Genomic DNA, 230686 nt, shown 5'->3' with positions numbered 1-230686 from the left:
CCCTGGGCAACGCGAGCATCTCCCCAGAAACGGACAAAACACGCAGATTCTGTACGGAACCATCAGCGAAGCGCAGCGACACCGATTGCCCCGCTGACCAGCCCAGATCCGGCGGCGCCACCAGAGCGTCGACCGAGGTACCGACGACGTCGAGCGGGCGACCCGAGTCCAGGTAAACCGTGCTGACCAGCGAGGATCGGCCACGCTGGGCGGCCACGGCCGCCTCGGACAGGCCGGGAACCCCGACGGCGCCGGCCGCGACCGCGGACTCGGGGATCTTCGCGGTGTCCTCGACGCCGACGGCGACGTCCGCGGTCCGGTACGTGCCGACGAGCAGCACCGCGAAGCCGACCGCGGCCAGCACCGGCGCCGCGGTCGAGGCGACCCGGCGGGCCGAGACCCGGGCGCCCTCGCGCACCAGCAGGCCGGTCGGGCCGTGGCGGGCCGGCCAGGTGACCAGGCGCACGACCGGCACGACGAGGACGGGGGCCAGGAGAGCGGCCGCCACCAGCAGTACCATCGCCGAGCCCAGCACGATCGTGGGCTTCTGCTGCGCGGAGGAGCCGGGCAGCAGCGCAGCCAGGCCGGCGCCCAGGGCCAGCAGCGCGAGGCCCGCGAGCCAGCGCGAGAACGTCATCGGACGCGGCTCGGCCGCGGCCACCCGCAGCGCCTCCAGGGCCGGCACCCGCGAAGCCCGGCGGGCCGACAGCCACACGCCGAGCGCGCCGACGCCGAGGCCGACGCCGAGCGCGACCAGCGGCGCCCACCAGGTGAAGCCGACCGTGAAGCCGGTCGGCTCCAGGCCGGTCGCGACGAACGGGCCGGCCAGCAGCGGCGCGAGCGCGCAGCCCAGCAGCGCACCGGGCACACCGGCGCCGAGCGCGACCAGCAGTACCTCGCCGAGCAGCATCCGGCGGACCTGGCCGGGCGTGGCGCCGATCGCGCGCAGCAGGCCGAGTTCGCGGCGGCGCTGGGCGACGGAGAACGCGCAGGTCGAGGCGACGACGAAGATGGCCACGAAGCCGCCGACGAAGACCGTGGCGATGATCAGCTGGGCGCCGATCCAGCGGGTGCGCAGGTCCCGCTCCGGCTCGGCGGCGGCGCGGGCGTCGCCGGTCAGCGCGGTGCCGAGCCCGCCGAGCACGGCAGGGAGCCGGCCCGCGACGTCGGTCGCGGTGACGCCGGGGGCGAGGCGCAGGCCGATGAAGCGGGGCGCGGCCGCGAGCGAGCGCGCGGTCTCGTCGTCGGTGAACATTCCCTCGTACCCGCCCGGCGCCGCGAACGTCCCGCTGACCGTCCACGTCGCGGGGCCCGCCGCCGTGAGCACGGGCATCGTCGCGCCGACCGGCACCCCGATTCCCGCCGGCACCGCGACCTCGCCGGACCGCTGCGGTGCCGAACCCTGTTGCAACGGGTACCCGCCGAGCCCTGCCGCCGCCCACGAGCGTCCACTGTGGAGGGATTCCCGCGCGTCCCCCACGGGCTTTCCGTCGACGAGGCGCTGGACGTAGAAGGGGCGGTCGGGCACGGCCGCGGTGACCCCGGGCACCGCCGACAGTTCGGTCACGAGCTTGTCCGCCTCCTCGGCGGACCAGGGGCGGTAGGTGGCGAAGCCGCCGTCGGGCGGGTCGTAGCGCGGCGCGGCCACGATCACCGGCGCCGCGGCCAGCTCCACCGGGACCCTCGGCCGCGCCGCCGCCCACAGCGACAGGCAGCCCGCCACGACCGCGACGCCCAGCAGGAGGGCGGCGAACGTGCCGAGGAAGGAGCTCCAGCGGTACCGGATCATCGAAAGGCTCATCTCAGGCGGCCCCTGTCTCCAGGTGAGCCATCCGGGCCGCGATCTGCTCCGCGCCGCGCGGCTCGCGCAGTTCGTCGACGATCCGCCCGTCGGCCAGGAACAGCACCCGGTCGGCGTGCGCGGCCGCGAGCGGGTCGTGGGTGACCATGACGACCGTCTGCGCGTGCCGGTCGACGGCGGTACGCAGCAGCCGCAGTACCTCCCGCGAGGAGGCGTTGTCCAGCGCGCCGGTCGGCTCGTCGGCGAAGATCACGGCGGGGGCGGTGACCAGCGCGCGGGCGATCGCCACCCGCTGCTGCTGGCCGCCGGAGAGCTCGCCGGGCCGGTGCCGGGCGCGCTCGCCCAGGCCGACCTCGGCGAGCACCGCGCGGACCTGCCCGGGCTGGGCACGCCGGCCGGCCAGGCGCAGCGGGAGCTCGACGTTCTGCTCGGCGCTGAGCGCGGCGACGAGGTTGAAGGACTGGAAGACGAACCCGACCCGCTCGCGGCGCAGGCGGGTCAGCGCCCGCTCCGACAGCGGCGTCAGGTCGACACCGTCGATGAGCACCCGGCCGCCGGTGACCCGGTCGAGGCCGGCCGCGCAGTGCAGCAGCGTCGACTTCCCCGAGCCGGACGGGCCCATGACCGCGGTGAAGCTGGCCGGGGCGAACCGGACGGATACGTCGTCGAGGGCGGTGACCGTGTGCTCGCCCGCGCCGTAGCGGCGGGTCACGGACCACAGCTCGACCGCCTGATGTGTCTGCAGCGTCGTCGTCACAGCCTCGATCTCAGCCGGTTCCGGGCGCCGGCGCAGTCGCGCGGCGGTGAGACCCGCCGGTAACGCCAGCACTACCGCGGGCGGGGCGGCGCGCCGGTACGGTCGGCAGCATGCGACCCCGATCCGTCATGGACGCGCTGCGGCTGCCGCCGGGGCGGTTCCTGACCTCGTGGTGGCCGTGGCGGTCGCTGGCGTACCTCACCACCGGCGGCCTGCTGGGCATGGCGGCCGGCTCCGCGCTCGTCGTGCTGCTGCTCGCCGGCGCGGCGCTGAGCCTCATCGTCGTCGGGCTGGCCGCGTTCCTGGTTGCCGCGTTGTCCGGCATCCTGGTCGCCCGCATCGAGCGTCGCCGGCTTCGCCTCGTCGACGACATCCGGCTCACCGACCCGCACCGCGCGCCCGCGCGCCCCGGGCCGCGCGCGTGGGTGCTGACCCGGCTGCAGGAGCCGGCGACCTGGCGCGAGCTGGGCTACACGATGCTCATGACCACGGCGCTGTGCTGGCTCGACGCGATGGTCGTGGCGCTGTGGGTGTGGACGGTGTCGGCGCTGGTGTGCGCTCCGCTGTACATCCACGACTCCCCGCTGTCGCTGACGCTGACCGGGTCGGTGTTCGGCGTCGCGCTCGGGGCCGTCCTGCTGTACCCGGTCACCGCCTGGGCCGCCGCCCGCGCCGCGATCACCCAGGCGGTCCTCGGCCCACGGATGGAGGTCGACGCCCAGCTGAGCGAGGTCGCGCGCTCGCGGGCCCGGCTCGTCGACGCGTTCGAGGTCGAGCGGCGGCGCATCGAGCGCGACCTGCACGACGGGGCGCAGCAGCGCCTCCTGGCGCTCAACATGCAGCTCGGCCTGGCCCGGCTGGAGCTGCCCGCCGGCTCCCCGGCCGCGGAGCCGGTCGCCCGCGCCCACGACCTCGCCAAGGAGGCGCTGACGGAGCTGCGGGAGCTCATTCGCGGGGTACACCCGAAGATCCTGGCCGACCGCGGACTCCACGCGGCCCTGCGCGAGGTGGCCGACCGCGCCCCGCTGCCGGTCGACGTCGACGCGGCCCTGCCCGAGCGGCTGCCCGGGGCCGTCGAGGCGTGCGCGTACTTCGTGGTCGTCGAGGCCCTCGCCAACGTCGCCAAGCACAGCGGCGCGACGCGGGCGCGCGTCGTCGCCTCAGCCAGCGGCCGCCGGCTCACCGTGCAGATCCGCGACGACGGCCGGGGCGGCGCCGATCCGGCCCGGGGCAGCGGCCTGTCCGGGCTCGCCGACCGGGTCGCGGCCGCCGGCGGGACCGTGGCGCTGGCGAGTCCGGCGGGAGGGCCTACGGTGGTACACGTGGAGCTGCCTTGCGGATCGTGATCGCCGAGGACGGTGTGCTCATCCGCGAGGGCATCGTGGGCCTGCTGCGCCGTTTCGACCACGACGTCGTCGCGGCCGTCGGCGACGCGCCCGCCCTGCTCGCGGCGGTGCGCGAGCACAAGCCGGACCTCGTCGTCACCGACGTGCGGATGCCGCCCGGCCTCAGCGACGAGGGGCTGCAGGCCGCGATCACGCTGCGGGCCGAGGACCCGGCGCTGCCGGTGCTGGTGCTGAGTCAGTACATCGAGCAGACGTACGCCGCGGAGCTGCTCGAGTCCGGGCGGCGGGCCGGGGTCGGCTATCTGCTCAAGGACCGCATCGGCGACGTCGCCGAGTTCGCCGACGCGGTGTCGCGGGTCGCCGCCGGCCACACCGTCGTCGACCCCGAGGTCGTCGCGCAGCTGCTCGGCCGCCGCCGCGACCCGCTGGCCCGGCTGACGCCCCGCGAGCGCGAGGTGCTGGCGCTCATGGCCGAGGGGCGCTCGAACGCGGCGATCGCCCGCGCGCTCGTGGTGTCGGAGGCCGCGGTCGCCAAGCACATCAACGGCCTGCTGGCCAAGCTCGACCTGCCCCCGGACGACGACGTCCACCGACGTGTACGCGCGGTCTTGGCGTACCTTCGTGGCTAGGGTGTGTGTTTGTGTCGGACGAAGCATCCACCAGTGACAAGCCGTGGCCGGTCCGCGTCGTCAGCCAGAAGATCGGGCAGTGGATCGGGCGCCTGGGCTGGATCTGGGTCGACGGGCAGGTCGCGCAGATCACCCGGCGGCCGGGCACCAACACGGTCTTTCTCACCCTGCGTGACCCGTCGGCCGACCTGAGCCTGACCGTCACCGCCAACCGCGACGTCCTCGACCTCGGCGCCCCGGGCCTCGGCGACGGCGCCCGGGTCGTGGTCCACGCGCGCCCCGAGTTCTACGCCGCCCGCGGCTCGCTGAGCCTGCGCGCCGACGAGATCCGCCAGGTCGGCCTCGGCGAGCTGCTGGCCCGGCTGGAGCAGCTCAAGAAGCTCCTGGCCGCCGAGGGCCTCTTCGCCCGCGAGCGCAAGCGCCGCCTGCCGTTCCTGCCCCGCCGCGTCGGCCTCATCACCGGCCGGGCCAGCGCCGCCGAGCGCGACGTGCTCACCAACGCCCGCCGCCGCTGGCCGACCGTTGACTTCCGGGTCATCAACGTCGCCGTGCAGGGCCCGTCCGCCGCCCCGCAGATCATCGACGCCCTGGCCGTTCTCGACCGCGACGAGACGATCGACGTGATCGTCCTGGCCCGCGGCGGCGGCTCGACCGAGGACCTCCTGCCGTTCTCCGACGAGGCCCTGTGCCGCGCGGTCTTCGCCTGCCGCACGCCCGTCGTCTCCGCCGTCGGCCACGAGACCGACGTGCCCCTGGTCGACTTCGTCGCCGACGTGCGCGCCTCCACCCCGACCGACGCGGCCAAGCGCATCGTCCCCGACCTGGCCGACGAGTGGCGCCTCATCGGCCAGGCCAAGCAGCGCATCGACCGGGCCCTGCGCGGCCTGCTCGACCGGGAGCAGCACCGCCTCGACGCGCTGCGGTCCCGGCCGTCGATCGCGCGCCCGCTCACGATGGTCGACACCCGCGCCGCCGACGTCGAGGCCCTGCGGGCCCGGGCGGGCCGCAGCCTGGGCCACCGGCTGGACCGGGCCGGGACCGAGCTGGAGCACACCGTCGCCCGGCTGCGCACGCTGTCGCCGTCGGCGACGCTGCAGCGGGGCTATGCCATCGTCCAGCGCGCCGACGGCGTCGTGGTGCGCGCCCCGTCCGACGTGGCCGGCCGGGAACTCCTGCGGATTCGTCTCGCCGAGGGCGAGCTGGCCGCGACTTCGGAGGGATGACCGTGTCCGAGCGACTTGCGCAGTACATGCTCGCCAGTGCCGAGTCCGGCCGCGAGGTCGTCCGCGCCGGCCCGTTCACCGTGACGATCACCGGTCATGACCCGAATGTGTACGTCAACTACGCCGTCCCGGACTCCGGCGCCGACCCCTCGCCGGCCGACATCGCGGCCCTGGTGGAGGCGTTCACGAGCCGGGACCGGACGCCCCGCCTGGAATACCTGCCGGGCGTCGCCCCCGCCGTCGAGCCGGCCCTGCTCGCCGCGGGCTTCACGGTCGCCGACCGCCTCCCGCTCATGCTGTGCCACCCGGACACGCTCGTCGAGCAGCCCTCGCCGGCTGGGTTCGCGCTGGTAACCCCGGCCACGGACGCCGACACGGAGGCGATGCTGGCCGCCCAGCACGAGGCCTTCGGCGAGCCGCCCCCGACCCCGGCCCACCTGGCCGCGACCCGCGCCAAGGCCGCGTCCGGCCAACTACAGCTGCTGGCCCGCGACCTGGCCACCGGCGAGCCGGCCGGCGGCGGCGTCGCCGTGGCCGTGCGCGACGGCATCAGCGAGGTCGCGGGGATCGCGGTCCGCCCCCGCTACGAGCGCCGCGGCCTCGGCGCCGCCCTCACCCTGCACCTGACGAGGTCGGCCTTCGCGGCGGGCGCGACGCTGACGTTCCTGACCCCGGCGGGCGACGCCCAGGAGCGCGTCTACGCCCGCGTCGGCTACCAGCGCACCGACTCAGTGCTGTTCCTTTCGTACGGCCCGTGAGCCGATGTGGTTGAGTTGACGGCGATGTCTTCCGGAGAGGGGTCCCGCGCGTGAGCGAGCCGAAGACGGCCGAGCCCTCGGCCCTGACGTACGAGCAGGCCCGCGCCGAGCTGGCCACCGTCGTCGAGCGGCTGGAGTCGGGCGGGTCCACGCTGGAGGAGTCGCTGGCGCTGTGGGAGCGGGGCGAGGAGCTGGCGGCCATCTGCCAGCGCTGGCTCGACTCGGCCCGGGCCCGCCTCACGCCGCCGGAGTCCTGATCGGCGCCTATGCCAGGCGCAGGCCGATGTATCGGGCCTGGGCTCGCATCTGGTGCTCGAAGAACTCGGCCGGGTGGTTGATCGCGTTGCGCAGCTGCCCGAAGATCTCGAAGCTCACCTGGCCGAACAGGGCCACCCAGGACGACAGGGCCCGGGCCAGCACCGTGCGCGGGACGTCCGGGGCGATCAGCGCCCGAATCCGGTCCAGGTCCTCGACCGACGCCTCCGGCGGGAGAAGGTCGTCGTTTCGCTCCAGGGCGTCGTCCCGCGCCGCGGCCTGCAGGATCTGGCCCAGGACCGCCACGGCCCGGGTGGCCGCCGCCACCGTGGCCTCCGGGGCCTGGTAGCCCGGGACCGGGCTGCCGTAGATGAGGGCGTACTCGTGCGGATGTGCCACGGCCCAGTCGCGGATCGCGGCGGCCAGGGTCAGCCAGCGGGTGGCGTGGGCATCCACCGGTACGGCTGAAACGGCTTGTTCGGCGCAGCCGCCCAGGTCGTTGTAGGCGTCCAGGATCAGGGCGGTCAGCAGGTCGTCGCGGCTCGGGAAGTATCGGTAGATCGCCGAGCTCACCATGCCCAGGTCGCGGGCGACCGCGCGCAGGGAGAGGTTGGCGCCGTCGGTGGCCAGGTAGCGGCGGGCGACCTCCTTGATCTCGTCCGTCATCTCGGCTCGGACGCGGGCCCTGATCGAGTTCGCCTTCATCCGGCCATCATGACACACGCTCCGGAACGAGAGCACTGCTCTTGCGCGCATCCCGACCGCGTTCTATGCTCTCTTTCGAGAGCACTGCTCTCCAATCGGAGCACTGGAGGATGTCATGCAGGTCGTCGTCGGGTCGGGGTCGGTCGGGACCGCGGTCGCGCTGGAGCTCGCGCAGGGTGGCGAGGAGGTCCGGGTCGTGACGCGCAGCGGGAAGGGGCCCGCGCACCCGCTCATCACGTGTGTCGCGGCGGATGCCGGGGACGCGGAGGCGCTGGGGAGGATCGCGAAGGGCGCGACCGTGATCTACAACTGCGCGAACCCGCAGTACTTCGAGTGGCCCACCGCCTGGCCGCCGATGCACGACGCCATGCTGCGCGCCGCCGCGGCGAACGACGCGGTGCTGGCGATCACGGCGCCGTTGTACGGGTACGGGCACGTGGACCGGCCGATGACCGAGGACATGCCGCTGGCCGCGGAGACGGTCAAGGGGCGGGTGCGCGCGCGGATGTGGCTGGACGCGCTCGCGTCGGGCGTGCGGGCCGTCGAGGTGCGCTCGTCGGACTGGATCGCGCCGAAGTACTCGCTGATCGAGATGGCCCTACCCGCCATGCGCGCCGGGAAGACGGCCTGGATGCCCGCGTCGCTGGACGTGCCGCACACCTACACCTACACCGGCGACGCCGCCCGCACCCTCGTCGCCCTGGCGCGGGACGAGCGCGCCTGGGGCCGACCCTGGCACACGCCGTCGGTGGCACCGATGACCGCGCGACAGCTGCTCACGCGGGTGGCCGAACTGGCGGGGCTGGGGACGCCGAAGCTGAAGGTGTACCCGAAGATCGCCGTGCGCGCCGCCGCGCTCTACGACAAGTTCGCGAAGGAGTTCCTCGAGGTCCGATACCAGCACGACAAGCCGTTCATCATGGACTCCTCGCGCGTGACGGCACAGTTCGGGCTGGTCGCCACCCCGCTCGACGACGCGATCCGTGAGACCCTCCAACACGCATAACCAACCGGCACCTGCCCGCCCGCGGCGCCCCGGCCCCAAAACGACGAGGCGCGATCCAGACCCACAAGCACCCATGATCTTGGCAACCGTCACATGATCTGCTGCCAACTGAGCCGCCGGCCATGCCCGATCGGTTGCCGACGAGGCTGCTTGATCGATGTGCACTAATGCTGATGTGCGCGCTCATCTCGTGCGTCGTCGTAGTTATGAAGGCGCTCGGAATTTCTGGTCGGTGGTCCGTTGGGATAGGGCTTGACGGATTTCGTGCGTGACATTTCCCGAGAACAGCTTTCGCGTGCTGACCGGGCGTTGATTCTTGCCGGTATATTTCACGGTGCCGTGTCGGCGGGCCAGCGCCGATTCTCGCGGGCCTGTCCGCGCCACGCCGCCGGGCCGTTGGGGTGACGCCGATGCAGTGGGTGCGGGCCGGCGCTGCGAGGCAGAGCTGGATTGATCGGCGCCATGCGTCGGGCGCGGCACTGCGGCGTGGTTGTTGGGGCTGCGCGGGCGCTTCGGCCAGTGGCGGCGCTTCGGCCAGTGGCGGCGCTTCGGCCAGTGGCGGCGCTTCGGCCCTGCCCTTGACCGGCGGTGCCGAGGTCCTGGCTGGGGCCTTGGCTGGCGGCCGCGCCGAGGTCGTGATCGTGGCTGGCGGCCGCGCCGTAGCCGTGCGCAGTGCCGGGTTGCGGCTGGGCCATGCCGGGGTCGTCCGCGGCGCCGAGGTCGCGGCCGTCCGCGGCGCCGCGGTCGCGGCGGTGGCCTTGGCCGGTGGCGGGGCCAGGGCCGGTTCGTTCACTGAGCCTTCCCGGCCGTTGGTGGCCACACTTCCCGGCGGGGTGCTCGCGCGTATTCGGCGGAGCTTCTCGGCGTGTCGCTGGGCGAGCCCCCACGCGCGATGCCGGGCATGTTCCCTGCGGAACTCCTCATTCACCGCGGAATAACGACGCGACCTGGTCCGGTCACGCATGGCAGCCAATTCAGACTTGCTAAACAATTGCAGCTGCCCCATGGATTCATTTTCCCAGAATCCAGCCAGACCCGCCGCCCCGCACGGCTATCAGTAATGTCAAATAGTGCACGCACATGTTGCGATCCGCGCGCGACGCGCCTGCCCACACGCTCATGCCGCGGTCCGCGCCGAGCGGCCGAGAATGGAGGGACGCCGTCATCGTGCTGACCATCCGCCGTCGGAGGGCAATGGTCTGGCCGGTGATCCAGTCCGCTGCGTCGCTCAGCAGCCAGGCGGCCAGAGAGCGGTGTCAGCCGGCGCGTCTCAACGCCGGCTCACCCCGGCGCGGAGGTCGTCGTCGGCGTAGCCGGTGTCGTTCGGTCCGGGGTTGGTGCCCCTGCCTTTCCCAGGCCATCGGCCCGGGTGCGCCGCTCCCCCGACCCGGACGGCGGCCGCTACACGCTTGCCATCCGCACGGACGAGGGTCTGGAGAAGGTCGTCGAGACCGCGCCCAGCCATGTCGCCTGGTCTTCGATCCACCGACCAAGGCAAGACCCCGGCAGCTGCACGACATCTGCGGGCGCATCATGCGCACAGGAGAACACCGCGGGGCGCGGCCGGGACAGCAGAACCCCGGCGGCGCCCCGCGGTGAACGTCAGGAGAAGTCGACCAAGGAGTACGCGCGCAGCTTCTCCAGGCGGTGGAACGAGTCGATCCAGCGGATCGTGCCCGAGCGGGAGCGCATCACGATCGACTGCGTGTACGCGCCGCCGGAGCGGTAGCGCACGCCCTTGAGCAGGTCGCCGCTGGTCACGCCCGTCGCGCAGAAGAACATGTTGTCGCCGCTGACCAGGTCGTCGGTGTGCAGCACGCGCGACAGGTCGTGGCCCGCGGCCAGGGCCCGCTCGCGCTCGGCGTCGTCGCGCGGCCACAGCTTGGCCTGGATGGCGCCGCCCATGCACTTGAGTGCCACGGCCGCCACGATCCCCTCGGGCGTGCCGCCGATGCCCATCAGCACGTCGGTCTCGCTGATCTCCCGGGCGGCGCTGATCGCCCCGGCGATGTCGCCGTCGGAGATGAAGCGGATGCGGGCGCCGGTATGGCGTACGCGCTGGACGAGCTCCGCGTGCCGGGGACGGTCCAGGATGCAGACCGTCAGCTCGGAGACGCTGGAGCGCTTCACCTTGGCGATGCGGCGCAGGTTCTCCTCCACGCCGGCCTCGATGTCCACGACGTCGGCGCAGTCGGGGCCGACGGCGAGCTTCTCCATGTAGAACACGGCCGAGGGGTCGAACATCGCGCCGCGCTCGGCGACGGCCAGGACCGCCAGGGCGTTGGGCATGCCCTTGCTCATCAGGGTGGTGCCGTCGACCGGGTCGACCGCCACGTCGACCTCGGGGCCGGTGCCGTCGCCGACGCTCTCGCCGTTGTACAGCATCGGGGCGTTGTCCTTCTCACCCTCGCCGATCACCACGGTGCCGCGCATGGGCAGCGAGTTGATCAGCAGGCGCATGGCGTCGACGGCCGCGCCGTCGCCGCCGTTCTTGTCGCCCCGGCCGACCCAGCGCCCGGCGGCCATCGCCGCGGCCTCGGTGACCCGGACCAGGTCGAGGGCCAGGTTCCGGTCCATCTCACGACTCATTCGTGCACTCCTCGCGCCTCTTTGCGTGGGTGTGTTCGGTATCAAACAATCCTGACAGCGATCGGTCCTGCGTGACCTGTCAAGATGGTCACGTGGGAAGTCCGACGCAGCAGGCTCGCGCTCCGAAGGCTAGACGGCCCCGGGACATGGCGCTGTCGATGCTGGTCCTTATCGTGCCGGTGTTCCTCATCGTCGGCTTCTACCGATACCTCGGCCACGAGACCCCGCCGGCCGTCGACACCACCGAGGTCTACGGCTCGGTGCAGCGCGCCGGCCAGTTCGAGCTGCTGCGGCCCGAGGGGCTGCCCGACGGGTGGCGGATCGCCTCGGCGACCTTCACCGACGGCATCCTGCGCGTCGGGGTGACCGCACCGCAGGACGGCGCGCTGCAGCTGGTCGAGAGCGCCAACCCCGCGTCCGCACTCATCCCCGCCATCGTCGGCAAGGACGCCCGCGACGACGGCGAGGCCACCGTCGCCGGCTCGGCCTGGCACCGCTACTCGCACGGCCGCCCCGGTGAGCGGGCGATCGTGCAGACCACCGGCAACCGCACGGTGATCATCGTCGGTCAGGGCAACGAGTCCCAGCTCGGCCAGCTGGCCGCCAGCCTCAGGGCGTAGGCAGGCCGAAACCGACCGTCGTGCCACTGCCCTCGATCGACTCCAGGGCGATCCAGCCGCCGTGCGCCTCGACGATGGCCTTGGAGATGGCCAGCCCGAGGCCGCTGCCCTTGATGGCGCGGCGCTGAGCGTCGGCCGTACGGAAGAAGCGTTGAAAGATCATCCCCTGCTCACTCTCGGGGATGCCGAAGCCCGTGTCGCGGACCCACAGGACCACCTCGCCGTCGCGCTCCCGGCCGGTGACCGTCACGGTGCCGGCCGGGTCGGAGAACTTGACGGCGTTGTCGAGCAGGTTGAGCACGACCCGCTCCAGCTGCTCGCCGTCGCCCTGTACGACCGGGATGTGCTCGTCCACGTCCAGCGCCAGCTGCAGCCCGGCCGCCTCCATCGCCGGGCGGATCGCCTCGCAGGCCGCGTCGACCAGCGCGCGCAGGCGCACCGGGCCCAGGTCGAGGGTGAGCGTGCCGGACTCGATGCGGGAGAACGTGAGCAGGTCCTCGATGAGGTCGAGCAGACGGCGGCCGTTGCGGTCGATGATCCCGACGATCTTGCGCTCGGTCGGGCCGAGGGCGGTGGAGTCGCTGTCGGCCAGGATCTCGGTGTACCCGCGGATGCTCGTCAGCGGCGTGCGCAGCTCGTGCGACACCGTGGCGACGAACTCGCTCTTGAGCCGGTCGAGCTCCTGCAGGTCGCTGTTGGTGCGGGCGAGCTTCTCGGCCTGCCGCTGCAGTGCCTCCTCGGCGCGGCGGCGGTCCGTCACGTCGGCGATCTGGTGCACGACGCTGCCCGACTCGCCGCCGATCAGCGACGCGGAGTACTGCCCCCACAGCATCGACCCGTCGGCCCGGCACAGCCGCAGCTCCCTGGTCACCCTGTCGGCCTCGCCGGCCACCAGCCGCTTGAGCCGCTCCTGGACCACGGGCCGGTCGTCGTCGCAGATCATGGCGGGCAGGAAGTCGGACGGCCCCAGGCCGGTCATCCGGGTGAGCTCCTGGTTGACCTGCAGCACCCGGCCGGTCAGGTCGGTGACCGCCATGCCGACGGGGGCGTGGTCGAACGCGGCCCGGAAGGTCATCTCGGCCCGGTGGCGCTCGGCGCGCAGGCGCCGCTGGGACAGGGCGTGCTCGATCGCCGATGCGAGCCGGCTCAGCCGGTCCTTGAGCAGGTAGTCCACGGCCCCGTGGCGCAGCGCGTCCACGCATGCCTCCTCGCTCAGGGCGCCGCTGACGACGATGACCGGGATGTCGTACCCGGCCGTACGCAGCATCTCCAGCGCTTCGAGGGCGTTGAACTGCGGCAGCGAGTAGTCGGCGAGGATGACGTCGGGCGGGCCCTCGGCGGCCTTGAGCGCGGCCCGGAACTCATCGCGCCCGTCGACCCGGCGGCAGGCGGAGGCGAACCCGGCCCGGCGGAGCTCGAGGACGAGCAGTTCGGCGTCGTCGGCGTTGTCCTCCAGCAGGAGGATCCGCATCGGCGTGGTCATGACTGCGTGTCGGTGAGGTTGAGGCCCAGCCAGTACACGCCGATGTTGTTGACGGCGGCCATGAACTGCTCCATGTCGACGGGTTTGACGATGTAGCTGTTGGCGCCCAGCTCATAGCAGGCGTGCAGGTCGCGGTCCTGGGCCGACGAGGTGAGCATGACGACCGGGATGTGCCGGGTGCGCGGGTCGGACTTCACCCGCCGCAGCACGTCGATGCCGTCGACGAGCGGCAGCTTGATGTCCAGCAGCACCACCTGCGGCGGCTCGGGCCGCGGGGTGAACAGGTAGTCCAGCGCCTCGGCGCCGTCCCGGGCGACGTCGACGGCGCTGGCGAAGCTGCCGCGCTCGAAGGCCAGGCGGGCCAGCTCCAGGTCGTCGGGGTTGTCCTCGACGAGCAGCACCCGGTTCATCGGACCGCCTCCAGCGCGGGCACGTAGACCGGCAGGGTGAAGTAAAAGGTCGCGCCCTCCCCCGGCGCGGCGTCGGCCCAGATCTGGCCGCCGTGGCGATGCACGATGCGGTGGGCGAGCGCCAGGCCGATGCCGGTGCCCTCGTACTCCTCGGCCCGGTGCAGGCGCTGGAAGACCTTGAAGAGCTTGCCGGCGTACCGCATGTCGAACCCGGCGCCGTTGTCCTTCACGTAGTACGTCGCCTCACCCCCGGCGGTCACCTTGTGCCCGACCTCGATGCGGGCCGGGTCGGCGTCGCGGGTGTACTTCACCGCGTTCCCGAGCAGGTTGGCCACCACGTGCCGGATCAGCCGCGGGTCGCCGAGCGCGTCCGGCAGCTCGCCGACGACCAGCTCGACGCGCCGGTCGCCGCGCTCGACCGCGAGCTCCTCCCACACCTCGGCGCAGAGCCGGTCGAGGCGGACCCGCCCGCTGGCCAGCTCCTGCCGCTGCAGCCGGGAGAAGGCCAGCAGCCCGTCGATGAGCTCCCCCATCTGCTGGGCGCCGGCGCGGATGCGGGTGACATAGCGGCGGCCGGGCTCGTCGAGCACCTCGTCGTAGTCCAGCGCGAGCATCTTCGCGAAGCCGTCGACCGCGCGCAGCGGGGCCCGCAGGTCGTGCGACACGCTGTACGAGAACGACTCCAGCTCGGCGTTGGCCTCCCGCAGCTCCGCGGTGCGCTCGGTGACGCGCTGCTCCAGGTCCGCGTTGAGCCGCTCGATGACCTGCTCGGCCCGCTTGCGCTCGGTCACGTCCTGGCTCACGTTGACGTATCCGCGCACCGAGCCGTCCGGGTGGCGTACGGCGGTGAGCAGCCCGTGCACCCAGAACCGGCTGCCGTCCCGGCGCACCTGGGCCCCGTCGATCTCGACCCGGCCGAGCTCGTCCGCCTCGCGCATGACCCGCTCGGGCCGGGCGGCGGCGCGGTCCTCGGGCGTGAACAGCCAGCTGTACGGCCTGCCGATGGCCTCCTCGCTGCGGTACCCGTTGAGCCGCTCGGCATTGACCGACCAGCTCGCGATGTGCCCGGCCGCGTCGAGCATGAAGATCGCGTAGTCCCGCGCCCCGTCCAGCAGCAGCTGCAGCAGCTCCTCCGAGGAGCGCCGCTGCTCCTCCGCGGCGTGCCGGTCGGTGATGTCGCGCAGCACCGCCACCGCCCCGGGCGCCTCGCCCTCCTGCAGCAGCGTCCGCAGGCGCACCTCCACGCGGCGGCCCGCCATCACGCACTCGACGAGCGTCTCGGTGCCCGCATTGCCGATTCTGCCGGTGTACCGCGTGACGCCGTCGGCCTCCCGCATGTCCAGCAGCTCCGGCCACCGCGACGCCGGCGCCTCGGATGCCTCCGGCCCGAGTATCGCCCGGGCGGTCGGGTTCAGCCACGCCGCCCGCCCGTTCCCGTCGATGACCGCGACGCCGTCGGCGATCGTGTCCATCACCGCGCTCAGCAGCGTGGCCTGCGACCGGGCGGCCCCCTCGGCGGTGCGCAGCTCCTCGGTCGCCTCCTCGACGCGCTCCTCGGCGCGGCGGCGGGACGTCGCCAGGGTGTACACCAGCAGCGCCGTGACGAGGGTGAGCGCGGCGCCGCCGAAGAACATCCCGTCGTCGAGGTGGCCGTCGGCGCCCGCGAGGGACCGCCCGTCGGTGGCCACCCGCAGGTGCCACTGCCGGTCGGCGACCCGGACGTCAACCGTGCGCCGCAGGTCGTCGTCGTGGGTGGCGTGCCGGCGGATGGCGGCGATGGTGCGCAGCTCCGTGCCCACGTACGCGGCCAGGCTCACGTCGGGCAGCTCCCGGGCCGGCTGGAGCATGGTGTCGCTGAAGAAGTCCTGGACGCGGACGGTCAGCTGGAGGTACCCGCGCAGCGCCCCGGTCCGCCGCTCCACCACCCGCTGCACGAACCCGACGGTCTGCGGCTGCGGGTCGGCGGTGCTGTCCGCGTCCCGCAGCGCGACGTACGGCTCCGACGCCGCCGGCAGCCCGGTCTTCTCGGCCCGCTCGACCGCGGCCCCGGCCTGCGGGACGGCGGCGAGGTCGCGGCCGGGCCCGGGCCCGGCGGGCTGGCGCGCGTCGAGGGTGCGGGTGAGCACGGCGAAGTAGTGCTCGGTGATCCCGGGCGTGGGCGTCAGGGTGAGATCGGCGCCCGCGCGGTCGCGCCAGGTGGCCTGCGCCGCGGCGACGGCGGTATCGGGCACCGCCACGACGTAGTCGACCCCGGTCGCGCCCGGCAGCCAGAGCTGCCCGAGCGGCTGGGTGGTGGTGGTGAAGGCGGCGGCGTCCAGCATCGGCAGCGCCTCGAGCGCGCCGGCGACGAGCTGCAGCGCGTCGACGTACCGCTGGGTCGCCGACGCGACCGCGTCCTGGGCGGCGGCGGTGCGGCGGTCGAGCGCCTGGGCGGCGTTGTCGCGCTCGACGCGGTGCATGAGCAGCCCCGCGCCGCCGGACACCAGCAGGCCGAGGAGCACCACGCCGAGGACCTGCAGACGGACGCCCACCACGCCCTGTCCATCGGCGGTACGGTGCGGTGGTTGAGAAGTTGCCGTCCGGTTGGGCAGCTTCGCCGTTAGGCCCGATATGTCGGACAATTCGGTCAAGTCGCCGCCGGGCCGGTCACCCGGCGCGTTTCCGGCACGGCAAGCTGGTCGATATGTCGGGCGCTGCGCGCCACGACATATCCGGATTTTTCGCCCGACGGGGCATATGGGCGGACGGACGGCGGGGCAAGATCACGCCTCGCCGGGCGCGACGCTCAGCCGTTGTCGGACGAGTGACCCGGGAACAGGTGGGCGGCCGGGTCGATGATCACGGCCGCGTTGTTCACCGCTGTCGCCGCCTCACCGAAGCCGACCGCGATGAGGCGGACCTTTCCGCTGTACTCGCTGATGTCCCCGGCCGCGAACACCCGCGGCAGGTTGGTCGCCGTCGTGCTGTCCACCAGGATGTGGCGCTTGGACAGCTCCAGGCCCCAGCCGGCCAGCGGGCCCAGGTCGGCGGTGAAGCCCAGCGCCGCCACCACCGTGTCGGCCGCCAGCGTGCGCACCTCGCCGCCGCGCACGGCCACGTCGACGCCGGTCACGCGGGTGTCGCCGCGCAGCCTGGTCACCTCGGCGTTGACCACGATGCCGATCGGCAGCGCCTGGACCCGCGCCACGGTCGAGGCGTGGGCGCGGAACTTGTCGCGCCGATGGACGAGGGTCACCGACTTCGCGATCGGCTGCAGGGCGAGCGCCCAGTCGAAGGCCGAGTCGCCGCCGCCGACGATGACGACGTCGTGGCCGGCGAGGTCGGCCAGGTGCGGCACGAAGAAGAGCACTCCCTCGCCGTCGAAGTTCTCGGCCGCGGGCAGCGGGCGGGCGGTGAAGCTGCCCAGTCCGCCGGTGATCAGGACCGCGCCGCAGCGCAGCTCGGTGCCGTCGGCGAGCCCGAGCACCGGCCGCTCCTCCACATAGGACAGCTTCTCGGCGCGGACCCCGAGCAGGTAGTCCGGGCTGAACTGCGCCGCCTGCTCCACGAGGTTGGCGACGAGGTCGCGGCCGCGGATGCCCGGGAAGCCGGCGACGTCGAAGATCATTTTCTCCGGGTACATGGCGGTCACCTGGCCGCCGGGCTCCGGCAGCGCGTCGATGACGGCGGTGGACAGGCCACGGAAGCCCGCGTAGTAGGCGGCGAACAGCCCCGCCGGTCCCGCGCCCACGATGGCAAGGTCGACTTCGCGCATGCGCCGAACCTACGACAGCTGCGGCCCCAGGGGTAGGGGTTCGGCCGGCTCGACCGGGCGGGGGCGGCGCCGGCGGAACAGCATCGCGGCGATCAGCCCGCCGATGAACCCGCACAGGTGCCCCTGCCACGACACGTCCGGGTCGCCGGGCAGCACTCCGAAGAGCTGCCAGCCGTAGAGCAGGCCGACGAGCAGGCCCACGCCGATGTACCACAGCCGGCGGCCGACCACGCCGCGCATGAGGATCACGCCGAGGTATCCGAAGATGACCCCGCTCGCCCCGACCACGATCGTGTTGCCGTCACCCAGGAACCAGACCCCGACGCCGGCGACGATCGCGATGAAGGCGGTGGTGAGCCAGAACCGGGCGCCGCCGTCGGCGAGCACGAAGGTGCCGAGCAGGATCAGCGGGATGCTGTTGGACAGCACGTGGTCGAAGCTCGCGTGCAGGAACGGCGCGAAGACGATGCCGTCCAGCCCGTCGATGTGATGGGGGCGGATGCCGCCCTCCTGGTCCAGGCGGTGGTCCCAGAGCTGGTCGAGGAACTCGATGAGGAACAGCACCGGCACGAACGCGCACATCGCCACGAAGGCCCGCCCGATGGACGCGTAGAAGGCCTCGGTCCCGAACCGCGTCGGGTCGGCCTGCCGGTCACTGTCGAACGCCACGCCACCTGATGTAGCAGAGACGCGCAAGCGCCGCCACGCGAAAGCGTGCCGGCGCCGGCGACGGAAGTTCTAATACCAGCCGCTGGACTGGCTGTGCGACCACGCGCCGCACGGCGTCTTGTACCGGCCCTTGATGTAGTTGAGGCCCCAGCGGATCTGCGTCTCGGGGTTGGTCCGCCAGTCGGCGCCGACGGTGGACATCTTGCTGCCCGGGACCGCCTGCGGGATGCCGTACGCCCCGCTACTCTTGTTGGAGGCACTGACGTTCCAGTGGCTCTCCTTGTCCCACAGCTTCTCCAGGCACGGCATCTGGTCGAGCCCGAAGCCGTAGCCGACCAGCACGGCGCAGCCGATCTTCTTGTTGCCCGAGTACACGTTGCAGGAGCTGGGCACCGGGTATTTCGGCGCCGAGTTCGTGGGCGGAGGCGCGCTCGACGTGCGGGTCTTCGACCGGCTGGCCTCCTCCTCGGCCTTCTTGCGGGCCTCGTCCTCGGCCGCCTTCGCCTCGGTGGAGGCCTCGGCCGCGGCGTCCTTGGCCTTGGCCAGGGCGTCGGCCTCGTCCACGGAGGCCGGCGAGCGCGACGCGGACGGCGTCGCGGACGACGAGGAGACGGGGAACTCGCGGGCGTTGGCGGCCTTGACCGGGTCTGCCTTCGAGTCGTCGTGCTGGGTCTGCAGGGCGGCGATCACGAGCCCGCCGACGAGACCCGCGAGGATCACGAGGGCGAACACGGCTCGGATGGTGCCGACCCGGTGCCACAGCCGGATCACAGGGTCATCCATTCGTCGGGGACAGGGACACGGTGCCCCGCCCCGGGCTCTTTGCGAGTTCCCGGTGGAGGCGGGTCCGGACGGGGTGCTACCCGCCGTCCGGACCCTTACGCACCGTGAGCGCCTGATGCCCACTTGCCTGGCGTCACGCGCTCGAGACCCACCATCGCCCAGTGGCTTCACGGGTGAGAACCCGAACACCATCTTATGTGATCTTAATCACGTCACAATTCGGACGGTTTCCCCTCAAGTCCGGCCTCCGGCCGCCTGTGGATCAACGCTCGAACGGCAGATCCTCCAGCAGGTCAGTGACCATTTCGGCGATCGCGGAACGCTCCGAACGGGTGAGGGTGACATGTGCGAAGAGCGGATGGCCCTTCAGCGCCTCGATCACCGCGGCGATGCCGTCGTGACGGCCGACGCGAAGGTTGTCACGCTGAGCGACGTCGTGCGTGAGGACCACGCGCGAGTTCATGCCGATTCGCGAAAGAACCGTCAGCAGTACCCCTCGCTCGAGCGACTGCGCCTCGTCGACGATCACGAAGGCGTCGTGCAGGCTCCGCCCGCGGATGTGGGTCAGCGGCAGCACCTCGAGCATGCCCCGCGCCGCGACCTCCTCCATCACGTTGTCGTGCACGAGCGCCCCGAGCGTGTCGAAGACCGCCTGGGCCCACGGCGACATCTTCTCGGCCTCGTTGCCGGGCAGGTAGCCCAGCTCCTGCCCGCCCACGGCGTAGAGCGGGCGGAACACGACGACCTTCTTGTGCTTGCGCCGCTCCATGACGGCCTCGAGCCCCGCGCACAGCGCCAGGGCGGACTTGCCGGTGCCGGCCCGCCCGCCGAGGGACACGATCCCGATCGAGTCGTCGAGCAGCAGGTCGAGCGCCACCCGCTGCTCGGCCGAGCGCCCGCGGACCCCGAACGCCTCCCGGTCGCCGCGCACGAGCCGCACCGACTTGTCGACCCCGACCCGGCCGAGCGCCGAGCCGTTCTGCGAGGTGAGCACCAGGCCGGTGTGCACCGGAAGATCGCCGGCGCCGTCGAGGTCGACGGCCTCCCCGGCGTACAACTGCTTGACCTCGGCCTCGCTGATGCCCAGCTCGACCATGCCGGTCCAGCTGTGGTCGGACGCCGGCCCGGGCTGATACTCGTCCGCCGCCAGGCCGACCGAGCCCGCCTTGACCCGCAGCGGCATGTCCTTGGTGACCAGCAGGACGTCCTTGCCCTCGGCCTGCAGCGCGAGCGCCACCGCGAGAATGCGGGCGTCGTCGGTGTCGGCCCGGAACCCGGCCGGCAGCACGTGCTGGTCGGCGTGGTTGAGCTCGACCCGAAGCGTCCCCCCGGCATCGGTCAGCGGCAGCGGCTCGTCCAGCCGCCCGTGCTTCGCTCGCAGCTCGTCCAGGAAGCGCAGCGATCGACGCGCGAAGTATCCCAGCTCGGGGTGGTGCCGCTTGCCCTCCAACTCGGAGATGACGACCAGCGGCAGGACCACGTCGTGCTCGCCGAAGCGCAGGAACGCGCCCGGGTCGCTCAGGAGCACGGAGGTGTCCAGCACGAAGGTGCGCCGGGATGGGTCTCGCGCGGAGCGCGGCGATGGGCCGGGGACCTGAACCTCTTCGGCCTTCTTCCGGGTTCGCCGGACGGCCTTGACGGGTGCGGCGGCTGGCGCCGGCTCCGCGGAGGTGGAAGAGGAGGATGCTGAGGGACTACGGCGAACGGTCACGGGATCTCCGGGGGCGGGCACCTCGCCGCCCGCACTCGCGTCCTCCGACGCCCGCACGGGGTCGGGTGCTTGGCCCCGTGGCTTCACATGCGTTCGCTCGGTCCGGGCCTCGGATGGCGGGGAAAACCCCCGCCACAGCAATGACGCTATCCGGTGATGTCGAAATCCACTAGATCACGGCTCTGATTCCCCACCGATCAGGGCCGAACACCCGACAAACCCGCACTGAACGCTGTCACCAGGTCGGCACGGGTAGGCCGGACGACTTGCAGCACCCACCGGCGGGCCTGCGCCCCACGGTCGCCGGCCCCGCCCACCCGGCGTGTCGCGGCGGTCCCAAGCGCCGACGCAACGCAGATCGCCCGTGTCGGACTTTCCCGCCAGAAGGCCATCGCGAGCCGCGCCGGCCCGCGTCGCGGCCGGCCTACGGCCGATGGCTTGCAGATCGCCCGCCTCGGACTTTCCCACCAGAAGGCCACCGAGAACCGCGCCCGCCCGCGCCTCGGCGGTCCACGAAGGGCGTTCCCGGCCTACGGCCGATGGCTTCACGTCGGGCGCCACCTCGGGCCCTCCCGAGCGGAACTGGGACCACCCCAACCCATCCGAATCGGATTTATGCCCTGACAGGCGAAAGATCCGATAAGTTCGCCTGTCCCTTCGGGGTGACGCCCCGCAGGCGTTGCGCGCCGAGGTCGGTTCGTGTTCTGGGGTGCAGGAGGATGGGGCCGGGGTTGCGCGCCGACGTCGGTCCGGCAAAAGGTCAAGATCACGCCTCGACGATTGGGCCTGCCGCGCCGCAGGCAGGGCGCCTTTCGGGCGCTCCAGGGGCAGTATTCAAGATCGCGGCGGCGCCTCAACGCTCGGGCGCGCCGAATCGCGGCGCGCAGCGCCCGACTCATGGACGCCGTCGGCGGTGCGGCGCAGGCGGCGGCGCCGGGAGGAGGCGTTCGGCTCAGGCGCCGTAGCGACGCTGACGGTTGGCGTACGAGCGAAGGGCCCGCAGGAAGTCGGTGCGGCGGAAGCTCGGCCAGTGCACGTCGCAGAAGTAGAACTCCGAGTGCGCGCTCTGCCACAGCAGGAAGCCCGACAGCCGCTGCTCCCCGCTCGTGCGGATCACCAGGTCGGGGTCGGGCAGGCCGCGCGTGTAGAGGTGGTCGGAGATGTGGTCGACGTCGAGGATCTCGGCCAGCTCCTCGATCGACGTGCCGGCCTTGGCGTGCTCGTGCAGCAGCGACCGGACGGCGTCGGCGATCTCGCGGCGGCCGCCGTAGCCCACGGCCAGGCTGACCTGGGCGCCGCCGGAGCGGTCGATCGTCTTCTCCTGGGCATCCTTGAGGGCGTGGGCGCTGGAGGCGGGCAGCAGGTCCAGCGCGCCGACGATGCGCAGCTGCCAGGGGTTGCGCTCGTCGGCCAGGTCGGCCGCCAGGTTCTCGATGATCTGCAGGAGCGGGTCGAGCTCCTGGGCCGGGCGGGAGAGGTTGTCGGTCGACAGGAGCCAGAGGGTGACGTGCTTCACCCCGGCGCCGTCGCACCAGCGCAGGAGCTCCTTGATCCGCTCGGCGCCGACCCGGTGACCGTCGTTGGGATCGACATAGCCCATCTCGCGCGCCCAGCGGCGGTTTCCGTCGACGATCACCCCGACGTGGTGCGGCTTGGGCTTGCCGAGCAGCCTCCGGGCGAGACGCTTCTCGTACAGGGAATAAACCACGTCACGCAGACCCACGGCAGAGAAGACTAGCGACCTGTCGGGCGAAGCGACACCGTCCCGCGGGCACTGGACAGTACCGTTTCAGTAAAGCAGGGAGCGGCCGGTCACCCGACGGACCAGCCGCTCACCTGCGGTTATGGGCGCGCTACGCGACGCCCAGCCGAGCACGGAGCGCATCCAGCTCCGCCCAGAGAACTCCCGGCAACTTCTCCCCGAACTGTTCGAACCACGCCTGGATCTGCGGCAGCTCCTCGCGCCACTCGGCGGAGTCGACGCGCAGCGCGGCGGCCAGGTCCTCCGCGGAGACGTCCAGGCCGGACACGTCGAGGGCGCCCGGGGCGGGCACCGCGCCGATCGGGGTCTCCACCGCCTCGGCCGTGCCCTCGATGCGCTCGACGACCCACTTGAGCACGCGGGAGTTCTCGCCGAAGCCGGGCCACAGGAAGCGGCCGTCCTCGCCGCGGCGGAACCAGTTCACGTAGAAGATGCGCGGCAGCTTGGTGGCGTCGCCGTCCACGCCCTTGCCCATCTCGATCCAGTGGGCGAAGTAGTCGCCGGCGTGGTAGCCGATGAAGGGCAGCATCGCCATCGGGTCGCGGCGCACGACACCCACCTGGCCGACGGCCGCGGCCGTGGTCTCGCTGGACAGGGTCGCGCCGAGGTAGACGCCGTGGACCCAGTCCCGCGCCTCGGTCACGAGCGGGATCGTGGTCTTGCGCCGGCCGCCGAAGAGGATCGCGTCGATCGGGACGCCGCGTGGGTCGTCGTACTCGGGCGCCAGGATCGGGCACTGCTCGATCGGGGTACAGAAGCGGGAGTTCGGATGCGAGGAGAGCTCGCCCGCATCCGGCGTCCAGTCGCCGCCCCGCCAGTCGGTCAGGTGGGCCGGCGGCTCACCCATGCCCTCCCACCAGATGTCGCCGTCGTCGGTCAGCGCCACGTTGGTGAAGACCGAGTTGCCCCGCGCGAGCGTGCGCATCGCGTTGGGGTTGGTCTTCCAGTCGGTGCCGGGCGCCACGCCGAACAGGCCGAACTCGGGGTTGACCGCGTAGAGGCGGCCGTCCTCGCCGAAGCGCATCCAGGCGATGTCGTCGCCGAGCGTCTCGACCTTCCAACCGGGGATCGTGGGCTCCAGCATCGCCAGGTTGGTCTTGCCGCACGCGCTCGGGAAGGCGGCCGCGACGTACTTGACCACGCCCTGCGGGCTGGTGAGCTTGAGGATCAGCATGTGCTCGGCGAGCCAGCCCTCGTCGCGGCCGATGACGCTGGCGATGCGCAGCGAGTAGCACTTCTTGCCCAGCAGCGAGTTGCCACCGTAACCGGAGCCGTAGCTCCAGATCTCCCGCGTCTGCGGGAAGTGGGAGATGTACTTCGTGTCGCTGCACGGCCACGCCACGTCCTGCTCACCCTCGGCGAGCGGCGCTCCCACGGAGTGCAGGCACGGCACGAAGGACGCCTCCGTGCCCATGCGGGACAGCACCGTGGCCCCCATCCGGGTCATAATTCGCATGGAGGCCACAACGTAGGGCGAGTCGGTCAGCTCGACGCCGAACATCGGCTCGTCGGCGCTGAGGGGGCCCATGCAGAACGGGATGACGTACATCGTCCGCCCCCGCATGCACCCGTCGTACAGCCCCGTCATGATCCGCTTCATCTCGCCGGGCGCCATCCAGTTGTTGGTCGGGCCGGCGTCGGCCTCGTCGACCGAGCAGATGAAGGTGCGCTCCTCCACGCGGGCGACGTCGGAGGGGTCGGTGCGGGCCCAGAACGAATTCGGGCGGGCGGCGAGGCGGACGAGGGCCCCGCTGTCGACCAGTTCGTCGGTGATGCGGCGCCATTCGGCCTCGGAGCCGTCGCACCAGACCACCCGCTCGGGTCTGGTGAGCTCGGCGACCTCACGGACCCAGGCGAGCAGCCGGCGGTGGGCGGTGGGCGCCTGATCCAGGCCGGGCACGGTTACCGGGGCAGACATGCGGATCTCCTCGTGGTCGGCATTGACCCGTAGCGCTGGACGGATGCGCGGAAGCGCGGCGCGCGATGGAGCGAGCGCGTCGTGAAATCCAACGGGTTTCTGCCAGCCTAGGCCGGTCGGCCGGGCCCGGCAGCGTGAGACCTTGTGAAACGCTGCACAAGGTACGAAGAAATTCAACCCCGGAAGCAGAATTGCGCGCGAACTTTTCGTTCCGTGCGCACCACTGCGCAAAGCCTCCCGTGCCTTACCCTGTCGAAGGTGACCGACCTGGAGACCACGAAGCGGCCGTCCCTTCTCGCACGGCTCTACGCGCGCTTCGAGGAACTGGTCCGCGAGGCGGGGAAGTTCGGCACCATCGGGCTGATCACCTTCCTCATCGACACCGGGCTGTACAACCTGCTGTGGGGGCCGCTCAACACGCTGGTGGCCGGCACGATCTCGATGGCCGTCGCGGCCTCGTGCGCGTTCGTCGGCAACCGGTTCTGGACCTGGCGCGACCGGGCCCGCACGGACCTGCGCCGCGAATACGCGCTGTACTTCCTGTTCAACCTCGGCGGCCTCCTCATCGCGCTCACCTGCCTGGGCATCAGCCACTACCTCTTCGGGTTCACCAGCCAGCTGGCCGACAACATCGCCAAGAACGGGTTCGGACTGGTCCTGGGCACCCTCTTCCGGTTCTGGTCGTACCGCCAGATCGTCTTCCGCAAGCGCCCGGAGACACCCCAGAGCGCCCCGATGAACACTGAGCGTGAGATCGAAGGGTGACCTGTCCCGCACTAGCCCTGGTGAGGGCGCGCGGTTTGGTCGCTTACCGTAAGGTTGGCCGGTGCGATTCGCCACCAGACTCCGCGACCGGTTCATCCCCGAGCGGTTTCACTCGCTCGTCACCGAGTTGTTCAAGTTCGGCGCGGTCGGCTGCGTCAACACGGCCGTCGACTTCATCCTCGTCAACGCCCTGCTCTTCATCGGCCCGCTGAAGGCGAAGATCGTCGCGGTGGTCGTGGCGACCACGGTCTCCTACCTGCTCAACCGGCAGTGGACCTACAAGAACCGCGACAGCGGCAGCGTGCGCCGCGAATACGTGCTGTTCTTCGCACTCAACGGCGTGGGCCTGCTGATCCAGGAGGCCGGTCTGGCCGTGGCGAAGTACGGGCTGCACTTCAACGAGGCCAACCCGGACGACCGGCTCGCCTTCAACATCGCCAACGCCGCCGGCATCGGCCTGGCGATGATCTTCCGGTTCTGGGCGTACCGCACCTGGGTCTTCACCGACCAGACCGCGCAGGTCAGCGCCGAGGAGCGGGAGATCGAGGCCCTCGAGGTGGCCTACAGCGACACCGCGGTCGTCGCCCCGGACGAGCGGCAGATGGAGGCCCTGGAGGCCGCGTTCTCCGACGCCCCGGCCCGGCCGCCGGCGCAACGCCAGCCGGCCGATGAGCCGGTCACCCCGGTCAAGCGCTGACCCGGACCGGTCAGCGAGAAAGGGACCCCCGCCCTGGGCGGGGGTCCCTTCTGCTTTTTTCGAGCCTCAGTCCTTGTTGATTTCGTTGACCAGCGCGTCACGGTCGTCGTCGCCGAACGTGTGCTTCTGCCGGTCCGCGTCGACCAGCTCGTAGAGCATGCTCTGCGTCTTCTCGACCTGCGGCAGGTCGGTGAGCTGCACCTGGCCGCGCTCGCCGGCCGACTCGATGGTCAGTGTGCCGCAGCCGAGCATCCGCTCGAACAGCGAGTGCGAGAACGACACGTCGTTGATCCGGCCCATCGGGATATCCCGGCCGCTGCGCGAGAAGACGCCGCTGCGCATGATCACCCGCTCGTTGGTGAAGACATAGTGCGTGGTCCGCCACTTGATCCACGGCCACACGGTGACGACCAGGACCACCGCGAGCGCCAGGGCGGCCACGATGAGCATCGGGATCATGCCCCAGCTCGTGAAGATCGCCAGCGCGACGACCGCCGCCAGGGCCAGCACGAACCAGACCACCGGCAGGAACAGCGCCTTCCAGTGGGGGTGCAGGTGCAGCACCACCTGCTCGTCCTTGGTCAGGACGCTTTCCGGGAACCCCACGCCAACCCCTCCTCATTCATGAATGTCGGAGGTGAGGCTAGACCCTGACCGCCACCCGGCGGCATTGCCTACCCAGCCCTATCTGTCAGGGCTCCAACCGAGCATGCACGACGTCGCCCGCCGCCACCGGGTGAACGGCCCCGAAGGGGTCCGTGACCTGCAGTCTTCCGTCGCCGTCGACGCCCGCCGCGGCCCCCTGCAGCACGCCGCCGCCGGGCAGCTCGACGCGCACGCGACGCCCGACGGTGCCACAGTGGAAGACGTACGCCTCCCGCACCCCCGACGCCTCAGGGTCCCCGGCGTGCTCGACGAAGCGCGTGTACCACTCCGCGAGCGCGCGCAGCAGGGCTCGCAGCAGCGGGTCCCGGTCTGTGTTCGCGGCGCCGGACAGCGCGAGCGAGGTCGCGTCCGGCCGCGGCAGCTCGTTCTCGCGCAGCGTGACGTTGAGCCCGATGCCGATCACCACGGCGCCGCCGGCCGCCTCGGCCAGGATGCCGGCGGCCTTGCGGTCAACGCCCGGTTCGGCTCGCCGGCTTCGCCCGGGCGACTCGGACGAGGCGGCCTTCAACAGCAGGTCGTTGGGCCACTTGAGATAGGCGTCCACGCGCGCCACCCGGCGTACGGCCTCGGCGAGCGCGACCCCGGCCAGCAGCGGCAGCCAGCCCAGCCGGGCCGCCGGGAGGTCCGGGCGCAGCAGCACGCTGAGCGCCAGCCCGGCCCGCGGCGGCGACTCCCACTGCCGGCCGAGGCGCCCGCGGCCGGCGCTCTGCCGCTCCGCGACGATCACCAGCCCCTCGGGCGCGCCCTCACGGGCGGCGGCGATCGCGTCGGCGTTGGTCGAGCCGGTCTCCTCGACGATGCGCAGGTCCGTCCAGAGCCCGCCCGGGACGAGCAGGGCGCGGCGCAGGGCGGCCGCGCGCAGCGGGGGGCGTTCGAGGTCGGAGAAGGCCGCGGCGGCGTCGCCGGACCCGCCGGTGGAAATGTTCACAGCTCGACCCTATGCTCACCCGATTAGCATGCCGAGGGTGACCACTGAGCAGGTTGAAGCCGGAGCCGACATCCACACGACGGCCGGGAAGCTCGCGGACCTTGGCCGCCGCACGGACGAGGCGGTGCACGCCGGCTCGGCCCGCGCCGTGGAGAAGCAGCACGCGCGCGGCAAGAAGACCGCCCGCGAGCGCATCGAGCTGCTGCTGGACCCCGGCTCGTTCGTGGAGCTCGACGAGCTGGCCCGGCACCGGTCCACGAACTTCGGCCTGGAGCGGACCCGGCCCTACGGCGACGGCGTCGTGACCGGCTACGGCACCGTCGACGGCCGCCAGGTCTGCGTGTTCGCCCAGGACTTCACGGTCTTCGGCGGCAGCCTCGGCGAGGTCTTCGGCGAGAAGATCGTGAAGGTCATGGACCTGGCGATGAAGATCGGCTGCCCGGTCGTGGGCATCAACGACTCGGGCGGCGCGCGCATCCAGGAGGGCGTGGTCTCCCTGGGGCTCTACGGCGAGATCTTCTTCCGCAACGTCCGCGCCTCGGGCGTCATCCCGCAGATCTCGCTCATCATGGGCCCGTGCGCGGGCGGCGCGGTGTACTCCCCCGCCGTCACGGACTTCACGGTCATGGTCGACCAGACCTCGCACATGTTCATCACCGGCCCGGACGTCATCAAGACGGTCACCGGCGAGGACATCGCGTTCGAGGACCTCGGCGGGGCGCGCACGCACAACACCAAGTCGGGCAACGCGCACTACCTCGCCGCCGACGAGGACGACGCGATCGACTACGTGCGGGCACTGCTGTCCTACCTGCCGTCCAACAACATGGACGACGCCCCGATCCTGGATTCCCCCGCGGTCCTGGAGATCACCGACGAGGACCTGGCGCTGGACACGCTGATCCCGGACTCGGCGAACCAGCCGTACGACATCCATGTTGTCATCGAGTCGGTCGTCGAGGACTTCCTCGAGGTCCAGCCGCTGTTCGCGCAGAACATCGTGGTCGGCTTCGGCCGTGTCGAGGGCCACCCGGTCGGCGTGGTGGCCAATCAGCCGATGCACTTCGCGGGCTGCCTCGACATCGACGCCTCGGAGAAAGCCGCGCGGTTCGTGCGCACCTGCGACGCGTTCAACATCCCGATCCTGACGTTCGTCGACGTGCCCGGGTTCCTGCCCGGCGCGAGCCAGGAGTGGGACGGCATCATCCGCCGCGGCGCGAAGCTGATCTACGCCTACGCCGAGGCGACCGTCCCGAAGGTCACGATCATCACGCGCAAGGCCTACGGCGGCGCCTACGACGTCATGGGCTCCAAGCACCTCGGCGCCGACCTCAACTTCGCCTGGCCGACGGCGCAGATCGCGGTGATGGGGGCGCAGGGCGCGGTCAACATTCTGTACCGCCAGGAGTTGCGCGACGCCGAGGACCCCACCGCCATGCGCGCCGAGCTCATCGCGGAGTACGAGGACACGCTGGCCAATCCGTACGTCGCGGCCGAGCGCGGCTACGTCGACGGGGTCATCGCGCCGTCGACGACCCGCGTCGAGGTCGTGCGCGCCCTGCGCCTGCTGCGCACCAAGCGGGAGACGCTGCCCCCGAAGAAGCACGGGAACATCCCGCTGTAGGAGGCCTCAGGCGGGGCGGGGCTGGAACGACGCCTTGATGATCGCGTAGATCTGCTGGGCCGTCGGCTGGCTCCACATGTCGGTGGTGCACTCCCAGTAGATGGCCTGGCCGAGGTCGGGGCGCACGCGGCAGCCCAGGTTGGACACGTGCATGTGCCCCTGGGAGCTGTCGTACGTCCACTGCCAGTCGGCGCAGTCGCCGAGGTACCCGTACACCGGCACGATCTTGAGCCGGGCATAGTTCGGGTACATCTTCCGCTTCAGGCGGGCCGCCTCCTGCTGCTCCCAGTCCTTGACCGGGTCGCCGGCCGGCGGCGTGGCCGTGGTGTCGAAGCCGACCCGCATGCCCGGGACCGTGTTGCTCTCGTAGTAGATCATCGAGTCCGACGACGGGTGCGGCTTGCGGATCCAGCCGACCGGCAGGCCGACGCGCCACCCGAACTCGGGGTCGGTGACCCACTCGTAGCCCTGCGGCAGGTTGATCGCGGCGCCGCCGATGCTGCCGGCCACGATCGGCGACGGGGTCGGGGAGGCCGGGGGCGGCTGCGCGCCGGCGGTGCCCGCCACGCCGGTCGTAGGGGACGCGCCGGACTTCTCCTCGCCGCCGGAGTCGCTCAGCAGCAGCACCGCGGTCACCACCAGGGCGAGCACCGCGACGCCGGCGGCCACCCAGCGCCAGCGCTGCCCCGGCGGCACGGTGCGGTCGAGGTCGTCGTCGGCGGAGCGCAGCGGCACGATCGGCTGGTCGTCGGGCCCGGGCGGAGCAACGGCCGCGCGGCCGGCGACGGGCTCGGCGGGGCGGCCCGGCGGCTGGCGGTGCAGGGCGACGGGGTGCGGGGAGGCTTCCGACGCGACGGCGGGCTCGGCGCTCACCGGGGCGACCCGCTCGACGGCGGCGGCCTCGCGCTCCTGCGGGCTGCGCTCGCCGGCGCCCGAGTCCGACCGGGAGTAGCCACGCGGTCCGCCGGCGCCGGCCAGCCCCTCCGCCGCCCCGACGCCGGCGCGCGGGGCAGCGTCGGAGGACGACGCGTGGCCCTCCCGGGAGCGGCGCGGGCGGGGCAGGGCGGGCCGGCTCCACCAGCCGCGGCCCGCACCGGCGGCGGCCCGCTGCAGCAGCCGCTCGGTCTCGGCCATCCCGGCCCGGGCCCGCGGGTCCTTGCGCAGCAGCGCGGAGAGCACCGGCTTGAGCACGCCGGCGCGCGTGGGCGGGTCGGGCTCCTCGGTGGCCAGCGCCGTCAGGGTCGCGTACGTCGTCGAGCGCGCATACGGCGAGCGCCCCTCGACGGCGGCATACAGCGTGGCGCCCAGGGACCACATGTCGGACTCGGGGCCGGAGGTGCCCTCGCGGGCGCGCTCGGGCGAGATGTACTGCGGCGAGCCCAGGATCAGCCCCGGCCGGGTCACGGCCCCGTCGCCGCCGTCGAACACGGCCAGGCCGAAGTCGGTCAGCACCACCCGGCCGGTGTCGGCGAGCAGGACGTTGCCGGGCTTGACGTCGCGGTGCAGCACCCCGGCGCTGTGGGCGGCCCGCAGGGCGCTGAGCACCGCGAGCCCGATCTGCGCGACCCGCTCCGGCGGCAGCGGCCCGTCCTCGACGATCACCTGGTGCAGCGAGCGCGAGGGGACGTACTCCATGACGATCCACGGCGCCTGCTCGGTGTGCACGACGTCGTAGATCCGCACGACGTTGGCATCGTTGAGGCGCGCCGCCGCGCGGGCCTCCCGCAGGGTGCGCAGCCGCAGCTCGTCGCGCTCCTGCCGGGTCAGGCTCTCCGGCGGGACGACCTCCTTGATGGCCACGTCCCGGCGCAGCATCTCGTCCCGGGCGAGCCACACCCGGCCCATGCCACCGGCGCCGAGCGGCTCGATCAATCGGTAGCGCTCTGCGATCAGGGCCTTGGGCTGGGTCATCACCAAGAAAGTTACCCAACCCGTGCACCTCGCATAAAGCCCGGTTTCGGGTGAAGATCGACGGTCAGTCCGCGCGCGAGCGCAGCACCATGATCAGCAGGATTACCAGGCCGATCCCGACCAGACCGGCCCCGATCAGGGCGACCGGGAGGACCTTGAACGTATCGAGGACTTTCTGCTGCGTCGGGGCCGCCTCGGTGGTGTCGAAGGCGACGGTGACGGTGACGGTGTACTCCTGCGCGTCGGCGGCGTTGTCGGCCCCGATCTGGACCGTGCCGGGGATCGCGAACGACCCACCGGCCGGGTTCGGCTCGACCGTGGCAGTGACGGTGACCTTGGCGTTCTTCGTCGCCGGGGCCTGCGGCTGCCCGACCGTGCACCGCGTCGGACTCAGGAAGCCCAGCGGCGTGGGCAGCGTCGCCTCGGTGTCGTCCTCGCCGCCGAGCACCGTGCGGCCGGTCGAGCCGTCCTCGCAGTCGACGTCGACGACGAGCGCTCCGGCCCGGCCGTCGACGTTGCCGGAGAAGCGCACCTTGAGCTGCAGCTGACGGGCGGGGTCGAAGATGTACGTCGCGGTGCACTTCGCGGCCGCGTTCGTGACGGCCAGCGGTACGACATCCGCTCCCACGTTCGGCATGGCCTGCGACTGCCCCGGGTCGCAGGCGAACGAGCTCAGCCGCCAGCTGCCCTCCACGGTGGACAGTGGGGCCACCGGCGTCACCAGGTATTCCCCGAACGCGAGCGAGCCGGGCACGTCGCCCTGGGCGATCGCCGCGACGCCGAGCGCGGTCGTGGTCGCGACCCCGGACCAGCCTGGCACGCCCTGGCCGCGCGGGGTGACCGCGAAGCTCGCGGCCCCGGTGCCGCCGACGGTGACCCCGCGCAGCTCCAGCGAGCCGGCCTTGCGGGTCACGCGCAGCGTGCAGTCCGCCGGCACGTCCGTGGCGACCATCACCGTCACAGCCATCCCGTCCGGCTTGATCTCCTGGTCGCCGCAGCCGACCCCGGCGAGGCTCCACGCGGCCGCGTCGCCGGCGGGGGCGGTGAGCGTGACCGGATACGCCCCCGGCAGCAGCGTGGTGAGGTCCGCGCCGGTGGCGAGCGCGGCGGATCCGTCGCCGGTGGCCGTGGCGCTCAGGTGGCGGGCCGGGCCGCCGGCCGGGTCGGCGACGGCGAGGTCGAAGGCGCCGCCGGGGACGTCGGAGTGCAGCCGCAGGGTCAGGCCGGGCGGCGAGGCCGGCGGGGTGTAGGTGAACGTGCACGTGACGACCTCGCCCGCCGCGAGCGTGACGGTGGCCTGGCCGGTCGGCACGTCGGCGGTGGTGAGGCTGCGCCCGGCGCCGCTCTTGGTGCAGGCGGCGTCGGCGAGCGTCCAGCCGGCCGGGGTGCGGGACACGATCGTGCTCGGCACGCCGCCCGCGCTGCGTACGAGGGTCACGTCGGTGCTCGCGTCGGCGGTGACCCGCTTGTCGGGCCGGTAGCTGGCGCTGGCGTCGAAGGCGAACCGCTGCGGATAGCCGGGCGCCCGCGTGGTGCGGGCCCGCACGATCAGCGTCGCGGTGGGCTGGGCGGCCTTGACGTAGTAGGCGAAGCAGAAGACGTGCCGGGCGCCCGCCGGGAAGCCGATCCACTGCACGTTGCCGCCGGAGTGCCCGTCCAGCGCGCAGCGCAGGGCGCCGAAGCCGTATCCGGCCTGGCCGGACTGCGCGCCGGCGAGCAGCGGGTCGCCGGGGCTGCCGCCCTGGGCCCACAGCTGGTGGCGGGCGGCGGCCTTCGCCTGCTCGTCGGTGAGCGTGACGGTGACCGCGCCGTCGAGCGTCTTGCCGGTCTTCTGCCCGGTGCGGTCGAGCAGCTGCGCGCCGGCCGCGGTCGGGCCCGAGCCGGTGGCCGGCGTGGTGACGGTGGACAGGGCGCCCTTCTTCTGGTGCCCGCCGCCGAGCGAGAACTGCCACCCGTTGAGCGGGTCGCACCCGGCGGAGTTGCCGGCCTCGACGGCGGGATCGATCTCGGCGCCGTCGTCGTACACGTTGTCGCGCCCGGTCGGCGCCGCGTTCTCCGCGTTGTCGTCGCGCACCCGGTTGCCCATGACACTCTGGTAGCTGTCGCAGGCGCGGGCCACGAACGTGACCAGATAGTGCAGGGAGGCCGACACCGAGGCGGGCGTCTCGCCCTCGCGAGCGGACGCCGGACTCGCCGCACCGATCAGGACAGTAGCGAAGGTGATCGATATTGCGGCACATAGCCGGGCCAATCGGACGTTTGTCAATGCGCCCCCCAATTCGCCATCGACTCCCGTTCCAGTCGAGTATGCGCTGCTGGGGTGTGCGTATGCTCGCAGGACGGCAACGTTTCGCGAACGAGTGCGGGAGGCTTACGTGACTGGAGAGCCGCTTTTCAGGGTGGTACGCGGCACGCCGACCGCCGAGGAGGTCGCCGCGATCGTGGGCGCGCTGTTCAGTCTCGCGCCGGCCCCGGCTCCGAAGGCGCGTCCCCGGTCGCGGTGGGCGCTGAGCGCTCGTCCGGGTCAGCCGCGCCGCTGGGGTGCCCTCGCGGGGTCGTGACCGGCTGCGATCCGTCGCCGCCGCTGGGGCGCCGGCGCGGGATCGCGATCGGCGGCAGGGTCGGCCACTTGCGCGCCTCGCGCTCCTGCTGCAGCCGCTCGGCCTCCTCGGGCGAGGGCAGGTCGGCGACCAGCTGCTGGCCGCAGGAGCGGCAGGTGATCGCGGCGACCGGGATGCGGTCCAGGCAGTAGGGGCAGTTGCGCAGTTCCAGTGAGCGGCCGCGCTCCACGCCGATGAGCGTCATGAGCTTGATGACGATGAACAGGCCGAGCGCGAGCAGCATGAACTGCAGCAGGTCGTTGAGGAACATGCCGTATCGCAGCGGCGTGTGATGAATCGTGATCGCCAGGTTCTTGAAGTCCGGCTCGCCGACCACGGCCGCGACGGCCTGTGTGAACAGGTTGGTCACGAACGACTGGACGAGGGTGGCGAACGCGGTGCCGATGATGAACCCGAGAGCCAGGTCGAGGACCGAGCCCCCGATGGCGATCGCCTTGAACTCCGACCAGAGCTTCCGCACGGACATGCATGGTACGGAACATTCGCTAACGTTCCGGGCGTGAAGACGTTCATTCTCGCCTCCGCGAGCCCCGCCCGGCGCAGCCTGCTCTCGCACGCGGGCATCGCGCACCGGGTCGTCGTCAGCGGCGTCGACGAGTCCGTGGTGCAGGCCGGCGACGCGGCCACGCTGGCCGGCGCGCTCGCCGGCCTGAAGGCCCGCGCGGTCGCCGACGGCGTCACCGAGCCCGGCGCGCTGGTCCTCGGCTGCGACTCGGTGCTCGCCTTCGACGGCGAGATCCTGGGCAAACCGGAGTCCCCGGCCGCGGCCACCGCCCGCTGGAAGGCCATGCGCGGCCGCTCCGGCGTCCTGCACACCGGCCACTGCCTCATCGACGTCGGCACCGGCGAGACCGCCGAGGAGGTCGTCGCCACCACCGTGCACTTCGCCGAGCCGGACGACGACGAGATCGCCGCCTACGTGGCCACCGGCGAGCCGCTGGACGTGGCCGGCTCGTTCACGATCGACGGGCTCGGCGGCGCGTTCATCGCCGGCATCGAGGGCGACCACACCAACGTGGTCGGACTCTCGATACCGACCCTGCGCCTGCTGCTCGCCCGCCTCGGCGTTCCGATCGTCTCCCTGTGGGCGACAGGCAGGATGGAGCCATGACGAAAGAGACGCTCGCACTGACCCCGGCGCTGCACGACTACGTGGTCGCCAACGGCAGCGCCCCCGACGAGATCGTCCGGGACCTGATCGAGGAGACGGCCCGGGTCCTGCCCGCCGACCAGGGCATGCAGATCGCGCCCGAGCAGGCCGGTTTCATGACCCTGCTGACCCGCATCGCCGGTGTCCGCAACGCCGTGGAGATCGGCACCTTCACCGGCCTGTCCTCGATCGCGATCGCCCGCGGCCTCGCCGACGGCGGGCGGCTCGTCTGCTTCGACGTGTCCGAGGAGTTCACCAGCATCGCCCGCCGATACTGGGACCGCGCGGGGCTGGCCGACCGCATCGAGCTGCGCATCGGCCCGGCGGCGGAGACGCTGCACACGCTGCCGGCCGAGCCGCACCTGGACCTGGCGTTCGTCGACGCCGACAAGACCGGCTACCTCGGTTACTGGGAGGCCCTCGTGCCGCGCATGCGCCCGGGCGGCCTGATCCTGGTCGACAACGTGCTGCGACACGGCCACATCATCGCCCCGGACCCGTCGGACACCGGGACGCTCGCAATGGTCGAGTTCAACCGCCACGTCCTGGCCGACCCGCGCGTGGAGTCGATCCTGCTGCCCATCGCCGACGGCCTGACCATCGCCCGCCGCCGGTAGCCCCGAGCCACTCCCCCGGCCCCGCGTCACGCCCGCCGACCGCCCGCGGTTGGCGAGGATCCGGGTCCTGATGTGCCGCATGAGGTGCAGGTAGCTCGCGTTGCCCGGCGCCGCCCACGTTCCCGCGCGTCGCGGGCTCCGGGCGGCGCCCGGCGATCCGGCTGTCACGGCCTCGCCGGCGGCAGCCCGGTGAATCCACGCTCCCCGCCGTCGGCTCCGAAGGACGCGGCGACCCAGCTTCCCCCGGCCCTCGCCAGCGGCGGCCCGGTGAATCCGCACTCCCCACGTGGCGGGCTCCGGACGACGCCCGGCGGCCCGGCTTCCCCGCCTCGCCAGCGGACCCGCGCTCCCCACACATCGCGAGCCCGGAAGACGCCCAGCGACCCGGCGTTCACAGCCTCGCCAACGGCAGCCCAGTGAATCCGCACTCCCCACGTCGCGAACTCCGGACGACGCCCGGCGACCCAGCCTTTCCCGCCTCGCCAGCAGCAGCCCGGTGAATCCCCCATCGTCGCGGAATTCAGAGGACGCCCGGCGATCCCGCTCATAGCCTCACCGGCGGCGGCCCCGGTGGATCCGCCTCAAGCGGCGCTTGGCGATCCCTCACCTCGCCGGCGGAGACTCGGTGGACCCGAAAGGCCGCTGGCAGCAGAGGTCCCCTGACCACGAAAAGTCCGGCGCTGGCGCGCCCGACTTTTCGGATATTTCACGACATAGCGGGGACTCGGGTTCGATGGTCGAGAAGTCCGATCACCGTCGCGGAGACCAGGACGAACAGCGGGACCAGCAGGAATGCCGTGTGAGGGCCGGTCCGGTCGGCCAGGGCGCCGAGCGCGAACGGGGCGACGCCGAACGCGATTCCCACCGCGAATGAGGCCCGGGCCGCGGCCAGGTCGGGCTGGCCGTCGGAGTGAGCCAGGGCCAGACCGATCCCGAGCGGGTAGTGCAGGCCCATCCCCGCCCCGCACACGCACAGGCCGGCGACCGCGAGCCACGGCACGGTCGTCATCCAGAACACCGCGAAGCCGGCCAGGGTCACGGCGAGGGCCACGAGCAGCATCCGGGCCGGACGGAAGATCAGCAGGAGCCGGCCGCCGGCCAGGCGCCCGGCCACCATGCCGGCGATGAGTGCCGACAGCGCCGCCGTGGCCACGCCGGCCGAGACGTGGGCGTGGGCGCGCAGCACGTCGCTGCCCCACAGCGTCAGGCAGATCTCGATCGAGCCCGTGGCGAACAGGCTGGTGAGCGCCAGCCAGAACGCGGGCGGCAGCGGCCGGGCTCCGGCCCGGGGCTGCCCGAACCCGGCCGGCTCGGGCGGGCGGACGCCGGTGGCTCGGACGTACAGGCCGACGAGCACCACCGGCACGACGACCACGACGAGGCCGAGGCGCCAGCCCCAGCCCGCCGCGAAGGTCGCGCCGACCACGAGCGGGGCGACCAGGCCCAGGGTCGCGGCGGCCGCGTTGGCCTCGCTGATCGCGGCCGGGGCGGCGGTGCCGTGGTGGTCGGTGAGCCCGGCGTTGATGGCGTTGACCGTCAGCGCCGCGCCGATGCTGGCCAGCGTGGCGAAGGTCAGGGTCAGGGCGAGGTGGTGAGCGGCGTACATGCCCGCGGCCGCGGCGCTGATGCAGCCCAGTCCGATCCAGATGAGCCGGGCGCGGCCGAGGCGGCGGGTCAGGGCCGGCAGCGCCAGGCCGCCGAGGACGCCGCCGAGGGCGAACGCGGTGCCGTGCAGGCCGGCCAGGGTACGGCTGATGTGCAGTTCGTCGCGCAGCAGCGGGGCGACCGGGCCGAAACCGTAGAGGAAGTAGACCCAGAGGGCGAGCTGGGCGTACATCACCCAGGTGAGGCGGTCGCGCACGAGACGGGGCACGGCGCAACGCTGTCACGGCCCCTCCCGGTACGGAAGGGGCCGTGACGGTGACGGCCGTTACCGGTACAGCTGAAGCTCTGCCCTCACCGGACGCTCTTGGCGAACGCCCGGGAGGCCCAGACCACGGTGACGAGCGCCAGCCCGCCGATGACGACCGCGGCCTGCCACACCGCGTCCGCGCCCGGGTGGCCGTCGAAGAGCGCACGCACCCCGTCGACGGCCCACGAGAAGGGGTTCCAGTCGGCGACGCTCTTGAGCCACTTCGGCGCGAACGTGAGGGGCAGCAGGATGCCGGCGGTGAGCAGCAGCGGCTGCGTGATCGTGTTGAGCAGCGGGGCCAGGGCGTCCTCGCTGCGCAGCTTGAGCGAGACCGCGTAGGAGAACGCGGACAGCATCAGCGAGATGACCGCCATCAGCCCGAAGGCGCCGAGCACGTCGAGCGGGTTGACCCGCAGCCCGAAGATGACCGCGATGACCACGATGAGCAGGCCCTGGAACAGCAGCGACACGACGTCGCGCAGGGAGCGCCCGACCAGCAGGGCGAAGCGGCTGACCGGGGTGACCCGGCTGCGCTCGATGACCCCGGCGCGCACTTCGGCGATCAGGCCGAAGCCGGTGAACAGCGAGCCGAACATGGCCAGCAGCACGAGCAGGCCCGGGACGAAGAGTTTGTACGCCTCGGCGTTGGTGCTCACGCCGAGCGCGGGCTTGAGCAGCGGGGCGAAGAGCAGCAGGTAGAACAGCGGCTGGATGATGCCGACGATCAGCCAGACCGGGTTGCGCAGCATGAGCTGCATCTGCCGCTGGAAGACCAGCCAAGAGTCGCGAAGGAACTTCATCGTCAGCTCTCCCTCAGGGAACGGCCGGTCTTGGTGAGGAACACGTCGTCGAGGCTCGGGCGGTGCAGCTCCATCTCGCCGAGGGTGACCCCGGCGTGGTCCAGCAGGCGCAGGATGTGGGGGATGGCGGTGGCGCCGTCGGTGACGTACAGCCGCAGCCTCCCCTGCGCCGGCTCGATCCTGCGCACGTAGTCCTGGTTGGTCAGCAGGTCGGCCGCGAGCTGTGCGGTGCCGTTGACGCCGACCGTGACCACGTCGCCGGCGACCTCGCGCTTGAGCGCGTCGACGGTGTCCTCGGCGACGATCTCGCCGTGGTCCATGATCGCGATGCGGTCGCAGAGCGCGTCGGCCTCGTCGAGGTAGTGCGTCGTGATGAAGACGGTCATGCCCTCGTCGCGCAGGCGGCGCACCTCGTCCCACATGTGGGCGCGGCTCTGCGGGTCGAGCCCGGTGGTCGGCTCGTCGAGGAAGACGATCTTCGGCTCGTGGATGATGCCGAGCGCGATGTCGACGCGGCGGCGCTGGCCGCCGGAGTAGGTCTTGCAGCGGCGGTCGGCGTACTCGCTGAGCTGGAACGCCGCCAGGGCGCGGGTCACGCGCCGGTGCGCCTCGGCCTTGCCGATGCCGTAGAAGCGCGCCTGCAGGACCAGTTCCTCACGGGCGGTGCTCTCGTCCCACGTGCTGCCGCCCTGGGCGACGTAGCCGATCCGGCGGCGCACCTCGCCCGGGTCCTTGAGCAGGTTGGCACCGGCGATGACGGCCTCGCCGCCGTCGGGCGTGATGAGCGTGGCGAGCATGCGCAGCGTCGTGGTCTTGCCGGCGCCGTTGGGACCGAGGAACCCGAAGATCTCCCCCTCCCTGACGGAGAGGTCGACGCCCCGGACGGCCTCCACGACCTTCTTGTCGCGACCGGAGCCGCTGCGGAAGGACTTCCGCAGCCCCCTCGTCTCGATCATGTCCGTCTCCCTGTCTGTGTGTTCGCAGGGAGACTGTAACGCGATATAGTTTCTACGGTCAAGAATGAGTATGTCGCGTACTACTCGTCTTCGTCGTCGTACGGCTCCCCGTGCTCGACCCGGATCGCCTTGCGCCACAGCTCGGCACCGTGGCCGCCGGGATCCTCGGCGTAGTGCCGGCCCTCGCCGGCCTCGATGCGCGCGGCGATGTCGTGGCACCAGCGGGCCTCGGCCTCGCAGCGCACCATGGTCAGCTCGGACTGCCAGCCGACGTGCGGCGGCTTGTGCCCGAGCCACTGATCGGCATTATCGCGATAGGCCGTGATCCAGCCCTCGAGCAGCCGCGCACGGGCCCGCAGCGCGCCGACGGCCTCCGCGCGCGGCAGGTGCGGCAGGAAGGCGAACGCGGCCAGGAACGGATCCATCGGCTCCTGGTACTCCCACCAGTACCGGCGCAGCAGCGACTGGTACTCCGCCGAGCCGGCCGGGGTCAACTGGTACAGCGTGCGCGCCGGCCGGTTGCTCACCTGCTCGGACGCGACCTCCTCGACCAGCCCCTCCTCGGTCATCTTGCGCAGGGCGTGGTAGATCGAGCCCGGCTGGACGTTGGCCCAGCTCTCCACGTTCCAGCTCACCAGCTCCTTGCGGATGTCATAGCCGTGGACGGGCTGGAGGTAGGAGACGAGACCGAGGATCATCAGGCGCGTGGTAGACACGACACTAAGCGTAATAGGAAAACTTGACTAGCCGCCGCTAGTGACTTTCTTGGCAAGGGAAAGTGTCACAGCCTGGGCATAGACTGCGCCGGAAGGCTTGAAGACCAAGGGAGCGTTCAGTGCGCAAGGTTCTCATCGCCAACCGTGGCGAGATCGCGGTTCGCGTCATCCGCGCCTGCCGCGATGCGGGGCTCGGTAGTGTGGCCGTCTACGCGGATTCCGACCGCGACGCGCTGCACGCCCGCCTCGCTGACGAGGCCTATGCGCTGGGCGGCGACTCCGCGGCCGAGACCTACCTGCGCATCGACAAGCTCATCGACGTGGCCGCCAGATCCGGCGCGGATGCGGTCCACCCCGGCTACGGATTCCTGTCGGAAAACGCGGACTTCGCCCAGGCGGTCATCGACGCCGGCCTGATCTGGGTGGGCCCCAGCCCGCAGGCCATCCGCGACCTCGGCGACAAGGTCACCGCCCGGCACATCGCCCAGCGGGCCGGCGCCCCGCTCGTGCCCGGCACCCCCGACCCGGTCGCCGACGCCGCCGAGATCGTCGCCTTCGCCGAGGCCCACGGCCTGCCGGTCGCCATCAAGGCCGCGTTCGGCGGCGGCGGGCGCGGCCTCAAGGTCGCCCGCACCATCGAGGAGATCCCGGCGCTGTTCGAGTCGGCCGTCCGCGAGGCGGTCGCCGCCTTCGGCCGCGGCGAGTGCTTCGTCGAGCGCTATCTCGACCACCCCCGCCACGTCGAGGCCCAGGTCCTGGCCGACCAGCACGGCAACGTGATCGTGGTCGGCACCCGCGACTGCTCCCTGCAGCGGCGCCACCAGAAGCTCGTCGAGGAGGCCCCGGCGCCGTTCCTCACCGATGCCCAGCGCGCCCAGATCCACTCCTCGGCCAAGGCCATCTGCAAGGAGGCCGGCTACCACGGCGCCGGGACGGTCGAATATCTCGTCGGCGCCGACGGCACCATCTCGTTCCTGGAGGTCAACACCCGCCTGCAGGTCGAGCACCCGGTGAGCGAGGAGACCACCGGCCTGGACCTGGTCCGCGAGCAGTTCCGCGTCGCCGACGGCGAGAAGCTGCGCTTCGACGCCGACCCGGCCCCGCGCGGCCACGCGATCGAGTTCCGGATCAACGGCGAGGACCCGGGCCGCAACTTCCTGCCCGCCCCCGGCACCGTCACCGTCCTGACCCTGCCCACCGGCCCCGGCGTCCGGGTCGACACGGGCATCGAGTCCGGCAGCGTCATCGGCGGCAACTTCGACTCCCTGCTGGCCAAGGTCATCGTCACCGGCGAGACCCGCGAGCAGGCCATCGAGCGCGCCCGGCGCGCCCTGGACGAGATGGTCGTCGAGGGCATGGCCACCGCGCTGCCGTTCCACCGCAAGGTCCTGCGCGACCCGGCCTTCACCGACGAGCCCTTCCGCGTCCACACCCGGTGGATCGAGACCGAGTGGAGCAACGACGTGCCACCGTTCTCCGCCCCCGCCGGCCCGGCCACCGAGCCGGAGTCCCGCGACACGATCGTGGTCGAGGTGGGCGGCAAGCGCCTGGAGGTGTCGCTGCCCGCCGGCCTCGGCGGCATGACGTCCGGCGGGTCGTCAGCCGCGGCCCCGCGCAAGCGGGCGGGCGCGCGCAAGCAGGCCGCCGCGGCGGGCGGGGACGCGCTGACCAGCCCGATGCAGGGCACGATCGTGAAGATCGCGGTGGCCGAGGGCGACACGGTCGCGGAGGGCGACCTGGTGGTCGTGCTCGAGGCGATGAAGATGGAGCAGCCGCTCAACGCGCACAAGACAGGCGTCGTGACCGGCCTGCAGGCCAAGGTGGGCGAGGTGGTCTCGGCCGGCGTGACGATCGCCGAGATCAAGTAGCGGCGCGCGAGCGAACCAGCGCCGCCGCCCACAGCGAGGCGGCGGCGGGACCTGAGCGCGCACGACCGTCGCCGGGTCGACGCCCATCTTCGCGGGCAGTTGCAGGGCGGCTCGGCATCCTCCGTCCCGGCACGCTGCCGGGGTCACCACATGCCGTGTTGCAGGGCTCGGCATCCTCCGTCCCGGTACGCCGCCGGAGTCACTACCTGCCGTGGTCGACATGGTCGCACCCTGGCGAGGCGGTGCGAGAGCCGAGCAGCGCGCGCTACAGCACGGCGGCGCGGGGGCTGAGCAGCGTGGGGGCACCTCGCTGTGGCGAGGGGTTGAGCGGTGTGGGAGACGCGTGTCAGGCGGCGTGGGCGCCGGTTCGGACGTTGAGTGGGACGACGACCACGGCGGTGCCGTAGGCGCACAGTTCGACCCAGGTGTTGGTGACGTCGCGGTGGTCGAAGCGCATGCCGACGATCGCGTTGGCGCCGCGGTTCTCGGCGGCCTGCACCATCTGGCCCACCGCGCGTGAACGAGTCTGCACCAGGAACTGGGACATGTCCTGCCCTGGGCCGCCCTCGGTCGAGCGGATCCCCGCGGCGAACGGGTTGCGCGACGTGGCGACCACGCCCAGGACCTCCCCGAGCACGGTGGTGATCTCGTAACCGGGGAGGCCCTCAGTCGTTACTACCAGCACAAAATTGATGGTATGCGGGTGTATTAACCCTAAGCGGCATTATGGGCGAATCATCCCTTATCTGCCCCGCCGTATCGCCCCTTCAGCCGTGGCCCACCTGGGCGGCCGGGGTCACCGCGATCTCCGAGGCGAACCGTAGCAGGGCTTCGGGTGGCAGGGCCGCCTTCGCGCCGATCTGGATCAGCAGCGAGCGGCCGCCCTCGACCGGCACCTGCAGGAGCTGCCCATCCGCGGTCTCCGTCAGCCAGGCCCGGCGGCCACCGACCGTGACCTGGACGGTCGGGGCGTCGGTGATCTTCGGCTCGGCGCCGGACGACTCGTCCAGCATGACCGCGATCTTGTCGACGTACGACGCGTCCGGGGTCACGCCGGGCGGGGCGAAGGTCACGCCGGCCGGGTCGATGTTGTCGACCGTCCAGTCCTTCGGCATCAGGCCGAACGTGAAGGGGGCCTGGGCCTTCAGCGCGCCGGGGCGGACCTGCTCGGCGTACGCGATCAGCTCGCCGTCCGCCGCCACCGGCTCCAGGTCCAGGCGGAGCCAGGTCCCGTCCGCGGGCTGCCAGATCAGGGACCGGCGGAGGCCGGTGGCGCGGCTGGCCGGGTCGTCGTCGGCAAAGGTCCAGTCGTACGCCGCCGCGCCCTGGCCGTTCATAATGACCCGGGACACGTAGGCTTTCGACGACGGGGCCGGGGGCGTGGCGTCGTACAGCGTCAGCGTCGCGCTGCCGCCGCTCGGGCGGGTCTGCCGCAGGGTCGGGTGGCCGGCGGTGAGCATGATCCGCGGGTCGCCGTAGCCGGCGGCGAGCGGCGGCGAGTACGGGAACGTCACCGCCACCGGGACGGTCGAGCTGACCAGCGTCGGCTCCGCCGGGGCCGAGCCGGGCGCCGGCGCGACCAGGGCCGGTTGCGCGGGGACCGGGCCCGGCGCGTCGCGCAGCGCGAACGGGAGCGCGGCGCCGATCGCGACCAGGACCGCGGCGGCCGTCGCGGCAGCGGCCAGGCGGTTGCGGCGGCCGCGGCGAGCCGACTCGGTGACGACGGTGCCCAGCAGCGCGGCGCCGGGCGGGGCCTCGGCCGCGTGCAGCCGCAGCGCGTCGCGGAGCCGCTCCTCGACCTCTTCATCGTTCATGATGCTTGGACCTCACTTCGCAGTCTCACTGCAACAGGGGCGACCCGGACCGGGCCAGGGTCGCGCGAAGCTTCTTCAGGGCGTGGTGCGCGTGGACTCGTACGGTCGACTCGGAGCAGCCGAGCAGGCGGGCGACCTCGGCGTCGGGCAGGTCCTCGTAGTAGCGCAGGACCAGCACGGCCCGCTGGGAGCGAGGCAGCGTCAGGAGCAGGCCCCACATCGCGTCGGCCTCGGCGATCCGGCCGGCCGCGTCGGGCTGCGCGGCGGCCGCGAGCTCGAGCGGGTCCGCCACGGGGCGTTCGCCGGAGGAGCGGCGGCGACGCCACGAGAGGTACTGCCGCAGAATGGTCTTTCGCACGTAGGGCTCGGGGCCCTCCTGGCTCTCGATGCCCGACCAGCGCCGGTGCGCCCGCACCAGGGCCTCCTGGGTCAGGTCCTCGGCGAGGTGGCGGTCCCCCGTCAGCAGGTAGGCGAAGCGCAGCAGGGCGGGCGAGCGCCCCAGCACGAAATCGTTGAACTCGACCTGCACAGTTCCTAGACGGGGCGGGCGCGCCGCCGCGTTTACGGATCCTTCGGAGTCGGGTCGTCGTACTGCCCCGAGCGGCCGGAGTACACCCGTCCGGCCACGATCGGCCACGGGTTGGCCACGCAGCCGTGCAGGCCCAGCGTCTGCTGCTGCATCACCGGCGCGGGCTGACCCGGGCCGGGGCAGAGCTCGTGGCCGTGGTACAGGCGGTGGCCGGCCTCGTGATTGATCACGTACTGCCGGTAGGTCGCCAGGTCCGCGCCGTATCCGGGCACGCCCCGCACCCAGCGGGCCACGTTCACCACGACGCTGTCACCGTTGCGGCAGCTGGTGTACCGGTCGTAGGAGCTGCCGCACAGCCGGTCCCGCGTGGCCGGGGTGGCGAGGTAGATCGTGAAGTCGAACCGCTCGCCGGCCCCGGCCCGCCGCAGCCGCCACTGCCCCGTCCCCGGCCAGCTGCGCGGGTCGGCGAAGACGCCCTCGACCGCCTCGGCGAAGGCGGCCGCGGAGATGCCGGCGATGTCGCGCTCGACCGCGACGCGGTAGACCAGCAGCCGGCCGGACGCCCCGAGCTCCGGCCCGGGCGCGGCCGCGTACTCGTAGCCGCCGCTGCCGGCCGCCGGGTACTGGATCTCCGGCACCTTCACGTTGACCGGGCCGCGGGCCGACGGGGCGATCGACGAGGGCCCCCGGGCGGGCGCCGAGTAGGAAGCGGGTGCGGAGCACGCGGCGAGCGAGAGCACCGCGAGCCCCGCACCCAGGATGCGAAGGACGCTCACACGGAGACTGACGGCCCCAGCGGGCCGGCCTGTTTAGGCGGGCGGCACTCGGATTCCAGCCGCGCCAGGGCCGCATCGACCGGCATCGCATCGACGGCGCCGCCTCGGCAGCGCAGCGAGACGGTACCCGCGGCGAGCTCGCTGGCGCCGATGACCGCCACGAACGGGACGCGCCGCAGCGAGGCGTCGCGGATGCGGGCGGCGAGGCTCCCGGAGTACGACTCCTCGATGCGCAGCCCGATCGCGCGCGCCGACCTGGCGAACCCCCGGGCGTCGGCGTCGCCGACGGCCAGCACCTCCAGCTGCACCGGCGCGAACCATGCCGGGAACGCCCCGTCGTGCACCTCGATGAGGTGTGCGAAGAGCCGCTCCATGCTCCCGGCCGCGCTGCGGTGCACCATGACGGGGCGCCGCCGGGCCCCGTCGGCGTCCACATAGGACAGGTCGAACCGGGCCGGCATGTAGTAGTCGACCTGGACGGTGGCCAGGGTGCTCTCCCGCCCGGCGTGATCGAGCAGCTGAATGTCGATCTTCGGCCCGTAGAACGCGGCCTCGCCGGGCCCGTCGACGTAGTCCACGCCGACCGCCTCCAGCGCCCGGCGCAGCACGTCGGTCGCGCGCTGCCACATCCGTGGATCGTCGACGTACTTCGGCCCGTCCCCGCGCAGCGACAGCCGCCACGACGACGGCGCGAAGCCGAGCGCCCGGTGCGCGACGCGCATCAGCTCCAGCGCGGCGATGACCTCGGCCTCGACCTGGTCCTCGGCACAGAAGACGTGCCCGTCGTTGAGGGATATCGCCCGAACCCGGGACAGACCGCCGAGCACGCCGGAGCGCTCGGCACGATACTGCCCGCCGATCTCGCCGATCCGCAGCGGCAGTTCACGGTACGACCGGCCGCGCGCCGCGAAGACCGCCGCGTGGTGCGGGCACAGGCTCGGCCGCAGCACGATCTGGTCCTGCTCGTCCTCGCCGCCGAGCGCCATCGGCGGGAACATGTCGTCGGCGTAGTGCGGCAGGTGGCCGGATCTGTAGTACATCTCCGCCTTGGCCAGGGGCGGGGAGTACACGTGCTGGTAGCCGTGGCGGCGTTCCAGGTCGAGCAGGTAATCCTCGACGGCGCGGCGGGCGGCGGCGCCCCTGGGCAGCCACAGCGGGAGCCCGGCGCCGACGAGGGGGTCGGAGTGGAACAGCTCGAGCTCCCGCCCGAGCCTGCGGTGGTCCTGCATGGCGACTCCTGCGAATTTCCCGGGAGCGCGCGCATGGAAAAGCTCCGGAGCGCGTCGCCCCGGAGCGGAAGGTTGCTGAACGTCGGTCAGCGCCGCCGGGGTAGGCCCGGCGTCGTCGTGCACAGTGCGCTGCGACTCATGCCGGCCAGAATAGCGCGCCCTCGTGCCGGACGGACGGGTATAAATGCTCGGTGCCCGAAGGTCATACCATCCACCGCCTCGCTGAGCGGCACCGCGAGCTGTTCGCGGGCCGCCCGGTCGCCGTCGCCAGCCCGCAGGGCCGCTTCGCCGCGGACGCGCTGCGGGTCGACGGCCGCGTGCTCGAGGACACCTCGGCGCACGGCAAGCACCTGTTCCACCATTACGCGGGCGGTGAGACGGTCCACGTGCACCTGGGCCTGTACGGCAAGTTCAGCGACGGCGACGGGCCCGCTCCCGCCCCGGTCGGCGAGATCCGCATGCGCATGGCCAACGGGTCGCACTGGCTCGATCTGCGCGGGCCGACGGCCTGCGAGCTGCTCGATCCCGCGCAGCTGGAGGCCCTGCACGCGCGGCTGGGGCCCGATCCGCTGGACCCTTCCAGTGACGGTTCCGCCGCCTACGGCGTGATCCGCGCCTCGACGCGGCCGCTCATCGCGCTGTTGATGGACCAGTCGATCGTGGCCGGGGCCGGGCTCATCTACGCGACGGAGGCGCTCTTCCGCGCCGGCCTGCCGCCGACCGCTCCCGGCACGCGGCTGAGCCGCCGCAAATGGGACGGCATTTGGTCGGATTTGCGGCTTTTGATGCGCGCGGGCGTGGCCGAGGGCCGGATCGACACGGTCCACAGTGCGCACATGCCGGAGGCGATGGGCCGCGCGCCGCGGGTCGATCGGCACGGCGGGGAGGTGTACGTGTACCGCCGGACCGGCCAGCCCTGCCTGGTCTGCACGACGCCGGTTCGCACGGCGGTGCTGAACGCCCGCAACGCGTACTGGTGCCCGCGCTGCCAAAAGGCCCGCTGATGCCCTGCCCGCCTCGTCCCGTTGCCACGGGTGGCTGCTGATGGTCGCGTCGGTCGAGATGTACTTGGACGAGCGTGCCTCCCGCCGCATCCGCGTGCTCTGGGACCAGCTCGAGGAGATGGGCGTCCAGTCGCTGCGCACCCCGCACGACGGCCGGCACCGCCCGCACGTGACCCTGGCCGTGGCCCGGCAGCTCGACCCGGACGCGGTGGCCGAGGCCCTGACCGGCGTGCGGGTCGCCGAGCCGCTGCGCATCAACTTCCAATACGCGGGCGTCTTCGTCGGCCGCGTCGTGTTCCTGGGCCCGGCCCCGACGCCGGCGCTGGTCGAGCACCAGGCGCGCGTGCACGGCCTGCTGACGGCGGCGGGGATGGCGTCGCTGCCACTGTACGTGCCGGGCGAGTGGGTCCCGCACTCCACCGTCTCGATGCGGGTGCCCCGGCCGCTGCTCACCGACGCGCTGCGCCGCTGCCTGGAGTCACTGCCGATCGAGGCCACCGTGACGCGGGCCGCCGTCGCCGACTACGCCCGCGACATCTTCCACGAGATCCCCTGACCCCTTCCGCGAGGCCCCGTCGCCTTCCGCGAGGCCCCCGCGAGACCCCTGGCGCCGCGCGAGATCCGCCTTGCGTGGCACCGGCCCGGGACCGCGCGCGACTGCGAACCCCGAACCCGCGACCACCCGAAATCCGAGGGGCCGGTCGCCCTGTGGCAAGCAGCAGGGCGGTGGCCTCAGGAGACACGTTCCCGCCGGAACGGGCGCTGCTTGACTTCCTCACGGTAGCATCCGCGGAAAAGTCCGATCTTTTCTCAGTTACGCAACGCCAAAAACCGTCACGGTCCGTGATGGCTAGCGGCGGGCCGAGCGGTATTCGTACTCCCGCTCCTGGTAGTCGCGGCTTGCCTCGCGGCTGAAGTCCCAGCCGCCCGCCGACTCGCGGCCCGGGCGGCCGCCCACCGAGAAGCCGCCGACCTCCTGGCCACGGCGCCAGCCGCGGAAGTAGCCCGTCGTGTGCGCGGCGATCTGGGCCGCGTCGCGGACGATTCGCAGCGGGCGCTCCGGGTTGTTGACCGGGGCGCCGGGCACCAGGTTCTGCTGCGGGACGCGCCGCGGCAGGCCGGAGTGGGTCTCGTCGCCGATCTCGGGGGCGGCGGCGCGCTGGGCCGCCTGCCATGCCGTGTCGTTGGAGTTTTCCCAGCTCGGGGTCGAGCGGGTGGCCTCGCCGGTGTTCTGCGAGTCCGAGTCCGAGTCCGAGTCCGCGTCCCAGTCGGTGAACCAGGCCGAGCGGGCGGCCGCGAAGATCAGCAGGTCGCCGTCGCCCTCGTCGGCCGGCTTGGCGGCCGCATCGCGATCGGCGGCCTGGGCGCGACGGCTGCGGCCGGCGCCGGTGCTGCGGGCCGTGGCGCGCTCGGCCGGGCGGTCGGAGTCGACCAGGCGCAGGGCCGGGGGCTCGAAGGGGAACTCGCCGCTGTACTCTCCGCCGAGCGCGTCCGAGTAGCCGCCCTTCAGTGCCGGGTCGGCCACCGGGGCCGGCTCCACCAGGCGCAGGCCCGCGGGCTCGAGCGGCAGCTCGCCGGTCTGCCACGGCGGGGGCACGCGGCCCTCGCGCTGGCGGGGCAGCTCGACGTGGCGCTCGGCCGACCGGGCCCGCTCGCTGCGCGGGATCTCGGTCCGCGACCGCTCGGAGCGGGGGATCTCCGTCCGGGACCGCTCGGACCGCGGGATCTCGGTCCGCGACCGCTCCGAACGCGGGATCTCGGTGCGGGACCGCTCACCGGACGAGGAGTGCCGGGAGTCGGCCAGGCTCGCCGCCTGCTCCCGCTCCGCGCGGTCGCGCTCGGCGCGCCGCTCGGCCCGGGACAGGCCGGCCGCAGTGTCGCCGCTGCTCTTGAGCGGCGGGAACTCGCCGGAGCCGAACGCGCTCAGGACGCTGGCGGACTCGCGCAGGGCGGCCGCCGCCTCCAGCGGTGCGTCGAGCGCGGAGAAGTCCGGCGCCTTCGGGATGTCGCTGAGCTTCGGCAGGCTGCTCAGCTCCGACGGGGAGGCGAGCGGGTCGGCGCCGAAGGCATAGGCCGACGTCTCGGTGGTGGGCGCGTCGGCCCCGCTCAGCGGCCAGTTCGAACGCGAGCTCGCCGCCGGGGCGGCCGAGTCGAGGGTCGGCGGCTCGCCGAGGGCGCTGAGGTCGCTCAGCCGCATCGCGCCGCTGTCGTGCGCGCCGCCGCCCGAGGTGGGCGCGGACGAGACCGAGGCGGCCGGCGGGGCCGAGAGCGGGTCGTAGCCGTAGGAGTCGAAGCGCGGCCGCTCCGCCGGCTCGGCGCCGCCGATCAGCGGGGCGATGCCCGGGGGCGGCGACGGCATCAACGACGTGTATTGCGACTCGCTGCTCGACGTCGGCTGCGGCGGGATCACCGGTGCGGGGGCGACCGGCGGCGGCGAGATCGGCGCGGGCGCCACCGGCAGCGGGGCGACCGGCGTGGGCTGCGGGGGCGCCGGCTGCAGCGGCACCGGGATCGACTGCAGCGAGGCCGGCGTCGGCGGCTGGTAGGTCGGCGGGACCGGCGGCGCGGGCGCGTACATCGGCGTGGGCGGCTGATACGGGGCCGACTGGTACGGCGGCGGGGCGGCGTGCGAGGCCGGCGTGTAGCCGGGCGGGGTCGAGGTCACCGGCGGGGCCGAGGCGACGCCGTAGGCCGGCGGGGCCGAGGAGACCTGACCGTACGACGGCGGCGCGGAGGTGACCCCGTGACCGCTCGCGGCGGCCGGGGTGTAGCCCGGCGGGGTGGAGATGACCGGCGGCGTGGAGACCACGGACGGCGGCCCGGAGACCACGGAGGGCGCGGAGCCGACGACGGACGGCACGCCCGACGTGGCGGGCGGCGCGGAGACGACCGGCGGCTGGGCCTGGGTCGGCATGGCCGGCGCGTTCTGGGCGCGGCGGCGACCGCCGACGGCCCGTGCGGCGGCCGATTCCTCGGTGCGGGCGACCTCGGCGGCGCGCGTGGCGGCCTCGGCGGCGGCCCGGGCCGTGGCCCGCGAGCGGGTCGGCGCGGTCTCGCTGGAGGCGGCCGGGCGGGTGTTGGAGGCGACCCCGGCAGCCCGCGAGCGGGCCCCGGCGTTGTCGGTGGCGGCGGCCGGGCGCAGCGGGGTGGCCGGGGAGAGCGGCGAGGCGTTCGCGGGGGCGGCCGGGGAGAGCGGCGAGGCCGGGCGCTGGCGGTTGGGCAATGAGCGGTGCACGGCTGGGCTCATCTTGTCGGCGAGGACGGCGACGAGCGCGGCGGCCGCGCTGTCGCCGGCGCGCACGGCGGCGACCGACTGCCGGATGGTCTCGGCGACCGCGGTGGTCATCGCGCGGTTGACGCCGGTGCGGCGCGGGGTCTCGGCGATGGCGACACGCAGCGCGGTGATCGCCTCACCCAGCGTGTCGGCGTCGGCGACACCGGCCTTGGCGAGCTCGGCCACGACCACCTGGTCGCCCTTGCGGCCGGTGGCGCCGCCGCCGAGGATGCCGGGCTCCGGCAGGGCGTCGAGGATGGCCAGCGGGATCGCCTCGGCCGGGTCCGGGTAGGCCCGCAGAGCGGCCGGGTAGAGCTCGCGGAGCACCTCGCGCAGGGTGGCGGCGGCGCTCTGGCGGCCCGAGACGACGGCGGCGTGCGCGGCGAGGACCGGCTTGAGCGGCAGCATGTCGCGCGGCGGGCTCTGGCCGACCGCGGAGAGCACGCCGGCCTGCAGCGCCCGGGCGAGCCCGACCGCGCGGCGCTCGGCGGCGTTGGACTGGATCTCCTCCGGCGACTCGTCGTCGGCGAAGCGCTCGGCGTAGTCGTCGGCCGAGTCGTCGTCGGTGAAGGCGAGGTTGCGGCCCGCCGCGGTGAGCAGCTGGGTGACGACGTGGTCGTCGCTCTCGGCCGCGACCGCCACGGCGGAGGTGCCGCCGGAGCGCTGTGCGAGCAGCGCGCTCAGCTCGGCGTAGCCGCCGGCGTCGTCGCTCACCTCACAGATGTCGATGAGTCGGCCGGCGTCGTCGACGACCGCGACGGTCAACCAGATGTCGGAACCCGACTGCGGCTCGGCGGGGTCAGCCGACGCCAGACCGCAGTACACCCGAACGAGCGCCACCGCGTCGTCCTCCTCTCGGGACATCAGTTGAGCTTTCGTCACGTCGGCAGGGACTGTCCCGGCGCCCCGTCGTCGTGTTGCCGCAGGTCAAACTGAACGACCTTTAGTGAACAGGTTGACGGCCGGTGACGCGATCAGCCGTTTCGGCTGAATGCCTCGATGGCTGATCGTCGTCCACCGTCGCCATCCGTCCGGCTGGTTCGCCGGAAGATCACAACCAGGGGCCGGCCGCGCCAAAATGCCCACGGCTTAGATCCTGTCGGTCACAAATCAATCACGCCAGTCCACGGCGGCAGAAATCTTGCCAATAATCGTCCGCCAGCCCAGCGCTGCCTGTTGTGCCCCGATTTTCTTGAGCCGGCGCTTGGCGAAGAACCCGCCGACACCGCCCGCCGCAGCAGCTCGAAGGCCCTCGTCAAGGTCGTCGAGGGGGGAGCCGGGGGCGAGGGCCGTGCGGACCGGTTCGAGGCGCAGAGCGTAAGCAAGGTCACGTGCCACCTCGCCCGCCCCGAGGAGCAGGTCGGTGTCCCAGGCGTCCTGGCCGCCGCGGAGGTTCTCCACCACGAGGTCGAGCTCGTAGCGGTTCTCCGCGGTGGGCACGACGGAGGAGACGGTGATCCGCTTCTTGAGGCTGCTCCAGGTGTCGACCTGGGCCATGTCGTGCTCGACGTCGTCGGACTTGACGAACTCGACCAGGCCCTCGACCGAGCGGAAGAGCAGCAGCTTGCCGCGGTGGGAGAGGAAGGCCGGAACCTCCTCGGGCTCCTCCTCTTCCTCCTCTTCCTCTTCTTCTTCCTCGTCGTCCTTGGCGTCGTCATCGGCCTCGTCGGAAACGTCGTCCTTGTCCGACTTTTCGGACTCGTCCGACTCATCCAGCTCGGCGGCTTCGTCCGGCTCATCGGACTCGTCCGAGTCGTCCTTCGACTTCTTCTTCTTGGACGCCTTGGGTGAAACTTCCGGCTCGGGCTCGTCCTCGAACAGCTCCGCGTTCTCGAGGATCACGACCCGCTCGTCGTCCTCGTCGCCGTCCGGCCGCCGGTGGAGGATCGCGAAGTCGTCCTCCTCCTCTTCCACCTCGGTCGGCACGAGCTCGGTGTTGAGCCGGTACGCACGCAGCGTGTATCCGACCCCCTTGGGCAGCGCGATCTCGACGGGCTCGATCTTCACGTCGTTCCACATCGCATCGGCCTGCGCCGTGCGCTCGCTGCCGCCGCCCTCCTCGTCGAAGTCGGCGTCGTCCTCAACGTCCTCGGTGTCCTCGACGGCGTCGGCATCCTCGACGGCGTCGGCCTCGTCGTCGACCTCGTCGACGGCGTCCACTTCCTCCTCGACCGGCTCAGCCGGGCGCGAGGAAGATGCAGCACGCGACGACGCGGACCGGGAAGAGGGAGACTGGCGGGCCACTGTGACCTCCGTAGTCGGGCTCGGCGTGCGGGCACACCAGGGCGTGTGTGGCCTCGCGCACAAAACCACCCTAGTGTGCACGGTCTGCGGCGGTCAGACCCCCTTGGGGTGCCAGACCGTCTTGATCTCCAGCAGCGACAGCATGCGCGAAACGCCGGGGTCGGCGCCCCAGTCAGGATCGCTCGGCCGGATCACCCGCTTCAAATTCTCCGCCGCGGCCGCTTCCAACTCCTTGGCCAGTGTGGCGTCCGTCACACCAGTGAGATCGATGGCGTTCACGTCCATGTGGGCGGCGAGCCAGGGCGCCATCTCGGCGACCGAACCGGTGAGCAGGTTGACCACCCCGCCGGGCAGGTCGGAGGTGGCCAGCACCTCGGCGAGTGTCACGGCCGGCAGCGGGCGCTCGGGCGAGGCGAGCACGACGACCGTGTTCCCGGTCACGATCGCGGGTGCGATCACGCTCACCAGCCCCAGCAGCGAGGAGGCGGCGGGGGCGACGATCCCGACGACGCCGGTCGGCTCCGGGGCGGAAAGGTTGAAGTACGGCCCGGCGACCGGGTTGGCCCCGCCGTGCACCTGGGCGATCTTGTCGGCCCACCCGGCGTACCAGACCCAGCGGTCGATCGCGGCGTCAACGACATCCGAAGCGGCTCCCTCGGCGGCAGCCACCTCCTCGACGAACTGCGAACGGCGGCCCTCCAGCATCTCGGCGACCCGGTAGAGGATCTGCCCGCGGTTGTACGCGGTCGCGCCGGACCACTTGGCCACGGCCGCCCGCGCCGCCTTCACGGCGTCGCGGACGTCCTTGCGGGAGCCGAGCGCGGCGTTGGCGAGGAAGTCGCCCGAGGCCGACTGCACCTGGTAGGACCTCCCGGACTCGCTGCGCGGGAACGCGCCGCCGATGAAGAGCTTGTACGTCTTGCGTACGGCCAGCCGGCCCTCAGTGCTCAAGGTAGGCCTCCAGCCCGTGGCGGCCGCCCTCGCGACCGTAGCCCGACTCCTTGTAGCCGCCGAACGGCGAGGTGGGGTCGAACTTGTTGAACGTGTTGGCCCAGACCACGCCGGCCCGCAGCCGGTCGGCGATCCGCAGGATGCGCGAGCCCTTCTCGGTCCACACGCCCGCGGACAGCCCGTACGGCGTGTTGTTCGCCTTCTCCACCGCCTCGTCCGGGGTGCGGAACGTGAGCACCGAGAGCACGGGGCCGAAGATCTCCTCGCGGGCGATCCGGTGTGCCTGGGTGACCCCGGTGAAGATCGTCGGGGCGAACCAGAACCCGCGCTCGGGCAGCTCGCACGGGGCCGACCAGCGCTGCGCGCCCTCGTCCTCGCCGACCTGGGACAGCTCCCGGATGCGGGCCAGCTGGGCGGCGGAGTTGACCGCGCCGACGTCGGTGTTCTTGTCCAGCGGGTCGCCGACGCGCAGCTGGGCCATCCGGCGCTTGAGGGCGGCCAGGAACTCCTCGGCGATCGACTCCTGCAGCAGCAGCCGCGAGCCCGCGCAGCACACGTGGCCCTGGTTGAAGAAGATGCCGTTGACAACGCCCTCGACCGCCTGGTCCAGCGGCGCGTCGTCGAAGACGATGTTCGCGGCCTTCCCGCCGAGCTCGAGCGTCAGTTTTTTGGTGGTACCCGCGACCGCCCGCGCGATCGCCCGCCCGACCTCGGTCGAGCCGGTGAAGGCGACCTTGTCGACACCGGGGTGCTCGACCAGCAGCCGGCCGGTCTCGCCGGCGCCCGTGATGATGTTGACCACGCCGGGCGGCAGGTCGGCCTGGCGGCAGATGTCGGCGAAGAGCAGCGCGGTCAGCGGCGTGGTCTCGGCCGGCTTGAGCACCACCGTGTTGCCCGCGGCCAGCGCCGGGGCGATCTTCCAGGCGAGCATCAGCAGCGGAAAGTTCCACGGGATGACCTGGCCGGCGACGCCGAGCGGGCGGGGGTCGGGGCCGAACCCGGCGTAGGGCAGCTTGTCGGCCCAGCCCGCGTAGTAGAAGAAGTGCGCGGCGACCAGCGGCAGGTCGACGTCGCGGGACTCGCGGATCGGCTTGCCGTTGTCGAGCGACTCCAGCACCGCGAGCTCCCGGGAGCGCTCCTGGATGATCCGGGCGATGCGGAAGAGGTACTTCGCCCGCTCCCGCCCCGGCATCGGCCCCCAGACGGTGTCGAAGGCGTGCCGGGCGGCGCGCACCGCGGCGTCGACGTCGGCGGCGTCGGCGCAGGCTATGTCGGCGAGGGTCTCCTCGCTGGCCGGGTTGATCGACTTGAACGGCTCGCCCTTGCCGTCGACGAACTCGCCGCCGATGAACAGCCCGTAGGACGAGCGGATGTCGACGATCGAGCGCGACTCGGGGGCCGGTGCGTACGAGAAGTCCATGTGCGCTCAGTCCAGGGTGAAGTAATCGGGGCCGCTGTAGCGGCCGGTGGCGAGCTTCGTGCGCTGCATCAGCAGGTCGTTGAGCAGTGTGGACGCGCCGAAGCGGAACCGGTCCGGGTCGAGCCAGTCCGGGCCCGCGGTCTCGTTGACCAGCACGAGGTACTTGATGGCGTCCTTGGCGGTGCGGATGCCGCCGGCGGGCTTCACGCCGATGATCCGCCCGGTCTCGGCCCGGAAGTCGCGCACCGCCTCCAGCATGACCAGCGTCACCGGCAGCGTCGCGGCGGGCTGGACCTTGCCCGTCGAGGTCTTGATGAAGTCCGCGCCCGCGAGCATCGCGAGCCACGAGGCGCGGCGCACGTTGTCGAGCGTGGCCAGCTCCCCGGTCTCCAGGATGACCTTGAGGTGCGCGTCGCCGCACGCCTCCTTCACCGCCGCGATCTCGTCGTGGACCTCGGCGTAGCGGCCGGCCAGGAACGCGCCGCGGGAGATCACCATGTCGATCTCGTCGGCGCCGTCGGCGACCGCGGCGCGGGTGTCGGCGAGCTTGACCTGACGCGGCACCTGGCCTGCGGGGAAGGCGGTGGCGACGCTGGCCAGGTGGACCTTCGAGCCCCGCAGCGCCTCGGCGGCCGTGGCGATCATCGCCGGATACACGCAGATGGCGGCGGCGCTCGGGCAGGTGGCGTCGGCCGGGTCGGGGCGGATCGCCTTGGCGCACAGGGCGCGCACCTTGCCGGGCGTGTCGGCGCCCTCCAGGGTGGTCAGGTCGACCATGCGGATCGCCAGATCCAGGGCCTGAGCCTTGGCGGAGGTCTTGATCGATCGGGTGCCGAGCATCGCGGCGCGCTGCTCGGCGCCGACCTGATCGACTCCCGGCAGGCCGTGCAGGAAGGTTCGCAGAGCGCCTTGTGAGCGCGCGACCTCGGCGGTGAGGGTCATGTCCAAAATACTAGGCTGTCGGCTCGTGGACGTACTCGTGGTGGATCACCCCCTGGCCAAGTCGCGGCTGACCGCGATGCGCGACGAACGCACCGACAACGGCGCGTTCCGCGCCGCCTTGCACGAGCTCACGACGATGCTGGTGTACGAGGCCGCGCGGTCCTTCGCCACCGAGCAGTTCCCGGTCCAGACGCCGGTGGCGGTGGCCGAGGGCACGCGCCTGGCCAACCCGCCGCTGCTCGTGCCGGTGCTGCGGGCCGGGCTCGGCATGGCCGACTCGGCGCTCGCGCTGCTGCCGGAGTCCTCGATGGGGTTCGTGGGGCTGGCGCGCGACGAGCAGACGTTCGAGCCGCGGGCGTACATGGAGTCCCTCCCCCGCGACCTGGCCGGAATCCCGGTGCTGGTCCTCGACCCGATGCTGGCCACCGGCGGCTCGCTGGAGCACTGCGTGCGGCTGCTGGTCGACCGCGGCGCGACCGACATCACGGTGCTGTGCGTGCTCGCCGCCCCGGCCGGCATCGAGCGGCTGGCCAACACCGGGCTGCCGATGCGCCTGGTCACGGCCGCCATCGACGAGCGGCTCAACGAGCACATGTTCATCGTCCCGGGCCTCGGTGACGCGGGCGACCGCCAGTTCGGCGGCATGCCCAGATTCGGAGATTCTTGAAGCGCGGCTTAATTCAGGTCGCCGTAACGAGGGATTACGCCAGCCACGGGCTTGAAAGGGTGAACGGGTCCGGCCTTACGTTGGCCCGCGATGAAGTACCGAAAGAACCTCCTGCTCCTGGCCGCGGTGGCGCTGGCCCTGGCCGGTTCGGGCGCGATCGCCTCGGCGACGCTGCATGAGCCCGTGGCCGGGCTGAGCGAGGCCGACGCCCGCCAAGGACTTCAGGCCCGCCCGACGCGGGAGGCCCAGAGCCGGCCGAAGCGCTGCCTGGTCGACGTGAAGCTCGTGCCGAGCTGCGGCCTGCTGTGGGGTGTGGCGCCCGGCGCGTTCACCGACCTCTCGTCCCGGCAGGCGCTGGCCAACTTCGAGGGCACGACCGGCCGCCCGGCCGACATCCTGCACTCGTACCACCGCGGCGACGAGGTCTTCCCGACGGCCGACGAGATCGACGCGGTGCGGCAGCCGCGAAAGCGCATCCTGTTCGCCAACTGGAAGGTCGCCTGGGACACCACCTGGGCGGACGTGGCCGCCGGCGGCGAGGACGCGCGCATCGACCGGGCCGCCGCCCGGTTCCGGGCGTTCCCCGGCACCATGTTCCTCGCGCTGCACCACGAGCCCGAGAACGACGTGCGCGCCGGCGGCGGGATGACGGCCCGCGACTACGCCGCGATGTTCCGCCACACCGTGCAGCGGCTGCGCGCCGACGGCGTCACGAACGTGGTGTTCGTGCTGGTCTACATGGCGTACCAGCCGTGGTGCGAGAAGGACTGGTTCGCCGAGCTTTACCCGGGCGACGACGTCGTGGACTGGATCGGCATGGACCCCTACCTGTTCGCCAGGCCCGGCGGCTACGGGTACGGCGACTTCGCGTATCTGGTCGACCACACGTCGAATCCGGCGAAATGGCCCGGCTTCTATTCGTGGGTGACGCGGACGCACGGGAACAAGCCGCTGATGGTCGCCGAGTGGGGCGTGTACGAGCACGTCGCCGACCCGGCCCAGAAGGCCTGGATCTTCTCCACGGTCGCCCAGCAGATCGGGCGGTTCCCGGCCATCCGGGCCCTGGTGTACTTCGACTCCCCGAACGCGCCGAAGGGCGATACCCGCCCCGACTCGTCCCAGCCCGCGCTGACCGAGTTCCGCAAGCTGGCGGAGTCGCAGCTGTTCTCGGTGACCCTTTAGTCCAGGCCCAACGCGGTCGCCGTCTCCGTTCGCAGGGCCGCGAGGGAGGCGGCGGCCCGCTCGCGGGCCCCCGGGATGTCGGCGGCGTCCGCGACCGGCTCGACGACTTCGAGGTACGCCTTCAGCTTCGGCTCCGTCCCCGACGGCCGCACCACCACCCGCGTGGTGCCGGCCCGCAGGATGAGCACGTCGGACTCGGGCAGGCGGTCCTCGATCGCGGTCACCGGCTCGTCGAGCAGTTCGACGGGGGGCCGGGCGCGGATCGTCGCCATCGCGTCCGCGATCTCGCCCAGGTCCTCGACGCGCACCGAGAGCTGGTCGGTCGCGTGCACCCCGTAGCGCAGCGCCAGCTCGTCGAGGCGGTCGCCGAGGGTGCGCAGCTCGGCCTTGAGCCCGGCGGCGAGCTCGCAGATCAGCAGGGCGGCGGTGATGCCGTCCTTGTCGCGGACCATCTCGGGCGCGACGCAGTAGCCGAGCGCCTCCTCGTAACCGTAGACCAGGTCGTCGCCGGCCCGCACGATCCACTTGAAGCCGGTCAGCGTCTCGCCGTAGGGCCGGTCCCGGTCGGCGCACATCCGCGACAGGAGGCTGGAGGAGACGACCGTGGTCGCGTATCGCCCCTGCACGCCACGGTGCATGAGATGGTCGGCGAGCAGGACCCCGACCTCGTCGCCGCGCAGCTGACGCCACACGCCGCCGCAGGAGAAGGCCACCGCGCACCGGTCGGCGTCCGGGTCGTTGGCGATCGCGATGTCGGCGCCCTCCCGCGCGGCCAGGGCCAGCAGCAGGTCGGTGGCGCCGGGCTCCTCCGGGTTGGGAAAGGCGACAGTCGGGAAGTCGGGGTCCGGCTCGGCCTGCTCGGCGACGACGAACGGGGCCGGGTAGCCGGCGGCGGCCAGGGTGGCCTCGAAGACCTCGCGGCCGACGCCGTGCATCGGGGTGTACGCGACCGCGAGCTCCCGCGGCACCTCGGGGTCGATGACGCCGACGGCCGCGTCGACGTATTCCCGCACGATCCGCTCGCCGAGGACCTCGCCGGGCGGGCCGAGCGGCACGTCGGCGAGCGGGCCGACGTCGCGGATGGCCCGCTCGATCTGCGCGTCCGCGGGCGGGACGAGCTGGGCGCCGTCGGCGAGGTACACCTTGTAGCCGTTGTCCTGCGGCGGGTTGTGGCTCGCGGTGACCATCACACCGGCCGCGGCACCGTGGCGGCGCACGGCGAAGGCGAGCAGCGGGGTCGGCAGGGGCCGGGGCATGAGCAGCGCGCGGCGCCCGGCGCCGGTGGCGACCCGGGCGGTCTCGACGGCGAACGCGTGCGAGCCGTGCCGGGCGTCGTAGCCGATGACCAGCGGCCGGTCGTCGGGCGCGGCGGACTGGGCGGCGAGCCAGCGCACCAGGCCGGCCGCCGCGCCGCGCACGACGGCGAGGTTCATCCCGTTCGGCCCCGCCCGCAGCGGTCCGCGCAGGCCCGCGGTGCCGAACCGCAGCGGGCCCGCGAACCGGTCCGCCAGCTCGGTCTCGTCGTCGAGCACGGCCTGCAGCTCGTCCCGGCTCGCCGGATCGGGGTCGTCGGCGAGCCAGGCCTCAGCCACCGAGCGGAGGGTCGAGGTCATCTGCCTTTCATAACACGCGTCAGGGACCGGTCGACGGCGGAGTCAGCTTGAACGAGCTGACCATCTCCTCGAAGATCGCCTTGCTCTCCTGGAAGCGGGCGTCGGGCACGGTGACGAAGAAGTGGTACGCCTTGCCGCCCACGACGACCGCGTCCCACAGCGCGTGCCGCAGGTGGTCGCCGGAGCCGCAGGTGTACTCCAGGATCACCGACGCCTGCCCGTCGAGCTTGCCGTCGCTGAGGTTGGCCCGGTTGTAGGGCGTCTCGCAGCTGGACGGCGTCGACTTGAGCCGGTTCTCGGCCGACTCCAGGAACACCTTGGGGGTGGCCGAGGCCTTCTCGATGTTGACCCGGATGCGGCGGTTGGCGTCGGCCGGGTCGGTGATGTCGAAGTACGGCGCGTCGGCTTTGCCCTGCCTGGTCTGCTTCCAGCCCTTGGGCACGCTGACCGTGATCCCGCCCGGGTGGATGAACGACTCCACCTCGAACGCGGGCTTCGCCGGGGCGCTGGAGCTGCCGGCCTTGGGCTGGCCGCTCTTGTCGTCGCCACCGCCTGCGAACAGGCCGGTGGCGGCGCCGATGCCGAGGAAGAGCACGAGCGCCAGGCCGGCCGCGATCCCGGCCTTGGCCAGGGTCGGCAGGGCCTTGAGCTTGGCCACGAACGCGTTGCCACCGCCGAACGTGGTGCCCTGCCCGGGCGGGGTGACCGCCGGGCCCTGGGCCCAGTCGTCCTGCGCGTATTCGGGTGCATACGCGTTGTAGGCCTCGGCGCCGGTCCGCTCCAGCTCGGCCTCGTGCGGGCCGGCCGGGGCGGGGGCCGGGCCACCGGTGTGCATGCGCCGCAGCGCGCCGCTGACCGTCTCGCCGGGCGCCATCATGGCCCGGCCGCCGATCTGGCCGCTCGGCTGCTGCGGGTGGACCATCGTCGGCTGGTGCGTCGGACGGACCACCGCGTAGGGGTCGGTCATGTGCGCCGGCGCGTTGCTCGCGAGGGGCCCGGCGAGCAGGTCGCGCAGCACCGCGCGGGCGGTCTCGACGTTCCAGCGGCGGGCCGGGTCCTTCTCCAGCAGCCCGTAGAGCACGCCGGCCAGCGGCCCGGCGCGCATCGACTGCGCCGGTTGCTCCTCGACGACGGCCCGCATGGTCTCGAACGGGTCCCGCTTGTCGAACGGCGGGCGGCCCTCCACGGCGGTGTACAGCGTGACGCCGAGTGAGAACAGGTCGCTCGGCGGCCCGAACTTGGCGCCGATGGCGCGCTCGGGCGAGATGAAGTGCGGGGAGCCCAGGACCATGCCGGGCGTGGTGAGCTCACTGTCGGTGGGCATCCGGGCCACGCCGAAGTCGGTGAGCACGCAGCGGCCGTCGCCGCAGATGAGCACGTTGGCCGGCTTCACGTCGCGGTGCAGCACCCCGGCGGCGTGGGCCACCTCGAGCGCCCCGAGCAGCGCGATGCCGATCTTGGCGACCGCCCGGGCGGCGAGCGGGCCGTCCTCGACGATCATCTCGGCGAGGCTGCGCGCCTGCAGCAGCTCCATGACGATCCACGGCCGACCGGCCTCGGTGACCACGTCATACACCTGCACGACTGCTGGGTGCGACAGCGCCGCGGCCGCGCGGGCCTCACGCAGGGTCCGCTGATACATCGAGTCACGGTCGCTGGGGGCCAGGCCGGGCGGCAGGATCACCTCCTTGACCGCCACGTCGCGGCGCAGCAGCGTGTCGCTGGCACGCCAGACGGTGCCCATGCCGCCGTGACCGATGGCGGTGCGCAGCGCGTATCGCCCGCCGATCACGACCCCGGGCGCGGCGCGCTGCCCGGGGACCGGGGGCGCCGTCGAGCCGGGTTCGCGGGGCTCGCGAGCGGATCCGCCGCTGGAGGGGGAGTCGGAGTGGGAGTCGGAGCCGTGCGCAGGTTCGCGCCCGGCCCCGGCCGAGGCCAGAGCACCGGTGGGTGGCAGGGGCTCGCCATGCCACGTCGGAAGCTGAGTCACAGGCAGTAAACCGTCATGGGAGGGGGAGGTTGACTTCTCGCCCCACTATCTTGCTTGCTCCGGCGCGCTGAAGAAAGGTGGGGTCCGCTCCTTCACCGTACCGTGACCCGCGGCCAACCGACCGTGCCGATCATGTCGCCCTGCGGACGGACGCAGGATTGAATTCGTTCATCCGGGGAACCTGAGCGCCGGGTGACTGCGTCTAGGCAGGTGACGGAGACCGTCCCGGAACACGGGTGAACCAGGTTTCCTGGATTTCCGATCACGGTCGCCGATAGTCGGACGAGCGGTACGTCGCCGGGTTCACGGTCCATGCCACCCTGCGACATCGCCCGTCACTGTGCGTTGACAATGCGCGACGCCATTCGAGGCATCGCTGCGAAAAGTTATCGCGACACCACGTGACCGTGTCGCCGGTCACCCGTTGAAGGAGGTGAGGGGTACGTGTCTGGGGCTGAAGCCGCCATCCCGGCCGGGCCTGCAATTTTGCGCCTCCATGAGGGTTTGAGTGACGCTCAGCCATGTCAACATCACGAGAATGACGTTGCGCTCCGTCACCTTGACCCAGTTAGTCTGTCCATGGCACGCATCGGGCGGGCCGCTCCATTAGACCGAAATAGAGAACTCACCGTGACGAGAGCGCTAACGCTGACCGAAACCGCCGCCGCGACGGCGCGCCCGGTCGGCAAGTTGACGTCGTCGAGGGCCGAGCGTCTTTCCGAGGGCTGGCCCGAGACACCGCCCGGAGCCGATCCTCTACCCGGCCAGCTCGACCGCTGGCTCGCCTCCCGGGGCGCCGAGCTCGTGGCGATCCGACGTCACATCCACGCTCACCCGGAGCTGTCCGGTCAGGAGTTCGAGACCGCCGCACTGGTCGCCCGCGAGCTCACCCGCGCCGGCCTGTCGCCCAACCTGCTACCCAAGGGCAACGGCGTCATGTGTGACGTCGGTTACGGCGACCGGGTCATCGCCCTGCGCGCCGACATCGACGCCCTGCCGCTGCCGGACACCAAGGACGTGCCCTACCGCTCCACCGTGGACAACGTCTGCCACGCCTGCGGCCACGACGTGCACACCACGATCCTGCTCGGGGTCGGCCTCGCCCTGGCCCAGCTGGCCGAGCGCGGCGAGCTGCCCGGCCGCGTGCGCCTGCTGTTCCAGCCGGCCGAGGAGACCATGCCGGGCGGCGCGCCCGAGGTCATCGCGGCCGGCGGGCTCAAGGACGTCGCCGCGATCTTCGCCCTGCACTGCGCGCCCCACCTGCCCGTCGGCCTGGTCGGCGTGCGCTCGGGCCCGTTCACCGCGGCCGCCGACAAGATCGAGGTCCGGCTCACCGGGCGCGGCGGGCACACCGCCCGGCCGCACCTGACCGCCGACCTCGTGCACGCGCTCGGCCGCATCCTCGTCGACGTGCCGTCGCTGCTGGACCGCAAGCTCGACGCTCGGGCCGGGGTGTCGATGGTGTGGGGCGCGGTGCGCGCCGGCGAGGCCGCCAACGCGATCCCGATCGAGGGCGTGGCCCGCGGCACGATCCGCGTGCTGAGCCGCGATGCCTGGCGCGACGTGCCGGAGCTGGTGACCAAGCTGGTCCACGACGTCGTGGCGCCGACCGGGGCCGACGTCGAGGTGACCTACACGCGCGGCGTCCCGCCCGTGGTCAACGACCGGATCGCCACCGCGATCATCGCGGGCGCGGCCGGGGCCGCGCTCGGGCCGGACCGCGTCGTCGAGGCCGAGATCAGCATGGGTGGCGAGGACTTCGCCTTCTACCTCGACAGCGTCCCCGGCTCGATGATCCGGCTCGGCACCGGCATCCCGGGCTCGGAGTCGAAGTTCGACATCCACCAGTCGGCCTTCGACGTCGACGAGCGCGCGATCGGCCACGGCGTGCGGATCATGGTCCACACCGCGCTGGCCGCCCTCAGCGCAGGCGCTTTGTAGACAGCGAAGTCCGTCCACGTCTGGTAAACCGAGGCGTGGTCACCGAGCTGCGCGTGCACGGCGTCACCGGCTCCCCGGCCGAGGACGTCCTGGACCGGCCGCTGCTGCGCCGGGTCGCCGGGGACACCGACGCGGGCTTCTTCCGCCCGCGCGCCGAGTACGGTGCGGTCACCGGCCCCGGCGGTGCCGTCCTGGAGGCGTACCGCTGGGGCAACCTCACCGCCGGCGCCGCCGCCCGGGCGCTGTGGCTGCTGTTGCTGCCCTTCATGTTCGCCAACGTGGCGCTGTGGCTGCGCCCGGCCACCCGGCCGGGTCCGCGGGCGGTGATCCGGGCCCTGGTGCGCATCCACGCGCTGAGCATGACCGCCTCGTTCGTGCTGTCGTTCGTCGAGGTCGCCGTCGACCTCGTCGGCTGGCAGTGCGCGAGCCTGCCGCGCTGCCTGCAGGGGCGCGGCTACCTCGCGCTGTTCGCGGACGGGTTCTTCGCCACCACGAGCCGGCGCCTGGGGCTGGCCGCGCTCGGGCCGGTGCTGGCGATCGCGTTCCTGTGGTTCCTCGGGCGGCGGACGTGGGCGCGGTACGAGGCCTTCCCGGCCCAGACCGACGGCGACGGCGACGGCCTGGCCCACCCGTGCTTCTGGAACGGCAAGCCACTGGTGGGCCGGCTCCGCTCGCTGCACATCGCCTTCGCGTTCGGCACGCTGGACGCGGTACTGCTGGGAATCCTGGCTCCGCACGACCGGCACCGGGCCGGCTACGCCCTCGCCGCGGCGACCGCCCTGATCCTGGTGTCGTGCGTCGTGGCGGTGGCCGTGCGCGCGGTCGTCGACCGGGACAACCCGGCGCGGTGGGCCGGACCGTTCACGCGGCTGCTCAGCCACGCCGCCGTCGGGCTGACCGCGCTCGTCCTCGGCTACGCCGTGCTGCTGCCCCGCGACCCGTGGACGGCCGGCGGGCGCCTGCCGGTCCTCGGCGGCACCATCACCGGCCTCTTCGCGGTGCAGGTCGTGCTCATGCTCGTGCTCGGCGCCGTCGTCCTCGCCAGCCGCCCCCGCGGCACGTTCCTGCAGGGCCTGGCCGGGCCGCTGATCGCCAGCGCCGGGCTCGGCGTGGCGGCGGCGTTCTCGGCCGGGCTCGCGTATCGCGTCGCGGACTTCCTCGACCGCCGCTCCCTCCCGTCCTCGGCCGACTACGCCGCCTGGCAGCCCCTGCAGCCGCCGCCCGCCTACGAGTGGGCCGCCGCCGGGTTCGTCCTGCTGCTCCTGCTCACCGTGCTCGTCGCCCTGATCGGCGGGCTCGCGCTGGTGCGGCGGCTGCGGCGGCGCTCGCGCGAGGTGACCGACGCCGACTTCCGCGGCGGCCGGGAGCGCGACGCGGACCGGGCGAAGCACATCGACCACGCCGTCGCCGACGCGCGCGTCACCGACCACATCGGAGCGATGCTCGTCCTGGTCTTCGTCCCGGCGGCGCTCGCGGCCGTGGTGGCGACCGGGTTCGCGCTGGCCGCGCGGCGCCCGATCAGCCTGTTCCCGTCCGGCTCGGCCGGCGCCGAGGTGCTGTCGTTCGCGGTCAACCTCGGCACGTACCTCATCGGCCTGTCCGCCTTCGCGCTGGTCCTCACCGGCGTGCTCGCCTACCGCTACCAGCGCTTCCGCCGGATCGTCGGCGTGCTGTGGGACCTCGGCACCTTCTGGCCCCGCGCCGCGCACCCGCTCGCCCCGCCGTGCTACGCCGAGCGCGTGGTGCCGGAGCTAGCCCAGCGCGCGGCGTGGCTCGCCGCCGAGCAGGGCGGCGTGATCCTGTCCGGGCACAGCCAGGGCAGCGTGCTCGCGGCCGCGACGGTCCTGCAACTGCCGCCCGAGGCACAGGCACACACGGCCCTGCTGACCTACGGTTCGCCGCTGCGGCGGTTGTACGCCCGGCTCTTCCCCGCCTACGTCAGCGACGCGCTGCTGGAGCAGGTCGGCGCGGTGCTGGCCCGGTCCGAAGGCGAACCGGGCCGGCGTTGGGTGAACCTGTGGCGGGACACCGATCCCATCGGCGGGCCGGTGCGCTCCGCGACGGCGCTGGACCAGCGCCTCGTCGACCCGCCAGAGTTCGGCATCCCGCCCGGCGACACGGTGTTCGCCAAGATCGACGGACACTCCGGCTATCAGCTGCGTCCGGAGTTCGCTGCGGTGGTCAGTTCACTGATGGCGGATCTGGCACCGCCGCGGCCTCCGGCGCCGCGATCACCGGTGCCGTCTTCACCGGTGCCGTCCTCACCGGCTCCGTCGTCTGCGGTGCCGTCCGCACCGGCTCCGCCCGTTGACGCCGCTTGAGCAACCACATCACCAATGCGATCGGCACGCCGAGGAAGAGCAGCCAGGGCAGGAGCCACCCGAGGACCGTCAGGGCGACCCGCAGCGAGGCCACGAAGGCGTCCCAGCCGTGCCGCAGGCCGACCAGGAGGCCGGTGTCCTCCTTGGACACCGCGGGCGCCTCCGGGCCGTGCAGGACCACGGTGATGGTCGACAGCGCGGTCAGCCCGTCGAGCTTACGCTTACGCGCCTGCAGCGACTCCAGGTCGGACTCGCGCCGGGACAGCTCCGACTCCAGCGACGTGATCTCGGCGATCGTCTGGGCCCGGGCCAGCAGCGCCCGGATCCGCTCGACGCTGGCCTGCGCCGTGGCGATCCGCGACTCCACATCGACGATCTGGTCGGTGACGTCCTGCGCGGAGACCTGCCGGCTCTCCTCGTCCCCGATCGTCTTGAGCTGGTCCAGGGTCGCCTGGAACTTCTCCGCCGGCACGCGCAGCGTCAGGGTGGCGGTCGAGCTCCGGCCGTCGATCTGCCGGTTGTCGCCGCCGACGAAGCCGCCCGCGCCGGTGGCGAACGCGACCGCCTGGGCCGCCGCGGCGTTGACGTCCTTCACCTCGACCGTCATCGTGCCGGAGTAGATGATGGACCGGTTCGTGGCGTCGAGGTTGTCCGGGACCTGCTGCTTTCCCTGGTCCTGGCCCTGCTGCTGGCCCTGGCCCTGGGCCTGCTGTCCCTGGCCCTGCGCCGGGACGTTGGCGGCCGGCCCCGCGCCGCCCGCGTCGGCCGCTGCCCGCTCGGGTGCGGCCGCCTTGCTGCCGGTGCTCGGCGCGTCGGCGGCGTCCGAGCCGCACCCGCTCAGCGCCAGAGCCACGGCGGTGGTGGCCGCCGCGAGGAACACTGTGGTGCGCCTGACTGACATGACGCCTCCTGGGTAGGGTCTGTGGGGATTGCGCCAGTCGGACGCCGGCCGGGGCGGGTCAGTTCCATGCGCCCGGGTCACGGTTCTGCCACGAGGAGGTCACCGAATGCGCATCACGAAGTACACGCACGCCTGCCTTCGCCTCGAGCACAGCGGCGGGGTGCTGGTGATCGATCCCGGCGTGTTCAGCGAGCCCGAGGCGCTGGAGGGCGCCGACGCGGTGCTCGTCACCCACGAGCACATGGACCACATCGACGTCGACCGCCTGCGCGCCGCGGCGGCCAAGCAGCCCTCGCTGACCGTCCACACCCACCCCGACGTCGAGGCCCAGCTGACCGACCTCGACGCCGACGTCTTCGCCGTCACCCCCGGCGACACGTTCGTCGCGGCCGGCATGACCGTGCGCGCCCACGGCGGGCAGCACGCGATCATCCACCCCGACATCCCGCGGATCGTCAACGTCGCGTTCGCGATCGACTCCCCCGACGGCACCATCTACCACCCGGGCGACTCGTTCCACGTGCCGGACGAGGAGATCGCGACCCTGTTCGTGCCGGTCTCGGCGCCCTGGCTCAAGCTCGCCGAGGCCATCGACTTCGCCCGGGCGGTCCAGCCGGAGCGTGCCTTCGCCCTGCACGACAGCCTGCTGGTGGACGCGGGCCAGCAGATGGTCACCGGCCACATGACGCGCCTGTCCGGCACGCACTACACGCGCCTGGATCCCGGCACCACCATCTAGTTTCTTCCTATGCAAGACGCCCTCGCCGCCGTCACGGCGCGGCTCTACTGCGCCCCGCCCGAGGACTTCATCGCCCTGCGCGGCGAGGAGGTCGCCAAGGCCCGCTCGGCCCGGGACACGGCCCTCGCCGCCGCGATCGGGAAGCTGCGCAAGCCCACGGTCGCCGCGTGGCTGGTCAACCGGCTCGCCCACGAGCGGCCCGAGCTCGTCGCGCAGCTGCTGGACCTGGCCGAGGAGCTGCGTTCGGCGCAGCGCGAGCTGCGCGGCGCCGACCTGCGCGAGCTGTCGGTGCGCCGCCGGGCGACAGTCTCGGCCCTGGCCCGCGAGGCGGTGCGGCTGGCCGAGCCGTCGCGGCGGGCCGGGCTGCCGGTCGCCGAGGTGGAGGCGACGTTCGCCGCGGCGCTCGCGGATGCCGAGGTGGCTTCGGCCGTACGCGAGGGGCGCCTGACGAAGGCGCTGGAGTACACCGGCTTCGGCGAGACCCCCCGGCCCAACCTGCGCCTGGTGCAGGGCGGGCCCTCTTCCGCCGCCGTGACGCCGATCCGTTCGGCCCCGGACGACAGCGAACGGGAGCGGCGGGCCGAGGCGCGCCGGCGCGAGGAGGAGCGGCGGCGGGCCGAGGAGGAGCACGCCCGGGTGGTGAAGCAGGCGCGGCGGGAGCTGATGACCGCGCTGCAGCAACTCGCCGACGCCGAGAACGCCAAGGCCGAGGCCGAGCGGGCCGTCACCGCGGCCGGGAAGGCCGTCAAGCAGGCCGAGAAGCGGGTGAAGCTCGCCCAGGACGCCCTGGCCGATCTCGGATAGTCTCGGCCGAACCGTTCGTCCCTTCCCGCACATGGCTGGTCCTCGAACGAGTGCCTTCACCGAGATCCGTGCGGGAGGGCAGAATGAGCCGGGTGACTCCCGAGCAGGCGGCCGCCGCGGCGAAGCAGGCGGTGCTGGTGCTGGGCGGCGCCTTCAGCGACGACCCGAAGACCATGCGCCGCGCCCGTCAGATCGGCCTCACCGGCTGGGCCTTCTATGTCGCCGGCCGCGGCGGCGCCCTGGGCGACGTGCGCGCCGACACGGTCGCCGCCGCGCTGGGCTTCATCGCCCCCGAGGCCGTCCAGGACGGCTGGGACGCGGCCCGCAAGGTGGCCCCGCCGGAGCAGATCGCCGCCGACAACCTCGACGAGTGCTGCCGCTGGGGCCGCGAGCACCTGGAGAGCTTCTACGCCCTGCCGAAGCTCGTCGAGCTGGCCGAGCGCGTGGTGGTCAGCGCCGAGACCGCCGGCATGCCGCTCTTCGCCGCCTGGCGCGCCATGCCGCTGCCGGACGACTCCCCCGGCGCCCGGGCCGCCGTCCTGGCCCACCTGCTGCGCGAGCACCGCGGCGCGGCCCACCTCGTGGCCATCCGGGCCAGCGGCCTGAGCCCGCTGGAGGCCATCATTTCCGGCCCGGACGGCGAGGCCGAGGCGACGGCGTTCGGCTGGCAACCGCCGTTCCCGGCGTTCGAGCCGCTGGTCCGGCGGCGCAGCTGGGCCGAGGCGCTGACCGACCGCATCGCCGGCGAGGCGTTCCGCGCGCTCTCGCCGCCGGAGCGCGCCGAGCTGGTCAACCTGCTCGACGCGGCCGTGCAGTCGGTCAAGGAAGCGCTGCCGGGCTGAGACACTGCCCGGCTAGCCTGTCGCGCATGGAACTGCTGGGTCTGCCCGGGTGGACGGTCCGGGGCTGCACGCTGCGGGACGTGGCCGCCATCCTGTCGGTGACCACGGCGAGCGACGTTGTCTCCCTCGGCGAGCCGGACTGGACCGAGGAGGAGGTCGTCGCGACCCTCACGGCGCCGCACACGGACCCGGCGGCCGACTCCTGGCTCGTCCACGGGCCGGACGGGGCGGCGCTGGCGTGGGCGTACGTCGACAACCCCGAGCGCGGCCGGCGCGACCACGTCGAGGTCTACGTGGTGCCCTCCGCCGGGGCGCCCGCCTTCGGGCCGCTGCTCGATCTCGCCCTGGCCCGGGTGGCCGAGCGGGCCCGCTCCGGCGGGCATGCCTCGGTCGCGCTGCGGGCCGGCGCCGTGGCCGGCGAGACGGCGTACATCGCCGAGCTGACCCGCCGCGGGTTCGTCTTCCGCAAGCGGCACGCCCGGATGACTCGGGTGCTGACCGGGGACGAGCGGCCGGTTGCCGGGTTCGGCATCCGGGCGGTGCGGGCCGATGAGTTGCCGCGGTTCCATGAGGTGCTGCAGACGGCCTTCGCGGACACGCCGGACTTCGTGCCGACCTCGTACTCGGACTGGCGGGCCGCGGTGGACGCGCTGCCGTCGGTGCGCCGGGACGAGTGGCTTGTGTCCGAAATTTCCGGACAAATTACCGGTGTACTGCAGTCCGCCGATCAGGGGGTCGAGCGCGGCGAGGGGTGGGTGAAGAACCTGGCCGTGCTGCGCGCGCACCGCAAGGCCGGGATCGGGCGCGCGCTGCTGCAGACCGCGTTCGCGATCTACGCGGCGAAGGGCCGGGCGACGGCCGGGCTGGGAGTCGATCTCACCAACCCGACCGGCGCTTATCACCTTTACACGAGCGCCGGCATGACCGTGGCGTTCGCGGCCGACTCCTACGAACGGACCGTGGACGCGGCCTGAGGCATCGCGGTCTCGGGCATCGCGGCCTAGGGCATCGCGGTCTTGGTCGGGCGGGCGCGCAGGGCCTCCAGGTAGTCCGCCGGGGCGCCGGCCTTCGCGGCGGCGTTGGCGATCTCGGCGAGATACCACGCCGTCGGCAGGCCGCCCTCGTAGCCGTTGAAGACGTACACCCAGGCGGTCTCCTCACCGTCCAGGGTGGCCACCCGCAGGTGCAGCTTCCGGTAGGTGCCGGCGAGGGCGCCCTCGACCTCGTCGAGCTGCTTCTCGTCGTTGGGGTGCACGTCGTACAGCGCGACGAAGACCCGGTCGCCGGGCGACTCGACGATCGTGGTGACCGAGCCCTCCCAGCCCAGAACGTCCTCCCCGGCGAAGGTCAGACGCCAGCCCTCCAGCCAGCCGGTCCCGATCATCGGCGAATACGGACAGTAGGCCCGCATGCGGGCAGGGTCCAGGTTTGAGCCATACGCGGCGTAATGACGCACGGCGATGACGATAAACCCGACCGGGTGCGGGAGAGAATACTGCAGAGCGTGTCGGATTCGGATCCACTCGTCGGTTACCACCGGGCCGTTCGGGCGGGGCCCTGCTCGGCCCGCTCGACACCGGGGGGAGAATGAAGTCAGGAAGCCGAGGAGGGGGACGGGCGTGGGCCGAATCGTGATCGTCGGAGGTGGCCCGGCGGGCTACGAGGCGGCCCTGGTCGCCGCGCAGCTCGACGCGCAGGTCACCGTGATCGAGGCCGAGGGGGCCGGCGGCGCCTGCGTGCTGCACGACTGCGTGCCCTCCAAGACCTTCATCGCCAGCTCCTCCGTGGTCACGGCCCACCTGGACACCGAGGCGTTCGGCGTGATCGGCCCCGAGGGTCCGGACGTGCGGGTGGACGGCCCGGCCGTGCACCAGCGGGTCAAGCGCCTGGCCGCCGCCCAGTCCGGCGACATCCACGCCAAACTGGTCAAGGCGGGCGTGGAGTTCGTCACCGGCACAGCACGCCTCGGCGAGGACACGCTCGGTCACACTCACGCCGTCCGGGTGACTCCCACCGACGGTGACGCTCCGTATGTGATTGACGCCTCGATCGTGCTGATCGCCACCGGCGCCACGCCCCGCGTGCTGCCGACCGCGGCCCCCGACGGGGAGCGGATTCTGGACTGGCGGCAGGTGTACGACCTGCCGCAGCTCCCCCAGCGCCTCATCGTGGTTGGCTCGGGCGTCACCGGCGCCGAGTTCGCCTCGGCCTACCTGGCGATGGGCGTCGACGTGACCCTCGTCTCCAGCCGCGACCGGGTCATGCCCCACGAGGACCCCGACGCCGCCATGGCGATCGAGCGCGTCTTCCGCACCCGCGGCATGACGATCCTCAACAACTCGCGGGCCGCCGCGGCTCGCCGCACCGCCGACGGCGTCGCGGTCGAGCTGGCCGACGGCCGGGTCGTCGAGGGCTCGCACGTGCTGATGTGCGTGGGGTCCGTGCCGCAGACCAGCACCCTCGGCCTCACGGACTACGGCGTCGAGGTCGCCCCGGGCGGCTACGTGACCGTCGACCGCGTCTCACGGACCAACGTCCCCGGCATCTACGCCGCCGGCGACTGCACCGGCCTCCTCCCGCTGGCCAGCGTCGCCGCCATGCAGGGCCGCATCGCGATGTGGCACGCCCTCGGCGAGGCCGTGGCGCCGCTGAAGCTCCGCACGGTCGCCGCGAACGTCTTCACCGACCCCGAGCTAGCCTCGGTCGGCATCGCCCAGTCCGACGTCGACAGCGGCCGCGTCCCCGCCCGCGCGGTGATGCTCCCCCTGGCCGGCAACGCCCGCGCCAAGATGGACGCCCTCGACGACGGCTTCGTGAAGATCTTCTGCCGCCCCGCCTCAGGCCAGGTCGTCGGCGGCGTGGTCGTAGCCCCAAAGGCCAGCGAACTGATCATGCCAATCGCCATGGCAGTGGAAAACCACCTGAGCGTCGACCAGCTGGCCCACACAATCACGATCTACCCATCAATCTCCGGCTCCATCGCCGAGGCAGCCCGCCAGCTCATGCAACACGAAGAAGACTGACCCAGCCGCGGCCCCCAGCCCCCAGTCGGCACCTTCCCTCGCCCGTGCGGCGGCACGGCTCAGGCGTGCCGGCTCTCCGGCCTCGTCCCAGGACCGCGTCCATTGAGGTCAACTACCCGGTCGACCCCCCGCGGCCCCACCTGCCGCGGCTCGCACGGCCGCCGCACCTTCCCAGCTGTCCACCTACAGCCGACGCACCCCGGCAGCCCGCACGGGCACCACACCTCCCAGCCGTCCACCCGCAGGCCACGCAATCCCGCAGCCCGCACGGCGCCACGACTCCCGGCTGCCGATCCCGCCCGGGCGGACGCCGCAACGTCCCGGCTACGCACCCACGGACCACGCGACCCCGGGTCAAGCCCGTGGAAGTGGAAGTGGTGTAACGGCTGATCTTTCGAGTTGTGCTGGTTAGAAGGGTTGTTGTCCGGGCCGGTGGGTGGTGGTGGGGTGGCTGGTTTCGGGCTGCCAGTGGTCGATGTCGTCGGGCCAGGGTGCGGGACGGCCGTGGTGGTTCCAGAAGCCGGTCTCGGCGCTGGTGGCGGTCGGGGCTGTGTTGCGTTCGGTGGGGTCGGAGATGGCGAGGTTATGGTGGGTGGTCATGCTGCGGTCTCCAGTGCGGGCAGGTTCGTGGTGGTCGTGGTGGTGGTTCTGGTGGTGTCGCGGGCTTTGGTGAGGACGTCAAGGGCGAAGTAGCGGCGGCCTTCGGTTCACCCGCAGCCCGCACGGCACACAACCTCCGGCTACCGATCCCGGACGGGCGGACGCCGCAACGTCCCGGCTGCACACCTGCGGGCCCCGCGACGATGCGGCCTACGGGGCGCCACGACCTCCCGGCCGTTCGCCCGTGGGCCATGCGAGCCAGCAGCCCCGCGCAGGCACCATGGCCTCCGGCTGTCGATCCCGCACGCCCGCACCTCGCAGTCCACCCCCAGCACTTACCGGCTTCCGGCTGCCCGTCCGCGGGCTGCGCGGCCCCGGCAGCCCGTGCGACGGCTACCGATCCCGCAGGCCCCCACCGTGCGGTCCCCGGGGCCCTACGACTTCCCGGCGTCCTCATGTGGGCCGCGCCGCTTCCCGGTCCGGTATCGCCACGCGGGCCCACTTGTTGCAGGCCTGCCATCGCTGCCGACATTTTGTTCGAAAACATGAAATGTCGGTTTTGAGCGATCGGCGGCTGGTCAAGATCGCTGTTCGTCCCCGCCCCGGCCGAGTGCGAGGTTGCGTGCGCGGTTCGGTACGCTGCGTTATGCATGGGTAATGCAAACACGCACCGGGCGGCCCTTTCGGGTGCTCGGTGCGCGTCTGTGGCTTGAGTGGGTGTCTTGCGGCGGTGCGGTGGCAGTTACGCCGGCGCCGTGGCGCGGGTGCGGCGCATCGACAGCACGTACTCCACCAGGGAGATGAGCACGTTCTTGGTCGACTCTCGCGAGCGCGCGTCGCACGAGACGACGGGCACGTCGCTGGAGATCGCGAGCGCCTCCCGCACGTCGTCGGCGTTGTGGTACTGCACGCCGTCGAAGCAGTTGATGGCCACCAGGTAGGGCAGCCGCCGGTGCTCGAAGAAGTCGATTGCGGCGAAGCAGTCGGCGAGCCGCCGGGTGTCCACCATGACGACCGCACCGATGGCGCCGCGTACGAGCTCGTCCCACATGAACCAGAAACGGGTCTGGCCCGGGGTGCCGAACAGGTACAGGATCAGGTCCCGGTCGATCGAGATACGACCGAAGTCCATCGCGACCGTGGTCGTCGTCTTGCCGGGCACATTGCGGGTGTCATCCACACCGACACCGGCGGAGGTCATGATGGCCTCGGTGGTCAGCGGCGTGATCTCCGAGACCGAGCCGACCAATGTGGTCTTGCCCACGCCGAAACCACCGGCGATGACGATCTTCGCTGACGTGACCCGCCCTGGGCGGTGCGCCACGTCAGAGCCTCCGAAGTCCACTCAGCACCCTCTCAAGCAGTTCTGTGCCCACCGACTCGTTTTCGTCGAGCGAGGTCGGCTCGTACACCGCGACCAGTCCGTCGGCAGCCATGTCCGCCACGATGACGCGGGCGACACCCAGCGGAAGCTGCATGCGCGCCGCGATCTCGGCGAGGGACTGCAGACGACCGTCGCAGAGCGTTGAAATGTATTGCTGCTCCTGGCCGTGAGCACCGCCCGGCCGGGTGTTGGCCGCCCGGCCACGCACGGTGGTCTCGACCAGAGCCTCGATCGCAATCTCCAGCTTGGGCCGGGTGCGACCTCGGGTGACGGCGTACGGCCTTACCAACGCGCCCGTTGGCTCATCGCGTTCGGCCATGTTCGCCGTTCACCTCCTCACTCGTCGGGCCTCGTAAGCAGCCAATGATGAGTATGTCTGTGCAGCAAATGGATATTGCTCTGTCACCAAGTTCAAGTTCAAGTTCAGCTTCAGCCGAGCATCGAGGCCGTTGGCCGGGGTGGTGGCGTGAGAGCGTCACCCACCCGGTCGACCAGCAACGCCATTTCGTAGCCGACCTGACCGACGTCGCACGCGCGGGCCGCGAGGACCGCGAACGACGAGCCGTCGGAGATCGACATGAGGAACAGGAAGCCATTGTCCATTTCGACAACAGTCTGCAGCACGGCCCCACCCTCGAAGCAGCGGGAGGCGCCCTGGGTCAGGCTGACCAGACCGGAGGCGATCGCGGCGAGCTGGTCCCCACGGTCGCGGGGCAGGTCGCGAGAAGACGCCAACAGCAGACCGTCCGCCGAGACGGCGACCGCGTGGGCGACCCCCGGCACTCGGTCCGCGAAGTTGGCGAGCAGCCAACCTAGATCCTGCGTAGATGTCATGCCTCTTGCTCCTTGCCAACCTGCGAGTTTTGAGGCCCGGCCGGTGTCGGCTCCGGGGTTTTCGAGTCGTCGGACCGCGTGCGGCCGCGCTGAACGCCTCGGTGATACGCCGACAGCAGACCGCGCACGGACTCCGGCGTCCGCTTGTGCGCAACGGCCGGGTTCTTTTCAACCCCGCCTGGAACCAGCTGCGACATCGGCACGCGCTTAGGCAAACCCATGTCGGTCGTCGCGAATTCCTGCGCGTCGGCGATTGCCGCTGCCGCTTGCCATCCTTCGTCTGCCGCAGTGTGCCAGTTTACTGCCGAACCGCTCGACGCCCGGTCGGCCGAACCTCGCGAAGCTTCACCCGGACTACGGGTTTCAAAACGCTGCGGAGGGACGTATTGGGCGGGCGCCTCACTGTAGGTGACCTCGACCGGCCGGGGGCTCGCCGACGGGGCGGGCGCGGGGCTCGCAGGAGGCGTCTGAACTGGGGGCGCGGTCGCGGGCGCCGGGTCGCCGAGGGGCGGGCGGTTGCTCGTGAACCACGCGGACTCGAGTTCCCGGAAGATCGGCAGCTCCATCGTCTCGTCGACGAAGCGCTGCTGGGAGCCGTTCGCCTCGCCCTCGCTCGGCGCCGGGTCCCAGTCCAGCCGGACCCGGGGGATCTCGGCGGTCATGTCGAGCGGCGCGTAGGGCTCCGCGATCGGCTCGGGCCGCTGCGGCGGCTCGGCATCGGGCGGCGGCCACGCGGACGACTGGGGCGCCATGTGGCTCGCCGGGCCGCCCTGGGCCGCCGGGGCGTCGTCGTAGGCGCCGAAGCCGGGGCGCTGCCGCGGGATCGGGCCGCTCACCTCTTCGGCGTCGGTGATCTCGTTGTTGTCGGCCGGCCAGTTCTCGTTGGCGCGGCGCTGCGGCAGCGGGTTGAGCTCGTTCGGCCCGCCGCCGTCGCGGTCGGAGAACGCGTCCTCGCCGACGCCGGTGAGGTCGGACCACGCCGGCAGGCTGCGCCCGCCGTTGCGGTCGCCGCCGCGGCCGGGGACCGGAGGCTCCGGGTTGGCGCCCCGGTCGGGGCCGTGGCCGAAGCCGTTGCTGCCGCGGCTGAACTCGCCGGTGCCCTGGCCCAGGCCGCCCCGGCTGAACTCGCCCGAGTCGCGGCCGAGGCCGCCGCCCCGGCTGAAGCCGCCGGTGTCCTCACCGCGGCCGAAGCCGCCCGCGGGCGGGAGGCTCGGGCGCGCCGGAGGCGGCGGCGGGGTGGGGCGCGGCGGGGCGCCGTTGGCGAAGCCGTTGACGGTCGGGCGCTCGCCGGTGTTGCCGCTGCCGCCGGGTCCGCCGCCGCCGAAGAGGCCGCTGCTGGTCAGGGTGCCGAAGCGCGGGCCGGAGCCGGAGCCGCCGGGGCCCGGTGCGGGGCTGAAGCCGCCGCCGAGCCCCGCCGGGCCGCTCTCCAGCGCCAGGGGCGAGGCGAGCGGGGAGCGCGGGGCCGGGGTCGACGGGATCGGCCGGGCCTGGACGACGTCGTTGGGGCCGACGGCGGGCATGCCGGCGGTCGGCATCCCGGCCGAGACACGCCCGGAGAGCGCCCGCGGGACGAGCACGCCGGCCGGCAGCGTCATGTCGGCGATGGTGCCGCGCTCGCGCGCCGCCCGCAGCTCGACCTTGACGCCGTGCCGGGCCGCCAGCCGGGCGACCACGACGAGACCCATCATCCGGGAGACGGCCACGTCGACCATCGGGGGGTTGGCGAGCCGGTCGTTGAGCTCGGCCAGCTGCTCGGGCGAGACGCCGATGCCGTGGTCCTCGACCAGCAGCACCGCGCGGTCGCCGACGCGGCGGGCCTCGACGATGACGGCCGAGTCCGGCGGCGAGAACGCCGTGGCGTTGTCCAGCAGCTCGGCGACCAGGTGGACCATGTCGTTGACCGCGTGCGCCGCGATCTCGATGTCCCGGTCGATCATGCCGAACTCGATGCGCGTGTAGTGCTCGACCTCGGACTGCGCGGCGCGCAGCACGTCCATCAGCGGGGCCGGCTCGCGCTGGATGCGCGTGGAGTCGGCGCCCGCGAGGACCAGGAGGTTCTCGTCGTTACGGCGCATCCGGGTGGCCAGGTGGTCGAGCTGGAACAGCTCGGCCAGGCGGTCCGGGTCCTCCTCGCCGCGCTCCAGCCGGTCGAGGTGGCCGATGAGCCGGTCGACCAGGATCTGGGAGCGGCGGGCGAGGTTGACGAACATGGTGGCGACGCTGGCCCGCAGCGCGGCCTGCTCGGCCGCGGTGCGCACGGCTTCGAGGTGGACGGCGTTGAACGCCTCGGCCACCTGGCCGAACTCGTCGCGGCTGCGGATGGGCAGCGGCTCGGCGATCTGGAGGGCGACCTGGTGCGGCGACATCTGCGTGGCCAGCGACGGGTCACGCAGGCGCTGCACCGCCTGGGGCAGGCCGAACTGGGCGACCGTGAGGGCGCCGTGGCGCAGCTCGCGCAGCGAGCGGGCCATCGACCGGGCCACGATCCAGGCGAAGAGGATCGCCAGCAGCAGCATGCCGAGCAGGGCACCGGCGGTGACGAGCACCTGGCGCTGCAGGTCGTTGTAGTGCGCGGCGGCGACCTCGGTGTTGTGCTCGTCGAACTCGATCTCGATGCCGCGCAGCAGGTTGGCCTTGTTGACCATGGCGTTGTCCCACGCCGTGGGGGTGAAGATGTCCGGCGGCAGCCGGTCCGTGGTCAGCGGGCCGAGCACGCCCTCGAAGGTGGAGGCCTCTTTGAGGTCGGAGCCGGAGCGCTTCTTGTCGAACAGGTCACGGTGCCACGGCTGGGAGTTGGTGCGGAACGTCTCCTCCGCCTGCTCCTGGCCGGTCAGCGCGGACTGGAACTCCTTGCGCAGCTGTGGCGTGAACGCCCTCGTCGTGAGCGCCCGGATGCCGACGACCCGCTCCAGGGCCACCTGCTCCTTCATCTCCGAGATGGCGGAGGCGGCACGCATGTCCGAGCCGAGCGAGGGGTTGTTGGACAGCTCGGCCGCGGTGCCGCGGATGCTGAGCAGGTCGTCGATCAGCGTGCGGTATCGCGCGACGACCGTGCTGGCCAGGATGTCCTTGCCACCGTCGGCGATCTGCTTGCGCATGTCCGTCAGGTCGCGCAGCTGCGTGTCAATCGCGGTGAGCTGGCGGCGGAAGTCCTCGGACGGGTCGGCCAGGCCGGAGCGGGTGAGATACTGCTTGCCGGCGTCGTCCGTCTTCTGGATCTGCCGCTCGAAGACGCTCTTCGCCTCGACGGCCGCGTTGTTGTCCAGCGAGCCGAGCAGCATGGCCGCGTTGGCCCGCTCGTTCTGCAGCTCGTGCACCAGGGCCGAGGCCTGCTCGGAAAGGCCGGAGAGGGTGCGGGCCCGGTCGGCGTCGTTCGCCTCGCCGATGTTGCCGACGAGACCGTTGGTGCCGACCACGATTGTCGCGATGATCGGGACGATCATGATCAGACCGAGCTTGGACCAGATCGGCAGGTCTCTGAGCCGGCCGATCGGGAAACGCAGACGCGACGAGACCGGCTCCCGCGTCGATGGCCGTTTGCTCACTTCACCGCCCTCCGAACCGGCGCCTAGTGAACCAGCAGGCACCCGCGACCGGCCGACCCTACTGGGCCAGACCTCCGAGATTCCACCATGTCCTGTGCCAAGAAGAAAGCCCAGGCCCGCCGCTGCACCTTATGTACAAGGAGGAAATAAATGTCCACTTGGCCCGGGTTTGCCGGCAATCATCCGACTACGCGGGGCGGTTTACCCGATACACCCAGATGATCACCGGCGACAAATCCGGACATCACGCCAGCTTGGCGTACGCCGGTTTAATCACATCATTGATCAACGCCAAGCGCTCGTCGAACGGGATGAAGGCGCTTTTCATCGCATTGACCGTGAACCATTGCAACTCCGCCCAGCCGTAGCCGAACGCCTCGACCAGCAGCGCCATCTCGCGCGACATGCTGGTGCCGCTCATGAGCCGGTTGTCCGTGTTCACCGTCACCCGGAAGCGCAGGTCGCGCAGCAGGCCGATCGGGTGCTCGCGGATCGAGGGGGCCGCGCCGGTCTGCACGTTGGACGACGGGCAGAGCTCGAGCGGGATCCGCTTGTCGCGCACGTACGCCGCCAGCCGGCCCAGGGAGTTGTCCGACCCGATGTCGTCGACGATGCGCACCCCGTGTCCGAGCCGGTCCGCGCCACACCACTGCAGCGCCTGCCAGATGGACGGCAGCCCGAACGCCTCGCCGGCGTGAATGGTGAAATGTGAGTTCTCGCGCTGGAGGTACTCGAACGCGTCCAGGTGCCGGGTGGGCGGGTAGCCGGCCTCGGCCCCGGCGATGTCGAAGCCGACGACGCCAGCGTCACGGTACCGGATCGAGAGCTCCGCGATCTCCATCGAGCGCGCCGCGTGGCGCATCGCGGTGAGCAGCGTGCCGACGCGGATCGGGCTGCCCTGCGCCGCCGCCTCGGCCGAGCCCGCGCGGAAGCCGTCCAGCACCGCCTCGACGACCTCGGGCAGGGCGAGGCCGCGCTCCAGATGCTGCTCGGGGGCGAAGCGCACCTCGGCGTACACCACCCCGTCGGCGGCGAGGTCGAGCGCACACTCCCGGGCGACCCGGTGCAGGGCCTCGGCGGTCTGCATCACGGCCACGGTGTGGGAGAAGGTGGTGAGGTATCGCTCGAGCGACCCCGAGTCCGCCGCCGCGACGAACCACTCCCCCAGGCCTTCGGGGGTGGCCGCCGGCAGCTCGTGGCCGATCTCGGCGGCGAGGTCGAGGATCGTGGCGGGGCGCAGCCCGCCGTCGAGGTGATCGTGGAGCAGCGCCTTGGGCACGCGACGGATCTCGTCGAGGTTTGGGCCCGTCGAACGGGTGGAGCCCGTCGAAGAGGTGGATGCAGCCATGGAACGACACTAGTCGTGTGCGACCCGACGTCATCACCCATCTGCGCTGTCCCGTGTGCCGCGCGCCGTTCGTGTCCGCCGATCGGGCGCTGCGGTGCCCGCAGGGGCACTCCTTCGACATCGCGCGGCAGGGGTACGTCGATCTGACCGCCGGCCGCCCGGTCCACACCGGCGACACGGCGCAGATGGTGGCGGCGCGCTCCGCCCTGCTGGCAGCCGGCCACTTCGCGGCCCTGACCGAGGCCGTGACGGCGACGGTCGCGCGGCTCTCCCCCGGCCTCGTGGTGGAGGTGGGCGCGGGCACGGCGCACTACCTGGTAGAGATAGTCCGGCAGATCGGTGATGTCGGAGTCGCGATCGACACGTCGAAGGCCGCCCTGCGGCGGGCGGCCCGGGCCGACGAGCGCATCGGTGCCGTACGGGCCGACATCTGGCAGGGCATCCCGATCGCCGACCACGCCGCCGCGGTCGTCCTGGACGTCTTCGCCCCGCGCTCCGGCGCGGAGTTCGCCCGCGTCCTGAGGCCGGACGGCGCCCTGGTCGTCGCGACTCCGGCCGCGGGCCACCTGGGCGAGCTGGTCGACGCCCTGGGCCTCATCCGCGTCGACCCGGCCAAGCGGGAGCGGCTGAGCAAGAGCCTGGATCAATGGTTCGTACCGGTGTCCGACCGCCGTGTCCGTGCCGATCTGGCCCTGTCGGCCGCCGACGCGCACGCCCTCGTGGGGATGGGTCCGAGCGCATGGCACACCGACGCGGCCACGGTGCGTACCGTCCTGGAAACCATGCCGGAGCCGATCGCCGCCACCCTGGACGTCGACCTCACCGTCTGGCGTCCGCGCTGAATGCGCCGCGAACCCGAAACCAAGGTATATAGAGCCGGCGCGACGGCATCAGGTGGAGAGGTCGACCTGCTCCCAGCCGGGCGGCGCCCCGTGGTACGGCCCGGCGAAGACCACCGCCCACTCCAGCGCCCACCGCCGCTGCCCAGCCGCGTTCGAGTCGATCTGCCCCGGCAGCGGCAGCCGGCGCCGCTCGCACTCCTGCAGGGACCAGTCCAGGCAGTAATACAGGTCGAGCTGCTCGGCCGCGGTCACCGCCGAGCGGGGGGCGGCCAGCGTGCGGCGGCGCCAGGAATCGAAGCTCTCGCCCGCGGCCAGGTTCGGCAGGCGCTCCATGAGCCCCTCGGCCGCCGTGCGCAGCGGGTCGAGGTCCATCGCGATGCCCAGCAGCCAGGACAGGGCGAAGAGCGCCTCCACGTGCAGGGCGAACGCGCGTTCGTCGCCGACGCCGTCGGCGACGAACTGCCACTCCGGCGGGGTGAGCCGCTCGATCAGGCGCGCCTCGGCCAGCCAGTGGACAGCCAGCTCGGGCGGCATCCCGTAGGCGCGGGCGAGGACCACGTTCAGGCACGCCGCCCGCGCCTCGATCTCGGCGCCGGGGCGCAGCTCGATCTGGTCCCCCGGCTCCCAGACCAGCGGGAAGTCGGGTGGGGGAAGGGGCAGCCGCAGGCGGTGCAGCTCCTCGAGGGTCGCCTCCCGCACGCGCTGCGGTTCCGGCGCCGTGACGCTCACCCGCGCACAATAGCCGTCGGCCAGCTGGCCGTCGAAGACGAGCCGTGCATCAGGAGATGCGGTCCAGGATCAGGGGCCGCTTGGCCGGGGGTACCTCGGCCAGCGTGACGGCGCCGCGGGCGACCTCCAGTGCCGCGGGCAGCTTGGCGGCGTCCTCGGCGCGCAGTTCCATGAGCACGTCGCCGGCGCGGACCGGCTCGCCGGGCTTGCGGTGCAGGATGATGCCGGCCGAGCTGCTCACCGGGTCCTCCTTGCGGGCGCGGCCGGCGCCGAGGCGCCAGGCGGCTACGCCGACCGCGTACGCGTCCAGGCCGGACACGAACCCGTCAGCCCCCGCGGTGATCGTCTCCACCTCGTTCGCGACCGGCAGCGGCGCGTCCGGGTCGCCGCCCTGGGCGCGGACCAGGGCGCGCCACGAGTCCATCGCGCGGCCGTCGTCGATCGCATCCTGCGGGTCGGCGTCGCCCAGGCCCGCGGCGTCGAGCATCTCGCGGGCCAGGGCCAGGGTGAGCGCGACGACGTCCTGCGGGCCGCCACCGGCCAGGACCTCCAGCGACTCCTCGACCTCGACCGAGTGCCCGACGGCCCGGCCGAGCGGGATCTCCATGTCGGTGAGCAGGGCGACCGTGGTCACGCCGTGGGCCTTGCCCAGCTCCACCATCGTGCGCGCCAGCTCGCGGGCGTCGGCGACCTCGCGCATGAACGCGCCCGAGCCGAACTTGACGTCCAGGACCAGCGCGGACGTGCCCTCGGCGATCTTCTTGCTCATGATCGAGCTGGCGATGAGCGGGATCGCCTCGACCGTGCCGGTGACGTCGCGCAGGGCGTAGAGCTTGCGGTCGGCCGGGGCCAGGCCCTCGCCGGCGGCGCAGATCGCCGCACCGACGGTGCGCAGCTGCTCGATGAACTCCTCGTTGGACAGCCTGGTGCCGAAGCCGGGGATCGCCTCCAGCTTGTCCAGCGTCCCGCCGGTGTGGCCGAGGCCGCGGCCGGAGAGCTGGGGCACGGCGGCGCCACAGGCGGCCACCAGCGGGGTGAGCGGCAGCGTGATCTTGTCGCCGACGCCGCCGGTCGAGTGCTTGTCGACGGTGGGGCGGCCGACCTTGGACAGGTCCAGCCGCTCGCCCGAGGCGATCATCGCCGCCGTCCAGCGGGCGATCTCCCCCGGTGTCATGCCGTTGAGCAGGATCGCCATCGCCAGGGCGGACATCTGCTCGTCGGCCACCTCGCCGCGGGTGTACGCGGCGACGACCCAGTCGATCTGGTCGTCGCTCAGGACGCCCTTGTCGCGCTTGGCGCGGATGACGTCCACGGCCGCGAAGCTCATCGGCTGCTCCAGTCCTGTTCGATGCCGGCCGGGCGCGGGGTGTCGCCGGCCCAGCTCGCGGTGCCCTTCGCGTCCACGACGACGACCCGCGGGGTGCGGATGCGGCCCCAGTCGACCGCCTCCGCGGCGGTGGCGAAGATCGGGCCCTCCTCCAGGATGCCCGCCGGCTCGTCGTCGCCGGTGCCGGACGAGCGTTCCCAGTACGACGTCCAGACCTGCCGGCCCTCGGCGATGTCGGGATGGACGAAGACGGTCCCGCTGCCGACCTTCAGGGCCAGGGCGGCCGGGACCGTGGGGGTGAGGTCCATCTCGCGCTCGTGAACGCGTGCGAGATCGGCGTCGTCGAAGGCGTACGGCAGCAGCGCCGACATCGGCAGCGGCCCGCCGGCGTGGTCGATGAGCAGCCCCGCCCCGCCGTGCTCCCACAGCAGCTGCCGGCACCGGCCGCACGGCATGAGCGGCTGGCCCTCGGCGTCCACGCAGGCCAGGGCGACGAGCCGGCCCCCGCCGGTCACCTGCAGATTGGAGACCAGGCCGCACTCCGCGCACAGGCCGAGGCCGTAGGAGGCGTTCTCCACGTTGCAGCCGGCCACGACCCGGCCGTCGTCGACCAGCGCGGCGGCGCCGACCGGGAACTTGGAGTACGGCGCGTACGCCCGTTCCATGGCCGAGACCGCCGCGCTGCGCAGCGCTTCCCAATCAACCGGTAGAGAGTTCACGGATCAATCTTGCCTGCTGCGGCTCATCCGCCGCGGCGATAGGGCTTGCCGTCGGCCGCGGGCATGCGCAGGCGCTGGGCGGCGAGGGCGAGCACGACCAGCACCGTGAGGTACGGCGCGGCCTGCACGAGCGCCGTGGGGATCTTGTCGACGGAGAAATACAGGACGTACGACAGCACGCCCAGCACCGCCGCGGCCACCGCGACCACGCGGTTGCGCCGCACGAACTCCCACACCGCGAGCGCCAGCAGCAGCGCGCCGACCAGGATCAGCAGCGCGTGGACGGACTCGGAGCCGCGCCGCAGCTGCAGCGCGTCGGTGTAGCCGAACAGCGACGCGCCCACGGCCAGGCCGCCGGGGCGCCAGTTGCCGAAGATCATGGCGGCGAGGCCGATGTAACCGCGGCCGCCGGTCTGGCCCTCGCGGAAGATCGCCGAGCTGACCGTGGACAGGTACACGCCGCCCAGGCCGGCCATCGCCCCCGAGATGATCACGCCGTAGTACTTGTACTTGTACACGTTGATCCCGAGGCTCTCGGCCGCCCGCGGATCCTCGCCGACCGAGCGCACCCGCAGGCCGAACGGGCTGCGCCACAGCACCAGCCAGGTCCCGATGATCAGCAGCACGGCGAGCACCGTCACCAGCGACACCTGCACCAGCAGGCCGCGCAGCACGCCGGCCAGGTCGCTGACGAGGAACCAGTGGTGCTTCTCCAGGCCGGCCAGCCGGTCGACGAAGGGCACCGAGACGCGCGGGACCGTCTGGTCCGGCTTGAGCGCGGGCGACTGGGTCGCGCCGCCGCTGCCCCAGGTGATGAAGGAGAGGTACCGCGTGATGCCCGGCGCCAGCAGCGTGATCGCCACACCGGAGATGATGTGGTCCACGCCGAAGGTGACCGTGGCGAGCGCGTGCAGCAGGCCGCCGATCGCGCCGCCGGCCATGCCGATGAGCAGGCCGAGCCACGGGCCGTACTGCAGGCTGCCCCACGCCCCGAACCAGGTGCCGAGGATCATCTGCCCCTCGAGGCCGATGTTGACCACGCCGGCCCGCTCGGACCACAGGCCACCCAGGCCCGCCAGGCCGATCGGCACGGCCGCCTGCAGCGCGGCCTGGATGGCGCCCTGCGAGGTGACGTCGTCGGCGCCGGTGATCAGGTGTACCAGCGACAGGCCGACGAGGACGCCGGCGATGACGAGCAGGATCCGGGCCGTGCTCATCCGGCGGCGCCGCGGCGCGACCGGCCCCGCCGCGGCGGTGGAGAGCATCGTGTCGGTGCTCACTTCGACTCCTCCGAGCTCATGGCGAGCGGGGCCGAGCCGGCCGGGGCCGCGGTGGCGGCACCGACCCGCTTCTGCTGGGCGCGCCGGCCGATCCGGGTGGCGAGCTCGTAGGCGACGACCACGGACAGGACCGCGGTGCCCTGCATGATCACCACGATCTCTTTCGGGATGTCGTCGAGGTCGAGGATGATCTGCGAGCGGGCCAGGAAGCCCCACAGGATCGCGCCCAGCGCCATGCCGACCGGGTGGTTGCGGCCCAGCAGAGCGACGGCGATGCCGGTGAAGCCGATGCCGCCGAAGCCCTCGGTGTAGGTGTGCGTCTCGCCGAGCATGCGGGGCAGGTTGACCAGGCCGCCGATGGCGCCGGAGATCACCATCGCGGTGATGACCATCTTCTTCGCGCTCACGCCGCTGGCCGTGGCCGCGAACGGGTTGTAGCCGGTGGCGCGCAGGTCGAAGCCGAAGCGGGTGCGGTTGATGGCGAACCAGTAGCCGAGGCCGAGCACCACGGCGATGACGAGGAAGCCGAGCACCTTCTCGTCGGTGCCGGAGATGATCGGCAGGCCGGGCATCCAGGAGTCCTTGGGCAGGATGCCGGTGGTCTTGATCTGCGCATTCGGCGCCTGCGTGCCCCAGTGGTCGTTGAGCAGCCAGGTCACCACCTGCCCGGCGATCGCGTTGAGCATCAGCGTCGAGATGACCTCGCTGACCCCGCGCTGGGTCTTGAGCAGCGCGGCGATCGAGGCCCAGATCGCGCCGACGATGGCGGCGACCACGATGATGAGCACGATCCGCAGCGAGCCGGGCATCCAGCTCATGAAGGAGGCGCTGGCCAGCGCGCCGGCCATGAACGCGCCGATCTTCGACTGGCCCTCGACGCCGATGTTGAACAGGCCCATCTTGAAGCCGATGGCGACCGCGACGGCGGCGATGTAGTACTCGCTCGCCTTGTTCAGGATCTCGACCATCGAGTCCGGGTCCAGGCCGTAGTCGTACATGTGGGAGAACGCCTGGATCGGGTCCTTGTCGGTGATGAGCAGCGCGATCGAGGAGATCACGGCGGCCAGGACCAGCGCGGCGACCGGAGCGATCAGCTGCGGTACGAGCTTGGCGGGGTCGATGCGCCGCCAGAACGGCGGTGCGGAGGCGACGGCGGTTCCTTCCGCGCTCACTCCTGGGCCTCCTCGATCGTGGCCTCCTCGGCCGTGGCGCCGGTCATGGCGACGCCCAGTTGTTCGGGGGTGACGCTCGCCGGGTCGGCGTCGGCCACCAGCCGCCCACCATAGATGACCTTGAGCGAGTCGGACAGACCGATCAGCTCGTCCAGGTCGGCCGAGATGAGCAGCACGCCCATGCCGGCGATGCGGGCGCTGCGGATGTGGTCCCAGATCGCGGCCTGGGCGCCGACGTCGACCCCGCGGGTCGGGTGGGCGGCGACGAGGACCTTCGGCTCGTGGCTCATCTCGCGGCCGACGATGAGCTTCTGCTGGTTGCCGCCGGAGAGCGCCACGGCGGCGACGTCGATGCTGGGGGTGCGCACGTCGTACTCCTCGACGATGCGCTGGGTGTCGCGCCGGGCGCCGCCGACGTCGATGAGGAAGCCGCGGGCGTTGGGCCGCTCGGTCTGGTGGCCGAGGATCCGGTTCTCCCACAGCGGGGCGTCCAGCAGCAGGCCCTGGCGGTGCCGGTCCTCCGGCACGTAGCCGATGCCGGCCTCGCGGCGGCGGCGGGTGGACCAGGCGGAGACGTCCTGGCCGCCGAGCCGGATGGTGCCGGTGGCCGGGCGCATGCCGATGATCGCCTCGGCGAGCTCGGCCTGGCCGTTGCCTTCGACGCCGGCGATGCCGACGACCTCGCCGCGGTGGATCGTGAAGGTGGCGTTGTCCACCACCGGGCGGCCCTCCGGGCCCAGGACCGTGAGGCCCTCGACGACCAGGGCCGGCTCGTCGGTGACGGTCGACTCGCGCGCCTCGGGGCTGGGCAGTTCGCTGCCGACCATCAGGGTGGCCAGCTGGCGGGCGGTGACCTCGGCGGGCTTGACCGAGGCGACGGTGGTGCCGCGGCGGATGACCGTGATGTCGTCGGCCACCGCGCGCACCTCGTCGAGCTTGTGCGAGATGAACAGGACGGTCAGGCCCTCGCGGATGAGCTCGCGGAGGTTGCCGAAGAGCTCGTCGACCTCCTGCGGCACGAGCACCGCGGTCGGCTCGTCGAGGATGAGGATCCGGGCGCCGCGGTAGAGCACCTTGAGGATCTCCACGCGCTGGCGGTCGCCGACGCCGAGGTTCTCCACCAGCTCGTCCGGGCGCACGCCCAGGCCGTACCGCTGGGAGATCTCTTCGATCTTGGCTCTTGCCCCCGACCCGATCCCGTGCAGCTTCTCGGCCCCGAGCACCACGTTCTCGGTGACCGTGAAGTTGTCGGCGAGCATGAAGTGCTGGTGCACCATGCCGATGCCGGCCTCGATCGCACCCTGCGGCGAGGAGAAGCGCACCGGCTTGCCCTCGACGATGATCTCGCCCTCGTCGGGCGGCTGCATGCCGTAGAGGATCTTCATGAGGGTGGACTTACCGGCCCCGTTCTCACCGACGATCGCGTGGATCGTGCCCTTGCGCACGGTGAGGTTGACGTCGGAGTTGGCCACAACGCCGGGGAACCGCTTGGTGATCCCCTTGAGTTCGACGGCGGGCGGTTCCGCGGTCATCCAGGCTCCTAAAGATGAGGCGGGGGACTGGATCACAGTCCCCCGCCGAGCACCCGATGTCTACATCTACTTGGTAGGGACGGTGACCTTACCCGACGCGATGTCGGCCTTGGCCGCGTCCAGCTTGGCCTTGATGTCGTCGACCTGGCCGCCGGAGGTGGCGTAGCCGACGCCGTCGGTCTTGAGGTCGAAGACGGTCGGGCCGGCCGTGAACTTGTCGTCGGCGAAGTCCTTGACGAAGTTGAACACCGCGTTGTCGACCCGCTTGAGCATCGAGGTCATGATGACCGGCTTGAGCGAGGCGTCGGTGACGGTGTTGTACTGGTCCGAGTCGACGCCGATGGCCAGGGTCTTCTTGTCCTTGGCGGCCTCGAAGACGCCGGTGCCGGAGCCGCCGGCCGCCGCGTAGACGATGTCCGCGCCCTGGTCGTACATGCCGCTGGCGGCGGTCTTGCCACCGGCCGGGTCGTTGAAGCCCTTGCAGGCGTCGGCCGGGGTGGACAGGTAGTTGGTCAGCACCTTGATGTCGGCCTTGGTGGCCTTGGCGCCGGCTGTGAAGCCCGCCTCGAACTTCTTGATCAGGTCGACCTGGCAGCCACCGATGAAGCCGACCGTGCCGGTCTTGGACTTCAGGGCCGCGGCGACACCGACCAGGTAGGAGCCCTGCTCCTCGGCGAAGACCAGGTCCGCGACGTTGTCGGCCTTGGTCGCGCCGTCCACGATCGCGAACTTCGTCTTCGGGCAGTCCTTGGCCGCGCGGGCGAGCGGGCCGTTCGCGGCGTCGGCGCCGTCGTAGACGAAGCCCACGGCGATGACCGGGTTGTAGCCGCTGGTGCAGAGCACCTTCAGGCGGGAGTACTTGTCGTTCTCGCTCTCGCCGGCGACCGCGGCCAGGTCCTTGACATCGACGTTGAGGTCGCTCTTGACCCGGTCCAGGCCCGCGGCGGCGGAGTCGTTGAAGGACTTGTCGCCCCGGCCGCCGATGTCGAAGGCAAGGCCGACCTTGACGTTCTTCTTCGAGGCCGGCGCGCTGCTGCCGTCTCCCGCGCTGTCCTTGTCATCACCGCAAGCGGTCATGCTGCCCAACGCGACAAACGCCACCGCGGCGGCCGCGAGAACCTTCATCCCACGCACTCGGCGCAAGACGGTCTCCCTTCCCGATGCACCGCCCATCGCGGTGAACCCAACGGCGGGAGCGTACGCCCTCGATGGTGCCGTTCCAGCGTTTGCTGCCGGGTTGGGAGGCTTGCGTTATAGGGCCGTGACGTGCCGCCGGTCGCTCCCGCCTCGTGAGATCGATCTTGTAACGCCCCAGTTACCTCCAAAACACGGCAACCGCGGCGTTAACGAGCGTTAACCCGATCAAAGCGAGGAAATGACCCTGGTTGACCTCCTCTCGCTTGCGGGAGAAGAACGCCATCGCGAAGATCATCAGCGCGATCACGAGCTTCACGGCGAGCTTCGCCGACGGCGGCTCGTGATCGCCCCCGCCGCGCAGCGGGGCGGCGAGCCCGAGACCGGTCACCACCTGGACGACGGCGCCCCAGAGGATGGCCGGGTTGATGCGCAGCTTGCCGGTGACGTACTGCGCGATCCCGCCGCCGAGCAGCAGCGCGAAGCCGATCAGGTGGAGGAACAGGAGGATGAGCCGCAAAGGTTCCACCCGCGCAAGGTAGCCGCCCGTTGACTCTCCCCTTGCTGGAGGGTCCAGGATCGGTTTCATGAACATCGGCGAACTGTCGCGCCTCACCGGGCTGCCGGTGAAGACGATCCGGTACTACTCGGACGTCGGCCTGGTGCCGGAGGCCGAGCGGTCGCGGGCGGGGTACCGGCAGTACGACCACGGCTCGATCGTCCGCCTGGAGTTCGTGCGCACCCTGCGCGAGCTGGGCCTCGACCTCGCCACCATCCGCCAGGTGCTCGAACGCGGCGCGGACCTGCGCGAGGTCGCCGCGGCGCACGCGGACGCGCTGGGCGCCCAGATCCGGGTGCTGCGGCTGCGCCGGGCCGCCCTGCGCGCGGCGGCGGGGCGCGACGCGACCCCGGCCGACCTCGAACGGCTCGCCCGGATCGCGCAGGCCGGTGCCGACGAGCGGCGCCGCATCGTCGAGGAGTTCTTCGACAGCATCTTCTCGGACATCTCCGACTCCGAGGAGTCGCGGGAGTTCACCACCAGGCTGCGCCGCGTGCCGGCGGACCTGCCCCACGAGCCCACGGACGAGCAGGTCGACGCCTGGATCGAGCTGGCCGAGATGCTGCGCGAGCCGGACTTCCGCGAGCGGCTGCGCGAGATGGGCCGGCGCAGCTTCGCCCCCGGCACGGCGCGGGTCGTCCCGACCGACGCGGCCGAGATCACGTGGTTCATCGACCTCGTCGAGCAGGCCCAGGACCGGGGCCGGCCCGGCCCGGCGGCCGTGGTCGACGAGGTGATGGCCCGCTGGGCACGGGCGGCCGGCCGCGAGGACGGGCCGCAGCTGCGGCGGGAGGTCGACGAGTCGCTGGACCTGTCGATCGAGCCGCGGGCCGAGCGTTACTGGCAGTTGATGGCGAGCATCAACGGCTGGCCGCCGGTCCCGGCCCGGATGCACCGCTGGGCCTGGTTCCATTCGGCCCTCAAGGCAACGCTTGATCGGTAGCGTTGGGTCACGTGGAGTGGTGGCGGACCGCGGTCATCTATCAGATCTACCCGCGCAGCTTCGCCGACTCCGACGGGGACGGGATCGGGGATCTGCCGGGGATCACCGCGCGCCTGCCGCACCTGGCCGACCTCGGGGTGGACGCGCTGTGGCTCTCGCCGTTCTACCGTTCACCGATGGTCGACGGGGGCTACGACGTGGCCGACTACCGCGACGTCGATCCCGTGTTCGGGACGCTGGCCGACTTCGACTCCCTGGTGGCCGCGGCGCACGGGCTGGGTCTGCGCGTGCTCGTCGACATCGTGCCGAACCACACCTCCTCGGCGCATCCGTGGTTCCTGGCCGGGCTGCGGGATCGGTACGTCTTCGCGGCCGGGCGCGGCTCGCTGCCACCCAACGACTGGCGGTCGCTGTTCGGCGGGCCGGCTTGGACGCAGATGCCGGATGGATCGTGGTATCTCCACCTTTTCGACCCCGCTCAGCCAGACCTCAATTGGGACAATCCCGACGTTCGCGCCGAGTTTTCGGACATTTTGCGGTTCTGGCTTGATCGCGGGGTCGACGGGTTTCGGATCGACGTGGCGCACGGTTTGATCAAACCGGATTTTTCGGAAGTATCCGTTTTCGATCAGGACGGGGTGCATGAGATCTACCGGGGCTGGCGCAGGATCCTGGACTCGTACCCCGGCCAGCGCATGGCCGTCGCGGAGATCTTCGACACGCAGCCGCGGCGGGTGGCGCGATACGTCGCCGCGGACGAGCTCCACCAGGCGTTCAACTTCGACTTCCTCGACGCGCCGTGGGAGCCCGGCCCGCTGCGCCGGATCATCGACGACTCGCTGAGCGCCGCGGCCGAGGTCGGGGCGCCGCCCACCTGGGTGCTGTCCAACCACGACCGGCGCCGCCCCGTGACCCGCTTCGGCGACGGCGCGCCCGGGCTGCGCCGGGCCCGCGCGGCGGCGCTGCTGATGCTGGGGCTGCCCGGCTCGGCGTACGTCTACCAGGGCGAGGAGCTGGGCCTGCCCGAGGTACTCGACCTGCCCGACGAGGCCCGCGCGGACCCGCAGTGGGTCCGCTCCGCCGGCGCCGAGCCGGGCCGCGACGGCTGCCGGGTCCCCTTGCCGTGGGAGGGCGAGGCACCCCCGTTCGGCTTCGGCCCGCGTGACCGCTCCTGGCTGCCGATGCCGCCGGACTGGGCGGCCCGCACGGTCGCGGCCCAGCGCGCCGACCCCGGCTCGATGCTGAACCTGTACCGCGCGGCCCTGCGCCTGCGCCGCCCGGCCGCGACCCTGACCTGGCGCCCGGCCCCGGAGGGCGTGCTGTGCTTCTCGACCGGGGCGTATCTGGTCGCGACGAACTTCGGCGACTCCGCCTTCGCCCTGCCCCGCGAGCCGGTGCTGGCCAGCTCCCCGGTGGGCGCCGGCCTGCCCCCGGACACGACGGTCTGGATGGAGCCGGACTGACGTCCGGCTCCATACGTCAGCTGCTGAGCTTGGCCGCGATCCTCGCGAAGCCGGCGCGGATCTCGTCCACCGACGGCGGCTCGTGCGTGTGGTCGTCGTCGTGTTCGTGGTCGTGGTCGTGCTCGTAGCCGCCCAGCTCGGCGTCCAGCGCGGCCGTCTCCAGGTCCTCGTTCTCGGCCGCCATACGCGAAGCGGCGATGTCGCCCTGGATCTGGGCCACCGTCACGTGCGGCTGCAGCGGCTCCACGACCGCCATCAAATCCTCGTCGGCCACCACGGCCTCGGCCAGCGCCAGCGCGTGCGCGCGCTCATACGGGCCGCAGACGACCGGCTCCCACTCCTCCTCGTCGTTCATCGGGCCGAAGGTGATGATCCACGGCAGGGTCAGCGCCGGCGCGTCGGCCGGCAGGTCCAAAGTCACGAGTGCACCCACGGCGCCCATCATGACGGGTCCAGCCGCTGCGCACCCGGCGAACCGCCGGAAGGAATAGACGTGGCCGAAGAACCGCCGGTCGGGATGTGGGCCGCGATCTCCGCCGCGTGCTCGGTGGTCTCCGCGGCCTTCTCGACCAGCTCGGCCGCCCGCCGCGCCGCCTGCACGTCGGCCCGCGGGGCGCCGCCGGCGAGGTCGATCACGCGGCCGTGGGGACTGGTCGCGCAGAGGGCAGCCGCGAACAGCAGCAGCTGATGCAGCAGGTACATGTACAGCAGCAGCCCGATCGTCCCCGCGACCAGCTGGTAGGCCGGGTTGTGCTCGGTGCGGGTGATGTACCACTTCCCCAGGGTCTTGAGCAGGCCCAGCCCGACCGCGAAGAGGATCGCCGAGGGCCACAGCCGCCGCAGCGACATCCGCAGCCGCGGCACCCCGACCAGCAGCGCGGCGCCGAGGAAGACGTCGACCACGCCGGAGAGCAGGCTCGAGGAGGCCCGCAGCGCGACCCGCACCGGGTCCTGGCCGAAGTCGCCGGCGAGCCAGTAGAGCAGCTCCTGCACGCCGGCGAAGATGCCGATCGAGATCAGCAGCAGCAGCCCGAGCCCGAGCAGCACACCGAGGTCGACCAGCCAGCGCACGACCGGGTTGCCGGGGTGCTCCTGCAGCTGCCACAGGGCCCGCTGCGACGAGCGCAGGTTCTCCACCCAGCCGACGCCGGCGATGACCAGGCCGACCAGGGCGATGATGCCGATCTGCTGGCTGCCGGCGAAGATCTCGTCGCTGTGCAGCTGGGGCAGGTTGGCCTGCAGGTAGACCTGGACGCGCTCGACGACGAGCTTGTTGCCGCCCAGCACCTGGCCGAGGATGAAGAACAGCACGACCACCATGGCGAAGACGGCGAAGAAGCCGTAGTAGGCGGTGGCGGCGGCCAGGCGGACGGCGTCGACGTCGAAGTAGCGCTCCTGCGCCCGCCACACGTGGTCGAACACCCGCGAGCGGCGCCGGGCGGCGTCGACCGCACGATCGAAGCCGGCCTCCAGCCGGTCGAGGGTGCCCACCCCTCAATCGTCCGATGCGAGACGGTAATCCGCATGGGGACGCCACCGCCCGGTGTCATCGTGTTCGAAGAGCGTGAACCCGCCGACGGCGAACGTGGCCTCGTAGCCGGCCAGGTCGGCGAACGCGGTGTCGAGCTGGGCGGGCGGCACGTCGTGGGCGACGGTCACGTGCGGGTGATACGGAAAGCGCGCCGCGACCTGCCCGCCGAGCGCGCCGGCCGCGAGGACCGCCTCGTGCAGCTGCTCGCACTCACTGATGCCGGCCGCGACCGCGACGAACACCACCTGGGTGACCGGTCGGAACGTGCCGGTGCCGCGCAGCTGCACGGTGAAGGCCCGGTGCGCCCGTGCGACGTCGCACAGGTGCCGGTCGATCTCGGGCAGCGCCGCGGCGTCGACCTCGGTGGGGCCGAGCAGGGTGACGTGGGCCGGCACGTGCTCCGCGACCGGATCGCCGGCGGCCAGGCGGGCGGTGGTGAGCTCGCCGCCCCACGGCTGCGGGATGTCGATCGCGACGCCGATGGTGGTTCGATCACGACCTGCGCGGCGTCCAACTGCACGCGGTGTCACCTCAGTGTGCGGCAGCGCCGGGGGCGAGGAAGCCGATGCGGTCGTACACCGTCCGCAGCGTCGGCACCGCGACCGCCCGCGCCTTCTCCGCGCCGACCGCGAGCAGCTTGTCCAGCTGGGCCGGGTCGTCGAGGTAGGCGGCGGTGCGCTGCTGGATCGGCTTGACGAACTCGGCCACGACCTCGGCGAGGTCCTTCTTCAGGTCGCCGTAGCCCTTGCCGTCGTACGCCGCGACGAGCTCCTCGATCGTCCGGCCGGACAGCGCCGAGTAGATGGTGAGCAGGTTGGACACGCCGGGCTTGTTCGTCTGGTCGAAGACGATCTCGCGGCCGGTGTCGGTGACCGCCGAGCGGATCTTCTTGGCCGCGCGGGCCGGCTCCTCGAGCAGCTCGATGAGGCCGTTCGCGGTCGAGGCCGACTTCGACATCTTCGCCGTCGGCTCCTGCAGGTCGGTGATCTTGGCCGTGTCCCTGATGATGAACGGCGCCGGCACCGTGAACGTCTGGCCGAAGGTGGTGTTGAACCGCTGGGCCAGGTCGCGGGTCAGCTCGAGGTGCTGGCGCTGGTCCTCGCCGACCGGGACGGCGTCGGCCTGGTACAGCAGGATGTCCGCCGCCTGCAGGATCGGGTAGGTGAACAGGCCGACGCTGCTGCGGTCGGCGCCCTGCTTGGCCGACTTGTCCTTGAACTGGGTCATCCGGCTGGCCTCGCCGAAGCCGGTCAGGCAATTCAGCACCCAGGCGAGCTGCGCGTGCTCGGGCACGTGGCTCTGCACGAACAGCGTGCAGCGCTCCGGGTCGAGGCCGACGGCGAGCAGCTGGGCGGCGCTGACCCGGGTCCGCTTGCGCAGCAGGGCCGGGTCGTGACCCATCGTGATCGCGTGCAGGTCGACCACGCAGTAGAAGGTGTCATGCGTCTCCTGCATGGCCACCCAGTTACGCAGCGCACCGAGGTAGTTGCCCAGATGGAACGAGTCGGCGGTGGGCTGGATCCCGGAAAGCACCCGGGGCCGGGCGGGAGACGACATGCTCGCCATTCTGTCAGGCGCAACCGAGGACGCGACACAGGCGTCTGTCTGGATAGCGTGGGGTGCCGAGGGAGGTGGCTTGTGGGCGAGGAGCTGGAGGCGCGCGAGGCCGTTCGCGACGCGTACCAGGCGCACTACCGCCGCCTGGTCGCCGCGCTGTACGCGCTGACCGGCGACCACGCCGAGGCCCAGGACCTCGTCCAGGAGGCGTATGCCCGCGCGCTGGCCCGCCCCCGGCAGTTCCTCGACGTCGCCGACCCCGAGGCCTGGCTGCGCACCGTCGCCATGAACCTGGCCCGGACGCGCTGGCGCCGGCGGCGACTGTTCGACACACTGGTGCGCAGCGGCCGGGTCGCCCGGCCGGTGGAGAGCGTGCCGGGCGTCGACCCCAACCGGGTCGCCCTGGTCGCCGCCCTGCAACAACTGTCGCAGGCCACACGGGAGACGATCGTGCTGCACCACCTCGCCGACATGTCGGTGCACGAGGTCGCCGACGCCCTGGGCGTGCCCGTCGGCACCGTGAAGGCCCGCCTGTCCCGCGGCCGCGCCATGCTCGCCACCCTGCTCAGCGACGAGGCGAGCGAGCAGGCCCCGGCCCGCCGCCGCCCGTCCGCCCCGCCCCAGATCGAGGTCGAGGTCAACTCCGAGGGGGTACGGGATGCGTCCTGACCTGGACTTCCGCGCCCTCCGCGCGCAGATCGAGGCGGCCACCTGGGTGCCCGACTTCGCCACGCTGTACCGCCGCGCCGGCCGGGTCCGCCTGCGCGACCGGATGGCCGTGCTCGGCGCGCTGGTGGGGACGCTGGGCGTGCTCGCCCCGGTCGCGCTCGCCGGGATCTTCGGCCGCCCGGGCCCGGCCGTGCTCGGCCCCAACCCGGACCTCGGCGGGGCCTGGAGCCTGCCGGCCTCGGCCACGCCCAGCGCCACCGGCCACTTCCCGTCCACGGTCACCGTCCTGGCCGCCGCCGGGTCGCTGCCGGAGCTGGTCGCCGCGGTGGATGTCTGCGTGGAAGTACCCCAGGCCCGCCGCTGCAGCCTCCAGCTCACCACGCTGGGCGGGGCGACCGAGCGCCGGACCCCGTTCGTCGTCGACGCGCTGCGCGCCAGCCCACTGGAGCGGATCAGCAACGTGCAGCTGACCCGGATCGCGCCCGCCACCTACATGCTCAGCGGCGAGGTCGGCAGCGGCTCGCGCTCCAGCGTGCGCTTCCAGCTCACCGCCGGCACCCAGACACAGCTCGCGGCCCAGGCCGGCGTGCCGGTGACAGGGCCCAGCGACCGCCTGGCGCTCGGCCCGGCCGATCGGGTGATCCAGCTGGTGCAGTACGGCGACCTGTTCGGCGTCCGGGAGAGCGACGGGTCGCTGAGCCTCGTCGGCCAGCCGCCGATGGCCCGGCGCACGGTCGCCACCACGTTGCCGGCCGCGGCCGGGTGGTGGGTCGCCGGCGCCGACCTGCAGACCGGGTCGCCGGCCGCGAGCGTCAGCACCGACCAGGGCGCCAACTGGATCGCCTGCACCCTGGACGCGCCGGCCGGCAACGACGTGCCGACCCTGGCGACGCTCGACGGCCGGGACGTGTGGGCCTTCGTGCCGTACAGTCACTCGATCCGGCTCTTCCGCACCGCTGACGGCGGCCTGAACTGGCGCGAGGTGCGGGGCGCCGTCGAGCTGCCGGCCTCGCTCAAGACGCTGGACAACCGGATTCTCGGCGCCCTGGTCCGCAAGGACCACTCGGTGCTGATGTGGGTCCGCTCGGACAGCGAGACGGTGTTCTTCGACAGCAACGACGGCGAGCACTTCGCGGTCGTGCCCGGCCCGGGCGGCGCCATCGCCCCCGTCGACAACGGCTACGCGTCCCTGGGTGACCCGGCCCGGATCTCCGAGGACGCGAAGGCCTGGCAGGTGGCCACCCTGTCCGCCACCGTGCCGCCCAACTGATTCGCGAGAATCCCGAACAGCCGCAACTTCGTGGGAACCGGCCGGCTCCCCGGGGGGTCGTTATGGTCGTGGGCGACGTCGAGGAGGTGTACCACGCCTGCTACCGCAGGCTGGTCGTGCAGCTCTTCGCGTTCACCACGGACCTGACCGAGGCCCAGGACGTCGTGCAGGAGGCGTTCGCGCGGGCCGTCGCCCGCCCGCGCGGCTTCGCCGGCATCGACAACCCCGAGGCCTGGCTGCGCACCGTCGCGCTCAACGTCGCCCGCCGCCGCTGGCGCCGCCGCCGCGTCCTCGACCTGATCATGCTGCGGGAACGCCCGCTGCAGGACCACCCCGCCCATCCCGACCCGGACATCAGGACCGACCTGACCGAGGCGCTCGACGCCATCCCACGCAGCTACCGGGAGGTCATCGTGCTGCACTACTACGCCGACCTCAGCGTGGAGGAGATCGCCGCCGCGCTGAACGTCCCGACCGGCACCGTGAAGTCGCGGCTGTCACGGGCCCGCACGGCGCTCGCCGCCCGCCTGCGCGGATACGAGGTGGCCCGTGCCTGACCAGCTCGAGTCGCGCCTGCGGGCGGAGGGCGAGCGGCTGGACATCGACCAGCCGCCGCTCGCGGTCATCGCCGCCCGGGCCGCGGCCCTGCGCCGCCGCCGGCTCGCCGCCCGGACCGGCGCGGCCGCCCTGGCCGCGCTCGTCGTCGCCGGGGTGACGCTCGCGGCCCGGCACGACCCGCGCCCGGCCCCGACCGCCGTCGCCTCCGGCCCGGCCGACGCCCCGTCCGGCACGTGGAGCGCCGAGGGCATCACGATCTCCGGCCTGGCCCACCTGCCGCAGGACCTGCCCGGCTCGATCCGCGAGGCCGAGTTCGCCGACGCCGAGCGCGGCTACCTGCTGACGGCCGACTGCTGCACGACCTGGATCAGCGCGACCGCCGACGGGGGCCGGACCTGGCGTACCGTACCGTCGCCGCTCTCCGGCCTGCCGAAGCTCATCGCCACCCCGGACCGCATCACGCTGCTCGGCCCCGCGCCCGGCCTCGAGCGCGCGACCAGCACCGACGGCGAACACTGGAGCACGGACGCCTCCCCCGCCGCTCCGGCGGCCCCGTTGACCGGCGAGTCCCGCCTGGTCGCCCTGGACGGCGGCGAGTGCGGCGCCCCGACCGCGGGCCTGACGGGCACCGCCCTGGCGCCGGTGCCGCGGCAGCCCCCGCTGGAGGTCTGCTGGCGCTCCCCCGTCCGGGCCGGCGACGGCTCCTGGTGGGTCGGCGGACGCACGGCGGACGCCGGCCCGGCGGTGGCGGTCTCCCGGGACAACGGGGCAACCTGGACGGTGACCGCCTTCCCCGGCTTCCCGGGCACGGCGCGGGCCGCGATGCTCGGCCGCGGCGTCTACGTCACGATCGTCGCCCCGCAGGAGGCGGCCGCAGCCCCGGAGCGCCTGGTGGCGGTCGCGGCCTCGGCGGACGGCGGCGCGACGTTCGGCCCCGCCCACCCGACCGCGGGCCAGGCCACCATCGGCGGCGATCTGGTGCCGCTGCTCGACGGCCGCCTGCTGATCGTGGACGGATACGGCCACTGGCTCGTCTCCGAGGACGAGGGGATCTCGTGGGTACGCCTGGAAGGCCTCCACACCACCATGCGCCTGTCCCGCACGGAGGCCGGCTACGTGGCGTACCGGATGACGACGATCTACACGGCGTTCTCGGTCGACGGCTCGACCTGGCAGAAGCTGGACGCCCAGTGACCTGGGCGCCCAGCGGTCCGGTCAGCGGTTCATGAAGGCCCAGGCGTCGGCGACCATCGTGGCCAGGTCCGGAAACCGCGGGGTCCAGGCCAGGTCCCGCTTGGCCCGGTCCGAGGAGGCGACCAGCTGAGCCGGGTCGCCGGGGCGGCGGGGTGCCATCTCCACCGGGATCGGGTGGCCGGTCACCGAGCGGACCACCTCCACGACCTGGCGGTTGGAGAAGCCGGTGCCGCTGCCCAGGTTGAAGATCCGGTGCCATCCGGGAGCGGCTGGGTGGGCGTCGGTCTGCCCGTCCATGGTGGACAGCGCCAGCAGGTGCGCGGCGCCCAGGTCGGCGACGTGGATGTAGTCGCGGATGTTGGTGCCGTCCGGCGTGTCGTAGTCGTCGCCGAAGATCGGAAGCTTCTCCCGGCGGCCGGCGGCCACCTGCAGGGCGATCGGGATCAGGTGGGTCTCGGGGTCGTGGCGCTCGCCGATCATCGAGCCGTCGGGGCGGCGCAGGGCGCCGGCGACGTTGAAGTACCGCAGGCTCACCGCCGAGAAGCCGTACGCCGTGGCGAAGCCGGTCAGGGCGTGGTCGGCGGCGAGCTTCGAGGTCGCGTACGGGTTCGGGGGGCGCACCGCGGCCGTCTCCGGGATCGGGACGGTGTCGGGGTCGCCGTAGACGTTGGCGGTGGAGGAGAAGACCAGCCGCCGGACCCCCGCGGCGTGCATCGCGTCGAGCAGCTTGAGCGTGCCGATCGCGTTGTTCTCCCAGTACTTCTCCGGCTTCTGCACGCTCTCCCCCGCGGCGATGAACGCCGCGAAGTGCAGCACCCCGTCGAAGTCGGGGCTGAGCACGTCGCCGATCGCGTCGTGGACCCGGCCGCGCACGAACGCCGCGCCCTCGGGGACGGCCTCGGCATGCCCGGTCGACAGATCATCGAGCACCACCACCTCGTGGCCGGCGTCCAGCAGCAGCGCGGTGACGATGCTGCCGATGTATCCGGCGCCGCCGGTGACGAGCAACTTCACGACAACCTCCCAAAAATCGACGCGTTCCAACAAAGTTACACGTCGCCGGTGAATGGGCGGGAGCGGGACGCCTACACTTTGTGCCATGCCGGAGCCTGGCCCCGGAACCATGAGGCAGGCTGCGGCCGCCCTGCTGGTTCGCTGGGCGGAGCGACTTCACGCTACCCCCGCCACGCCCCGGATATCCGAGGCCGAGCTGCGAACCCTCATTACGCTCAACTCCGGCACCGGGCACGTGCGCGAGGTGATGGTCCCGCGCACCGAGGTGGTCTTCCTCGACGCGTCGCTGACGGTCGCCGAGGCCACACACGCCGTGCGCGGCGCCCGGCACTCCCGCTTCCCGGTCATCGACAGCGACGCGGACGACATAGTCGGCTTCGTACACCTGCGCGATCTGATCCTGCCCCCGGCGGAGGACCCGGCCGCGACGGTGCGCGGCCTCACCCGGGAGGTCAAGCGGCTGCCGGCCAGCAAGCGGGTGCTCGCGGCGCTGTCGGAGATGCGCCGGGAGGGCCACCACCTCGCGGTCGTCGTGGACGAGTACGGCGGCACGGCCGGGATCGTCACCCTCGAGGACCTCATCGAGGAACTGGTCGGGGAGATCCACGACGAGTACGACGCGCCGCCGGCCCCGCCGCGGGTGGACGAGGTCGACGGCCGCCTCAACCTGGCCGACCTCGCCGAGCGGATCGGGCTGACGCTGCCCACCGGCCCCTACGAGACCGTGGCCGGGTTTCTCATGGCCCGGCTCGGCCGGGTGCCGGCGGTCGGCGACAACGTGCGCCACGACGGCTGGCACCTGCGGGTGAACACCGTCGAGGGGCGCCGGGTGGCGCGGATCTCGGTCAGCCGGCCTCGATGATCATGCCGGCGCCGACCGTGCGGTTGGTGCTCTCGTCGATGATGATGAACCCGCCGGTGGTGCGGTTGCGGCGGTACTCGTCGGCGAGCAGCGGCACGGTGGTGCGCAGCTTGACGCGGCCGATCTCGTTGAGGCCCAGCTGGTTGGCGGACTCGTCCCGGTGCAGGGTGTTGACGTCCAGGCGATACTGCAGCCCCCGGACCACCGTGCGCGCGGAGCGGGTCGTGTGCTTGATCGCATACTTCCCGCCGACCGTCAGCGGCCGGGTCTCGTCCATCCAGCAGACCATCGCCTCGATGTCCTGCGCGACCTGCGGGGCGTTGTTCGGCCGGCAGATCATGTCGCCGCGGGCGATGTCGATCTCGTCGGCGAGCCGGATGGTCACCGACATCGGCGGATACGCCTCGGCGAGCGCCCCGTCCGCGGTCTCGATGTGCGTGATCCGGGTCGTGAAGCCCGACGGCAGCACCATGACCTCGTCGCCGGGCTTCATCACGCCGCTGGCGATCTGGCCCGCGTAGCCGCGGTAGTCCGACACCGTGGTGGACTGCGGCCGGATGACGTACTGCACCGGGAACCGCACGTCGACCAGGTTGCGGTCGGAGGCGATGTGGACGTGCTCCAGGTGGTGCAGCAGGGACGGCCCCTCGTACCACGACATGTTCTCACTGCGGGTGACCAGGTTGTCGCCGTGCAGCGCCGAGATCGGGATCACCGTCAGGTCGGGCGCCTCGAGCTTCGCGGCGAACGACGTGAACTCGTCCGCGATGCGCTCGAACACCTCCTGGCTGTAGTCGACCAGGTCCATCTTGTTCACGCACAGCACCAGGTGCGGCACCCGCAGCAGCGAGCACAGGAACGCATGCCGCCGGGACTGCTCGACCAGGCCCTTACGGGCGTCGACCAGGATCAGGGCCAGATCGGCGGTCGAGGCGCCGGTCACCATGTTCCGGGTGTACTGAATGTGCCCGGGCGTGTCCGCGATGATGAACTTGCGCCGGGGCGTGGCGAAGTAGCGATACGCCACATCGATCGTGATCCCCTGCTCCCGCTCGGCCCGCAAGCCGTCGGTCAGCAACGCCAGGTTCGTGTACTCGTCACCACGCGAACGCGAGGTCGCCTCCACCGCCTCCAACTGGTCGGTGAAGATCGCCTTCGAGTCGTACAGCAGCCGCCCGATCAGCGTCGACTTGCCGTCGTCGACCGACCCGGCGGTGGCGAACCGCAGCAGGTCCATCTGGCGCTCCAGCACCGCGGTCATCAGAAGTACCCTTCCCGCTTGCGATCCTCCATGGCCGCCTCGCTCACCCGGTCGTCGCCGCGGGTCGCCCCGCGCTCGGTGATGCGGGTGGCCGCGACCTCGTCGATGACCTTGTCGATGGTGTCCGCGTCGCTGCGCACAGCGGCCGTGCACGAGGCGTCACCGACCGTCCGGTAGCGCACCCGCTCCACGAACGGCGTCTCCCCGGCCTTCAGCGGCAGGAACTCGTTGATCGCGTAGAGCATCCCGCCCCGGTCCACGACCTCCCGGTCGTGCGCGAAGTAGATGCCCGGCAGCTCGATCCCCTCGCGGGCGATGTAGTGCCAGATGTCCAGCTCGGTCCAGTTCGACAGCGGAAACACCCGGATCGACTCACCCGGGGCGATCCGGGCGTTGTAGAGCGCCCACAGCTCCGGCCGCTGGTTACGCGGGTCCCACTGGCCGAAGTCATCACGGAAGCTGAACACCCGCTCCTTGGCCCGCGCCTTCTCCTCATCCCGGCGCGCCCCGCCGAACAGCGAATCGAAACGGTACTTCTCCACCGCATCCAGCAGCACCGGCGTCTGAATCCGGTTCCGCATCCCATCCGCGGACTCCCGCACCATGCCGGCGTCGATCGCCTCCTGCACACTCGCGACGATCAACTGCACGTTGAGCTCCGTAACCCGGCGGTCACGGTAGGCCAGCACCTCGGAGAAGTTGTGACCGGTGTCCACATGCATGACCGGGAACGGAATCCGGGCCGGCGCGAACGCCTTCTCGGCCAGCCGCAGCATCACGATCGAGTCCTTGCCACCCGAGAACAGCAGCACCGGCCGCTCGAACTCAGCGACCACCTCGCGCATGACGAACAGACTCTCCGCCTCCAGGGCATCCAGGTGCGAGACGCGATACGGAGGGCGGCTCATGCCGTCACCTCCGCGAAAGCCTGCGCTTGCCGATGAGCGGCCACTCCGCTCCGCTTCGAACCGCTCATGGTTGGCGGGGACCTTTCAGCTGTTGATCGCGGCCAGCAGTGACGGCGCCAATGCCTTCCGACACACCACCAGGTCGGGCAGGCGGGGGTCGGGCTGGTTGTATTCCAACGTAGTCCCGTCGATACGGGAAGCGTGCAGACCCGTGGCGAGAGCCACAGCGACCGGGGCGGCCGAGTCCCACTCGTACTGCCCGCCGGCGTGCACGTAGGCGTCGACGGCGCCGTCGATGACCGCGGCGATCTTCGCCCCGGCCGAGCCCATCGGCACCAGCTCGACGGGGAGTTTCTCGGCGAGCCGCGCCAGCAGCGCCGGCGGGCGGGTCCGGCTGGCGGCCAGCCGGATCGGCTCGCCCTGCACGCCTGGCATCGGCGGGAACGGCGGCGGGGAGTCGGTGCCGAGCACGCAGTGCTGGGCGGGCAGGGCCACCGCCCCGGCGACCAAGCGCTGGGCGTAGAGGGCCACGTGGACGGCCCAGTCGGCCCGCCCCTCCTCGCCGAACTCGCGCGTGCCGTCCAGCGGGTCGACGATCCAGACCCGCTCGGCGCTGAGCCGGGCGGCGCTGTCGGCGCCCTCCTCGGACAGGATCGCGTCGGCCGGGCGCCAGCGCCGCAGCTGCTCGACGAGCAGTTCGTGCGAGAGCCGGTCGCCGGCCTTGCGCAGCTGGTCGGGGTCTGCGTACCCCATCTCCTCGCGCAGCTTGAGCAGCATGTCTCCGGCCCGCTGGGCCAGCCAGCGGGCGAACCCGCCGTCCGTGGCGGGTGGTAGGTCCGTCATCAGTACGCTCCAGCTCCTCTGGTCACCGCGCTCAACGTCCGCAGCATGATGACCAGGTCGAGCGTGAGCGACCAGTTCTCCACATACTGCAGGTCGAGGCGGACCGCTTCGTCCCACGATAGGTCCGACCGGCCGGACACCTGCCACAGACCGGTCATCCCGGGCCGAACGGCCAGCCGTCGCCGGGCGTCGTCCGGATACACGGCGACCTCCTCCGGCAGGGGCGGGCGCGGCCCGACCAGCGACATGCTGCCGCCGATCACGTTGAGTAGCTGCGGCAGCTCGTCGAGCGAAAACTTGCGCAGAAGCCGGCCGACGCGGGTGACCCTGGGGTCGTTGCGCAGCTTGAACAGTACGCCGTCGACTTCGTTGAGGTGCCTCAGCTCCGCCAGGCGGGCCTCGGCGTCGATGTGCATGGTGCGGAACTTGTAGATCACGAACTCGTGGCCGTCTTTACCCACTCGTACCTGACGGAACAGTACCGGCCCGGTGGAATCCATGCGAACCGCAAGCGCCAGAACGGCCAAAAGAGGGCTGGTAAGCACCAGAAGGAGTACAGCGCCGGCCCGGTCGACGAGCGCCTTGACCAGACGCCGGGCCCCGGTCAGGGTCGGGTGTTCGACGTGCAGCATCGGCAGGCCGTCCACCGGGCGGATGGTCGTACGGCTGCCGGCGACGTCGATCAGCGTGCTGGCCACGATCAGGTCGATGTCGTCGCGCTCCAGGTGCCAGGCCAGCCGGCGCAGCGCGTGACCGTCCAGCTCCGGGCAGGACAGCACAAGCACGGTGTCGGCCCGGGCCTTGCGCACCGCGCCCGCGATCTCGTCGAAGGCGCCGAGGATCGGCACGTCGGCGACCTCGCCGGGGCCGGGCAGGCAGGCACCGACGACCTTCAGGCCGTGGTACCGCTCGCGCCGCAGCTGCCGCGCCATGGCCTCGACGGCGAGCTCGTGCCCGACCACGACGACCCGGCGCATGCACGCGCCGCGCCGCTTGCGGGCCCGGTGCAGCAGCTGGCGCAGCAGGAACCGGGCGAGCAGGCAGCCGAAGGTGACCAGCGGCAGCGCGACGAACAACCAGACGCGCGCGATGCGGGTCTCGGTGGTGTACGCCACGAAGACGGTCGCGGCCGTCAGCGCCAGGCCCGCCCGCAGGACGCGCTGGTACTCGTCGGTACCGACGAAGAGGTACCGCTTCTCGTAGGCCCGGTTGGCCGCGAGGCTCGCCGTGAACGCCGCCGGCAGCAGGAGCGAGAGCAGGACATAGCGGCTGTTGTACAGCGTGAGCCCGCCCGAGAACCGCGCCTCGAACGCCACCGCCCCGGCGAGCAGCCCGATGACGAAGTCCAGTACGAACAGGGTGCGCAGGTAGCGCCCCTCCCACGCCCACCGGGCCCGGTGCCGCGCGGTCCGGCCGGCCCCCGCCGCCATGTCGGGCGCGGCGATCGTGACGGGCCGGCGCTCGACGGTGCGCACGAACGGCGTGGTGCCCCGGACGGCGGCGTCGACCTCGGCGGCGAGGTCCGGATCGACCTCGGCGGGCGGCACGAGGCCGGGCGCGGGCGAGACCGGGGCGGCGACCTGCGCCTTCACCGGGCGGGGCCGCTTGGCGACCTGGCGGTTGCGGGCCGGGCTCGGACGGCGGGCGGGGCCGGCCGGGCGGCCGTACACCGGCGCGGGGCCGGCATCGGGGGCCGCGACGGGGCCGGGGTCAGGGCCGGGGTCACGGCGAGCGTTCGGCGTGCGGTCCTCACGGCGGAGATGGGCCGGGCGGTGGAAACCGTCCCGCGTACGTCCGCTGTCGATCGCCACGCCGCCTCCTCCAGAAGGACCGCTTCTATCAAACGGTGCAACCCGGAGTACAACGTGCAACTCGGACATTCGTCACGCGAGCGGGCGCCGGTGACGGGCGGAACGGTATCGACGAAAATAGCTTTTACTAGGGTGAAATGGCGCCTATTCGGCGTGATAACGGTTCTGGGCCTGCTCCAGGCCCTGGTCGACTATCATCTCGACCGCGTCCGCGGCCCGGTCCACGAAGTAGTCGAGCTCCTTGCGCTCGACCGCGGAGAAGTCGGACAGCACGAAGTCGGCCGGGTTCTGCCGGCCGGGCGGGCGGCCGATGCCGAAGCGGACCCGCAGGTAGTCCTTGCCGCCGAGCGAGCTGGACATCGAGCGCAGGCCGTTGTGGCCGCCCTCGCCGCCGCCCTGCTTGAGCCGCAGCTGCGTCCAGGGGATGTCGAGCTCGTCGTGCACGGCGATGATCTGCTCCCGCGGCACCTTGTAGAACTGCGCCAGGCCGGCGACGGGGCCGCCCGAGAGGTTCATGAAGGTCAGCGGCTTCACCAGCACCAGGCGCGGCCCGCCGACGCGCAGGCGCCCCTCGGCCACGTCGGCGACGACCCGGCGGTGCCGGCCGAAGCGCAGCCCGGCCCGCGCGGCGAGCAGGTCGGCCACCATGAACCCGACGTTGTGGCGATGGCGGGCGTACTCCGGGCCGGGGTTACCCAGCCCCACGACGAGCCAGGGCGCGTCGGTCACCGTTCCTCCTCATGCCGAAAGGCCGCAGGCCGCCCGGGTGATGGCGGTCCGCGACCTTTCGGAACGTGATCGGCTGCGGAACGTGGTCGGCGATCAGGCCTCGGCCGCCGCGGGGGCCGCCTCCTCGGCCGCCTCCCCGGCACCCTCGGCCGCCTGGGTCGGGGCGACGGTGATGACCGCGATGATCGACTCGGGGTCGGCGGCGAGCTCGACGCCCGCCGGCAGCTTGACCTCGCCGGCGGTCACGTGGCTGCCGGCCTCGAGGCCCTCGATCGAGGCCTCCAGGCGCTCCGGCAGCTTGGTCGCGTCGGCCAGCACGGCGAGCGTGGTGCTCTCGTGCATGATCAGCGTGTCGCGGGCGGCCTCGCCGACCAGCTGGACCGGGACCTCGACGGTGACCTTCTCGCCGCGGCGGACGACCAGCAGGTCCACGTGCTCGAAGGTCTCCTTGATCGGGTCGCGCTGGATCGCCTTCGGCAGGGCCAGCGCGGCGCTGCCGTCGGAGATCTCGATGTTGAAGACCTGGGTCATGCCGCCGTGGCGGATGGCCGCGGCGAACTCACGGGCGGGAAGGGCGATGTGGCGGGGCTTCTCGCCATGCCCGTACAGCACGGCGGGCACCTTGCCGGCCCGGCGCGTGCGGCGGGCACCACCCTTGCCGAACTCGGTGCGGGGCTCGGCGCTGATCTTTACCTCGGACACGACAAAACTCCTGATGCGGTTGGGCGACGGGCACCGGCCGGCGCGACCGGTAACAGTTGTCTTGGTGCGGCGCTCGGGCGAGGGGGCGCACGGGGCACAGGCCCGGAGCACCGCGTCGATCACGGAGCCCGCTTGGCCGTCATGCCGGTTCCTGTGTGGCCGCCGGGGTGAGCGAACACCCGGCGGTCACACAGAAACCGCACGCCCGGTCCGTGGGAGCACCCTCGCCGTGGCAACCGCACTAGCTTACCAGTGCTGTGTGTCGCGGTCGCTTCGCTCCCTCCCCAGTGGGGGGCTCCGCCCACCCACACCCCCTGACACACGTCCTCACCCTCCGTCGTCAGGCGCAGGGTTCCTCGTGGTCAGGGCCGCTCAGGTGGTCAGCGTAGGGGCGCCAAGGCCGGCTCACGGCCGCCGGCCCAGGCGGGATTCGTCGTGGCCAGGGCCGGTCACGTGGTCAGCGTAGGGCGCGAAAGCCGGCTCAGGGCCGCCCGGCCCAGGGGGCGCGGGTCAGCTCAGGCCGCCGAAGAGGGTTGTTACCGAGCCGTCGTCGAAGACCTCACGGATGGCGCGGGCCAGCAGTGGCGCGATCGACAGCTGGGTGATCTTCTCCACCTTGCGGTCCGCGGGCAGCGGCAGGGTGTTGGTCACCACTACCTCGCTGATCCGGCTGGAGTCGAGGCGCTCGCAGGCCGGATCGGACAGCACCGGGTGGGTCGCGGCGACCACGACCTCGGCCGCGCCCTCGTTGAAGAGGATGTCGGCCGCGCTGACGATCGTGCCGCCGGTGTCGATCATGTCGTCGACGATCAGGCAGACCCGGCCCTCGACCTCGCCGACCACTCGGTTGGCCACCACCTGGTTGGGCTTGCTGGGGTCGCGGGTCTTGTGGATGAAAGCGAGCGGGCAGCCGCCCAGCCGGTCGGTCCACCGCTCGGCGACGCGCACCCGGCCGGAGTCGGGCGCGACGACCGTGATCGGGCGGCCCGCGTATTTCGCCTCGATGTGGTCGGCCAGCGTGTTCATGGCGAACAGGTGGTCGACCGGGCCGTCGAAGAAGCCCTGGATCTGCGCGGTGTGCAGGTCGACGGTGAGGATCCGGTTGGCGCCGGCCGTCTTGAGCAGGTCCGCGATCAGCCGGGCCGAGATCGGCTCGCGGCCGCGGTGCTTCTTGTCCTGCCGTGCGTACGGGTAGAAGGGCAGGACCACCGTGGTGCGCTTGGCCGAGCCCCGCTTGAGAGCGTCGACCATGATCAGCGTCTCCATCAGCCAGTCGTTGATCGGCGAGACCATGGACTGCACGACGAACGCGTCCGAGCCGCGGACGGACTCGCGATAGCGGATAAAGATCTCACCGCTGGCGAAGTCGTAGGCGTCCATCGGGGTCGGGTCGACCCCGAGCACCGCGGCGATCTCCTCGGCCAGCGCGGGGAACCCCCGGCCGGAGAAGAGCATGAGGTTCTTGCGGTTCTCCGAAGTGATGCTGGCCATTGGGGTTGCCGCTCCCGATCTCGTGGTTGCGCTCATTGTTCGTCGGGACGACCCGTTTCATCCACTTGACCGGCCTCGACGTGGTTTTCTTCACGTGCTCGGGCCGCCTGGGCGGCGTCCGCGGCGGCCGTGCCCGGGCGCTTGCGCTCCACCCAGCCCTCGATGTTGCGCTGCTGGGCCCGGGAGACCCCGAGCGCGCCCGGCGGGACGTCCTTGACGATGACGCTGCCGGCGGCTGTATACGCGCCATCGCCCACGGTGACGGGCGCGACGAACATGTTGTCGGCCCCGGTGCGGGCGTGGGCGCCGATCACCGAGCGCTGCTTGCGCACCCCGTCGTAGTTGACGAAGACCGTGGCGGCGCCGATGTTGGTGTGCTCGCCGATCGTGGCGTCTCCAACGTACGACAGATGGGGGACCTTCGCCCCCTCGCCGAGCTGCGCCGCCTTCGTCTCCACGAAGGTGCCCACCTTCGACTTGCGACCCAGCTGGGAGCCGGGGCGCAGGTAGGCGAACGGGCCGACGGAGGCCTGCGGACCGATCTGCGACGAGACGGCGTGGGTGCGCACGACCGTCGCCCCAGGGCCGACGGCCACGTCGATGAGCGAGGTGTCCGGGCCGATCACGGCGCCCTCGCCGATGCTGGTCGCGCCGCGCAGGTGGGTGTTGGGCTCGACGACCGCGTCGCGCTCCAGCGTCACGGTCACGTCGATCCAGGTCGTGGCCGGGTCGATGATCGCCACCCCGGCGCGCATCCACTCGTCGTTGATCCGGTCGCGCATGAGCGCCCGCAGGCCGGCCAGCTCCGCGCGGTCGTTGGCGCCGAGGGTCTCGGTCGCGTCCGGGGCGCGGTGGGCGACGATCGGGGCGCCGGCGGCGGCGAGCATGCCGATGACGTCGGTGAGGTACTCCTCGCCCTGGTCGTTGTCGGTGGACAGCTTGCCGAGCATCTCGCGCAGCGCGGAGGCCTCGAACACGTACGCCCCGGAGTTGATCTCCCGGATCGCGCGCTGGGCCGGCGTCGCGTCGCGCTCCTCGACGATCGCCGAGAACTCCCCGCCCCGGCTGCGCACGATGCGCCCGAAGCCCGTGGGGTCCGCGACCTCGGCGGTCAGCACGGTGGCCGACGCCTTGGTGGTCTCGTGGGTGTGCACGAGCGCGGCGAGCGTGTCGGCGCGCAGCAGCGGGATGTCGCCGTTGAGCACGACCACCGTGCCGGTCAGCTCCGGGTCGGCGTCCAGGGCGATGCGCACGGCGTGGCCGGTCCCCCGCCGCTCGTGCTGGGTGACGGGCCTCGCCTCGGGCGCCACCTGCGCGAGGTGCTCGCGGACCTGGTCGCCCCCGTGGCCCACCACCACCGTGACCGTCCCATTGTCGAGGAACGGTTCCGCGGCGGCCAGCACGTGCCCGAGCAGCGTGCGGCCGAGCAGGGGGTGCAGGACCTTGGGGATCGCCGACTTCATCCGCTTGCCTTCGCCGGCGGCCAGGATGATCACGTTTCTCACGGAGCGCTCCTCGACAGGGTCGGTGCGCCTCATCGTAGTCAGGTGGCTGGGGTGCCTGGATTCGAACCAGGACTGCGAGGCTCCAAAGGCCTGCGGGCTGCCGTTACCCCACACCCCATTACGCCGTATTCGAAGCCTAACTTGCGCGTCGATTCCTTTTGAGGCGGGGCTGCGTGGGAACACTGAGGGGCAGTTCAGCCGCTCGTGTCGGGCCACTTGCCGGACAAAGATCACAATGAAGCACCGGGCAGTCACCTTGACACGTGCTTCGTATGGCCAACCTACGCATCCGTAAGTTACGGTGACGTAGGCGTAGCCCCGCCGACGACGAATCCCCTTGAGAGGTGCCATGTCCGTATCGGTCCTTGATCCAACGCCCAGCTCCGAGAGCCCCGACCGCGGCCCCAAGCCGCTCACCGAGGGCAAGCAGCACCCCGGCATCATCGTCGCGCTGTGGGCCTTCGTGGTCCTGCCGTTCATCGCGCTGGTCGCCGCCGTCCCCGTCGCCTGGGGCTGGGGCCTGACCTGGCTCGACGTCGTGCTCGGCGCGGTCTTCTACGTGATCGGGGGCCTGGGCATCGGGACCGGTTTCCACCGCTACCTCACCCACGGCTCGTTCAAGGCCAACCGCCCCCTGCGCATCGCGCTCACCATCGCCGGCAGCACCGCGATCGAGGGCAACCCGACGCAGTGGGTCGCCGACCACCGCCGCCACCACGCCTTCTCCGACCACGAGGGTGACCCGCACTCCCCCTGGCGCTTCGGCGAGTCCTTCTTCGGCCTGGTCAAGGGCCTGTTCTACGCCCACGTGGGCTGGCTGTTCTTCCGCGAGCTGTCCAACCGCGAGCGTTTCGCCCCGGACCTGCTGGCCGACAAGGACATCCGCCGCATCGACAAGGCGTTCCCGCTGATCGTCACCCTGTCCGCGGCGCTGCCGGCGATCATCGCCGGCCTGGTCACCTGGTCGTGGCAGGGCGCGCTGTCGGCGTTCTTCTGGGCCGGCCTCATCCGCATCGGCCTGCTGCACCACGTCACCTGGTCGATCAACTCGATCTGCCACGTCTACGGCGAGCGCCCGTTCACCACCCGCGAGGGCGACCGGGCCAGCAACTTCTGGCCGCTGGCGATCCTGTCCTTCGGCGAGAGCTGGCACAACCTGCACCACGCCGACCCGACCTCCGCCCGCCACGGCGTGGACCGGGGCCAGATCGACATCAACGCCCGCCTCATCTGGATCTTCGAGAAGCTGGGCTGGGCGAGCGACGTGCGCTGGCCCAAGAAGGACCGGCTGGACGCCAAGCGCGTCGCGGCTGGCACGATGAGCGGGTGACCGAGCGCCCGGAGGACATCGAGCAATCGCGGCCGCCTTCCCCTCCGCCGACGATCTCGAACAAGTCGAGGGTGCGGATGTCCTCCGCACAGCGGCGCGAGCAGCTCATCGCCATCGGCCGCGCACTCTTCGCCGAACGGGGCTTCGACGCCACCTCCATCGAGGAGGTGGCGTCACGGGCGAAGGTCTCCAAGCCGGTCGTGTATGAGCACTTCGGTGGCAAGGAGGGCCTCTACGCGGTCGTCGTCGACCGCGAGGTCCGCTCGCTGCTGGACCGGATCACCAACGCGCTGACCGCCGGGCACCCGCACGAGCTGCTGGAGCAGGCGGCCCTGGCCCTGCTGGACTACATCGAGACCGAGACCGACGGCTTCCGCGTCCTGGTCCGCGAGTCGCCGGTGATGTCCCCGACCGGCAACTTCATGAGCATCCTCAACGACGTCGCCCACCAGGCCGAGCACATCCTCGGCGCGGAGTTCAAGCGCCGCGGCTTCGACCCGAAGCTCGCCGAGCTCTACTCGCAGGCGCTGGTGGGGATGGTCGCGCTGACCGGGCGCTGGTGGCTGGAGGTGCGCAAGCCCAAGAAGGAGGTCGTGGCCGCCCACCTGGTGAACCTCGCCTGGAACGGCCTGTCCAACATGGAGGGCAAGCCCACCCTGGTCACCCGCCAGGGGAAGTGAGCAACAGGACCGTCGGCCACACTCCCGCCGTACGGGCGGCCGCCTGCTCGCCGTAGCGCGAAGCCCGACCCGCCGTGCGCGGATCGGGCTTGGCGAGTTTCGGGTGTCAGGCGACGCTGGCGCTGTGCCGGTGCGCGTCCTCCGCCGCCGCGGCGTGGGACGACCCGACGCGGTCGTAGAGGCTCGCGGTGCCGACGACGGCGGCCAGGATGAACGTGACGATGACGTTGACCATCGAGAAGGCGAGGACGTTCGCCTCGGTCTGCATCAGGGCCAGCATGGCCATGCCGACCACGATCAGGACGATGCCGGCCAGCTGGTTGATCTGGTGGGCGAGGTTGCGCCCGATGATGTTGGCGCCGAGGACGACCACGCCGGCGATCAGGGACAGCAGCGAGAACGCCGGGTTGGTGCGCAGGCCGAGGACCCACTCGGCCTCGTCGCGGGTGAAGAACGGGGCGCCGGAGGTCTGCACGAAGCCGACCACGCCGAAAACCAGCATGTAGAGGCCCGCCACCGCGGAGAGCAGCCGATAGAGCGGCCGGAGGTGGTGGTTGATCGGAAAGTGAGCGGCCATGGGTCAATCCTAAGATGACCTCACCCGGCGATCTCGGCCAGGGCGAGCCATTGCTCCTCGTAATCAGCTTTCTCCTGCTGCACCGCGCGCAGCTGGGTGTCCAGCTCGGTGATCTTCGCGTAGTCGGTGGCGTGCTCGGCGAGCTGGGCGTGCAGCTGCGCCTCCTTCTGCGTGAGGCGGTCGATGCTGCGCTCGAGCTTGGCCAGCTCCTTCTTCGCCGCGCGCTGGTCCTTCTCGTTCGCCCGCAGGTCCGGCGCCCGCCCGGCGGGCGGAGCCGGCGCCTTCTCGGCCCGGAATCCCGCGGACTCGTCCACGTGGGCGAGGTACTCCTCGACGCCGCCCGGCAGGTGGACCAGCCGCCCGTCGCCGCGCATGCCGTAGACGGTGTCGGTGACCCGCTCGACCAGGTATCGGTCGTGGCTTGCGACCACGAGGGTCCCCGGCCACGTGTCCAGCAGGTCCTCCAGCGCCGCGAGCGTGTCGATGTCCAGGTCGTTGGTCGGCTCGTCGAGCAGCAGCACGTTGGGCTCGGTGGCCAGCAGGCGCAGCAGCTGCAGGCGCCGGCGCTCACCGCCGGAGAGGTCGGCGACCGGCGTCCAGACGCGGGCGCCGGTGAAGCCGAAGACCTCGGCCAGCTGGGCCGCCGACAGCTCGCGGTCGCCGAGCTTCACGCGCTTGGCGACCTCCTCGACCGCCTCCAGCAGTCGCAGGTTGTTCGGCAGCTCGTGCAGTTCCTGGGACAGAAACGCCGGGCGGACCGTGGTGCCGCGCACGACCCGGCCGCCGTCGGGCTCGCGGACGCCGGCGAGCACGCGCAGCAGTGTGGTCTTGCCGGCGCCGTTGGCGCCCAGCACGGCGATGCGGTCGCCGGGGCCGACGATCCAGTCGGTGGGCTCCAGCAGGGTGCGCTCGCCGGCCCGCAGGCGCACGCCGTCCAGCTCGTACACCTGCTTGCCCAGCCGCGTGACCGCCAGGCGCTGCAGCGAGACGGTGTCGCGCGCGGGCGGGACGTCGGCGATGAGCGCGTTGGCCGCGTCGATGCGGAACTTGGGCTTGCTCGTGCGGGCCGGCGGGCCGCGGCGCAGCCAGGCGATCTCCTTGCGCAGCAGGTTCTGGCGGCGGGACTCGGCCTCGGCGGCGACGCGCACCCGCTCGGCCCGGGCCAGGGTCCAGGCCGCGTAGCCGCCCTCGTAGGCGCGCACGGTCGCGTCGGCGACCTCCCACGTGCTCGTGCACACCGCGTCGAGGAACCACCGGTCGTGGGTGACGACGATGAGCGCGCCGCGGCGCTGCAGCAGGTGGCGGGCCAGCCAGGCGATGCCGGCGACGTCGAGGTGGTTGGTGGGCTCGTCGAGGATGAGCAGGTCGGCCGGGCGCACCAGCAGCGCGGCGAGGGCGACGCGGCGCCGCTCCCCGCCGGACATCGGGCCGACCGGGGCGTCCAGGCCGAGGTGGGGCATGCCGAGCCCGCCCAGGACGGTGCGCACGCCCGCGTCCCCGGCCCACTCGTGCTCGGCCGCGAAGCCGGCCGGCAGCCAGGCGGTGCCGACGATGACGTCGCGGACGGTCGCCTCGGGCGGCAGGTTCAGGGTCTGGGGCAGGGCGGCCACGCGCAGGTCGCGCCGGTGGGTGACCCGGCCCTCGTCGGGCTCCTCGGCCTTGGTGAGCATCCGCAGCAGGGTCGTCTTGCCGGCGCCGTTGAGCCCGACGATGCCGATCCGGTCGCTGTCGTCGATGCCGAGGGAGACCTCGTCGAAGATGCGCCCGGCCGGATACGTCTTGCCGACCTTGTCGAGGCTGACGATGTTGGCCACTACAGCACCCTCGCGCCGGGGACGGGGCCGACGGCGGTGCGCACGGCGCGGCAGCAGTCGCGCGCCTCCAGGTCGGCGGCGAGCAGAGCCGCGTGCCGGGCGTCCTCGGCCAGGAACACGCAGGTCGGGCCGGAGCCGGAGACGAGCCCGGCCAGGGCGCCCGCGTCCAGGCCGGCGTCGAGCACCTGCTGCAGCTCCGGGCGCAGGTGCAGGGCGGCGGCCTGCAGGTCGTTGGCGAGCTCGCCGGCGAGGACCTCGGGGTCGCGCTGGCGCAGCGCGGCGAGCAGGCCGTCGGGCGGCCCGGCGCTGGTGCGCCCGCCGAGCTCGTCGAAGGTGCGATACACCACCGGCGTCGACAGGCCCTCGTCGGCGACCGCGAGCACCCAGTGCCACGCGTGCCCGCCGGTGAGGATCGGGCTCACCAGCTCGCCCCGCCCCGTGCCCAGCGCGGTGCCGCCGAGCACCAGGAACGGGATGTCCGAGCCCAGCGTGGCGGCGATGGCGGCCAGGTCGTCGCGGGACAGCCCGGTCCCCCACAGGTGGTCGCAGGCCACGAGCGCGCCGGCGGCGTCGGCGCTGCCGCCGGCCAGTCCGGCCGCGATCGGGATCTGCTTCTTCAGGTGCAGCCGCGCGTGGGCGTCGTGGCCGGTCTCGGCGGCCAGCGCCCGCACCGCGCGGATGACGAGGTTGTCCTCGCCGAGGGACAGCTCGCCGGTGCCCTCACCCTCCATGGTGAGCGTCAGCGTGTCGCCGCGGCGCGCGGTGATCTCGTCGTAGAGACCGATCGCGTGATACACGGTGGTCAGCTCGTGGTAGCCGTCCGGGCGGGCCGGCCCGACGTGCAGGTGGAGGTTGATCTTCGCGGGCACGCGGACCCGGACCGGTCCGTGGGCGGCCAGGCGCGGCCGGTCGAACTCCTCGTCCTCGGAGAAGAGCGGCTCGGTCACTGCTGCACCCTACCCGGGCGGATTCGCCGGCCCGCGTTGACTCGCGATCCTCGTGAAGTCCTCCACGGTGAGCTGCTCCCCGCGCAGCCCCGGGTCGACCCCGGCCGCGCGCAGGGCGCGCTCGGCCTGCACTGGGCCGCCGGCCCAGCCGGCCAGGGCCGCACGCAGGGTCTTTCGGCGCTGCGCGAACGCGGCGTCGATCACCGCGAACGTTTTGGCCCGGTCCGCGTCGACCGCTTCGTGGGTCTCGAATCCCACCAGACCGGACTCGACGTTCGGAACGGGCCAGAACACCGAGGCGGGCACCTTGCCGGCCTGGCGCGCGGTCGCGTACCAGGCGAGTTTCACGCTCGGCACGCCGTAGACCCGCGAACCCGGCCCGGCGGTCAGCCGGTCCGCGACCTCCTTCTGCACCATCACCAGGCCGCGCCGCAGGGACGGCACGCTCGCCAGGAGGTGCAGCACGACCGGGACCGCGACGTTGTACGGCAGGTTCGCCACCAACGCCGTCGGCTTCACCCCGCCGAGGTCGACCCGCAGCGCGTCCCCGGCGATCACCGTCAGCCGACCGGCCTGCTCCGGGCAGTACTGCCGAACCGTCTCGGGCAGCGCCGCCGCCAGCGGCGGATCGATCTCGACGGCGCAGACCGCGTTTCCGGCCTCCAGCAGCGCCAGGGTCAGCGACCCCAGCCCGGGCCCGACCTCCAGGACCACGTCGTCGGGGGCGAGCTCGGCGGCGCGCACGATCCGGCGCACGGTGTTGGGGTCGTGGACGAAGTTCTGCCCCAGCTGCTTGGTCGGGCGGATGCCGAGCCGCTCCGCGAGCTGCCGCACGTCGGCGGGGCCGAGCAGCGTCACGTCCAGCGTCCGAAGGCTCGCTCCCCGTTGGCGGAGATCGCGGCGCAGAGCGCGTCCAGGTCGTGCCCGGTGACGCCGGCCAGGGCGCGGACGGTCAGCGGGATGAGATACGACGCGTTGGGCCGGCCACGGAAGGGCGTCGGGGTCAGAAACGGCGCATCGGTTTCGACCAGCAGGCCGTCCAGCGGGGTGATCGCGGCGGCCCGGCGCAGGTGCTCGGCGTTGCCGAAGGTCACGGTGCCGGCGAAGCTGAGCAGGAAGCCGCGGTCCAGGCACTCCCGGGCGAACTCCTCGTCGCCGGAGAAGCAGTGCATGACGACCTGGTCCGGCGCGCCCTCCTCGTCGATGACCGCGAGGATGTCGTCGTGCGCGTCGCGGTCGTGGATGACCAGCGCCTTGCCGTGCCGCTTGGCGATGGCGATGTGCGCGCGGAAGCTCTCGTGCTGCGCCTTGCGCCCCTCCTCGCCCGTGCGGAAGTAGTCCAGCCCGGTCTCGCCGATGCCGCGCACCCGCGGGTGGGCGGCGAGCCGCTCGATCTCGCGCAGGGCCTCGTCGAGGTCGGCCTGGCGCGGCGCGTCGTTCGGGTGCAGGGCGACCGTGGCCAGGACCGCCGGGTGGCGCTCGGCCGCCTCGACGCCCCACCGGGACGACTCGACGTCGACACCCACTTGTACGACCCGGTCGACGCCGGCCGCCGTGGCCAGCGCGATCGCGTCCTCGATGGTGGCGGGCCCCTCGGCGCCGTCAGTTTCCAGGGTGATGTCGATGTGGGTATGGCTGTCGAGCACCCGCACCGGCAGCGGCTCGGGTGCGGGCGGGAAGGCGCCCTGGCGACTGTGTTTTCTCGCACTCATCGGGGTCAAGCATGCCATCCTCGATTTGTCGTTTACCCGCCGTTAACCTCGCGACAACCACCCGACCCTAGCGTCGCTCAAGTGACGGTAATCGGACACGCGGAAGGGTCCGCGACCCACAGCGTGACGATCGACGGGGTCGCCTATCCGGCCGAGGAGATCGCACAGGGCGCGGCGTACGAGGTGTATGCCACGCACCCGGCCCCCGGTTTCCTGCCCAACCCGCGGCCCGGGGCGAAGTGGCCGTACCGCCGCTTCGTCCACGCCACCGAGGTCGCCTCCGCCCTGGACGGGCTGGAGGACGAGCCGCTGCTGATGCCGGTCACCCGCGCGCTGGACTGGGCCGCCATCCACCGCCTGAGCCAGACCCCGTCGGCGGCCGCCGCGCTCGCCCCGATCCGCCGCACCGCCGTCGTGCGCCGGGGCACCCGCATGATCAAGTTTCTCTCCGGCCGGCAGCTGCAGGGGTACCTCAAGGGCTGGCCGATCAGCGGCTTCTGCTACCGCGCCTTCGACGTCGCCCACCTACGGACCCCGGAGGACCTGGCGATCCTGACCGGCGAGTCGACCGGCGACGTGGTCTTCGCGGTGCGCTGGCGGGCCGTGGACGCCCACGACTACGACGTCCCGCTCGCCGCCGCCTACCCCGGCCTGGTCACGATGCCGCCCCACGACCGGCTCGGCCCGCCGGTGATCGGCACCGGTTTCGCCCCCAGCGGCAAGCACATCGTGCCCGAGTTCGTCACCGCCGACCTGGCCGAGCTGCCGATGCCGGCCAACACCTCGCTGGTCGCCTACACCGGCGACGGCACCGAGGTCACCCTCTACACGTACCTGCCCGAGCAGCGCGCCTGGAGCCGCATGCACGGCCCGCAGTGGCGCCACCTGCTGCCGGACGCCTCCGACCAGGAGTACTTCCCGGTCAATCCGCCGATGACCAGATACCTCGGCACCTATCGCGACAACGTGTTCGAGGCGATCGTCGATCCGCCCGGCGAGTTCCGGGTGGCGGCGAAGACCCGCGCCGCGCGGTACCCCCTGGAATCCCTGGCCCGGCGCGTGCCCCGCGCGACCTGGCGCGACGCCCGCTGCACGGCGATCCGCCAGGAGGGCGACTGGCTGCGCCTGCGCCTGTCACGGCCCGACGGCGACCAGGTCGCGCGCCTGGGAGCGCACTGCGTCGAGCGCGGCCTCTACGAGGCGTGGGCGCCGGCCAGCGAGGTGGTCGACGCCCACGAGAGCGATCACTGGTATCAGCTCTAACTCTGTAGCCGGGTGAGTTCCTCCTCCACGATGGACTCGTCCAGCTTCTTGAACACCGGCGTCGGGGCCGAGAGCTTCGTGCCGGGCTCGATCGCCACGTGCTCCCACTTGGCGCCGACGGTGTAGTCGCCCGTCAGCACCGGATAGCTGCGGCCGTTGTCGAGGTCCTCGACCTCGCGGATCTCCGGCATCGGGGCGTGCACCCCGGTGCCGCCGAGCAGCTCGTGGATGCGCTGGGCGGCGTGCGGCAGGAACGGCGTGAGCTGGGTGTTGCAGTCCTTCACGGCCTGCAGCGCCACGTGCAGGACCGTGCCCATGCGGGCCTTGTCCTCCTTGAGCTTCCACGGGGCCTGGTCCGAGAAGTACTTGTTGACCTCGCCGACGACCCGCATCGCCTCGGTGATGGCCGCCTTCTGCCGGTGCTTGGCCAGCAGCTGCCCGACCGAGTCGAAGCCGGCCCGCACCGAGGCCAGCAGCGCGGTGTCCTCGCCGGTCAGCTCGCCGGCCGCCGGGATCTCGCCGAAGTTCTTGGCGGCCATCGAGATCGAGCGGTTTACCAGGTTGCCCCAGCCGGCCACGAGCTCGTCATTGTTGCGCCGGCGGAACTCCGCCCAGGTGAAGTCGGTGTCGTTGGACTCCGGGCCGGCCACGGCGATGAAGTAACGCAGGGCGTCGGCGTCGTAGCGCTCCAGGAAGTCGCGCACGTAGATGACCACGCGGCGCGAGGAGGAGAACTTCCGGCCCTCCATCGTGAGATATTCCGAGGAGACGACCTCGGTGGGCAGGTTGAGCGCCCCGAGCGACTGCGGCTTCGGGCCGGAGTAGCCGAGCAGGATCGACGGCCAGATGACCGAGTGGAAGACGATGTTGTCCTTGCCCATGAAGTAGTACGCATCGGCCTGCGGGTCCTGCCACCACTTGCGCCACGCGTCCGGGTCGCCGCTGCGGCGGGCCCACTCGATCGAGGCCGAGAGGTAGCCGATCACCGCGTCGAACCACACGTAGATCCGCTTGTCCCCGCGGTCCTTCCACGCCGCGAGCGGGATCGGAACGCCCCACTCCAGGTCGCGGGTGATGGCCCGGGGCTGAAGGTCGTCGATGAGGTTCTTGGAGAACTTCAGCACGTTGGGGCGCCAGCCCTCGCGCGTGTCGAGCCAGGCATTGAGCTGATCGGCGAACGCGGGCAGGTCGAGGAAGAAGTGCTCGGTCTCGACGAACTCCGGCGTCTCCCCGTTGATCTTCGAGCGCGGGTTGATGAGCTGGTCGGGGTCGAGCTGGTTGCCGCAGTTGTCGCACTGGTCGCCGCGGGCGCTGTCGTAGCCGCAGATGGGGCAGGTGCCCTCGATGTATCGGTCGGGCAGCGTGCGGCCGGTCGACGGCGAGATCGCGCCCAGCGTGGTCTTGGCGATGATGTAGCCGTTGTCGTGGAGCCCCTGGAACAGCTCCTGCACGACCTGGTAGTGGTTGCCGGTGGTGGTGCGGGTGAACAGGTCGTAGGACAGCCCGAGGCCGTGCAGGTCCTCGACGATCACCCGGTTGTAGCGGTCGACCAGCTCGCGCGGGGTCACGCCCTCGGCGTCGGCCTGGACCTGGATCGGCGTGCCGTGTTCGTCGGTTCCCGACACCATCAGCACGTCGTGGCCGGCCATCCGCATGTAGCGGCTGAAGACGTCGGAAGGCACCCCGAATCCGGACACGTGACCGATGTGGCGCGGGCCGTTGGCGTAAGGCCAGGCGACCGCGGCGAGAACACGACTCATGACCTGCAAGCGTAGTGAACCGTGCCCGTGTTCGGCGAACAGGATACTTTCTTCCGACACGCTCTCGATGTCCAAAAGGTGGGCTATCGCCCGTTGTCCAATTGAAATGTGAGCGAAGAGCCAGTTCGTCGGGGGTGGCGAGGCGAGGCCGCGGGGATTCCGCCGGTCCGCGTCCTGGTGCCGGCCTCCGCCATCGCATTGCCCGCCGCGTCCCCTGCCCCGGCCCCGGCCGCCTCCGGCTCCGCCCCGGCTGCCTCCGGCTCCGCCCCGGCCTCCGCGCGGCCCGATCGCGGACCACGGCCCAATCGTGGAGCACGACCCGATCGCGGAGCACGGCCCTCCGGCCCGAGTAGCGGCGAGGCGGTCGAGGACTTTCCGCTGTGGCCCACGACCAGCACGATGACGCTGCACGAGTCGCTCGGGCCGGCGGGCCTCGGTGGTGGCCCGGACGCCTTCGCGGAGGGGGGTTCCGAGGCCGCGGCGGCGCACGAGGCCGGGCGTGCCGCGGTGGAGGACCACCTCGCCGGGCGTGCCGCGGTGGAGGACCACCTCGCCGGCCGCGGGGAGGTGTGGCCCCCGCCGATGCTGCGCGTCATGCGCGAGCCGCGCGACGCCCGCCGCAGCGCCCCGCAGCGCCCGAGCCGGGTGCGCCGGTCCCGGCCCCCGCGCGGCCCGGCCGCCGGCCTGAGTGCGATGCTGATCATCGCGCTGCTGTCCGGCTTCTTCGCCTGGACGAGCGCGGAGCCGTTCTGGCTGGACATGGGCCATCGGGTGCGGGGCACCGCCGAGATAACGTCCTGCAAGGGCGAGGGCGTGCTGCGCCGCTGTGTGGCCGAGTTCACCCGTCCGGGTGCCGACCCGGTCGACGGCGCCCGCGTGGTCGGCCTCGACGAGGCTCCCGGCACGTCAGTGGCGGCCGAGATGGTCCCGGGCGGCCGGATCGCCTACGCGGGCAACGCGTCGGGCCTGCGCGTACGCTGGGCGGCCGGCCTGGGCCTGATCGCGCTGTGCGGAATCGTCCTGGCCTGGCTGACCGGCGCCTGGCGCTTCGCCCGCCTCCGCGACCGCCTGGCGGCCTGGTCCCTGACGGCCGCGGCGCCCCTGGTCCTGAGCGCCGCGATTGTCCTGGCCGCCTACTGACCCGGCCCCCGGCGCCGCGCCACGCGACGAACCTCGGCCGGAAGCTCGCCGCGAGGGTCAAGGGCCAGGCGGCGGGATGGCATCCGGCTCAACCAGCAACTCCACGACGGGCGGGCGCTGCTGCTCGACCTCGGGGCCGGGCTCACGGTCGAGGCCGGCCCCGAGGTCGCGGTACACACGGCGTCCGCGTACACGAAGGTCCGGGCGATGCTCGTGCGCCCCGACGGGTTCGTCGCCTGGGCCACCGAGGCTACTTGTTCGCGATGACCGCGGCGTAGACGTCCCGCTTGGGCAGGTCGTGGCGCCGGGCCACCTCCAGGGTCGCCGCCTTGCGGTCCGCCCCGGCCGCCACCAGCGCCGCCACCTCCGCCGCCAGCGCCGCGTCGGAGGGACGCTCGGCGGCGGCCGGGGGCGCGCCCGCGACCACGAGGGTGATCTCGCCGCGGGCGGTATCGGCGTCCGCGGCCAGGGCGGCCAGCGTGCCGCGGCGGATCTCCTCGTACGTCTTCGTGAGCTCCCGGCACAGCGCCGCCGGCCGGTCCTCGCCGAAGGCCCGGGCCAGGTCCTGCAGCGTGTCGGCGATGCGGTGCGGCGACTCGAAGAAGACCAGCGTCCGGGGCTCGGCGGCGAGCGTGGAGAAGTACGCCCGCCGCTCCCCGGGCTTGCGCGGCGGGAAGCCCTCGAAGCAGAACCGGTCGCAGGGCAGGCCCGAGACGGCGAGCGCGGTGACGACGGCGCTCGGGCCCGGGGCGGCGGTCACCGGCACGCCGCGGGCGATGGCCGCGCGCACCAGGCGGAAGCCGGGGTCGGAGACGCTCGGCATGCCGCCGTCGGTCACCACCGCGACGGTCTGGCCCTGCGCGAGCAGATCGGCGAGCTCCGGGGTGCGCCGCTCCTCGTTGCCCTCGAAATAACTGACGAGTCTTCCGCCGATCTCGACGCCGAGGTATTGCGCGAGCCGCCCCAGCCGGCGGGTGTCCTCGGCGGCGACGACATCCGCCGTCGCGAGGGTTTCACGCAGGCGGGGTGACGCGTCCTCGGGATTTCCAAGCGGCGCTCCGAGCAGAATCAACGGCACATGTGCGATGGTGGCATCCCGGGCCCTACGATCGCCCAATGACCTCGGGTGTGCTGATCCAAGCAAGCGAGCCGGAGAGCCCCGTCACCGCCGCGCCCGTGCGGGTGGTGCCCGACATCGTCCGCCGCCGCCTCGCGCGCCCGCCCCGGGCCGGCCTCAACTTCTGGCTCGTCGCCGCGCTGATCACGGGCGTCGGCCTGCTGGTGCGCATGGTCAACCTGGCGCACCCGAAGGACGTCATCTTCGACGAGGTCTACTATGCCAACGAGGCGCAGGACCTGCTCCAGAAGGGCGTGGAGTGGAACCCTGAGGACAACACGCCGCAGTACGTCGTCCACCCGCCGCTGGGCAAGTGGATGATCGGCATCGGTGAGCAGCTCTTCGGGTACAACTCCTTCGGCTGGCGCATCGCGGCCGTGACGGTCGGCGTCATCTCGATCCTGCTCATCGTCATCGCCGCCTATCGGCTCTTCCGCTCCACGATCCTGGCCGGCACCGCCGGCCTGCTCATGTCGCTGGACGGCATGCACTTCGTGCTCTCGCGCGTGGCCCTGCTCGACATCTTCCTGATGTTCTGGATCGTCGTCGCGTTCTTCTTCCTGGTGCTCGACCGCGAGCAGCGCCGGGCCCGCTGGCTCAGGCTGCTGGAGGACGGGCTCGATCCGTCCCGGCCGGGCGTGCGGGCGAAGCTGGGCTTCCCGTGGTATCGACTGCTGTGCGCGATCTCACTGGGCCTCGCGTGCGGGGTCAAGTGGAGCGGTGTGTACTACGTGGCGATCTTCGCGGTCGCCATGGTGCTGTTCGACATGAGCGCCCGCCGCAGCGCCGGCTTCAAGCACTGGGTCCGCGAGGGCATCTGGAGCGACGGCGCGGGCTGGTTCCTGGCGACGTTCGCGATCGCGCTGGTCGTGTACGTCAACTGCTGGTGGGGCTGGTTCCTGTCGGACAACGGCTACTTCCGGCACTGGTACGCCGAGAGCCACGGCCTGTCCAAGGACCGGTTCTTCGACCCGCTGGTCAACCTGTGGCACTACCACCGGGAGGCGTACAACTTCCACACCGGGCTCTCCACCAAGCACCAGTACCAGTCCTGGCCGTGGCAGTGGCTGCTGCTGGGCCGGCCGGTCGCCTTCTACTGGGACCAGAGCGGCCCCTGCGGCGCGGCCAGCTGCGCCTCGGAGATCCTGCTGCTGGGCACCCCGCTGCTGTGGTGGTCGTTCCTGCCAGCCCTGGTCGCGCTCGGCTGGCTGGCGATCGCCCGCCGCGACGGCCGCGCCTGGCTGATCATGGCCGGCGCGCTGACCGGGATCCTGCCCTGGTTCAACGAGATGCCCGAGCACCGCACGATGTTCTACTTCTACGCCCTGCCGGCCGAGCCGTTCCTGGTCCTGGCGGTGGTCTACGTGCTCGGCGCGATCATCGGCCCGAGCCGGAAGCTGCGGCCCGACAGCGACCAACGGCTCATCGGCTCGATCATCGCCGGGGCGTACGTGCTGCTCGTGGCCGCCTGTTTCGCCTATTTCTACCCGATCTACTCCGGAATGGACATTTCATACACGGAGTGGTTCTCCAGGATGTGGCTTGGATCGCGCTGGGTGTAATCCTGCCCCGGGAGTGGGTATCTGAAGAGCCGGAAACCCTGCCTTATATTATTTGCCGCACGGCAAGCAAAGGCTGGCGAAAGGCTCGCATGTCCTCCGTTGGCTCCATCGACAAAGCCCTACGTAAGGCCCCACCGGACCGGCTGGTGGAGACGCTCGACGCGTACCTGAGCGCGACACACGGTACCAAGAGCAGCACGGTCTGGCTGGCCGACTACCGCACCACGACGCTGTCACCGTCGGGCACCGAGCCCGGCGAGGGCCTCGGCGAGCAGCTCGGCGCGGCGACGCGCGCGTTCGCCAGCCAGACGCCGGTGCTGGAGGCCCGCGAAGGGCAGGCGACGGCCCGGCTGCACCTGCCGGTGACCGCCTGGGGCGAGCGCGTCGGCGTGCTCAGCGTGGGGCTGCAGGCCGACCGGGTGCCGTCCGAGCGGCCGCATCTGGAGGAGCTGGCGGAGAGCTTCGCGGTGGCGCTGTCGGCGGCCTACCGGCGCACCGACCGCTTCCATCTGGACCGGCGGCGCACGGGCCGGCTGACGATGGCCGCGGAGATGCAGTGGGACCTGCTGCCGGCCCGGGCGTACGAGCAGCCGGGCGTGAAGTTCGCCGGCCAGCTGGAGCCGGCCTACGCGGTCTGCGGGGACCACTTCGACTGGTCGATCAACGGCGACTGGCTCACCGTGACGGCGCTCAACGGCATGGGCACCGGGCTGGACGCGGCGCTGCTGACCACGCTCGCGGTCAACGCCATGCGCAACGCCCGCCGCTCGATCCCGGCGGGGCAGAGCCAGCCGGGCGACCTGACCGACCAGGCGGTGCTCGCGGCCGATGCGATCTTCTCGCAGTACGGCGGGGCACGGCACGTGGCGACGCTGCTGCTGGCGCTCAACACGGGCACCGGCGAGCTGCGGATGATCGACGCCGGCTCGCCGCGGATGATCCTGGTCCGCAACGGCCAGGTGCGCGACATGGAGCTCGACGCGCAGCTGCCGCTGGGCATGTTCGGCGACACCCGTTACGTCGAGGAGCGCACCCGGTTGAACCCCGGCGATCGGCTCTTCGTAGTCAGCGATGGGGTACATGCCGCCCTAAGGCCGAATGAGGCGACGTTCGGTGAGCGCGAGTTGAGCCGTGCCATACGATCGACCCGGTTGCAGCCACCGGCCGAGGCGATCAGCAGCGTCATGCGGAGCCTTCGTGATTATCACGCGGGCGCCGAAATCGCCGACGACGCTTTGATCATCTGCCTGGACTGGTCGCCCCGAGCCGACCCGTGACCCCCGCGAGACACGGAGGACATCGTGCGGAGCAGACCCTCACCGCACCCGCCCGGCCACGATGACCTGGCCACGACGGCGGCCGTGGTCGATGCCGCCGGCCAGGCGCTCGTCCTCGCCACGAGTGCCGCCAACGACAACTCCGGCGTGTCCGCGGCCCAGCTGCGCGTGCTCGGCGTCGTCGACCAGGCCGGCTCCGTCAACCTGACACAGCTCGCCGTCGCCCTGCACACCGCGCCCTCCTCCGCGAGCCGGCTGTGCGACCGGCTGGAGGCCGCCGACCTCCTGCGGCGCACCGCCGACGAGCGCGACCGCCGGGAGGTGTGGCTGGTGCTGACCCCGACGGCGCGCCGGCTGCTCGACGGCCTCGGCCGGCAGCGGCAGGAGACCATCGCCGCGGTGCTGCGCCGGATGGCCCCGGACGACCGGGCCACACTCCTGCACGGGCTCACGGCGTTCGCCCGCGCCTCCGGCGTCCCGCTCGCGGAGGACGACTCGGCGGCCCAGGCCAGCTGAGCGCGGCGCACGCCCAGCCGCCACCGTCGCGCGCCGCCGCTCGACCCGCACCACCCGCCGGCGTCCACCGGCGGGTCGTGCGCGCCCTGGAGCCTGGCCGTTTCGCGGCATACGCGGCTTGTTGCCGGTTGCAAATTGCAGGTTGGCACGTGTTTGAGTAAGTGGATCTCTATCTATGAGGAATCTCACTGATGACAAGCTTGTAATTCTGAGCAATTTCTCGGCCTAGTTCCCCAGCTGCTTGAGTAGATCACTAGAGCTGACTCGGCATTTCATCTCGCGACACGCCGCAAACGTCCGCAATCGCGCCACACGGGCGATGCCGAGTCACTGTTTGGCCGCACCGCGGCGGGCGTCCGGCGGTTCGCCTCGGCGGCCACCTCACGCTCAGTAGCCGGGGTTCACCCGGTCACAAGTCACTCCGACAGCAAAACCGGACAAACAGCGTATTCCGGTAACGGATTCGCACACTCGGCGTTGCCGCAGTCGGAGATTATATTTATACATATCTATTGATCTGCCGTCGAAAGCCCGGAAATGGGGGGATCTCCACGGCTTCGCCAATCGACATAGTTGAATGAAGTACTCCCCTGAAAACGCGTTTGAGTTCTATGGTGTTCGACGTCTGTACACGGTCAATCACGCACGGGAAAGGTGCCGGTCCGGGCACGTCGTAGACCCGCGTCTTCGGGAGTGACGGTGCATACCAGCCATTACGGCGAAACCACGCTTGACAGATCGGTGCACGACAACGTCCCCGAGCCGCTACCCGGCTCGCCGGGCTGGGCCGCCCCGGTGCGGCCCGTGGAAACGAGGCCGGTTCCAAGGGAGTGGGTCTGCGAGCGGGGCGCGCCGGTGCTGCCCGCGGCGCACCTGGAGCGCGGACGGCTGCTCGGCCATCTCGACGCGGCGGTCGAGCAGCCGGTCACCCTCATCTGCGCGCCGACGGGCTGGGGCAAGACCGTGCTCGCCGCGTCCTGGATCGCCGCCGGGCGCCCGCCGGGGCGCACCGCCTACGTGCGGTTCGAGCCGAACTGCGGACCGGCCGCCTGGCGGCAGCTCACCGCCGCGCTGGCCGACGCGGGCATCGCGCTGGACCCGGCCACCTACGCCTGGAGCAACGGCCGGCTGCACGAGCGCGCCGTCGTGTTCCTCGACGACCTGCACAACGTCACCAACCGCACGGTCCTGCGGCGGGTGGAGCGGCTGATGACCCGGCTCGGGGAGCGGATCAGCTTCGTGCTGCTGGCCCGCAGTGAGCCGCCGCTGTCGCTGTACCGCTGGCGGGTCCGCGGCCAGCTCACCGAGGTGCGCGCAGAGCAGCTCGCGTTCGCCCATGACGAGATCGCGGACCTGGCCGAACTGTTCGACGTTCGGCTGGCCCAGCACTTCCGGTACGCGCTCTGGCACGTCACCGAGGGCTGGCCGGCGGCGATCGCGGTGGCGCTCTCGGCGATGGTGGGCCGCCACGAGCCGGAGCGGATCGTCACCGACCTCGTCGCGGGTGACGACGGGCTGAACGAGCAGGTCGGGCTGACCGAGTACGTGCAGCGGGAGATCCTGGCCCACCTCGACCCGGACGTGTACGAGGTCATGCTGCGCACCTCGATCGTGGAGACGGTCTGCCCGGGGCTGGTCGAGGCGCTCACCGGCAGCCGCAACGGCGCCCGGCAGCTGGCTCAGGCGAGCCGCGCCAACGGGCTGGCCACGTTCTACGGCGGGTCGCACTCGTGGTACCGCTACCGTCGCCTGCTGCGCTCGGTCCTGCGCGCCGAGGTGCGCACCACGCTCGCCGCCGAGGAGCGCGGCCTGCACCGCGCGGCCGCCGGCTGGTACGCCGCGAACGGGCTGCCCGGCGACGCCCTCGTGCACGCTGCGCTCGGCGCCGACTGGGTCAGCGCGGAGCGGCTGTTCGTGCAGTACTGGCCGGAGCTGTGCGGGTCGGGGCAGCGTGCGATGGCGCCGCGGACCGGCCCGCGCCCTCCCCAGGACATCGCCGAGCGCCCGATGCTCGCCTTCGCGCTCGCGGTCTGCTGCCGCGACGTCGGCGACGCGGCGGGGATGTCGGCCTTCATCCGCCTGGGCGAGCGCGCGCTCGGGGAGTCGCCCTCGCCGGTGGACGCCGAGATCCTGGCGGCCGTACGCCTGGCCGAGGCGACCTGCGCCGAGGAGCCCAGGCGCGCCGCGGACGCCGCCGCCCGCCTGCTGCGGCACGCCGAGGAGGCCGGCGGCGAGCACCTCTACGCCGACGCCGCCGACGGCGCCCGCGCGGCCGCGCACCTCACGCTGGCCGGCTCCGGCATCGCCCACGACGAGGTCGACGACGCCGACTCCGCGCTCGAACTGGGCGCCGCGCTGGCCCGCAGGTCCGGCTTCACCCTGCTCATCGTGCAGGCCAACTGCCTGCAGGCGCTGCTGCACCTGCACCGCGGCCGGCTGTCGGCGGCGGCCGCGTGCGCGCGCCGGGTGCTCGACGGCAGCCGCGACGCCGGGATCGGCGAGTCACGCAACATCAGCTACGCCCGGCTGGTGCTCGCCGCCGTCGGACGGCTCCGGGGCCAGTTCGACGAGGCGCGGTACCACCTCGACGAGAGCATCACCGCGGACGTCCCGCCCGACCCGAACGGCTGGGTGAGCGGCACGATCAGCCTGGCCATGATGCTGTTCGCCGCGGGCGACCGGGCCGGCGCCACGGAAGCGCTGGAGCCGCTGCTGGGCAACCGCATCGGCGCCATGCCACCGGTCGCCGAGGTCGCCGCCCGGGTGCTGCAGGCCGACCTCTGCCTGGCCGAGGGGCGGCCGGAGCGGGCCCGCGCGGTGCTCGACGAGCTCGCCCGGCGCTTCCCGGACGCGCCCGCGGTGGCATTCGCCGGCGCCCGGGTCAGCCTGGCCGAGGACCATCCGGAGGCGGCCGCCGACGCGCTCGAGGGCGTGCTGGCCGCGCCGCGATCCTCGCTGGTGACCGCGGTGGCGGCGACGGTACTGCTGGCCCAGGCGCTGCACCGCCTCGGCGACCTCGCCGGGGCCGCGGAGCGGATCGAGCACGCGCTGCGCCTGGCGGCCCCGGAGGGCATCCGGACGCCATTCCTGGGCCACGCCGGCTGGATCGCCGAACTGCTCGACGGCCCGGCCCGGGTCGAGGCCCCGGCGCCGGACGTGTTCGATGTGACAGCCGAGCGGATGGCCGACCCGCTGACCGAGCGGGAGACCCTGGTGCTGCAGTATTTGCGCAGCATGCTCTCCATCGCCGAGATCGCCACCGTGCTGAGCGTCTCGTCGAACACCGTCAAGACGCATGTCCGGCACGTGTACCGCAAGCTGGGCGTCAGCCGCCGCCGCGACGCCGTTCGCCGGGGGCGGGAGCTCAGTCTCATCTGATCCACCGCCCTGCTCAGGCTCGTCTCACCCGTTTCAGGCGAGTCGCCCGGCGCCGTGCGCGGGACACGATATGCGGCATGGCTACAGGGTTACGCGACCAGGTCAACGGGGTCCGGGTCGGTGTTCGGTACGCCGTCGCGGACCGGGCCGCGGCCGTGGGCGGGGACTGGTACCTCACCATTCCCCTGCCCGGCGGGGACGTCCTGCTCGCCGTCGGCGACGTGATGGGTCACGGCCGGCCCGCCGCCGCGACGATGGTGCAACTGCGCGCGGCGATGGCCCGGCTTGCGCTGGCCGGCGACGAGCCGGGGACCATCCTGGCCGCGCTGAACCGGATGCTCTGCCGCCGCCCGTCGACGACTCTGGCCACCGCCGTGTGCGGCCGGCTGCGCCCCACCGGGCGCCTGCTGACCTGGGCCCGCGCCGGGCACCTGCCGATCCTGCGGGTCACCCCCGCCGGGGTGAGCACGCTCGACCAGCCCGCCGGCATGGTGCTGGGGGTCGACCCGGCCGCCCGGTACGCCACCGCGCACGTGACGGTCGACGCCGGCGACCTGCTGCTGATGTACACCGACGGCGTCGTCGAGCGCCGCGACCGCGCGATCGACCAGGGCGTGCAGGGCCTCGCCGACGACGTGCGCTCGGCCGTGCGCGCCTCGGCCCCGGGCGAGCGGCTGCGCACGGCGCTGGACTGCGCCCGCCGCGGCAACCCCGACGACGACGCGTGCCTGCTCGGGGCCGAGCCGGTGTGACCGGCGGGCCCACCGTGCTTCACCCATCGAGGGTGATCCCCATTCACCCGGACCACTCGAATGATGTCTGCAGGCACGACACGTCGCCGACGTCCGGTGGGCCTTCCGCACACCGGCGTGGAGGGGTCGGCGCCGGGGTCCGGTTCCGCGGGCGGCGGGACCGGGCGCCACGGGTCGGGCCTGTTCCGGGGGGAACAAGTAACGGGGGATATAGGCCGTGCCGGTCTTCGGTTTTCGACCGGAGGCCGGCACGGCTTCACGCGTTCTTCTCCCCGGCGGTAATTCGAGTCGCCGCAGCTATGTTGAGGAGAAGACGGGCGGATGCGGGTCAAGGAATTTCGGATGTTCAGCACGACGATGCTCACACTGGTGGGCACGCTGAACGTCTCGCAGGGGCTGCTGGTGGCATTCGCCGGCAGCAAGGTCGGGTTCGACCGCAACAACGTTGCGTACACCAGCGCCGGCACCTGGGCCGCGGCCACGGTGACGCTGGGCGTGCTGCTCGCGGTCACCGGCCTGGCAATACGCGCCGACCGCCCGCGCGCCCGGCTGGGGGCGGTGAGCGTCGTGGCGCTGCACGCAATCTCGCAGCTGGCCATGCTCCGGGCCTATCCGGCCTGGTCTCTGCTGATGGTCACGCTCGACGTGATCATCCTGTTCATCCTCTCGGCGCCCCGCGGCAGCGTCGTCGCCGCGCCGCAGACCCCTGCCGCGAAGCTGAGCTTGCGCCGCAACAGCCGCTCGGAGACCTACCGGGGCCGCCACAAGGCCGGACGCCCGCCGGCTCCCGCCGTCGTCAAGGTGACCCCCCAGCAGGACACCGTGATCGTCATGGCCTCGGTGGGCGCCCCGGTCAACGCGGCGCTGGTCGAGGAGACGGTGGAGGCCGAACTGGTCGCGGACATGCCGGGGGTGTGGGTGCGGGCCGTCGGCCACGCGGCGGTGCCGGTGGAGGATTCACGGGTGCCGGTCCAGCGCGCCTCCCTGGAGTCGCTGGACCCGCTCATCGACCCGCTCCCGCTCGTCCTGGCCGGCGAGGCGGCGATCGCGGCCGCCACGGTCGACCCGGGCGAGGCGGCGGAGCTGGCCGCGATCGGCGCCCGGCCGTACGTGATCCGCTGATTCCCGCCAGCACGATCCTCACTTCCGCGACGGTGAGCACGACGCGATAAGTGCGAAGAATCCAAGAAATCCGGACAGCGGTCAGCTGTCCGGATTTTTTGGTTGTCCCGCACCGGGTCGCTCACCGGCGCCGGACAGACCGGGCACGGCATCCAGGCTCGCCGCTGGGCTGTTGCGTCCGCGGGAATGTGCCGCCCGTGCAACAGCGCCGCCCACCGTGGAGCTGCTGTGTCGCGTCATCAACCTGCCGGCTTGTCGCCGTGACCGAGGCCGCCGCACTGAGACTAGGTCGGCGAACAGACGTCTCCAGACACACGTGTCGGGCAGGGCCAGGTCCGCGTGGACCTGGCCCTGCCCGACACGTGTGGAAGGGCGGCTACAGGAGGTTGAGCTCCCGCGCCCGCTCGATCACCTCCCGCCGCCGGCCGACGCCGAGCTTGCGGTAGATGTTCTTCATGTGGGTCTTCACGGTGTTGACCGAGACGTAGAGCATCGAGGCGATCTCCCCCGCCGACAGGGTGCCCTGCAGGTAGCGCAGCACCGCCAGCTCCCGCTCGGTCAGCGGCTCGGCGAGCTCGCCCGCCTCGGCCGGCGGGCGGCCGAAGCCGGTGAGCTCCTGCGCGATGTCCTCGGCCAGGCCGCGGTAGCCGCTGCCCGCCGGCAGGTACGTCATGAGCAGCTCCCGCACCGGCTGACCACCGGCCACGAACGGCCAGCGGATCGTCTCGTCGTCGGCGAAGCGCAGGGCCTGCTCCAGCGCGCGGCCGGCCTTGGAGCGGTCGCCGAGCGCGCGCAGGGCCCGGGCACTGGTCAGGTTCGCGTCGACCGTCCATACCAGGGAGCCGACGGTCGGCTCCAGGTACGGCTGGACCGCGCCCAGCGCCGCGGCCGGGCGACGCTCGGCCAGGTGGGCCTTGGCCCGGACCACGCCGAGCCAGGGGGCCAGCAGCTCGACCGGCTCCACGCCAAGCAGCCGCTTGGCCGCCTCGACGTCGCCCGCGGCGAGCCGGAGCTCGGCCTCGGCCAGCGTCACGCAGTGCTGCGTCCTCGCGGTGTACCGCCAGTCGGCGAGCTGCCGGCGGATCGCCGCCAGTTCCGTGCAGGCCGCCCGGGCGTCGCCGGCCGCGGCGCGGATGTACGCGCGGGTCATCGTCGCCACGGCCACCATGGCCGGATCGGCCAGGCCACCGCCGTCCAGCGCGCGGTCCAGGTAGTGCTCGGACGCCCGGACGCGGGCCTGCAGGTAGCAGACCTCGGCGACGGTGAGCTGGGCCCACACCACGTCGATGCCCTGGGTGCGGCCCTCGCGATCGGCGAGGGCGAGCGTCTCCTTGCCGTAGCGCATCGCCGCGGTGAGCCGCCCCCGGGCCGCGTTGAGCTGCGCGAGCTGGCGCAGGGCGGCCAGTTGGCTCTGCACCCCGCCGCAGCGGCGGGCCAGGTTCAGCGACTCCTGCAGCGCGTGCTCGGCCGCGACGAGGTCGCCCTGGATCAGCCGGGCACCGCCGACCGCGACGAGCGCGAGGGCCCGCATGCGCGCGGTGTCCTGGTCGTCCAGGCCGATGTCGTCGCGCAGGAGCAGCGGCGCCGTCGCGAGTACCAGCTCCGGCTTCTGGCTCTGATGAGCCTCAGCCATCCGAAAGCTGTCCACGATTGGGCGTAGGGCCGCCCGCGCCGAGTCGACGAGCGCCTGCTGGGACCGGTCGACCAGGTGCAGGAACGTCTCCGTGCCCTGCGGGTCGCTCGCGTCGAGCCGCTCGGCCGCGAAGGCCAGCGCCAGCTTCGGATCGTTGCGCACCTCCTGCGGGGGCGGCGGCACCAGCTCCTTGATGGTGCGCAGCCGGGCGCCCGGCACCAGCTCCTGCCAGCTCGCGGCGAGCAGGTCCGAGGCCTGGGACCAGTTGCGCGCGGCCAGGGCGTGGCGCAGCGCGTCGGCCGGCTGGTCGTGCCCGGCGAACCAGTCCGCGGCGCGCCGGTGCAGCTGGCGTACCTGCTCGGGCCGGCGGTGGCGCAGCTCGTCGTAGAGCATCAGGCCGAAGAGCGGGTGGCAGCGGTACATCCCCGCGTTGCCGCTGCCCTGCACCACGAAGAGGTTCGAGTGCTCGAGCTGGGCGAGGATGCGCGAGCCGTCCACCCGGCCGGTGAGCGCCTCCACGAGCTCGGCGCTGACCTGGTCGAGGACCGACGTGCACAACACGACCTCGCGGACGTCCTCCGGCAGCGTGTCGAAGACCTCTCCCACGAGGTACTCCCCCAGCGCCCGGTCCTGCAGGGCGAACCGCGGCACCAGGCTGTCCGGCTCGGGATGCCCCTGCACCGCGAGCGCGGCCAGGCGCAGGCCCGCGGCCCACCCCTTCATCACCGCGTGCAGCTCGACCAGCGCCGACTCGGCCAGCCGCACCCCGTGGGCGGCCAGCATCTGCGCGGTCTCGTCGAGGGTGAAGCCCAGCGGCCCGGTGCGCAGCTCGCTCAGGGCGCCGCGGATCCGGAAGCGGTACAGCGTGAGCGCCGGATCCGTGCGGCAGGCGACGACGAGACGCAGGCGTTCACCCGCCTGGGAAAGCAACGTCTCGAGTTCGCCCCACACGCGGGGAACCGACAGCTCCTGCAGGTCGTCCAGGATGAGCACGACCGGCGGCCCGGCCCGGCGCAGCAGCGAGATGAGCTGCTCCAGCGCCTCACCCGCCCCGTCCACGCCGGCGCCCCCCAGGCCCGGCTCGGTGCCCTCGCCGGCCGGCAGCTCCCCGGTCGCCTGGGTGACCGCGTCGAGCACGTGCTCCCAAAAGCGTGGGCCGTGGTGCGCCTCAACGGTCAACCACGCCAGCGGCCAGGACACCCGCCCGGCCGCCACCCACTCGGCCAGCAGGGTGGTCTTGCCCCACCCCGCCGGAGCGGAAATCAATGTCAAAGGCCCCGCCACAGCGCGATCCAGCGCGTCGAGCAGACGCGTTCGCGGCACGTGATAGCGGGGCGGCTCGGGCACTGCGAAGTGCAGTGCGGGACGGGTGATGGTGTCAACGAGCGTTTTCTGCCCCAACGTTTTTCGCCCCCTCCCACCCACCGCAGCACGGCGGATGACCACGGGATTGTGAGGCGACAAAAGGTGATGTCGCCTCACCCGTAGGGGGTGAACAATGACGGTGCGTCATCACCCCGTCTCGAGGGCGCTGTTCGCGGCGGGTCGCCGGACGCACCGGAAGCCGACGTGACAGCTGCCGTTCTCGACCGCCTCGGGCTGGCGGGCCGCGGGCCGGAAGCGGTGGTCGTACCCGGTCGAGCAGAGGTAGGAGCCACCCTTCACCACCCGGCTGGCGAACACCGTAGCCCCGGCCGGCTCGTCGACGCGCGGGTTCTCGGGCATCTCACCCTCGACCTCGCCGAAGCGCGCGCTGCCCGAGCGATAGTAGTCCGACGTCCACTCCCACACGTTGCCCACGACGTCGAACAGGCCGTAGGCGTTGGCGGCGAACGCGCCGACCGGGCTGGTGCCGTGGCCGTCCTCGCTGCGGTCCAGCCACGGGAAGATCCCGTGCCAGATGTTGGCCCGCCCGGGCTCCGGGTCGTCGCCCCACGGGTACGCCGTCCCGTCCAGGCCGCCCCGCGCGGCGAACTCCCACTCGGCCTCGGTGGGCAGGTCCTTGCCGGCCCAGCTCGCGTACGCCATGGCGTCCTCGTACGCGACGTGCACCACCGGGTGCGCCGAACGCTTGCGGATGTCGGAGTCCGGCCCGAACGGGTGCCGCCAGGACGCGCCCGGCCGCAGCTCCCACCACACGCGCCAGTCCCGCAGGGGCACCGGCCCCGGCGGCTGCACGAACACCATCGAGCCCGGCGGCCCCTGGTCCCCGGCCCGCTCGGCCAGCGTCTCGTAGCCGGTCTCCTGCACGAACAGGGCGTACTCCGCGTTCGTCACCGGGTGCGAGTCGATCCAGAAGCCATCGACGGCAACCTTGCGAACGGGCCCCTCTTCCGGATAGAAGCCCTCCGCACCCATGGCGAAGGTGCCACCGGGGATCCAGGCCATCTCCACGAGCGCATTGTGCGGACGGCCGGGGGTGACTGGTCCTCACCCGCCCCGGGTGAGGGGCCGCCGGTGGTGTACGCCCGGAGGTGTTCACACGCACCGGGTGATGCCCCGTCGCCCGTCCCGGCCGAACGATCACTTGCAAAAGCACCGGAAACCGCTATACGCGAGGAAGGGAGGGCGCCACACGGAGCATCGCCGGATCCGGCCGCGGCGCCTCCTCTCTTGTCCGCCGCGGCCATCCCGGGTCTGCCATTTTCTGGTCTGCCGCCGTTCGCTGAAAGGAAGTCAGACGTCATGGCCGACACTCACACCTCCCGCGCCTGGTCCGGCTGGATCACCTTCGCCGGTGTGCTGCTGGCCGTGCTCGGGGCACTCAACATCCTCGAAGGGTTCGTCGCGCTCCTGCGGCACCAGATAGCCTTCATCGACGGCGACAGCCTGGTCGTGGTGAACCTGACGGGCCTCGGCATCGTGATGATCGTCTTCGGCGCCCTGCTCGCGCTCGCCGGCATCGGCCTGCTCAGCCGCAACCGCACGGCCCGCATCGCCGCGATCGTGATCGTGGCCCTGCACGCGCTGGCGCAGATCGGCTCGCTGGGCGCGTTTCCGATCTGGTCGCTGCTGATGATCACCCTGGACGTGATCATCCTGTTCGCGCTGACGGTCCACTGGCCCTCGGCCCAGCTGGAGCCGCACCCGCCGGCACCGGCGGGAGGCGCGCACCGCGCGGACCAACGCGACCACCAGCCGTCCCGCGAGCCCGCCTTCCCGATGAACCAGCCGCACCCGCCGGCCCACGCCGCCGACCAGCCCCCTCCGCCTCCGCCGGGGGACCCTCATCACACGGTCACCCCGACGTCGGGCCCCGGCGCCTGAACACACCCGTCCAACCCGCTCGACCGGAAAAGTCCGGCGCCCTTCGGCGCCGGACTTTTTCGCTTGAATGCGCAGGGTCCGGGTGGGAGGCGGGCTGAGAGGGACGGACGGGTCGCGGTGGTGATATCCAGCGACGCGTGGGCGCGGGCCGTCTCCGGGTCCGGATGCACCGTCGCGGCCGTCAGGCGCGCAGCCGGCGGCCGGTGCCGTCACAGCGGCGGCAAAGCCGGAACGCGCGGCCGGACGGGGAGCCGCGGGGTGTTGCGTGAAGCAGGCGGTGCTCGGCGCGATCCCGTGGGCCCCTCTCGCCAAGGTCAGGCCCGGGGCCATCACCCAGGTCGGCCTCGGCGTGCAGCCCGGTGGCCGATCCAGCGCATCCGCAGCGCCGCGACGCGCACCACGCCCGGGGTCGCGGCCAGGCCTGCTCCGCCGTGGCCAGCTGGGGTCGACGGCGTCCCATCAGCCGGCGATACCCGCCAGCCCCTCGCCGCGCTTTACGCGAGACCGGTGCCGCGTCCTTGAGGCACGAACAGGATCGCGACCGTGCAGGGCCACCGCGAGCCGGACCAGAGCACGACCCCGGCCTGCAGCGCAGCGGTGCCGCCCAGCGCGAGCAAGCGAAACCCACAGCGCGCGGATGCCCTCGCGGGAGCCCTCTCCGATCGCCGGGTCGACCCTGTGTCCGCCGCGTCGTGGGAGTGCGGCGCGAGGAGATGGCCGCAGCGCCCCACGGCCATGGCAGAGAAAGTAAGAAGGACGGCGCGGGCCTGGGAGCGCGCCGTCCTTGCCTGGTCCGGGAAACGACCTGCGATGGGTGGGCGGCCTCCTCCGGATCAGCCGCCCACCCATCGGCTCCCGCCGCCCTCGCTGAAGGCCGGCCGGTGCTCAGGACGCGGGCCATACTCACCGCTGGCTCCTGGGCCGTTGAGTACCCCCTGCTCAACGACTTTCACCGGGCGACCCAGCTGGGTCCGTCGCGCCGGGGACCACCGACGACGCGACGCCCGCGGCTGGCGGGACCGGACGGCCACTGTGGACGGTGCAGCAGTCACCGCCGGCAGTGCCGTCCGTCGTTTCTCAGCAAAGCCTTGTCACGTGAACAATCCTGTCGCGGACCGGAGTGAGGCGTCGTCACCCGGATCGGGTGATCAACCTGTCCGGCGGCCATCACGCGGACGACAGGTTGGCCATCTCCTTCTCGGCCGTCTCCACCTCGGCCAGAAGCTTGGTGTGCTCGGCGATGAGCGCGTCGAGGAGCCGCCGGGTCACCTGCACGCTGTCGTTGCCGACCGAGCGCGTCGTCGCCAGCAGGTTCTCGGCCGCCTCGCGCTGGCGCTGGCGGCGGGCGTCCCACTGGGCCCGCCGGTTGGCCTCGGTGCGGGCCTCCTCGGCGCGGCGCTGGGCCAGGGAGGCCTGGAACTCGCGCATCGCCTCCTCGGCGTGCTGGCGGGCGTCGGCCAGCAGCGCCTCGCCGGCCGCGCGGGACTCCTCGAGGTCCTGCTGGGCCTGGGCGCGCAGCGCGCCGGCCTCCTCCTCGGCGAGGTCGATGATCCGCTGGATACGCCCACCGACCGCCTTCGACGTCTGCTCCGCGCAGGTGCAGTTCTTGAGCTCGGCGCCGAGCCGCTCGACGCGGCCGGTGAGCTGCTGCTCGCGGTATCGAGCCGCGGCGAGCTCCGTCTCCGCCGTCGTGAGGCGCATCTGCAAGGTGGCCAGGTACCGGTCGACCTGGGCGCGATGATAGCCCCGCAGGCTCAGCTCGAAGCCGTTCTCGGCCCGCAGCTCCACTTCGCCGACAACCGCGCTCATGCTGGCTCATCCCCCTCCCCGGCCCGTACTCGCGACGGGCGACAGCGCGAAGGCTGCCGACGAGCGTGGTGAGCGCGCGTCATCCTTTCCGGGTGAGCCTTCGGCGGCCCGCGCGGCGGTGCAATGGTGTCGATGGAACCGTTGGTACGTAAGGGAAATCGCCGTGTGCAGGACTGGCGGACCACCCCGGCCGGGTGAGGCGCCGCAGCGTACGGCGGTGCTTTGCTCGTGACGTTTGACCCGGATGAAAAGCACGGCCGGGAAAGCGATTTCGGGGGGCAGGGTGTCACAAGCGTTGGTACAGCAGGATCGCCGAGGTTACGCGCCGCCGTCGCTGGCGGTGCCGGACCTTCCGCCGGGCTACGTGGTGCGCGAGCGGGTGGTCGCCCAGTTGGACGCCGCGGTGCGCTCGCCGCTGACGCTGGTGACGGCGCCGGCCGGGTGGGGCAAGACCGCGGCGCTGGTCGCGTGGGCGCGCACGGTGCGCGTGGGGGACGGCGCCGACGTGCCGGTGGTGCGCTGGGTGACCTCGCACGCCGAGCGCGGCGCGGACGTGCCCGGCCAGCTGCTGGGCGCGCTGCCGGCGCCCGAGCGGCCCGGGGACGGCTACCAGGACGCCGAGAAGGGCGACGACCTGCTGCGCGCGGTGGAGTCGCTGCGGCAGCCGCACGTGGTGGTCGTCGACGACGTGCGCGAGATCAGCGACGCCGACGCGCTCGCGGAGCTCGAGTCGCTGGTCCGGCACGGGATGGGCCGGCTGCGGCTGGTGCTGTCGTGCCGCCGCGATCCCTCGCTGCCGCTGTACCGCTGGCGCGTCAACGGCTCGCTGACCGAGATGCGCACGAACGACCTGTCGCTGACGATCGCCGAAACGGCCCAGCTGCTCGCGGCCCACGACGTAGTGCTGCCGAGCGCGACGCTGTACGCGCTGCACTCGATCACCGAGGGCTGGCCCGCCGGGGTGCGCCTCGCCGCGATGGCGATGCGCGGGCACCCGGAGCCGGAGCGGGTCCTCGACGACGGCGGCGCCTTCAGCACCGCGGTCGCCGACTTCCTCACCGGCGAGGTCATCGACCCGCTGCCGGCCGAGACGCGCAGGCTGCTGCTGGACACCGCGATCGCCCCGCGGCTCAACGCCGGGCTGGTCGAGGCGATCACCGGCCGCGACGACGGCGCCCGGGTGCTGGCCGAGCTCAAGGGCTCCAACGCGTTCCTGACGCGCAACGCCGGCCCCGGCGGCTGGTACCGCTTCCACCCGCTCTTCGCCCGCACCCTGCACGCCGAGCTGCTGCGGCGCAGCCCCGAGCGGATCGCCGAGCTGCACCGGCGGGCGGCCGCGTGGCACAACACGTACGGGCTGCCGGCCGAGGCGATGCGCCACGCGCTGCTGGCCGAGGACTGGGCGAGCGCGGTCGAGACGCTGGAGCGCTCCTGGCCCGACATCCTGGCCGGGGTGCGCTACGACCGCCCGCACGAGGCCGCCCCGCACGCCCCCGCGGCCGAGGAGTCCACGGACGCCCGGCTGCCGCTGGCATTCGCGGCCGAGCGGCTGCGCGTCGGCGACCTGGAAGGCGCCCGGGACTACCTGCGCCGCTACGGCGGCGACCGCACGACGCCGATGTTCCGCGCGCTCCTGGCGGCCGAGGCGTGGCTGGCCGGCGACGCCCGCCGGATGCTCGCCGAGGCATCCGAAGTATCAGCAAACAACCAAATGTCGGCAAATAGCGATGAAACCCGGGCGCTGACCCTCCTCGACGAGGGCGAGGCCCGCCTCCGCCTCGGCGAACTCGGCGCGGCCGGCGCACCGCTGCACGGCGCTCTGGTGCTCGCCCAGCGGGCCGGCCTGGCCCAGGCCCAGGTCTGCGCGGCCAGCCACCTGGCGGTGCTCGAGTCGCTGCGCGGCCGGCTGCGCGCCAGCGCCCGGCTCGGCCGCCAGGCCCTGGTGACCGCCGACCGCTTCGGCATCACCGACGCCACCGACCTGGGCTGGGTCCGGATGGCACTCGCGTCCGTCTACGGCGAGTGGGACCGGATCGCGGAGGCCGACCGGCTGCTGGACGAGTCGCTCGACCTCGCCGCCGGCGACCCCGACCTGCTGGTCTCCATCGCGACGGTGCGCGCCCGGCTGCGCCACGGCTCCGGGCGGCTCGCGGCCGCCCTGGAGGTGCTGCACACGGCCCGCCGGGAGCTCGGCGGGGCGCCGCTGACCCAGGCGGTCGAGCGGGCGCTCGCGCTGACCGAGGCGGAGCTGCGCATCGGCGGCGGCGACCTCGGTGCGGCCCGGCGGCTCGTGGCCACCGGCGGCGACGCGGAGGTCTTCCCCGGCTGGGCCGCGTGCGTGGACGCCTCGGCCGCGCTCATCGAGGGCAAGGCGGCGGCCGCGGCGGCGACCGCGGCGCAGTACGCCACCCCGTCGGCGGAGACCTCGCTGGCCTGGACCGTGCAGGCGGCCATCCTCACCAGCCTCGCCGGGCGCGCGCTCGGCGACCGCAACCGGGTGCTGCGCGGGCTGGAGGTGGCGCTGGACATCGCCGAGGAGGAGAGCTTCCGGCGGCCGTTCCTGGTCGGCGGGCATCCGGTCCGCGACCTGCTGGCGAACTTCGCGCCGCTGCTGCCCGTGTACCACCCGCTCGCCGCGGAGCTCGCGGCCGGCTCGTCGCCGCTGGCCGGCGGGGCGCGCGCCGGCGGGGACGGCAGCCTGGTCGAGCCGCTGACCGAGCGGGAGCTGACCGTGCTGCGCTACCTGCAGGGCACCATGTCGAACCTGGAGATCGCCTCCACGCTCTACGTGTCGGTCAACACGGTGAAGACCCACGTCAAGAACATCTACCGCAAGCTGCACGCCGGCCGCCGGCGCGAGGCCGTCGAGCGCGCGCGGGAACTGCGGCTGCTGTGAGCCGGCACCGACGGGCCGGCAAGACCGACGCGCTGGTGCGGGCGATCGACGCGGCCCCCGAGCCGGTGGTGATCCTGCGCGCCGGCGGCCGCCCGGGGCGCGTCACCGGGACCGCGACCGCCGCCACCCGGCGCTGCGTGTGGGGAGCGCTGGCGGCGGCGGTCGCCTGGCCGGTCCTGTCCGCGTGCGGGGTCGGTCATCCGCAGGCCGCGGCGGTCGCGATCGGCCTGCTGACCGTCCTGCCGTGGCTGGGGCCGCTGCTGGGCGTGCTGCTGGCGGTGGTGCTGGCGGCCCTGGTTCCGCAGCCGTACGCCCCGCTGCTCGGCCTCGCCGCCGGCGCCCTGGTGACGCTGGCCGCCGCGCCGGCGCACCACCTCGGATGGATCGGCCCGCTGTCGGTGCCGGCGATGTCGGCCGCGGCGGTGCTCGGCGGCGTGCTGTGGGGCGTGCTCGGGGCCCTCGCCGCGATCGTGGCGGCCGGCGTGGTGGCCCGGGTCCGGCTCGGGCGCGCCCGGTGATCGAGTACCTGCGCGGGTTCCGCGTCGGCATCCTGCGCCGGGGTGGGACCGCGGTGCAGCGCAGCCTCGCCGCGGTCCGGGACGAGACGGGCACCGGGCCGGGCTCCCGCGGTACGACATCCGGTCCGTTCTGGCCCGTCGACAAGTGGGTCCACGGGCTCTACGCCACCGGCCTCACCGCGGCCGCCGCGGTGGCGATCGCCATCGACTGGCTGGACCCGCCCACCTCGGCGCGCCCGTTCCTGGCGATGGGCGCGGCGACGTTGTTCCTGCAGGCCGGCTACGTCCTGGTGCGCACGCCGACCCGGCGGGGCCAGGCGCTGCGGCAGTACCTCACCGACCCCCGCGACCGCACCGAGTTCGAGGCGGCCGCCGCGAACGCGGACCGCATCCGGCTGACCTGGCCGGCGCTGGAGCGGCTGGCCGAGCCCGAGGACCCGACGCCGACGCTGGAGCGGGCCCTGTGGGACCTGGCCCAGGCCCTGGCCGAGCGGGGCGAGCTGCGCACGGCCGACCGGGACCTGCGCGCCTCGGTCGGCGACCCGATCGGCGCCGGCAGCCTCTTCAGCGTGGTCACCGACCGGCAGGCCGAGATCGCGGAGCGCCTGACCGCGGTGGATGCGGAGGTACGCCGCCGGGCCGGCCAGCTGCGCCGGCTCGCCGGGCTCTGCCAGGACTTCCTCGAGCAGCGCGCCGCCCAGAACCGGGCCCGGATGCGGGTCACGGCGGCGGAGGCGCTGCTGGGCTCCCTGCGCTCGCGGCCCGAGCCGGACCTGGTCTCGCGCACCGAGCTGGTGCTGGCCGCCTACCGGGAGCTGGCTGACGAGTACACCTGAGCTAGTCTCCAGCAGGTGCGGCTTCGGGTGATGATCGGCATCGGGACCATCGTGGCGGCTGCCGGGCTGTTCCTGGCGTACCTGCGCATGGCCCGCTCCTTCCCGATCAACGGCGACGGTGCGAGCAACGCCCTGCAGGCCTGGGACATGTTCCACGGCAACCCGCTGCTCACGGGCTGGGCACTGTCCGACGTGTCCTTCTACCCGACGGAGCTGGTGCAGTACGGCATCGTGCAGTGGTTCACGGGCCTCACCGCCGACCAGGTCCACGTGACGGCCGCCATCACCTACACGATGATCGTGCTGCTGGCCGCGTACGTGGCCAAGGGCGCCGCCACCGGCCTCGCCGCCTGGCTGCGGGCCGGGGTCGCGGTCGCGATCCTGCTGCTGCCGGTCCCCGGCACCGGCTACCAGACGCTGCTCTCCTCGCCCAACCACACCGGCTCGGCGGTGCCGCTGCTGCTGGCCTGGCTCGTGCTGGACCGGGTCCGGCACCGCGTCTGGGCGCCCGTGCTGATCGCGCTGCTGCTGGGCTGGGGCGCGATGGGCGACCCGCTCGTCACGTTCGTCGCCGCGGCGCCGCTGGCGGTCGTCTGCGCCTACCGCGCCCTGCGCTCCCGCGGGGCCGAGCGGCTCTACGAGCTGTACCTGGTCGCCGCGGCCGTCGTGTCGGTCCTCGTCTCGCGCGGGTTCCGCCACCTGCTCGACACGCTCGGGGCATTCCAGTCGCCGCACCCGCCGATCGAGCTCGCGCCGCTGTCGGACTGGCCGCACCGGGCCTGGATGACCGCCCGCATGCTCGGGGTCGTCTTCGGCACCCACCGCCCCGGCTGGCACCCGGCCGCCCTGGAGGTCTTCCTCTCGGCGCTGCACCTGATCGGGTTCCTGGTGGCACTGGCCGCCTTCGCCGTCACGCTGCTCCGGGCGGTCCGCGGCACCGCCGAGCGGCTCAACACCGTGCTGATCGCCGCGATCGCCTGCAACCTCGGCGCGGAGGTCGTCTCCACGATATCCGTCGATCTCATGGCGGCTCGCGAGATCGCCCCGGTCCTGCCGATGGCCGCCGTCCTGGCCGCGCGGTTCGCGGGGCCCTGGCTGGCCTCGGACGGTTCACGGCGTCCGGTGCGGATCGGCCGCGGGGCCCTCGCCGCCGTCCTGGCCCTCTTCCTGATCACCGTCGTGGTGTACTCCCCGCCGCGCGCCGAGCCCTCGGAGGCGCAGGAGGCCGCGGACTACCTGCGCGAACGCAACCTCGAATACGGGCTGGGCGCCTACTGGGCGTCGAACAACATCACCGTCACCACCGAGCGGAAGGTCACCGTCGCCCCGGTGGTCGGCGGCGGAGACCGGCTGATCCCGTTCTGCTGGCAGTCGAAGAACACGATGTACGACGCGGCCGCGCACGACGCCCGCTTCGTGGTCTTCGAGCTGGACCGCCCGTTCTACGGCACCCCCGAGCAGGCCGAACACATGTGGGGTGCCCCGCTCGAGCGGCACGACGTCGGCAAGTACGCGATCCTGCTGTACGACATCAATCTCCTGGAGGGTTTCGCGAAGCACTGCGGTTAGCGCGACGTCGATACGATCGGCGGCGTGCGTAAGTTTGTCGTCTGGGGTGACAACGCGCTCGCCCGCCGGTTGGTCGGCGAGCTGATCAACACGTACTCCGCCCAGGTAACGGTCATCGTGCCCGACCTCACCACCGGCCAGGCACCCGAGATCGCCGAGATCCGCGCCGAGGACGACCCGCGCAACCGCCCGGTCGTCATCGCGGCCCGCAAGCTGACCAGGGCCGTGTTCGAGACCGCGGACCTCACCGACTGCGACGCGATCGCCTTCGTCGACACCGACGACGTCGCCAACGTCGACGCCGCCCTCATCGCCCGCGAGGTCGACGCGAACATCCGCGTCGTGCTGCGCATGTTCAACACCGTCCTCGGCGCCGGCGTCGTCGAGCGCCTCTCCAACTGCGCCGTCCTGTCGGCCTCGGAGATCGCCGCACCGGCGTTCGTGGCCGCCGCGCTGGGCGACAGCAACCCGCCGACGATCCGCCTCTCCGACGGCCAGCAGCTCATCGCCGTCGACCGGTCGCTGGCCAACCCCGGCGACATCCGCTGCGGCCTGGCCGACACCGGACTGGGCGAGAGCCTCCCCGCCGACGAGGACCGCGCCGACCTGGTGCTCGCCAGCGTCTACGGCCGCCGCGATGTGGTGCCCCGCCGCCGGCGCCGCCGCCGCCCGCTGCGCCTGTCGCGCCTGCTGATCGGCGGCGGCCTGCGCCGGGTGCTGGCCACGGCGGCGGCGGTGCTCGCCGTGGGCACGGTCGCCGTGGCCGCCGTGCGGCACGTGGGGGTCTGGAAGGCGCTGTACCTCGCGGTGCTCACGGCCCTCGGCGGCGCCAACCCCGACGAGAAGGCCACCGTCGCGTCCCAGGCGGTCGACCTGATCCTGGTCGTCGTCGGGGTGGCGATCATCCCGGCCATCACCGCCGCGGTCGTCGGCATCGTCGTCAAGGCCCGCCTGGCGATCGCCGCCGGCGGCCTGACCGAGCCCGTCTCCGGCCACGTCGTGGTCGTCGGCCTGGGCAACGTCGGCACCCGGGTGCTCAGCGAGCTCAACGACCAGGGTATCGACGTCGTGGCCGTGGACCGCTCCGAGCGCGCCCGCGGCGTGCAGGTCGCCCGCGACCTGGGGCTGCCGGTCATCATCGGCGACGTCACCAACCCGGACACGCTGCGCGCCGCCTCGGTGGCCACCGCCCGCTGCCTGGTCGTCGTCACCACCACCGACGTCACCAACCTGGAGGCGGCGCTGCTCGGCCACGACCTGTGCCGCCGCGAGCTCCCCGGTGCCCAGCTGCGCGTGGTCGTGCGCCTGTTCGAGGAGGACTTCGCCCGCCGCATCAAGACGGCCTTCGACATCAACCTGTCGCGCAGCGTGTCCTATCTCGCCGCGCCCGCGTTCGCCGCCTCGATGGTCGGCAGCGAGGTCATCGACACCATCCCGGTCGGCCGCCGCGTCCTGCTCGTCGCCGAGGTCCCGGTCGGCGCCGGCTCCCAGCTGGAGGGCACGTACTTCCGCCACGTGAGCGCGCCCGGCCTGGTCCGCCTGGTCGCCGTCCAGACCGGCCGCGCGGGCCTGGGCACGGGCACGCAGACGTTCTGGGCCCCGGAGCAGAACCGCTGGCGCACCCTGGACCGCACCCACACGATGGTCGTGGTCGCGACCCGCGCCGGCCTGGTCAACCTGCTGGAGCGCGCCGCCGGCGTGCAGAACCCGCCCCCGTTCAACCCGCCCTCGGCCCCACCCCTGCTGACCCCGCAGCCGCGCGGCTAGCCGGCAGCACCGCGCGCAGCATGGCGGTGGCGTGCCCGCGGCGGCGGGCCGTGGGCCGCACGTCGTAGCCGATGTGCCCGCCGGCCTCGAGCAGGTTGGGCGTCAGCCGGTGCCGCACGACGATCCGTCCGAGGTACTCGTCCCCGTCGACCCACCAGAACGTCGTGGACGCCACGAACCCCTCGCGCCGCGGCGTTTCCTCGAACCGCTGCAGGAGCAGCCATTCCACGTATTCGGCGAACCCCTCGGCGGTCCCCCATCGCGGCCCGAAGTGGCGAATCTCGTGCCCGATCATGCTGGAATCGCCGGCCGCTCCCCGCCCCTCGCGCTGAAATTCCGCCATCGCGGCGAGAAAGGAACCGCGGACGTCCGTGACGGGCAGACTCAGCTCAGCCATACCCGCACGGTGGCACGTTTCCGGGATTCGGGCGACTGCGGTGGGTCGTAGCGTTGTTGTCAACAGGGACTTGCCAAGGGGATGGGGAATTCGATGAGCGACTTCGACGCTGGTGACACTGGTCACGACGTGGACTACGGGCACTACGAGGCCGGTCAGGAGCATCAGGGTCTGGACCAGCTGCACCAGGCGCACGGCTCGGAGGCCGACTACAACAACCAGTTCGGGGTGTACGAGAACGATCACCACGCCCAGGAGTCGACGGATTTCTCGCAGGGGCACCACGTCGAGTACGACCAGCCGGCGGCTGTGCACTTCGAGTCCGACGACTTCACGAACTACTCGCACGACGCGTCGGTTGATGACCACGTGTTCGTGGCCGAGGGCAGCGAGAACGCGCACCAGGCGGAGTTCGGTGAGCTCGACGCCCTGCAGTCGCGCTTCGACTCGGCATTCGCCGAGGGCACCCAGGTCCACGGTGGCGAGGGCCAGTTCGGCGTCGCCGGCAACTAGTTCAGGACCGCCGACGGCCGGTCACCCCGCGGGGTGGCCGGCCGTTGTCGTGCCGGCTGGTCAGCGGCTGTAGAACTCGACAACCAGCTGCTCGTCGCACAGGACCGGGATCTCCTGGCGCAGCGGGAGGCGGATCAGGCGGCTCTTGAGGCCGGGCAGGTCCGTCTCCAGGTACGGCGCGGTGCGTTCGCCCCGGTGGGCGCCCGCCGCGGCGATCTGGAACGGGGTCTTGGTGCGGCTGCGCTCGGCGACCTCGATGACGTCGCCGGGGCGGACCCGCAACGACGGGCGGTCGACGCGCCGGCCGTTGACGTTCACGTGCTGGTGGGTGACGACCTGGCGCGCCTGGTAGATGGTGCGCGCGAAGCCGGCCCGCAGGACCAGGGCGTCCAGTCGCAGCTCAAGGTCGATGAGGAGCTCCTCGCCGGTCTTGCCGGGCTTGCGCACGGCCCGGGCGAAGGCGGCCCGCAGCTGGTTCTCGCGGATGTTGTACTGCGCCTTCAGCCGCTGCTTCTCCAGCAGCCGGACCTTGTAGTCGCTGACCTTCGGGCGGCTGCGGCCGTGCTGGCCGGGCGGGAAGGGGCGGCGCTCGAAGTACTTGACGTCCTTGAGGGTCAGCGGGATGCCCAGCGCGCGGGAGCGGCGGACCTTGGGGCGTGACTGGTTCACGGTGCTCCTTTCGAATAAGGTAAGCCTAACCTTAGGAGGTCGGATGTCAACGCTCCCCACCCCGGCCGAGCGCCTGCGCTCCCTGCTGGCCGCCGCCGCTTCGCTCACGCTGCACGTTCCCGGGCGCCGGTGCGACCTGGTCGGCGCCCATCGGGTCGAGGCCGGACGCATCCGGCTCGACCTGCCGCCGAATTCGACACCGCTGGAGCCCGACACGGCCGTCGTGCTGGAGCTCACCGACGTCGCCCCGACGAGCGTGCGGTCCCGCGTTCGCGCCCGCGCCACGTTCGGCGGCTGGCTCGAGTCCGACCCCGCGGGCGGCCTGGCCCTCGACCTGGCCGAGGCCACGCTGCAGGATCCGGCGTACGGCCGCGACGCCGAGATCACCGTCACACCCGAGGACTTCGCCGCGGCCGTGCCCGACCCGCTCGCCCACCTGGAGGCGGACATGCTGTGCCACCTCTGCGACGCGCACCCCGACGCGGTCGACCGACTGGCCCGGCTGGTGCCGCCGCATCACCTGCACGGCGTGCGGCGGATCGTGCCCGTGCGGCTCGACCGCTTCGGGGTGGTGCTACGCCTGGAGTTCGCGGGACGGGCCCGGGACGTGCGGCTGCCGTTCCGGACGCCCCTGCGGCGACCCGAGGAAGCCGGGGAGCGGATGCAGGAGCTGTACGCCCGGGCGCGCTGCTGCCGGGGTGGCCACTAGACGACTACGCTGCGCGCTCGGATTTTGAGATCGACTTGGAGCGATCTGGTACGGTGAATTTTGAGAGCGGAGCCGCACCGGGTCGTCACACGTTGAACCGCGCGACCAGGACTCGCAGCCGCCCCGCCATCGCGGTCAGGTTCTCGGCCGCCCGGCTGGACGCGCTCGCCGCCTCGGTGACCGACTGCGCGGTGGTCGCCAGGTTCGTGACGTTCGCCGCGATGACCTGGGTGCCGGCCGCCGCCTCCGAGACCGACCGGTTGATCTCCTCGGTGGTCGCGGTCTGCTCCTCGACCGCGGACGCGATCGTGTTCTGATAGTCGTTGATCTCGTCGATGATCTCGGCGATCCGGGCGATCGCCTCCGTCGTGGCCCCGGAGTGCGTCCGGATCGACTCGATGCGCCGGGCGATGTCCTCGGTCGCCCGGGCGGTCTCCTGCGCCAGGTCCTTGACCTCCCCCGCGACGACCGCGAAGCCCTTGCCGGACGCGCCCGCCCGGGCCGCCTCGATGGTCGCGTTGAGCGCCAGCAGGTTGGTCTGCGCCGCGATGCTCGTGATGGTCTTGAGGACCTCGGCGATCTCGCCGGAGGCCACGCCCAGCTGCTGCACCGTGCCCGAGGTCTCCGCCGCCGTGCCGACCGCCGACATGGCGACCTGCGCGGCCCGGCTCGCGTTCTGCGCGATCTCCCCGATCGCCGCGGTCATCTGCTCCGAGGCCGCGGCCACCGTGCTCACCCCGGCCGAGACCTCCTCGGCCGCCGACGCCGTGGTCTGCGCCTGCAGGTTCGCCTCGTCGGCGCTGCTGGCCGTGTCGCCGGCCGAGCGGGAGAGGTCCCCGGCGGTGTCGGTGAGGGATCTCGCGGTCGAGCCCAGCGCGTCGACCGTCTCGCGCATCGACGCCGTGGCCGCGTTCAGGGCGCGGCTCATGTCGGCCAGCTCGTCGTGGCCGCGCACCGCGACGGTGCCGGTGAGATCCCCCGCCGCCACCTGCCCCAGCGCCGCCACCGCGGCCCGCAACGGCCGCACGATCCCGCGGACGACGACCGCGGCCACCCCCGCCACGACGGCCACGACGACGATCGGGACCACGACCTCGATCCACCGGCCGAGGGTCACCTGCCGCCCGCCGGCCGCGGTCGCGTCCGCGATCGTCGTGGCGTTGAGGCTCTCCAACTCGCCGAGGCCCGCGGCGATCCGGTCCTCCAGCGGCCCGAGCACGTCGTTGGACGCCGTGGTCGCCTCGGCCGTCCGGCCGGCCTCGGCCAGCGCCACGACCTTCTGGGCCTCGCTCTGGTACTGCGTGTCAGCGCTCGTCACGTCGTCGAGCACGGCGACCTCGTGCGCCGTGACGTCCAGCCCGCGATAGGCGGCGAGCCACTTGGCGAACTCGGCGTGATCGTCGTTCCACTGCTGCAGGTACTGCCGATCCCCGCTGGCCACGTAGCTGCCGAGGTCGTCGGCCTGGGAGGCCTTGGCGACCTCCATCTCCAGGGCCGCCCGCACCGACGGGTGGTCCTGCTGGGCGACCTCGGTGAACCGGCTCGCCAGCCCGCTCATGATCATCCCGAGCACCACGGCGGTGCCGGCGATGCCGAGCGCGGCGAGCAGGATGAGCGCGGCGAGCTTCCGTGCCACGGTGACCTTCATGCACTGCTATTCGGCGCCGAACAGCGGCGCATGAGGAGGGCGCGACAAATGAGGAAGGCCGCCGCCCGACTGACCCGGCCGGGCGGCGGCCTCATTCACCCCGCGCGCGCCTCAGCAGGCGCCGTTGTCGGTCCAGACGTTCTGCGCGTTGTTGCCGGGGATGTCGCCCTGGGTCCACCACTTGGCGGTCCACTTGTGCCCGCCGTAGGAGACCGTCGCCCCGCCGTTGTAGGCCGTCGAGGACGACCAGGCCGGCGGGCAGGTCGGCGGCTGCGTGGTGCCACCGCCGCAGGTGCCCTGGTCGACCCAGACACTCGCCGAGCCGGGCGTCTCACCCTGGGTCCACCACTGGGCCTTGTACGTGTGCCCGTTGTACGACACCAGCGCCCCGCCGGTGTAGGCGGTCGACGACGACCAGGCCGGCGCACTGCAGGTGCCCGTCGAGGGCGTCGGCGTCGGCGAGCCGGTGGTCGGGTTGGTGGTGGGCGGAGTGGCGCCGGCGAAGCGGGCCGTGTACTTCGTGAACTCCCACGCCGTCTGCGGCACGCTGCTGCAGGTGCCCGACGTGGTCGACTGGTTCGGGTCCGCGCACTGCCGGTCGCGGTTCACCGACCAGTAGGTGTACCGCGCGAGGTGGTGCGAGGTGGCGTAGTCCAGCACGGTCTGGAAGTCGGCCTGGCGGAAGTACTCGCCGACGTCGCTGCGCCCGTTCATCATGGACACGCCCTCGTGCGCGTACGCCGTGGCGCTGTCCCACCCGAAGGTGTTCATCAGGATGCCGTGGAACGCCTCGAGCGCGCTGGTCTGCGTCGACGCCCCGTTGAACCCGCCGTCGAACGGCATGATCGAGTAGTTGTTCGGCGTGAAGCCCAGGCTCTTGGCGTCCTTGAGCATCTCGGTGCCGAACCAGCCGGTGCCCGCAGCAGTACCCGCGGTGGTCACCGAGATGTACAGCCCGGGGTTGTTCTGCTGCAGGATCTGCGCGGCGCCGAGCTCGTTGTGCACGGCTGCGGCGTTCTCGTACTCCGGCTCCTCGAGGTCGAAGTCGATCGCCTTGAGCCCGTACTTGGTGACGACCTGCTGGTACGCGGCGGCTGTAGCGGCCGGGGTGCCGCACGTCTGGCCGAGCTTGGTGCCGCCGTAACCACCGATCGAGACGCTCACGTCGCCGCCGTTGGCGCGGATGCGCGAGATCAGGGCGGCCGCCTCGGTGTCGGAGGAGACCGGGCGGGTGCCGTCCCAGGTCGGGGTACAGCCGCCGCCGTTGGGCGCGAGGATGAAGGCCAGCTGGAACGCCTTCTGCCCGGTCGCGTTCATGACCTCGATGGCGTCGGGCGGGCTGTTGTCGAACGGCATCAGGTACGGCGCCGAGGCGTACCAGTTGCTGGTCAACGCGGCACTGGCGGTCGTCGCGTTGATCACGCCGAGGGTCGTCGCACCGAGGGTGGCGGCGGCGGTCAGCGCGAGGGGGATCAGGGTTCTCTTTTTCATGGACCCCTCCACGAGCACGTACGGACGTGACGCTAACTGTTAACAAAGTTAAGCGTTGTGCAGGGAAGGTACATCCTCATCGATGCGGCCCGCAAGTGTTCTTAAGGTCCCGCTACACCACCTGGCGCAAACCGTACAGTGGCACGTTTTGGTGATTTGTTTGGCTGCTCACGGTCCTAACGTTCTTGTCAACGAACACCGCACCCCGCATCCCGCAGGAGATACACATGAGCGACTTCGACTTCGGCCACTTCGAGGCGGGCCAGGAGCACGAGGCCCTGGACCAGCTGCACCAGGCGCAGGGCTCGGAGGCCGACTACAACAGCCAGTTCGGCGTCTACGAGGCCGACCACCACGCCGCGGAGTCCACCGACTTCTCGCAGGGCCACCACGTGGAGTACGACGCCCCCGGCGCCGTGCACTACGAGTCGACCGACTTCACGAACTACTCCCACGACACCGAGGTCGACGACCGCGTGTTCGCGGCCGAGGGCAGCGAGTCCTCGCACCAGGCCGAGTTCTCGGAGCTGGACGCGCTGCAGTCGCGCTTCGACGCCGCCTTCACCGAGGGCACGCAGCTGCACTCCAGCGGCGGCCCGGGCGAACTGGGCATCGCCGCCAACTGACCCGGACCCAGCCCAACGGCCGGTCACCCCGAGCAGGGGGTGGCCGGCCAGTTCCGTTGCACCCTCAGTGATTCAGTCGAGCAGCCGATACAGTTTCCTGCCGCCCGGCTGACCGACGAGAGCGAGTTCATTCGAGGCCCGGGCCGCGACTTCCTGCGGAGTCGACGCAGCGGCCTGAAAGCCGGCATGCACCAGACGGTCCACGCCGGCCGCTACCAGCGCCGGAACGGTCCGCAGCGTGGCAGGCAGGGCCACCGAGTCCGATCTTCCTTTGTGCATGACCAGGTTGCGCTGTTGGTACATGCGGCGGAAGGCATCGGAACAGTATCCGCGCACCCGCTCCAGCACGCCGGACTTGTCCGCCACGATGGCCTTCAGGCGGCCGACGGCCGCCAGATCGGCCGGTCCGGCCACGGGCAGAGTGGCGCCGTCGCTCATCAGTGCCATGAGGACGTCCAGCCGGTCGGTAACGGTCGGTCGGCTTCGCAGCGACTCGCCAGCCGGTCCGTCGTCCTGGCTGACGACCTCCGCCAGCTGGGTCATTTCGGCGCGGGGAAAGCTGCACGCCACGACCGCTGCCATTTTGTCGGCGGCACTGGCACCCGACTCGTCGGGCGAGCTCAAGAGCCCTTCGACAACGGCCCATGCGGACGCCACGGAAGCCCAAGAGGTAGAAGTCTGCACGCCGGCCAAGAGTTCGAAGGCATCATCGATCGCGTCGGCCACCTCGGACTGCGATGTCACGAAGAGCAGACCGCTTCGCTGGATGGACGGTACGAAAACCTCCTTGTGCCAACTTTGGAACGGCTTCCGCCGAAGTGGCCCGCCGACCCGGCCGACCAGGACCTCATTCGCTGGTTCCATGGCTCCTGACGGCAGCCCGACCGCGATTCGGGCCGACATTCGCCGGACCCGGTCCTCGACGACCGAAATCGCGGCGAACGCCTCCCGCGCCGAGACGCAGAACCTCAGGGCTCCCGGCCCCGTGCGCAGGTACGGCATTCGCTGATTCGCGCCCGCCGCAAGGTCCCGCAGGTCCGACCACGGCAGGAAGTCGGTCTTGGCCGCCTCTTGCACGGCCTGCGGCAGCGTGACTGATCAGGTGTTGGTCGGCGGGTTGACTTGACCTGCGTGGTTTGTGCTGGATCATGATCGGGTGTCCGGATCGCCGTCCATCGTGGAGCTGCTTGAGCGGCTTGCCCGGTTGGAGGCTCGGATCGGTGCGCTTGAGCGTGAGAACGGCGGGCTGCGGCAAGAGAACGCGGTGTTGCGGGCGGAGAACGCAGATCTGCGGGCCCGGCTCGGGCAGGACTCGTCGAACTCGTCGAAGCCGCCGTCGTCGGACGGCCTGGGGAAGCCGGTGCCGAGGTCGTTGCGGCAGCGGTCGGGTCGCCGCCCGGGCGGGCAGCCCGGCCATGAGGGCCGCACGCTGTGGCAGGTCACCGACCCGCACGAGCGCATCACGCATGAACCGGCCGGCTGCGGCCGGTGCGGTGATGACCTGAGTGGTGCCCCGCTGGCCGCGACGGTGGTGCGGCAGGTGTTCGAGCTGCCCGATATCGGGGTGCGGGTGAGCGAGCATCGGATTGTCTCGCGCCGGTGCGGGTGCGGGCAGGTCACCGCGGGCCGGGCGCCGGACGGGGTCGATGCCCCGGTGCAGTACGGGCCCCGGGCCCAGGCTGCCGCAGTGTATTTGCAGCAGGCGTTGTTCGGGGCGCAGGCGCGGACCGCGCAGGCGATGGCGGATCTGTTCGGGGTGGCGATGTCGGCCGGCGCGGTCGCTGCCGCGCACGCTCGTGCCAGCGACGTCCTGGCTGATTCGGAGTTTGTCGATCAGGTCCGTGACGCGCTCAGCAGCGCGAGCGTGGTCCATGTCGACGAGTCCGGGTTGCGGGTCGCGGGGCGGCTGCACTGGGTGCACGTGGCTACCACCGGCAGATACACCCTGGTATGGGTCCATCCGAAGCGTGGCCGGGCCGGGATCGACGCCGGGCAGATCATGGGTTGCATGACCGGGATCGCCGTGCACGACGCGTGGGCCCCGTACGACACCTACACCCCGGGTGGACACCAGTTGTGCTGTGCGCATCTGTTGCGCGAGCTTGCCGCCGCCGGCGAACTGGCACCCGAGGCGGTGTGGCCCGGACAAGCGACAGACGCGCTGCTGGCACTCAAGACCGCCGCTGACACCGCCCGCGCTGCGGGCCGGACCGGGATCGACGCGGAGCTCCTCGCGGAGCAGACCGGCTTGTTCCGCCAGGCCGCCCTGGTCGCGGTCAAGGACCACCAGCACGAGACCTGCAAGACCGGCCGGAAACTGACTGCCCTGGCCCGGCGGATGCGCGACCGGATCGACGACTACCTGCGCTTCGCGACCGATCTGCGGTCCCCGTTCGACAACAACACCGCCGAGCGGCAGATCCGCATGGTCAAAATCCGGCAGAAAGTATCCGGCTGCTTACGCACCCTCGACGGAGCCCAGCAATTCACGCTGATCCGCTCCTACCTCGCCACCGCCGCCGCGCACGGCCGCAACATCATCAACGCCCTCACCGAACTCGCCACCGGCCATCCCTGGCTACCCACCGCCGCAGCCACCACCTGATCAGTCACGCGGCAGCTTGGCGAACGGTACGACTACGACGAAATCCGAAAGCGGCTTCTCGCTCATGGTGTGTGCCTGCGTGATGACATCCGCGAGGCCGGCATCCGGATCCTGGTCCATCGATTTCAGGAGCCATCCATGCAGGTGGTTGGCCGAAAAACCGGAGTCGAGAAGGTATGCCGCAACAGATCTTGAAATCAGCTCGACGTTGCCGGATGTCACGGCGCCACGGCCGGCGAACTCGGCCCAATGGGAGAGGTATGCGGGTCGGCATCTGCGCGCCAGCTCGCGCAGTGAATCCGCATTCGCGGTTACGACCAGCCCGGTCCCGTTCTTGCGAGTGTGGGGTCCTTTGAGGAGATCGCAGATCATCTTGCGGATGTTCGGCATCCCCAGACCCTCATCAAGGTTGACGGTCGTTTGCGCGGACCGTGTGACGTGGCCGAGCCCCTCGTCCGATATGGCGTTCGAGCTCCGGTAACCGTCCGCATACTCGAGTACCTCGTCGAGGGCCAGGAGCGTGCTGACCTGCCAGAGGCTGCGGTGCCATGGGCTGCGCCGGTCGAACAGCTCTAGAAGCCGCGCCTTGACCATCGCCTCGACGTGTGCTTGCTGGGGGTGCACGTCCGTACGCTACGCTAGAGGCACGGACACTCGTGTTCGTGCTACCTAACAAGCGGGAGTCGCCCCAGGGCCGCTCCCGCTTTTATCTTTGGTGCACATCATGCGTTGCCCGGGATGGCCGGGCCGTGGGGCTAATCTTCCTAGCGGCGCGCCCGGGTGACGCCCGGGTCCTTCGGGGTTCGATTTTTCACCCGTTCGAGTCGCCTTGGGCACTCGAGTCCGAAGCGCGCCGCGGTCCGCGCGGGCCGCAGCACCCGACACGGGTCGGGGTTTGTCGAGGACGGTGCCGGGTAGGGCGCGTGGGCTATGGAACGTGTGCTGGTGTGCGCCGCGGGTGGGATGGTCGGGCGGCGGATCGTTGAGCTGTTGCGGGCCGACGGGGTGCCGGTGCGGGCGTTGGTGCACCGGGACGGTGAGCGGGCCGATCGGTTGCGGGCGCTCGGGGCTGAGGTCGTCGTCGGTGATCTGACCTGGCCGGAGAGCGTCGCCGAGGCGATTCGGCAGATCCGGGTGCTGTACTTCGCGATGCCCGTCTCCCCCGATCATCTTCTCGCGGCCGCCGTTGTCGCGAGCGTGGCCCGGGAGCGCGAAAAGCTTGACGCGCTCGTGGGCCTTTCGCAGATGACCGTTTCGCAGATGACTTCCACCAGCACCGGGGAATCGCAGCAGCAGCGGCTGCATTATCTGGCCGAGCGGGTGTTCGACTGGTCCGGGCTGCCCGTCGTGCACATCCGGCCGACCGCGTTTCTCGACAATCCGCTCTTCACCACGCTCGCCGCGAAGTCGATCCGGGAGCGGTCCGTGCTGGAGCTGCCGTTCGGCACCGGGCGGACCTCGCCGATCGCCGCGGACGACGTCGCGCGGGTCGTGGCCACCGTGCTGAAAGAGCCGGGGCCGCACGTCGGAAAGATCTATGAGCTCACGGGGCCGAAAACGCTCGACCTCGCGGGGCTGGCCGAGGCGTATTCCCGGGCGCTCGGGCGGAAGGTCACGGCACACGACGTACCGCTGGAAGAATGGCACATCGAGGGCCTTCCGCCCCTTGTCGAGCAGCATGTCGCCACGATGGCGCGGCTGCACCGGGAGAACCGCTACGACCGCGCCTCGGACGATGTCGAGCGGGTGACCGGGCAGCCGGCCAGGACGGTCGAGGAGTTCGTGGCCGCGCGGCGGGCGGAGTTCACAGCGCCGTCAGGATGACCGGGCCGTCGTCGGTCACCGCGATCGTGTGCTCCCAGTGCGCGGCCCGGGAACCGTCCACCGTGGAGACGGTCCAGCCGTCGCGCTGGAGGCGGTGGCGGTCCGATCCGCTCTCGACGACCATCGGCTCGATCGCCAGCACCAGGCCCGGGCGCAGCGGCAGGCCACGGCCGGGGCGGCCCTCGTTGGGCAGGTGCGGGTCCTCGTGCATGGCGGTGCCGACGCCGTGACCGCCGTACCCCGTCGGTATGCCGTAGCGGGCGGCGCGGCAGACAGTCTGCACCGCGTGCGAGATGTCGCCGAGGTGGTTGCCCGCCACCGCGGCCGCGATACCGGCGTCGAGGGCCTGCCGGCAGGCGTCGGAGAGGCGCTGGGCGGCCTCGTCGATCTCGCCGATGCCGATCGTGACCGCGGAGTCGCCGTGGTAGCCGTCGATGTGGGCGCCGAAGTCGATGGAGAGCAGGTCCCCGGGCTCCAGGCGGCGCTTGTCCGGGATGCCGTGGACGATGGCGTCGTTGACCGACAGGCACAGCACGGCCGGATACGGCATCGGGGCAAACGACGGGTGGTAGTGCAGGAACGACGACTTGGCGCCCTTCTCGGCCAGCATCTCGCGGGCCAGGTCGTCCAGCTCCAGCAGCGTCGCCCCGGGCCGCGCGGCCTCGCTCACGGCCTGCAGGGTCTGGGCGACCACCCGGCCGGCCTCTCGCATCGTCGCCAACTCGGACGCACTCTTCAGCACCACCATACCGGATATTCTAATACCAGGATTATCATCGCCCACATGGTTCGGAACCCGCTGACCGATGACGAGCGGCACCGAGGGCTGGTGCTGGGGCGAATGCTGCAGCAGGCGCGCGGGTCGCGCAGCGCGGCGGCGGTCGCGTTCGAGGCCGGGATCTCGCTCGACACGCTGCGCAAGATCGAGCGCGGGGCGATCGCGACGCCGGCGTTCTTCACGGTGGCGGCCCTGGCCCGCGTCCTGGGCCTCGACCTGTCGGCGCTGGCCGAGGCGCTGGCGGCCGGGGCGCCCGCGGCGACGAGCCGCGTGGCGTGACCCTCGCGATTCGCACCGGCGCCGTCGACGTGCACTACCCCGAAGCCGGCGGGGCGCGGGCCGCGCTCGTCGTCGGGGACCTGCCGGGGTTCACGGTGACCGTGGAGCGCGTCGTGTGGCTCGACTCGGCGGAGCCGTACGAGCCCGGAAGCTTCTACAAGCGCGAGCTCCCGGCCGTCCGCGCCGTCCTCGAGGGCGTCGAGCCGGTCCGCATGCTCATCGTCGACGGCTACGTCGACCTCGACCCCGACGGCCGCCCGGGCCTCGGCGCGCACGTGCACGCCGCCCTGGGCATCCCGGTGATCGGCGTGGCCAAGACGTCCTTCCGCACGGCGACGCACGCGGCCGTGGTCCTGCGCGGCGGCGCCACGAAGCCGCTGTTCGTCACCGCAGCCGGGCTACCGGTGCCCGAGGCCGCCCGATACGTGACGGGCATGAGCGGCGCGTACCGAATGCCTGACGCTCTGCGAAGGGTCGACGCGCTGGCGCGCGGGCGCTGAACGCGGAGGGGCCCGGCCGTAATCGGCCGGGCCCTTCCATTTGAGCTTTAGTTGGCGGCGACGCCGAACTGGCCCTCGCCACCGTGGACCTGGGTGCCCTCGGCGAACGCCGAGTCGAAGCGCGACTGCAGGGCGTCGAGCTCACCGAACTCCGCCTGGTGCGCGTTCTCCGAGCCCTCGGCCACGAACACGTGGTCATCAACCGACGCGTCGTGCGAGTAGTTCGTGAAGTCGTCCGACTCGAAGTGCACAGCCGCCGGCTGGTCGTACTCGACGTGGTGCCCCTGCGAGAAATCCGTCGACTCCTGGGCGTGGTGATCGTTCTCGTACACCCCGAACTGGTTGTTGTAGTCGGCCTCCGACCCGTGCGCCTGGTGCAGCTGGTCCAGACCCTGATGCTCCTGACCGGCCTCGTAGTGCCCGTAGTCCACGTCGTGACCAGTGTCACCAGCGTCGAAGTCGCTCATCGAATTCCCCATCCCCTTGGCAAGTCCCTGTTGACAACAACGCTACGACCCACCGCAGTCGCCCGAATCCCGGAAACGTGCCACGACCCTTTCCCGGAAAACGGCGGGGCCCGCCTACGCTTGGGACAGCGAAAGGAGATGCTGCTTCCGACACTCCGCACCGGGCCCGCGGGCCCGATGGGGGCCCCGGTCACCACGCGACGGGGAGGACGGCGCATCCGCCTGAGCAGCCCGATGCACCCGTCGATCGACACCACCACGCGATCCCCAGGGAGCACATCGTGCTGCGAAACCTTTTCGACCTGCTGGGTCTCGGACCGAGCGTGACGGCCGCCGTCGTCGCGTACGCCTGCTGCGCGGGCGTCACGCTGGCGGTCGCGCTGTTCCACCCGGACCCGGACCGCCGCCGCGAGGCCGCCGAGCTCTTCGAGAACCTGCTCGGGCGTCCGCGATGAACGCCGCCGAACGCGGCCGCCGCATCAGCGACGCCACCTGCGCCGCCCTGGCCGAGCGGCGTGCCCGCGGCCAGCGCCTCGGCCGCCCGCGCCGGTGCCCGGACGCGGTCCTCGACCGGGTCGTCGCGGCCCGCGCCGCGGGCGCCCGCCTGCGCGAGATCTGCGACATGCTCAACGCCGGCGGCGTGCCCACGCCCGCGGGTTCGCCGCGCTGGTACCCGTCCCACGTGTCGCGCCTCCTGCGCACCCAAGACGCGCGGCGCCGCACCGGGCCATCCCGTTTACGCTGCCCTGATGACCCAGTACGACGTGATCGTGGCCGGGCTCGGCGGCATGGGGAGCTCGGCGGCGCACCACCTGGCGGCGCGGGGGCACAAGGTCCTCGGGCTGGAGCGGTTCGGGGCCGCGCACGAGCAGGGGTCCAGTCACGGCGGCTCGCGGATCACGCGGCAGACCTACTTCGAGGGCGCCGACTACGTGCCGCTCGTGCTGCGCTCCTACGAACTGTGGCAGCGGCTGGAGCGCGACTCGGGGCAGCGGCTGCTGACGATCACCGGCGGGCTCATGATGGGCGCGCCCGGCCGCACCACCGTGGCCGGGAGCCGGGCCAGCGCCGAGCAGTGGGGGCTGCCCCACGAGATGCTCGACGCCGGCGCGGTGTCGCGGCGGTTTCCGCTGTTCACGCCGCGCGACGACGAGGTGGCGCTGTTCGAGCCGAACGCCGGCGTGCTGCGGCCCGAGGCCGCGGTTGAGGCCAACCTCGCGCTCGCCGCGCGGCACGGGGCCGACCTGCGCTTTCACGAGCCGGTCGACGCCTGGGCGGAGCACGCGGGGCACGTCAGCGTGCGGACGGCGAGCGGGACCTACGAGGCCGGTCAGCTGGTCGTCTGCCCGGGGGCGTGGGCGCCGCAACTGCTGCCGGACCTCGGGGTGCCGCTGGTGGTGGAGCGGCAGGTGCAGTTCTGGTTCCGGCCCGAGGGCGATGTCCGCGACTTCGAGCGGCTGCCGATCTTCATCTGGGAAGGGCCGGAAGGGCTGCAGGTGTACGGCTTCCCGGCGCTCGACGGGCCCGAGGGCGGCGTCAAGGTCGCGTTCTACCGCCGGGGCGAGGTGACCACCCCGCAGACCATCGACCGCGGCATCCGCGACGAGGAGATCGCGTTCATCGCCGACTACCTGCGCACCCGGGTCCCGCGCGCCGCGAAGACCTTCATCCGCGCCAAGACGTGCCTGTACACCAACACGCCCGACGAGCACTTCGTGATCGCCCGGCACCCGGGGCTGCGGCGGGTCACCATCGCCTGCGGGTTCTCGGGGCACGGGTTCAAGTTCACGCCCGTGGTCGGGGAGATCCTCGCCGACCTGGCCACCACCGGGGCGACCGCGCACCCGATCACGCTCTTCGATCCCAGGTCGAGGGTGCTCGCGCGGGGCGAAGCGGACTGATCCGCCGGTAGCTTCCATCGAGACAGCGGAAAGTCTCGATGTGGAGGTACCGCATGATCCGACTTCGAAGGATGCTGCTCGCGGCCGCGCTGCTGCTCGGCATGGGCGGGATCGTCGGGGTGGCCGCGCCCGCGGCGGCGGCCGAGACCGACATCCGGGACCGGCTCGCCGCCGTCCCGGGGCTGACCGTGCTGTCGGAGCAGCCGGTCGCCGCACCCTACCGGTTCTTCATCCTGAGCATCAAGCAGCCGGTCGACCACCTCAACCCGCGCGCCGGCACCTTCCAGCAGCGCTTCACACTGCTGCACCGGGGCACGGACCGGCCGACGGTGCTGCACACGACCGGCTACAACGTGCCCGAGTACGCGTTCCGCTCCGAGCCGACCCGGATCATCGACGGCAACCAGATCTCCGTCGAGCAGCGGTTCTTCACGCCGTCGCGGCCGGCGGCCCCGAACTGGCAGCGGCAGCTGACGATCTGGCAGGCCGCGAGCGACCACCACCGGATCGTGACCGCGCTCAAGCCCATCTACTCGAAGAAGTGGATCTCAACGGGGGCGAGCAAGGGCGGCATGACCTCGATCTACCATCGGCGCTTCTACCCGGGCGACGTCGACGGCACCGTGGCCTACGTGGCCCCGCAGGACGTGGTGAACGACGAGGACTCGGCGTACGACAAGTTCTTCACCAAGGTCGGCACCGCGCAGTGCCGGGCGGCGCTGGACGGCGTGCAGATCGAGGCGCTGCACCGGCGGGCGGAGCTCGTCGCGCGCTACCAGGCCTGGGCGCAGGAGAACCAGCGGACCTTCTCGATCATCGGCGGCGCCGACCGAGCCTTCGAGTTCATGGTCAACGGCACGACGTGGGCGTTCTGGCAGTACAGCCTGGCCGACGACTGCGCCGGCGTGCCCCCGGCGACCGCCTCCAGCGACGCCATCTGGGACTGGCTCGACCTCATCTACGGGGTCGACTCCAACACCGATCAGGGCCTCACCCCCTACATCCCGTACTACTACCAGGCCTCCTACCAGCTGGGCTACCCGGACATCTCGCTGCCGCACCTCAAGGGCCTGCAGCACTACCGCGGCCAGGACCGGGCCCAGTCCTACATCCCGCGCGAGCTCGTGCCGCGCTTCCAGCCCACGGCGATGCTCGACGTCGACATCTGGGTGAAGTTCGCCGGCTCGCAGCTGCTGTTCGTGTACGGCCAGAACGACCCGTGGGGCGCGGAGCCGTTCCGCCTCGGGCCGTTCACCCGGGACTCGCTGTGGTACGTGGCGGCCGGCGCCAACCACGGCGCGAACATCGCGGCGCTCAAGCCCGGCGAGACCGCGAAGGCCACGGCCGCCGTCCAGCGCTGGGCGGGCGTGACCCCACCGGCGGCGTCCTTCGCGGCATCGGGGACGTCGGCGTACATCCCGTCGCTCGACGACCACAACCTGGCCCTCGACCGCGACTTCAACCGCTAGGAAGACCCGGCCGGGGCCCGCTCGCACGGGCCCCGGCCGCCGCGTCACGAGACGGTGATGTTCACCGTCGTCGTCTTGTTGTTCTTGACCGGGTAGGCCGTCGCCGAGGCGAAGTCCGTGCCCCCGACCCAGCCGCTGCGCCCGCCGTCGGCGGTCCAGCGCAGCTTCACCGACTGCTGCGGCGCGAGCAGCGGCACCGAGTATCCGCCGCCGCCGGTCGCGAACCCGCCGAAGGACACCGCCTCGCCCGTGACCGCGTTGAACGGCAGCACGGCCACGTCGACCGGATGCCCGGCGGCGTCGTGGGCGGTGCCGGCGACCGTGCCGCCCCCGGTGCGCAGCTTGATGTTGGCCCTGACGTTCTTGCCCACGCGGACGGTGACGGTGGTGGCCTCGGGCCGGCTCGGCTTGTTGCCGGACCAGCGCCACTGGTACCCGGGCTTGGCGAACTCGACCGGCCACGCGTACGGGCCGAGGCCACGCAGCGTGTACGTGCCGTCCTCGGCGGTCCCGAACGGGCAGCCGTCGCCGTTGAAGCCCGGCAGCAGCGGGACGACCGACACGCAGGCGTGGGGCACGGGGGCGCCGGTGGCGGCGTCGGTCACCGTGCCGCGGATCGAGCCCGCCCCGTCGAGCTGGACGGCCGGGATCGTGAGCTGGTCCCCGGCGGCCACCGTGAACTGGGCCGCCGCGTCACGGTTGCCGGTGCCGCCGGTCGCGCCCACCCACTGGGCACCGAGCGCGTCGTCGCCCGGGTCGGCGAACACCTGATACGTGCCGGGCTGCAGCGGCCCGACAACAATCGGGCCCGACCCCTCGCCGGAGCACGCGGAGCGGGTGGGGAAGGGGTCCCCGACCCGGCCGAGCTGCAGGCAACCGCCGGCGGCGGCCCCACCGGCCCGCGCGAGCATCGGCACGGTGAGCGTCGCGCCGAGGCCCAGTGCCACGTCGAGGGTGCTCGTCTGCCCGGCGACGACCGTCACCGGCTTGTTGTACGCGTCGAAGTGCCGGCCGTCGCCGGGGCCGACATCGAAGTACCAGGTGCCGACGTAGATGTTGGACAGGACCACCTCAGTGGTCTCGGCGCAGTCGTAGAGACTGGTGTTGTTGACCCAGGTGCAGAAGCCCGACAGCGGCGCGCCGGTGGTGGCGTCGTGCGCGATGACCCGCACCGAGCCGGTCGGCAGCAGCTGGTCGTCCACCGTGGACGTCTGCCCTTCGGTCACCGCGACGCGGTCGGCCGTCTCGGGCGACAGCTTGCCGTGGGCATACTGCCTGAGAATCCCGCCGAACGAGACGAGCCAGTCGTCGCGGACCGGCACGTCGTCGAGGCGGTAGCGGCCGTCCGCGCCCGTGGTCGTGGCGTGGCTGCCGCCGCTGTCGTCCAGGGTTCGCGCGCCGACCGAGACTCCGGCGGCCGGGGTGCCGTCGGCCTTGAGCAGCTGACCGGCGATCGAGCCGGTCGCGATCACGCTCTCCTGCAGCGGCGTCACCTGCCCGGCCACGACCGCGATCGGGGCCGCGGACGTATAGGTGAAGGTGCCGCCGTTCCACTGCTCGATCGACGGATACCGGTAGAACTGGATCTTGTACTCGCCCGGCAGCAGTTCGAGCGAGAACGTGCCGTCCGCCGCGGTGTCCGCGTTGGCGACCATGATCTGCTCGTCGCCGGTGTAGACGGTGAGGTGCGCGGTTGCCGGTGAGCCGTCACGCTGGTGCAGCGCTCCGGTGATCCAGCCCGGCGCCAGCGCCTGGTCGTCCACGACGACCGTGGCCCCCGCGGCGACCACGAAGTGATCGGCGCTCTCCCACGTGCGCTTCTGGTGGGCGTACTGCCGTAGCCGCGCGCCGGCCGGGACGAAGGACACGGCGTAACTGCCGGCGTCGAGGCCGGACGCGGTGTATGCGCCGCTCGCGTCCGTGGTGACCTGAACCGTCGTCTGGGAGCCGGAGACGTGGACGGCGGCGTTGACGAGGGGCTGGCCGGAGGGGTCGGTCAGGTGGCCGGTGACGGTGCCCGTGCCGGCCGCGAAGGCCGGGCCGGACGGCACCACGACGGCGCCGATGATCGTGGCCGTCGCTGCGGCGGACAGCAGCGAACGGCGCAGGGCATGCTTACGCAAACTGCGCTCCCGGGGTGGTTGGGGTGGCGCATCGATCCTCCCCGAACCATCGGCACCCCGGGGCCCCGCCGGACCTACCGCCCGGATCCGTCCACAGTGGACAAAATCGGGCGTAGCCGCCCGGGCGGGGTCGGCCGCTTGCTCCATTCGCGCGGGTAGCCGACCGACACCTCCTCGTGGCGGATGCCGTCGTGCCAGGTGGTGCGCGGGATGTGCAGGTGGCCGTAGACGACGACCTCGGCGTTGAAGCGGGTGGGCCAGTCGCGGGTGCGGGTCGTGCCGCACCACAGCGCGAACTCCGGGTACCACAGCACGTCGGTCGGCTCGCGCACGATCGGGAAGTGGTTGACCAGCACGGTCGGGCCGTCGATCTTGGCGAGGCGCTCCTCGGTGAGCTCGGCGCGGGCCCGCGACCACTCGGCGCGCCCCGGGTAGGGGTCGGGGTGCAGCAGGGCCTCGTCAGTGCCGACGATCCCGGCCTTGTGCGCCATGGCCAGGGCCTGCTCGGTCGAGGCGGCGCCCGCGGGCCAGAACGAGTAGTCGTACAGCACGAAGAGCGGCGCGATCGCGAGGCGGTCCTGCCACACGGCGTACGAATCCTCGGGCGTCAGCACCCCGAGCTCCCGGCACGCGCCGACGAGCCGCTCGTAACGGGCCACGCCGCGCGACTGCTCCGGGTCCTTCGGCGGCGTCCACAACTCGTGGTTGCCCGGCGCCCAGATCACCTTCGCGAAGCGCTCGCTGAGCGTGCCCAGCGCCCACACGACGTCCGCGAACACCTCGGCCACGTCCCCGGCGACGATGAGCCAGTCGTCGTCGTGCGTGGGCCGCATCCGCTCGACGAGCGCGCGGTTCTCGGCGTAGCCGACGTGGAGGTCGCTGATGGCCAGCAGTTGCCCGGTCACGCTGGCAGCCTACCTGCGGCTGACGATGTAGCGGCGTGCCATCGGATCCACGGCCGATTGACTTGAGGCCATATGGCTGTATTCTGAAGGTGTTCGACGCACCACCAAGGGCCGCAAGGGGCCCTGCCGAGTGAACCGGACACCACCGCCCCGGGTACCGCATCATCCAGATGCCGATCCGCGGCGGCCGCAGCGCAGCACCAGCCACGCCGGGCTGGGGCCGGCGTGCTCGGCGAAATACCGGAAACGGTGCCCTCGACAACCCCGGGATGAGCCCGGCGCAGCCACTGCACCGGACCACACCGGAACGACGAGGCGCACACCCCGGACTGTTCCATAGCTCCAGCACTAACCACGAGCTATGAAACAGGCCTTAGGGGGCGAGCTCGCGGCCCAGGCGGACGGCGACGGCGGCCGGGTCGACGTCGTGCTCGCGCAGCATCCGGCTGCCGGGGCCGGCGCCGTCCGAGGCGATCGCGAAGAGCAGGTGGGTCGAGCCGACGTGGCGGTGCCCCAGCTCGGCCGCGAGCCGTGCCGCCTCGCCGGCGGCGTGGAAGAGGTCGGCGCCGTAGGGCGGGTCCTCCCGCGCCGCCCGCCAGCCTTTCTCCTCCTTCGGCACCACCGCGGGGCCGGGCGAGAGGTCCATGGCGAAGTCCTTGACGTCGAGATAGTCCAGCCCGGCCTCGGCCAGCACCGCCGCACCCCGGTTGAACGCCGCGACGTCGTCGGTGAGCCGGGTGTCGGTCAGCAGCATGACGTACTCCAGCGCGCACATCGCCATCACCAGGTGCGCCTGCCCGACCAGGGCGCAGCCGCCCCGGACCGCCTGGCGCACCGCCTCGCCGCGCAGCACCGGCAGCATCGCACCGCCGCGGGCGGCCGTGCGCAGCAGCTCGGCCGCGTCGACCGGCGGCGAGCCGTTGGCCAGGAACTCCTCGTCCGGGCGCAGGTGGAAGCGGCGGACGAACTCGGTCCACTCCCCCGGCGAGGCGCACTCGACCAGCAGGGCGCGCAGGAACAGCTTGAAGCCGAGGTAGCGGATCGAGGGCTCCTCGTCGGCTGCCGCGAAGGCCCGCGCGAGCCCGACCCGCACCCGCGGGTCCCAGACCGGCAGCGGCTCGGTGGCCGGGCGCCGCAGCTGGTGGCGGGCCTGCCACTCGGCCAGCCGCAGGGTGGCGTCGACCTCGTCCTGCTGCGCGTAGGGCACCCCCTCGCCGGAGGCGCCCCAGCCGGGCAGCATCTGCCAGATGACGTCGGAGGCGCCGAGGAACGTGAGCAGTTCCCCGGCGACCCGCTCCGCGCTGATGCTCGGCTCGCGCAGCATCCAGGCCCGGCTGACCGCGCGGGCCAGCCCGGCCACGACCTCCGCCGACGCGAGCGCCTCCTGCTCAGACCTCACCGCGCCACCGTACACAGGGCGCGGGAGGCCTGGGCCGCAGGTCAGATGTTGAGCAGCTCGTCGTAGGAGTAGAGCACGAACCGCTCCCACGTGCCGCCGACCGCGGTGCGGTTGGCGATCAGGGCGCTGTTGCCGCCGTTGTCCGCGGTGACGTACCGCCCGTTGGCGCAGGCCAGCAGGCTGAACGAGCCGTCGCGGTTGGTGGTGAACGCGAACTTCTCCCAGTCCCCGACCGAAGTGCGGTTGGCGATCAGCGGCCGGGAGCCGCCGTTGTCCGCGGTGACGAAACGGCCGTTGGCGTGGGCGATGAAGGCCATGTACCCGCCGCCCGCGTCGACCACGTCGAACTGTTCCCAGTCGCCGATCGCGTTGCGGTTGGCGATCAGCGGGCTGTTGCCGCCGTTGTCCGCGGTGACCGCCTTCCCGTTGGCCAGGGCCGCGATGAACACGTCCGCGGACGGGCCGGCCGGGTCGAACTCCTCCCACGGGCCGATCGTGGAGCGGTTGGCGATCAGAGCGCCGTTGCCGCCGTTGTCCGCGGTGACGTACTGCCCGTTGACCGCCGCCTTCAGGCTGACGCTGCCGTCGGCGTTGTGCTCCAGGGTGAACTTCTCCCCGGCGCCGACGGTGGAGCCGCTGGCGATCAGCGGCTGGGCGCCGGCCGCGTCGGCCGTGACGTACTTGCCGTTCGAGCCCGAGCGCAGCGCCACGTGCGCGCCGTCGCCGGCATCGACGACGGTCAGGCCCTCCCAGGCGCCGACGGAGTACCGGTTGGCGATGAGCGGCTTGGTTCCGCCGCCGTCGGCGGTGACGATCCGGTCGTTGGCGTGGGCGCGCAGGCCGAACGTGGTCGGGGCGGCCGGGGCCTCGCCGGTGCGCAGGAGCTTGGTCGGCGAGCCGGGGCCGGCGTTGCGCACGGTGCCGGAGATGCCGGCCTCGACGATGGCCGCGCGGACCTGCGCCGGCGTCCAGGTCGGGTGGGCCTGCAGCAGCAGCGCCGCGGCGCCGGCGACGAGCGGGGCGGCCATCGACGTGCCGCTGGCGTAGGTCCAGCCGATGTTGCTGAAGGTGCCGTCCGGCTTGGTCATGCTCGCGCCTTCGACGTTCACGCCGGGGGCGAAGATGTCGACGCACGGGCCGTAGTTGGAGAAGCTGGCCCGGAAGTCAGTGAGGTCGGTGGCCCCGACGGTGATCGCCTCCGGCACGCGCGACGGCGAGCCGTTACAGGCGTCGATGTTATCGTTTCCGGCCGAAACGACGTAGGTGACGCCGCTGGCGATCGAGGCCTTGACGGCGTCGTCGATGGCTTTGCTGGGGCCGGCCCCGAGGCTCATGTTCGCCACGGCCGGCTTGATCGCGGTGGCCGTGACGTGCTCGACGCCTTCGATGACCGCGTCGACGGTGCCCTCGCCCTTGCAGTCCAGGACCTTGACCGACTCGACCGGCGCACGCTTGGCCACGCCGAAGGTCTGGCCGACGATCTCGGAGGCGACGAACTGGCCGTGCCCGTAGTCGTCCTTGCCGTCGGTGCTGTTGCCGCACTTGGTGATCTGCTCGGGCGTCCACTTGGTGGTCGACCAGCTCTGCTTGAACCCGGCGTTGCCGGAGTACTCGCTGTGGTCCTGATTCGTCCCGGTGTCGATCACGTAGACGTGCACGCCCGGGGCCTCGCCCGAGTAGTGGTACCGGTGGTCCAGCGGCAGGAACGCCTGGTCGATACGGTCGAGGGCCCAGAGGTTGTCCTCGCCGTAGTACGGGGTCTTGGTGACCTCGACGTCGCTGGCGTGCACGTAGCGGTTCTGCTCGACGTAGGCGACGTCCGGGTCCTCGGCGAGCCGCCGGGCGTCGGCCTCGCTCATCGTGGTGGTGAAGCCGCGCAGCGACTTGGAGTACACCGTGTCGACCTTGCCGCGGTGGGCACGGGTGAGTCCGTCGGCACTCTGGGTGACCTGCGCGGTGCTCGCCTTGCTGTTCTTGAGCACGACAATGTAACTGTCCGCGACCGGCTCGGTACGAGCCGGTCGGAACTTGCCGACCGGGATCGGGGCGCTGGTCGCCTTGGCCGGCGTCTCGGCGTTGAGCGCGTGAGGCTTGAGCGAGAGGTCACCGGCGGGGATCGGGGCTTTGCCGGTGGGCCCCGCGAGGGCGGAGGTGGTGGCGACGGCGGCGATGGCGACGCCCAGCCCACCCATGACCGCGATCCGGATCGTCGAGGAGCGCCGGAACAGGCGCAAATCAGTCACGAGCAGCCATGATCCTCAGGGCTCGCCCGATGTAACTCAATCGATCGGTCAGATTTTCCTGGCCACTCGATTGTTCAGAGGACTCGATGCGTCAGGCGGCCTTCGGCGGCTTGCGCAGCCGCTCACGCAGCAGGATCCACAGTGCCTCGATCCCATCCATCGCCGTGATCTTCTTGCCCTCCTCGCGCGAGCGGGCGGCGTAGCTGATCGGCACCTCGTAGGGGCGATACTTGCGGCGCAGCAGCTTGCCGGTGACCTCCGCCTCCATGCCGAAGCCCTTCGAGCGGATCGCGAGCGACCGGTACAGCGCGACCGGCATCAGCTTGAAGCACGTCTCGAGGTCGCCGAGGTAGCAGTTGTACAGCATGTTCGCGGCCGTGGTGACCGCCTTGTTGCCCATGACGTACCAGAACGAGAAGGAGCTGTGCGAGCCGAACGTCCGATTGCCGTAGACGACCTCGGCCCGCCCGTCCAGGACCGGGTCGAGCAGCCGCGGGATGTCGTTCGGGTCATACTCAAGGTCGGCGTCGAGGATCACCATGTAGTCGCCGGTCGCCTCGGCCACCGCCGTCTTGATCGCCGCGCCCTTGCCCTGGTTGCGGGGGTGCGTGACCGGGTGCAGCCGGGCGTCGTCCGCGGCCGCCAGAATCGCCGCCGTGCCGTCCTGGCTGCCGTCGTCGACGACCACGAGCTCGATCTCGCACGGGTAGTCCACGGCCAGCGCCTGCTTGAGGGCTTCAGGCAGCCGCGCCTCCTCGTTGTACACCGGCATGAGGATGGAGAGCTTCACGGGGAACTCCAGCGGTTGGTGACGAGACCGGCTCACACTACGCTGTCTGAGCGCCGCGGGTCACCCGCCCCGGCTGCCCGTTTTCCGGCCCTCGGGGGAGCTGAGTCTTGCAGACCGACACCGTTGCGGATCCCGCCCGGCGGACGCCCGCCGCCACCGCCGCGCAGCCGGAGCCCCGGTTCGGCGTGCACGCGCGCATCGCGACCGGCCTGATCGCGCTGGGCTGCCTCATCCGCCTCGGCCTCATCATCTGGGGCTGGCCCGCGACCAACAGCGACGAGGGCCACCTCGGCATCATGGCGCAGCGGATCGCCTACCACGGCGAGCACCCGATCTTCTACCCCGGCCAGAACTACATGGGCCCGCACGAGGCGGTGCTCGGCGCGGTCCTGTTCCACCTCTTCGGCGGCCCGTCGTTGTTCTTGCTCCGCTTCGGCCTGCTGGTGCTCTTCGCGGCCTTTTTGACCAGCAGTTACCTGTTCGCCCGGATGGTCTACGGCGCCCGCTGGGCGCTGGTCTGCCTGGCGGTGCTGGCGCTCGGCTCGCCGTACATCATGGCCCGTGAGATGTCCGCGATCGGCGGCTACGGCGAGACGCTGCTGTTCGGCTCCCTGATGTTCCTGCTGGCGGCGCGGCTGATCGTCACCTACCGGCCGTATCGCGTGCTGCGCGAGTGCCGCTGGCGCCTGGCCGCCTACGCGGCCTGGGGGGTCATCGCCGGCACCAGCATCTGGTCCGACCTGCTCGGCGCGCCGTTCGTGCTCATGTCGGGCGTCGCCCTGCTGGTGTACTGCTGGCGCGAGTTCCTGCAGCTGCTGGGGCCGCTGGCGGCCGGCGTCGGGCTGGTGCTCGGCGCGTTCCCGCTGATCTGGTTCAACCTGCACGCCAAGCCCGGCGAGGACATGCTCTCGACGCTGGAGATGGTCCGCGGCAATCCCCCGGAGTCCCTCGACGCGAAGCTGCACGCGGTGTGGAACGCCGTGCGCATCAGCGTGCCGATGATGACCGGCGAGCCCTTCTGCGGCGCGAACGAGCTGACGGCGATCGGCCCGGCGACGTCGTGGTCACGCCCGTGCGTGGTCGTGCGCGGCGGCTGGGGCACCGGTTACATGCTCCTGCTCGGCATCGCCTGCCTGCTCGCGGCCTGGGGCCTGTGGTGGGCGTGGCGCAACCGGCGCCGCGACGGCGGCACCGTGCCGCTCGTGCTCGACGCCGACCCGGCCGCGCGGCTGCGCAAGGCGGGCATCCACGTCGCGATGCTGATCGCCGCCGTCATCACCTTTTATCTGTACGCGTTCAGCTTCGCGGCCGTCGAGTGGCCGGGCATCCACGGGCGTTACCTGATCGGCTTCCTCATCGCCACCCCCGCGATCCTGTGGCCCCTCTGGCAGGGCCTGACCGCGGCCTGGAAGCGCGGCGGCGCCCTGGTCCGCACCCTGCGGATCGTCAGCGGGGTGGCCCTGGCGGGATACCTCGCGTTCCTGGCGATCGGCACGGTGCTCGCCTACACCGAGGCCCCGTCCACACGCGCCGACCAGCAGCGCGACCAGGCACTGGCCGACACCCTGATCGCCCGGGGCGTCACGCATTTCTACACCGACTACTGGATCTGCGCGAACATCGCCTTCCGCACCGAGGAGCGGCTGACCTGCGCCGCGGTCGACGGGGCGTTCAACCCGGGACCGGGCCAGAACCGCTACATCCAGTACTGGATCGACACGAACAACGACCCTCAGGCGGCGTACGTCTTCGCCGACGACCCGTGCCGCTCGCTGCCCGCGTTCAACTGCAAGGGCTCCTCGTTCCTCGTCGAGCGCGACGGGCAGCTGACCCTGCCGGTGGTCGAGGACCGGCTGTTGAAGGCCGGCCGGCAGTGGGACATCCTCCAGGTCGACGGCTACGTCATCTATCTGGTGCGGTAATGATGCTTTCGTCCGTTATTCCCCAGGCCGGGTCGACACGACGACGGCCTCGGAGTTAGGGTTCCCGGTGCTCAAGGACCAATCGTCCGCCCGCGTTGCCCCGAAACGCGAAGGTCGGCTGGCGGCACTCGACGGGCTACGGCTCGTCGCCGCCCTGCTCGTCGTCTCCTACCACTATGTCGGAACCGAGCGCTCGGACCTGTGGGAACGTCCGAACAGCGAGCTTTTCGGACACCTGTTCGCCCTGTCGATCTACGGCAACTTCGGTGTGCAGCTGTTCTTCATCGTCAGCGGCTTCGTCATCTGCATGAGCTCGTGGGGCCGCAAGATCAGCGACTTCGTGATCTCCCGCGTCGTGCGCCTCTACCCGATGTACTGGGTCGCGGTCGTCCTGTCCTACACGGTGGTGTACCTCAACCGCCCCGGCCTCGCCGACGACGTGCAGGTCATCATGGCCCCCCGCAACACCTCCGACGTGCTGCTGAACTTCACGATGACCCAGGAGGCCTTCGGGGTGGGCCACGTCGACTGGGTCTACTGGACCCTGTGGGCGGAGCTGCGGTTCTACCTGCTGTTCGCGCTCGTGGTCGCCCTGGGCGTGTCCTACCGCCGGGTGCTGGCCTTCTGCGCGCTGTGGATGACCGCCGCGATCCTGTGCTTCAACCTCGACATACCGCTGCTGGACACGATCGTCCAGCCGACCTACGCGCCGTACTTCATCCTGGGCATCCTGCTCTACCTGGTCCACCGCTTCGGCTCGACGCTGCTGCTGTGGGGCAGCATCGCCGGCACGCTGCTGGTGATCCAGCACCTGCTCCTGCTGGACGTACGCTGGAACAGCAGCTACATCGGCCACTCCCTGCACTGGTCCTACGTGATGGTGCTGGTGGGCGGGTTCACCGCGGTCGTGGCGGCCACGGCCCTGGGCTGGCTGGACTGGGCCAACTGGCGCTGGCTCACGGTCGCGGGCGTGATGACCTATCCGCTCTACCTGATGCACCAGGACATCGGCATCATCTTCATCCGCTCGATGAAGGGCGAGATCGCACCGTGGCCGCTGCTGGCCATGACGGTCGCGGGCATGCTGATCCTGGCGTACCTGGGCCACCGCCTGGTGGAGCGCCCGTTCGCCCCGCTGTTCAAGCAGTCGCTGAAGCGCAGCTTCGACGCGGTGTCCCGGGCCGACCTCCCCCGCCGCGACTCCCCACCCCCGCCGGCGAACACGCCACCGCCGGCGGACCCACCCCAAGCGGTTCACCTCGCCCCCGACGAGACCCGCTCCCCGGTGACCACGACAACCACATAGACGAAAGCGGGCGCCTCCGATGGGGGCGCCCGCTTCGTTCGCACGCTACACCGGGATCTTGCTCGCGGTGCGCTGGTGCGTGAGGGGGCGGCGCCGGGCCGGCAGGCCCAGCATCGGGTTGGCCACGCCCCAGGCGGCGCCCTTGCAGACCAGCTCCTTGTAGATCGCGGCCGGCCGGCCGGTCAGGACCGCGGACACCGCCCGGTCGTCGGCCGTCACGTACTGGATCAGGCCCTCCTTGCGGCCCAGCGAGATGCACTGGTTGAAGTACCGCAGCGGGGCGTTGGGCAGCTTGCCGCCGGTCAGGCGCGCGGCGATCGAGTCCGCGGCCTGCCAGGCCATGGGGACACCCGAGGCGCACGACATGCGCAGCGCCTTGTCCCCCGGGCCCATGGCCAGCGCCGCGTCGCCGATCGCGTACACGTCCGGGTGCGAGACCGAGCGCATCGAGCCGTCGACCACGATCTGGCCGGTCTCGGTGACCTCCAGGGTCGTCGCGCCCGCGATCGGGTGCACCGCGAAGCCCGTCGTCCACACCGTGACCTCCGCCGGGATCGTCGCGCCGCCGGCGGTGGTGACGTGGCCGGGCTCGACGGAGGTGACGGCCGCGTGCTCGTGGGTGGTGATGCCCAGCCCGGCGAAGACCTTGCGCAGGTGGGCCCGGCCCTTCGGGGACAGCCAGTCGCCGAGGGCGGCGCGGGCGGCCAGGGAGACCCGCAGGTCCGGCCGGGCCTCGGCGATCTCGGTCGCGGCCTCCAGGCCGGTCAGGCCGCCGCCGACGACGAGCACGGTGCCGCCGGCGGTCAGGCGGGCCAGCCGCTCGCGCAGCCGGAGGGCGCCGGGGCGGCTCGCCAGCTCGTACGCGTGCTCGGCCACGCCGGGGACGCCCTGGCAGTTCCAGGCGCTGCCCAGGGCGTAGACCAGAGTGTCGTACGCGATTTCGCTCGCATCGCCCAGGGTGACGGTCTTGCGGTCGGCGTCCACCGCGGTGACGCGCGCGATCCGCAGGTCGACTCCGGTGCCGGCGAACATCTCGGCGAGCGGCCGGGGCCTGAGGCTCTGGCCGCTGGCCAGCTGGTGCATGCGGACACGTTCGACGAAGTCGGGCTCGGCGTTGACGAGGGTGATGGCGACGTCCTCGCGGCGCAGCCGGCGGGCGAGGCGGCCGGCGGCGATCGCTCCGGAGTATCCGGCGCCGAGGACGATGATGCGGTACGGCATGTCCCTGCTCCTGTCTTGCGCGGTTGCCCCCTGAACCGGGCGGCCCCGCGTTTCCTGACAGCAGCGGGCTGTGAGGCGCCTCACATCACAGGAGGCCCTGGTGCAGCGGCTCCCCGTGGTCGGCGGCGGCCCAGCGGGCGGTCGCGCGCTCGAGCTTGTCCGGATTGACCTGGTTCAGGATGGCGGTGATGCCGTCGGCGGTGACCGCCAGGCACATGACGCCGACGACCCGGCCGTCCGAGGCGACCACGACGGCGGGATCGCCGTTGGCCGTCCAGGCGTACACCTGCGGCGTCCGGCCGAGATAGGCGCGCTTGGCCGGGCTGGGCCGGAACAGGCCCCACACGAACTTGGCGACCGCGACGGCGCCCTCGAACGCCTTGGCCCGCGCCGGGACCTTCCCGCCGCCGTCGCCGATCGAGACGACGTCGGCGGTCAGGAGGCGGACGAGCGGCTCGGGCTTCCCGCCGGCCGCGGCGGCCAGGAACTCCTCGACGATCCGCCGTGCGGCGGCCGCGTCGACCTCGGTGCGGGCCCGGCCCTCGGCGACGTGCTGCTTGGCGCGGTGGAAGATCTGCTGGCTGGCGGCCTCGGTGATGTCGAGGACCGCGGCGATGTCCCGGTGCGGGTAGTCGAAGGCCTCCCGCAGCACGTACACCGCCCGCTCGCTCGGGGAGAGCCGCTCCATGAGCGTCAGCACGGCATACGACACCGACTCCCGCTGCTCGGCGGTCTCGGCGGGGCCGAGCATCGGGTCCCCGGCGAGCAGCGGCTCGGGCAGCCACTGGCCCACGTAGGTCTCGCGGCGCGCCCGGGCGGAGGTCAGCTGGTTGAGGCACAGGTTGGTGAGCACCTTGGTCAGCCAGGCCTCGGGGACCTCGACGCGCTCGACGTCGGCGGCCTGCCAGCGCAGGAACGTCTCCTGCACGGCGTCCTCGGCCTCCGCGGCCGAGCCGAGCAGCCGGTAGGCGATGGCCTCCAGCCGCGGCCGGGCGGCCTCGAACCGCTCGACGTCGCCGGGCCGCAAGGACATGACCTCGATGCTAACCCGCCTCGGCGTGGCGCAGCCGCAGGAAGACCGCCAGAGCGGCGGCCGGGATCAGGCCCATCACGAGCACCGCGACCCCGATCCCCGCGGCCGGGGCCAGCAGAGGACACAGCAGCAGCAGTACCGCACCGGCGAGCACCAACGACGGCGCGAGGGTGCCCTTCGGCCACACGAGCCGGCGCAGGAACAGCCCGAGCAGCAGCCCCAGCGCGGCCGGCACGGCGACGGCGTACCCGGCGGCGAGCGGCGCCACGTGCGCCCGGTGCTCGGCGACCAGCACCGCGACCTCCAGGCCGGGCCCGAGGGCGGCGATCGAGGCGAACAGCAGCGAGTGGCCGTAGGCCCAGGTCCGCACGACGCGGCCGGAGCGCAGGCCGTGCTCGTCGCCGCCCAGGAAGTACGACCACCACGTCCCGAACATCAGCAGCAGGCCGCCGGCCGCGACCAGGATCAGCTGGATGGACAGGCCGGATGCCATCGCGCTCTGGAACGCCATGGTGGAGGCCAGGATGACCTCACCGAGCACGATGATCGTGAACAGCCCGTAGCGCTCGGCGATGTGCTCGGGGTGCCAACTGATCGCCCGGGTCCGGTCCGCCCACACCGGGGTCGCGACCTCGGCGAACGCCAGCACCACGAAGGCGACGTAGTCCAGCGGGTGCGGCAGGAGCAGCCGCAGCAGCCACAGCACCTGCACGACCGTGATGCCGATGGCGTATCGCTGGGCGGTCTGGCGGCCCTCCGGGTGCTCGCGCGCGGCCCGCAGCCACTGCAGGACCATCGGGATCCGCATGACGGCGTACCCGATGGTCGCCACGGTGAAGTCGTACTCGTTCAGCGCCGCCGGCACCCCGGCCGCGAGGATCAGCGCGCCCGTCATCTGCAGCAGCGTGAGCAGCCGGAACGGCCCGTCGTCGGTGTCGTAGGCCGAGGCGAACCAGGTGAAGCTCATCCAGGCCCACCAGATCGCGAAGAACACCATCGCGAACCCGGCGACGGCGGCCGGCGCGTGCCCCTCCTCGATCCCGTGCGCCAGCTGAGCCGCGGCCTGCGCGACGGCGACGACGAAACAGAGGTCGAACAGCAGCTCGAGCGGCGTGGAGGCGCGATGCCCCTCTTTCGGGTCCCGGCCGTCCATCGGCCGCCGCCAGGGCGCCTGCAGTCCCGGTACCCCCACGGTGTCTCCCCTCGGCGTCCCGGCCCTCTCTTGTCGATCACCGTAAGCCAAGGCCCCCGCCAGCACGAGCAGGCTCGGCGGGGGCCTTGGCAGCCCGGTCGTGCTACGAGGCGGCGAACGCCGGCTGGGGCACCGCGACCGCGCGGGTGCGCCCGATCACCCGGAAACCCGCCGCGACCAGCACGGCGAGCATCGGGACGGTGCCCACGGCGGGGAGGATCGGGATGTCGTACGGCATGAAGAGCAGCCCCACGTAGCCGAGCACCACCGCCGGCACCGTCCACCAGCCGAGCACCCCGGCCCGTGCCAGCCCGACGAACGTGACGATCAGGGCGAGCGAAACGAGCGGCCCGGGGCTGAACGCGAGCTGCTGCGCCGGGTGGGCGAGCACCTTGTCGGACAGTACGACCGCCTGGTCCATCGGCAGGTTGCGGCCGATCTCCATGTGGAACCAGTCGGACAGCAGCGCGCCGGACATCTCCAGCAGCCCGAGCGCACCGAGCAGCGCGCCGACGATCGTCACGACGGCGCCCTTGCGGCCGCGGACCAGGAACGGCAGGGCGAGCAGGCCCACCCCCATGAGCAGGTTGCCGTAGTGCAGCAGCAGCGCGGACAGCTGGGTCTGGAACGGGTCGGCGGCCAGGGACTGCAGGTAGGAGGCCTTGTCGTCGCCGGAGCTCGGCGGCGAGGTGGCCAGGCCGGCGAAGAAGCAGGCCGCGCCCCCGATGAGGGAGAGGCCGCCGGCAATCGGAAGAACCCGCGGGGCGGGAGTGGTCGCGTTCATTGAGGCAGTACCAGTCATGCCGAAGAAGCTATGGCCGGGGACCCCCGCGAATCTGCTGGCTGCGGGCTCGATCCCGGTCCGCCGTGGGACGGACGCGAGGCGGTCGCGCTGTCCGCCGTACGGCCGACCCGCCCGGCAACCCGCACCGCATAGATTCGCCGCATGCCCCGCATGATCGTCCCGTGGGCGGCCGCCGCCGCGCTTGCCGTCATCGGCGTCGCCGAGATCCTGCTCGACAGCGGGTTCTCCGCCGCCCCCGCCGCCCCGGCCGCGGCGCTGGCCGTGGTCGTGCTGGGCGCCGCCCTCGCCGCGCGGTTCGCGATCGTGGGCGCGGCGATCGTGGCGACGGCGTTCCCGATCGCCGTCGCCGGCGGCCTCAACGGCCCGACCGGCGCCGCCGTCCTCGGCTTCTTCTTGGCCCCCGGTTGGGCCGGTTACCACCGCCGCGGGTCATGGCCGGCGCCGCTGGCCGCGCAGCTCATGGCGAGCCTCGGGACGTGGATCGCCGGCCGGGCCGCCGGGTCGAGCGTCGCCGGCCTCGGGGCGATGGCCTGGGAGAACCTGTTCTTCGGCTCGCTGTGCTGGGGCGCCTGGGGCGTCGGCATCCTCGCCCGGCGGCTGCGCGCCCGGGCCGACCTCATGGCCCGGCTCGCCGCCGCGGTGGAGGCCGAGCGCGACGCCCGCGAGCACGCCGCCGTGGTCGAGGAACGGCAGCGGATCGCGCGCGACATGCACGACGCGGTGGCACACTCGATCAGCGTGATGGTCCTGCAGCTCGGCGCCGTGCGGGCCACGCTGCCGACCGGCACCCCGCAGGCCGAGATGCTGGCCGGCATCGAGCGGCTCGGCCGGGAGTCGGTGCAGGAGCTGCGCACCCTCGTCGGGGTGCTGCGCGAGGCGCCGTCCACGCCCCAGCCGTCGCTGGCGCGCGCCGGCGAGCTCGTCGAGGACGTCCGCGCCGCCGGGCTGCCGGTTTCGCTGACCCTCGACGGCGATCTCGCGGCCGTGCCCCGCCCGGTTGACATCTCCGCGTACCGGGTGCTCCAGGAGGCACTGACCAACGTCCTGAAGCACGCCGGCCACGTTTCGACCGACGTCACCGTGCGGGCGACCGGGAAGGCGGTCACCGTCACCGTCGACAACGCGCCCGGCACGCCGGGCGGCGACGGCCCGCCGGGCCACGGGCTGACCGGCATGCGGGAGCGCGTCGCGGTGTTCGGCGGCACCCTCGCCGCCGGGCCGCGCACCGACGGCGGCTTCACCGTCCGGGCGGAGTTCCCCGCATGATCCGGGTCGTGATCGCCGACGACGAGGCCATGATCCGCGCCGGCCTGCGGATGCTGCTGGACCACCAGCCCGACATCGAGGTGGTCGGCGAGGCCGCCGACGGCGTCCAGGCCCGCGACGAGGTCCGGCGCACCTCACCCGACGTGGTGCTGATGGACGTGCGGATGCCCCGCGCCGACGGCATCGAGGCGGCCCGGCACATCCTCGCCGAGTCGGAAGCCCGGGTGGTCATCCTCACGACGTTCGACGAGGACGAGGCGGTCCGCCAGGCACTGAAGGCCGGCGTGAGCGGCTTCCTGCTCAAGGTCGCCCCACCCGAGCAACTGGTCCACGCGGTGCGGACGGTAGCCGCCGGACAGGCACTGCTGGACCCGGCGGTGACCCTGCGGGTCATCGAGTCGTACGCCGCCGCACCGGCCGCCGACCCGCGCGCCGAGGCCCGCCTGAAGGCACTCACGGAGCGCGAGGTCGACGTGCTGCGCCTGGTAGCCCGGGGCCGGTCCAACGCGGAGATCGCCGCCGACCTCTACCTGGGCGAGGCGACGGTCAAGACGTACATCTCCCGGATGCTGCTGAAGCTCGACCTGCGCGACCGCGTCCAGGCGGTAGCGTTCGCCTACGAGAGCGGCCTCATCCGCCCGGGCACCCCCTGATCCCGAGCGGCGTCCTGCCAGGCCACCGGGCCGCGGCACCGCCCACCGAGAGGCTTCGGCCAGGTGTCATCGTCCACGAGCAGCACCCGTGCCAGACGTAGTTGCAGTACAGGTCGCCATCGCCAATGCCGCCGGCGCGGCGGGGGCCAGGGCGAGCGAGCCGGCAAGGAGCGCCGTCCGTCGTATTTTCTTGATCCTCTGCATTCGCTTCTCCGCTCGCGAGACACGATTCATCGCCACCAGCGGGCGATGTCCGAACTCATTTCTGCGGATGCCGGAACTTTGCGCCGGTCACGGGTCGCAGCGGGCGTGACCCTACATGGACGCGTTTCGCCGACCCAGTCGGCGACTCCCAGTCACTGGCTGGTCTTCCGATGGCGCTGTCCCCCGACTGGGATACACCGTACAGCATCAATGTATGGTTGTGTTTACCCTCCAGTCCGAAGAACCAGCCCGCATCAATGATTCCCGGACGTGACGGTGCGGGTCCGCCGAACTTGGATCTGGGGAAACGACCATGCGGATCGTCAACGCTTTTCTCGTCGGCGTCATGCTCGTTCTGGCGGCCGCCTGCCAAAACAACAGCGGTGATTCGGCGACACCGCGGGTCTCGCTAGCGCCAGGCGCTCATCCGTATGACGCGCTGCGCGGCGCCGAGTTCGAAGCGATGCGCCACGCAGTGCAGCGGCTACGCAACAAGTGCCTGGCCGGCGAGGGATTTCCGCAGAACCTCGAGCTGATGGCGACCCAGCCCGGCGACCCGTTCGAGTTCCTGCGCGTCGACGACGGGATGTTCGGCCCATAGACGCCGGAACAGGCCCGCAGCAAGGGTTTCGGCGCCGACCTCCCCGCGCAGCCGGCCCGGATCGTCAGCCACGACGCCAACTACGACCGCGCGCTGAGGTCCTGCGAAGCGAGTGCATGGGACAAAGCCGGCAAGGACATGAAGCAAATGGCTGCCGGCTACCTTGACCTGGCCAACACGATCATGGCCGACGTCCGCCGTGACTACGAGCAGCGCGCGAACCCGCACCTGAAGCAGCTACGGATCGCGATGACCGACTGCCTGCAGCGGGCGGGCTACCGGCCCGCGGACCGCGACGCGTTCATCGCCTCGCCCGAGCCCAAGCGGCTCGGCGTCGCCTTCGGCGCCCACGAGGGCGTCGCCGAGAGCTGGGCTCCGGCTCCGGGCAAAGCCACGGTCCAGATCGGCCCCGCGGTGCCGGCCCGCCGCTACGTGCCCACCCCCGCCGAGTCCGACCTCGCGCTCGCCTGGCAGCGCTGCACCGTGGAGTCAGGCCTCAGCACCACCCTGCAGCCAATGGTCCGCGACGCCCAGATGGCGGCGGTACTCAAGCACGAGGACCAACTCGCCGAATACGCCACCCGCACCGCCGAGGCCGCACGCCGTCTGGCTGCCATCGGCTGACATCGGACTTGGAGATCGCGCCATGACCAGAACCCGCCGCCGGGCGCTGCTGGCCGGCCTGACCGCCGTCGTCGCCGCGACCGGCTACGCCGTGTACGACCGGATCCAGGAGTCCGGGCTGCACTTCGCGGACTTGGCCGGACAGGCCCACGTCCGGCTGACCGCCGACTTCTCCGCGGCGGACGTGACGACGCTGGCCGGCCTGCCGGACACTGACCGGGCCGAATGCAACGAGACGGTCTACGAGTTCGACGTCGTTGGGCCGAAGGGTACGTATCCGCGCGCGACCATGGTCACCGCCACCGAGGACGAGCGGCTGCGCGCGTTCCAGTTGCGCACCGGCCGCATGCCGACGGGCGCCGCCGAGGTGCTGCTCGACGAGGGCACGGTGAGCAGCCAGGGTCTGCGGCTCGGCGAACGGCTGACACTGAGCCGCCGCACGCACAAGCTGACCGCCACCCTCGTCGGCAGCGCCAGCCGCCCGAACACCCGTGATGTCGGCCCGCACGAGACGGTGGCGATGCTGCCGATCGCCGCGATCACGAAGGTGACCGGCGGCGACCCAGGCGGCTGCTACCAGATGCTGGTCCGGCTGCGTGATCCCGGCCATGCCCTCGCCTACCGCGATGCGGTGCTGAAGGCGCTGGGCTTCGACCCGGGACTTACATTCGACGAAGGCCTGCGCAAGCACATCTGACATGCCTTGTTCTTGACACCGCGGGCCTGGGCGTGAAGCCGCCAGGCCCGAACGGTGCCCGACGGGAGTACACGGTCCAGACCACGACGGACATCGCAAACCAACTCCGCCAGAACACGAACAGGCACAGCCCGTGAACAGACTGCGCCCATTGGTGGAGCCGAGGTTACGGCATGCGAACCGAAGGATAGGCCGAACCGGCGGCGGCCCGCACCGATGGGTCAGACCGGTGTTCCCCTGGGGAGACTCACGGCCGGCTCGGCCGGTACGGCGTCGAGTTGGTGGCGCAGCTTCTCGCCTTCGACGTCAACGTTGGGCAGGAGCCGGTTCAGCCAGCGGGGCAGCCACCAGGCGGCCTTGCCGAGCAGGGTCATCACGGCCGGCACGATGGTCATCCGGACGACGAGCACGTCGAAGAGCACGGCTCCGGCGAGCGCGAAGCCGACCGATTTGATGATCGGGTCGGGGGCGAGGATGAATCCGGCGAAGACGCTGATCATGATGATCGCGGCGGCCGCGACCACCCGTGCGCCGTGGTCGAAGCCGCTGATCACGGCCTCGCGGGGTGCGGCGCCGTGCACGTAGTCCTCGCGCATCCGGGTGACCAGGAAGACCTGGTAGTCCATGGCCAGACCGAACACGATGCCGATCAGGATGATGGGTAGGAAGCTGACGATTGGCCCGGTCCGCTCGACGCCGAGCAGGTCGGCGGCCCAGCCCCATTGGAAGACCGCCACGACGGCGCCGAAGGTGGCGGCGACGCTGAGCAGGAAGCCCAGGGTTGCCTTGATCGGCACCAGCAGCGACCGGAACACCAGCATGAGCAGCAGGAACGCCAGACCCACGACCACCGCCAGGTACGGGATGAGGGCGTCGGCGAGCTTGGTGGAGACGTCGATGTTGATAGCGGTCAGGCCGGTGACGCCGATGCTCGCGTCGGCGATGGTGCCGTCGAGGTGCCGGACGGCGTGCACGAGGTCCTTGGTGGCGGTGTCGCCGGGTCCGCTGGCTGGGATGACGGTGAGCAGGGCGGTGTCGCCGGCGGGGTTGACGGCGGCGGTGGCCGCCGCGGCGACGCCGGGTAGGCCGGTGATCTTCTGCACGACCTGGTCGGCGGTGGTCTTCGCGGCGCCGGCCGGGGTGTCGACCACGACGGTGAGCGGCCCGTTGAAGCCGGCGCCGAAGCCGGTGGCCAGCAGGTCGTAGGCCTTGCGTTGGGTGGTGTCCGGTGCGGCGGTCCCGTCGTCCGGCATGCCCAGTCGCAGGTCCAGGGTCGGGATCGCGACGACGCCGAGCGCGACCACGGCGACCAGCAGCGCGGCGACCGGCCGGCGGGCGATCGCGCGGGCCCAGCGGGTGCCGAAGGTGGTGGTGGCGGCGGCCCCGGGGGCGCGGGTGCGCCGAGCGCGGGCGTTCTTGCCGAGGACCCGGCGGCCGGCGAAGCCGAGTATCGCGGGCAGCAGGGTCAGTGCGATGACCACGGCGATGGCCACGGTGAGCGCGGCAGCCAGGCCCATCTGGGTCAGGAACGGCACGCCGACCACGGAGAGTGCGGCCAGCGCGATCACGACGGTGAGACCGGCGAACACGACCGCTGAGCCGGCGGTGCCGGCCGCCCGGCCGGCGGCCTCCTGGGGGTCGTGGCCGTCGGCGAGTTCGTGCCGGTAGCGGGAGACGATGAACAGGGCATAGTCGATCGAGACGGCGAGGCCGAGCATCAGTGCGAGGACCGGCGTCGTCGAGGACAGGTCGATGAAGCCGGTGGCGGCGATGATCACGCTCATGCCGATGCCGATACCGAACAGCGCGGTCAGCAGCGGCAGGCCGGCGGCCACCAGGGAACCGAACGTGACTACCAGAACCACGGCGGCGACCGCGACACCGATCACCTCGCCCAGGCCCAGCTCGGTCGGGGCCTGCAGCGCGTCACCGCCGACTTCGACGATCAGGCCCTGCTCGCGGGCCCGGTCGGCGATGCCGGTGAGCGCGTCGCGGTCGCCGTCGGTCAGGTCCTGCGCTGGAACCCGGTAGGTCGCCTGGGCGAAGCCGACGGTGCTGGCCTGGTTCACGGTGCCGGACTGGAACGGGTCGTTCACCGAGGCCACCTGTGGTGCCTGCCGCAGCTCGGCGACGATCTGCTCGACGGCCGCCTTCGTGGCCGTGCTGGTGAGCTGCTGTCCGGCCGGCGCGGCGAACACCACCCGTGCGGTGGCACCGTCTGCGGACGCCTGCGGGAACCGTTCCTGCAGCAGGTCGATCGCCTCCTGCGATGGTGTGCCGGGAATTCTGAACGCGTCAGACGTCGAACCGGACAATGTCGCGGCGCCGGTCGCCGCAGCCGCGAGGACCGCCAGCCACAACCCGACGACCAGCCATCGCCGACGGAACGCGAACCGGCCCAGCCGGTACAGAAACGACGCCATCTCGGGTCTCCTCCGGAAGATCTTTGTCCTCGCAGGCTAGCCGATCGTGCAGCTGATCGCTGCACGATCGTGAAGTAGTTCACTTTACGATCGTGCAGTATTTGACTTTACGGTCGTGCAGTTGTCTGCTGAACGATCGGCCAGCTAGGCTTCCTGGCACAGCCGGGTACGGAGGAGCGCACATGGTCGTAACAGCAGTCAGGGCGTCCGATAGCCGGCAGCGCTTCATCGATGCCGCGATCCGGCTGTTCGCCCGGCACAGCTTCGCCGGCACGTCGTTGCAGATGATCGCCGACGAGGTGGGCGTCACGAAGTCGGCAGTCCACCATCACTTCCGCACCCGCGAGGAACTGCTCACCGCTGTGGTCGAGCCGCTCATCGGGGAATTGCGGGCGGCCGTCGCGGCGGCCGAGGCGCAACGCAGCCGGCCGGCCCGCGCCGAGCGGATGCTCACCAGCTTCGTCGACATCGTGGTGGGTAACCGGGTGCTGGTCCCCGTACTGATCGGCGATCCCGGGACCATCGAGATGCTGCGCTCCCGCACCGAGGTGAGCGACCTGGTCGACCGTCTCGTCAAGCTGATCGCCGATGTCGAGCCCGGCGTGGGCGGGTGGATCAAAGCCGACATGGTCATGGCCGGGATCGCTGGCGGGATGAGCGCACGAGCGCGCGGCCTCGACGACGACGTGTTGCGCCGGCACCTGGTCGAGGCCGGCCGGCGCGCCCTCGGGCTGCGCGCCCCACGATGCCTCCGCCCCCGCTGAACGCCATCGGCGGAACACGCCCACCGAAGACGGTCAGGGTCTGCTCGCCGCGCTTGAGAGCGGTGATCACGCCGAGGGTGCCGTTGAAGAGACCGACTTGGCCCTTGTCGTAGTCGTCGCGGATCTTGGTGATCTTGTCGCCCACCCGGAACACCCGCCCGCCGGCCCGGCGCGCCCTCGCGCGGTGGGTGAGTTCGCCTGTTTGAGCGAAGACGCGCCATTCAGGGTCCGACACCGACCAGCATGATCGTTTCAGGCTGTACGGCCATCCACGGATTGACTCACTCCTCCAGGGAGATGGCCTGGCTGGGGCACACGTGCACCGCTTCGCGGGCCTTCTCGACCAGCTCACCCTCCGGCGTCTCGTTCAGCACGACGATTGTGCCGTCGTCCTTGCTCTGGTCGAACAGCGCGGGCTCAGTGAGCACACACTGTCCGGCACCGACGCACTTGCTGGTGTCCACGATGATCTTCATGGCCCTCTCCTCCCGAGGTGGGGATGGCAGCTCGTCCTCTACCAGGTCACCGGGAGCTGGTAGAGGCCGTAGATGTTCGCGTCGTCCTTGAATGGCAGCTCGTCGATATCCATCGCCAGCTCCAGGCTGGGGACGCGGCGGAACAGCGTGTCGAACACGATTTGGAGCTCCATCCGAGCCAAGTTCTGGCCCAGGCACTGGTGCGGCCCGAACCCGAACGCGACGTGGTGGCGCGCGCCGCGCTCGATGTCGAGCTCGTCCGGGCTCTCGAACGCCCGCGGGTCCCGGTTGGCCGAATAACCGAGCGCCAGCACTCCTTCGCCGGCGCGGATCAGCTGCCCGCCGACCTCGATGTCCTCGACGCACAGCCGGGCCGTCGCCACGTCGATGATCGTGAAGTACCGCAGCATCTCCTCGACCGCGTTGAGCGTTTTGCCCGGGTCGGCCTTGACCATCGCGAGCTGCTCCGGGTTGCGCAGGAACGCCACGGTCGACAGCGAGATCATGTTCGCCGTCGTCTCGTGGCCGGCCACGAGCAGCAGAAAGCCCATGCCAGCCAGCGACGTCCGCCGGTAGGTGCCGCCCGCGCGCAGCTTGACGATCTGCCGCCCGAGCAGGTCGTCCGGCGGGTTTTCCTCCTTCTCCGCGATAAGGTCGGCCATGTAGCCCTGGATGGCCCCCATGGCCGCCCACCGCTCCTCGGGCGGCGTCGACTGCTTGATCACCTTTACCGTGTGCTCCTGGAAGAACTCATGGTCGGCGTAGGGCACACCCAGCATCTCGCAGATCACCAGTGACGGGACCGGCAGCGACAGCGAGTCCACCAGGTCACCGGGCTGCGGCCCGGCCAGCAGCGCGTCGATCTGCCCGTCGACGATCTCCTGGATCCGCGGCCGCAGCGCCTCCAACCGGCGCACCGTGAACTCGCCGAGTACGGCCTTGCGCGCCGGCCCGTGCTCGGGTGCGTCCATCGTGATCAGGGTGCGCTCCTCGTCCGGCCGCCGGGACGCCGCCTCGCCCTTGACCAGCTGCGGGAAGTCCGGATGCTGCCGGTTGGCGCTGAACCGCCGGTCGTTCAACACAGTTCGCACGTCTTCGTGGCGGCTGACCACCCAGGCCCGCCCGCCGTCGGGCAGACGAACCCGCGAGACCGGCTCTTCTTCGCGGATCTCTTCGTACGCCGGCGGCGGCGCGAACGGGCACGTACGGGCCATGGGGAACTCGTGCTTCTCGGCGGTAGTCATGACCTTTTCCTTCCACGACGTCACGGACAGGCGATAGCGGCTGGACAGCGAAGGCCGTGTGTGAACGGCAGTTGGTCGACCGGCGCGACCGGGTTTGGCTCCGGATGCGACGGACCAAGCAACCGCAATGGACCACCGGGACCGACGACATCGGTGGGTTCAGACTCGATCCGTCTTCTCACGGGCGAAGTGCGGTTCCGCCGCTTCCAGTCGCGGTACCGCGACGCCCAACCGTCGTGCTTCCGCCAGGGTGTCCCGGCAGATCTCCCGCGGCTCCTGAGCCTCGGGGTCGGAGTACGCCGCAAAATTCACGCGCACCGGCGCGACATGAGCGCTCAGCCAGGCGAGCGCGGGGGCCGTCAGCCAGGTGGGCGCCCGGAACAGCAGCCCGCCGCCCCGGTGACGTCGCAGGTCAAGGCCTCGCGCTTCAAGAAGCGGCAGAAGTTCACGGCCGGCCAGCAGCGCCTCGCGGAACGCGCCCGTCGACCCAGCCAGCCTGGCCAACGACCCCAGCCGCAGGCCCTGCGAGTGCAGGCCCGCGTTCGACACGAAGTGAATCCACAGCCAGCCGCGGAAGTCGGGTCGCTCCCGCAGCCGGAACCCGGCCTCGCGAAACACCCTGCGCACGGCCCGCTCCCGGTCGGTCGGGGGCTGGCCGAGGGTGCCGAAGATGACTGCCGGCAGCAGCGTCCCGCGGAGCACGCCGTCCTCGCCGAAGCCGCCACCGGCCTGGGGAAAGCCCCATGCGACCTGGTCGACGGGAAGGGCACCGATAGCGGTCTGCGGCTCGGTCCAGATGTTGCCGAAGACCAGCACCGTGACTTGACCGATGCGCGGCGCCAGGAAGGCCGTCGCCTCCGCGAGGCGGTGGTGCGGCACGCTGAGCACGATCAGGTCGAAGTCGTGGTCTGACTGCAGCTCCTCGCGGTAGCGCACCGGCCACTTCTCGACGACGCGCTGCCCCCACACCCGGCGCCGTGTATCGAGCAGGTCGAGATCTGTCGTGTCCCCGTACGTCGCCGCGCGGCCGGGGCGGACGTAGAACTCGACGTGATGTCCGGCCCGTTCCAAGGCCCAGCCGTAGACGGTGGCGATCACGCCTCGGCCGAACATCAGGATCTTCACGCTGCACCTCGTGGGGTACGATCGATTTGGAGGCTATCTCCACTTTCCAAAATATGGAGGTCATCTCCATTTGTCAACGCGAGGTAGCGCATGACCGCCGACAAGCCGCTGCGGGCCGACGCCCAACGCAACCGCGATGTCCTGATCGCCAAGGCGCGAGAGGTCTTCGACGCCGGCGACTTCTTCGACCTACGCTTCGATGACTTCGCCCGTCTGGCCGAGGTGGGCACCGGCACGCTGTACCGCCACTTCCCCACCCGGGAGGCACTGGCCGAGGCGGTCTACCACGGGGAAGTTGCCGCGCTGTGCGACCGCGCCCGCCAGCTACAGGCCACGCTGCCCGCGGCGGAGGCTTTGGCGACCTTCCTACGCGGCATGGTCGACCACATAGACGCCCACAAGGGCCTGGCCCGGACGCTGGCCACACTCATGGCCGATCGCTCGGGTGCCCTCGCCGAGGGCAGCCGGGCGCTGGAGCAGGCGGTCACCGACCTGGTGGCCGCCGCCGTGCGGGACGGCACCGTTCGCGACGACGTGGATGCCGGTGCCGTCATGATGGCACTGCACGGCATCGGCGCGGCCCATGACCGCCCCGGTTGGCGGGCCGAGGCCGACGATGTCATCACCCTCGTGCTGGACGGGCTGCGCCGCCCGCACTCAGCCCAGGCGGCTGTCGCACGGACAACCCGTCTTTGAACAATTGATCACCATCTGGGCACTGCACAGCCATCGCCGACGGGGAGAGCGTCGTAGCTGGTGCCGGTCGCGGTGATCCGGTCCGCGGCGTCATAGCTGTAGGTACGACTCGAAGCGGGCGTCGAGGTTTGGCAGGAACCGCCCGCAGCCGGCCCATATGCCGCGAGACTGGTCCGGTTGCTCGCGGCAGTTCGGGCCGAGCCGGGTGGAGTTGGTCGCGGAGACGGTGCGTGCGCGCAAGGCCGCGCAGGTGCGGCCACCACATCACCGTCGCCGCGGCGAGTCGACAGCGGACGTCATCGGCCTTCTGCGCGAATGAGGCTGGCGATGTCGGTGGCGATGCGGTCGGGGTGTTCTCCGTTGACAGCGTGGGAGGCGCCTGGGTACACGTGGACAGTTCCCCGGGTCAGGGCACGCCGGGCGGTTTCGGCCGCCTCCGGGGCATCGTGCATGACGGATGCGCCGGCGATGATCGCCAGGACGGGCCGGTCCAGCGTGGCGAGCTGCTGCTCGGTGATCCGGGTGGGTTGGGGTAGTCGGAGAGTGTAGTGCTGCATCCCGGCCTCGATCATGTCGGCGATGGGTACGTCCTCGACGGGAGCGCCGCCGGCGGTGTAGGAGTTGAAGCTGTCCCGCCAGGACTTCGGCAACCACGGCAACGAGGCGGGCAGGGATCGCAGGATTGTGCCCAGCGGGATGTTGGCGAAGACGTATACCGGGTCGATGAGGGTGAGCGTCTCGACGAATTGTGGCCGGTGAATCGCGAGGTTGGCCGCCGTCCATCCACCGATGGAAAGCCCCACGACGTGGAAAGCGTTTTCGGGTAGCGCGTCGAGGGTCTCGTGCAGCCACGTAGCTTGGTCCTCATCGCTGCTGATAGGGCGCCCCTGCACGCTCAGGCCGGGCTCGCCGAGCAGGTCGATGGTGTAGACGTCGCCGATCTCCAACAGGGAGGGCAGGTTATCGGCCCACACCGGCGACGCCGACGCACGGCCGGGAAGTAGCACCAGTGGGACGCCGGGCTCGCCCGTGCCGCTATCGGCAGTGCCGGCGAAGCGGTACACGCGCACGATGCCGAAACTGGTGCGCACATCGATGGTCTGGGCGGGTGAGGGCATGTCGGCGAATGCCTTGGTATACGTGGCGACGAAGCGATCCTGGCCGGCGGCGCTGTCCCAGTGGCCGATCGGGGAAGACGTGCGAATCATGAAGGCAACCACCAGGGTAACGAGGGCGCCGGCACGAGCGCGATGGGCACGCGGCGCCAGAAGCGGCGGGAAGGGCGCATCCGCGTCTCGAGCGAGACATCGACTGCGGCGGGGTCTGACACGGCCGAAACCCATTCTAACCGGTTGGTAGAAGATTCTACCGTAAGGTAGACTGGATTGCGTGGCAAGGAGAATGCGCGGCGAACAGCATGATGGGACAGACGAGTCACGACGTGAGCTGACGTTCACCGAGCGTGCCCGGCGAGCACAGTTGATCGAGGCCACGATCGAGCTGGTCGCCGACCGGGGTTACCCCAGCACGTCACTGGCGGGCATCGCCGAGCGCGCCGGCATCACCAAGGCCGCGGTGCTCTACCACTTCCCGTCCAAGGATGCTCTGGTGCGCGCCGCCTATGAGCACGTCCTGGAAGCACTTGTCAGCACGGTCTCCGCCGCGGTCGCGGCGGAGACCGACGGGCTGGCGGCCTACATCCGCTCGATGATCGGCCATCTCCGCGAGCATCCTGGGCACACCCGCATGATTGTCGAGGCGATGGGCCACGGCGACGGCGACCACGACCCGGAAGCGCGCTGGCGGCCACTGGCTGAGATCATCACCGTGGCCCGCGATGCGCGAGGGGCGCCGACCGACGAAGCGCGGACTACGGCGATCATCATTGGCGGAGCCATCGACGCGATCGTCGCCGAACGCCTCCGCGACCCGCGCTATGACACCGCCGCCGCTGCCGAGCAACTCATTCAAATGGCCGGCGCCACGATGACACCGCACGGCCACGGTCATGAGCCGACCCACGTGCCGGGGGCCTCGAGCCACCCATAGCTAGTCCGCCCCACCCACGAGTCGCGAACGGCCCGCCCAGTACTCCGCACGCAACTCCTTCTTCAGCACCTTGCCGACCGAGCTGCGCGGAAGTTCCCGGATGATCACGCTTTTCGGCGCCTTGACGGGGCCCAGCTGTTCCTTGCAGACCGCGATGATCGCGCTGGGATCGAGGTCCATCGCATCGACGGACTCCACCACAGCGGTGACCGCCTCTCCCCAATGGTCGTCAGGGACGCCGATGACCGCGCAATCGCGGATCTCCGGCATCGAGAGAAGGACACGCTCGACCTCGCTGGGGTAGACGTTGAAGCCGCCCGTGATGATCACGTCGCGGTCCCGGTCGACGATGTACACAAAGCCGTCCTCGTCCAACCGGCCGAGATCCGACGTCCCATGCCAGCCGTTGCCACGGTCGACCAGCGCGGTCTCGCCGGGGTTGTCGAGATAGCCCGTCATCCGCAGATCCGATCGCACGACGATCTCGCCGACCTCACCGGCGGGCAGCGACCGGCCGTTGCGGTCCAGGATCGCCACTCGCGCGACCAGGGACTCTCGGCCGGCACTGGCCAGCCGCATTTCCTTCTGCGGGTCGCAGAGTGCCTCTTTGTGATCCTGCGGGCTCATGAAGGTGCAGATCATCGGTGCTTCCGACTGCCCGTAGAACTGCGTCATCACCGGGCCGAAGATTCGCCATGCTTCCCGCAGCTTGTTGATGGACATGGGGGCAGCGCCGTACAGGAAGTACCTCAGGGACGAGTAGTCATGGTGCTCGACCTCGGGATGGGCGAGCATCGAGTAGATCGCCGTCGGCGGGAGGAATAGCCGAGTAATCTTGAATCTCTCGATGTCCCTCATGATTGCGGCGATGTCTACTCCCTGATGGACGACGGTGGTGCCCCCTTGCATGAGGACAGGCAACGTCAGGCCACCGGCTGCGTGTGTGAGTGGTGCGGCGGCCAGCTGGACCGGATGGGGCTCGGGGAGGTGGGCGAGGAACCCGTAGGTCTGCGTCATCAGCGCGCGGTGCGGAATCACGACGATCTTGGGGCGACCCGTGGTCCCTCCTGTTCCGGCCATCCAGGCAGCGTCCTCACTGCCGGCGCTCGGAGCAGGTGCCCGCGCGCCGGCGCGTGCCATCACGTCATCAAGCGAGGGATCGGAGCTGTCACCAGAGCCGGGGAGGAGGCGGACGCCCGTCAGCTCCTTCCCGATCGCCGTACGCAGGCCCTCCACCTTCGAGACGAGTGCGGGATGGTAGAGGATCGTGCGGGCATCGGTGGACTCCACGAGGGGGCCGATCTCCTGCACGGTCGAGCTGGCATTGAGCGGGACGTAGACGGCGTCCGCCCGAAGTATGGCCAGCATGGCCACGAACGCGATCGGGTGGTTGGTGCTCAGGACGGCGACGCGGTCGCCTCGTCGGACGCCGAGCCGAGTGAGGCCCAGCGCGATCCGATGGCTCATCTCACCGACGTCGTGGTAGGTCCATGCGTCGTCGCCGTCCGCGAGTCTGAGGCAGATCCGGCGCGGGTGAAGGGTCCAGCCCTTGTCGATCGTGTCAGTCAAGTTCATAGCGACCGTCCGCCACGTACGTCGGTGTGCGGGACTCCCGCGTGGCGGCCAGTGCCTCCCGGGCCTCGGGCAGCGGCGCCAGTTCGCAGGTGAGGCTTTGCTCGAATCGATAGGCCTGCTGGAGCTCCATGAACTCGATCTCGTTCATCGCGTGCTTGGCGAAGCGAAGCGTTGTGGGGCCGTGCCGTGCGATCATGCGGGCCCGCCGCAGCGCCTCATCCAGCAGATGCTCGGGCTCGACGACGGCGACGACGGCGCCGAGGCGATACATCTCCTGAGCCGGTATCGCCTCGGTGGAGAAGTACGCCCAACGGGCCATCGGCTGGGAGACCAGGCGGGAGAGGTGGGCGGCTGCGCCCATCACCCCGACGGAGACCTCCGGGACGCCGAAGCGCGCGTTGGTCGCGGCGATGATGAAGTCGGCCGACGCGGCGATCGCCAAGCCAGTGCCCAGGGCGCTGCCTTGGACTGCGGCGATGACCGGCACCGGGCAGCCCTGGATGGCGAAGAACGCAGCCCGGACGCGTCGCATCCGGCCGGGCGCGTTCTCGGCGGTCATGGTGGTGAACTCCTCGAGGTCGTTGCCGGCGCAGAAGTGGCGGCCCGCACCGGCGAGGATGACGGCGCGGACGTCTGGCCCGAGGGAGTCGATGTTGTTGAAGACATGCTCGATCTCCCGGTACATCGGTTGATGCACGGCGTTGACCGGGCCCCGTGCCAGCGTCACGGATGCGATCCCGGGCTCGTAGGCAACGGTCAGGAACTCGTAGTGCGCTGTCGTCATCGTCGCTCCGGTCACACTCGCTGCTCACGGCCGGCCCACAGAGCCTCGCGCAGCTCGCGCTTGAGCAGCTTCCCCGCAGCGCTACGCGGCATCTCGTCGGCAAAGTGGAAGACCTTCGGGCACTTGAAGCCGGTGAGACGCGACCGGCAGTAGTCGTGGAGCTCGTGGCCCAAATCGGGTTCGGCGCTTCCTTCGGGTACGACGTAAGCGACCACGATCTCGCCGAACTCGTCATCCGGAGCCCCAACGACCGCGACGTCGACGACCCGTGGATGTTCGTGGAGCACGCTCTCGATTTCTGCCGGGTAGATGTTGACGCCACCGGAGATAATCATGTCCGTCGCCCGATCGGCGATGTAGAGGAATCCGTCGACCATGTATCCCATGTCGCCCGTGGTCGCGAACCCAAGGCTGTCGTGCGTGTCGCGGGTCTTCTCGGGCGAGTTGTGATACTCAAAGTCCTTGCCCGGCCGGCGTACCCAGATGACGCCGGTCGTGCCGTCCTCGACCGGTGCGCCCTTGGCGTCGAGAATCCGGATCTCCACGCCGGGGATGCTCCGTCCCACGGATCCGGGATGCGCGAGCCATTCCGTGGCGGTGATCGACGTCGCCATGCCGGTCTCGGTGCCGCCGTAGTACTCGGTGATGCCTCGGCCCCACCAATCGATCATGTCCTGCTTGACGAGGCGGGCACATGGCGCGCCGCCGTGGGCGACGACGGAGAGCGACGCCCCGCAGAAGCGTGCACGGGTATCAGCGGGGACTCGCAGGAGACGGACGAACTGCGTTGGCACCAGGTGTACGTTGCCGACCTCGTACTGGTCGATCAGCTCGAGGATCGTCTCGGCCGGACACGCCGAGGGCGTGACCAGGGTGGAACCTGTCACCAGCGGCAGCAACGCGAACGACCACTGGGCCGAGTGATAGGCAGGTCCGGCGATCAGTGTCGTGGTCTGGGGCTGCATCGACATCAGCTCGAGGAACGCGGCCGCGCCCGCGGCGAACTCGGCGGCGGTGCTGAGCCCGTCGTTGTGGAGGACACCCTTGGGCCGGCCGCTCGTCCCTGAGGTGTACATCATCGGCCGGGTGCCGTACCTGTGTGCGGGCTCTTCTGAACTGCCGGCCAAGAGCGCTGTCTCGTAGTTGAGCGCACCGGGTAACCCAGCCACCTCTCCGATGACAACCACCTGCGGCGCCGTCGCGTCGTTAGCGCTGAAGGCCTGTTCAGCGACGTCTGCCTGCTCCGCGCCGACGAACAACACGCGCGAGCCGCTGTCGCTGAGAACGTAGGCAAGCTCCTCGTGTTGCCAGTGCCAGTTGGCGGGTACACAGATCACGCCGGCGTGGATCGCGGCCAGGGTGATCTCCCACCACTCGCGCGAGTTGCGGGCCATGAGCGTGATCCGATCACCGGGACGGCACCCCAGGTCGTCGAGCACATGCACGAGTCGGTTCACCCGAGCGTTCGTCTCTGCCCAGGTCTGGCTGCCGGCATCATCGATCAACGCGATCTCGTCAGGGCTTCGTCGAGCGTGCGGGGCGAGGAGCTCAACCATGCTGGACCAGCCCGTCGAGGTACGGCGAGAGCAGGTCGGCCTCGTCCGCCGCGCTGTGCGGTACCACGAACGGCTCGGTGCGCTGGATGGTCTCGAGGTGCTCGGCGACGCCCTCCGCCGTCACGGGGTCGGCGCCTGCATACCAGCCCGGCCCCACGCCTACGAAGACCCGCGCGAATCGCCCGCCTCCGGCGCTGAAGATCTGCTGGGTCACCTGGCTTGCCGGCGAGCACAGGTAGGTCACCAAGGGGACGACATGCTCCGGGTCGACCGCCGCGCCGGCGGCGCCCATGATCTCGGCAGTCATCCTTGTCCGGGCCATCGGGGCGACTGCATTGCACCGGACGTCCCGAGATTCCCCTTCGATCGCGATGGTGTTGGCGAGACCCACCAGGGCCATTTTCGCCGCCGCGTAGTTCGCCTGGCCGAAGTTTCCGAACAGTCCCGCGGCAGAGGTGGTCATCACAATCCGTCCGAATCCGCGTTCGCGCATCACGCGATACGCGGGAACGGTGACGTTGAACGCCCCGCGTAGATGGACGTCCAGAACATTGGCGATCTCGTCGTCCGCCAGCTTGCCGAACGTCCGGTCCCGCAGGATCCCGGCGTTGTTCACGAGCGCGTCAATGCGTCCGAACCGCTCGATGGCGGTGCCGATGATCGCCTCGCCTCCGGCGGGATCGGCGACGGATTCCGTGCTGGCCACGGCCGTACCCCCGGCGGCGGTGATCTCCTCGACGACCTCGTGCGCCGGGCCGGCGTCGGACCCGGTGCCGTCGACAGCGACGCCGAAGTCGTTGACGACCACCGCGGCGCCACGTCGCGCAAACTCGAGGGCGTAGGCGCGTCCAAGTGCTCGGCCGGCGCCGGTGACCACGACCACCCGGTCGGTGAAGTCTATCGATCTCACGCGGATTCCTTTCTTGGTTGTCAATGGCATTCGCCCGGCAGCCCAACCGGCGCGTGGCCTCGCGAGGCACCAGCACGTATCACTGAAGTGATAGACAGGGCGCTTCGCTATCGCAGCGGCGAGTAGGGAGCGGGGACCGCAGCGGCAATCGCCCAAGGGTCGCGGTCTGCCGCGGACGGGGCCGTATGCTCGTTCAGCACCGCATCGAAGATCTCCGCAGTCGGCGCCGTGCCGATCACCCTGGTCGAGCCGAAGTCGCCGAAGAGCGTGTCGTAGGCCATCGCGACGCTCACCTGGCCGTTGGCGTCGATCGCCCGCAGCGCGGTCGACAAGCCTCGGCGGACGGTGCGTTCGCCAGTGAGGCCGTAACGGCAGGTGGCGACGAAGTAGGGCGCCGCCAGCGGGACCTGCACCCTCCGCTCCCACCAGCCGTGGTCGACTGGGTCGAGCAGGGAACGGACGGTTCGGGCGTAGCGGATGTCGGTGCCGCTGATCCATTCGTACAGTCGGAGGTACGGGTGGTCGGGGGGAAGCTGGGCGATCCACCGGGCGCTGGCCGTAAGGTCTGCCAGGCCTGAGAGCGGCCCGTACAGGTGCAGCAGGTCGGTGCCAGTGTCGCCCGGAATGGTCCAGGCTCCCGCGAGTCCCAGGTTCGAGGACATGAGCACCGGAAGCTCGACGTCCGCGAACTCGGCAATGAAACGTGCCTGTTGCTCCTCAGCGGTGCGGGGGAAGTGCACCAGGCCCTCGACGACGTACCTCACGGTGCATGCTCCGATGCTTGGCCGGCACGAGCAGCAGGTCGTGCCAGGAACTCCGGGTCGATCATCGTACCGTGAAGCTGCTGGTAGTGGCTGTGTCCGAGCTGGTGGTGGGCGAAGGCGATAGCCATCGACGAGGCCCGGCCTTGTGCGTCCTGGGCGGCGTTGACGGACTCCTTTGCCAGGCGAAGGGCCAGGGACGGCCGCGAGGCGACTCGAGATGCGAGCTCGAGCGTTCGTTCCATCAGCTCGGCCACGGGGACGACATGGTTGACCATCCCTAGGCGATAGGCTTCGTGCGCACCGACCGACCTCGATGCGAAGAGCATCTCTTTGGCGATGCGGGACGGCAGCTCCCAGGGATGGTGGAAGAACTCGGCACCTGGGATGCCCATCTCAACGGTGATATCGAGGAATTGGGCGTCCTCCGCCGCCACGATCAGGTCGCATGGCCAGACCAGCATGAGCCCGCCCGAGATCGCCTTGCCCTGGACCGCCGCGATGCTCGGCTTCGGCAGATTGCGCCAGCGTTCCGAGAGGCCAAGGAACAGCTCCTTCTCCTGCGACATGACCCCCTCGACGCCAGCCGCGTGGTAGCCGCACCAGGTGCCAACCGGGTCACGGCTGTCCAGGACATCGATGGCGGAGGTGTCGCGGAGGTCGTGGCCGGCGGAGAAGTGGGGGCCGTCCGCGCAGAGCACGATGCAGCGCACGTCGTCGTCGCTTGCCGCGAGGCTGAAGGCGTCGTTGAGCTCGTAGAGGAGCTGGGCGTTCTGGGCGTTCCGCGCGTCGGCACGTGCCAGCGATATCCGCGCCACGCGGGGCATGGGGACGTCATAGCGGATGTGATCGAAACTCGTGTTCATCGTCGTAAGGTCCTCACGGAAGCACCTCGATGATCGTGGCGTTGGCCATGCCGCCGCCCTCGCACATGGTCTGCAGCCCGTAGCGGCCGCCTGTGCGCTCGAGGCCGTTGAGCAGGGTGGTCATGAGGCGCACGCCACTGGCACCCAGCGGATGGCCGAGGGCAATGGCACCGCCGTAGGGGTTCACCTTTGCCAGCGCCGCTCCGGTCTCCCGCTGCCAGGCAAGCGTCACCGAGGCGAACGCCTCGTTGCACTCAAACTGATCGATGTCATCGATGCCGAGGGACGCCCGCCGAAGGACCTTCAGCGTGGCCGGCCCCGGAGCATCGAGCATCACGACGGGGTCGGAGCCAGCGACGGCGAAGGAGTGGAACCGTGCGCGCGGCCGCAGTCCGAGTTCGGCGGCACGCTCCTGCGACATGATCAGCATTGCGGCGGCACCGTCGGTGATCTGGCTCGAGTTGCCGGCGGTGATCCGGCCGTCCTCGAGGAACGCGGGACGCAGGCCCGCCAGCACCTCCAGCGAGGTGCCGGGGCGGATGCCTTCGTCGCGGTTGACAAGCGTCGAAGGCGATCGGTCCTCGCCCTTGCGGTGCTCCGGCACGGCGATGATCTCGTTGGCGAACTCGCCGTCCTGGGTGGCGCGGCCGGCCAGCTCGTGACTTCGCACCGCGAACTCGTCGAGGTGCGTGCGAGTCAGGCCGTGTCGGTCGGCGAGCATCTCCGCACCGACGCCTTGGTGCGGCAGTCCGATCACACCATAGTTCTCCCGGTCGGCGTACCGGGAGGTTGCTGCCGGCCCCACCGGAAAGGTACCTGGGAGCATCGCGCTCATCATCTTGGTGGTTGACATCAGCTCGACACCGGCCGCGACCACGACGTCGTACGCCCCGGCCATCACTCCTTGGGCGGCGAAGTGGACCGCCTGCTGCGAGGATCCGCACTGCCGGTCCACGGTCGTGCCGGGCACTGACTCGGGGAAGCCGGCAGCGAGCGCCGCATAGCGCGCAATGTTCGCCGACTGGTCGCCGACCTGGGTGACGCATCCCATCACGACGTCGTCGATGGTCGATGGGTCGATGCCGGTGCGCTCGATGAGGGCCTTGAGCGTTTCGGCGGAGAGGTCCGCCGGATGCCAGCCGGAGAGTGCGCCGTCGCGCTTGCCTCCTGCAGTGCGGACAGCATCGACGATGACTGCGCTTCTCAAAGGGTTTCTCCGATCGTGTGTTGGGTTACCGTGGATGGGCTGGTTCCAAGTCCGCAGGAACCACAGCCGCCGCGTGTCCGCGAAGCACGACCGTCTCGTCCTGGTTGGTCACCTGCAGGTCGAGCTCGATGTGCAGCTGGTGTTCGTCATCAGCTTCCGCCCGGGTGACGCTCGCCGATGCCGTCAGAGTGTCGCCGGGCCAGACTTTCTCGGCGAAGCGTGCCGTATAGCTACGCAGGCCCAGCGGGCCGACGAGCGCCTGGAGGAACGCGCCGGCGGCGCCCATGGTGAGCATCCCGTGCCCGAAGACGCTGGGCAGTCCGGCGACGGCGGTGGCGTACACCTCGTCGGTGTGGATCGGGTTGAAGTCGCCGGACGCGCCGGCGTACTGCACGATCTGCGACCGGGTGAGGTTCTCGATGACGACTGCCGAGAAGCTGGTGCCTGGGGACCAACGGTCAGCGACGCTCACGACGCCGTCCTCTCGGTGACGACCCCGGTGGACGTGGCGGTGACCACCAGCTGCCCATGCTGGTTGCGGAACTCCTGCACTTTCTGGGTAAAGGCCAGCAAGCCACCCCGGCGTCCGACCTTGGTCCAGGTCTCGCCGGGCGACTCGGTCACAGTCAGCACGTCGCCCGGACGCACCGGTGCGTGATACTCGAACCGTTGCTCGGCGTGCAGCAGGTTCTTCGCATCGTCGTCCTCGGCCGTCACCCCGCTCGGATTTCGGCCGGATCCAAGCCACGGCCGGCCCGGTCGCGGCCGGAGCGGCCAGTCCTCGTCGAAGTGCACGTAGGCGGCGACGAAGGTCGGGGGTGCGGTGACCGACGAAGCGTCCCGCAGGCCGTCGAGCCGGTACATCTCGTGTTCGTCGCCGACGGCTCGGGCGAAGGTCATCACGTGCCCCCACTCGACGGGGAAGTGACTGGCGTGCATGGGTCTCCTCGGGGTTCGTGGACGTGGCCGGCCTGTCATCAGAGGCCCAGGAGCTCGGTGATCCGATGCATGCGTTCGGCCGGCAGGCTGAGCAGCATCGCGCTCGACTTCGCCCGCTTCAGGAACAGGTGCACCGGGTGTTCCCAGGCGAACCCGAGGCCGCCGTGGAGCTGGAGTGCGTGTGCTGCCACCCTCGTGAAGCTGTCGGACGCGGTGCGGTAGGCGATCGTGGCCCACAGCTCGGCGTCGGGCTCACCCGCGTCCATAACGCGGCTCGCCTCTGCCACCGCGCTGCGCGCGAGCTCCATGACCATGTACATGTCGCTGAGTCGGTGTTTGACGGCCTGGAAGGAGCCGAGCGAGCGACCGAACTGGTACCGGGCTTTCGCATGGTCCACGGCCATGCCGAGGCACTCCGCCGTCCCGCCCAGCTGCTCCGCCGCAAGGAGCACGATCGACCTCGTCGCCAGGACCTGCCGCAGCTCCGGTCCGGCGTCGGTGCGGCCGATCACCCGCGCCGGAGCGTCCCGGAGAGTGATCCGGGCGAGTTCGCGCGTGAGGTCGAAGGTGGCCTCGCGCCGGCGTTGCACCCGGTCCGGCTGCGTCGTGTCGACCTCGAGCAGGCAGGTTCCGTGACCGGGTAAGTCCGCGACCACAAGGAGCACGTCCGCCGAGGCTCCGTCCACGATGTGTGAAGCGGTGCCGCTGACCGTCACTCGCCCCGTGCTCCGTACACCGACCAGGTGCTCGGTGGGTACCGCGACGGCCGCGGTGACGCGGCCGGAGAGGAGGTCGGCCCACCACCCGCCAGCGTCTTCGACACCGTCACAGCACTGCACGGCGGGAGCGGCGAGCGCCAGCGTCGAGAGCGCGGGCACCGGCGCGAGCCGCTGGCCGAGGACCTCGAAGCAGGTCGCCATCAGACCAAGCGGCGCGAACGACCCGTCCGGCTCGGCCGACGCCAGATCGCCAAGCCCCAGGCCGTTGCATATCTCCTCCCACAGTTGGTGGTCCGTCACCGCGGCCGTCGGCGCCGGCATCGGCCGCACATCCCGCCGGTCAAGCAAGTCGACGAGCGACGAGCGCAGCGCGATCTGGTGCTCGTCGGCGCCCAGGATCCTCCATGCCGTCATCCGCGCCTCGTCTCACGCCAGGGGACGACCTTGTCCACGCGGGGTTCGGGCTCCAGACCGAGGATCCGTTCGCCGATCAGGGTCCGGAGGATCTCCGAGGTTCCGCCTTCGATTGAGTTGGCACGGCTGCGGAGATAGTCGTACTGCGGCGGCTCCTCGGCTTCGGAGCCGATGTCGGGTCGCGACATGGGGTAGCCGCGGGGGTACTCGAGCGCGTTCTGTCCGAGGAGGTCCATGCTGAACTCCGCGATGTCCTGATGGAGCTCGGCCCAGAACACCTTGTTCATCGGCCCGATGTTGCCGGTCGTGTCGGCCGCTGTCCGGCGCAGTGTCGCGGCCACCAGCTGCTCACGGATCCACAGGTCGGCCAGGCGAGCGCGGTCGGTCGGATTGCGGTGGTCGCACCGCTGCCAGAGCCGGATCGCCCGGTCGATCGGGTTGCCGCTGGAACGCACGACGTTCGACAGTGCGCCACGCTCGCTGGCCAGCGTGGCGAGGGCGACTGACCACCCGCCGCCTACCTCGCCGAGACGGTCGGAGTCGGGGATCACCACGTCCTCGAGGATGACCTCGTTGAACTCGGCTTCACCCGTGATCTGGAACAGCGGGCGCACGCAGACGCCCGGCGTGTCGAGCCTCAGGATGAAGAAGGTCAACCCGTGGTGCTTCGGCGCGTCGGGGTCGGTGCGGGCCAGGAGCATCGCCCACTGTGCCTCGTGCGCGAGTGAGGTCCACACCTTCGCGCCGTTGACGACCCACTGCTCGCCGTCGCGGCGAGCGGTGGTGGCGACGTTGGCGAGGTCGGATCCAGCGTTGGGCTCCGAGAAGAACTGGCACCAGATCTCCTGATCGGCGTAGATCCCCCGCAGGAGCGGGTGGTGATGAGCGCCTCCGTGTTTCACGAGCGTGGGCGCGGCCATGCCGACCGCGATGACGGAGCGCGGTGGTACCGGGGGAACGCCCCACTCGCTCAGCTGCGCCGCCACGGGTCCGGAGTCCGAGCGATCCAGGCCGAGCCCGCCTGCGCCGAGCGGAAAGTGCGGCCACGCCAGGCCGAGGTCGTATACGGTCGCGCGAATCTCCTCGGGCGTCCGGTTGCCGCCTTCCAACCAGCGGCGCAGCCGCACGAGTGCGTGGTGCGCGGCGTCTGACATGGTCGCCGTCACTGGTGCATCCTCATGCCGGCATCGATGCGGATACAGTCCGCGTTGAGGTAGTCGTTCTCGACGACGTGCTGGACGAGTCGCGCGAACTCGTCGGGAGCGCCTGCTCGTGCGGGAAAGACGAAGTCGCGCCGGCGCTGCTCCTTGATCGGATCCGGAAGCGCGGCATACATCGGGGTGTCGAAGACGCCCGGGGCGATCGCCATCACCCGGATTCCCCACGGCGCGAGGTCGCGGGCCATCGTGTGCACGAGCGGCACTAGCCCGCCCTTGGTGGCGGCGTAGGCCGACACTCCTAGGCTGCCGTCCAGTGCTGCGATCGACGACACGTGCACGATCACGCCTCTACCGGAGGGCGAGTCGTCGTTGCCAGCCATCGTGCGCGCGGCTTGTCGCGACACATCGAGAGCTGCGACCAGGTTGACGTCGACGACGGAGCGCCACTCATCGAGATCGATCATCGATCCGCTGCGGGACAACACGCGGCGTGGTGCCGACCCGCCGCCGGCGCAATTGACCACAACGTCGAGCCCGCCGATGCTCCGGGCGGCGTCGAGCGCGCGGGCGACGTCGTCGGGAAGGGTGAGATCGCCGGTCACTGTGGCGGCGAGCGCTGACTCGCGTGCCAGTCGCGAGAGTCCCTTGTCGTCGCGGTCGAAAGCAACCACGCGGGCACCTAGTCCGGCGAAGCGGGCGGCGGTTGCCGAGCCCAGGCCGGAGGCGGCCCCCGTGACCAGGACACCTGCGCCATCGATCTGCATGGCTGACCATCCCATGGTTCAACGCGGGGCGGGAGTCGCCCTCGCTGCCAGGGACTGTAGGAAGGGATGAGCGGGGCTAGGAACTTCGGACAACCCTGCACTTAGCGTTGGGCGGTCGTCGCGACCCTGCGCCGCGGTGGTGGTCAGTCTATGGCGAGTCGACCCTCGTCCGCCGCTCTGGCCAGATCGAGCCGGTTCTTGCAGCCGGCCTTGACGTACAGGCGGCTCAGGTAGACCTCGACGGTCTTGACGCTGAGCGACATGACGTCGGCGATCTCCTTGTTCGACCGGGCGGCCTGAACCAGCCGCGCCAGCTGGATGTCGGTCTCGGTCAGGGCGTCCGTTCTGGTGCGAGGGCGCCGGGGCACGCGGAAGCCGTGTTCGCGCAACTCGATCGCCGCGGACCGCCGCCAAGGCAACGCGTTCAGCTCACCGAAGACCTTCATCGCCTGGGTGAGATTGGTCTCCGGGTCGATATCGAGACAGCCGAGCGTGAGCAGCGCGCGTCCCTCGAACAACCTGAACCCGTGGTCGACAGCTTCGCGCAGCACTTCCTGAGCCATTTCACCAGAGGCCTCCACGCGCGCCAGTGCGAGCCGCGTCTCGAGTCGCACCTGACGGCTCGCGGCGGCCACTCCTGAGCGTTGGTCGACTTCGCCAAAGCAGTCCCAGGCCGTCGCCTCGTCGCCTTGCGCCACCGCCGCCGAGCTGAGCATGGACAGCAGGCCGGCGCGGACCTCCCCGGGAAGGCCCTCCTCGCCCAAGGCCGCCTTCAGCCGCTCGGCGCCGGCGCCGGCACTGCCCTCCAGGATTTCGATCTCGGCAAGTGCCAGTGTTCGCATGGCCCTGACGAACTGCGGTGCCGGCACCGGCGCCGCAGCCACCCGCAGGGCGTCGGCGAACTCGCCGCGGTTGGCGAGGATCCGGGTCCTGATGTGCCGCATGAGGTGCAGGTAGCTCGCGTTGCCCGACTGCGCCAGCGGAGCATCGGCCTGCTCCGCGATGCGCAGCGCCTCGTCCCAGTGCCCGTCGGCGAACCCGACTGCGGCCCGCGCATACTGGACCCCCGGCACGTAGATGCCCCAGGCGTCTCCTCGTAGCAGGGCCTCGGCTTTGGACGCCGCACGCGCGCTCGCGGTCAGGTCGCCCTCGACCGACCGGACGTGGGCGAGAGTCGCCCAAGCGTGCAGCCTGACCTCATCCGGTGCCTGGTCGATGATCCCGGTGAGCAGGGCGGCGTCGTCTCGGAGCCCGTCGAAGTCGCCAGCGATGCACTGGGCGTGCAGGAGGCTGCCGAGCATGTTGACCTGGCCGCGGATCGAGTGCTTCGCCAGGGACCCGCGGACCCGTTGTACGCGCCTGCGCGCCTCCGCGTCACGCCCGGAGACGGCGAACAGGTACGCCGCCTGGGCGTCCCGGAGTTCGTCGATCCCCTCGGTGTCGGTGCGCAGGATGGTCTCGGCCTCCTCGACCGCGGAGGTTGCCTTCATCGCCTCCGTGACAACCGGCAGCAGCCACGGGTAGGCCTCGGACGACCCCGCTCCGGGAGCGTTCAGGAGGGCCCGACCGACGTCGACCGTCTCCTCGGGTCGGCCGGCCAGCAGATTTGCACGTGCGAGACGGGCGGTGAGCTCAGCGACACGTTCGGGCGGACCGTTCACGTGGGAGAGGATGCGCCGGTAGCACTTGACGGCCATCTCAGGGGACCTGGCGGTCAGGTGGCCGGCCGCGGTGACCAATCGGGCGATCTGGGCCTCATCGGTGGTGCTCGACAACCGGAGCAGATGGTGAGCGACGCGCTCGTGGTGCACCACCGGGCGCGAGCACAGGGTATCTGCTGCCGACCGGTGGATGCGGTCGCGCGACGCCGGTCCCAGGCTCGCGTACAGAGCGTCGGCGAGCCAGGGCACTGACATGACGTACCCGTCCGCGTCCGGGGTGGCGGCGATCAGGCTCGCCTCCACGAGAACGTCGAACTCACGGGCGGCTGCCGCGAGTGGCAGCTCGCACATGTCGGCGACCAGCGGCAGGTCGTCGAGGGCCACTGACGTCAGCGCCGAAACGGCGAAGGCGACGGCACGCGCCGCTGTGCCGAACCGATCGAGCAGGCGGCTGACGAGGACCGCGTCCAGCGGAGGAGTCACGAGGTGACCGTGCCGGGCGAGGTGCTTCGCGACGAGGGGGTTGCCACCCGCCGCGATCGCGAGTTGTTTGACGTCCGGCTCGGACAGGCCGGGCTCGACCGCGCGGATGATCGCGGAAACGGCAGCCGGACTGAGCCGCGGTAGGTTGACGACGTGCAACCGCGACTCGTCGAGGAGGCGGACCGCCTCGGTTGTCACCAAGCTCGGCCAGGGCAGACCTGACGTGACACTCACGACGAGGACCACCTGGTCCGCCACAGTCATGGGAGATGTGGTCACGTCCCCGAACGCGACGGCTCGGCCGTTCCCTGTGGCGGACGCCTCGAAGATGGTCGCGTCCTCGAGCTCGGCAGCGTCGATCACGGGCCACCCGCAGCTGCGGCAGGCCTGCGCGACGGACCGCAGCAGATGCGAGGCGCCTGCGCCGGGGCCGCCCTGCACCACAACGAGGCCACCGGTGGTACGGAAGCCGGAGACAGCCTCCATCACCGCGGATTTGACGCCGGCGGCCGGATCGAGGGCTGGATCCTGACCCAGCGCAGCTTCGCGAGTTCTCGCGCCACGTTTCGGGGTCACCGGCTACCTCTCAGGATCTCGTCACGCCCGCCAAGAGCGGCTGGCGAGCGTCGGGAGGGCGGAACTCGAGGCACTTAAGGTAGGGGACTCCCTACTATGGTGACCCGGGTTACCGGCCCATCATCCCCTAAGGATCGCTGCCGGTGCCCCGAACCGACAGCTGACGAAGGGAAGAGGACGTGTCGGTTCGAGATGCAAAACTCCGCGCCTCTGTCGTGGCATTGGCCACGACCATGATCCTGGTTGGGTGCGGCGCCAACGGAGGCAACAGCGGGGGCGACCGTGAGCCACAGGCCGGTGGCAAGCTGACGTTCGTCCTCAGTGCAGACGCTGCGGGCTTCGACCCGATCAGCAACGCAGCATCCTTCAGCGGACAGACGTACACGATGATTCGGACCATCCTCGAGCCGCTGGTCGCGCTGGACAGCGACAGCAAATGGCAGCCGTTCCTCGCCAAGAGCATCGGGCCGAACACGGACGCAACCCAGTGGACGATCAAGGTGCGCGACGGGATCACATTCTCCAACGGAGATGCGTTGGATGCGGCGGTGGTGGCCGCCAACCTGAAGGCACAGCTGAAGGCGCCGCTGAACGCCTCGACCTTTGCTGCTGTCAAGTCTGTCGAGGCCACCGATGCAATGACCGTCGTGGTGTCGATGTCGAAGCCCTGGGCGACGTTCCCCTATTACCTGACGGGTTCAGCAGGACTGGTCGTCCCGCTCAGCTCCCTCGAAAACCCGAAGCAGGCGAGCGACGCCCCCATCGGCACGGGCCCCTTCCTGTTCGTCGGCCACGTGGCCGGATCGTCGATGAAGGTGAAGAAGAACCCCAAGTACTGGCGCGCCGACAAGGGACTTCCCTACCTCGACGAGGTCGAGTTTCGGATCGTGCCGGACGGGACGCAGCGCACACTCGCCGTGAGGGCCCATGACGTCGACGGCATGTCGAGCCGGGATCCCCAGGACGTGCTGAGGTTCGGCAAAGACCCGGCGTACACGACGACGCGGGTGAAGGGTATGGCGGTGACGGAGGGACTCTTCTTCCTCAACACCGCCAGTAAGCAGCTCGGCGACGTGGAGCTCAGGCGCGCCCTGGCCCACGCAACCGACCAACAGGCCTTCGTGAAGACGCTGCGCGGCGGATTGACCGAGCCGGCGACCGGCCCGTGGTCGCAGGACACCCCGTGGTACCACAAGACGGATTACCCGACGTTCGACCTCGGCAAGGCGACGGAGGCGGTCAGGCGGTACGAGGCAGCGAACGGGCCGGTGAAGCTGAGCCTGATAACCCTGGCCGATCCGGCTGCGACCCAGAGCGCCCAGTTACTCCAAGACATGTGGGGTAAGGCTGGCGTCGACCTCAAGATCGACCAGGTGGACCAGACCACGTTGGTCCAGCGGCTGCTCACCGGCGACTACGACGTCAGCTCGGCGTACGAGTTCGGTGCGGCAGACCCGGACCTGGAGAGGCGTCTCTTCCACAGCAGTGGTCTCACCCCCCTGGGTCAGATGTCCACGGTGATCACGCGGTTGAAGGACGCCGAGCTCGACGCGGCATTCGACGCCGGCCGTACGACCACCGACACGGATCAGCGCGTGGCCGCGTACGCCACCGTGCAGGAGCGGCTGGCGGACCTGGTCCCGATCATCTGGATCGACCACGCGAACGCCTCGGCCATCATCACCGGCAGCAAGGTGCACGGTGTCGGTGCAGACGTCTTGCCCAGCGGCCAGCAGGAGGCGGGCCCGTACGGCGCACCGTCTCCGTCGCTTTCTTTCGCCAGTGTGTGGGTCGAGCACTGAGGCCGCGACGGTGTTTCATGTCTTGGGGGTGCTGGCGCTGCGTGCAACCCGCTTGCTCGTCGTCCTGGTGGCCGTCAGCTTCGCGTCGCAGCTGCTGATCAATCTGCTGCCGGGTGACCCGACGCTGGCGATTCTCGGTACCGGAGCGACCGAGGAGGCGCGCGCCGAGCTGCGCGAGGCGATGGACCTGGACCAGAACCCGATCCAGCGCTACGTCGAGTGGCTCGGGGGCGCGCTCCGCGGCGACCTCGGAGAGTCGGTCACCAACCGCACCTCGGTGACCGAGACCATCGGGGAGCGGCTGCCATTGACGTTGGAGCTGCTGATCGCGTCCGTTGTGCTCGCGCTGGTGGTGGCGCTCGCCCTGGCGCTGCTCACGGCGGACAAACCGGACGGCCTCCCGGCTCGCGCGAGCTCGGCCGTGAGCCTGGTGTTCCTGTCCAGCCCGACATTCGTGGTCGGGATTGGCTTGGCCGCGGTCGTGGGACTCCAGCTCGGATGGCTGGACATCGGGGGATACACGCCGCCCGAAGACGGGTTGCTCCAACACGTGCGGTCGATCATCCTGCCGGTCCTCACGCTCGCGCTGGGGCAGGTCGCCCTGTACTACCGGATGCTGCATGTCGACCTGAGCGCCACCCTGAAAGAGGACTACATCGTGCTGGCGAGACTGCGCGGTTACGGAAGGTGGCGGGTCCTGGTGCACCATGCGCTGCGGCCTTCGCTCACCTCGTTGCTGACGGTGATCGGACTAAGCCTCGGGGCGTTGATGGGAGGTTCAGTGATCGTGGAAAGCCTGTTCGGACTCCCGGGCGTCGGCCGGCTGCTGGTCGACGCCGGCCTTTCCCGAGACTTCGTGACCCTCCAGGGCGCCGTGCTCGTCATCGCGTTCGCGTACGTCGTGATCAACCTGAGTGTCGACATCATGTACGCGCTCCTGGACCCAAGGATCCGCACATGAGCGAAACGACCGGGCACGCCGCACGGGTGGGAAGGGGCCGAGCCGAGAGGGCCAGGCAACGGGGGCTGCTCTTCTGGTGTTGCGCCGCGTGGCTCGCCCTTGTCGTCGGTCTCGCGGTCTTCGCCGATGTGCTGCCGTTGGCCGACCCGCTGCAGACCCTCGACGGATCGCCTCGGTCCGGACCGTCGAGCAGCAACCTGCTGGGAACCGATGCACTGGGTCGGGACATCCTCGCGCGCGTGGCCCACGGCGCCAGAATCTCGCTCGGAGCAGGTATCGGCGCCACCGTACTTGCCGTACTCCTCGGTGGTCTCCTCGGCACCCTGGCCGGCTACCGTCGCGGGTGGGTCGACACGGTCGCGACCACCGTCGTCGACGCGATGCTGGCCTTCCCCAGCCTGGTCGTGGCGCTCATGGCCGTCACGTTCCTGGGGGGATCATTGACCACGGTGACGCTGGTCCTCGGCGTGCTCAGCGCACCGTCGGCGGCCCGTCTCGTCCGCGGCAGCACAATCGCGATCCGGGAGCGCGAATTCGTGATCTCGAGTCGGGTCCTCGGGGCCACGCCGCTGCGGACGATCCGACGCGACATCGTGCCCAACATCCTCCCCCCGGTGCTCTCGTTCGCGTTCCTCCTGATCGGCGTGACCATCGTGGCCGAGGGAAGCTTGGCGTTTCTGGGCCTCTCGATCCGTCCGCCCATCCCGACCTGGGGCGGGATGATCGAGGAGGGCCGGAGCAGTCTGGACAGCAGCATGTGGGCGACCATGGTGCCCTCGACCGTCATGGTGGTCACGGTGCTCGCCCTGAACTGGCTCCACGACGTGACCCTCATGGACGGCAGTCGGCGGGCGCGTCGTTCCCTACCGGGTCATAGGACGGTGCCCGCGTCCGTCGAGGTCCGACCGGAGCAGGAGTCCGTGCGGCCGGGTGATGACCCCGCATCTGCCGCCCTGTGCCTGCGGGACATGCGCACAATCTTCGACACGCCGAGGGGGCCGCTGCGCGCGGTCGACGGGGTATCGGTGAGCGTGGCTGCGGGCCGCACCCTGGGAATCGTCGGCGAGTCGGGGTCGGGGAAGTCCGTGCTGATCCGATCGTTCTTGCGGATCGGCACGGACAACGCGATCGAGCGAAGCGGCCGGGCGTGGTTCGCCGGCACCGAGGTCACCAGGCTCAGCGACGCCGAGTTCGCCAGCCTGACCAAGGCACGGATCGGGGTCATCTTCCAAGACACCTCGGCGGCCCTGAACCCGGTCCGCACGATCGGTAGCCAGATGCGGGAGCTGCTCCGCTTGCACCTCGGGGTGGATCGACGAACGGCCGACGCCCGTGCCCGGGAACTGCTCGCCAGCGTAAGCCTCACCGACCCTGCCCGCCGGTTGAAGCAGTATCCCCACCAGCTGTCGGGTGGCATGCGTCAGCGGGTCCTGATCGCCATGGCCCTGGTCAGCGACCCAGATCTGCTCCTTGCCGACGAGCCCACCACCGCCCTCGACGTCACCGTCCAGCAGCAGGTGCTGCAACTCCTCCATGACATCCGTGACGCGCGGGGAGCCGCTCTGGTCCTCGTCAGCCACGACCTGCCGCTCATTGCTCACTGGGCTGACGACGTGGTGGTCATGTACCGGGGACGGATAGTCGAGCGCGGCCCGGCGGAGGAGGTGCTGTCGCATCCGCGGATGCCGTACACCCGGGCGCTGCTCGACGCCGTTCCCGATCCCTTCCACCGTGTCGACGAGCTCACCACGATCAACGGGCAGCCTACGCCGCCCGTGGGCGACAGCACCGGCTGCGTGTTCGTCCAGCGCTGCCCGCAGGCCGGCAACCGGTGCCGGGTCGAGCAGCCATCGCTGGTGCGCGCTGCACCGGCGTCCGACCATCTGTACGCGTGCTGGCATCCGCTCGGCGTGAACGTCTCCGATCCGATCACGACCGGCGAGCAAGGAAAGGACTGACATGGCCGGCAGTGGGCGCGAGCACCTGCGCGACGACGTGGTGCTGCGAGTCGAGGGCCTCGACGTACGGCATCGAATCCGGCGCGGCGTATCCCTCCATGCGGTCGCCGACCTGAGCTTCGACATCGGCCGCGGCGAAACCCTGGGGATAGTGGGCGAGTCAGGCTGCGGCAAATCATCGGCAGCGATGGCGGTCATGCAGCTCGCCAAGGGCGCCACGGGGTCGGTGCGCCTCGATGGCGATGAGCTCGTCGGGCAATCGGCCGCGCGGCAGCGACGACACCGGCGAGCGATGCAGCTGGTGTTCCAGAGCCCTCGGTCCGCGCTGAACCCCCGCCGCCGCATTGGCGAGGCGATCGCCGAAGGCATGCGGATCTGGGGCTACCACGACATCGACAACCGGATCGACGCCGTGATGCTCTCGGTCGGCCTCGACCCGGCGCTGCGCGATCGGCTGCCGGCCGAGCTCTCGGGAGGGCAGTGCCAGCGCGTTAGCATCGCGCGTGCGCTCGCGGTCGAGCCCCGGCTGCTGGTCTGCGACGAGCCAGTGTCGGCGCTGGACGTCTCGGTCCAAGCACAAGTCCTCAACCTCCTCAAGCGCCTTCGTCGCGAGCTGGACCTTTCCATGATGTTCATCTCGCACGATCTCGGCGTGGTCAATTTCGTCAGCGATCGGGTCCTCGTCCTGTACCTGGGCAAGACCTGCGAGCTGGTTCCCACGGAGACCCTGTTCTTCCAGCCTCGTCATCCCTACACCCATACGCTGATCTCCGCGCTGCCGTCCGCGGCCAACCGAGGGATCGTGAGCAAGACGGTGCCCAACGCCGAGCCGCAATCACCGATCTCACCTCCGCCCGGCTGCCGCTTCAGCGCCCGGTGCCTACTGGCGACCGATCGATGCCGCGTCGAAGAGCCGAAGCTGCGAAAGGTAGGCGAGAACCACTGGCTCGCCTGCCACAACCCGGTCTGACTCCCAGCGCCTGGTCGAATCCGCAGCGCGAGTCCACCACGGCGTCACCGACTCCGTCCACTTGGCGGTCGTACGGCATTGCCGGCAGACGCCACTGCGCCCGCCGTCCGACCCCAAGGACCGGTCGAACGGCGGGCGTGGATCGCAACGCGCAGGTCGGAGAGCGACTTTCAGGAGCCGGTAATGCTCCTCCAGAACGCGAGCTTGTGCTCCTCGGCATAGTCCACCGGCCCGATGCCGCCAGGACCCGGCGCCAGTGACAGCACCTCGCCGGTTGTGTCGTAACGAGGCCACTCTGGTTGGCCCGCCGCCGTCGGCTTACCCGACCACGCGAAACTCGACCAGTACGCGATCATCGAGTCCGAGAGCTCGCGCTGCGCCGCGGTGAGCTGCGCCTCGAACGCGGGTGCACGGAACAGGTAGCTGATGTCGGAGTTGTGGTAGGCGCCGGACGGCAGGACCTCGGGGAAGGGAAACTCCGGCGGTGGGAACTCATCGGCGAACTCGTAGAAGTACACGCGGTTCTCAGCACCGTAAAGGTCGAGATACTCACGTGTTTTCAATGCCCACATCCGGTCGGTCATCACGCTGGCGAAGGCCACGCGCGCGTTGGGATATTCGGACAAGGGGTACTCCGCCGCGACCTCGTCGGCCAGGTCTCCGAACGCCTGGCTGAGCACGGCCGGGTAGTCGGCGTCCTCGATTCGGTATCCGAGGAGCTCACGGATGGCGACGAAGGTGCGGTGTTCGTCCTTGGTCGCCCCTGCGAGGATCGGGACGTGCGCGAAACGGCCCGCCCGCAGCAGGTCTTCGGGCAGCCCGGGCAGCTCCTGGTTGCCATAGGCGTAGGTCTGGAAGATCGACATCCCTTGCGGATAGGTCAGGAGCTCCTCCACCGACTTCCCGCGCAGGCAGTCGAGCTGGTGTGCCCCGTGGCATCCGAAGGCCGCGGCCATCTGGCTGCCGAGTTCGGTCGCCTCGGCGGTGGGCTTCCAGCCGTAGACCGGCAAGGCACCGAGGAAGGGGTAGATGGCGCCGTCGGGAGCGTCCTGCGTCGGGAAGGCGCTGTGGAGGATCGCTTTGTCGAACAGGCCGCGAGAACGTGGCGACAGCGTGTGGGCAACGGCGGCGGTAGCGCCGAAGGAGACGCCGAACAGCGTCACGTTCCGCGGGTTACCACCGAACGCATCGATGTTGTCGCGCACCCAGCGCAGCGCCGTGCGCTGGTCCTCGAGCCCGATCGTGCCGGAGTCCTTCAGCTCAGGGTGAGCGAAGGCACCGAAGATGCCCATCCGATAGTTGATCGTGACCACGATGACGTCACCCTGCGCAGCCAGGCGTGACGCATCGAATACGTCGCCGGAGCCGATCGTGCCGGCGCCATGGATCCAGACGAGCACCGGTTTCGCCGGGCCGTTGGACCCAACCCGCGGAGTGGTCACATTCAGGAACAGGCAGTCTTCGGTGGTGCTGCCCACCCCTCCGAAGACCGCCGGCAGCTGCGGACAGCTCGCGCCGGGCCTGGTTGCGTCGCGCACGCCGGTCCACGACTCCGGCTTCCTCGCCGGCTTCCACCGCAGCGGCCCCGTCGGCGCAGCGCCGTACGGGATACCCTGGAATAGGCGATGGTCTTCGTGGACTTGGCCGCGCACGAGACCCGCGGTGGTCCGTACCAGCTCCTCCGGACCGCTGGGGCGCGGCCGGGTGGCGCCGGCCGCGAAGGCGGAATGCATCGGGGCGAGGATGGCCAGCACCGCCGCCACCACGCCGAACCCCCGGTAGCCCGTCATCGGTGGTCCTTTCTCGTCGCGCGCTCGACGGCGGCTACCATCTCGTTCCTGCAGAGGTTGATGTCGAGACCCGGCTCGGCGATGGAACGACCGATCACGTCGTCCCGAAGTGCGAGCACGAAGCTGGCCATCGTGGCAGGATCGAACTCCCGGAAGTCACCGCACCGCTGCCCGTCCACGAACAGGGCAGCCAGCCGCTCCCGATCGTCGGAGGCCAGGCCGGACGCCCCTTTTCCAGACGGTGCCGCCGCGAGGATCTGTCGCAGGGCCACCATGTAGGTCGGGCGCTCACCGATGAAGTCGACGCTCGCCGCGCAGAACGACAGCAGGGTCCGCATCGGCGATGACTCGTCCAGACGGGCCATGACGTAGTCGGCGAACGCCGTCCTGACGCGCGTCGCCACGGTCGCGATCAGGTCCGACCGGCCGGCGAAGTGATACGAGATCAGGCTCGTGCTGGAGAGGCCGGCGTGTTTCGCGATCTTGGCGAAGGACGCATTCTCCAAGCCCACCTCCGCGATCACTGCCACGGTCGCGTCGACCATCTGGTCGCGACGCGCCCGCTCGGTGATGGTGGGTCTTCGATTTGGTTGCATGAGCGGATTATAGTATGAGTAAGCTAATCGTCCAGTCCCGGCAGGGGGTTCCATGCGGATCGGCATGACCATCGACTACGCGCGCGGCTTTGCGGAGACCGTCGAGCAGCTGGTCGACTACGAATCCGCCGGGCTCCACATGGTCGCGATACCGGAGGCGTACTCCTTCGACGCCGTGAGCCAGCTCGGGTACGTTGCTGCCAAAACCCGGCACCTGCAGCTGACGTCGTCGATCCTCCAGGTCTACTCGCGGACCCCGACGCTGACCGCGATGACCGCGGCCGGCCTTGACTACGTCTCAGGTGGGCGCTTTACGCTCGGTCTCGGCGCGTCCGGCCCGCAGGTCATCGAGGGTTTCCACGGTGTCCCGTACGACGCACCCCTCGGGCGGACGCGCGAGGTGATCGAGATCTGCCGGGCCGTTTGGCGACGGGAGCGCCTCGTGTACGACGGTAGCCACTACAAGATTCCGTTACCCGCAGACCGCGGGACGGGGCTGGGCAAGCCGCTCAAGCTGATCAATCGCCCACTCCGGGAGCGCATCCCGGTGGCGCTAGCGGCCATCGGCCCTCGCAACGTCGCGCTCGCCGCCGAAATCGCGGAATCGTGGCAGCCGTTGTTCTTTCATCCCGGCCGCAGCGGCCAGGTGTGGGCAGAATCGCTGGCGGCCGGGCACGCACGTCGGTCGCCGGCCCTCGGGCCGCTGGACATCATGGTGCAGGTCGGCTTCGCACTCGGCGAGCCCGAGCCGCGTTGGCTGGATGCGATCCGCGACCAGATCGCGCTCTACATCGGCGGCATGGGCGCCAAGGGCCGCAACTTCTATCACAACCTCGCCTGTCGCTACGGCTACCAGACCGAGGCGGACGAGATCCAATACCTGTATCTTGCCGGCCGGAAGAAGGATGCCGCCCGGGCCGTGCCCGATGAGCTGGTGCGTGCGGTATCCCTGCTCGGCGACGAAGATCAGGTAGCGCGGCAGCTGGCGCAGCTATCGCGTGCCGGCGTCACCACCCTCCTGCTGAGCCCGCTCGCAGCCACACCCGAGCAACGTGTCGCCGACGTCGCCCGCCTGGTTCAGCTCGTGGCTGTCTCCGTACCCCAGCGGCGCCCGTCGTCGTCAGCCACGTGAGTATCGGGGCTGGACGAACATCCACTTCCGACTTCTACCCTCCGGAGTTGAGATGGTTGTGCGGTATTCCCGTGCCGATCACGTCGCATTCCTTACCCTGGACAATGCGCCGACGAACGTGATCGATCATGCGTGGCTGGATGCGTTCGAGGCTGCTCTGGACTCAGCGGAACGCGATGACAGGGTAAAGGTCCTGGTCGTGAGAAGCGCGCAGCAGCGGTTCTTTTGCGGTGGGGCTGACGTCAACATCCTGCACCGCTCGAGCGCGGACGAGAACCTCCGGTTCGTTCGCCGCGTCCAGGAGACGTTCGATCGTCTCGAGTCGGCTGCGATGCTTTGTGTCGCTGTCATTGAGGGTCACGCGACGGGTGGCGGCTACGAACTCGCGCTGGCTTGTGACATTCGCATGGCTGCGGCCGGTACCTATCGGATCGGACTGCCAGAGGCCGTCCTCGGCCTGTTGCCCGCGGGCGGAGGAACGCAGCGGCTCCAACGGCTCGTCGGGACCGGAAGGGCACTCTCACTGATGTGCACCGGAAAGCTTGTCGGGCCGGCCGAGGCGACGCGCCTCGGTCTTGTCGACCTGCTGGCAGAAAGTAGCGACATCGCCACCGAGCTGGACACGCTGACCCGTCCCCTTGCCACGATTCCGGCCGAGGCGCTCGCGGCGATCAAGCGATGCGTCATCGGAGGGCAGGGCCAAGCCTTGGCGGCGGGGCTCGAGATTGAGGCACGTGAGATCTACGCCCTGTTTCACAGCGATGAGACTCGCAGTCGGATCTCAGCTTTCGTCAGCCAGGGCGGCGCTGCCGGCAAAGCGGGGAAATAGGCGGGTGCGGGCGAGCCCAGGCAATCACGGATCCTTCGGCAGGTGACGCTTAGACCGTGTCTTATTTGGGGTGTTTGACGATTTTGCGGTAGCTTGTGGGTGGCGCCGTGCTGGGCGATGCCGCCGCCGATGTCGAGGAACTGGTCGACGCCGGCGGCGATCAGGTGCTGCACCATTCGCCGTAGCAGCGTCCGTCCGGCGTAGGTGTGGTGGCGCAGCGGCGGCCACGCGGCCTCGAGTTCGCCGGCGAGGCGCCTGGATTCGGTGCTGGTGTGGAACCCGCCGTACAGCGCGTCGCACACCTCGGCGGCGGTCGGCACACTGTCGCGCGGATCGTCGGCGACCCACACCTCTGGCCTGGCAGCCGCAGCTCGTGACGGGACATACTGGGTCAGGACCTCGGAGGGCACGTCATCACCGAACCGGGCACGGCTCTGCGCTCGTTTCCACGTCCCGTACTCGCTGGTGTCCAATGTCGACAACGCCACCCCGACAAACTCGGGCCGGCGTCGCCGGTCTTCGTCGGTCCACTGCTCGTCGGGCTGGTTCGTCAGCGCCGCCCGCACGTCGAACGACACGTCGTGCTGCCGCCAGCCGCGGTGCACAATCCCCGCCATCTCCTGCAGCACCGCTGCAGGATCCGCGACCCGGTCGCTCTGGTGCCACGTGCGGGCATCCGCCCGTAACGCGAACCGCAACTGCCTCTGCTCGGTGTAGGCACCGCGAACAGCAGCACCACCAGCGTTGGCGCGACCGGCTTGCTGTAGCGCAGCTGCCACGCCGCCTCCGCGTGGTTCGCCGTGATCTCGGTCAGCCGGTGCACCACCGCCCACCGCAACCGCGTCGCCCCCGCCCGCTCCGCCGCGTCGATCTCCGTGTCCGGCCGGCGGTGAACCTTCCCGCCGAGTTCCGGCGACGGCGGCGCCAGTTCATACGGGCGGCGCGGCCACGGCATCCCCAGCCGCGGCAACGGCTCGGCGATGCGCACATCCCCCGGTCCCGACTGACCAGGTGGAGCCTGACCCGGCCACCCCTCGACGTGGCCAGGCTCGGTCAGGCCAGCCCGAAGCACACCGGGCGCGGCAGCCGATCCAGTCCGGTCCCCGGCGGCTGTGGTCGACGGCCTCTGCGGTGACTGATACATCGTCGCCTCGCGGTAGCCGTCCCGGTCTCGCGGCTGCGGAAAGCCGACGCTGCCGTGCCGCTCGTCGGGGCCTCCATCCGGGCGTCCGGCCTGAAGGAACTCCCCGTGGGCATCGTCTGCCCGGCCTGCGGCCCGGGCCAGTCTCTGCCCGGTTCGCCACCGGCACCGGGCGCCGTGACGGGCTGCAGCCACGCGGTCTGCGCGTCGGCGGCTGCGCTGCCAGTGCACCCCCGTACGCGAATCCGGCCCGTACGGCACGCCGTCCCGGCCCGGAACGTACGGCCGGCAAGCTGTTCGGTCGGCCGCGGGACGGTCCTGTGCCAGTCGACAAGTCCTCCTCAACAGCCCATCGAAGTTCTTGCGGTCGTCGCACCTACGACGACGGCAGCGACAGCGCTGGCGCACGGCGGCTGCGGTTTGCGCAACGCATAGACCACCACGGACAGCACAACCATCAACCCCAGTCTCGGCATCGTCACTGAGCAGCGGCCGAGGCAGGCTGAGCAGATACTCAGCACGTCGGTGTAAGGCGGTTGAGAGGCTGGTGGGCGTGACAGTCGATGCGGTTGAGGAGTTCGAGCGGCACCGTTCGAAGCTGCTCGGGTTGGCCTATCGGATGCTGGGTTCGGTCGAGGAAGCCGAGGATGTCGTCCAGGACACCTTTCTCCGTTGGCGCCAAGCAAGCGCCGTCGAGTCGCCGTGGGCATGGCTGGCGAAAGTGGCAACCAACCTGTGTGTGAACTCGTTGACGTCTGCGCGTGCGCGTCGAGAGAGCTATGTCGGCTGCTGGCTGCCGGAGCCGGTGCTGACCGCGGGCGGTGCCCTGGGCCCGCTGGACAGCGCGGAGCAGAGGGAGTTGGTCTCTCTGGCATTCCTGGTGCTGCTGGAACGGCTCAACCCCGTCGAGCGAGCGGTGTTCGTGCTGCGTGAGGCCTTCGCCTACAGCCATCGGGAGGTGGCCGAGGTCATCGACTCGTCCGAGGCCAACTCGCGGCAGATCTACACTCGCGCTCGCCGGCGCCTGGCCGACGCACGCGACGACGGCTCACATCAGCGGGCGGACCAGGTCCATCGTCGCGACTTGGTGGAGCGGTTCCTGGCTGCCGCGCAACAGGGCGACCTGTCGGCGTTGGAGAAGGTGCTGGCCGAGGACGTGACTGCGTGGGTGGACGGTGGTGGCCGGGTCAGTGCCGCCAGGCGACCCATCTGCGGCCTGTCCCGGGTGGCGCGCTACCTGGTGGGATCGCGGAACATCGCCGGCCAGGGGGTACGGCTGTCGGCCGCGGAGGTGAACGGAGCACCGGGGCTGCTGGCCCTGGCCGGCACGGAACTGGTCGGCGTGCTGGTGCCGGAGACGGCGGACGGCCGGGTCACCGCAATTCGCATCATCGCCAACCCCGACAAACTTCGGTTGTCACATTCCGCGCGCCTGTCCTGTTCTTCATAGGTACCGCGAACGTCGGCCCCGGCGGGAGGCGGTGATCTGACAGCCGCGTGGTCGGAAGGTCCGGCACCGCGCTCTCGGTAAGGGGGTTAGGACCCGTGACGAACCCGATTCTGGTAACGGGCGGTACCGGCCGGCTCGGCCGCGCGCTCGTGCCGCGGCTGCTGTCCGCCGGCCATGCGGTCCGCGTGCTGCATCGCAAGGCGCGATCAGACGAGCAGACCTGCCGCGGTGATCTTCTCAGCGGCGAAGGTCTGGAGGAGGCGGTCGACGGCGTCGGCACGATTGTCCACTGTGCGACCACCAACAGCCGCGCGGACGTCCACGGCACGCGCAACCTTCTCCGGGCGGCGGCGCGAGCCGGGCGTCCGCACCTGATCTACGTGTCCATCGTCGGCGTCGACCGCGTGGACATACCCTACTATCGGGCGAAGCTCGCCTGCGAGCAGCTGGTGGAACGGTCCGGCCTGCCGTGGACGATCCAGCGTACGACCCAGTTTCACGATCTCATCGTCTGGATGTGCACGAGTCAGCGGTGGCTGCCGGTGATCGTGATGCCCAGCGGGGTCAGCTTCCAGCCCGTCGACGCCGGCGAGGTGGCCGCCCGCCTGGCCGACCTGGCTGGCGCGCCGCCGGCCGGCCGGATGCCGGACATGGGCGGGCCCGAGGTGCGTTTCGCAGTCGATCTTGCCCGCGCCTACGCGCGCTCGCGTTCCATCCGCCGGCCCGTGGTGCCGGTGCCGATGCCCGGGGCCGCCATGCGCGGCTACCGGGCGGGGAGACACCTGACTCCCGAGCACACCGACGGCCGGATCACCTTCGACCAGTACCTCACCGCGTGAACGCACGCAACTGGCTCCGCGCGGGCCTGGCCTTCCTCGCGGCGACCCAGTTCGCCGTGGGTGCCTGGGCCTTGGCGTTTCCCCGCTCGTTCTTCGACATCCCCTGGGTGGGGATGCGCATGCCGTACAACGCACACCTGATGATGGACTACGGCGCGATGAGCCTGGCCACGTCGGTGGCGCTGGGCGTGAGCGTTTTCATCGTGCGGCGGAGCATGGCCCGCACCGCGCTCGCCGTGTACCTGGTCTTCGCCGCGCCACACCTGCTGATCCACATCCGGCTGCTGCACCATCTCACCCCCGGCGAGCGGGTGCCGTTGCTGATCGCGCTCACCGCGGCCGTCGTGATCGCACTGGCGCTGCTTCCACTCACCAACCGACTCGACAAGGCCTAGCTATGGGTGGCTCGAGGCCCCCGGCACGTGGGTCGGCTCATGACCGTGGCCATGCGGTGTCATCGTGGCGCCGGCCATCTGAACGAGCTGCTCGGCAGCGGCGGCGGTGTCATAGCGCGGGTCGCGGAGGCGTTCGGCGACGATCGCGTCGATGGCTCCGCCAATGATGACCGCCGTAGTCCGCGCATCGCCGGTCGGCACCCCTCGCGCATCGCGGGCCACGGTGATGATCTCAGCCAGTGGCCGCCAGCGCGCTTCCGGGTCGTGGTCGCCGTCGCCGTGGCCCATCGCCTCGACAATCATGCGGGTGTGCCCAGGATGCTCGCGGAGATGGCCGATCATCGAGCGGATGTAGGCCGCCAGCCCGTCGATCTCCGCCGCGACCCGATCCCAGATCCAGGACCGTCAACGGCGGTCGCGCGTTCGCCACTTGGCGAAGACATCGGCCCAGAGATGCGCCGCTTCTTCGGACAGCGCCCGTCCGGCCGGATACACCGCATACTGTCGGGTGTCGTAGTCGATCCGCTTGAGCAAGGAAATCATCCTCGCGATCGAGGTCCGGCACAGTAACTGACAACGGCGTACCGATCAGGCGGCTCGGCTGGCCATCCCGAGCGCGGGCGGGCCGGCCACGCAGCGTGGCCGCGGTGGCCTCGACGTCCTGATCAATGCCGGACCTGCTCGAAGTGGAACTCGCGGATGAAGCAGTCCCGTGGCTGCCCGACCGCGAACAGTACGCAGTCGACGACCGACCGGGCGGTGAGGTCGCTGTTCGCGTGCCGCGGTCCATCCTGAACGAAGTCCGGCGGAAAGAGGGAAATCACCCGGATGCCTTCCGGCCTGAGCCGATGCGAGAGGATCCCGGCGAGCCCGGCGTGGGCATGCTTGGCAGCGTAGAACGCGGGATGCGCGCCAGAACGGCGGTGCCCGACCGCGCCGCAGGCGGAGATGATGTTGACGATGTCGGGCCGCGGCGAGGTTCGCAGCAGTGGCAGCAGATGTTTGGTCAACAGTATGGTGCCGGTCCCGCCCGCAGCCATCACGCTCTCGATCTGCAGGTCCGAAGCGTCCCCCAGGTCATCACCTTCGATGTAGACGGCACCGTTATTGATCAGCACATCGAGGTGTTCCGTCCGATCGGCCAACGCCGAACCGAACGCGCGCACCGAGTCGGCCTCGCCCAGATCGCAGCGAAATGCCTCCGCATGACCACGCCCGCGCCGACGGATCAGACCGGCGACATGCTCGGCCGCCGCCAGATGCCGGGCTGAGAGGAATACCTGTGCGCCGCGCTCGGCAAACGCTTCTGCCAGCGACCGTCCCGTGTCGCGTCCAGCGCCGGTGACAGCGACGCGTAGCCCGTCAAGATTCATAGCCGGCAGCGAAGCACGTGAACTTGGGTTGAGGTCAACAGCACCGCACCACGACCGGACATCCGCTTTCGCCACGTCAGAGCACTGGCGAGTGCAGCCGGCCCTACGGACGGCGACGATCGCGTTGCGGCGGATGCGTGTACCAAGATCGCGGATCGAGGGATTGTTCGGTCGCAGGCGGTGGCGATGTTCCGGTATACCTTCGCAGCCGATATATTGGTCCGCTGGGAAACCTACTGCGTGAACCCACGTTTGAACCCGACTGCGACCATCCCGCCTGCGCACCGCACCGACGGGCCGCTGGAGCGATCGCTCGGCCGAGTGTTCCGGTGGGCGTCGATCAGCTTCGCGAAGCGTTCGGCTTCCTTCGAGTCGTCAAAGTTCTCCCAATCCCATCGGCCGTTGCGTCCGCCCCCGGTCCGCCATTTCACCCGGTACGTCAGCGACGCGCCTTTCTGCGGCCGAATCTCTGTCTGCGCCATCAACTGGTCCCCCTCTCAGCGGGCGACGGCTCCGCTGAGATCAACACCACCATCACCAGGCGTAGTTTTCTACGGGTCACCGCGTGTGGCCCCACGGTTAGCGGGGACGGCGGCGATCCCATGGGGATCCCATGCGGGGTGTTGGATCAAAGGCCGATGGCCGCCGACCTGTGTATGTGCAGGCCAACGGCCATGCACCACTGGTGGAGTTGAGGGGACTCGAACCCTGCTCCCTCAACTCGAACAACGACCGCCGACACGGGGGGTGTGGGTGGCGAAGCCCCCACTGGGGAGCGAGCGAAGCGAGCGCGAAACCAACTCCACCACGAACGCGAACAGGCACAGCCTGTGAACAGGCTGTGCCCATTGGTGGAGTTGAGGGGACTCGAACCCCTGACCCCCTCGATGCGAACGAGGTGCGCTACCAGACTGCGCCACAACCCCAGCTCGGTGCGTCCTTGCGGACGACCGGCGCTAAGACTAACAGGTCGCCTCCGGGCTTTGCGAATCGGTTAGGGGCGTGTCGACCTTGCGGCTACTGGCCCGAGGCGCGTGTGTCGTACGGGCGGCCGCGGAGCGCGTTGAGGCGGGCGGCCTCGCGTCGGGCGCGGTCGCGTTCGGCCAACTGCTGGGCCAGGGCCTCGCGGCGGGCGGCCGCTCGGCGGAGCTGTTCCCGGCGGACCTGGGCCTGGCGGCGGACGATCCAGGCGGCGTACCTGGCCTCCTCGCGACGGCGGCGGCGGTCGCGCAGGGCTCGGGTGCGCAGGTGGGCCAGGTAGGCGACCAGCAGGGCGCCCGTGACCGCGAAGCTCACCCAGAAGCCGGGGCTGACCAGCATGATCCCGCACAGCTCGGCCATGTTCAGCAGGACGAGCGCGAGGAGCACCCGGCGGCGGCGGTACATGGCGCGCGGGGCGCGGTGGACCCTCCGGCGGGCGCTTGGCGGGACCGGGGTCAGGTTGCGCCGGGGTGGCGGGAGCGGGCCCGGGGCGGAGGAGACGCGCGGGACCAGCAGGCGGGGCGGGTTGACCGGGCGGCGGCCGGGCACGGTGCGGCGGCGTCGGTCCGCGCGGGACAGCACCCGCGCGGTCGACAACGCCCGCTCCGCCACCAGCCGCTCTGTTGCGTCGTATCGGCGCACCAGGGCGGGCGCCAGGGCGAGGAGCCCAGCAGCGGCGAGAACGGCGAGGAGCACCGAGGTCGGCACCCTCACCCCTCCTAATCCAGCCTCGCGCGCCGGTCCCCCCACGCGCGCGAGGCATCCAAGTCTGTGGAAGTTACAACGCGGTAACTCCGACTCAAGACCTTACGTCGCTCGCGGGCGTGTACCACGTCAACACGCAGAAGCAATCGTCCGGACGAGCAAATCCGATATACCCGAAATGTCGGGAAAGTCGCCACGAAGGATCGACCAAGGCGCGCTGGCGGAAGGCGGAACCAGCGAGCGGCGCGCGGGAAACAGCGGCAGCGGAGCTACGCGCTGGGGGTGGTCGCCTTGTGCCAGCGGGCCAGCAGGCCGTCGTCGCCGGCCAGGTCCTCGGTCGTCATCGCGTAGCCGAGGTGGTCGCGCCAGTCGCCGTCGATGTGGAGGTACCGATGATGGTAGGCCTCCTGCCGAAATCCCAGTTTCTCCACGACCCGCCGGCTCGCCGCGTTGTCCGGGCGGATGTTCACCTCGATGCGGTGCAGGCCGCCGACGCTGAAGGCGTGGTCGACGACCAGGGCCAGGGCGGTCGGAATGATCCCCTTGCCGGCGAAACGGGAGTCGATCCAGTATCCCGCGTAGCCGGAGCAGAAGGCCCGCCGCACGATGTTGCCCAGCGTCAACTGCCCGACGAGCCGGCCCTCGTAGCAGACCGCGAACGGCATCGCCGTGCCGTGCCGGGCGGCGCGGCGCAGGTCCGCGTGGACCGCGCGGAAGGCCGCCACGGAGTTGAGGTCGTGCCAGGTGCCATACGGCGTCGGCTCCCACTTGCCCAGCCACTGCTCGTTGGCCCGGCGCACCTCTGACCAGGCGCGCGCGTCGGAGCGCCGATACGGGCGCAGCGTGACCGGACCGTCGGAGAGGATTGCTGGCCATCCTGGCTGACTCATCGCCGCCTATCCAAGAGTATGACGTCCACCGTCGAGCCTGCGGCCGCGCTGATGACCTTCTCCCCCAGGACCATGAGGCCGTTGGCGTCGGCCAGGCCGGAGAGGGTGTACGGGCCACCGGCGAGCGGAGCGACAGTGTACCCGCCGCCGCGGCGCTCCGTGATGTACGCCGGCCGGAACTCGCGCATGCCGGACGGCGAGTTGACCGTCTCCAGCAGGTGGGCGCGCACGCTCGGGCGGAACACCGGGTCAGCCCCGGCGAGCAGTTGGATGACCGGGCGGGCGAGGACCTCGAAGCCGATGAGGGCCGCGCCGGGGTCGCCGGGCAGGCAGACGATCGGCACGCCGTTGGGGCCGCCGACCGTGCCGTAGCCGAGTGAGCTGCACGGATACACGGAAAGGTCCGAGAAGACCACGGTGCGCGACAGGATGCGGCGCACCATGTCGCCGGGGCCGGTGCCGGTGCCGCCGGTGGTGATGATCAGGTCGGCGCGCAGCATCTGGTCGTCGAGCAGGCCGCGCAGGCCCTCCGGGTCGTCGTCGCAGATGCCGACGCGGTACGCGTGCGCGCCCGCCTCCGCCGCGGCCGCGGTGAGGGCGTGGGAGTTGGCGTCGACGACCTGGCCGGGCTGGCTGGCCCGGCCGACGTCGACGAGCTCGTCGCCGGTGGCGATGACGACCACGCGCGGGCTGGGGCGGACCACGACGTGGCCGATGCCGCTCGCGGCCAGCACCGAGACCAGGGGCGGGGTCACGTAGGCGCCGGCCCGGGCCAGGACCGCCCCGGCGGGCAGCTCGTCGCCGGCGCGGCGCACCCCGTGGCCGCGCTTCGTGGGGTGGTACACCTCGACGGCCGCCATGCCCTGGTCGGTCATGCCGGGCGGGATGACGACGTCGGCGGAGACCGGCATCAGGGCGCCGGCCGCGACCGAGAAGCAGGTGCCGGGGGTGAGGCGGACCGGGCGCCAGCTGGAGGCGACCAGATCGCCGACGACGCTCAGCCGGACCGGGCGGCCGGGCTGGGCGTCGGTGACGTCGTCGAAGCGCGCGGCGTAGCCGTCGATGGCGGCGTGGTCGAACGCGGGCACGGGGCCCGGTCCGACCACGTCCTCGGCGAGCACGTTGCCGTGCGCCGCGGTGATCTCCAGGTCCAGCGGGGGCAACGGGCGCAGCCCACGGAGCACGCCGGCAAGGTAGTCGGCGAGGGGGACGCGCGCGTTCGGCCCGACGCCGGCGTCGCGCGCCGCGTCGTGGTGGGAGCCCGTCGCTGGAACCGCTGTCACCCGCGCAGATCCTTCTCCACGAACTCGTTCAGCCACTGGCTGAACGCCGGACCGAGGTCGTCGCGCTTGACCGCGAGCTGGACGACCGTCTGCAAGTACCCCAGCGGCATGCCGGTGTCATACCGGGTGCCCCGGTAGACGATGCCGTGGACCGGGGTGCCCTCCGCCAGCAGCAGCGCCATGGCGTCGGTGAGCTGGATCTCGCCGCCGGCGCCGGGGCCGATGCGGCGGATCGCGGCGAAGAGTTCGGGGGGCAGCACATACCGGCCGACGATGGCCAGGTTGCTCGGCGCCTCCTCGGGCTTGGGCTTCTCGACCAGCGCGGTGACCTTCACCGTCTCGCCGGCCTCGACCTTGAGGTCGCAGGGCTCCACGGCGGCGATGCCGTAGCGGTTGGTCTCCTCGGGGTCCACCTCGATGAACGCCAGCACGATGCCGCCCGTCTGCGCCTGCAGGTCGAGCATGGCCGGCAGGAGGGGCTCCGCCTCGTCGCAGAACTCGTCACCGAGCAGCACCGCGAAGGCTTCGTTGCCGACGTGGGACTCGCCGTAGGACACCGCGTGGCCCAGTCCGAGGGGTTCGGCCTGCCGGCAGGTGTAGATCTCGGCGAGCTCGGCGGGGCGCTTGATCGCCTCCAGCCGCTTGGTGTCGCCCTTCTCGGCGAGGCGGGCCTCGAGATCGGGGCGGCGGTCGAAGTGGTCGACCATCGAGGTCTTGCCGCGGCCGGTCACCAGGAGAATGTCCCTGATGCCAGCGGCGGTGGCCTCCTCGACGATGTACTGGAGCACGGGCCGGTCGACCACCGGCAGCAGCTCCTTGGGGACGGCCTTGGTCGCCGGGAGGAAGCGGGTGGCGAGTCCCGCCGCCGGGATCACGGCTTTGACAGCCCGCTGGCGCGTCGCGGACTGGTGAGGAGTCGTGTCAGGCATGTAGAAAGGCTAGCCGCCGCGGCTCTGTCGCGGTGGTTGCGCCGCCTTCGCCGCGCCGGGCGTCACCTCGGCGCTCGCCTTGGCGCCGCTCGCGCCGCTCGCCAGCCGATACGTGTCGCGACCACCCGCCTTGGCTGCGTAGAGGGCGTCGTCGGCCGCCTCGAGCACCGCCGCGCCGGTCGCCCCGTGGTGGGGATAGACCGCGATGCCGATCGATACAGTGACGGGGATCCGACGCGGCGGCCGGCCGGCGTCGGAGGACACGACGATCACCGGGCTGCGCCGCACGGCCGCGCCCAGCCGCTCGGCGAGCACGGCGGCGCCGCCCGCGTCGGTCTCGGGCAGCAGCGCCACGAACTCCTCGCCGCCCTGGCGGAAGGCGAAGTCGACCTCGCGGATCTCGGCGCGCAGCCGGCGGGCGAACTCGGCCAGCACCGCGTCGCCGGCGGCGTGGCCGTGGGTGTCGTTGACCTCCTTGAAGTGGTCCAGGTCGAGGGCGAGCACGGCCAGGGCCCGGCCGAAGCGGCTGGCCCGCTCGACCTCCCGGCGCAGCGACTCGCGCAGGTAGCGGTAGTTGGACAGGCCGGTCAGCGGGTCGGTGAGGGAGAGCCGCTGGGCCTCCTCGTGCACCCGGACGTTGTCGACGGCGACCGCGGCCTGGCCGGCGAAGGTGCGCAGGGTGACCAGGTCGGCGTCGTCGAACTCGTCGAAGCCGTGCCGGTCGTAGAGGGCGAGCACGCCGCGGGCGGCCGGCGGGCGGTCGGAGTAGCCCTCCAGGCCGGTCGTCGGGCCGGCGGCCGGGGCGGCGATCGGGACAGCGACATATGTCACACAGCGCGGCTCCCCCGCCGCGAGGATCGGCCCGTCGCGGTCGACCCGCCCGCGCCGGGGTTCGCCGGACGCGGCGACGCCGCCGAGCAGCCCCTCCCCCAGCGCCAGCCGCAGGCCGGTCACGTCGAGGCCGGCGAGGCCCTCGCTGACCTGGCCGCACAGCTCGGTGCCGGTCGGGTCGGCCATGACGACCACGCCGGCCTGGGCCCCGGTCGCGGCGGTGGCGGTCTGCAGGATGACCTGGAGGATGCGGTCGAGGTCGTGGGTGCCGGCGAGGGTGTCGCCGAGCACGCCGAGCTGGCCGCGGAGCTGGTCGCGGCTGGCGGTGAGCGCCTGGACGTACCCCTGCATCTCCCGGGTCATCCGGTTGAACGTCTGCCCGAGCCGCCCGACCTCGTCCTGGCTGCGCACCGGAACCCGGGCCCCGAGGTCGCCGTCGGCGACCCGCTCGACGGCCTGGGCGAGCTCGGTGAGCGGCTGGGTGGTGGAGCGGGCCAGCCACCAGGCGACGCTGACGGCGACCAGGCCGGCGCAGACGACGACGGCGACGAGGACGGCGTAGAGGCCCTGGGTGTCGGGCGCGGGGATGCTCAGTGCCAGGGTGAGCGGCTGGCCGGGCTGCGGGTCGAGGCGGCGCACGAGCCGGCCGGCGTCGGTGGTGCCGGTCGCGCCGGGAACCAGGCCGCGGGCGACCTCGATGATGCCGGACTCCTCGGCGCCGGCGGGCGTGCCGGGGGCGAGGGAGCTGATGCGGACCCCGCCGCTGGCGGAGGCGAGCCAGCCGAGCAGGGTGGCGTCGACGGGCTCGACGGCGTAGGCCCGGCCGATGCGCCGCCCGGCCGCGTCGAGCACCTCGACGGAGGCGGAGATCGCGGCGAACGCGGACGTGGTCGGCGCCGCGCAGTCGGCCCACGGGCGGGCCGGGGCGTCGCCCGCGGAGGTGTAGACGCTGCCGTCGGCCCGGGTCACCTCGACCGCGCGGGCCAGGCCCCGCCCGACGGCGGTCTGGGCGGCGTCGGGCCGGTCGGCGAGCAGCGCGGCGGTCTCGGCGGCCAGGCGCAGCCGCTGGCAGGCGACGGCGATGGCGGCGCGCAGGTTGTCGGTGCCGGCGTCGAGCCGCTCGGAGGCGCGCCGGTCGCTCACGGCGGCGACGGCGACCCCCACGAAGACCGCCCCGAGCAGGACGGGGCCCAGGACGACCGCGAGGAAGGCGGCGGTGAGCCGCGCCCGCAGCGTCACGTCCGTCCATCCTCCGCGTCGAAGCACTCCGTCGGTTGGTGCGATGCTGTCACAGATAGGGAGGAATCGAGTGGCGCTATCCGGGGTGTCCCCCAAATCCGAGCTGCGAGCGCACATCCGGTCCGTTCGCCGGGCCATGGGCGCCACCGAGCGGGCGAATGCGGACCGTTCCCTGGCCGACGGCGCGGTGGATCTGCTACGCCGGGCCGCCGCCCGCACCACGGCCGCCTACGTGCCACTGGACGGGGAGCCCGGCGGCGCGGCCCTGGTCCCGGCGCTGGCGGAGGCGGCCGAGCGCCTCCTGCTGCCCGTCCTGCTGGACGACAACGACCTGGACTGGGCGGTGTACGACGGCGCCTTCGCCCCGGGCCGCTTCGGGCTGCGGGAGCCGACCGGCCCGCGGCTGGGCGTCGAGGCGGTCGCGGCGGCGGATCTCGTCCTGCTGCCCGGGCTCGCCGTCTCGGATGACGGGACGCGGCTGGGGCAGGGCGGGGGCTCCTACGACCGGGTCCTCCCCCGGGTCCAGGCCCCCTCGGTCGTTCTGCTCTACCCGGGGGAGTTCCGGGCCGACGTCCCCGCCGAGGCGCACGACCAGCGCGTCTGCGGGGCGCTGATCGCTTATGACAACGGGCACGTCCGCTGGACGAAAGGGTGTCCGATACCGCACCATTGGCACTCGAAGTATCTGAGTGCCAATGATGGAGGCTGAGCAGTGCCTACCTACCAGTACGCCTGCACGGTGTGCGGCCACCAGCTGGAAGCGGTGCAGTCGTTCACCGACGAGTCGCTGACCGAGTGCCCGCAGTGCCAGGGCCGGCTGCGCAAGCAGTTCTCCGCGGTGGGCGTGGTGTTCAAGGGCTCGGGCTTCTACCGCACCGACTCGCGCTCGTCCGGCAAGTCGTCCTCCTCCTCGGCCCCGTCCTCGGACACGAAGACCGAGACCAAGACGGAGACGAAGACGGAGACCAAGTCCGAGTCGAAGCCCGCGGCGAGTTCCTCGACCTCGTCAACCTCGACGTCTTCGTGAAAGAAGCGCCCGGCTCCGCCGGGCGCTTCTTTTTTGGCCAGGTCAGTCCCAGTGCGGTGGCCGGTCGGCGAGCAGGCGGTCGTCGTTGGTCGACGCGCGCTCGCCCCAGCCCGCATCCGTGTCGTCGGTCGTGTGGTCCGGGAGCACGACCAGTTCGTCGGCGAAGTCCTCGAAGCTCACTTCACGCTGCTCATCGGTGGGAGCCCACCCGTTCGTACCTGCCACGGCAGCGAGACTACTCCCGGGAGTTTGCCGGAAAGTGGCCGAATGACGACAGTCGCCTGCGTGGTACACAGGTCACACTCGGCGGCATGACACAGCCCCCCACGCCCGAGCCCACCACCGACGCGCCGGCCGACGAGCAGGAGACCCTCCGCCTCGACCAGCCGGACCCCGACGCGACCCGCCCCATGTCCCTGGCCGAGCTGCGCGAGCTCAGCGGGGACTGAAACCAAGGACACAGGCCTCGCCGGTGGAGGCGCAGTCGGCCGGCGGCGGCTTCTCCGGTTCTCCGGCCGCCCACCGCCGGGTTCACCCCGGCGGTGGGTAATGTCGTTGTCGTGAGCGACGACGCGTACTGGCGGCGGCCCCCCGAGGGCACCGAGGCCGCTCCCCCGCCCGCGCCCGCCGCACCGCAGAGCGCTCCCTACACCGGCGCGCCGCGCAGCACCCCGCCGCCGCACGGCTGGCGCCCGCCCGTGGTCGAGAGCCCCTCGACGCCCCGCGTCCTGCCGAAGCAGGACACCGAGCGCATCGACCGCGAGGAGCAGGCGGCCACGATCCTGACCAAGGGCATGGGCATCTTCGCCGGTGCCGTGCTGGTGGTCCTGCTGCTGATCCTCTGCGGCCGGGTGCTGTTCTGACGGCTCAGAAGCCCTCCCACACCATGTGGGCGCCGGTGTCGCCGGTCTTGAACACGTAGAACGCCGCCGCGATCGCCAGGACGACCGAGAGGCCGGCGGCCACCCAGTGCGCCGCGGCCGGGGCCTTGATCCGCGCGGTACCCCCGGCGGCCACGGGGATCATGAAGGCCATGACCAGCCCGACCACGGTGAGGCCCAGGATCACCCAGAACAGCTTGTCGGCGTATCCCTCGTGGTCGGCGATCAGCGCCTTCATCTGCGGCGACTGGAACGCCCGGTTGCTGGTGAACGACTCGCCCGACTCCTTGGCGAAGAACACCGAGACCGGGGCGGCCACCGCGAACGCCACGAGCGGCCAGCGCACGTGCCGCCGGCTCGCGGGCCAGACCCCGTAGAGCACCGCGACCAGCGCCAGCAGCGGCACCAGCACCACTGCCGCGTGGATGAACAGCGGGTGCGCCGGGATACCTGTGACACGATCGAACACGAAGCCTCCTCGTTGCGAATACGAATCCTCCCCGCGGGTGGCGTACCCGCGGCAGGGGTCAGAAGTTCAAGAGCCCAGAAACATTTGAACGGTTCCAGGCTGCGTGTTCTCATGGAAGATGTGTCGGGTGAAGATCTGCTGCGCGCCCGGGGTCTGCGAGTGACGCGACCCCGGCTGGCCGTGCTGGAGGTCCTCGAGAACTCCCGCGGCCATCTCGATGTCGAGCAGATCGCGGCCCAGGTGCGCCAGCGCCTGGACACGGTCTCGACCCAGGCGGTGTATGACGTGCTCAGCGCCCTGTCGCGGGCCGGGCTGGCCCGGCGGATCGAGCCGGCCGGCAGCCCGGCGCGATACGAGGCGCGGGTCGGCGACAACCACCACCACGTCGTCTGCCGGGGCTGCGGGGAGATCGCCGACGTCGACTGCGCGGTCGGCGACACGCCCTGCCTGGCCCCGTCCCAGGCCCACGGCTTCGTGCTGGATGAGGCGGAGGTCACATTCTGGGGCCTGTGCCCCGCCTGCCAGCTCAAGCACGCCGAAGAAACCCAGTGACCGACGCCGGCCTGTTCGGCCCCGACTCGATCACCTGGCGCGTGCACCGCGAGCCGATCGTCACCGTCGGTGGGCTGCGCAGCCTCTACCTGCAGGCCCTGCACCCGCGCGCGGTCGCGGGCGTCGAGCAGAACAGCCGGTACCGCCAGGACCCCTGGGGCCGCCTGGCACGGACCTCGACGTACGTGACCACCGTGATCTACGGCACCACGGAGGAGGCCGAGCGCGCCGGGAAGCGGGTCCGCGCGATCCATGCCCGGATGACCGCGGTCGACCGGCGCACCGGCGAGCGGTTCCGCATCGACGAGCCCGAACTGCTGCGCTGGGTGCACATCACCGAGGTCGAGTCGTTCCTGACCGCGGCGACCCGGGGCGGGTTGCGCCTGACGCCCGCGGAGGCCGACGAGTACTTCCGGGAGCAGACCCGCACCGCCGCCCTGGTCGGCCTCGACCCGGCGACCGTCCCCGCCTCGGTGGCGCAGGTCGACGCCTACTACTCCTCGATGCGCCCGGCGCTGGAGCTCACCGTGGACTCGGCGGCGACCGGGATCTTCCTGACCCTGCCCCCGCTGCCGTACGGTCTGGGCCTGACCCCGGTGCGCGGGGCCGCCCTCGGCGTCTCGGCCCTGGCGATCGGGATGCTGCCGTCCTGGGCCCGCAAGCTCTACGGGCTGCCGAGCCTGCCCGCGACCGACCTGGTGACCTCGGTCAACGCGCGGGTCGTCGGCGGTCTGCTGCGCACGGTGCCGCTGCAGTGGATCTCCTCGCCCGCCCGCAAGCAGGCCATGAAACGGCTCGGCCTGCGCAACTAAAGCCGCCCGCACCCCGTTCAACCGGGCGTGACCCGCTGGCTCCCGGCGCTCACCGTGACCGCCGCCGTGACGGCACTGCTCATCACCCTCAAAACCGACATTTCCGATATCGCGCGATATTACGCGTACCTCGCCCTCACCGTCACCGCCCCGGGCACCCTCATCTACCGCGCGCTCAGACGCGCCCCCCACAGCCTGGTCGAGGACCTGGCCTTCGGCACCGCGATCGGGCTCATCGCCGAGACGGCGGTGCTGGCGATCGCCGGAGACGCCCTGTGGGCCTGGCCGCTGCTGGCCGGCATCCTGCTGCGCCGGCAGCTGAAGACTCCGAAGTATCCGACAAAACCGAACATGGCGTGGTGCTGGTCCGTGGCGGCGGTCGCGCTGGGCTTCGTGGCGTACCTGGCCTGGGCCTTCCTGCGCGTCAACCCGCCGGTGCCGGCGAGCGCCCCGGTCGAGTACATGATCGATCAGCTGAACCTGCTGGCCGTCGCCGCCGACCTCAAGCACCACTTCCCGCTGGCCGTCCCCGAGCTCGGCGACGAGGGCCTGCCCTACCACTGGTTCGCCTACGCGCACCTGGCCGCCGGGAGCCGCCTCACCGGTGTCGACCTGCCGGTGCTGTGGTTCCGGCTCGACCTGCCGGCGCTGGCCGTGCTCGCGGTCGTGCTGCTGGCGGTGGCGGCCTGGCGGGTCACCGGCCGCGCCTGGGCAGGCCCGGTCGCGGCGGCGCTGATGTACACCGTCGGCGAGACCGTCCTGCCCGCCCGGGCACCGGCGTTCTTCGGCGCGATCACGGCGTACTACTCCTGGTCGAGCCGCTCGGTGCTGTACGCCTCCGTGCTGTCCATGCCCTTGATCACGGTGCTCGTCCAGGTGCTGCGGCGCGAGCACACCACCCGCACCTGGGCCCTGCTCGCCGTGCTCGCGGTGGGCGTGGCCGGGGCGAAGTCGACGGTGCTGCCGGTGGCGCTCGCGGGTCTGCTGTGCGCCGGCCCGCGCCGCGCCGGGCGGCCGTTGCTGGTGCTGCTCGCCGTGGAGGCGCTCGCGATCGGCGTGCTCTACGGGGGCGAGGGCGGCGGCCTGACCTGGGCGCCGTTCGGGATCATGGCCGACTTCGCGCACGGCCGCCCCGCGGTGATCGTCGCCGGCCTGGGCGCCTACGCGATCGCGATGGGTACCCGGCTGGCGGGCGCGGTGTTCCCCCTGCGCCCCTGGGGCCCGGTCGAGCGCTTCCTGGCCGGCGCCGCCCTGGCCGGCCTGGCCGCCGCCGTGCTGGTCTGGCACAACTCGTGGGGCCAGCACTTCTTCGCCATCGCCGGCTTCCCGTTCGGCGCGATCCTGTCCGCCGACGGCCTGGTCCGCGCCTACACCTCGCGCCGGGCCCTGCTCGCCGGCCTGACCGGCGCCGCAGCGCTGTCCGCGTTCGCTTTTCTCGCATCGGTACCGCATGTGCGCCGCCCCTGGGACGCTGTGTTCCCGGTCTATGTCTTCGGTGCCCTGGTTCTCGTCGTCGCGCTGGCCACCCGCAGCCGGTTCGCGGCGCTGACCGTGGTACTCCTCGCCGGCGGCGCCGGGCTGCCGTTCGACGCCGTGCAGCACGCCAACCTCGGCACCGCCTACCACGTGCGGGTCACCCCCGAGCAGGCGGCCGGAGCGCGCTGGCTACGCGAGCACAGCTCGCCGGAGGAGTACGTGGCCACGAACGTCCACCGCGTCGGCTCCGGCGAGCAGGCCCGCCAGAGCCTGGCGTACTGGATCTCGGCCTACTCGGAGCGCCGGGTACTGCTGGGCAGCTGGGGCTACTCCCCCTCCTCGGCCGCGATCCAGGCCGCCCGCCGGGGCGTCGGACCGGCCCCGCAGTACTGGGACCCGGCCCGGCTGGAGGCCAACGACCTGGCGATCTACGAGCCGACGCCCGAGCGGCTGCGCTGGCTGTGGGACCGCAAGGTGCGCTGGATCCTCGTCGACCGGGCGCAGGGCCGCGAGTCCCCGCGCCTGGCGGACCAGGCCGAGCTGGCCTGGTCCGCCGGCGGCATTGTGATCTATCGGCTCAGCGTGCGGTGCACGTGAGCGTGGCCGGGGCCGTGTTGGTGCCCGAGTAGGTGCCGGAGAAGCCTGGCGCGACCGACGCGGACGGGGCCAGGGTCCCGTTCCAGTCCGCGTTGGCCACGGTGACCGCGGCGCCCGACTGGCTCCAAACTCCCGACCAGCCGTTGGCGACCTTCTGGTTGCCGGGGAACGTGAACGTCACGGTCCAGCCGGACAGCGCGGTCGTGCCGGTGTTGGTGACCGTCACCTCGCCGTTGAAGCCGTCGCCCCACTGGTTGGTCACCTTGTACGTGGCCGAGCACGACTTGGTCGTCGAGCCGCCGGTCGTGGTCACCGACACCGGGTCGGACGCCGTCGAGAGGTTGCCGGCCGCGTCCTTGGCCCGCACCGCGAACTGGTACGCGGTGCTCGCGCTCAGCCCGGTGACGGTGGCCGTGGTGCCGGTCACGGTGGCGACGACGACCGGGCCGGCCGGGCCGCCGAGGCGGAGCACGTCGTAGCCGGTGACGCCGACCGCGTCCGTCGAGGCCGCCCAGGTGAGCGTGGCGCCGGACGAGGTGATCCCGGAGGCGACCGGGGTGCCAGGCTTGGTCGGCGGGGTCACGTCGCCGGT

208 protein-coding genes, 2 tRNA genes and 3 pseudogenes (2 of these 213 cut by a window edge) are annotated in these 230686 nt (G+C 71.5%); 87 read left to right on the top strand and 126 right to left on the bottom strand.

The window, feature by feature from the left end; translation table 11 throughout:
- A protein-coding gene (locus tag ACQPY0_RS06065) for an FtsX-like permease family protein (protein WP_432985765.1) crosses the window boundary here: on the bottom strand, positions 1-1789 show its 5' portion. Its footprint begins 539 nt before the window's first position; only the first 1789 of its 2328 coding nucleotides appear in the window; the start codon lies at positions 1787-1789; its stop codon lies beyond the left edge, outside the window.
- Between the two features lie 13 nt (positions 1790-1802).
- On the bottom strand, positions 1803-2558 hold the full coding sequence (locus ACQPY0_RS06060) for an ABC transporter ATP-binding protein (protein WP_432985763.1): 756 nt from the start codon (positions 2556-2558) through the stop codon (positions 1803-1805).
- Between the two features lie 110 nt (positions 2559-2668).
- On the opposite strand from ACQPY0_RS06060, the gene ACQPY0_RS06055 reads away from it, so the two are divergent.
- Genes ACQPY0_RS06055 through ACQPY0_RS06035 form a run of 5 tightly spaced genes read left to right on the top strand, consistent with a single transcriptional unit; the run spans position 2669 to position 6771 of the window.
- On the top strand, positions 2669-3904 hold the full coding sequence (locus tag ACQPY0_RS06055; protein WP_432985762.1) for a sensor histidine kinase: 1236 nt from the start codon (positions 2669-2671) through the stop codon (positions 3902-3904).
- The gene (locus ACQPY0_RS06050) at positions 3892-4533 is read left to right on the top strand and encodes a response regulator (protein ID WP_432985760.1); all 642 of its coding nucleotides are present in this window, start codon (positions 3892-3894) and stop codon (positions 4531-4533) included. Before ACQPY0_RS06055 ends, ACQPY0_RS06050 begins: the two co-directional genes overlap by 13 nt.
- An 11-nt stretch (positions 4534-4544) precedes the next feature.
- A complete protein-coding gene (xseA, locus tag ACQPY0_RS06045) occupies positions 4545-5756 on the top strand; it encodes an exodeoxyribonuclease VII large subunit (protein WP_432985758.1) in 1212 nt (403 codons plus the stop codon).
- 2 nt (positions 5757-5758) lie between these two features.
- A complete protein-coding gene (locus ACQPY0_RS06040; RefSeq protein WP_432985756.1) occupies positions 5759-6514 on the top strand; it encodes a GNAT family N-acetyltransferase in 756 nt (251 codons plus the stop codon).
- A gap of 50 nt (positions 6515-6564) precedes the next feature.
- Positions 6565-6771, top strand: a complete 207-nt coding sequence (locus ACQPY0_RS06035) for an exodeoxyribonuclease VII small subunit (protein ID WP_432985754.1) — start codon at positions 6565-6567, stop codon at positions 6769-6771.
- Positions 6772-6778: 7 nt separating this feature from the next.
- Here the strand turns inward: ACQPY0_RS06035 and ACQPY0_RS06030 are convergent, their stop codons facing one another.
- On the bottom strand, positions 6779-7474 hold the full coding sequence (locus tag ACQPY0_RS06030) for a TetR/AcrR family transcriptional regulator (RefSeq protein WP_432985752.1): 696 nt from the start codon (positions 7472-7474) through the stop codon (positions 6779-6781).
- A 115-nt stretch (positions 7475-7589) separates the two neighbouring features.
- On the opposite strand from ACQPY0_RS06030, the gene ACQPY0_RS06025 reads away from it, so the two are divergent.
- Positions 7590-8480, top strand: a complete 891-nt coding sequence (locus ACQPY0_RS06025) for an NAD-dependent epimerase (protein ID WP_432985750.1) — start codon at positions 7590-7592, stop codon at positions 8478-8480.
- Between the two features lie 1602 nt (positions 8481-10082).
- Here the strand turns inward: ACQPY0_RS06025 and glpX are convergent.
- Positions 10083-11069, bottom strand: a complete 987-nt coding sequence (gene glpX / locus ACQPY0_RS06020) for a class II fructose-bisphosphatase (RefSeq protein ID WP_432985748.1) — start codon at positions 11067-11069, stop codon at positions 10083-10085.
- 158 nt (positions 11070-11227) lie between these two features.
- On the opposite strand from glpX, the gene ACQPY0_RS06015 reads away from it, so the two are divergent.
- Complete coding sequence (locus tag ACQPY0_RS06015) at positions 11228-11689, top strand: DUF4245 domain-containing protein (protein WP_432985746.1); 462 nt, start codon at positions 11228-11230, stop codon at positions 11687-11689.
- On the opposite strand, the gene ACQPY0_RS06010 is transcribed toward ACQPY0_RS06015, so the two are convergent.
- The 9 genes from ACQPY0_RS06010 to ACQPY0_RS05970 all read right to left on the bottom strand — a co-directional run bounded on the left by ACQPY0_RS06010 (position 11679) and on the right by ACQPY0_RS05970 (position 24179).
- Positions 11679-13160, bottom strand: a complete 1482-nt coding sequence (locus ACQPY0_RS06010; RefSeq protein ID WP_432985744.1) for an ATP-binding protein — start codon at positions 13158-13160, stop codon at positions 11679-11681. The genes ACQPY0_RS06015 and ACQPY0_RS06010 overlap by 11 nt on opposite strands.
- An 8-nt stretch (positions 13161-13168) precedes the next feature.
- Complete coding sequence (locus ACQPY0_RS06005; RefSeq protein WP_432985742.1) at positions 13169-13582, bottom strand: response regulator; 414 nt, start codon at positions 13580-13582, stop codon at positions 13169-13171.
- Positions 13579-16116 (bottom strand): PAS domain S-box protein, encoded by a 2538-nt coding sequence (locus ACQPY0_RS06000; protein WP_432985740.1) that lies wholly within the window; start codon positions 16114-16116, stop codon positions 13579-13581. The genes ACQPY0_RS06005 and ACQPY0_RS06000 overlap by 4 nt, the downstream gene beginning before the upstream one ends.
- A gap of 251 nt (positions 16117-16367) precedes the next feature.
- Positions 16368-17336, bottom strand: coding sequence for an NAD(P)/FAD-dependent oxidoreductase (locus ACQPY0_RS05995; protein ID WP_432985738.1), 969 nt, complete (start codon positions 17334-17336; stop codon positions 16368-16370).
- Between the two features lie 9 nt (positions 17337-17345).
- Complete coding sequence (locus ACQPY0_RS05990) at positions 17346-18005, bottom strand: rhomboid family intramembrane serine protease (protein WP_432985736.1); 660 nt, start codon at positions 18003-18005, stop codon at positions 17346-17348.
- Positions 18006-18074: 69 nt separating this feature from the next.
- The gene (locus ACQPY0_RS05985; protein WP_432985735.1) at positions 18075-18788 is read right to left on the bottom strand and encodes a transglycosylase SLT domain-containing protein; all 714 of its coding nucleotides are present in this window, start codon (positions 18786-18788) and stop codon (positions 18075-18077) included.
- Between the two features lie 262 nt (positions 18789-19050).
- Positions 19051-20331 carry a PhoH family protein gene (locus tag ACQPY0_RS05980; protein WP_432985733.1) on the bottom strand — a complete coding sequence of 427 codons (1281 nt, stop codon included), beginning with the start codon at positions 20329-20331 and terminating at the stop codon, positions 19051-19053.
- A 1120-nt stretch (positions 20332-21451) separates the two neighbouring features.
- Positions 21452-22222 carry an isoprenyl transferase gene (locus tag ACQPY0_RS05975; protein ID WP_432985731.1) on the bottom strand — a complete coding sequence of 257 codons (771 nt, stop codon included), beginning with the start codon at positions 22220-22222 and terminating at the stop codon, positions 21452-21454.
- Positions 22223-22352: 130 nt separating this feature from the next.
- Entirely contained in the window at positions 22353-24179 is a 1827-nt protein-coding gene (locus tag ACQPY0_RS05970; RefSeq protein ID WP_432985729.1) for a phosphoenolpyruvate carboxykinase (GTP), read from the bottom strand.
- A 258-nt stretch (positions 24180-24437) separates the two neighbouring features.
- On the opposite strand from ACQPY0_RS05970, the gene ACQPY0_RS05965 reads away from it, so the two are divergent.
- Together ACQPY0_RS05965 and ACQPY0_RS05960 are read left to right on the top strand one after the other, a co-directional pair.
- Positions 24438-24944, top strand: coding sequence for a GtrA family protein (locus ACQPY0_RS05965; protein ID WP_432985727.1), 507 nt, complete (start codon positions 24438-24440; stop codon positions 24942-24944).
- Between the two features lie 61 nt (positions 24945-25005).
- On the top strand, positions 25006-25641 hold the full coding sequence (locus ACQPY0_RS05960; protein WP_432985725.1) for a GtrA family protein: 636 nt from the start codon (positions 25006-25008) through the stop codon (positions 25639-25641).
- 66 nt (positions 25642-25707) lie between these two features.
- On the opposite strand, the gene ACQPY0_RS05955 is transcribed toward ACQPY0_RS05960, so the two are convergent.
- Together ACQPY0_RS05955 and ACQPY0_RS05950 are read right to left on the bottom strand one after the other, a co-directional pair.
- The gene (locus tag ACQPY0_RS05955) at positions 25708-26247 is read right to left on the bottom strand and encodes a PH domain-containing protein (RefSeq protein WP_432985723.1); all 540 of its coding nucleotides are present in this window, start codon (positions 26245-26247) and stop codon (positions 25708-25710) included.
- A gap of 85 nt (positions 26248-26332) precedes the next feature.
- Positions 26333-27229, bottom strand: a complete 897-nt coding sequence (locus ACQPY0_RS05950; protein ID WP_432995029.1) for a biotin--[acetyl-CoA-carboxylase] ligase — start codon at positions 27227-27229, stop codon at positions 26333-26335.
- Between the two features lie 34 nt (positions 27230-27263).
- On the opposite strand from ACQPY0_RS05950, the gene ACQPY0_RS05945 reads away from it, so the two are divergent.
- The gene (locus ACQPY0_RS05945; RefSeq protein WP_432985721.1) at positions 27264-28859 is read left to right on the top strand and encodes an acyl-CoA carboxylase subunit beta; all 1596 of its coding nucleotides are present in this window, start codon (positions 27264-27266) and stop codon (positions 28857-28859) included.
- A gap of 6 nt (positions 28860-28865) precedes the next feature.
- Here the strand turns inward: ACQPY0_RS05945 and ACQPY0_RS05940 are convergent, their stop codons facing one another.
- Together ACQPY0_RS05940 and ACQPY0_RS05935 are read right to left on the bottom strand one after the other, a co-directional pair.
- Positions 28866-30770: a protein kinase domain-containing protein gene (locus ACQPY0_RS05940; protein ID WP_432985719.1), complete on the bottom strand. Its 1905-nt coding sequence runs from the start codon at positions 30768-30770 to the stop codon at positions 28866-28868.
- A gap of 64 nt (positions 30771-30834) precedes the next feature.
- Positions 30835-32922 carry a prealbumin-like fold domain-containing protein gene (locus tag ACQPY0_RS05935; protein ID WP_432985717.1) on the bottom strand — a complete coding sequence of 696 codons (2088 nt, stop codon included), beginning with the start codon at positions 32920-32922 and terminating at the stop codon, positions 30835-30837.
- Between the two features lie 223 nt (positions 32923-33145).
- Here ACQPY0_RS05935 and ACQPY0_RS05930 point away from each other — a divergent pair, with 223 nt between their 5' ends.
- Entirely contained in the window at positions 33146-33331 is a 186-nt protein-coding gene (locus ACQPY0_RS05930) for an acyl-CoA carboxylase subunit epsilon (protein ID WP_432995027.1), read from the top strand.
- A 286-nt stretch (positions 33332-33617) separates the two neighbouring features.
- On the opposite strand, the pseudogene ACQPY0_RS05925 reads toward ACQPY0_RS05930, so the two are convergent.
- A pseudogene (locus ACQPY0_RS05925) lies at positions 33618-33857 on the bottom strand (MscL family protein); the annotation flags it as partial.
- Between the two features lie 33 nt (positions 33858-33890).
- On the opposite strand from ACQPY0_RS05925, the gene ACQPY0_RS05920 reads away from it, so the two are divergent.
- The gene (locus ACQPY0_RS05920; RefSeq protein ID WP_432985715.1) at positions 33891-34502 is read left to right on the top strand and encodes a Maf family protein; all 612 of its coding nucleotides are present in this window, start codon (positions 33891-33893) and stop codon (positions 34500-34502) included.
- Positions 34499-35158 (top strand): O-methyltransferase, encoded by a 660-nt coding sequence (locus ACQPY0_RS05915; RefSeq protein WP_432985713.1) that lies wholly within the window; start codon positions 34499-34501, stop codon positions 35156-35158. Before ACQPY0_RS05920 ends, ACQPY0_RS05915 begins: the two co-directional genes overlap by 4 nt.
- A gap of 706 nt (positions 35159-35864) precedes the next feature.
- Here ACQPY0_RS05915 and ACQPY0_RS05910 read toward each other — a convergent pair.
- From ACQPY0_RS05910 to ACQPY0_RS05895, 4 genes are all read right to left on the bottom strand, one after another.
- On the bottom strand, positions 35865-37031 hold the full coding sequence (locus tag ACQPY0_RS05910) for an MFS transporter (RefSeq protein WP_432985711.1): 1167 nt from the start codon (positions 37029-37031) through the stop codon (positions 35865-35867).
- Positions 37032-37114: 83 nt separating this feature from the next.
- Positions 37115-37870 (bottom strand): ABC transporter permease, encoded by a 756-nt coding sequence (locus ACQPY0_RS05905; RefSeq protein ID WP_432985709.1) that lies wholly within the window; start codon positions 37868-37870, stop codon positions 37115-37117.
- Positions 37871-37872: 2 nt separating this feature from the next.
- On the bottom strand, positions 37873-38826 hold the full coding sequence (locus ACQPY0_RS05900; RefSeq protein WP_432985707.1) for an ATP-binding cassette domain-containing protein: 954 nt from the start codon (positions 38824-38826) through the stop codon (positions 37873-37875).
- Positions 38827-38906: 80 nt separating this feature from the next.
- Positions 38907-39542 (bottom strand): PadR family transcriptional regulator, encoded by a 636-nt coding sequence (locus tag ACQPY0_RS05895; RefSeq protein ID WP_432985705.1) that lies wholly within the window; start codon positions 39540-39542, stop codon positions 38907-38909.
- A 119-nt stretch (positions 39543-39661) separates the two neighbouring features.
- Here ACQPY0_RS05895 and ACQPY0_RS05890 point away from each other — a divergent pair, with 119 nt between their 5' ends.
- Complete coding sequence (locus ACQPY0_RS05890) at positions 39662-41410, top strand: acetyl/propionyl/methylcrotonyl-CoA carboxylase subunit alpha (protein WP_432985703.1); 1749 nt, start codon at positions 39662-39664, stop codon at positions 41408-41410.
- A gap of 346 nt (positions 41411-41756) precedes the next feature.
- On the opposite strand, the gene ACQPY0_RS05885 is transcribed toward ACQPY0_RS05890, so the two are convergent.
- The 5 genes from ACQPY0_RS05885 to thrS all read right to left on the bottom strand — a co-directional run bounded on the left by ACQPY0_RS05885 (position 41757) and on the right by thrS (position 45758).
- Entirely contained in the window at positions 41757-42095 is a 339-nt protein-coding gene (locus tag ACQPY0_RS05885) for a YbjQ family protein (RefSeq protein WP_432985701.1), read from the bottom strand.
- Positions 42096-42177: 82 nt separating this feature from the next.
- Entirely contained in the window at positions 42178-43224 is a 1047-nt protein-coding gene (locus ACQPY0_RS05880; RefSeq protein WP_432985699.1) for a hypothetical protein, read from the bottom strand.
- 25 nt (positions 43225-43249) lie between these two features.
- Positions 43250-43753: a SigE family RNA polymerase sigma factor gene (locus tag ACQPY0_RS05875; protein WP_432985697.1), complete on the bottom strand. Its 504-nt coding sequence runs from the start codon at positions 43751-43753 to the stop codon at positions 43250-43252.
- Positions 43754-43785: 32 nt separating this feature from the next.
- Positions 43786-44529: a DUF3152 domain-containing protein gene (locus ACQPY0_RS05870; protein ID WP_432985695.1), complete on the bottom strand. Its 744-nt coding sequence runs from the start codon at positions 44527-44529 to the stop codon at positions 43786-43788.
- The gene (thrS, locus tag ACQPY0_RS05865) at positions 44526-45758 is read right to left on the bottom strand and encodes a threonine--tRNA ligase (RefSeq protein ID WP_432985693.1); all 1233 of its coding nucleotides are present in this window, start codon (positions 45756-45758) and stop codon (positions 44526-44528) included. The genes ACQPY0_RS05870 and thrS overlap by 4 nt, the downstream gene beginning before the upstream one ends.
- Positions 45759-45949: 191 nt before the next feature.
- Here thrS and ACQPY0_RS05860 point away from each other — a divergent pair, with 191 nt between their 5' ends.
- The gene (locus ACQPY0_RS05860) at positions 45950-46762 is read left to right on the top strand and encodes an Fpg/Nei family DNA glycosylase (RefSeq protein ID WP_432985692.1); all 813 of its coding nucleotides are present in this window, start codon (positions 45950-45952) and stop codon (positions 46760-46762) included.
- 40 nt (positions 46763-46802) lie between these two features.
- A complete protein-coding gene (locus ACQPY0_RS05855; protein WP_432985690.1) occupies positions 46803-47318 on the top strand; it encodes a 2'-5' RNA ligase family protein in 516 nt (171 codons plus the stop codon).
- A gap of 294 nt (positions 47319-47612) precedes the next feature.
- Here the strand turns inward: ACQPY0_RS05855 and ACQPY0_RS05850 are convergent.
- The 6 genes and pseudogenes from ACQPY0_RS05850 to deoC form a co-directional block, all read right to left on the bottom strand.
- Positions 47613-48160: pseudogene (locus tag ACQPY0_RS05850) on the bottom strand (transposase); the annotation flags it as partial.
- A gap of 2986 nt (positions 48161-51146) precedes the next feature.
- Complete coding sequence (locus tag ACQPY0_RS05845) at positions 51147-52196, bottom strand: DNA primase (RefSeq protein ID WP_432985688.1); 1050 nt, start codon at positions 52194-52196, stop codon at positions 51147-51149.
- Between the two features lie 16 nt (positions 52197-52212).
- Entirely contained in the window at positions 52213-52341 is a 129-nt protein-coding gene (locus ACQPY0_RS05840; protein ID WP_432985686.1) for a hypothetical protein, read from the bottom strand.
- Positions 52342-52373: 32 nt separating this feature from the next.
- The gene (locus ACQPY0_RS05835) at positions 52374-53231 is read right to left on the bottom strand and encodes an aldehyde dehydrogenase family protein (protein WP_432985684.1); all 858 of its coding nucleotides are present in this window, start codon (positions 53229-53231) and stop codon (positions 52374-52376) included.
- Positions 53221-54651: an aldehyde dehydrogenase family protein gene (locus ACQPY0_RS05830; RefSeq protein ID WP_432985683.1), complete on the bottom strand. Its 1431-nt coding sequence runs from the start codon at positions 54649-54651 to the stop codon at positions 53221-53223. Before ACQPY0_RS05830 ends, ACQPY0_RS05835 begins: the two co-directional genes overlap by 11 nt.
- Before the next feature lie 6 nt (positions 54652-54657).
- On the bottom strand, positions 54658-55593 hold the full coding sequence (deoC, locus tag ACQPY0_RS05825; protein ID WP_432985681.1) for a deoxyribose-phosphate aldolase: 936 nt from the start codon (positions 55591-55593) through the stop codon (positions 54658-54660).
- Positions 55594-55618: 25 nt separating this feature from the next.
- On the opposite strand from deoC, the gene upp reads away from it, so the two are divergent.
- Entirely contained in the window at positions 55619-56260 is a 642-nt protein-coding gene (gene upp / locus ACQPY0_RS05820) for a uracil phosphoribosyltransferase (protein ID WP_432985679.1), read from the top strand.
- A 90-nt stretch (positions 56261-56350) separates the two neighbouring features.
- Positions 56351-57442 (top strand): glycoside hydrolase family 26 protein, encoded by a 1092-nt coding sequence (locus ACQPY0_RS05815; RefSeq protein WP_432985677.1) that lies wholly within the window; start codon positions 56351-56353, stop codon positions 57440-57442.
- Here ACQPY0_RS05815 and ACQPY0_RS05810 read toward each other — a convergent pair.
- Positions 57439-59055, bottom strand: coding sequence for a phospho-sugar mutase (locus ACQPY0_RS05810; RefSeq protein WP_432985675.1), 1617 nt, complete (start codon positions 59053-59055; stop codon positions 57439-57441). The genes ACQPY0_RS05815 and ACQPY0_RS05810 overlap by 4 nt on opposite strands.
- Positions 59056-59074: 19 nt before the next feature.
- The gene (locus ACQPY0_RS05805; protein ID WP_432995025.1) at positions 59075-60799 is read right to left on the bottom strand and encodes a serine/threonine-protein kinase; all 1725 of its coding nucleotides are present in this window, start codon (positions 60797-60799) and stop codon (positions 59075-59077) included.
- A 690-nt stretch (positions 60800-61489) separates the two neighbouring features.
- On the opposite strand from ACQPY0_RS05805, the gene ACQPY0_RS05800 reads away from it, so the two are divergent.
- Positions 61490-62986, top strand: a complete 1497-nt coding sequence (locus tag ACQPY0_RS05800; RefSeq protein WP_432985673.1) for an amidohydrolase — start codon at positions 61490-61492, stop codon at positions 62984-62986.
- A 2181-nt stretch (positions 62987-65167) separates the two neighbouring features.
- Here the strand turns inward: ACQPY0_RS05800 and ACQPY0_RS05795 are convergent.
- A complete protein-coding gene (locus ACQPY0_RS05795) occupies positions 65168-66208 on the bottom strand; it encodes a DUF4349 domain-containing protein (protein ID WP_432985671.1) in 1041 nt (346 codons plus the stop codon).
- A 106-nt stretch (positions 66209-66314) separates the two neighbouring features.
- Between ACQPY0_RS05795 and ACQPY0_RS05790 the strand changes: the two genes are divergently transcribed.
- From ACQPY0_RS05790 to ACQPY0_RS05775, 4 genes are all read left to right on the top strand, one after another.
- Complete coding sequence (locus ACQPY0_RS05790; protein WP_432985669.1) at positions 66315-66947, top strand: MBL fold metallo-hydrolase; 633 nt, start codon at positions 66315-66317, stop codon at positions 66945-66947.
- Between the two features lie 9 nt (positions 66948-66956).
- Positions 66957-67751 carry a hypothetical protein gene (locus ACQPY0_RS05785; protein ID WP_432985667.1) on the top strand — a complete coding sequence of 265 codons (795 nt, stop codon included), beginning with the start codon at positions 66957-66959 and terminating at the stop codon, positions 67749-67751.
- 92 nt (positions 67752-67843) lie between these two features.
- On the top strand, positions 67844-68593 hold the full coding sequence (locus ACQPY0_RS05780) for an SCO6745 family protein (protein ID WP_432995023.1): 750 nt from the start codon (positions 67844-67846) through the stop codon (positions 68591-68593).
- Between the two features lie 26 nt (positions 68594-68619).
- Positions 68620-69567 carry a GNAT family N-acetyltransferase gene (locus ACQPY0_RS05775; protein WP_432985665.1) on the top strand — a complete coding sequence of 316 codons (948 nt, stop codon included), beginning with the start codon at positions 68620-68622 and terminating at the stop codon, positions 69565-69567.
- Positions 69568-69593: 26 nt separating this feature from the next.
- Here ACQPY0_RS05775 and ACQPY0_RS05770 read toward each other — a convergent pair whose 3' ends face one another.
- On the bottom strand, positions 69594-70049 hold the full coding sequence (locus tag ACQPY0_RS05770) for a gamma-glutamylcyclotransferase family protein (RefSeq protein WP_344616602.1): 456 nt from the start codon (positions 70047-70049) through the stop codon (positions 69594-69596).
- A 163-nt stretch (positions 70050-70212) separates the two neighbouring features.
- Between ACQPY0_RS05770 and ACQPY0_RS05765 the strand changes: the two genes are divergently transcribed.
- On the top strand, positions 70213-71616 hold the full coding sequence (locus tag ACQPY0_RS05765) for an NAD(P)H-quinone dehydrogenase (RefSeq protein WP_432985663.1): 1404 nt from the start codon (positions 70213-70215) through the stop codon (positions 71614-71616).
- Positions 71617-72024: 408 nt separating this feature from the next.
- Here ACQPY0_RS05765 and ACQPY0_RS05760 read toward each other — a convergent pair whose 3' ends face one another.
- From ACQPY0_RS05760 to ACQPY0_RS05735, 6 genes are all read right to left on the bottom strand, one after another.
- Positions 72025-72216 carry a hypothetical protein gene (locus ACQPY0_RS05760; RefSeq protein WP_432985661.1) on the bottom strand — a complete coding sequence of 64 codons (192 nt, stop codon included), beginning with the start codon at positions 72214-72216 and terminating at the stop codon, positions 72025-72027.
- A 742-nt stretch (positions 72217-72958) separates the two neighbouring features.
- Positions 72959-73561 (bottom strand): GTP-binding protein, encoded by a 603-nt coding sequence (locus ACQPY0_RS05755; protein WP_345124326.1) that lies wholly within the window; start codon positions 73559-73561, stop codon positions 72959-72961.
- Complete coding sequence (locus tag ACQPY0_RS05750) at positions 73542-73919, bottom strand: DUF742 domain-containing protein (protein ID WP_345124324.1); 378 nt, start codon at positions 73917-73919, stop codon at positions 73542-73544. Before ACQPY0_RS05750 ends, ACQPY0_RS05755 begins: the two co-directional genes overlap by 20 nt.
- A 110-nt stretch (positions 73920-74029) precedes the next feature.
- Positions 74030-74434 carry a roadblock/LC7 domain-containing protein gene (locus ACQPY0_RS05745; protein ID WP_432985659.1) on the bottom strand — a complete coding sequence of 135 codons (405 nt, stop codon included), beginning with the start codon at positions 74432-74434 and terminating at the stop codon, positions 74030-74032.
- On the bottom strand, positions 74431-77979 hold the full coding sequence (locus ACQPY0_RS05740) for a nitrate- and nitrite sensing domain-containing protein (RefSeq protein WP_432985657.1): 3549 nt from the start codon (positions 77977-77979) through the stop codon (positions 74431-74433). Before ACQPY0_RS05740 ends, ACQPY0_RS05745 begins: the two co-directional genes overlap by 4 nt.
- Before the next feature lie 244 nt (positions 77980-78223).
- Complete coding sequence (locus ACQPY0_RS05735; RefSeq protein ID WP_432985655.1) at positions 78224-79327, bottom strand: adenosine deaminase; 1104 nt, start codon at positions 79325-79327, stop codon at positions 78224-78226.
- Between the two features lie 17 nt (positions 79328-79344).
- On the opposite strand from ACQPY0_RS05735, the gene ACQPY0_RS05730 reads away from it, so the two are divergent.
- Entirely contained in the window at positions 79345-80169 is an 825-nt protein-coding gene (locus ACQPY0_RS05730) for a putative RNA methyltransferase (RefSeq protein WP_432985654.1), read from the top strand.
- Between the two features lie 48 nt (positions 80170-80217).
- Here ACQPY0_RS05730 and ACQPY0_RS05725 read toward each other — a convergent pair whose 3' ends face one another.
- The 8 genes from ACQPY0_RS05725 to ACQPY0_RS05690 all read right to left on the bottom strand — a co-directional run bounded on the left by ACQPY0_RS05725 (position 80218) and on the right by ACQPY0_RS05690 (position 88591).
- Positions 80218-80898 carry a DUF4272 domain-containing protein gene (locus ACQPY0_RS05725; protein WP_432985652.1) on the bottom strand — a complete coding sequence of 227 codons (681 nt, stop codon included), beginning with the start codon at positions 80896-80898 and terminating at the stop codon, positions 80218-80220.
- Between the two features lie 49 nt (positions 80899-80947).
- A complete protein-coding gene (locus ACQPY0_RS05720) occupies positions 80948-82225 on the bottom strand; it encodes a thymidine phosphorylase (protein ID WP_432985650.1) in 1278 nt (425 codons plus the stop codon).
- Positions 82222-82890: a cytidine deaminase gene (locus ACQPY0_RS05715; protein ID WP_432995021.1), complete on the bottom strand. Its 669-nt coding sequence runs from the start codon at positions 82888-82890 to the stop codon at positions 82222-82224. The genes ACQPY0_RS05720 and ACQPY0_RS05715 overlap by 4 nt, the downstream gene beginning before the upstream one ends.
- 77 nt (positions 82891-82967) lie before the next feature.
- Positions 82968-84224: an ABC transporter permease gene (locus tag ACQPY0_RS05710; protein WP_432985648.1), complete on the bottom strand. Its 1257-nt coding sequence runs from the start codon at positions 84222-84224 to the stop codon at positions 82968-82970.
- Entirely contained in the window at positions 84221-85396 is a 1176-nt protein-coding gene (locus ACQPY0_RS05705) for an ABC transporter permease (protein WP_432985646.1), read from the bottom strand. The genes ACQPY0_RS05710 and ACQPY0_RS05705 overlap by 4 nt, the downstream gene beginning before the upstream one ends.
- A complete protein-coding gene (locus ACQPY0_RS05700) occupies positions 85393-86928 on the bottom strand; it encodes an ABC transporter ATP-binding protein (protein ID WP_432985644.1) in 1536 nt (511 codons plus the stop codon). Before ACQPY0_RS05700 ends, ACQPY0_RS05705 begins: the two co-directional genes overlap by 4 nt.
- Positions 86929-86994: 66 nt before the next feature.
- The gene (locus ACQPY0_RS05695; RefSeq protein ID WP_432995019.1) at positions 86995-88062 is read right to left on the bottom strand and encodes a BMP family lipoprotein; all 1068 of its coding nucleotides are present in this window, start codon (positions 88060-88062) and stop codon (positions 86995-86997) included.
- 181 nt (positions 88063-88243) lie between these two features.
- Entirely contained in the window at positions 88244-88591 is a 348-nt protein-coding gene (locus ACQPY0_RS05690; protein ID WP_432995017.1) for a hypothetical protein, read from the bottom strand.
- A gap of 58 nt (positions 88592-88649) precedes the next feature.
- Here ACQPY0_RS05690 and ACQPY0_RS05685 point away from each other — a divergent pair, with 58 nt between their 5' ends.
- Together ACQPY0_RS05685 and ACQPY0_RS05680 are read left to right on the top strand one after the other, a co-directional pair.
- Positions 88650-89564: a MerR family transcriptional regulator gene (locus ACQPY0_RS05685; protein WP_432985642.1), complete on the top strand. Its 915-nt coding sequence runs from the start codon at positions 88650-88652 to the stop codon at positions 89562-89564.
- Positions 89565-89575: 11 nt separating this feature from the next.
- The gene (locus tag ACQPY0_RS05680) at positions 89576-91027 is read left to right on the top strand and encodes a glycoside hydrolase family 13 protein (protein ID WP_432985640.1); all 1452 of its coding nucleotides are present in this window, start codon (positions 89576-89578) and stop codon (positions 91025-91027) included.
- 16 nt (positions 91028-91043) lie between these two features.
- Here the strand turns inward: ACQPY0_RS05680 and ACQPY0_RS05675 are convergent, their stop codons facing one another.
- Genes ACQPY0_RS05675 through trpS form a run of 4 tightly spaced genes read right to left on the bottom strand, consistent with a single transcriptional unit; the run spans position 91044 to position 94124 of the window.
- Positions 91044-91460: a hypothetical protein gene (locus tag ACQPY0_RS05675; RefSeq protein WP_432985638.1), complete on the bottom strand. Its 417-nt coding sequence runs from the start codon at positions 91458-91460 to the stop codon at positions 91044-91046.
- An 8-nt stretch (positions 91461-91468) separates the two neighbouring features.
- On the bottom strand, positions 91469-92518 hold the full coding sequence (locus ACQPY0_RS05670; protein ID WP_432985636.1) for a YihY/virulence factor BrkB family protein: 1050 nt from the start codon (positions 92516-92518) through the stop codon (positions 91469-91471).
- 3 nt (positions 92519-92521) lie between these two features.
- Complete coding sequence (locus ACQPY0_RS05665) at positions 92522-93088, bottom strand: 2'-5' RNA ligase family protein (protein WP_432985634.1); 567 nt, start codon at positions 93086-93088, stop codon at positions 92522-92524.
- Between the two features lies 1 nt (position 93089).
- Positions 93090-94124: a tryptophan--tRNA ligase gene (gene trpS / locus ACQPY0_RS05660; protein ID WP_432985632.1), complete on the bottom strand. Its 1035-nt coding sequence runs from the start codon at positions 94122-94124 to the stop codon at positions 93090-93092.
- Between the two features lie 72 nt (positions 94125-94196).
- Here trpS and ACQPY0_RS05655 point away from each other — a divergent pair, with 72 nt between their 5' ends.
- The 4 genes from ACQPY0_RS05655 (at position 94197) to ACQPY0_RS05640 (ending at position 97806) form a co-directional block, all read left to right on the top strand.
- Positions 94197-94784, top strand: coding sequence for an RNA polymerase sigma factor (locus ACQPY0_RS05655; RefSeq protein WP_432985630.1), 588 nt, complete (start codon positions 94197-94199; stop codon positions 94782-94784).
- Positions 94774-96054 carry a hypothetical protein gene (locus ACQPY0_RS05650; RefSeq protein ID WP_432985628.1) on the top strand — a complete coding sequence of 427 codons (1281 nt, stop codon included), beginning with the start codon at positions 94774-94776 and terminating at the stop codon, positions 96052-96054. The genes ACQPY0_RS05655 and ACQPY0_RS05650 overlap by 11 nt, the downstream gene beginning before the upstream one ends.
- Before the next feature lie 68 nt (positions 96055-96122).
- Positions 96123-96611 (top strand): RNA polymerase sigma factor, encoded by a 489-nt coding sequence (locus ACQPY0_RS05645; RefSeq protein ID WP_432985627.1) that lies wholly within the window; start codon positions 96123-96125, stop codon positions 96609-96611.
- The gene (locus tag ACQPY0_RS05640; RefSeq protein ID WP_432985625.1) at positions 96604-97806 is read left to right on the top strand and encodes a hypothetical protein; all 1203 of its coding nucleotides are present in this window, start codon (positions 96604-96606) and stop codon (positions 97804-97806) included. The genes ACQPY0_RS05645 and ACQPY0_RS05640 overlap by 8 nt, the downstream gene beginning before the upstream one ends.
- Before the next feature lie 21 nt (positions 97807-97827).
- Here ACQPY0_RS05640 and galE read toward each other — a convergent pair whose 3' ends face one another.
- A complete protein-coding gene (galE, locus tag ACQPY0_RS05635; protein WP_432985623.1) occupies positions 97828-98820 on the bottom strand; it encodes a UDP-glucose 4-epimerase GalE in 993 nt (330 codons plus the stop codon).
- Between the two features lie 109 nt (positions 98821-98929).
- Here galE and ACQPY0_RS05630 point away from each other — a divergent pair, with 109 nt between their 5' ends.
- Positions 98930-99682, top strand: a complete 753-nt coding sequence (locus ACQPY0_RS05630; protein WP_432985621.1) for a hemolysin family protein — start codon at positions 98930-98932, stop codon at positions 99680-99682.
- Here the strand turns inward: ACQPY0_RS05630 and cysN are convergent.
- From cysN to ACQPY0_RS05585, 9 genes are all read right to left on the bottom strand, one after another.
- The gene (gene cysN / locus ACQPY0_RS05625) at positions 99666-100943 is read right to left on the bottom strand and encodes a sulfate adenylyltransferase subunit CysN (RefSeq protein WP_432985619.1); all 1278 of its coding nucleotides are present in this window, start codon (positions 100941-100943) and stop codon (positions 99666-99668) included. The genes ACQPY0_RS05630 and cysN overlap by 17 nt on opposite strands.
- A complete protein-coding gene (gene cysD, locus ACQPY0_RS05620) occupies positions 100943-101851 on the bottom strand; it encodes a sulfate adenylyltransferase subunit CysD (protein ID WP_432985617.1) in 909 nt (302 codons plus the stop codon). The genes cysN and cysD overlap by 1 nt, the downstream gene beginning before the upstream one ends.
- Positions 101852-101935: 84 nt before the next feature.
- Complete coding sequence (locus tag ACQPY0_RS05615) at positions 101936-102694, bottom strand: 3'(2'),5'-bisphosphate nucleotidase CysQ (protein WP_432985615.1); 759 nt, start codon at positions 102692-102694, stop codon at positions 101936-101938.
- Positions 102694-104505, bottom strand: a complete 1812-nt coding sequence (locus tag ACQPY0_RS05610) for an exopolysaccharide biosynthesis polyprenyl glycosylphosphotransferase (protein WP_432985613.1) — start codon at positions 104503-104505, stop codon at positions 102694-102696. The genes ACQPY0_RS05615 and ACQPY0_RS05610 overlap by 1 nt, the downstream gene beginning before the upstream one ends.
- A 144-nt stretch (positions 104506-104649) precedes the next feature.
- Positions 104650-105234, bottom strand: coding sequence for an aminoacyl-tRNA hydrolase (pth, locus tag ACQPY0_RS05605; protein ID WP_432985611.1), 585 nt, complete (start codon positions 105232-105234; stop codon positions 104650-104652).
- A 93-nt stretch (positions 105235-105327) separates the two neighbouring features.
- Positions 105328-105936 (bottom strand): 50S ribosomal protein L25/general stress protein Ctc, encoded by a 609-nt coding sequence (locus ACQPY0_RS05600; RefSeq protein ID WP_432985609.1) that lies wholly within the window; start codon positions 105934-105936, stop codon positions 105328-105330.
- Between the two features lie 510 nt (positions 105937-106446).
- Positions 106447-107427 (bottom strand): ribose-phosphate diphosphokinase, encoded by a 981-nt coding sequence (locus tag ACQPY0_RS05595; protein WP_432985607.1) that lies wholly within the window; start codon positions 107425-107427, stop codon positions 106447-106449.
- Positions 107428-107459: 32 nt separating this feature from the next.
- Complete coding sequence (glmU, locus tag ACQPY0_RS05590; RefSeq protein ID WP_432985606.1) at positions 107460-108965, bottom strand: bifunctional UDP-N-acetylglucosamine diphosphorylase/glucosamine-1-phosphate N-acetyltransferase GlmU; 1506 nt, start codon at positions 108963-108965, stop codon at positions 107460-107462.
- 10 nt (positions 108966-108975) lie between these two features.
- Positions 108976-109050, bottom strand: a tRNA-Gln gene (locus ACQPY0_RS05585).
- A gap of 231 nt (positions 109051-109281) precedes the next feature.
- On the opposite strand from ACQPY0_RS05585, the gene ACQPY0_RS05580 reads away from it, so the two are divergent.
- Both ACQPY0_RS05580 and ACQPY0_RS05575 read left to right on the top strand, forming a co-directional pair.
- A complete protein-coding gene (locus ACQPY0_RS05580) occupies positions 109282-110262 on the top strand; it encodes an acyl-CoA desaturase (protein WP_432985604.1) in 981 nt (326 codons plus the stop codon).
- Positions 110263-110339: 77 nt separating this feature from the next.
- Positions 110340-110942: a TetR family transcriptional regulator gene (locus tag ACQPY0_RS05575; protein ID WP_432995015.1), complete on the top strand. Its 603-nt coding sequence runs from the start codon at positions 110340-110342 to the stop codon at positions 110940-110942.
- Between the two features lie 106 nt (positions 110943-111048).
- Here ACQPY0_RS05575 and ACQPY0_RS05570 read toward each other — a convergent pair whose 3' ends face one another.
- Genes ACQPY0_RS05570 through ACQPY0_RS05550 form a run of 5 tightly spaced genes read right to left on the bottom strand, consistent with a single transcriptional unit; the run spans position 111049 to position 115992 of the window.
- Positions 111049-111519 carry a DUF4383 domain-containing protein gene (locus tag ACQPY0_RS05570; RefSeq protein WP_432985603.1) on the bottom strand — a complete coding sequence of 157 codons (471 nt, stop codon included), beginning with the start codon at positions 111517-111519 and terminating at the stop codon, positions 111049-111051.
- 20 nt (positions 111520-111539) lie between these two features.
- Positions 111540-113333 (bottom strand): ABC-F family ATP-binding cassette domain-containing protein, encoded by a 1794-nt coding sequence (locus ACQPY0_RS05565; RefSeq protein ID WP_432985601.1) that lies wholly within the window; start codon positions 113331-113333, stop codon positions 111540-111542.
- The gene (locus ACQPY0_RS05560) at positions 113333-114280 is read right to left on the bottom strand and encodes a 4-(cytidine 5'-diphospho)-2-C-methyl-D-erythritol kinase (protein WP_432985599.1); all 948 of its coding nucleotides are present in this window, start codon (positions 114278-114280) and stop codon (positions 113333-113335) included. Before ACQPY0_RS05560 ends, ACQPY0_RS05565 begins: the two co-directional genes overlap by 1 nt.
- A 9-nt stretch (positions 114281-114289) precedes the next feature.
- Positions 114290-115138 (bottom strand): 16S rRNA (adenine(1518)-N(6)/adenine(1519)-N(6))-dimethyltransferase RsmA, encoded by an 849-nt coding sequence (gene rsmA, locus ACQPY0_RS05555; RefSeq protein ID WP_432985597.1) that lies wholly within the window; start codon positions 115136-115138, stop codon positions 114290-114292.
- Entirely contained in the window at positions 115135-115992 is an 858-nt protein-coding gene (locus ACQPY0_RS05550; RefSeq protein ID WP_432985595.1) for a TatD family hydrolase, read from the bottom strand. Before ACQPY0_RS05550 ends, rsmA begins: the two co-directional genes overlap by 4 nt.
- An 81-nt stretch (positions 115993-116073) precedes the next feature.
- On the opposite strand from ACQPY0_RS05550, the gene ACQPY0_RS05545 reads away from it, so the two are divergent.
- Positions 116074-117255 (top strand): hypothetical protein, encoded by a 1182-nt coding sequence (locus ACQPY0_RS05545; protein WP_432985593.1) that lies wholly within the window; start codon positions 116074-116076, stop codon positions 117253-117255.
- On the opposite strand, the gene metG is transcribed toward ACQPY0_RS05545, so the two are convergent.
- A complete protein-coding gene (gene metG / locus ACQPY0_RS05540) occupies positions 117252-119015 on the bottom strand; it encodes a methionine--tRNA ligase (protein ID WP_432985591.1) in 1764 nt (587 codons plus the stop codon). The genes ACQPY0_RS05545 and metG overlap by 4 nt on opposite strands.
- Positions 119016-119414: 399 nt before the next feature.
- Between metG and ACQPY0_RS05535 the strand changes: the two genes are divergently transcribed.
- Together ACQPY0_RS05535 and ACQPY0_RS05530 are read left to right on the top strand one after the other, a co-directional pair.
- Positions 119415-120155 (top strand): hypothetical protein, encoded by a 741-nt coding sequence (locus ACQPY0_RS05535; RefSeq protein ID WP_432985589.1) that lies wholly within the window; start codon positions 119415-119417, stop codon positions 120153-120155.
- Between the two features lie 81 nt (positions 120156-120236).
- Positions 120237-120422, top strand: a complete 186-nt coding sequence (locus ACQPY0_RS05530; protein WP_432995013.1) for a hypothetical protein — start codon at positions 120237-120239, stop codon at positions 120420-120422.
- Here the strand turns inward: ACQPY0_RS05530 and rsmI are convergent.
- Positions 120406-121233, bottom strand: coding sequence for a 16S rRNA (cytidine(1402)-2'-O)-methyltransferase (gene rsmI / locus ACQPY0_RS05525; RefSeq protein ID WP_432985587.1), 828 nt, complete (start codon positions 121231-121233; stop codon positions 120406-120408). The two genes, ACQPY0_RS05530 and rsmI, sit on opposite strands and share 17 nt — an antisense overlap.
- 38 nt (positions 121234-121271) lie before the next feature.
- Here rsmI and ACQPY0_RS05520 point away from each other — a divergent pair, with 38 nt between their 5' ends.
- From ACQPY0_RS05520 to ACQPY0_RS05495, 6 genes are all read left to right on the top strand, one after another.
- Positions 121272-122834, top strand: coding sequence for a dolichyl-phosphate-mannose--protein mannosyltransferase (locus ACQPY0_RS05520; protein ID WP_432985585.1), 1563 nt, complete (start codon positions 121272-121274; stop codon positions 122832-122834).
- A complete protein-coding gene (locus tag ACQPY0_RS05515; RefSeq protein ID WP_432985583.1) occupies positions 122795-124111 on the top strand; it encodes a PP2C family protein-serine/threonine phosphatase in 1317 nt (438 codons plus the stop codon). The genes ACQPY0_RS05520 and ACQPY0_RS05515 overlap by 40 nt, the downstream gene beginning before the upstream one ends.
- 24 nt (positions 124112-124135) lie before the next feature.
- Entirely contained in the window at positions 124136-124627 is a 492-nt protein-coding gene (locus ACQPY0_RS05510) for a MarR family transcriptional regulator (protein WP_432985581.1), read from the top strand.
- Between the two features lie 741 nt (positions 124628-125368).
- Positions 125369-128005, top strand: a complete 2637-nt coding sequence (locus ACQPY0_RS05505) for a LuxR C-terminal-related transcriptional regulator (RefSeq protein WP_432985579.1) — start codon at positions 125369-125371, stop codon at positions 128003-128005.
- Positions 128006-128082: 77 nt separating this feature from the next.
- Positions 128083-128757, top strand: a complete 675-nt coding sequence (locus ACQPY0_RS05500) for a PP2C family protein-serine/threonine phosphatase (protein ID WP_432985577.1) — start codon at positions 128083-128085, stop codon at positions 128755-128757.
- A 342-nt stretch (positions 128758-129099) separates the two neighbouring features.
- Positions 129100-129879 (top strand): DUF7144 family membrane protein, encoded by a 780-nt coding sequence (locus ACQPY0_RS05495; RefSeq protein WP_432985575.1) that lies wholly within the window; start codon positions 129100-129102, stop codon positions 129877-129879.
- Between the two features lie 376 nt (positions 129880-130255).
- Here the strand turns inward: ACQPY0_RS05495 and ACQPY0_RS05490 are convergent, their stop codons facing one another.
- Both ACQPY0_RS05490 and ACQPY0_RS05485 read right to left on the bottom strand, forming a co-directional pair.
- On the bottom strand, positions 130256-132784 hold the full coding sequence (locus ACQPY0_RS05490) for a LuxR C-terminal-related transcriptional regulator (RefSeq protein WP_432985574.1): 2529 nt from the start codon (positions 132782-132784) through the stop codon (positions 130256-130258).
- Between the two features lie 240 nt (positions 132785-133024).
- A complete protein-coding gene (locus tag ACQPY0_RS05485; protein ID WP_432995011.1) occupies positions 133025-133900 on the bottom strand; it encodes a formylglycine-generating enzyme family protein in 876 nt (291 codons plus the stop codon).
- 297 nt (positions 133901-134197) lie between these two features.
- Here ACQPY0_RS05485 and ACQPY0_RS05480 point away from each other — a divergent pair, with 297 nt between their 5' ends.
- Positions 134198-134779 carry a DUF7144 family membrane protein gene (locus ACQPY0_RS05480; RefSeq protein ID WP_432985572.1) on the top strand — a complete coding sequence of 194 codons (582 nt, stop codon included), beginning with the start codon at positions 134198-134200 and terminating at the stop codon, positions 134777-134779.
- A 1167-nt stretch (positions 134780-135946) separates the two neighbouring features.
- Here ACQPY0_RS05480 and ACQPY0_RS05475 read toward each other — a convergent pair.
- Positions 135947-136588 (bottom strand): hypothetical protein, encoded by a 642-nt coding sequence (locus ACQPY0_RS05475; RefSeq protein ID WP_432985570.1) that lies wholly within the window; start codon positions 136586-136588, stop codon positions 135947-135949.
- 295 nt (positions 136589-136883) lie between these two features.
- On the opposite strand from ACQPY0_RS05475, the gene ACQPY0_RS05470 reads away from it, so the two are divergent.
- Genes ACQPY0_RS05470 through ACQPY0_RS05450 form a run of 5 tightly spaced genes read left to right on the top strand, consistent with a single transcriptional unit; the run spans position 136884 to position 144174 of the window.
- Positions 136884-139484: a LuxR C-terminal-related transcriptional regulator gene (locus tag ACQPY0_RS05470; RefSeq protein ID WP_432985568.1), complete on the top strand. Its 2601-nt coding sequence runs from the start codon at positions 136884-136886 to the stop codon at positions 139482-139484.
- A complete protein-coding gene (locus tag ACQPY0_RS05465; RefSeq protein ID WP_432985566.1) occupies positions 139481-140002 on the top strand; it encodes a hypothetical protein in 522 nt (173 codons plus the stop codon). Before ACQPY0_RS05470 ends, ACQPY0_RS05465 begins: the two co-directional genes overlap by 4 nt.
- Positions 139999-140838 carry a hypothetical protein gene (locus tag ACQPY0_RS05460; protein ID WP_432985564.1) on the top strand — a complete coding sequence of 280 codons (840 nt, stop codon included), beginning with the start codon at positions 139999-140001 and terminating at the stop codon, positions 140836-140838. The genes ACQPY0_RS05465 and ACQPY0_RS05460 overlap by 4 nt, the downstream gene beginning before the upstream one ends.
- A 15-nt stretch (positions 140839-140853) precedes the next feature.
- Complete coding sequence (locus ACQPY0_RS05455) at positions 140854-142407, top strand: hypothetical protein (protein ID WP_432985562.1); 1554 nt, start codon at positions 140854-140856, stop codon at positions 142405-142407.
- A 24-nt stretch (positions 142408-142431) separates the two neighbouring features.
- Positions 142432-144174: an NAD-binding protein gene (locus ACQPY0_RS05450; RefSeq protein WP_432985560.1), complete on the top strand. Its 1743-nt coding sequence runs from the start codon at positions 142432-142434 to the stop codon at positions 144172-144174.
- Here the strand turns inward: ACQPY0_RS05450 and ACQPY0_RS05445 are convergent.
- Positions 144125-144571, bottom strand: a complete 447-nt coding sequence (locus tag ACQPY0_RS05445; RefSeq protein ID WP_432985558.1) for a GNAT family N-acetyltransferase — start codon at positions 144569-144571, stop codon at positions 144125-144127. The two genes, ACQPY0_RS05450 and ACQPY0_RS05445, sit on opposite strands and share 50 nt — an antisense overlap.
- Positions 144572-144664: 93 nt before the next feature.
- On the opposite strand from ACQPY0_RS05445, the gene ACQPY0_RS05440 reads away from it, so the two are divergent.
- On the top strand, positions 144665-145084 hold the full coding sequence (locus tag ACQPY0_RS05440) for a hypothetical protein (RefSeq protein WP_432985556.1): 420 nt from the start codon (positions 144665-144667) through the stop codon (positions 145082-145084).
- A gap of 60 nt (positions 145085-145144) precedes the next feature.
- On the opposite strand, the gene rpsD is transcribed toward ACQPY0_RS05440, so the two are convergent.
- Positions 145145-145753: a 30S ribosomal protein S4 gene (rpsD, locus tag ACQPY0_RS05435; RefSeq protein ID WP_432985554.1), complete on the bottom strand. Its 609-nt coding sequence runs from the start codon at positions 145751-145753 to the stop codon at positions 145145-145147.
- 43 nt (positions 145754-145796) lie between these two features.
- Between rpsD and ACQPY0_RS05430 the strand changes: the two genes are divergently transcribed.
- Entirely contained in the window at positions 145797-146462 is a 666-nt protein-coding gene (locus tag ACQPY0_RS05430; protein WP_432985552.1) for a DUF2470 domain-containing protein, read from the top strand.
- A gap of 85 nt (positions 146463-146547) precedes the next feature.
- On the opposite strand, the gene ACQPY0_RS05425 is transcribed toward ACQPY0_RS05430, so the two are convergent.
- Together ACQPY0_RS05425 and ACQPY0_RS05420 are read right to left on the bottom strand one after the other, a co-directional pair.
- The gene (locus ACQPY0_RS05425) at positions 146548-148110 is read right to left on the bottom strand and encodes a methyl-accepting chemotaxis protein (protein ID WP_432985550.1); all 1563 of its coding nucleotides are present in this window, start codon (positions 148108-148110) and stop codon (positions 146548-146550) included.
- A 111-nt stretch (positions 148111-148221) separates the two neighbouring features.
- A complete protein-coding gene (locus ACQPY0_RS05420; protein ID WP_432985548.1) occupies positions 148222-149601 on the bottom strand; it encodes a chitinase in 1380 nt (459 codons plus the stop codon).
- 227 nt (positions 149602-149828) lie between these two features.
- Between ACQPY0_RS05420 and ACQPY0_RS05415 the strand changes: the two genes are divergently transcribed.
- Positions 149829-150227: a hypothetical protein gene (locus tag ACQPY0_RS05415; protein ID WP_432985546.1), complete on the top strand. Its 399-nt coding sequence runs from the start codon at positions 149829-149831 to the stop codon at positions 150225-150227.
- Between the two features lie 72 nt (positions 150228-150299).
- On the opposite strand, the gene ACQPY0_RS05410 is transcribed toward ACQPY0_RS05415, so the two are convergent.
- Complete coding sequence (locus tag ACQPY0_RS05410; protein WP_432985544.1) at positions 150300-151304, bottom strand: hypothetical protein; 1005 nt, start codon at positions 151302-151304, stop codon at positions 150300-150302.
- A 79-nt stretch (positions 151305-151383) separates the two neighbouring features.
- Here ACQPY0_RS05410 and tnpC point away from each other — a divergent pair, with 79 nt between their 5' ends.
- Positions 151384-152832, top strand: a complete 1449-nt coding sequence (tnpC, locus tag ACQPY0_RS05405; protein ID WP_432978941.1) for an IS66 family transposase — start codon at positions 151384-151386, stop codon at positions 152830-152832.
- Here tnpC and ACQPY0_RS05400 read toward each other — a convergent pair whose 3' ends face one another.
- The gene (locus tag ACQPY0_RS05400) at positions 152833-153456 is read right to left on the bottom strand and encodes a hypothetical protein (protein ID WP_432985542.1); all 624 of its coding nucleotides are present in this window, start codon (positions 153454-153456) and stop codon (positions 152833-152835) included. It lies immediately after the preceding gene.
- 306 nt (positions 153457-153762) lie between these two features.
- On the opposite strand from ACQPY0_RS05400, the gene ACQPY0_RS05395 reads away from it, so the two are divergent.
- Positions 153763-154656, top strand: a complete 894-nt coding sequence (locus tag ACQPY0_RS05395) for an NAD(P)H-binding protein (RefSeq protein ID WP_432985540.1) — start codon at positions 153763-153765, stop codon at positions 154654-154656.
- Here ACQPY0_RS05395 and map read toward each other — a convergent pair.
- Positions 154637-155404 (bottom strand): type I methionyl aminopeptidase, encoded by a 768-nt coding sequence (gene map, locus ACQPY0_RS05390; RefSeq protein ID WP_432985538.1) that lies wholly within the window; start codon positions 155402-155404, stop codon positions 154637-154639. The two genes, ACQPY0_RS05395 and map, sit on opposite strands and share 20 nt — an antisense overlap.
- 36 nt (positions 155405-155440) lie before the next feature.
- Here map and ACQPY0_RS05385 point away from each other — a divergent pair, with 36 nt between their 5' ends.
- Positions 155441-155713 carry a helix-turn-helix domain-containing protein gene (locus ACQPY0_RS05385; protein WP_432985536.1) on the top strand — a complete coding sequence of 91 codons (273 nt, stop codon included), beginning with the start codon at positions 155441-155443 and terminating at the stop codon, positions 155711-155713.
- Positions 155710-156213, top strand: a complete 504-nt coding sequence (locus ACQPY0_RS05380; protein WP_432985535.1) for an endonuclease V — start codon at positions 155710-155712, stop codon at positions 156211-156213. Before ACQPY0_RS05385 ends, ACQPY0_RS05380 begins: the two co-directional genes overlap by 4 nt.
- A gap of 47 nt (positions 156214-156260) precedes the next feature.
- On the opposite strand, the gene ACQPY0_RS05375 is transcribed toward ACQPY0_RS05380, so the two are convergent.
- Entirely contained in the window at positions 156261-156680 is a 420-nt protein-coding gene (locus ACQPY0_RS05375) for a hypothetical protein (RefSeq protein ID WP_432985534.1), read from the bottom strand.
- A 281-nt stretch (positions 156681-156961) separates the two neighbouring features.
- Between ACQPY0_RS05375 and ACQPY0_RS05370 the strand changes: the two genes are divergently transcribed.
- The 4 genes and pseudogenes from ACQPY0_RS05370 (at position 156962) to ACQPY0_RS05355 (ending at position 160050) form a co-directional block, all read left to right on the top strand.
- A complete protein-coding gene (locus ACQPY0_RS05370; protein WP_432985533.1) occupies positions 156962-157135 on the top strand; it encodes a hypothetical protein in 174 nt (57 codons plus the stop codon).
- Positions 157132-157323, top strand: a pseudogene (locus tag ACQPY0_RS05365) (hypothetical protein); the annotation flags it as partial. The gene ACQPY0_RS05370 and the pseudogene ACQPY0_RS05365, both read left to right, overlap by 4 nt.
- 106 nt (positions 157324-157429) lie before the next feature.
- Positions 157430-158581: an N-methyl-L-tryptophan oxidase gene (gene solA / locus ACQPY0_RS05360; protein WP_432985532.1), complete on the top strand. Its 1152-nt coding sequence runs from the start codon at positions 157430-157432 to the stop codon at positions 158579-158581.
- Positions 158582-158634: 53 nt separating this feature from the next.
- Positions 158635-160050: a S28 family serine protease gene (locus ACQPY0_RS05355; RefSeq protein WP_432985531.1), complete on the top strand. Its 1416-nt coding sequence runs from the start codon at positions 158635-158637 to the stop codon at positions 160048-160050.
- Positions 160051-160094: 44 nt separating this feature from the next.
- Here the strand turns inward: ACQPY0_RS05355 and ACQPY0_RS05350 are convergent, their stop codons facing one another.
- The 5 genes from ACQPY0_RS05350 to ACQPY0_RS05330 form a co-directional block, all read right to left on the bottom strand.
- Positions 160095-162173: a carboxypeptidase regulatory-like domain-containing protein gene (locus ACQPY0_RS05350; RefSeq protein ID WP_432985530.1), complete on the bottom strand. Its 2079-nt coding sequence runs from the start codon at positions 162171-162173 to the stop codon at positions 160095-160097.
- A 74-nt stretch (positions 162174-162247) separates the two neighbouring features.
- Positions 162248-163078 carry a metallophosphoesterase family protein gene (locus ACQPY0_RS05345; protein WP_432985529.1) on the bottom strand — a complete coding sequence of 277 codons (831 nt, stop codon included), beginning with the start codon at positions 163076-163078 and terminating at the stop codon, positions 162248-162250.
- A 373-nt stretch (positions 163079-163451) separates the two neighbouring features.
- Positions 163452-164477 carry a Clp protease N-terminal domain-containing protein gene (locus ACQPY0_RS05340; RefSeq protein WP_432985528.1) on the bottom strand — a complete coding sequence of 342 codons (1026 nt, stop codon included), beginning with the start codon at positions 164475-164477 and terminating at the stop codon, positions 163452-163454.
- Between the two features lie 41 nt (positions 164478-164518).
- Positions 164519-166720 (bottom strand): S8 family serine peptidase, encoded by a 2202-nt coding sequence (locus ACQPY0_RS05335; protein WP_432985527.1) that lies wholly within the window; start codon positions 166718-166720, stop codon positions 164519-164521.
- Positions 166721-166811: 91 nt separating this feature from the next.
- Positions 166812-167510, bottom strand: coding sequence for a glycosyltransferase family 2 protein (locus ACQPY0_RS05330; RefSeq protein ID WP_432985526.1), 699 nt, complete (start codon positions 167508-167510; stop codon positions 166812-166814).
- A gap of 107 nt (positions 167511-167617) precedes the next feature.
- Between ACQPY0_RS05330 and ACQPY0_RS05325 the strand changes: the two genes are divergently transcribed.
- Positions 167618-169432 carry a hypothetical protein gene (locus tag ACQPY0_RS05325; RefSeq protein ID WP_432985525.1) on the top strand — a complete coding sequence of 605 codons (1815 nt, stop codon included), beginning with the start codon at positions 167618-167620 and terminating at the stop codon, positions 169430-169432.
- A 67-nt stretch (positions 169433-169499) separates the two neighbouring features.
- Complete coding sequence (locus tag ACQPY0_RS05320; protein WP_432985524.1) at positions 169500-170738, top strand: acyltransferase family protein; 1239 nt, start codon at positions 169500-169502, stop codon at positions 170736-170738.
- 45 nt (positions 170739-170783) lie between these two features.
- Here ACQPY0_RS05320 and ACQPY0_RS05315 read toward each other — a convergent pair whose 3' ends face one another.
- From ACQPY0_RS05315 to ACQPY0_RS05300, 4 genes are all read right to left on the bottom strand, one after another.
- Positions 170784-171959, bottom strand: a complete 1176-nt coding sequence (locus ACQPY0_RS05315; protein WP_432985523.1) for an NAD(P)/FAD-dependent oxidoreductase — start codon at positions 171957-171959, stop codon at positions 170784-170786.
- An 85-nt stretch (positions 171960-172044) separates the two neighbouring features.
- Positions 172045-172992 carry an RNA polymerase sigma-70 factor gene (locus ACQPY0_RS05310; protein ID WP_432985522.1) on the bottom strand — a complete coding sequence of 316 codons (948 nt, stop codon included), beginning with the start codon at positions 172990-172992 and terminating at the stop codon, positions 172045-172047.
- Positions 172993-173002: 10 nt separating this feature from the next.
- Complete coding sequence (locus tag ACQPY0_RS05305; RefSeq protein ID WP_432985521.1) at positions 173003-174184, bottom strand: low temperature requirement protein A; 1182 nt, start codon at positions 174182-174184, stop codon at positions 173003-173005.
- A 103-nt stretch (positions 174185-174287) separates the two neighbouring features.
- Positions 174288-174986: a hypothetical protein gene (locus ACQPY0_RS05300; RefSeq protein WP_432985519.1), complete on the bottom strand. Its 699-nt coding sequence runs from the start codon at positions 174984-174986 to the stop codon at positions 174288-174290.
- A 144-nt stretch (positions 174987-175130) separates the two neighbouring features.
- Here ACQPY0_RS05300 and ACQPY0_RS05295 point away from each other — a divergent pair, with 144 nt between their 5' ends.
- The 5 genes from ACQPY0_RS05295 to ACQPY0_RS05275 all read left to right on the top strand — a co-directional run bounded on the left by ACQPY0_RS05295 (position 175131) and on the right by ACQPY0_RS05275 (position 179034).
- Entirely contained in the window at positions 175131-176255 is a 1125-nt protein-coding gene (locus ACQPY0_RS05295) for a sensor histidine kinase (RefSeq protein WP_432985517.1), read from the top strand.
- Positions 176252-176908, top strand: coding sequence for a response regulator transcription factor (locus ACQPY0_RS05290; protein WP_432985515.1), 657 nt, complete (start codon positions 176252-176254; stop codon positions 176906-176908). The genes ACQPY0_RS05295 and ACQPY0_RS05290 overlap by 4 nt, the downstream gene beginning before the upstream one ends.
- A gap of 517 nt (positions 176909-177425) precedes the next feature.
- Positions 177426-177713, top strand: a complete 288-nt coding sequence (locus ACQPY0_RS05285) for a hypothetical protein (protein WP_432985512.1) — start codon at positions 177426-177428, stop codon at positions 177711-177713.
- Positions 177714-177860: 147 nt separating this feature from the next.
- A complete protein-coding gene (locus ACQPY0_RS05280) occupies positions 177861-178337 on the top strand; it encodes a hypothetical protein (protein ID WP_432985509.1) in 477 nt (158 codons plus the stop codon).
- A 22-nt stretch (positions 178338-178359) separates the two neighbouring features.
- Positions 178360-179034, top strand: a complete 675-nt coding sequence (locus ACQPY0_RS05275) for a hypothetical protein (protein WP_432985506.1) — start codon at positions 178360-178362, stop codon at positions 179032-179034.
- Positions 179035-179255: 221 nt separating this feature from the next.
- Here ACQPY0_RS05275 and ACQPY0_RS05270 read toward each other — a convergent pair whose 3' ends face one another.
- The gene (locus ACQPY0_RS05270; protein WP_432985503.1) at positions 179256-181457 is read right to left on the bottom strand and encodes an MMPL family transporter; all 2202 of its coding nucleotides are present in this window, start codon (positions 181455-181457) and stop codon (positions 179256-179258) included.
- A gap of 182 nt (positions 181458-181639) precedes the next feature.
- Here ACQPY0_RS05270 and ACQPY0_RS05265 point away from each other — a divergent pair, with 182 nt between their 5' ends.
- A complete protein-coding gene (locus ACQPY0_RS05265; protein WP_432985500.1) occupies positions 181640-182221 on the top strand; it encodes a TetR/AcrR family transcriptional regulator in 582 nt (193 codons plus the stop codon).
- Positions 182222-182502: 281 nt separating this feature from the next.
- Here the strand turns inward: ACQPY0_RS05265 and ACQPY0_RS05260 are convergent, their stop codons facing one another.
- The 3 genes from ACQPY0_RS05260 to ACQPY0_RS05250 form a co-directional block, all read right to left on the bottom strand.
- Positions 182503-182697: a ferredoxin gene (locus ACQPY0_RS05260; RefSeq protein ID WP_432985497.1), complete on the bottom strand. Its 195-nt coding sequence runs from the start codon at positions 182695-182697 to the stop codon at positions 182503-182505.
- Positions 182698-182735: 38 nt separating this feature from the next.
- Positions 182736-183941, bottom strand: a complete 1206-nt coding sequence (locus tag ACQPY0_RS05255; protein ID WP_432985494.1) for a cytochrome P450 — start codon at positions 183939-183941, stop codon at positions 182736-182738.
- Between the two features lie 159 nt (positions 183942-184100).
- On the bottom strand, positions 184101-185066 hold the full coding sequence (locus tag ACQPY0_RS05250) for a ketopantoate reductase family protein (RefSeq protein ID WP_432985491.1): 966 nt from the start codon (positions 185064-185066) through the stop codon (positions 184101-184103).
- Positions 185067-185156: 90 nt separating this feature from the next.
- On the opposite strand from ACQPY0_RS05250, the gene ACQPY0_RS05245 reads away from it, so the two are divergent.
- Positions 185157-185762 carry a TetR/AcrR family transcriptional regulator gene (locus ACQPY0_RS05245; RefSeq protein ID WP_432985488.1) on the top strand — a complete coding sequence of 202 codons (606 nt, stop codon included), beginning with the start codon at positions 185157-185159 and terminating at the stop codon, positions 185760-185762.
- A 296-nt stretch (positions 185763-186058) separates the two neighbouring features.
- Here the strand turns inward: ACQPY0_RS05245 and ACQPY0_RS05240 are convergent, their stop codons facing one another.
- Positions 186059-186982 (bottom strand): alpha/beta fold hydrolase, encoded by a 924-nt coding sequence (locus ACQPY0_RS05240; protein ID WP_432985485.1) that lies wholly within the window; start codon positions 186980-186982, stop codon positions 186059-186061.
- Positions 186983-187163: 181 nt separating this feature from the next.
- Here ACQPY0_RS05240 and ACQPY0_RS05235 point away from each other — a divergent pair, with 181 nt between their 5' ends.
- Positions 187164-187811: a TetR/AcrR family transcriptional regulator gene (locus ACQPY0_RS05235; RefSeq protein WP_432985482.1), complete on the top strand. Its 648-nt coding sequence runs from the start codon at positions 187164-187166 to the stop codon at positions 187809-187811.
- Here ACQPY0_RS05235 and ACQPY0_RS05230 read toward each other — a convergent pair whose 3' ends face one another.
- From ACQPY0_RS05230 to ACQPY0_RS05170, 13 genes are all read right to left on the bottom strand, one after another.
- The gene (locus tag ACQPY0_RS05230; protein ID WP_432985479.1) at positions 187812-189380 is read right to left on the bottom strand and encodes an AMP-binding protein; all 1569 of its coding nucleotides are present in this window, start codon (positions 189378-189380) and stop codon (positions 187812-187814) included.
- Entirely contained in the window at positions 189373-190170 is a 798-nt protein-coding gene (locus ACQPY0_RS05225) for an enoyl-CoA hydratase-related protein (protein WP_432985476.1), read from the bottom strand. The genes ACQPY0_RS05230 and ACQPY0_RS05225 overlap by 8 nt, the downstream gene beginning before the upstream one ends.
- An 11-nt stretch (positions 190171-190181) precedes the next feature.
- Positions 190182-191726, bottom strand: a complete 1545-nt coding sequence (locus ACQPY0_RS05220) for an AMP-binding protein (RefSeq protein ID WP_432985473.1) — start codon at positions 191724-191726, stop codon at positions 190182-190184.
- Complete coding sequence (locus ACQPY0_RS05215; RefSeq protein WP_432985470.1) at positions 191719-192636, bottom strand: SDR family NAD(P)-dependent oxidoreductase; 918 nt, start codon at positions 192634-192636, stop codon at positions 191719-191721. Before ACQPY0_RS05215 ends, ACQPY0_RS05220 begins: the two co-directional genes overlap by 8 nt.
- 107 nt (positions 192637-192743) lie before the next feature.
- Positions 192744-193376 (bottom strand): hypothetical protein, encoded by a 633-nt coding sequence (locus tag ACQPY0_RS05210; RefSeq protein WP_432985467.1) that lies wholly within the window; start codon positions 193374-193376, stop codon positions 192744-192746.
- A gap of 20 nt (positions 193377-193396) precedes the next feature.
- The gene (locus ACQPY0_RS05205) at positions 193397-194263 is read right to left on the bottom strand and encodes an enoyl-CoA hydratase (RefSeq protein WP_432985464.1); all 867 of its coding nucleotides are present in this window, start codon (positions 194261-194263) and stop codon (positions 193397-193399) included.
- Between the two features lie 13 nt (positions 194264-194276).
- Positions 194277-195470: a thiolase family protein gene (locus ACQPY0_RS05200; protein WP_432985461.1), complete on the bottom strand. Its 1194-nt coding sequence runs from the start codon at positions 195468-195470 to the stop codon at positions 194277-194279.
- 25 nt (positions 195471-195495) lie between these two features.
- Entirely contained in the window at positions 195496-195942 is a 447-nt protein-coding gene (locus tag ACQPY0_RS05195; protein ID WP_432985458.1) for a MaoC/PaaZ C-terminal domain-containing protein, read from the bottom strand.
- Positions 195939-196409: an FAS1-like dehydratase domain-containing protein gene (locus ACQPY0_RS05190; RefSeq protein ID WP_432985455.1), complete on the bottom strand. Its 471-nt coding sequence runs from the start codon at positions 196407-196409 to the stop codon at positions 195939-195941. Before ACQPY0_RS05190 ends, ACQPY0_RS05195 begins: the two co-directional genes overlap by 4 nt.
- Positions 196410-196447: 38 nt before the next feature.
- Complete coding sequence (locus ACQPY0_RS05185) at positions 196448-197542, bottom strand: acyl-CoA dehydrogenase family protein (RefSeq protein WP_432985452.1); 1095 nt, start codon at positions 197540-197542, stop codon at positions 196448-196450.
- Positions 197539-198708, bottom strand: a complete 1170-nt coding sequence (locus ACQPY0_RS05180) for an acyl-CoA dehydrogenase family protein (RefSeq protein ID WP_432985449.1) — start codon at positions 198706-198708, stop codon at positions 197539-197541. The genes ACQPY0_RS05185 and ACQPY0_RS05180 overlap by 4 nt, the downstream gene beginning before the upstream one ends.
- Entirely contained in the window at positions 198705-199466 is a 762-nt protein-coding gene (locus ACQPY0_RS05175; RefSeq protein WP_432985446.1) for an SDR family NAD(P)-dependent oxidoreductase, read from the bottom strand. The genes ACQPY0_RS05180 and ACQPY0_RS05175 overlap by 4 nt, the downstream gene beginning before the upstream one ends.
- A gap of 143 nt (positions 199467-199609) precedes the next feature.
- Positions 199610-201511: a LuxR C-terminal-related transcriptional regulator gene (locus ACQPY0_RS05170; RefSeq protein WP_432985444.1), complete on the bottom strand. Its 1902-nt coding sequence runs from the start codon at positions 201509-201511 to the stop codon at positions 199610-199612.
- A gap of 102 nt (positions 201512-201613) precedes the next feature.
- On the opposite strand from ACQPY0_RS05170, the gene ACQPY0_RS05165 reads away from it, so the two are divergent.
- The 5 genes from ACQPY0_RS05165 to ACQPY0_RS05145 all read left to right on the top strand — a co-directional run bounded on the left by ACQPY0_RS05165 (position 201614) and on the right by ACQPY0_RS05145 (position 207877).
- Positions 201614-201754 (top strand): hypothetical protein, encoded by a 141-nt coding sequence (locus ACQPY0_RS05165; protein ID WP_432985442.1) that lies wholly within the window; start codon positions 201614-201616, stop codon positions 201752-201754.
- Between the two features lie 611 nt (positions 201755-202365).
- Entirely contained in the window at positions 202366-203988 is a 1623-nt protein-coding gene (locus ACQPY0_RS05160; protein ID WP_432985439.1) for an ABC transporter substrate-binding protein, read from the top strand.
- Positions 203888-204949 (top strand): ABC transporter permease, encoded by a 1062-nt coding sequence (locus tag ACQPY0_RS05155; protein ID WP_432985436.1) that lies wholly within the window; start codon positions 203888-203890, stop codon positions 204947-204949. The genes ACQPY0_RS05160 and ACQPY0_RS05155 overlap by 101 nt, the downstream gene beginning before the upstream one ends.
- A complete protein-coding gene (locus tag ACQPY0_RS05150; RefSeq protein WP_432985433.1) occupies positions 204946-206907 on the top strand; it encodes a dipeptide/oligopeptide/nickel ABC transporter permease/ATP-binding protein in 1962 nt (653 codons plus the stop codon). The genes ACQPY0_RS05155 and ACQPY0_RS05150 overlap by 4 nt, the downstream gene beginning before the upstream one ends.
- Before the next feature lies 1 nt (position 206908).
- A complete protein-coding gene (locus ACQPY0_RS05145) occupies positions 206909-207877 on the top strand; it encodes an oligopeptide/dipeptide ABC transporter ATP-binding protein (RefSeq protein ID WP_432985430.1) in 969 nt (322 codons plus the stop codon).
- Between the two features lie 170 nt (positions 207878-208047).
- Here the strand turns inward: ACQPY0_RS05145 and ACQPY0_RS05140 are convergent, their stop codons facing one another.
- Both ACQPY0_RS05140 and ACQPY0_RS05135 read right to left on the bottom strand, forming a co-directional pair.
- Positions 208048-209667, bottom strand: coding sequence for a carboxylesterase/lipase family protein (locus tag ACQPY0_RS05140; protein ID WP_432985427.1), 1620 nt, complete (start codon positions 209665-209667; stop codon positions 208048-208050).
- Complete coding sequence (locus ACQPY0_RS05135) at positions 209664-210212, bottom strand: TetR/AcrR family transcriptional regulator (RefSeq protein WP_432985424.1); 549 nt, start codon at positions 210210-210212, stop codon at positions 209664-209666. The genes ACQPY0_RS05140 and ACQPY0_RS05135 overlap by 4 nt, the downstream gene beginning before the upstream one ends.
- A 115-nt stretch (positions 210213-210327) precedes the next feature.
- On the opposite strand from ACQPY0_RS05135, the gene ACQPY0_RS05130 reads away from it, so the two are divergent.
- Both ACQPY0_RS05130 and ACQPY0_RS05125 read left to right on the top strand, forming a co-directional pair.
- Positions 210328-211395, top strand: a complete 1068-nt coding sequence (locus ACQPY0_RS05130; protein WP_432985421.1) for an LLM class F420-dependent oxidoreductase — start codon at positions 210328-210330, stop codon at positions 211393-211395.
- Between the two features lie 52 nt (positions 211396-211447).
- Positions 211448-212224: an enoyl-CoA hydratase/isomerase family protein gene (locus ACQPY0_RS05125; RefSeq protein ID WP_432985418.1), complete on the top strand. Its 777-nt coding sequence runs from the start codon at positions 211448-211450 to the stop codon at positions 212222-212224.
- On the opposite strand, the gene ACQPY0_RS05120 is transcribed toward ACQPY0_RS05125, so the two are convergent.
- A complete protein-coding gene (locus ACQPY0_RS05120) occupies positions 212149-212853 on the bottom strand; it encodes an SAM-dependent methyltransferase (protein ID WP_432985415.1) in 705 nt (234 codons plus the stop codon). The genes ACQPY0_RS05125 and ACQPY0_RS05120 overlap by 76 nt on opposite strands.
- Before the next feature lie 1065 nt (positions 212854-213918).
- On the opposite strand from ACQPY0_RS05120, the gene ACQPY0_RS05115 reads away from it, so the two are divergent.
- From ACQPY0_RS05115 to ACQPY0_RS05105, 3 genes are all read left to right on the top strand, one after another.
- Positions 213919-214815, top strand: coding sequence for an RNA polymerase sigma-70 factor (locus tag ACQPY0_RS05115; RefSeq protein WP_432985412.1), 897 nt, complete (start codon positions 213919-213921; stop codon positions 214813-214815).
- Between the two features lie 149 nt (positions 214816-214964).
- Entirely contained in the window at positions 214965-215654 is a 690-nt protein-coding gene (locus ACQPY0_RS05110) for an SDR family oxidoreductase (RefSeq protein WP_432985409.1), read from the top strand.
- Positions 215651-216049: a hypothetical protein gene (locus ACQPY0_RS05105; RefSeq protein ID WP_432985406.1), complete on the top strand. Its 399-nt coding sequence runs from the start codon at positions 215651-215653 to the stop codon at positions 216047-216049. The genes ACQPY0_RS05110 and ACQPY0_RS05105 overlap by 4 nt, the downstream gene beginning before the upstream one ends.
- On the opposite strand, the gene ACQPY0_RS05100 is transcribed toward ACQPY0_RS05105, so the two are convergent.
- From ACQPY0_RS05100 to ACQPY0_RS05055, 10 genes are all read right to left on the bottom strand, one after another.
- Positions 216050-216391 carry a hypothetical protein gene (locus ACQPY0_RS05100; protein WP_432985403.1) on the bottom strand — a complete coding sequence of 114 codons (342 nt, stop codon included), beginning with the start codon at positions 216389-216391 and terminating at the stop codon, positions 216050-216052. It lies immediately after the preceding gene.
- A 63-nt stretch (positions 216392-216454) separates the two neighbouring features.
- Positions 216455-216583 carry a hypothetical protein gene (locus ACQPY0_RS05095; RefSeq protein ID WP_432985400.1) on the bottom strand — a complete coding sequence of 43 codons (129 nt, stop codon included), beginning with the start codon at positions 216581-216583 and terminating at the stop codon, positions 216455-216457.
- Positions 216584-216714: 131 nt separating this feature from the next.
- Positions 216715-217422 carry an SDR family NAD(P)-dependent oxidoreductase gene (locus tag ACQPY0_RS05090; RefSeq protein ID WP_432985397.1) on the bottom strand — a complete coding sequence of 236 codons (708 nt, stop codon included), beginning with the start codon at positions 217420-217422 and terminating at the stop codon, positions 216715-216717.
- 233 nt (positions 217423-217655) lie between these two features.
- Positions 217656-217904, bottom strand: coding sequence for a hypothetical protein (locus ACQPY0_RS05085; RefSeq protein ID WP_432985394.1), 249 nt, complete (start codon positions 217902-217904; stop codon positions 217656-217658).
- A 367-nt stretch (positions 217905-218271) separates the two neighbouring features.
- Positions 218272-218348: transfer RNA gene (locus ACQPY0_RS05080), tRNA-Ala, on the bottom strand.
- Positions 218349-218439: 91 nt separating this feature from the next.
- Positions 218440-219117, bottom strand: a complete 678-nt coding sequence (gene sepX, locus ACQPY0_RS05075; protein ID WP_432985391.1) for a divisome protein SepX/GlpR — start codon at positions 219115-219117, stop codon at positions 218440-218442.
- A 260-nt stretch (positions 219118-219377) separates the two neighbouring features.
- Positions 219378-219998 carry a GNAT family N-acetyltransferase gene (locus ACQPY0_RS05070; RefSeq protein WP_432985388.1) on the bottom strand — a complete coding sequence of 207 codons (621 nt, stop codon included), beginning with the start codon at positions 219996-219998 and terminating at the stop codon, positions 219378-219380.
- Positions 219995-221281, bottom strand: a complete 1287-nt coding sequence (locus ACQPY0_RS05065) for a molybdopterin molybdotransferase MoeA (RefSeq protein WP_432985385.1) — start codon at positions 221279-221281, stop codon at positions 219995-219997. Before ACQPY0_RS05065 ends, ACQPY0_RS05070 begins: the two co-directional genes overlap by 4 nt.
- Positions 221278-222210 carry a UTP--glucose-1-phosphate uridylyltransferase gene (locus ACQPY0_RS05060; RefSeq protein WP_432985382.1) on the bottom strand — a complete coding sequence of 311 codons (933 nt, stop codon included), beginning with the start codon at positions 222208-222210 and terminating at the stop codon, positions 221278-221280. The genes ACQPY0_RS05065 and ACQPY0_RS05060 overlap by 4 nt, the downstream gene beginning before the upstream one ends.
- Before the next feature lie 9 nt (positions 222211-222219).
- A complete protein-coding gene (locus tag ACQPY0_RS05055; protein ID WP_432985379.1) occupies positions 222220-224280 on the bottom strand; it encodes a diguanylate cyclase in 2061 nt (686 codons plus the stop codon).
- Positions 224281-224365: 85 nt separating this feature from the next.
- On the opposite strand from ACQPY0_RS05055, the gene ACQPY0_RS05050 reads away from it, so the two are divergent.
- Together ACQPY0_RS05050 and ACQPY0_RS05045 are read left to right on the top strand one after the other, a co-directional pair.
- Complete coding sequence (locus tag ACQPY0_RS05050) at positions 224366-224989, top strand: 5-formyltetrahydrofolate cyclo-ligase (RefSeq protein WP_432985376.1); 624 nt, start codon at positions 224366-224368, stop codon at positions 224987-224989.
- A 3-nt stretch (positions 224990-224992) separates the two neighbouring features.
- Positions 224993-225307, top strand: coding sequence for an FmdB family zinc ribbon protein (locus ACQPY0_RS05045; RefSeq protein WP_432985374.1), 315 nt, complete (start codon positions 224993-224995; stop codon positions 225305-225307).
- Between the two features lie 42 nt (positions 225308-225349).
- Here the strand turns inward: ACQPY0_RS05045 and ACQPY0_RS05040 are convergent, their stop codons facing one another.
- Positions 225350-225532, bottom strand: a complete 183-nt coding sequence (locus ACQPY0_RS05040) for a hypothetical protein (protein ID WP_432985371.1) — start codon at positions 225530-225532, stop codon at positions 225350-225352.
- 86 nt (positions 225533-225618) lie between these two features.
- Between ACQPY0_RS05040 and ACQPY0_RS05035 the strand changes: the two genes are divergently transcribed.
- Entirely contained in the window at positions 225619-225756 is a 138-nt protein-coding gene (locus ACQPY0_RS05035) for a hypothetical protein (RefSeq protein ID WP_432985368.1), read from the top strand.
- A gap of 111 nt (positions 225757-225867) precedes the next feature.
- Positions 225868-226170: a translation initiation factor 2 gene (locus ACQPY0_RS05030; protein ID WP_432985365.1), complete on the top strand. Its 303-nt coding sequence runs from the start codon at positions 225868-225870 to the stop codon at positions 226168-226170.
- Between the two features lie 4 nt (positions 226171-226174).
- Here the strand turns inward: ACQPY0_RS05030 and ACQPY0_RS05025 are convergent, their stop codons facing one another.
- Positions 226175-226657 carry a DUF2231 domain-containing protein gene (locus tag ACQPY0_RS05025; RefSeq protein ID WP_432985362.1) on the bottom strand — a complete coding sequence of 161 codons (483 nt, stop codon included), beginning with the start codon at positions 226655-226657 and terminating at the stop codon, positions 226175-226177.
- A 120-nt stretch (positions 226658-226777) separates the two neighbouring features.
- On the opposite strand from ACQPY0_RS05025, the gene ACQPY0_RS05020 reads away from it, so the two are divergent.
- Genes ACQPY0_RS05020 through ACQPY0_RS05010 form a run of 3 tightly spaced genes read left to right on the top strand, consistent with a single transcriptional unit; the run spans position 226778 to position 230094 of the window.
- Positions 226778-227209: a Fur family transcriptional regulator gene (locus ACQPY0_RS05020; protein ID WP_432985359.1), complete on the top strand. Its 432-nt coding sequence runs from the start codon at positions 226778-226780 to the stop codon at positions 227207-227209.
- Positions 227206-228021, top strand: coding sequence for an oxygenase MpaB family protein (locus tag ACQPY0_RS05015; protein ID WP_432985356.1), 816 nt, complete (start codon positions 227206-227208; stop codon positions 228019-228021). Before ACQPY0_RS05020 ends, ACQPY0_RS05015 begins: the two co-directional genes overlap by 4 nt.
- A 27-nt stretch (positions 228022-228048) precedes the next feature.
- The gene (locus tag ACQPY0_RS05010) at positions 228049-230094 is read left to right on the top strand and encodes a hypothetical protein (protein WP_432985353.1); all 2046 of its coding nucleotides are present in this window, start codon (positions 228049-228051) and stop codon (positions 230092-230094) included.
- On the opposite strand, the gene ACQPY0_RS05005 is transcribed toward ACQPY0_RS05010, so the two are convergent.
- A protein-coding gene (locus ACQPY0_RS05005; RefSeq protein ID WP_432985350.1) for a glycoside hydrolase family 9 protein crosses the window boundary here: on the bottom strand, positions 230075-230686 show its final stretch. 2205 nt of this gene lie beyond the right edge of the window; only the last 612 of its 2817 coding nucleotides appear in the window; the start codon falls outside the window, past its right edge; it ends in the stop codon at positions 230075-230077. The two genes, ACQPY0_RS05010 and ACQPY0_RS05005, sit on opposite strands and share 20 nt — an antisense overlap.

The sequence above is a fragment of the Dactylosporangium sp. CA-233914 genome, from assembly GCF_050942935.1.
Lineage (GTDB): Bacteria > Actinomycetota > Actinomycetes > Mycobacteriales > Micromonosporaceae > Dactylosporangium.
This window is presented reverse-complemented; position numbering and strand designations above follow the sequence as displayed.

Coding starts and splice junctions, on each gene's coding strand:
- ACQPY0_RS06055 (WP_432985762.1), top strand. CDS start 2,669: ATGCGACCCCGATCCGTCATGGACGCGCTGCGGCTGCCGCCGGGGCGG.
- ACQPY0_RS06030 (WP_432985752.1), bottom strand. CDS start 7,474: ATGAAGGCGAACTCGATCAGGGCCCGCGTCCGAGCCGAGATGACGGAC.
- ACQPY0_RS06025 (WP_432985750.1), top strand. CDS start 7,590: ATGCAGGTCGTCGTCGGGTCGGGGTCGGTCGGGACCGCGGTCGCGCTG.
- glpX (WP_432985748.1), bottom strand. CDS start 11,069: ATGAGTCGTGAGATGGACCGGAACCTGGCCCTCGACCTGGTCCGGGTC.
- ACQPY0_RS06015 (WP_432985746.1), top strand. CDS start 11,228: ATGCTGGTCCTTATCGTGCCGGTGTTCCTCATCGTCGGCTTCTACCGA.
- ACQPY0_RS06010 (WP_432985744.1), bottom strand. CDS start 13,160: ATGCGGATCCTCCTGCTGGAGGACAACGCCGACGACGCCGAACTGCTC.
- ACQPY0_RS06005 (WP_432985742.1), bottom strand. CDS start 13,582: ATGAACCGGGTGCTGCTCGTCGAGGACAACCCCGACGACCTGGAGCTG.
- ACQPY0_RS05995 (WP_432985738.1), bottom strand. CDS start 17,336: ATGCGCGAAGTCGACCTTGCCATCGTGGGCGCGGGACCGGCGGGGCTG.
- ACQPY0_RS05985 (WP_432985735.1), bottom strand. CDS start 18,788: ATGGATGACCCTGTGATCCGGCTGTGGCACCGGGTCGGCACCATCCGA.
- ACQPY0_RS05970 (WP_432985729.1), bottom strand. CDS start 24,179: ATGTCTGCCCCGGTAACCGTGCCCGGCCTGGATCAGGCGCCCACCGCC.
- ACQPY0_RS05945 (WP_432985721.1), top strand. CDS start 27,264: ATGCCGAGGGTGACCACTGAGCAGGTTGAAGCCGGAGCCGACATCCAC.
- ACQPY0_RS05940 (WP_432985719.1), bottom strand. CDS start 30,770: ATGACCCAGCCCAAGGCCCTGATCGCAGAGCGCTACCGATTGATCGAG.
- ACQPY0_RS05915 (WP_432985713.1), top strand. CDS start 34,499: ATGACGAAAGAGACGCTCGCACTGACCCCGGCGCTGCACGACTACGTG.
- ACQPY0_RS05905 (WP_432985709.1), bottom strand. CDS start 37,870: ATGAAGTTCCTTCGCGACTCTTGGCTGGTCTTCCAGCGGCAGATGCAG.
- ACQPY0_RS05900 (WP_432985707.1), bottom strand. CDS start 38,826: ATGATCGAGACGAGGGGGCTGCGGAAGTCCTTCCGCAGCGGCTCCGGT.
- ACQPY0_RS05880 (WP_432985699.1), bottom strand. CDS start 43,224: ATGAACGATGAAGAGGTCGAGGAGCGGCTCCGCGACGCGCTGCGGCTG.
- thrS (WP_432985693.1), bottom strand. CDS start 45,758: ATGCAGGACCACCGCAGGCTCGGGCGGGAGCTCGAGCTGTTCCACTCC.
- ACQPY0_RS05855 (WP_432985690.1), top strand. CDS start 46,803: ATGGTCGCGTCGGTCGAGATGTACTTGGACGAGCGTGCCTCCCGCCGC.
- ACQPY0_RS05830 (WP_432985683.1), bottom strand. CDS start 54,651: ATGGACTTCTCGTACGCACCGGCCCCCGAGTCGCGCTCGATCGTCGAC.
- deoC (WP_432985681.1), bottom strand. CDS start 55,593: ATGACCCTCACCGCCGAGGTCGCGCGCTCACAAGGCGCTCTGCGAACC.
- ACQPY0_RS05815 (WP_432985677.1), top strand. CDS start 56,351: ATGAAGTACCGAAAGAACCTCCTGCTCCTGGCCGCGGTGGCGCTGGCC.
- ACQPY0_RS05810 (WP_432985675.1), bottom strand. CDS start 59,055: ATGACCTCGACCCTCCGCTCGGTGGCTGAGGCCTGGCTCGCCGACGAC.
- ACQPY0_RS05805 (WP_432995025.1), bottom strand. CDS start 60,799: ATGGGCACCGTCTGGCGTGCCAGCGACACGCTGCTGCGCCGCGACGTG.
- ACQPY0_RS05795 (WP_432985671.1), bottom strand. CDS start 66,208: ATGTCAGTCAGGCGCACCACAGTGTTCCTCGCGGCGGCCACCACCGCC.
- ACQPY0_RS05790 (WP_432985669.1), top strand. CDS start 66,315: ATGCGCATCACGAAGTACACGCACGCCTGCCTTCGCCTCGAGCACAGC.
- ACQPY0_RS05785 (WP_432985667.1), top strand. CDS start 66,957: ATGCAAGACGCCCTCGCCGCCGTCACGGCGCGGCTCTACTGCGCCCCG.
- ACQPY0_RS05775 (WP_432985665.1), top strand. CDS start 68,620: ATGGAACTGCTGGGTCTGCCCGGGTGGACGGTCCGGGGCTGCACGCTG.
- ACQPY0_RS05760 (WP_432985661.1), bottom strand. CDS start 72,216: ATGACCACCCACCATAACCTCGCCATCTCCGACCCCACCGAACGCAAC.
- ACQPY0_RS05750 (WP_345124324.1), bottom strand. CDS start 73,919: ATGGCCGAACGCGATGAGCCAACGGGCGCGTTGGTAAGGCCGTACGCC.
- ACQPY0_RS05745 (WP_432985659.1), bottom strand. CDS start 74,434: ATGACATCTACGCAGGATCTAGGTTGGCTGCTCGCCAACTTCGCGGAC.
- ACQPY0_RS05735 (WP_432985655.1), bottom strand. CDS start 79,327: ATGGCTGCATCCACCTCTTCGACGGGCTCCACCCGTTCGACGGGCCCA.
- ACQPY0_RS05720 (WP_432985650.1), bottom strand. CDS start 82,225: ATGAGCTTCGCGGCCGTGGACGTCATCCGCGCCAAGCGCGACAAGGGC.
- ACQPY0_RS05715 (WP_432995021.1), bottom strand. CDS start 82,890: ATGGAACGGGCGTACGCGCCGTACTCCAAGTTCCCGGTCGGCGCCGCC.
- ACQPY0_RS05700 (WP_432985644.1), bottom strand. CDS start 86,928: ATGACCGCGGAACCGCCCGCCGTCGAACTCAAGGGGATCACCAAGCGG.
- ACQPY0_RS05685 (WP_432985642.1), top strand. CDS start 88,650: ATGAACATCGGCGAACTGTCGCGCCTCACCGGGCTGCCGGTGAAGACG.
- trpS (WP_432985632.1), bottom strand. CDS start 94,124: ATGGCGAGCATGTCGTCTCCCGCCCGGCCCCGGGTGCTTTCCGGGATC.
- ACQPY0_RS05650 (WP_432985628.1), top strand. CDS start 94,774: ATGCGTCCTGACCTGGACTTCCGCGCCCTCCGCGCGCAGATCGAGGCG.
- ACQPY0_RS05630 (WP_432985621.1), top strand. CDS start 98,930: ATGAGGCAGGCTGCGGCCGCCCTGCTGGTTCGCTGGGCGGAGCGACTT.
- cysN (WP_432985619.1), bottom strand. CDS start 100,943: ATGACCGCGGTGCTGGAGCGCCAGATGGACCTGCTGCGGTTCGCCACC.
- cysD (WP_432985617.1), bottom strand. CDS start 101,851: ATGAGCCGCCCTCCGTATCGCGTCTCGCACCTGGATGCCCTGGAGGCG.
- ACQPY0_RS05615 (WP_432985615.1), bottom strand. CDS start 102,694: ATGACGGACCTACCACCCGCCACGGACGGCGGGTTCGCCCGCTGGCTG.
- ACQPY0_RS05595 (WP_432985607.1), bottom strand. CDS start 107,427: ATGGCCAGCATCACTTCGGAGAACCGCAAGAACCTCATGCTCTTCTCC.
- glmU (WP_432985606.1), bottom strand. CDS start 108,965: ATGAGGCGCACCGACCCTGTCGAGGAGCGCTCCGTGAGAAACGTGATC.
- ACQPY0_RS05580 (WP_432985604.1), top strand. CDS start 109,282: ATGTCCGTATCGGTCCTTGATCCAACGCCCAGCTCCGAGAGCCCCGAC.
- ACQPY0_RS05575 (WP_432995015.1), top strand. CDS start 110,340: ATGTCCTCCGCACAGCGGCGCGAGCAGCTCATCGCCATCGGCCGCGCA.
- ACQPY0_RS05570 (WP_432985603.1), bottom strand. CDS start 111,519: ATGGCCGCTCACTTTCCGATCAACCACCACCTCCGGCCGCTCTATCGG.
- ACQPY0_RS05550 (WP_432985595.1), bottom strand. CDS start 115,992: ATGAGTGCGAGAAAACACAGTCGCCAGGGCGCCTTCCCGCCCGCACCC.
- metG (WP_432985591.1), bottom strand. CDS start 119,015: ATGAGTCGTGTTCTCGCCGCGGTCGCCTGGCCTTACGCCAACGGCCCG.
- ACQPY0_RS05535 (WP_432985589.1), top strand. CDS start 119,415: ATGACGCTGCACGAGTCGCTCGGGCCGGCGGGCCTCGGTGGTGGCCCG.
- ACQPY0_RS05520 (WP_432985585.1), top strand. CDS start 121,272: ATGACCTCGGGTGTGCTGATCCAAGCAAGCGAGCCGGAGAGCCCCGTC.
- ACQPY0_RS05500 (WP_432985577.1), top strand. CDS start 128,083: ATGGCTACAGGGTTACGCGACCAGGTCAACGGGGTCCGGGTCGGTGTT.
- ACQPY0_RS05495 (WP_432985575.1), top strand. CDS start 129,100: ATGTTCAGCACGACGATGCTCACACTGGTGGGCACGCTGAACGTCTCG.
- ACQPY0_RS05485 (WP_432995011.1), bottom strand. CDS start 133,900: ATGGCCTGGATCCCCGGTGGCACCTTCGCCATGGGTGCGGAGGGCTTC.
- ACQPY0_RS05480 (WP_432985572.1), top strand. CDS start 134,198: ATGGCCGACACTCACACCTCCCGCGCCTGGTCCGGCTGGATCACCTTC.
- ACQPY0_RS05475 (WP_432985570.1), bottom strand. CDS start 136,588: ATGAGCGCGGTTGTCGGCGAAGTGGAGCTGCGGGCCGAGAACGGCTTC.
- ACQPY0_RS05445 (WP_432985558.1), bottom strand. CDS start 144,571: ATGGCTGAGCTGAGTCTGCCCGTCACGGACGTCCGCGGTTCCTTTCTC.
- ACQPY0_RS05440 (WP_432985556.1), top strand. CDS start 144,665: ATGAGCGACTTCGACGCTGGTGACACTGGTCACGACGTGGACTACGGG.
- ACQPY0_RS05430 (WP_432985552.1), top strand. CDS start 145,797: ATGTCAACGCTCCCCACCCCGGCCGAGCGCCTGCGCTCCCTGCTGGCC.
- ACQPY0_RS05425 (WP_432985550.1), bottom strand. CDS start 148,110: ATGAAGGTCACCGTGGCACGGAAGCTCGCCGCGCTCATCCTGCTCGCC.
- ACQPY0_RS05420 (WP_432985548.1), bottom strand. CDS start 149,601: ATGAAAAAGAGAACCCTGATCCCCCTCGCGCTGACCGCCGCCGCCACC.
- ACQPY0_RS05415 (WP_432985546.1), top strand. CDS start 149,829: ATGAGCGACTTCGACTTCGGCCACTTCGAGGCGGGCCAGGAGCACGAG.
- ACQPY0_RS05395 (WP_432985540.1), top strand. CDS start 153,763: ATGGAACGTGTGCTGGTGTGCGCCGCGGGTGGGATGGTCGGGCGGCGG.
- map (WP_432985538.1), bottom strand. CDS start 155,404: ATGGTGGTGCTGAAGAGTGCGTCCGAGTTGGCGACGATGCGAGAGGCC.
- ACQPY0_RS05385 (WP_432985536.1), top strand. CDS start 155,441: ATGGTTCGGAACCCGCTGACCGATGACGAGCGGCACCGAGGGCTGGTG.
- ACQPY0_RS05375 (WP_432985534.1), bottom strand. CDS start 156,680: ATGAGCGACTTCGACGCTGGTGACACTGGTCACGACGTGGACTACGGG.
- solA (WP_432985532.1), top strand. CDS start 157,430: ATGACCCAGTACGACGTGATCGTGGCCGGGCTCGGCGGCATGGGGAGC.
- ACQPY0_RS05355 (WP_432985531.1), top strand. CDS start 158,635: ATGATCCGACTTCGAAGGATGCTGCTCGCGGCCGCGCTGCTGCTCGGC.
- ACQPY0_RS05315 (WP_432985523.1), bottom strand. CDS start 171,959: ATGCCGTACCGCATCATCGTCCTCGGCGCCGGATACTCCGGAGCGATC.
- ACQPY0_RS05310 (WP_432985522.1), bottom strand. CDS start 172,992: ATGTCCTTGCGGCCCGGCGACGTCGAGCGGTTCGAGGCCGCCCGGCCG.
- ACQPY0_RS05300 (WP_432985519.1), bottom strand. CDS start 174,986: ATGACTGGTACTGCCTCAATGAACGCGACCACTCCCGCCCCGCGGGTT.
- ACQPY0_RS05295 (WP_432985517.1), top strand. CDS start 175,131: ATGCCCCGCATGATCGTCCCGTGGGCGGCCGCCGCCGCGCTTGCCGTC.
- ACQPY0_RS05290 (WP_432985515.1), top strand. CDS start 176,252: ATGATCCGGGTCGTGATCGCCGACGACGAGGCCATGATCCGCGCCGGC.
- ACQPY0_RS05285 (WP_432985512.1), top strand. CDS start 177,426: ATGCGGATCGTCAACGCTTTTCTCGTCGGCGTCATGCTCGTTCTGGCG.
- ACQPY0_RS05280 (WP_432985509.1), top strand. CDS start 177,861: ATGGCTGCCGGCTACCTTGACCTGGCCAACACGATCATGGCCGACGTC.
- ACQPY0_RS05275 (WP_432985506.1), top strand. CDS start 178,360: ATGACCAGAACCCGCCGCCGGGCGCTGCTGGCCGGCCTGACCGCCGTC.
- ACQPY0_RS05270 (WP_432985503.1), bottom strand. CDS start 181,457: ATGGCGTCGTTTCTGTACCGGCTGGGCCGGTTCGCGTTCCGTCGGCGA.
- ACQPY0_RS05265 (WP_432985500.1), top strand. CDS start 181,640: ATGGTCGTAACAGCAGTCAGGGCGTCCGATAGCCGGCAGCGCTTCATC.
- ACQPY0_RS05260 (WP_432985497.1), bottom strand. CDS start 182,697: ATGAAGATCATCGTGGACACCAGCAAGTGCGTCGGTGCCGGACAGTGT.
- ACQPY0_RS05255 (WP_432985494.1), bottom strand. CDS start 183,941: ATGACTACCGCCGAGAAGCACGAGTTCCCCATGGCCCGTACGTGCCCG.
- ACQPY0_RS05245 (WP_432985488.1), top strand. CDS start 185,157: ATGACCGCCGACAAGCCGCTGCGGGCCGACGCCCAACGCAACCGCGAT.
- ACQPY0_RS05235 (WP_432985482.1), top strand. CDS start 187,164: ATGCGCGGCGAACAGCATGATGGGACAGACGAGTCACGACGTGAGCTG.
- ACQPY0_RS05225 (WP_432985476.1), bottom strand. CDS start 190,170: ATGACGACAGCGCACTACGAGTTCCTGACCGTTGCCTACGAGCCCGGG.
- ACQPY0_RS05220 (WP_432985473.1), bottom strand. CDS start 191,726: ATGGTTGAGCTCCTCGCCCCGCACGCTCGACGAAGCCCTGACGAGATC.
- ACQPY0_RS05205 (WP_432985464.1), bottom strand. CDS start 194,263: ATGAACACGAGTTTCGATCACATCCGCTATGACGTCCCCATGCCCCGC.
- ACQPY0_RS05190 (WP_432985455.1), bottom strand. CDS start 196,409: ATGCACGCCAGTCACTTCCCCGTCGAGTGGGGGCACGTGATGACCTTC.
- ACQPY0_RS05185 (WP_432985452.1), bottom strand. CDS start 197,542: ATGACGGCATGGAGGATCCTGGGCGCCGACGAGCACCAGATCGCGCTG.
- ACQPY0_RS05175 (WP_432985446.1), bottom strand. CDS start 199,466: ATGCAGATCGATGGCGCAGGTGTCCTGGTCACGGGGGCCGCCTCCGGC.
- ACQPY0_RS05150 (WP_432985433.1), top strand. CDS start 204,946: ATGAGCGAAACGACCGGGCACGCCGCACGGGTGGGAAGGGGCCGAGCC.
- ACQPY0_RS05145 (WP_432985430.1), top strand. CDS start 206,909: ATGGCCGGCAGTGGGCGCGAGCACCTGCGCGACGACGTGGTGCTGCGA.
- ACQPY0_RS05140 (WP_432985427.1), bottom strand. CDS start 209,667: ATGACGGGCTACCGGGGGTTCGGCGTGGTGGCGGCGGTGCTGGCCATC.
- ACQPY0_RS05135 (WP_432985424.1), bottom strand. CDS start 210,212: ATGGTCGACGCGACCGTGGCAGTGATCGCGGAGGTGGGCTTGGAGAAT.
- ACQPY0_RS05130 (WP_432985421.1), top strand. CDS start 210,328: ATGACCATCGACTACGCGCGCGGCTTTGCGGAGACCGTCGAGCAGCTG.
- ACQPY0_RS05125 (WP_432985418.1), top strand. CDS start 211,448: ATGGTTGTGCGGTATTCCCGTGCCGATCACGTCGCATTCCTTACCCTG.
- ACQPY0_RS05100 (WP_432985403.1), bottom strand. CDS start 216,391: ATGATCGGCCATCTCCGCGAGCATCCTGGGCACACCCGCATGATTGTC.
- ACQPY0_RS05090 (WP_432985397.1), bottom strand. CDS start 217,422: ATGAATCTTGACGGGCTACGCGTCGCTGTCACCGGCGCTGGACGCGAC.
- ACQPY0_RS05085 (WP_432985394.1), bottom strand. CDS start 217,904: ATGGCGCAGACAGAGATTCGGCCGCAGAAAGGCGCGTCGCTGACGTAC.
- ACQPY0_RS05070 (WP_432985388.1), bottom strand. CDS start 219,998: ATGAGTCAGCCAGGATGGCCAGCAATCCTCTCCGACGGTCCGGTCACG.
- ACQPY0_RS05060 (WP_432985382.1), bottom strand. CDS start 222,210: ATGCCTGACACGACTCCTCACCAGTCCGCGACGCGCCAGCGGGCTGTC.
- ACQPY0_RS05035 (WP_432985368.1), top strand. CDS start 225,619: ATGACACAGCCCCCCACGCCCGAGCCCACCACCGACGCGCCGGCCGAC.